This window comes from Streptomyces sp. NPDC032091 (genome assembly GCF_055580265.1).
Map to the genome: position 1 here is coordinate 174,370 of NZ_JBVILR010000004.1, position 225,119 is coordinate 399,488.

Below are 225,119 nucleotides of genomic sequence, written 5' to 3' on the forward strand. Positions count from 1 at the left end.
CTCCTCCAGGGGCTCGCTCGGTCCAGCCGTCCGGGGCGTGGCTCCCGTGCCGCCGGGAGACCGCGCCGCTGGTCACATCCTGTCCCGCGCCCGCGCGCCGGGGCCAGCGTTGCGGGCTGCGTGAACACGCGATGGCGTGGATCTGCCACGGTCCCGGGGAGGAGGGGGGACCGGGGTGGCCTCAGAGGGCGCGGCCGAGCCGGCGCGGGGTGAGGGCGGTGAACCCGTGGCGGGTGAAGAACGGCAGGGCCGGGGCCCCTTCGGCCGGCAGCGTGACCCGCTGGGACGCCGCCCCGTGCGCCCGCATCCGCTCGCCGGCGGCCGTCAGGAGGGCCGTCCCGACGCCCTGGCGGCGGCGGTCCGTGGCGGTGCACAGGGCGTAGACCTCGCCCTCCGCGGGGTAGGGGACCCCGCCCGAGACGGCTCCGACGACGGTCCCGTCCACGTCGGCGGCGACCAGCCAGCCGAGCCAGGCGGGCGCCCCGCCGGGAATTCCAATTTCCGCTCGAATGCGGGTGAGTGAGCAATGGCCCGACACCAGCCGGCCGACGCGCATTTCACCGAGGAGGCTGCCGTAGTCCTCGCGTATGGCCTCGGCGAGGAGCCGGGAAATCGCCGCAGCGTCACGCGGAGCCGCATCCCGCACGTCAGCCAGCAGCATCTATCCCCCACCTCTCGCCGTAGCGGTCCTGAGCCCGCACGCGCCCACAATAGCGGCCAATTCGAGTGTCCGGGGTCGGCGGTAAATCTACGAATTGGCTTAGTAATTAGCGAGGTTGGCCGGCCGTGCTTTCAACGGGTCCAGCAGCACAGCGCGACCAGGGGGAGGATGGCGGACGCCGAGGCCGCGACCGCGAACAGCCCGCGCAGCACCGGACGCCCCGTCCCGCGCGGCCCCAGGATGCGGCGCATCCGCACCGCCGCCGACGGGCCGCCCGCCGCGAACGCCTTGTGCGGCGCGTGACCGGTGGCCAGGGCGTACAGCGCCGTGGCCAGCGCATCGCTCGAACAGCGGCGCAGCGCCCGGTCGTCGGCGGCCATCTCCAGCAGCAGCGGCACCGTCCGCCCGCCGATCCGGGCCAGCGGAAGCCGGCGGAACACCGACGCGTACGCCCCTGCCGCCGCCACCAGCAGATGGTGGCGTCCGCCGATGTGGGCCCGCTCGTGCGCGAGGGCGGCGGCCAGCTCCGGCTCCGTCAGCACCTCCAGGGCGCCGGTCGAGACCACCACGCGGCGCGAGCGCCCCGGCAGGCAGTACACCGCCGGACGCGGGTCCTCCAGCACCGTCACCCTCAGCCGCCGGTCGTACCGGCCCACCAGCCGCAGCAGTTCCGCGTGGCGCGTGCGGGCCCGGCGCGCCCGCACCAGCTCCCGTACGAACCCGGTCCCGGGCACCGCCAGGACCGCGAGGGCCGCGAGCGCCGCGAGGGCCTCGCGGGGCGTCGCGTCGACCAGCCGGTGCGGGGAGGGCGCGTCCAGGGTCAGGGCCATGTCGACCAGCCGGTGACTGGTGTGCGCGGGCAGGAGCAGCTGCGCCGGCAGCATCGCCGTCGACGCCGCGAAGAGGGCGCCGCACAGGATCCACACGGCCAGCCCCAGCCGGGGCGCCTGCTGCGCCCATACGGCGCGGACCAGCATCCACGGCAGCATCAGCCCGGTGACCAGGGCGAGTCCCAGCGGCGGCAGCACGTGGTGGTTCACAGCGCCCCACCCGCCGCACCGGACGGCCGCTCCGAACGGGTGGCGCGCAAGGCCTCGTCCAGCGCTTCCACGTCCTCGTGGGACATCCGCTCCACGAACCGCAGCAGCGTGGCCCGGCGGTCCTGGCTGTCGCCGAGGGCGTCCTGCATGAGCGCCGCGGTGTACTCCTCACGGCTGCGCACCGCCTGGTACATCCAGGCCCGGCCGGACTTCTCCCGGCTCAGCCAGCCCTTGCGGTGCAGGATGTCGGCGACGGTCATGACGGTGGTGTAGGCGACCGTGCGGCGCCGGTTGATGTCGTCGACGATCTCGCGGACGGAGACGGGCCGTTCCCACTGCCACACCCGGTCCATGATCTCGGCTTCCAGCTCTCCCAGCCGGCGTACGCGCATGCTCGTCGCCCTCCCCTCGGCAGCGGCTCATCGTACGGCGCGCCCTCCGGGCGGGGGCATACCCCGGCCCCGTACCGAAGGGCCGGTCGCAGAACGCCGGAGCCCCTCCGCACGGTTCTCGTGCGCAGGGGCTCGCGGCAAGGCCGGGCTCAGTCGGATGCGGCCCGGAAGCCGCGCAGACGGAGGCTGTTGCCGACGACGAAGACCGACGAGAAGGCCATGGCCGCTCCGGCGATCATCGGGTTGAGCAGTCCGGCCGCGGCGAGCGGCAGGGCGGCCACGTTGTAGGCGAAGGCCCAGAACAGGTTCGAGCGGATCGTGCCGAGCGTCCTGCGGGCCAGCCGGATGGCGTCGGCCGCCGATCGCAGGTCGCCCCGTACGAGGGTCAGGTCGCCGGCCTCGATGGCGGCGTCGGTGCCGGTGCCCATGGCCAGGCCCAGGTCGGCCTGGGCGAGCGCGGCCGCGTCGTTGACGCCGTCGCCGACCATCGCGACGCTGCGGCCCTCGGCCTGCAGCCGCTTGACCACGTCCACCTTGTCCTGCGGCATGACCTCGGCGATGACCTCGTCGATGCCCACCTCGCGGGCCACCGACTCGGCCACGGCCTTGTTGTCGCCGGTCAGCAGGATCGGGGTCAGGCCCAGGGCGCGCAGCCGGCGGATCGCCTCGGCACTGGTGTCCTTGACGGCGTCCGCGACCTCCAGCACCGCGCGGGCCTCGCCGTCCCAGGCCACCGCGATCGCGGTGCGGCCGGCCGACTCGGCGTCGGACTTGGCCCGCTCCAGGTGCGGGGGCAGCTCCATCGCCCACTCGGCGAGCAGCCTGCCGCGGCCGACGAGGACGGCGTGGCCCTCGACGACGCCCTGGACGCCGAGGCCCGGGATGTTGGCGAAGTCCTCGGGGACGGGCAGGGTCCCCACCCGGGCGGCGGCGCCGGCGGCGACGGCCTGGGCGATGGGGTGCTCGGAGGCGTGCTCCAGGGCTCCGGCCAGGCGCAGGACCTCGGTCTCGTCGGTGCCCTCGGCGGTGTGCACGTGCAGCAGGGTCATCCGGCCGGTGGTGACGGTGCCGGTCTTGTCGAGGACGATGGTGTCGACCTTGCGGGTGGACTCCAGCACCTCGGGGCCCTTGATCAGGATGCCGAGCTGGGCGCCGCGGCCGGTGCCGACCAGCAGGGCGGTCGGGGTGGCCAGGCCCAGGGCGCAGGGGCAGGCGATGATCAGGACGGCGACGGCGGCGGTGAAGGCGGCCGAGAGGCCGGAGCCGGTGCCGAGCCAGAAGCCGAGGGTGGCCAGCGCGATGGCCATGACGACCGGGACGAACACGGCGGAGATCCGGTCGGCGAGCCGCTGGGCGGCGGCCTTGCCGTTCTGCGCGTCCTCGACCAGCCGGGCCATGCGGGAGAGCTGGGTGTCGGAGCCGACCCGGGTGGCCTCGACGACGAGGCGGCCGCCGGCGTTCAGGGTGGCGCCGGTGACGGAGTCGCCGACGGAGACCTCGACCGGGACGGACTCGCCGGTGAGCATGGAGGCGTCCACGGCGGAGGAGCCCTCGACGACCGTGCCGTCGGTGGCGATCTTCTCGCCCGGGCGGACCAGGAAGCGGTCGCCGACCTGGAGGTCGGCCGTGGGCACGGTCACCTCCTGGCCGCCGCGCAGCACGGTCACCTCCTTGGCGCCCAGTTCCAGCAGCGCCTTGAGGGCGGCGCCGGCCTTGCGCTTGGACTTCGCCTCGAAGTAGCGGCCGGCCAGGATGAAGGTGGTGACGCCGGCCGCCGCCTCCAGGTAGATGTTCCCGGCGCCGTCGGTGCGGGCGATGGTGAACTCGAAGGCGTGCCGCATGCCGGGGGTGCCGGCGGTACCGAAGAACAGGGCCCACAGCGACCACAGGAACGCGGCGATCGTGCCGACCGAGATCAGGGTGTCCATGGTGGCCGCGCCGTGCTTGGCGTTGGTCCAGGCCGCGCGGTGGAAGGGCCAGGCCGCGTACGTGACCACGGGCGCGGCGAGGGTCAGCGAGAGCCACTGCCAGAAGTCGATCTGGAGCGCCGGGACCATCGCCATCGCGATGACGGGCACCGACAGCACGACGGCGGTGGTGAGGCGCTGGCGCAGCGGGGCCAGTTCGTCGGCCTCGGCCGGCGGCTCCTCCCCGGCGCCGGACGGGGTGGAGGAGCGGGGCGGCGCGGGCTCGTGCGCGGTGTAACCGGTGGCCTCGACGGTGGCGATCAGGTCGGCGACGGAGATGTCGGCGGCGGCGTCGAAGGTGACCTTGGCCTTCTCGGTGGCGTAGTTGACGGTCGCCTCGACGCCGTCCATGCGGTTGAGCTTCTTCTCGATGCGTGCCGCGCACGAGGCGCAGGTCATGCCGCCGATGGCGAGCTCGACCTGGGCGGCGCCGGGGGTGATGGTGGTCATGAGTGCTGCTCCTCGTTCGAGCGCGGGGCCGGTGCCGGGGCCCCCGGGGGAAGGAAGGGCCCCGGCGTCCGGGTGGGTCGGGGTCGGGCGGGTGTCAGGCCCGGCCGGTGAGCTCGTAGCCGGCGTCGTCCACGGCCGCGGCGACGGCGGCGTCGTCCGGCTCGCCGGCCGTGGTGACGGTGACCGTGCCGCCGTCCACGTCCACGTCCACCGAGAGGACCCCGGCGAGCGCGCCGACGGACGCGGTGATGGCGGTCCGGCAGTGTCCGCAGCTCATGCCGGACACGCGGTAGACGGTGGCGGTGCTGTCGACGACGGCGACGGTGGTCGTGGCCGCACCGTTGGAGGCGCAGGCGCCGTCGGGGGAACAGCAGGAAGACATGGGCTTCTCCTTGGGCTACTGATCGTACGGGATACCCTCTGGGGGTATCCGTTTGCTGAGTCCAGATATACCCCCCCGAGGTATCCGTTCGCAAGAGCATCCCGCGCTTGACTTGATACCCCCTGGGGGTATGGTGGAGATCCATTGAACCGCTGTACGCGGCACCTACGTCGTACGGGAGACAGGCATGAACACCGGAGTGAAGATCACCGCCTTCGCCGCCGCACTCGCGGCGGCCTTCGGCGCCGCCTACGGGGTCGGGGCGGGAGTCGGCCCCGTGGGCGCGCCGGCGAAGACGGAGCACGCGGGCCACGCGACCCAGGCGAAGGCCCCGGGCGCGGAGGGCGGGCACGGCGGTCACGGCCAGGCCGCGGCCCAGGGCCCGGCGGCCGGCGGCCTCCAGGTCTCCGACGCCGGCTACACGCTCAGCCTGGACACCCCGCAACTGGCCCCCGGCCAGGGCGAGCTCCGGTTCTCGGTGAAGGACGCGGCCGGGCGCAAGGTCGCCGGGTACAAGACCGAGCACGGCAAGGAACTGCACTTCATCGTCGCCTCACGCGACCTGACGGTCTACCGCCACCTCCACCCGGTGCGCGCGCAGGACGGGACCTGGTCGACACCGGTGGACCTGCCCGCCGCGGGCGCCTACAAGGCCTTCGCCGACTTCGCCCCGTCGGCCGGGGACGCGGGGAACGTCACCCTGGGAGCCGACCTCACCGTCCCGGGCGCGTACGCCCCGAACCCGATGCCCCCGGTCGCGCCCACCGCGGACGTGGACGGCTACCAGGTCGCCCTCGGCGGGACCCTGGACCCCGGCAGGCCCGGCGAGCTCAAGCTCACCGTCAGCAAGGACGGCCGGCCCGTCACCGACCTGGAGCCCTACCTCGGGGCGTACGGACACCTCGTCGCCCTGCGCGACGGAGACCTCGCCTACCTGCACGTCCACCCCAACGAGGGCGGCCCCGGCCCGGACGTCTCCTTTACGGCCACCGCGCCCAGCGCCGGCACCTACCGGCTCTTCCTCGACTTCCAGCACCAGGGCAAGGTCCGCACCGCGGCCTTCACCGTCCGCGCCGCCGGCGACGGGGCGGCCGCCGCCCCCGCCGCGCAGCCGGCGCAGCCCGCGCAGCCGGCCGGGGAGGAGCCGGGCGGTCACTCCCACTGACCGCCCGGCGGAACATCCCGCGGCCCGTCCTCGTTGTCGACATACCCCCCAGGGGTAAAGAAGGCCCCGATGAAGGGAAGCGATCGCCGTGCCCGGTTACACCTCCCACAAGGACGACGTCCTCAAGCGGCTGCGCCGCATCGAAGGCCAGGTGCGCGGCCTCCAGCGCATGGTCGAGGAGGGGACGTACTGCATCGACGTGCTCACCCAGGTCAGCGCCGCCACCAAGGCGCTGCAGTCCTTCGGGCTGACCATGATGGAGGACCATCTGCACTCCTGCGTCGCCGACGCCATCGCCGAGGGCGGGGACCAGGCCCGCGACAAGGTCGAGGAGGCCTCGCGCGCCATCGCCCGCCTGGTCCGCTCCTGAGCCGTGCGAACGGGTCCGGGCCGGCCCCCGGTGGGGGGCCGGCCCGGACACGCCGCGCCGCGGGAGCGCGGGACGGATCAGACGAGGTCGAAGCGGTCCAGGTCCATCACCTTGGCCCACGCCGCGACGAAGTCCTTCACGAACTTCTCCTTCGCGTCGTCGCTCGCGTACACCTCGGCCAGCGCGCGCAGCTCGGAGTGGGAGCCGAAGACCAGGTCGGCCCGGCTGCCGGTCCACTTGACCGCGCCGGTCGCGGCGTCGCGGCCCTCGAAGGAGGTCTCGTCCTCGGACACCGCCGACCACGTCGTCCCCAGGTCGAGCAGGTTGACGAAGAAGTCGTTGGTCAGGATCCCGGGGGTGTTCGTGAGGACGCCCAGCGAGGACCGCCCGTGGTTGGCGCCCAGCACGCGCAGGCCGCCGACGAGGACCGTCATCTCGGGCGCGCTCAGGGTCAGCAGGTTCGCCCGGTCGAGCAGCAGGTACTCGGCCGGCAGCCGGTCGCCCTTGCCGAGGTGGTTGCGGAAGCCGTCGGCCGTCGGCTCCAGCGCGGCGAAGGACTCCACGTCCGTCTGCTCCTGCGAGGCGTCCACCCGGCCGGGGCTGAAGGGCACCTCGACGTCGAAGCCCGCGTCCTTCGCGGCCTTCTCGACGGCCGCGCCGCCCGCGAGGACCACCAGGTCGGCGACCGAGACCTGCTTGCCGTCCGTGCGGCCCTCGTTGAAGGACCGCCGGATCCCCTCCAGGGTGCGCAGCACGCCCGCCAGCCGGTCGGGCTCGTTGACCTCCCAGCCGCTCTGCGGCTGGAGGCGGATGCGCCCGCCGTTGGCGCCGCCGCGCTTGTCGCTGCCGCGGAAGGAGGACGCGGCCGCCCACGCGGTGAACACCAGGTCGGAGACCGGCAGGTCCGAGGCGAGCACCCGGGCCTTGAGATCGGCGACCTCGGCGGGCCCGACGGGCTCGTGCGTCCGGGCGGGCAGCGGGTCCTGCCACAGCAGCTGCTCGGCCGGCACCTCCGGGCCCAGGTAGCGGACGACGGGGCCCATGTCGCGGTGGGTCAGCTTGTACCAGGCGCGGGCGAACGCGTCCGCGAAGGCGGCCGGGTCGGCCTGGAAGCGCCGCGAGATCGGCTCGTAGACCGGGTCGAAGCGCAGCGAGAGGTCGGTCGTCAGCATCGTCGGGGCGTGGGTCTTCGACGGGTCGTGCGCGTCGGGCACGGTGCCCGCGCCGGCGCCGTCCTTAGGCCGCCACTGGTGCGCCCCGGCGGGGCTCTCGAACAGTTCCCACTCGTAGCCGAAGAGTATGTCGAAGAAGCTGTTGTCCCAGGTGGTCGGGGTGTCGGTCCAGATGCCCTCCAGACCGCTGGTGATCGTGTCCCCGCCCTTGCCGGTGCCGTACGCGTTCGCCCAGCCCAGGCCCTGCGCCGACATCGGGGCGCCCTCCGGGGCCTCGCCGACGTTCTCGGCCGGGCCCGCGCCGTGGGTCTTGCCGAAGGTGTGGCCGCCCGCGATCAGGGCGACCGTCTCCTCGTCGTTCATCGCCATCCGGTGAAACGTTTCGCGGATGTCGCGGGCGGCGGCGACCGGGTCCGGAGTGCCGTTCGGGCCCTCCGGGTTCACGTAGATCAGGCCCATCTGGACCGCGCCGAGCGGGCTCTCCAGCTCACGGTCCCCGGTGTAGCGCTGATCGCCGAGCCAGGTGGTCTCCGGGCCCCAGTACACGTCCTCGTCGGGCTCCCAGACGTCCTCGCGGCCGCCGCCGAAGCCGAAGGTCTCGAAACCCATCGTCTCCAGGGCGACGTTTCCGGCCAGGACCATCAGGTCGGCCCAGGAGAGGCTGCGGCCGTACTTCTTCTTCACCGGCCACAGCAGGCGGCGGGCCTTGTCGAGGTTGCCGTTGTCCGGCCAGCTGTTGAGCGGCGCGAAGCGCTGCTGCCCGGCCCCGGCGCCGCCGCGGCCGTCGCTGATCCGGTAGGTGCCCGCGCTGTGCCAGGCCATGCGGACCATGAAGGGGCCGTAGTGGCCGAAGTCGGCCGGCCACCAGTCCTGCGAGGTCGTCAGGACCTCCGCGATGTCCCGCTTGACCGCGGGGAGGTCGAGGGTCTTGAACGCCTCGGCGTAGTCGAACCCCTCGCCCAGTGGGTTCGCCACGGCGGGGTTCTTCGCGAGGATCCTCAGGTTGAGCGCATCCGGCCACCACTGGCGGTTCCCGCCGCCCTGGGTCGGGTGCGGGGCGCGACCGTGGGCGACGGGGCAGCCTTCGGTTTGCTTTTCAGACATGGGAATCCTTCCGCACCGGGGGTGACGCGGTGCTCGGAAATCGCTGGAGTGTTTTCCTGTCCCTTGGCTATTGGCAGATCAGATCCTACGATGGACGGATTCCAAGTCAAGAAGCATGCCGGACAACGCTTACCGGGAATGGGTGCCCCCATGAGCGACCTGCTGGAACGACTTCGAAGCCGCGGCTGGCGGATGACGGCGCAGCGCCGCGTGGTCGCGGAGGTCCTGGACGGGGACCACGTGCACCTGACGGCGGACGAGGTGCACGCCCGCGCCGCCCGGCGGCTGCCGGAGATCTCGCGGGCGACGGTCTACAACGCCCTGGGGGAGCTGGTCGCCCTCGGCGAGGTCGCGGAGGTGACCACGGACGGCCGGGCCAAGCGCTACGACCCCAACGCGCGCCGGCCGCACCAGCACCTGGTCTGCTCCCGCTGCGGCACCGTCCGCGACGTCCACCCGGACGGCGATCCGCTGGCCGGACTTCCGGAATCGGAACGCATGGGATTCACCGTTTCGAAGGTCGAGATCACCTATCGGGGCCTGTGCCCGTCCTGCTCCTGAAAAAGCGGTATTCCGCCGGGGTGAATTCACCGGGGCCCCCGGGTGAAGTCCGGGGGCCCGCGCCGGTGGGGGACCGCCCGTCCACTGGTGACGGTGAGTAGTCGTACCGGTTGTCCACAGCCTCCGGCGGACGGGACGGGAGTGTCCCAGGGTGCCGTTAGGCTTCTCGAATGGCCCTTTCGGACGCTTCCCCCGAGATCTCAAGCGAGGTCTCCGACGCTTTGCGGGTGCTCCACCGCGTCTTCGGTTACAGCTCCTTCCGCGGTGACCAGCAGGAGATCATCGAGCAGCTCGTCGGCGGCGGCGACGCCCTCGTCCTGATGCCCACCGGCGGCGGCAAATCGCTCTGCTACCAGATCCCGGCGCTCGTCAGAGAGGGCACGGGCATCGTCATCTCCCCGCTGATCGCGCTGATGCAGGACCAGGTGGACGCGCTCACCGCCCTCGGGGTCCGGGCCGGGTTCCTCAACTCCACCCAGGACCCCTACGAGCGGCAGGCCGTCGAACAGGCCTTCCTCGCCGACGAGCTGGACCTCCTCTACCTGGCCCCCGAGCGGCTGCGCACCGAGGGGACCCAGCGGCTGCTCGACCGGGGCAAGGTGTCGCTCTTCGCCATCGACGAGGCGCACTGCGTCGCCCAGTGGGGCCACGACTTCCGGCCCGACTACCTCGCCCTCTCGATGCTGCACGAGCGCTGGCCCAAGGTCCCGCGGATCGCCCTCACCGCGACGGCCACCGAGGCCACGCACGCCGAGATCGCGTCCCGGCTGGGCCTGGAGGACGCCAGGCACTTCGTCGCCAGCTTCGACCGGCCGAACATCCAGTACCGCATCGTCCCCAAGGACAACCCGACCCGCCAGCTGCTGGAGCTGATCCGCGCCGAGCACGACGGGGACGCCGGCGTCGTCTACTGCCTCTCCCGCTCCTCGGTGGAGAAGACCGCCGCCTTCCTGGTCGAACAGGGCATCGACGCGGTCCCGTACCACGCGGGCATGGACGCCCGGGCGCGCGCCGCGAACCAGGCCCGCTTCCTGCGCGAGGACGGGGTCGTGGTGGTCGCCACGATCGCCTTCGGCATGGGCATCGACAAGCCCGACGTCCGGTTCGTCGCCCACCTGGACCTGCCCAAGTCCGTCGAGGGCTACTACCAGGAGACCGGCCGCGCCGGCCGCGACGGCGAGCCCGCCACGGCCTGGCTCGCGTACGGCCTCCAGGACGTGGTGCAGCAGCGCAAGCTCATCGACGGCTCCGAGGGCGACGACGCCCGCCGCCGCTCCCTGGGCATGCACCTCGACGCCATGCTCGCGCTCTGCGAGACGGTCGACTGCCGACGGTCCCGGCTGCTGGAGTACTTCGGCCAGCACGGCGCCCCCTGCGGCAACTGCGACACCTGCCTGACGCCCGCCGAGTCCTGGGACGGCACGGTCGCGGCCCAGAAGCTGCTGTCCACCGTGTGGCGGCTGGCGAAGGAACGGCGCCAGAAGTTCGGCGCCGGCCAGATCATCGACATCCTCCAGGGCAAGAAGACCGCCAAGGTCATCCAGTTCGACCACGACGCGCTCTCGGTGTTCGGCGTCGGCGCGGACCTCGGCACCGCCGAGTGGCGCGGGGTCGTACGGCAGCTGCTGGCGCAGCGGCTGCTGGCCGTCGAGGGCGACTACGGCACCCTCGTCCTGACCGACAGCAGCGGCGACGTGCTCGGCGGGCGGCGCACGGTGCAGATGCGCAAGGAGCAGAAGGCACCGGCCGCCTCCCGCCGCAAGGAGGGCGGCTCCCGTTCCGGGAAGGCCGCCCGCGTCCCCGTCGACCTGCCGGCGGCCGCCGTGCCGGTCTTCGAGGCCCTGCGCGCCTGGCGCGCCGCGACGGCCCGCGAGCAGGGCGTACCGGCGTACGTCGTGTTCCACGACGCCACGCTGAGGGAGATCGCCACCCGGCTGCCCGGCACCGTCGAGGAACTGGGCGGGATCGGCGGGGTCGGCGAGGCCAAGCTCGCCAAGTACGCCGAGGGCCTCCTGGACGCCCTGGCCGAACACCGGGCCGACGGAGCCGCCGCCACCGCGACCGCCCCCGCTCCCGAGCCGGCCTCGGCTCCCGCGGCCGCCACCGCCCCGGCCGCCCCCCAGGCGGCCGCGGACGAGCCGCCGTTCGAGGACGAACCGCCCTTCGACCTCGACGAGATGGACCCCCCGTGGGACGACTGGCGCTAGCCCGCCGGCCGGCCCGGTCGGCAGGCCGGCTGGCGGGGCGGTCCCTGCCGGGACGTCCCGCCGGCCTCGCCGGTCAGGCGCCGACGTACGCCGCCAGGTGTTCGCCGGTGAGCGTGGACCGGGCGGCCACCAGCTCCGCCGGGGTGCCCTCGAAGACGATCCGGCCGCCGTCGTGGCCGGCGCCCGGACCGAGGTCGATGATCCAGTCGGCGTGCGCCATGACCGCCTGGTGGTGCTCGATCACGATCACCGACTTGCCGGAGTCCACCAGCCGGTCCAGCAGCCCCAGCAGGTGCTCCACGTCCGCCAGGTGGAGGCCGGCGGTCGGCTCGTCCAGGACGTAGATCCCGCCCTTCTCACCCATGTGCGTGGCCAGCTTCAGCCGCTGCCGCTCACCGCCCGACAGCGTCGTCAGCGGCTGGCCGAGGGTCAGGTAGCCGAGCCCCACGTCCACCAGCCGCTCCAGGATCCGGTGCGCGGCCGGCGTGCGCGCCTCGCCCGAGCCGAAGAACTCCTCCGCCTCGGCCACCGGCATCTCCAGCACCTCGCTGATGTCCCGGCCGCCGAGCCGGTACTCCAGCACCGACGCGTCGAACCGCTTCCCCTCGCAGTCCTCGCAGGTGGTGGCCACCCCGGCCATCATCGCCAGGTCCGTGTAGACGACCCCGGCACCGTTGCAGGTCGGGCAGGCGCCCTCCGAATTGGCACTGAACAGCGCCGGCTTGACCCCGTTGGCCTTGGCGAAGGCCTTGCGGATCGGCTCCAGCAGCCCCGTGTACGTCGCCGGGTTGCTCCGCCGCGAACCGCGGATCGGCGTCTGGTCAACCGACACCACCCCCGCCGAGGCCGGCACGGAGCCGTGGATGAGCGAGCTCTTGCCCGAGCCGGCCACACCCGTGACCACGGTGAGCACCCCCAGCGGCACGTCCACGTCGACCCCGCGCAGGTTGTGCGCCGACGCCCCGCGGATCTCCAGCGCTCCGGACGGCACCCGGACCGACCCCTTCAGCGCGGCCCGGTCGTCGAAGTGCCGCCCGGTGACGGTGCCGCTGGCACGCAGCCCCTCCACCCCGCCCTCGAAGCACACCGTCCCGCCCGCCGCACCGGCACCGGGCCCGAGGTCGACGATGTGGTCGGCGATCGCGATCACCTCCGGCTTGTGCTCCACCACCAGCACCGTGTTGCCCTTGTCGCGCAGCCGCAGCAGCAGGCCGTTCATCCGCTCGATGTCGTGCGGGTGCAGGCCGGTGGTGGGCTCGTCGAACACGTACGTGACGTCGGTGAGCGCGGACCCGAGGTGGCGGATCATCTTGACGCGCTGCGCCTCGCCGCCCGACAGCGTCCCCGCCGCCCGGTCCAGCGACAGGTAGCCCAGCCCGATCTCCACGAAGGAGTCGAGGGTGTGCCGGAGCGTCGCCAGCAGCGGGGCCACCGAGGGCTCGTCGAGTCCGCTCACCCACTTGGCCAGGTCGCTGATCTGCATCGCGCAGGCGTCGGCGATGCTGATCCCCTTGATCTTCGAGGACCGCGCGCCCGCGCTGAGCCGGGTCCCCTCGCAGTCGGGACAGGTGGTGAAGGTGACCGCCCGCTCGACGAACTCGCGGATGTGCGGCTGCATCGCCTCCTTGTCCTTGGCCAGCATCGACTTGCGGATCCGCGGGATCAGCCCCTCGTACGTCATGTTGATCCCGGCGATCTTCATCCGGACCGGCTCGCGGTGGAGGAAGTCGGCGAGCTGCTTCTTCGTGAACGAGCGGATCGGCTTGTCCGGGTCGAAGAGGCCCGACTCGCTGTAGAGCCGGTGGTTCCAGCCGCCGGGCTTGTAGCCGGGGACGGTGAGCGCCCCCTCGTTCAGGGACTTGGACTCGTCGAACAGCTCGGCGAGGTCGAGGTCGTTGACCGTGCCCCGGCCCTCGCAGCGCGGGCACATGCCGCCGGTCACGCTGAACTCGCGCCGCTCCTTGACGGTCTGCCCGCCGCGCTCCAGGGTGACCGCGCCCGCCCCGCTGATCGAGGCCACGTTGAAGGAGTACGCCTTGGGGGAGCCGATGTGCGGGTCTCCGAGCCGGCTGAAGAGGATGCGCAGCATCGCGTTCGCGTCGGTGGCGGTGCCGACGGTGGAGCGGGGGTCGCCGCCCATCCGCTGCTGGTCGACGGCGATCACCGTGGTCAGCCCGTCCAGCACGTCCACGTCGGGCCGGGCCGCGGCGGGCATGAAGCCCTGGACGAACGCGCTGTACGTCTCGTTGATCAGCCGCTGCGACTCCGCGGCGACCGTGTCGAACACGAGCGAGCTCTTGCCCGAACCGGAGACCCCGGTGAACACCGTCAGCCGGCGCTTGGGGATCTCGACGCTGACGTCCTTGAGGTTGTTCTCGCGCGCGCCGTGCACGCGGATCATGTCGTGGCTGTCGGCGGCGTGCGGTGCGGGCGGCCGCTGGTTCGTCGTGGCCCTGCTCATCGTCTCTCCCTCGTCGGCGCGGCCGCGGCGTACCTCGGCGCCGCGGCCCGATCCACGCTACGCGAGGGCTCAGGGCTGCCGCTTCTCCGATCGTGACCGGTCCGGGCCCGGGGACGGGCAGGGCGCGGCGCAGCACGGCGGTCGCAGGGTTCCGGCCAATCGCGCCGCTCCTGCGGACGGGACGGTGCGCGGTCGACGGGGCCTCCTGGTCGCGAGGGCGGGCGGCCGGCGCGACGTGCGGCCCGGCGGTGCGTGCGGACTGGCGATCGGGAAGCCGGCAACGGCCCGGGACCGGGGGATCCGGAACACCGCGGGATGACCGCCGCGCGTACTTCCGGTAAGGGTGGGGGTTTCGGCCGCGGTGCCGGGGGGCGCCGGCCCCGCCGGGCCGGGGGCCCGCGCTAGTGTGCGTACGTGAACACTCATGTCGTCATAGGTTTCGGACCCGCCGGTGCCGCCACCGCCCGGCTCCTCGCCGAACAGGGCCACACGGTGAAGGTCGTCACCACCTCGGGCCGCCCCCCGGAGCCCGGGATCGAGCACCTCGCGCTCGACGCGAAGGACAGCGGACGGCTGACCGAGGCGGTACGCGGCGCGTCCGCGCTCTACGGCTGCGGCGGACCGCCCTACCCCCGCTGGGCGGCGGAGTGGCCGGCGCTGGCGTCCTCCCTCTGTACGGCGGCCGAGGCGACCGGGGCCGTCCTGGTGCTGCTCGGCAACCTCTACGGGTACGGGCCCGTGGACGGCCCCCTGACCGAGGACCTGCCCCTCGCGGCGACCGGCCCCAAGGGAAGGGTGCGCGCCGCCGTCTGGGAGCAGGCGCGCGACCTCCACCAGCAGGGCCGGATCAGGGCCGTCGAGGTGCGCGCCTCCGACTTCTTCGGGCCCGGCGTCACCGACGGCGGGCACCTGGCGGCCCGCGTCGTGCCGCCGCTGCTGCGCGGCAAGCCGGTCTCCACGCTCGGCGACCCCGACGCCCCCCACAGCTGGACCTACCTCCCCGACGTGGCCCGGGCCCTGGCGGAGGTCGCGGGCGACGAGCGGGCCTGGGGCCGGGCCTGGCACGTCCCCACCGAACCCGCCCGGTCCGTACGGGAGATGACCGGCCTGCTGGCCGCCGAGGCGGGCACCGCACCGGTCGCCGTACGCGGTGTCCCGCCCCTGATCCTGGGCCTGGGCGGGCTGTTCTCCCCGCTGCTGCGCGAACTGAAGGAGATCCGCTACCAGTTCGACCGTCCGTTCACGGTCGACTCCACCGCCTACGAGACCGCGTTCGCGACCCGGGCCACCCCCCTGGACCAGCAGGTCAAGGCGACGGTGGACTGGTGGCGCGAACGCCTGGCCACCACCGGGTGACGGTTCCAGGGAGAGGGATGCATTCCACAGTGGACCCCAGGGGAGCGGGGCAGGGACAGGGCCAGGGACAGGCACGGGAACCCGGCGGGCACCGCGACGACATAGCCGTCGTCGGCATGGCCTGCCGCTTCCCGGGGGCGCGGAACCTGAACGAGTACTGGCGGCTCCTGACCGACCCGCGGGCCCAGTTCGGCCGCGTCCCCGACACGCGCTGGCGCGCCGACGCCTTCCTCAGCGCCGATTTCCGCGACACCTCCGCCGCCTACACCGACACCATGGCGCTCCTGCCCGACGTGGACCGCTTCGACGCGGCCCACTACGGCATCCCGCCGCGGCGCGCCAAGGCCATGGACCCCCAGCACCGGCTGCTGATCGACCTCGCCCGCGAGGCCGTCCAGGACGCCGGATGGGAGGCCGACGGCTTCGACCGCGAGGAGACCTCGGTGATCACGGCCCTCACCGACAGCGGCTACCGGGGCCTGACCACCCTCCAGATCCGCATGCGCCAGCTGGCCGGAGGCGAATTCGGGGCGCGCCCCGGCGACGCGCACTGGCGCGAGACGGCCCGAGCCGTCGACGGGATGCAGGGCACCTCCGTGGCCGGGATCCTGCTCAACATGGGCCCGAACACGATCAGTTCGGTCTTCGACCTGCACGGCGAGAGCTACGCCCTGGACTCCGCCTGCTCCGGCGGCCTGCTGGCCGTGGCCAACGCCGTCCACGCGCTGCGCTCCGGCCGCACCCGCATCGCCCTCGCGGGCGGCGCCCAGCTGGTCGTCACCCCCGACCTGCTCGTCGGGCTCTGCCGGATCGGCGCCATCTCCCGCAGCGGCCGCTGCCTGCCGTTCGGCGCCGACGCCGACGGCTTCGTCCTCGGCGAGGGCGCCGGGGTGCTGGTCCTGCGGCCCCTGGCCGACGCACGGGCGGCCGGCGACCGGGTGTACGCGGTGATCCGCGGTGTCGGCACCGCCAACGACGGCACCGTGCAGGGCGGCATGCACCCCCAGGCCGCCGGACAGCTGCGCGCCCTGCGCCGCGCCTACCGCGACGCCGGCCTGGCCCCCGGAGAGGTCGGCTACCTGGAGGCGCACGGCACCGGCACCACCGTCGGCGACCCCGTCGAACTCGCCGTCCTGCGCGACCTGCGCGGGCCGGACGCGGTCCCCGCCCACCTGGGCGCGGTCAAGGCGGTGGTCGGGCACTCCCTGAACTCCGCCGGGCTGGCCGGGCTCATCAAGTCGGTCCTGGCCGTCCGGCACGGGGTGATCCCCCCGCAACCGGAGTTCGGGCTCGCCGACCCCTCCCTCCTCGACGCCGCCCGGCTGACCGTGGCCACCGCGCCGGTCCTCTGGCCGCCGGACGGCCGGCCGCGCCGGGCGGGCGTCAGCGCGTTCGGCTTCGGCGGTACCGGTGTGCACCTGGTCGTCGAGGAGGACACCGCGCCGCAGCCCCTCCCGCCGCCGTCCGAGGGGCCGTACGTCCTGGCCCTGAGCGCCCGCGACCGGGCCGGGCTGGCCGGGTACGCCCGGGACCTGGCCCGTACCCTCGACGGGGAACGGCCGCCGCTGGCCGCCGTGGCCGACACCCTGGCCCGCCGCGCCGCGCTGCCCGAACGCCTCACCGTGGAGGTCCGGGACACCGCCGACGCGGTCGCCCGGCTGACCGGCGCGGCCGAGGACGTGGAGGCGGGCCGGGCCCCCGGCCCGTCCGCCGGGACGCCCGCACCCGCGCCGGCGGGGGAGCGCATCCCCCCGTGCACCCTGCCGCCGACGCCCCTCGCCCCGCGCCGCCACTGGATCGTGGACGAGTCGGCCCGCGACACCGCCGACCCGGACCCCGCACCCGCGGGGGGCCTGCGCGGGACGGAGCCGGAGGCGACGCGGTCCGGGCCGCGGTCCGGTGGGGCGGCCGCCGCGGCCCTCGTCCTCGAAGAGGTGTCGCGGACCGGCGTCTACCCCCTGTCCGACCTGCACGAGGACCAGACGCTGGTCGCCGACCTCGGTTTCGACTCCCTGATGCTGCACGAGCTGGACACGCGGATCGCGAACCGGGTGCCGGGGTTCAGGACCGAGGAGATGTTCTCCCCGGACCTCACCGTCGGCCACCTGATCGACCTCGTCGACCCCGACCGCACCGACCGCACCGACCGCACCGACCGCACCGACCGAGCCGACCGCACCGGCCCGCAGGCCCCCGCGCCGCAGCCGGCCCCGCCGGCCGGGCCGGGGTGGAGCGCCGACACGGCGAACGTCGACGAGTTCCCGGAGGTGGGCAAGCTCGAACAGCTCCTGGGCTCCCTCGCCGACACCGGGGCGGCCTTCCCGTACTTCCGCGTCCACGAGGGCACCCTCCGCGACACCACCGTCATCGGCGGCCGCCCGTACCTCTCCTTCGGCAGCTACAACTACCTCGGCCTCTCCGGGCACCCCGCGGTCAACGAGGCCGTGCACCGGGCCGTGGAACGCTACGGCACGTCCGTCTCCGCGAGCCGGGTCCTGTCCGGCGAACGCGACCTCACCGTCCGCCTCGAACGGGCCCTGACCGAGTTCCTCGGCGTCGGGGACTGCCTGACGCTGGTCAGCGGCCACGCCACCAACGTCACCGCGATCGGACACCTCGTCGGCCCCGGGGACCTCGTCCTCCACGACGCCCTCGCCCACGACAGCATCCTCCAGGGCTGCGCCCTGTCCGGCGCGGCCCGGCGCCCCTTCGCGCACAACGACACGGAGCGGCTGGAGCACCTGCTGCGGCTCAACCGGTCCCGGTTCCGCCGGGTGCTGATCGCCGTCGAGGGCGCGTACAGCATGGACGGCGACCTCGTCGACCTGCCCGCCGTGATCGAACTGAAGAAACGTTACGGCGCCCTGCTGATGGTGGACGAGGCGCACAGCATCGGCACCGTCGGCGAACGGGGCCGGGGCGTCGGCGAGTTCTTCGGCGTCGACCGCTCCGACGTGGACGTGTGGATGGGCACCCTCTCCAAGGCCTTCGCCAGCTGCGGCGGCTATCTCGCGGGCTCCGCCCGGATGGTGCGGTGGCTGCGCCACACCCTCCCCGGCTTCGTCTACAGCGTCGGCCTGACCCCGCCCAACGCGGCGGCGGCCCTGGCCGCCACCGAGCTGATGGTGGCGGAGCCGCAGCGGGTGGGGGCGCTGCGGCGCAACTCCGAGCTCTTCCTGGGCCTGGCCCGGGCCGCCGGCCTGGCGACCGGCTCCAGCGCCCACACGCCCATCGTGCCGTGCATCCTCGGGGACTCGGCGCGCACCCTGCGCGTCGCGGACGGGCTCTACGCCCGGGGCGTCATCGCCGACCCGATCTTCCACCCCGCCGTGGAGGAGGGGCTGTCGCGGCTGCGGTTCTTCGTCACCGGCGAGCACCGCGAGGACGACATCCGCCGCGCCGTGGCGGTCCTGGCCGAGGAGGTGGCGTCCGCCGCCGCGCGGTAAGCGGTCCACGTCAGAAGAGGGTGCGTTCGATCCGGCTGAGCATGGCGGTGGTCCCCGGGTCGCCGTCCTCGCCCGCTTCCGCGCCGTGCGGCGGGGAGGGCTGTTCGGCGCCCTCCATCCGCTGGGCGAGCAGATAGGCGATGATCTCCGCCTCCTGCTCCTGGACGTCGTCGTAGGTCGCGCGCAGGAGCATGTCGCGCACGAGGTCGGGGTCGAGGTCGGGGAAGAGGAGGCGGGCGGCCGCCTCGTCCAGTCCGCCGGCCCCGCGATGGCAGCAGATGATGTGGCCCAGCTCATGCAAGATGATGTGCTCCTGATGCGCGCTGGTGGTGTTGGCGTCGTAGAAGATCAGGTCCTCGTCGCGGGCGGCCACCCACATGCCGCACGGGTGCGACGAGGGCATCTGCATCGGGACCAGGATGATCGGCCGCTCGCGCGCCTCGCCGAGGTGGCGGCAGAGTTCGGCGACGTCGGTCACCTCGGGGAGGTCGAGTTCGGCGAGCCGCCGGGCGCCGGCCTTCCGGAGCTTCTTGAGCCGGCTGCGGCGGTCGTGGTCGGCGGCCCGCTCCTTCCAGGCGCCCCTCATACGGGCTCGGAGGGGCCGGGACCGTCGGCCGCGGGGGAGTCGGCGACGGGGGCGTCGGTGACCGGCGGGAGGCCCTGCATCTGCCGGTACTGGTCCATGATGGCCGTGATGGCCTGGAGGTTCTCCTTCTTCATCCCGGCCGCGCGCATCGCCACGGCGCGGACCCCGGACTGCCGCAGCGCCTCGATGGCGGCGACCTGGCTGAGGACGGACTCGGCGACCTTGTCGTCGAAGAAGTAGGCGACCGAGACGCCGAAGAACCTGGCCAGGGCCGCGAGGAGGTCGGGTGAGGGGTTGGAGCGCTTCCCCGTCCGCAGTTGCGACAGATAGACACCCCCGGCCTTGAGCTCGGGGTTGGCCCGCTTCAGTTCCTCCGCCACCTCGGCGTTGGTCCAGTGCCTGCCCTTGGGACGGACCGTCTTGAACAGGTCGTCGAGGCGCCTGGCGAGCAGGGGCCGGTCGTCGCACTCGGTCATGGTGAATCTTCCTCCCGTCACCTCCTCGGTATAGCCCTTGGCTATACGCCAGTTTCACAGAATAGCGGTCAGTTGACAATTGGCCTGGACTCCGCCAACGTTGGGTCTCGCCGATAGCTGCCAGCTAACTCGTCACGGGGGAAGTGCGACGAGTTGGCGGGCGGTGACATCGGACTGGCCCGGCCCTCGGGGGATGGGCCGGGCCAGTCCGGGCGGGAGCCACCCGTCCGGCCCGACGTGAAAAAAGCGGGGGGAACGGGGGAGACCCGCCCGGTTCGACGGGGGATACGAACCGGGCGGGAGCTTCAACTCGCGGTGCCGAGTTTACTGTAGGCGGCCGCGACTTTGGTGAGCCAGGCCACCTCCGCCGTGAAGTTGTCCGTGTCGCGGTCGTCGAAGTCGCCCGCGTCCTTGTTGTCGTGCGGCATGGTCCCGGCCTGCTTGGCCAGCAGGGCCCGCTTGATCCGCGCCGCCTCCGTGAAGGCCTGCCGCGACTCCTCGCTCTCCTCCCGGGCCGACCCGCCGTCCGAACCGCCCACGGTCGTACGGTCGATGTACGGGCGCAGGTCCCGCCACCCGTCGCGGATCTCGACGACCCGGCGGTGCAGCCGGTAGTCCAGGTCCGAGACCGAGGCGCCCGGCGGCTCCAGGGCGATGTCCGGCGAGGACTCGTACAGGTCCCGCCAGAGCGGGTACAGCGCCCGGTACGAGCGGTAGCTGCGGCCCCACGCCAGCAGCCTCGACGCCGCCGGACCCCACGAGGAGTTGGTCAGGCCGAGCGACAGGATGACGATGCCCGCCGCGCTGAAGAGGTTCGAGGCCAGCTTCCAGACGCCGATGTCGACCCCGGCCGCGGCCGTCAGGATGTTGACCGTCCGGCACGAGCAGTACAGGAACAGCACCACGGCGGCCACCCGCAGCACCCGCAGCGCCTGCCGCAGCGACTCGTTGTCCGTCATGCGCGCGTACTCGCCGCACTGGCGGAAGATGGTCACGCACGGCAGCGCCTGGGAGGCCATGAAGGCCAGGAGATAGACGAGGACCAGCGGCTGCCCGCTGCCCGTGTCGAAGTCCGTGGACGGCCGGGAGGTTCCGTCGGCGAGGAGGAAGAGCGCCACCAGGGCCACGTTCAGCGCGCTCCCGGTGATCACCCACCACCGCGTCCTGCGCCGCGCCTCCTCCTCGGGGGCCGCCCACCGCAGCAGGATGATCTCCGCGGCGACGCAGTAGGCCACCGCCGACAGGTGCATGAGGAGGATGGCGAGGTTGCCGACGCCCAGGAGGTGCGGGCCGCCCATGGCGATGGCACCGAAGGTGAAGGTGAGGCACTGGAGGACCAGAGTGGCGATCAGCGTCCAGTAGGCGCTGTCGTGCCGGCTGCGCCGCGCCTGGCACAGCCGGTAGATGAGCGCGGCGTACGAGGAGAGCGCCGCGATGACGAAGCAGAGGGTTCTGATGGTGTTCAAGGCCTGGTTTCCTGCAGGGTGCCGCGGGGGCGGCAGAGGGGGTCAGTCGGTGGGTTCGCCCAGCGGGACGTCGAGCCCGATGGCCTCGGCCGCCACGGCGATGGCGTAGTCGAAGTACGCGGCCTCGTCCTTGACGCTGTCGTGGGTGCGGCTGAAGACCTGGAACACCAAGAGCCCGATGAGGTTGCTCCACAGCACGATGCCGCGCTCGATGATGTCCGAGAACGGTGCCTCGGGCACCCCGCCGAAGGCCTCCACGGCGGCCGGCAGCAGCAGCGGGGGACCGGGCAGCGCGCGCCGCGGCGGGGTCAGTTCACCGCCCTCCAGCGCCGCCCGGACGATCCCGGCGAGCACGGCGGGGGTCCGCGCGGCGGCCCGGACGGTGTCCTGCGGGGCGTGGTAGCCCGGCACCGGCGAACCGTAGATCAGCGTGAACTCGCCGGGGTTCGCGAAGGACCACCGGCGCAGCGCGCGCGTGACGGCCAGCAGCCGGGCCCCCGCCGGAGCGCCGGCCGTGTCGGCCCGCTCCATCGCGGCGCCCGAGGCGTCGTAGGCGTCGACGACCAGCGCGGTCAGCAGGTCGTCCCGGTGCGGGAAGACGGCCTCGACCTCGGAACGGCCGAGCCCGGCAGCCCGCGCGACGCCCTCCAGGGACAGCCCCGCGGCCCCGAGCTCCACCAGCTGCCGGCGGGCGGTCTCCTTGATCGCCCCTGCCCGCACCGGGTCGTCGGCGTTCGAACTGATTGCTGAAACGTCCATGCCGGAACCGTACCCGCCGCCCCGAACGGCCGTGATCCCCGCACCGGGAGCGACCGCGGCCGACCAGCGGGATCCGGCCACGACGGTATGGCGCGTTCTGCCCCGGCGTGGCCCCTGACGGCTTTCGGCGGCGGACCGGCGCAGGGTCAGGACGCGGGTGGTGCCGCCGTCGTCCTCGGTGACGTCCCGGACGTGCTCGAAGCCGATCCGCTCCAGCAGGACCAGCGAGGCGGCGTTCTCCGCGGCCACGGTCGCGTGCACCTCGGCCAGTCCCAGGGTCTCGAAGCCGTAGGCCGTGAGGGCGCCCGCCAGTTCGGTCCCCAGTCCCGCACCCCAGGCCGAGGGGGCCAGCGCGTAGATGATCTCGTACCCGTCGACCTCGTCGGTCCGCTTGATCTCGGCGTGCCCGATCAGCTCGCCGGCGCGGCGGACGGCCCACACGTCGAACAGGTTCCCGGCGTAGACCTTGGTGAAGATCCGGCCGAACAGCGCCCGGTCCTCCTCCTCGGAGACGGGGCCGTCACCCATCCACCGCGACACCCGCACGTCCTGGAAGAGGGTGACGAAGTCCTCCTCGTCGCCGGGGACATAGGGGGTCAGCAGCAGGCGCTCGGTGCGCAGGGGGGAGGTCACGATCGGGAACGCTAGCCACCGGGTACCGGGGCGGCAAACGCATATCCGACCGGGCGGGCGGCCGGGCGCGCCACCGGGTGAGCGGCGTCTCACCGGCCCGGGCTTGTCTATGCAACGAGTTGCATAGAAAGATCGGGGCATGGCGCTCGACCACGCGATCCTCGTCTCGCTCCTGGAGATGCCGGGCTCCGGCTACGAACTGGCCCGGCGGTTCGACCGGTCCATCGGCTACTTCTGGACCGCCACGCACCAGCAGATCTACCGCGTCCTCGCCCGCATGGCGGGCGACGGCCTGCTCACCGTCCGCGAGGTGCCCCAGCAGGGCCGGCCGGACAAGAAGGAGTACGCCGTCGCGGCCCCCGGCCGCGCCGCCCTCTCCCGCTGGCTGCACGAGCCGATCGAGCCCGAGAGCATGCGCCACGAACTCGCGGTGAAGATCCGCGGCGCGGCCTTCGACGACCCGGCCGCCCTGGTCCGCGAGGTCGAACGCCACCACCGCGCCCACACCGACCGCCTCGCGCACTACCTCGCGGGCGAGCGGCGCGACTTCACCGGACCCGGCGCCCCCGGCCCGCTCGACGCGGGGCAGGAGCTCCAGCACGTCGTGCTGCGCGGCGGCATCGCGTACGAGCGGATGACCATCGCCTGGCTGGACGACGTCCTCGCCACCCTGCACCGCCTCGGCGCGACGCCGCCGCCGTCCGCCTGACCGCACCCCACCCACCACCTCCCGGAAGGCGACCCCTCATGGCCGACCCCCTCCTCTTCAACCCGCGCACCTACGACCCGGCGCACTTCGACCCCGAGACCCGCCGCCTGCTGCGCGCCACGGTCGACTGGTTCGAGGAGCGCGGCAAGCGCCGGCTGCTGGAGGACTACCGCACCCGCGCCTGGCTCGCGGACTTCCTCGCCTTCGCCGCCAAGGAAGGCCTGTTCTCCACCTTCCTCACCCCGGCCTCCGCCGCCGGCCGGGAGGACCAGCGCTGGGACACCGCCCGGATCGCGGCCCTCAACGAGATCCTCGGCTTCTACGGCCTCGACTACTGGTACGCCTGGCAGGTGACCATCCTCGGCCTCGGCCCGGTCTGGCAGAGCGGGAACGCCGCCGCCCGCGCCCGCGCCGCCGAACTCCTCTCCCAGGGCGAGGTGTTCGCCTTCGGCCTGTCGGAGCGGACCCACGGCGCCGACATCTACTCCACCGACATGCTCCTGGAGCCCGACGGCGACGGAGGCTTCCTGGCCACCGGCTCCAAGTACTACATCGGCAACGGCAACGCCGCCGGCCTCGTCTCCGTCTTCGGCCGCCGCACCGACGTCGAGGGCCCGGACGGCTACGTGTTCTTCGCCGCCGACAGCCGCCACCCGGCGTACGGGCTCGTCCAGAACGTGGTGCACTCCTCCAAGTACGTCAGCGAGTTCCGGCTGGAGCGCTACCCCGTCGCCGCCGAGGACGTCCTGCACACCGGGCGCGCCGCCTTCGACGCCGCCCTCAACACCGTCAACGTCGGCAAGTTCAATCTCTGCACCGCCTCCATCGGCATCTGCGAGCACGCGATGTACGAGGCCGTCACCCACGCGCAGAACCGAGTGCTCTACGGGCGTCCCGTCACCGCCTTCCCGCACGTGCGCCGCGAGCTGGCCGACGCCTACGTCCGCCTCGTCGGCATGAAGCTGTTCAGCGACCGCGCCGTGGACTACTTCCGCTCCGCCGGTCCCGAGGACCGCCGCTACCTCCTCTTCAACCCGATGACGAAGATGAAGGTGACCACCGAGGGCGAGAAGGTCATCGACCTGATGTGGGACGTCATCGCGGCCAAGGGCTTCGAGAAGGACACCTACTTCGCCAACGCCGCCGTCGAGATCCGGGGCCTGCCCAAGCTGGAGGGCACCGTCCACGTCAACCTCGCGCTGATCCTCAAGTTCCTGCGCAACCACCTGCTGGAGCCGGTGGACTACCCGGCCGTGCCGACCCGCCTCGACGCGGCCGACGACGAGTTCCTCTTCCGGCAGGGCCCGGCCCGCGGCCTGGGCTCCGTACGCTTCCACGACTGGCGGCCCGCCTTCGACGCGTACGCCGAGGTGCCGAACGTCGCCCGCTTCCGCGAGCAGGCCGACGCCCTCTGCGCGTTCGTCGCCACCCTCGCCCCCGACGAGGCGCAGAGCCGCGACCTGGACTTCCTGCTCTCCGTGGGTCAGCTGTTCGCCCTGGTGGTGCACGGCCAGCTGATCCTGGAGCAGGCCCGCCTGACGGACCTGGACCGGGACGTCCTCGACGAGCTGTTCTCCGTCCTCGTCCGCGACTTCTCCGGCCACGCCGTCGAACTGCACGGCAAGGACTCCGCCACGCCGGCGCAGCAGGACTGGGCGCTCGGCGCGGTGCGCCGCCCGGTCGTCGACGAGGCCCGCGCGGCCCGGGTCTGGGAGCGCGTCGAAGCCCTCTCGGGGGCGTACGAGATGGCGCCGTAACGGCGGTCCGCCCGGCCGGGGCCGGGGGAATCCCCGGGCCGGGGGAATCCCCGGGCCCGGCCCCGCGTGCGTGCGGGCGCCTGGTCAGGCGGCGGGTTTGCCGGGCTGGTCGTGGGTGGAGCAGTGGATGCCGCCGCCGCCCGAGGCGATCGTGTCGATCTGGACCTGGACCACGTCACGCTTCGGGAAGTGCTCCCGGAGGATGCCGAGGGCGCGGTCGTCGGCCTGCCGGTCGCCGAACCGGGGCAGGAACACCGCGCCGTTGGCCACGTAGAAGTTGGCGTAGGTGGAGACGAAGTCGTCGCCCCGGCCCGTGATCCGGTCCAGGTCCGGCTGCGGCAGGTCGATGATCTGGAAGCGCCGGCCGCGGGCGTCCGTGGCCTTGGACAGGACGGACTTCGCCTGGTCGGCGGAGCGGGACCAGGAGTCCGGCGGGGTGGTCGGGTGCGCGCGGTCCAGCAGCACCACGCCGGGCGCGGCGAAGCGGACGAGGCTGTCGACGTGGGCGTCGGTGATGTCCTGGCCGCGCACGCCGGCCAGCCAGACCACCTTCTCGACGCCCAGGGTCTGCTTGAGCTCGGCCTCGATGGTGTCCCGGGACTTCCCCTTGTTGCGGTTGTCGTTGACGATCGAGCTCTCGGTGACGAGGAGGGTGCCCTCGCCGTCGGTCTCGAACGAGCCGCCCTCGGCGACGAGGGGGGCCTGGACCCGGGGGATCCCGTACTTCTGTAGCAGGGCCCGGCCGACCTTGGCGTCGTTGCCGTGCTGCTGCTTGTTGCCCCAGCCGTTGAAGTTGAAGTCGACGCCGACGACCTTCCCGGCCTCCTCGACGAACACGGGGACGGTGTCGCGGGCCCACAGGTCGTCGACGGCCAGCGGGATGACCTCGACCTGCTCCCCGCACGCCCGCTGGGCCGCGTCCGCCTGGTCGGGCCGGGCCATCATGACCACCGCCTCGTACTTCCCGACGGCCCGGGCGATCCGCGCGATGTCCTCGCGGACGGAGGGCAGGTCCTTGTCCCACACCCCGGCGGCGATGGCCGGCCAGGCCATGAACGTACGGGTGTGGCTCTCCCATTCGGCGCCGAGCCTGCGCTTCGCGCCGTTCCCGGCGGTCTGGCCGGGGGTGCCGGCCGGGGTGCCGGGGCGCTCGGCGGCACTGTCCGCGGGGCCGCAGGCGGCGGCGCCGAGCGCGAGGGCGCCGAAGCCGGCGAGGGTGCGCAGGACGGTCCGGCGGGTGGGGGGAGGGTTCGTCACGGGGGAACTCCGATCGTGGACTCGTCCCGTCACTGTGGCACTGACTGAAAATTCAGTCAAACCGCCACGCAGGACGAGAACCCGATCGGCCCATGGATCCCCCGGGGCGGTCAGCCCAGCCGGTCGACCTCCACCCGGACCGCCTCGCGCATCAGGTGCCGGGCGTGCTCCAGGGGGAGGAGGCCGCTGAGCCGGCGCACGCTCAGCCCCTCCAGCAGGGCGGTCAGCCGCTCCGCGGCGCCCCTCGCCCCGGCCGGGGCGGCGGCCGGGCGCGCGGCGGCGACCAGCTCGGCGACCTCGGCCACCCAGGCGGCGCCGGCCGCCGCGAGCTCCTCGCGGAGCTCCGGGTCGAAGACGGTGTGGGCCCGCAGCTCCCCCCAGGCCGTGCTGTTCTCGCGGACCTCGGGCAGGTCCTGGAACTCCAGGAGCAGGGTCCGTTCCAGCAGCTCACGGGGGTCGGCCGGACTCCGGGCGGCCGGATCGTCCGAGGGCTCGGTGTACCGGTCGGCCCGGTCCCCGATGAAGGCGAGGGCCTGCCGCAGGATGCCGGGCCGGTCCTTGAAGTGGTAGTAGACCAGGGCGGTGGACACCCCGGCCTCGGCCGCCAGTTCCGTCACCCGCAGCCCGCGGACGCCCCGGCGTGCGATGACGCGGGCGGCGCCCTCGAGGATGGCCCGTCTGCGGTCCGTCACGGTGTGGTCCTTCCTGGGCGAGCCCTCCGGCGGTGTGCGGCACGTATTGTCACACGTTGACTGAAACTTTAGTTAAGGAGACGATGCGAACCGGCCACCTGATCTGCCGCATCGTGGAAAGAGCACCGCATGTCCGACCAGCTTCCCGGCGCAGCGCCCGCCCCCGCGGGCCTGTCCGCCGACGACCCCCGCGAGATCGGCGGCTACCGCCTCCACGCCCGGCTCGGCGCCGGCGGAATGGGGGTGGTCTACCTCGCGTACACGCCCGGCGGCCGCCCCATCGCGCTGAAGGCCGTGCGCGCCGAGTTCGCGGCGGACCCCGAGTTCCGGGAGCGGTTCGCCCGCGAGGTGGCCAGCGCCCGCCGGATCCACGGCCTGTTCACGGCCCAGGTGGTCGACTTCGGGGTGGACGAGCGCACGCCCTGGCTGGCCACCGCGTACGTGCCGGGCCCCTCCCTGCACGAGGTGGTGCGCCGGCACGGCCCGCTGCCGGTACGGACGGTGCTGCTGCTGGTGGCGGGGGTGGCGGAGGCCCTCCAGGCCATCCACGGGGCCGGGGTCGTCCACCGTGACCTCAAGCCCGCCAACGTGCTGATCGCCGGGGACGGCCCCCGCGTGATCGACTTCGGCATCGCCCGGGCGGCCGACTCCTCCGCGCTGACCGGGACCGGCCTGCGGATCGGCACCGCCGCGTTCATGGCGCCCGAGCAGGCGCTCGGCCACCGGGTCACCCCCGCCACCGACGTCTTCGCCCTGGGCGCGCTCGTCGCGTTCGTGGCCGGCGGCGCGCCGCCCTTCGGGGCCGGGCCGGAGTCCAGCGCCCTGTACCGCGTGGTCCACGAGCACCCCGACCTGGCGAGGGTCCCCGCCGAACTGCACGACCTGGTGGCGTGGTGCCTGGCCAAGCAGCCCGGGGACCGCCCGTCCACCGCCGAGCTGATCGCGTACGTCCACGCCCACCCCGCCGTCGGCCGCCGGCCGGAGTTCACCGACGGCTGGCTGCCCCGGCCGGTCCGGGCGGAGGTAGGCGGGGACCCGCACGCCCCGGCCCCCGTCGGGCCCGGGCCCGTCACCCACGCCCCGACGGCCATGGCGGCCACCGCCACCGCCACCGCCGCCGCCTCCGCCGTGCCCCGGTCCGGCGCCCCGGCGCCGGCGTCCGCCGCCCCGGCCCCCGTCGGCCCGGCGCCGCTCCCGCTGCCGGCGCCGGCGTCCGAGGCCGGCCCCGCGCCGTCCCCCGGCCGCCGGGCGGCGCGCCGCGGGCGGCGGCTGCCCGCCGTCGCCGGGGCGGTGGCCGCGACCCTGCTGGCCTGCGGCGGAGCGGTGTACTACCTGGACGACCCCGGGGAGGGCGCCGCCGCCTCGGCGGAGGACCGGGCCCCGGCGGATGGGGAAGTCGAGCAGCCGTCCCCGTCCTCCACCCCCTATCCGCCCGGTTACACCCGGGTCGAGCTCACCGCGCCGGACGCCGGCTACGAGTTCGACCTGAAGGCCGGGAAGGTGGTGCCCGCCGACACGGCCACCTGGTTCCTCGCCCGGGACGCCCAGTCCCTCGTGCCCTCGGAGGAGTCCGACTCCTTCGTGTCCGACGGCGGGCCGCTCACGGTCCCCGGCTGCCTCCACGGCATCGAGACCAAGCCCGTCACCGCCCTGCCCTTCACCGCCCTGGCGGGGGAGCGGCCGTTCTGCGTCCGCAGCCCCGACCGGCACGAGCTGGCCGTCGTCCGGCTCAGGAAGGCGGCCGCCGCGGGGCCCGTCACGATCGTCGTGGACCAGTACCACCTCGGCTGATCCGTGGGCTCCGGCGCGGAACGAGTTCCTCCCCATCTCTTGACTGAAATTTCAGTTAGCGCAAGGATGCCGGTCATCCCCGCCCCTTCCTCATCAGGGAGCCCCCCATGGAATCGCCCACCACCTCCCGCCGCCGTCTGCTCCGGCTCGGCGCGGCGGCCCTGCCGCTGGCGGCCCTCGGTACGGTCCTGCCCGCCTCCGTCGCCCGCGCCGAGGCCGCCCCGGCCGGGCTGACGATGCCCGCCGAGACCGACGCGCACGTCCGTACGTACATGGCCTGGCCCGCCCTCTCCCGCGTCTGGGGCACCGCGCTGGAGGACGTGCGCGCGGACGTCGCGGGCGTCGCGTACGCGATCTCCCGCTTCGAGCCGGTCGTCGTCCTGGCCAGGCCCGGCCAGGCCGCCGACGCCCGCTACCGGTGCGGCCGCGGCGCGCGGTACGCCATCGACGTGATCGAGATACCGGTCGACGACCTGTGGATCCGCGACTTCGGACCCACCTTCCTGGCCGGCCCGGGAGCCGTCGCCGGCGTGGACACCAACTTCAACGGCTGGGGCAAGACGGGCACCCGGTACGCCCAGCCCTACGCCAACGACGCCGCGGCCGCCGGCATCCTGCTGAACGAGTACGCCGTGAACCGCGTCCAGGCGGGCTTCACCGGCGAGGGCGGCTCGCTGGAGACCGACGGCGAGGGCACCCTGCTCGCCACCGTCAGCTCGCTGGTGAACCCCAACCGCAACCCGGGCATGACGCGGCAGCAGGTGGAACAGGAGCTGAAGACGGCGCTCGGCATCGAGAAGGTCATCTGGGCGCCGGGCCTGGCGGGCGCGGACATCACCGACTGCCACATCGACTGCCTGGCCCGCTTCACGGCCCCGGGCAAGGTCATCCTCGACCGGCCCGGACCGGGAGCGGACGCCAAGTGGATCGCGGTCTACGAGGAGACCAGGCGGGTCCTCCAGGGCGCCACCGACGCCCGGGGCCGCCGCCTGGCCGTCACCGAGCTGCCCGGCCCGGACCGCGCCAGGATCACCGGCAAGGGGGACGAGTTCCTCTCCAGCTACACCAACTACTACACCCCGAACGGCGCGGTGATCGCCCCCCGGTTCGGCGACGCCTACGCGGACGGCGTGGCCTACTCCATCCTGCAGGCCGCCTACCCCGCCCGGGAGGTGGTGCAGATCGCCATCAACGGCATCGCGAGCGGGGGCGGCGGCATCCACTGCGCCACCCAGTCGCACCCGGCTGTTCCGCCGGCGGTCTGATGGCCGCGGTGCCCCGGCAGGTCCGCCGCTCCGGGGGCGGGCCGGGTGCGTCCGCACCCGAACGCCCCGGTAAGGTGCGGGTCATGGCGTCTCGCAGCACTCAGATCCTCGAAGCGGCCGCCCGGGTGATCGCCCGGCGCGGGGTCCGCGGGCTGCGCGTGGAGGAACTCGCGGCCGAGGCCGGAGTGTCCACGGCGCTGATCTACTACCACTTCAAGGACCGTACCGGGGTCCTGCGCCAGACCCTCGAATTCATCAACGACCGCGCCGAGCGCTACACCACCGACCGCGACCCCGACGCGCCTCCCCTCACCCCCCGGGAGGAGCTGGACGAGACCCTCCTGCTGGAGCTCCAGGACACCGTGGAGGTCCGGGAGAACAGCTCGGCCTGGGGTGAGCTGCGGGCCAGCGCCGTCTTCGACGAGGTGTTGCGCGAGGACCTCGCCCGGGCCACCCTGGTGTGGGTCCAGGAGGTCGCCGCGCTGCTCGGCCAGGTCCAGCCGATGGCGACCGCCTCCTCGCTCGCCGAGGCCGCCGAACGCCTCACCGCCCTCCTGGAGGGGCTCAGCATGCGCTGGCTCAGCGGCGGCATCCGGATCGACCACGCGCGCGAGCTGATGCTCGGAGCCATCGACGCCGAGCTGGCCGGACTCCGCCAGTACTGAGGCGCCCGCCTCCGCCCGCCCCCGGTGGGCCGCCCCGGCCTGTCCGGGGGCGCCCTCGTCCTGTCCTTCCGCAGGCCGGGGCCTTCCCTTGTCGTAGCTCTTGACTGAATTTTCAGTCAGTGTCACAGTTCCTCGCGTCGCCCGGTCTCGTCCCGAGGCGGCGCCACCCCAAAGGATGATCATGAACGTTTCCCGTACCCGGTGGGCGCCATGCCCCTGACCCCCACCGAACGTGACCGGCTCCTGCTGTTCACCGCCGCCGAGCTGGCCCGGTCCCGGCGTGCGCGGGGCCTGCGGCTCAACGTCCCGGAGGCCACCGCGCTGATCGCGGACACGGTGTGCGAGGCCGCCCGCGACGGCGTCCGCCTTGCTGAGGCCCTCGCCCGCGGCCGCTCCGTCCTCGGCCCCGGCGACGTACTGCCGGGCGTCGTGGACATCGTGACCGAGGTGATGGTGGAAGCCGTCTTCGAGGACGGCACCCGTCTCGCCGCCGTCGGCGACCCCTTCGGCGCGCAGCCCCGGGACGACGGGGCCCCCGGCGCCGTCCTGCCGGGTGCGGACATGGTCGACGGGCCCGAGCCCGCGCTCACCCTGACCGTCCGCAACACGGCGTCCGTGCCGGTGAGCGTCACCTCGCACTTCCACTTCTTCGAGGCCAACCCCCGCCTGGACTTCGACCGCGCCGCCGCCTACGGCATGCGGCTGGCGGTCGCGGCCGGCTCCTCCACCCGTTTCGACTCCGGCGCCGTCGTCGAGGTGGGCCTGATCCCCATCGGCGGCGCCCGGATCGCCATCGGCTTCGCGGGCCTGGTCGACGGTCCGCTCGACGCCCCCGGCGCCAAGGCCGAGGCGCTGCGCCGCGCCGCCGCCTGCGGCTACCTCGGCGCGGCGGCCCCCGAAGGGGGCGCGGTATGAGCAGGCCCTCCCGCCACAGCGACCACTGCGCCCCCGGCAGCCGGCACATCGACCCGTACGAGTACGCCACCGTGCACGGCCCCCGGGCGGGGGACCGGGTCCGGCTCGGCGACTCGGGGCTGGTCGTCCGGGTGGAGTCCGACGCGCAGCAGCCCGGTGACGAGTTCCTGGCCGGCTTCGGCAAGACCGCCCGCGACGGCCTCCACCTGAAGGCCGCCGCCGTCCGCGAGACCTGCGACGCGGTGATCACGAACGTCCTGGTCATCGATGCCGTCCTGGGCATCCGGAAGGTGTCCGTCGGCATCCGCGAGGGCCGGATCCACGCGATCGGCCGGGCCGGCAACCCGGACACCCTCGACGGGGTCGACGTCGTCGTCGGCACCGGTACGACGATGATCTCGGGCGAGGGCCTGATCGCCACGGCGGGCGCGGTCGACACCCACGTCCACCTGCTCTCCCCGCGGATCATGGAGGCCTCCCTCGCCAGCGGCGTCACCACGGTCATCGGCCAGGAGATCGGACCGACCTGGGGCGTCGGGGTGAACTCGCCCTGGGCCCTGAGGCACGGGTTCAACGCCTTCGACGCCTGGCCCGTGAACGTCGGCTTCCTCGCCCGCGGCTCCTCCTCGGACGCCGCGCCCCTGGTGGAGGCCCTGGCGGAGGGCGGCGCCTCCGGCTTCAAGGTGCACGAGGACATGGGCGCCCACACCCGGGCCCTGGACACCGCCCTGCGGGTGGCCGAGGAGCACGACGTGCAGGTGGCCCTGCACAGCGACGGCCTCAATGAATGCCTCTCCGTCGAGGACACCCTGCGCGTCCTCGAAGGCCGCACCATCCACGCCTTCCACATCGAGGGCTGCGGCGGCGGGCACGTCCCCAACGTCCTGAAGATGGCGGGCGTGCCGAACGTCATCGGCTCCTCCACCAACCCCACCCTGCCCTTCGGCCGAGACGCCGTCGCCGAGCACTACGGCATGATCGTCTCCGTCCACGCGCTGAAGACCGACCTCCCCGGCGACGCCGCCCTGGCCCGCGACCGGATCCGCGCCGGGACGATGGGGGCGGAGGACGTCCTGCACGACCTGGGCGCCATCGCGATCACCTCCTCCGACGCCCAGGGCATGGGGCGGGCCGGCGAGACCGTCCGCCGCACCTTCGCCATGGCGGGCAAGATGAAGGCCGAACTCGGCCCGATGGACGGGGACGGCGAGGGCGACGACAACGCCCGCGTCCTGCGCTACATCGCCAAGCTGACCATCAACCCGGCCATCGCCCACGGCCTGGCCCACGAGATCGGCTCCATCGAGGTCGGCAAGCTCGCCGACATCGTGCTCTGGCGCCCGGCGTTCTTCGGCGCCAAGCCGCAGATGGTGCTCAAGTCCGGCTTCCCGGCGTACGGGGTCACCGGCGACCCCAACGCCGCCACGGACTGCTGCGAACCGCTGGTCCTCGGCCCGCTCTTCGGCGCCCACGGCGCCGCCCCCGCCGACCTCTCCGTCGCGTTCGTCAGCCGTGCCGCCGCCGAATCCGGCTCCTTCGGCGCCCCGTACGACGCCCTCGGCACCCGGCGCCGCCGGGTCGCCGTCCGCGGCACCCGGGGGATCGGCCCGGGAAGCATGATCGGCAACGCCCGCCTCGGCGCGGTCGACGTGGACCCCCGCAGCGGCCTCGTGACCCTCCAGGGGGAGCCCCTGCGCTCCGAACCCGCGGAGCGGGTCTCCCTCAACCGCCTCTACTTCCTCTGACCTCGCTCTTGACTGAATTTTCAGTTCGGTGGAAGACTCCGCCGACACAAGAAATGAGACACCTGATGGCTGAATACCGTATGCCCGCCGAGTGGTCCGCGCACGAGGGCTGTCTGATGGCCTGGCCCACCCGCGAGGACCTGTGGGGCAGCGTGCTGGCCGACGTCAAGGAGGAGTACGCGGGAGTCGCCCGCGCCATCTCCGCCTTCGAGCCCGTCACCATGGTCGCCCCGCCCGGATTCGGCCAGGACGCCCGCAGCCACTGCGGGGACGGCGTCACCGTCATCGAGCTGCCGCTCGACGACTCCTGGTTCCGCGACTCCGCCCCGCTGTTCGTCCTCGACGCGGACGGCCGGCGCGCCGGCGTGGACTTCCGCTTCAACGCCTGGGGCGGCAAGCACCACCCCTTCGACGCCGACGACCGGATCAGCGCCCTCCTGCTGGAGCACCTCGGGGTCGAGCGCATCGCCTCCCGCATGATCCTGGAGGGCGGGGCCGTCACCGTCGACGGCGAGGGCACGCTCATCACCACCGAGCAGTGCCTCCTGCACCCCAACCGCAACCCCGGCATGACCCGCGAGGAGATCGAGGACGAGCTCAAGGCCCGCCTCGGCATCACCAAGGTCATCTGGCTGCCCTACGGAGGCCTGCGCGACACCGAGACCGACGGCCACGTGGACGGCGTCTGCGCCTTCGCCGCGCCCGGCACGGTCGTCGTCTCCCTGCCCTCCGACCCCGCCCACCCCGACTACGCCCGGATGCGCGCCAACCGCGCCGTCCTGGAAGCCGTCACCGACGCCCGGGGCCGACGCCTGGAGGTCATCGAGCTCCCGCAGACGGCCTTCACCGACCTCGCCGACGGCGAGGTCGAGGTGTCGTACATGAACTACTACATCGCCAACGGCGGTGTCGTCGTCCCCGTCGCCGGGGTGCCCCAGGACGAGGACGCCCTCGCCGTCATCGCCGCCGCCCACCCCGGCCGCAAGGTCGTCGGCGTACGGGCGCTCGCCATCGCCTTCGGCGGCGGCGGCGTCCACTGCATCACCCAGCAGATCCCCGCCCCGCCGGCCGCCGGCTGAACCGTACCGCCCTGCCGCTCCAGGCGGACCGCCCGTCCCCGGCGGTCCGCCCGCTCCTCCCCCCCCCGACCCTCACGGAACGAAAGAGCGCGACGATGACCCTCTCCCCACCCCGCACCGGCAGACGCCCGCGCCCGCGCGCGGCGGCCGCCGTCACCGCCGCCCTGACGGCCTGCGCCCTCCTCGCCGGCTGCTCCGGCCCGCCGAAGGACGAGGCCGGCGGCGTCACCGACGTCAAACTGTCGCCCTCCACCCCCGAGGCCCGCGGCGAGATCGACTCCTTCACCTGGGCCGTCTACGCCGAACCGCCCACCCTCGACTACACCGCCGCCTTCGACTACCCGCAGAACACCGTGCTCTCCAACGTGTGCGAGAGCCTCATGCGGTGGACCCCGTCCCTCACCACCGAGCCCGGACTGGCCCGGCAGGCGACCAACCCCGACCCCACCACCTGGGTCTACGACCTGCGCCCCGGCGTCCGCTTCCACGACGGCCGCGAGATGACCGCCGACGACGCCGTCTTCAGCCTCGCCCGGCAGATGGACCCCCAGAACGCCGCCGCCTGGGCCCAGGTCTTCCAGAACGTCGCCTCGGTCACCAAGACCGGCCCGCTCCAGGTCACCGTCACGCTCAAGAAGCCCGACTCCCAGTTCCCCCAGTACATGGCCACCGCCGCCGGGGTCGTGGCCTCCAAGGCCACCGTCGAGGCCGCCGGCAAGGACTACGGCACCACCGGCGGCCTCGGCTGCACCGGCCCGTTCACGCTCGGCACGTGGAACAAGGGCCAGTCCATCGAACTGGACCGCTTCGACGGCTACCGCGGTACGAAGGCCAAGTCGAAGAAGGCCGTCTTCCGCATCCTCACCGACCCCTCCGCCCGCACCAACGCCCTCCTCGGCGGAGAGGCCGACGGCGGCTATCTGATCCCGACCGAGAGCTACGCCCGGCTGCGCGACAGCGGGACCGGAAAGCTCTGGTTCGGCGAGGGCCTCAGCACGGTCAACGTCAACGTCACCAACCTGAAGGGCCCGCTCGGCGACCTCCGCGTCCGCCAGGCCCTGTCCCTGGCCCTGGACCGCACCGGCTTCGTCAAGGCCGGACTCGGCGGCGCGGGCACCGTCACCAACTCGCTCACCACGCACGCCGCCTGGGCCGCCGCCCCCGAGCGCACCCTGAAGACCGCCTTCGACGGCCTGCCGCCCACCGGCCAGGACATCGAGAAGGCCACCGCCCTGATCAAGGAGGCCGGGGCCACCGGCAAGACCCTGACCGTCGCCACCAGCTCCATCGGCCAGGACGTCTCCCTCCTCGCCACCGCCGTCCAGGCGGCCGGCACCCGCATCGGCCTGGACATCCGGCTGAAGACGATCGCCCCGAACGCCTTCACCGCCCTGTTCACCGACCCCCAGGCGCGCGAGGGCATCGACATGTTCCCGCTCACCTACTACGACTCGATCACCGACCCGCTCGACCTGCTGGTCAACTTCAAGACCGGCGCCTACCTCAACTTCGGCGGCTACAGCGACCCCGAGTACGACCGCCTCGTCGACCAGGCCACCGCCGTCTACCCGACGGAGGAGCGCATGGACATCGCCGCCAGGCTCCAGCACCAGGCGTCCGAACGGCTGCTGTGGATCCCCGTCGCCGAATGGCCCACCGCCCTGTTCATGAACAAGCGGATCACCGGCGCCCCCACCACCATCTCGTACATGTACTACCCGTGGGCCGCGGACGTGGGGGCCGCGCAGTGAGTTTCCTCAGGTTCGCCGTACGACGGGTGGCGGAGATGGCCGCCACCCTGCTCGTCGCCTCGTTCGTCGTCTTCGGGGCCCTGTATCTGGCGCCGGGCAACCCGGCGAGCTTCCTGCTCGCCGGCCGCTCCGCCTCACCGGAGGCACTGGCCGCGATCAACGCCCAGTACCACCTGGACGACCCCTTCCTCGTCCGCTGGCTGCGCTGGCTGGGCGACGTCCTCCACGGGGACTTCGGCCGGTCCATCACCTACCGGACCGACGTCTCCCGCCTGCTCGCCGACCGGCTGCCCACCACCCTGCTCCTGATCGCGATGTCGCTCGCCGTGGTCGTCGCCGTCGGCCTGCTGCTCGGCCGGATCGCCGCCGTGCGCGGCGGGGCCACCGACTCGGCCATCCTCGTCACCACCACCTTCGCCGTCGGCACCCCGTCCTTCGTCGCGGCGGTCCTCCTCCAGGGCCTGTTCGCCGTCGACCTCGGCTGGTTCCCCAGCAGCGGTACGGGCGAAGGCGGCTTCGGGGACCTGCTGTGGCACCTCGTCCTGCCCTCGGTCGCCCTCGCGCTGTACCTGATCGGCATGCTCGCCCGGGTCACCCGTTCCGCCATGCTCGAAGCCCTCGACAGCGAGCACGTCACCGTCGCCCGCAGCCGCGGGGTCCCCGAGCGCCAGGTCATCCGGCGCCATGTCTTCCGCAACTCGCTGGGCACCGTCCTGACCACCGGCGGGCTGATCGTCTCCACCCTGCTGGTGTGCACCATCCTCGTGGAGACCGCCTTCAGCGTCGGCGGCATCGGACAGCTCCTCGAACTGTCCACCACCACCAAGGACTTCCCGACCGTCCAGGCCATCTCGCTGATCATCGTCGCCCTCTTCATGACCGTGAACCTGCTCGTGGACCTGGCCCTGCCCCTCGTCGACCCCCGGGTCACCCTCGGTTCCAGGAGGGCCTCCACGTGACCGCCGTACTGACCCGCAGACCCGGCCTCGCCCGGATCCGCGCGGCAGGCTCCCCGCTCCACCTGGCCTGCCTGGCGTTCGTCGCCCTCGTCGTCCTCGCCGCCGTGCTCGCGCCGTGGCTCGCCCCGCACGACCCCAACACGGTCGATCTCGGCGACGCCCTCGCCGCGCCCTCCGCCGCCCACCCCTTCGGCGTGGACGCCGCCGGCCGTGACACCCTCTCCCGACTGCTGCTCGGCGCCCGGACCTCACTGCTCGGACCGCTCGGCGTTGTCGTCTTCTCCACCGTCGCCGGCATCGCCATCGGCACGGCCGCGGCCTGGCGCGGCGGCTGGCTCGACTCCGTCCTCTCCCGCAGCACCGAGCTGGTCTTCGCCTTCCCCGGCATGCTGCTCGCCATCCTGATCATCTCCGTCCACGGCGAGGGGCTGCTCGCCCCCGTGCTCGCCCTCGCCGTGGCCTACACCCCCTACGTCAGCCGCCTCACCCGCTCCCTGGTCCTGGCCGAACGGGCCCGGCCGTACGTCAGCGCCCACCGGGTCCAGGGCCACTCCGCCCTCCAGATCTGCCTGCGCCACGTCCTGCCCAACATCGCCCCCGTCGTCCTCGCCCAGTCCGCCGTCAACTTCGGCTACGCCCTCATGGACCTCGCCGGCCTGTCCTTCCTCGGACTCGGCGTCCCCGCCCTCACCCCCGACTGGGGCCGCATGGTCTTCGACGGACAGACCGCCATCCAGCACGGCTACCCGCTGTCCGCGATCCTGCCGTGCGCCGTCATCGTGCTGAGCGTGGTCGCCTTCAACGTGGTGGGCGAGCGCTGGGCGGACCGCGTCGCCAGGAGAGACCGATGACCACGACACCGCACACGCCCGGCCCCGCCCTGGACATCCGGGGGCTGAGGATCACCCTGCCCGGCACCGCCCGGCCCGTCCTCGACGGGGTCGACCTCACCGTCGCCGCCGGCGAGACCATCGCCCTCGTCGGCGAGTCCGGCTCCGGCAAGTCCCTCACCTCCCGCAGCGCCCTGCGGCTGCTGCCGGCCGGCGCCGTCGTCGAGGGCGAGGTCCGGGTCGGCGGCCGGGACGTCCTCACCCTGGGCGCCGCCGCCCTGCGCGCCGTACGGGCCGGTACGGCGGCCATGGTCTTCCAGGACCCGCGCGCCGCCGTCAACCCGCTGCGCCGCATCGGCGACTTCCTCACCGAGAGCGTCACCCTCACCGGCGCCATGGGCCGGGACGAGGCCACCGCCCGGGCCTCCGAGCTTCTGGGAGCCGTCGGCCTGGACGCGTCCCTCCTGCGCACGTACCCCGGCCAGGTCTCCGGCGGCATGCTCCAGCGGGTGGTCATCGCGGCCGCCCTCATGGGAGACCCCGCGCTGCTGCTGGCCGACGAGCCCACCACGGCCCTCGACGTCACCAGCCAGGCGGAGGTCATCGCCCTGCTGGCCGCCCTGCGGGCACGCTTCGGCACCGGCCTGCTGTTCGTCACCCACGACCTCGACCTCGCCGCCGCCATCAGCGACCGGGTCTACGTCATGTACGCCGGCCGGATCGCCGAGACCGGCCCCGCCGAGGAGCTCTTCGCGCGCCCCCGCCACCCCTACACGGCCGCCCTCCTCGCCTCCACCCCGCGCATGGACGGCCCCCGCGGCCGGCTCGCCGCCATCGCCGGCCAGCCGCCGGACCTGCGCCAGGCACTGAGCGGCTGTGCCTTCGCCGCCCGCTGCCCCCTCGCCACGGAGGTCTGTGATCAGCGGGTCCCGGAGCCGGCCGCCGCCCCGGGCCGGCCGGAGCACCTGGCCGCCTGCCACCACAGCGACCGGCTCGAAGGGAGCGCCGTCGATGCGCGATGACATGGATGCCGTGCCGGACACGGTGAACGTACTGGAGGTCAGGGGGCTGAGCCGCTCCTACGGGCCCGTGCGCGCCGTGGACGACGTGTCCTTCGCCCTCCCGGCCGGCGGATCGCTGGGCATCGTGGGGGAGTCCGGCTCGGGGAAGACCACCACGGCCCGGATCATCGTCGGCCTGGAGCGGGCCGACGCCGGCGAGGTCCTGGTCGGCGGCCGGTCCCGTACCGCGCCCGGGGGAGGACGCGGGCGGGCCCGCCGGCTGGCCCGCGCCCGGGAGGTCCAGATGGTCTTCCAGGATCCTTACCTCTCCCTGGATCCCCGCACGAGCGTCGAGGCGGCCCTGCGCGAACCGCTGGGCCTGCACTTCCCCGGCCGCGACCACACCCGGCGGGTCCGCGAGCTGCTCGACCAGGTTGGCCTGGGCACCCGGGCCGCCGACGCGCTGCCCCGGCAGCTGTCCGGCGGCCAGCGCCAGCGCGTGGCCATCGCCCGGGCCCTGGCCGTCGAACCGGCCGTCCTCGTCCTGGACGAGGCCGTGGCGGCGCTCGACGTCTCGGTGCAGGCGCAGATCCTCAACCTGCTCGCCGACATCAGGGAGCAGACCCGGATCGGGTACCTCTTCATCACCCACGACCTCGGCGTCGTGCGGTGCGTCACGGACGAGATCGTCGTGATGCGCCACGGCCGCGTCGTCGAGGCGGGGGCCACGGCCGAGGTGCTCGCCGCCCCCCGGCACGCCTACACCCGCCTCCTCCTGGAGTCGGTGCCGCGCCCGGGATGGGACCCGGAGGCGATCGCCGCCGCCCGCAGGGCGCTCTGAGACGGGGGAGCGGGGGGGGGGGGGGGGGGGGGGGGGGGGGGGGGGGGGGGGGGGGGTGGGGGGGGTGGTGGGGGGGGGGGGGGGGGGGGGGGGGGGGGGGGGGGCTCAGGCGCCGGCGGCGAGCGTGCGGATCAGCGTCCGCAGGACCGGCTCGCCGCCGTCGCCGGGGACGGATCCGGTGTCGGCGCCCATGGACTCCATGGCCGCCAGGCCGTCCACGGCGGCGGCCACCGCCAGGCCCAGCGGGCGGGGGTCCAGGCCCCCGCCGCGTTCGTCGGCCAGTACCTGGAACAGCGCGACGAAACAGGCGCGCCAACGGCGGTACTCGGCCTCCAGCCCCTCCCGCACCCGGTCGTCGTTCAGGGCGTGCCAGTGCAGCGCCGAGTGGAGGTGGGAGAGCTCCGCTCCCTCGGGCCGGCCCAGCAGCCCCACCACGCGCTCGGCGCGCTCCGCGAAGGTGCCGGGGGCGGACACCGCCTCCTCCAGCGGGGTGATCCACTCGGGGTGGATGTCCGTGATGACGGCCAGGATCAGGTCGGTCCGGTCCTGGAAGTGGTAGTGGCACATCCCGTGCGACACCCCGCTCAGCGCGGCCACGTTGCGGGTGGTGAACCGTTCGCTCAGCTCACCCGCGAGCAGGGTCCGCGCGGCGGCGATCAGCCGTGCCCGGGTCTGCTCGCCCTTCGCCGACGGCCGCGGGCGGGCGGCGCGTCCGGGAAGGGCGGACGGGACCTCGGAACGCTGCGCGGAAGCTGCCATGGGCGTCACTCTAACCAGCCTCCACCACGCCACCTGGGGCTTTTCCCGATCCGCCGGAAGAACCCTGCCGCAACTATTGACCGAGCGCTTGGCCAGTTCTAGCTTTCCGGCCAACCCCACTGCCCGTGGGGGGAGTTGGGACATCGGAGGAACCGTCATGAACGCACACAAGGGGAACCCGCCCGGGAGCGGCGGCATGGGAAGACGCAGGTTCCTGACGTCGGCCGCCGCGACGGGCATCGCCGCCGCGGCCGGCCTCGCGGCGTCCGGGGGGCCCGCCCGGGCCGCCTCCGCGCCGCGCCCGGCCGCCCCGGGCACGTTCCGGGTGCCGGCCGAGGACGTCCGCCACGCCCGCACCTGGATGGCCTTTCCGGACAGCGGCTCGATCTGGGGCAACGCGCTCTCCGGGGTCCAGTCGGACATCGCCCTGATCGCCCGGACCATCGCCAAGTACGAACCCGTCCACCTCTGCGCCAACCCCGCGAGCGCGGCCAGGGCCCGCTCCCTGGCCGGTCCGACCGTCACCGTCCTCACCTCGATCCCGGTCGACGACTGCTGGATGCGCGACAGCGGCCCGGTCTTCCGCACCGACGGAGCCGGCGGCCTCGACGCCATCGGCCTGAACTTCAACGGCTGGGGCAACAAGCAGACCCACGCCCGCGACGCCCTGGTCGCCGGCCGGATCGCCGCCTACGCCGGGGTCCCCTTCACCGCGGCCGGGCTGGTGGGCGAGGGCGGCGCGGTCGAACAGGACGGCGCCGGCACCCTGATGGCCACCCGCAGCAGCCTCATCAACAGGAACCGCAACCCGGGCCTCTCCCAGGCACAGATCGAGGCCGCCCTGTACAGCGCCTACGGGGCCTCCAAGGTCATCTGGTTCGACGGCGTGGTCGGCCAGGACATCACCGACGACCACGTGGACGCGACCTCCCGCTTCCTCGCCCCCGGCCGCGCCCTCGTCCAGATGCCCCTGGCCACGGACACCGACGTCTACGCCAAGGACGCCCGCCGGCAGTACCAGGTCCTCTCCGCCGCCACGACCGCCGACGGCACGCGCATGGCCGTCGAGAAGCTCCAGGGCCCCGACTACAACAAGATCCGCTCGACGAACCGGGACTTCCTCGCCTCGTACGCCAACTACTACCTCTGCAACGGCGCCGTGATCGCCGGCCAATTCGGCGACGCCGGCGCCGACACGGCGGCCCGGGCCACCCTGGCCCGTCTCCACCCGGGCCGGGCGATCGAACTGCTCGACATCGACCGCCTCGGCACGGGTGGCGGTGGCATCCACTGCGTCACCCAGCAGCAGCCGGTCCCGTAAGGGCCCCGGCGTCCGGTGGCCGGCCGCCACCGGACGCCCGGCGCCGGCCGGCATGCGGCCGTCCGGGGGAGCCGCTAGCGTCGAATACGTACGTTCCGCCCAGAGCGCCGCGGCGCCGCCCGGCACGGGCAGCCGCACGAGTCGGCAGAGGAACGGGATCCCATGGCGCACCACACCCGGAACACGGCGGCCGCCGCGGCCGCCCTGCTCTTCCTCACGGCGCTCGGTACGGCACCGGCCACCGCCGCACCCAGCCCCTCGGCCCCCGCCCGCTTCGTACCCGGCCCCTGCCCGAAGACGGCCGAGCCGGTGCCGGAGCTGGCCAAGGCGCGCTGCGGCTTCCTGGAGGTCCCCGAGAACCGCGCCCGCCCCGGCGGGCGGACCATCAGGCTGGCCGCGGCGGTCATCCCGGCCGTCGCGGCGAAACCCGCCGCGGAGCCGGTGGTGTTCATGGCGGGCGGCCCCGGCGGCGAGACCTTCGACGACATCCCCTTCCTGGTCTCCTCCGGGGTGAACGCCGACCACGACCTGGTCATCATGGCGCAGCGCGGCAACCGCTACGACCAGCCGAACCTGGCCTGCCCGGAGGTGGACCGCTTCAACGCCCGCTACGTGGGCCTCGGTTACGACTCGGCGCAGGCGAAGTCGCAGATGCTGGACGCCTTCAAGCAGTGCCGTGACCGCCTCACCGCCGACGGGACCGACCTCGGCGCCTACAACACCGGGGAGAACGCGGCCGACTTCGCCGACCTGCGCACGGCCCTCGGCATCGCCGAGTGGAACGTCTACGGGTACTCCTACGGCACCAACCTCGCCCTCACCCTCCTGCGCACCCGTCCCGAGGGGATCCGCGCGGTGGCGATCGACTCGGTCACGCCCCCGCAGACCGTGATGCTGCCCTGGGGCTGGCCCAGCGCACAGGAGGGCATAGGCGCCATCCTCGACGCGTGCGCGGCCCAGCCGGCCTGCAAGAGCCGCTACCCGGACCTCCGCAAGACCCTGGACGAGCAGGTGCGCAGGCTGGAGGCGAAGCCGCTGACGCTGACCGCCCCGCCCCCGAAGGGCGGGGACCCGGTGAAGGTGGTCCTCGACGGGGGAGCGGTTCTCAACGTGCTGGTCGCCAACACCATCAAGCCCGTCGACGTCCCGGCGGCGATCGACGAGCTGGCCCACGGAAACCCGGAGCGCTTCGCCCGGGCCCGGGCGGTCGACGCGGTCCCGGCGGTCGGCATGACCGCGCACGGGCTGACGGAGTCCGTGGCCTGCGCCGAATGGACGCCGGGGGTCTCGGAATCCGGCGTGCTGGACGCGGGCCGCAAGGCCTTCCCCGGCTGGCCGGACACCGTCCTGGCCCAGACGCCGCAGCTGCCCTTCCAGTTCGACGTGTGCCGGACCTGGAACGTTCCCGACCGGGCCGCCCAGCAGCGGGTGGCCGCCGTCAGCTCCGTACCGGTGCTCCTCCTCTCGGGGACCTTCGACCAGAAGACCGGTTCGGAGTTCGCGAAGGACGCGGCCCGTACGCTGTCCCGCTCGACCTCTGTGAAGATCCCCGGGATCACGCACTGGGTGGTCCCCCAGTCGCCCTGCGCGGCGAAGGTGCTCGCCTCCTTCCTCGCCCGTCCGACCGCCCCCGACACCGGCTGCGTGGCCGGCCTCACGCCGGCACCGTTCACCATCACCCCGAAGTGACCGGGAGGACCGATGGCCCGCACTCACGCGTCCCGCCCCCGCCGCACCGTGCGACGGCTGCACGCCTCCTCCGCCGGCCTGGCGGCCGGAGTGCTCCTCACCGGCCTGTTCGGCGCGCCCGCCCCCGCGTACGCCGAGGTCACCCCGAGCCCGGCACCGCCGGTCGGCAGCGTCGCCGGGAACGCCCGCGACGCCCGCTACACACCGGGCCCGTGCCCCCGGACACCGGAGCCGATCGCGGAGCTCGCCGGGGCCCGCTGCGGAACGCTCACCGTGCCCGAGAACCGGACCAAGCCGGCCACCCGGTGGATCAAGCTCGGTGTGGCGATCATGCCGGCGCTCGCCGCGAAGCCCCAGCCCGACCCGATCGTCTGGCTCGCCGGAGGCCCGGGGGATGACGCCGTCGGCGAGGCCAAGATGGCCGTCGACGGCGGCCTGAACCGCGACCGCGACGTCATCCTCATGTCCCAGCGCGGCACGTACTCGGCCAACCCGGCGCTCACCTGCCCGAACATCGACGAGTTCAACGCGCGGGCGACCGGGCTCGCCTCCGACTCGCCCGAGACCCAGCGCCTGCACCTCCAGGCCACGAAGGCCTGCCGCGACCGGCTGACCGGCCTCGGGGCCGACCTCGGCGCCTACAACGACACCGAGAGCGCCGCCGACCTCGCGGACCTGCGCACCGCGCTCGGCGTCCCGCAGTGGAACCTGTACGGCATCTCCTACGGCACCCAGCTGGCCCTCGTCACCATGCGCCTGCACCCCGAGGGGATCCGGTCGGTCGGCATCGACGGCATCCTGCCGCCCTCCACCGCCGGCGAGGCCCTCACCTGGAGCGCCGCCAAGCAGGGCTTCGACGGCCTGTTCAAGGCCTGCGCCGAGCAGGCCGCCTGCAACGACCGCTACCCGAACCTCCCGGCCACCTTCGAACGCCTCGTGCGCGAACTCCAGGCCAAGCCCGTCACCACCACCGTCACCCTGCCCGACACCCACAAGCCGGTGAAGGTGGTCCTGGACGGCTCGGCCCTGGTGAACTGGATGACCTCGGCCACCCATGTGGCGCCCCAGGTGCCCCGCGCCCTCGACGAGCTGGCCCACGGCAAGCCCCAGCGGATCGCCGAGCAGTGGTCGACCGCCAAGTACAGCCCCCAGGCCCTCGGCCGGACCTCCCACGGGCTGGTCTACGGCGTCTTCTGCAGCGAGTGGACCCCGTACGAGGCCCGGGACGCGGCCCTGCGCGGCGGCGAGGAGGCCTTCCCGGCCTTCCCGCGCGCGGTCCAGTCCCAGTCGCCGCAGCTGGCCTACCTCCGCCAGGACTGCGACGCCTGGAACGTCCCGGCCGCGCCCCGCTCCATCAGGGACGTCACGAAGAGCGACATCCCCACCCTGGCCATCTCGGGCGGCTTCGACTCCCAGACCGGAGCGGCCAACGGCCCGTACGTCGCCCGCACGCTGAGCCGCGCCACCGTCGTCACCGTCCCGTACGAACCGCACGTGGTCTTCGCGACGTCGAAGTGCGCCCAGACCATCGCGGTCTCCTTCTTCGCCAGCCCGACGGCCCCGGACACCGCCTGCCTCAAGGGCCTCAAGCCCCCGGCGTTCGAGACGGGCCCCTGACGGGCCGGCTCTCCGGAACCATCCGGAGTGACGACGGGCCGTGTTCCGCGGCAGGTGCTTGACCGATCAACCTGCGGCAACGTAGCTTCGGGCCGACCGACTCGTGAGCTCAGGGAAGGAGGCGACGTCGGATGTCGACCGTCTCCGCGCCGCTGCGCCCCGCCCACGAGGTCGCCTGGGCCCCCGGCCGTGTGGCCCACGGCTGCTGAACAGCCCCCTCCCGGTGTGCCCGATCACGGCCCCGGTACCGCTCGTCCTCCCACACCGCCTGCTCCTCCGCACCCACACCGCCCGTGGCGCGCCGTCCCGCGCCCAGGTGCGTCCTGCGGGGCGTCGAGCTGCGCCACCGAAAGAGAAAGCTCCTGACATATGGCGACCAGGACACTTGTCTGCTCCATCTCGGCTTCCCCCCTCATGTCCCGGAACGGGGACGCGCGATGGTAGGCCCGCGGATCACCGTCAACGGGAAGGAAACCCCGCTCGCGCCGGCCGCGCCCCACACCACGGCCTTGGACTTCCTGCGCGAGCGCGGCCTCACCGGAACCAAGGAGGGCTGCGCCGAAGGGGAATGCGGCGCCTGTTCGGTCCTCGTGGCCCGTCCCGGCGTGGACAAGCCCACCGACTGGGTGGCCGTCAACGCCTGCCTGGTCCCGGCCGCGGCGCTCGACGGCCAGGAGGTGATCACCTCCGAGGGCCTCGCCACCCCCGGCGAACCCGGCACACCGCCCGCCCTGCACCCCGTACAGGAGGAGATGGCCGTCCGCGGCGGCTCCCAGTGCGGCTACTGCACCCCGGGGTTCGTGTGCAGCATGGCCGCCGAGTACTACCGCCCCGGCCGCTGCGCCCACGGCGACACGGCCGGCGCCGCCGGCGACGCCGAGCACGGCCCGAACGGCTTCGACCTGCACGCGCTGAGCGGCAACCTCTGCCGCTGCACCGGCTACCGCCCGATCCGCGACGCCGCGTTCGCCGTCGGCGACCCCGCCGGGGACGACCCGCTGGCGCAGCGCCGCGAACAGGCGCCGCCCGAGCCGGCCGCCACCGCCTACACCCGCGACGACCGCACCTTCCTGCGCCCGGCGACCCTGCCCGAGGCACTGCGCCTGCTGCGCGAGCGGCCCGACGCGGTCGTCGTCGCCGGCAGCACCGACTGGGGCGTGGAGGTCAACATCCGCTCCCGGCGCGCCGATTGCGTGATCGCCGTGGACCGGCTGCCCGAACTGCGGGCCCTGCGCACGGCGTCCGACCACATCGAGATCGGCGCCGCGCTGACCCTCAGCGAGATCGAGACCCGCCTCGGCGGCAGCGTGCCCCTCCTCGCCGGGCTGTTCCCGCAGTTCGCCTCCCGGCTCATCCGCAACAGCGCCACCCTCGGCGGCAACCTGGGAACCGGCTCGCCCATCGGCGACAGCCCGCCGGCCCTGCTCGCGCTGGAGGCGTCGGTGGTGCTCGCCGGCGCCGACGGCGAACGCGAGGTACCCCTCGGCGCGTACTTCACCGGCTACCGGCAGAGTGTGCGCCGCCCCGGCGAACTGATCCGCGCCGTCCGCGTCCCGCTGCCGCTGTCGCCGGTCACGGCCTTCCACAAGATCGCCAAGCGGCGGTTCGACGACATCTCCAGCGTCGCCGTCGCCTTCGCCCTCGACATCGAGGACGGCATCGTCCGCAAGGCCCGCATCGGCCTGGGCGGCGTCGCCGCCACCCCGATCCGCGCCCTCGCCACCGAGGCCGCCCTGGAGGGCGGCGCCTGGACGGCGGAGACCGCCGAGGCCGCGGCCCGGGTGCTGAGGTCCGAGGGCACCCCCGTGGACGACCACCGCGCCAGCGCCGGCTACCGCTCCGCGATGCTCGGCCAGAGCCTGCTCAAGCTGTACGCACAGACCACCGAGGCGGTGTCTTCATGAGCCAGTTGTCCCAGCGCCCCGAAAAGCCCGCGGTCGGGCTCCCCCTGCCGCACGAGAGCGCCGGCCTGCACGTCACCGGCGCCGCGCTCTACACCGACGACCTGATCCACCGCACCAAGGACGTCCTGCATGCCCACCCGGTGCAGGTCATGAAGGCCCATGGCAGGATCACCGCCCTGCGCACCGCCCCGGCGCTCGCCGTGCCCGGCGTGGTCCGCGTGCTGACCGGCGCCGACGTGCCCGGCGTCAACGACGCCGGAATGAAGCACGACGAACCCCTCTTCCCCGACACGGTCATGTTCCACGGCCACGCCGTCGCCTGGGTGCTCGGCGAGACCCTGGAGGCGGCCCGGCTCGGCGCGGCGGCCGTCGAGGTGGAACTCGACGAACTGCCCTCGCTGGTCGGCCTGGAGGAGGCCATCGCGGCCGAGAGCTTCCACGGCGCCCGCCCCGTGATGCTGGCCGGCGACGTCGACGCCGGATTCGCCGACGCCGCCCACGTGTTCACCGGCGAGTTCCGGTTCTCCGATCAGGAGCACTTCTACCTCGAAACCCACGCGGCGCTCGCCCACATCGACGAGGCCGGACAGGTCTTCGTCCAGAGCAGCACCCAGCACCCCTCGGAGACCCAGGAGATCGTCGCCCACGTCCTCGGCCTGCACAGCCACGAGGTGACGGTGCAGTGCCTGCGCATGGGCGGCGGCTTCGGCGGCAAGGAGATGCAGCCCCACGGGTTCGCGGCGGTCGCCGCCCTCGGGGCCACGCTCACCGGCCGGCCCGTCAGGGTCCGGCTCAACCGGACCCAGGACCTGACCATGTCGGGCAAGCGCCACGGATTCCACGCCGCCTGGCGGATCGGCTTCGACGCCGAGGGCCGCATCCTGGCCCTGGACGCCACCCTGACCGCCGACGGCGGCTGGAGCCTGGACCTGTCCGAGCCGGTCGTGGCCCGCGCCCTGTGCCACATCGACAACACGTACTGGATCCCCAACGCGCGCATCGCCGGACGCATCGCCCGGACCAACAAGGTCTCCAACACCGCCTTCCGCGGCTTCGGCGGACCCCAGGGCATGCTGGTGATCGAGGACATCATGGGCCGCTGCGCGCCCCTGCTCGGCATCGACCCGACGGAGCTGCGGGAGCGCAACTTCTACCGCGAGGGCCAGCACACCCCCTACGGGCAGCCGGTCACCCACCCCGGACGGATCTCCGCCGTCTGGGAGCAGGTCAAGGAGAACGGCGGCCTCGCCGACCGCCGGCGCGAGATCGCCGCCTTCAACGCCGCGCACCCGCACACCAAGCGGGCCCTGGCGCTCACCGGCATCAAGTTCGGCATCTCGTTCAACCTCACCGCCTTCAACCAGGGCGGCGCGCTGGTGCTGATCTACAAGGACGGCTCCGTCCTGATCAACCACGGCGGCACCGAAATGGGCCAGGGCCTGCACACCAAGATGATCCAGATCGCGGCCACCGCCCTGGGCATCCCCCTGCACAAGGTCCGGCTGGCCCCGACCCGCACCGACAAGGTGCCCAACACCTCCGCCACCGCCGCCAGCGCGGGGGCGGACCTCAACGGCGCGGCCGTGAAGAACGCCTGCGAGCAGCTGCGCGGACGGCTGCTGGAGGTGGCCGGGACCCAGCTGGGCGCCAACGCCTCGGACGTGCGCATCGTCGAGGGCGTCGCCCGCGCCCTGGGCGGCGACCGGGAACTGGCCTGGGACGACCTCGTGCGCACCGCCTACCTCCAGCGGGTCCAGCTGTCGGCCGCCGGCTTCTACCGCACCGAGGGCCTGCACTGGGACGCGAAGGCCTTCCGGGGCTCGCCGTTCAAGTACTTCGCCCACGGCGCCGCCGCCGCCGAGGTGGAGGTGGACGGGTTCACCGGCGCGTACCGCATCCGCCGGGTGGACATCGTCCACGACGTCGGGGACAGCCTCTCCCCGATGATCGACATCGGCCAGGTCGAGGGCGGCTTCGTCCAGGGCGCGGGCTGGCTGACCCTGGAGGACATGCGCTGGGACACCGGCGACGGCCCGAACCGGGGCCGGCTCCTCACCCAGGCCGCCAGCACCTACAAGCTGCCCAGCTTCTCGGAGATGCCCGAGGAGTTCCACGTCACGCTGCTGCGGAACGCCACCGAGGAGGGGGCGGTCTACGGCTCCAAGGCCGTCGGCGAGCCCCCGCTGATGCTGGCGTTCTCGGTACGGGAGGCGCTGCGGCAGGCCGCCGCGGCCTTCGGGCCGGCCGGGACCAGCGTGGAACTCGCCTCGCCCGCCACTCCGGAAGCGGTGTACTGGGCGATCGAGGCGGCCCGCGCCGCCGCCGGGCCGCGCACCGGCACGACCGCCCTGAGCCATGCCTGACATGACCTGGGTGGCCGCGGTCGCGCGGTTGCGGGCCCGCCGGGAACCCGGCGCGCTCGTGACCGTCGCGACCGTGCGCGGCCACGCACCCCGCAAGGCCGGCGCCAAACTCGTCGTGGGACGGGCCGAGACCTGGGGCTCCATCGGCGGCGGCAACATCGAGGCCGTCGCCGTCGACCGGGCCCGCGAGGTGATCGACACCCCCGACGCGGAGCCGGAGCTGATGGAGTTCGCCCTCAACGACAAGGTCACCGGCCGGCACGGCGTCCAGTGCTGCGGCGGAGCCGTCAGCGTCCTGCTCGAACCCCTGCCGGTGGTCCCGGCGGTGGCGGTCTTCGGCGTCGGGCACGTCGGACTGGAACTGGCCCGCGTCCTGGCCCGCTTCGACCTGGACCTGCACCTCGTCGACACCCGTCCCGGGCAGCTGACCGACGAACGGCTCGCCGTGCTCGGCGACGCGGTGGCGCAGGTCCACGTCCACCACACACCGCTCCTGCCGGAGGAGGTGCTCGCCGAACTCGCGCCCGGCACCCACGTGCTGATCATGACCCATGACCACGCCGAGGACGCCGCCCTGTGCGACGCCGCGCTGCGCACGCCCGGGCTGGGCACGATCGGCCTGATCGGCTCGGCCGCCAAATGGAGCCGATTCCGCCATCGCCTCTCCACCGAGGGCGGCCACGACGACGCCGCCATCGACCGCATCAAGACCCCGATCGGCCTGACGGAGCTCACGGGCAAGGAGCCCGCAGTGATCGCGGTGGGTGTCGCGGCCGACCTGCTGCGCACCTTCGAGCGCGAACGGGGCCGACCGTCTCCCGGGGCGGCGGGTCCCCAGCGCGTCAGCTGCCCGTGAGCGCCCTGAGGGCGGTGTTGAGTTCGAGGACGTTGACGTGGGGCTCCCCCATGAAGCCGAGGGTGCGGCCGCTGGTGCTGTCCTCGACGAGCTTCTCGACCCGCTCCACGGGCAGGCCGTTCCGCTGGGCCACCCGGTGGACCTGGAGGGCGGCGTAGGCGGGGGAGATGTGCGGGTCGAGTCCGGAGCCGGAGGAGGTGACGGCGTCGGCCGGCACGTCCTGCGGCTCGACCCGGTGGCCGGGGGTGGAGTTGTCGGCGACGACCGCGGCCTTGGCGTCGTCGACGGCCTTGACGAGGCCGGGGTTGTCGGCGGCCTTGTTGGTGGCGCCGGAGAGGAGGAGGGAGTACCGGGTGTTGATGCCGTTGGTGCCCAGCCCGCCGGAGGGGCGGGGCTGGAACCACCTCAGGTCCGGCTTCGCGGTCTCCTCGGGGTCGTCCGGGTCCTTCTTCGGCAGGTCGTAGGTCTGCCCGATGAGGGAGGAGCCGACGACGCGGCCGCTCCCGTCCTTGATCTCGGAGCCGTTGGCCCGGCCGCCGAAGAAGGCCTGGGCGATGCCGGTGACGGCGAGCGGGTAGATGACCCCGCAGATCACGGTCAGGACGAGCAGGGCCCGCAGGCCGGCCCCGATCAACCGTGTGGTGTTGCCTACAGAGTGGTTCATGGTCGGTCAGCCGATTCCGGGGATGAGGGAGATGAGCAGGTCGATGAGCTTGATGCCGAGGAACGGGGCGATCAGGCCGCCGAGTCCGTAGACGCCGAGGTTGCGGCGCAGCATCCTGTCGGCGCCGGCCGGCCGGTACCGCACGCCCTTGAGGGCGAGCGGGACGAGGGCGATGATGATCAGCGCGTTGAAGACGACGGCGGAGAGGATCGCCGACTCGGGGGACGCGAGCCCCATGACGTTGAGCTTGTCCAGGCCCGGGTAGGCCACCGCGAACATGGCCGGGATGATCGCGAAGTACTTCGCGACGTCGTTGGCGATGGAGAACGTGGTCAGGGCGCCCCGGGTGATCAGAAGCTGCTTGCCGATCTCGACGATCTCGATGAGTTTCGTCGGGTCGGAGTCCAGGTCCACCATGTTCCCGGCCTCCTTGGCGGCCGAGGTACCGGTGTTCATGGCCACGCCGACGTCGGCCTGGGCCAGCGCCGGGGCGTCGTTCGTCCCGTCGCCGGTCATCGCGACGAGCTTGCCGCCGGCCTGCTCCCGCTTGATGAGTGCCATCTTGTCCTCGGGGGTGGCCTCGGCGAGGAAGTCGTCCACCCCGGCCTCCTCGGCGATGGCCTTGGCCGTCAGCGGGTTGTCACCGGTGATCATGACGGTCCTGATGCCCATGCGGCGCAGTTCGTCGAACCGTTCGCGCATGCCCTCCTTGACCACGTCCTTGAGGTGGATGACCCCCAGGACGCGGGCACCGTCGGCGTCCTCGACGGCGACGAGCAGCGGGGTGCCGCCGGCCTGGGCGATCGTGTCGGCCAGCGCGCCGGCCTCGTCGGTGACCCGCCCGCCCCGCCCGGTGACCCAGGCGATGACCGAACCGGCCGCGCCCTTGCGGACCTTCCTGCCGTCGACGTCCACGCCCGACATCCGGGTCTGGGCGGTGAACTCGATCCACGTGGCGTGGGCGAGCTCGCCCTGGTGGCGTTCGCGCAGTCCGTACCTCTCCTTGGCCAGGACCACGATCGAGCGTCCCTCGGGCGTCTCGTCGGCAAGGGAGGACACCTGTGCGGCATCGGCGAGTGCCGCCTGCGTGGTGCCCTCGACGGCCACGAACTCGGCGGCCTGGCGGTTGCCGAGGGTGATCGTGCCCGTCTTGTCGAGCAGCAGTGTCGAGACGTCTCCGGCGGCCTCGACGGCCCGGCCGGACATGGCCAGGACGTTGCGCTGCACCAGGCGGTCCATGCCGGCGATGCCGATGGCCGAGAGCAGCGCGCCGATGGTGGTCGGGATCAGGCAGACCAGCAGCGCGGTCAGCACGATCATCGACTGCTTCGCCCCGGCGTGGACCGCGAAGGGCTGGAGCGTGACGACGGCCAGCAGGAAGACGATGGTGAGGGACGCCAGCAGGATGTTCAGCGCGATCTCGTTCGGCGTCTTCTGCCGGGCGGCGCCCTCGACCAGGGCGATCATCCGGTCGATGAAGGTCTCACCGGGCTTGGTGGTGATCTTGACGACGATCCGGTCGGAGAGGACCTTCGTTCCGCCGGTCACCGCGCTGCGGTCGCCGCCGGACTCCCGGATGACGGGGGCGGATTCGCCGGTGATGGCGGACTCGTCCACGGAGGCGACGCCCTCGACGACGTCCCCGTCGCCGGGGATGACGTCCCCGGCCTCGCACACCACCAGGTCGCCGACGCGCAGCCGCGCACCCGGTACGGACTCCTCGGTGCCGTCCCCGGCCAGGCGGCGGGCGACGGTGTCGGTCTTGGCCCGGCGCAGGGTGTCGGCCTGCGCCTTGCCCCGGCCCTCGGCGACGGCCTCGGCGAGGTTGGCGAAGAGGGTGGTCAGCCACAGCCAGGCGGTGATGGCCCAGCCGAACCAGTCCGTGGGGTCCATGACCGCGAGCGCGGTGGTGACGACCGAGCCGACCAGGACGACGAACATGACCGGGGACTTGACCATCACCCGGGGGTCGAGCTTGCGCACGGCGTCCGGGAAGGACTTCAGCAGTGCCTTGGGGTCGAAGAGGCCGCCGCCGGCGCGTCCGGTGCCGGGCTCGTGGCCGGTGGGCGGGTCGTCGTGCGGAGCACGGGTCTCAGTGGCGGTGCTCATGAGGCGAGCCCTTCGGCGAGCGGTCCGAGCGCGAGCGCGGGGAAGTAGGTCAGACCGGTGACGATGATGATCGTGCCGACGAGGAGGCCGGCGTAGAGGGGTCGGTCGGTGCGCAGGGTGCCCGTCGTGTGCGGCACGGGCTGCTGCCCGGCGAGCGAGCCGGCCAGGGCGAGGACGAACACCATCGGCAGGAACCGGCCGAGGAGCATGGCCAGGCCGATCGTGGTGTTGTACCACTGGGTGTCGGCGTTCAGGCCGCCGAAGGCGGAGCCGTTGTTGTTGGCGCCGGAGGTGTAGGCGTAGAGGACCTCGGTGAAGCCGTGCGCGCCCGGGTTCAGCATCGAGTGCGGCGGGGTGGGCAAGGCCATCGCGGCGGCGGTGAAGCACAGGACCAGGGCCGGGGTGACCAGGATGTAGCAGGCCGCGAACTTGATCTCGCGGGTGCCGATCTTCTTGCCCAGGTACTCGGGGGTCCGGCCCACCATCAGACCGGCGATGAAGACCGCGATGACCGCCATCACCAGCATGCCGTAGAGGCCGGAGCCCACGCCGCCGGGCGCGATCTCGCCGAGCTGCATGCCCAGCAGCTGGATCCCGCCGCCGAGCCCCGTGAAGGAGGAGTGGAAGGAGTCGACCGCGCCGGTCGAGGTGAGCGTGGTGGCGACCGAGAAGATCGCGGAGGCGCCGACGCCGAAGCGGGTCTCCTTGCCCTCCATCGCCCCGCCGGCCGCCTGGAGCGCCGGGCCGTGGTGGGCGAACTCGGTCCACATCATCAGCGCCGTGAACCCGAGCCAGATGACCGTCATGGTCGCGAGGATCGCGTAGCCCTGGCGCAGGTTGCCGACCATCCTGCCGAACGTGCGGGTCAGCGCGAACGGGATGACGAGGATCAGGAAGATCTCGAACAGGTTGGAGAAGGGGGTCGGGTTCTCGAAGGGGTGGGCGGAGTTGGCGTTGAAGTAGCCGCCGCCGTTCGTACCGAGTTCCTTGATGACCTCCTGGGACGCGACCGCGCCCCCGTTCCACTGCTGCGTTCCGCCCGCGAATTGGCCGACCTCGTGGATGCCGGAGAAGTTCTGGATCACGCCGCAGGCGACCAGGACCACGGCCCCGAGCACGGAGAGCGGCAGCAGGACGCGGACGGTGCCGCGCACCAGGTCCGCCCAGAAGTTGCCCAGTTCACCGGTGCGGGAGCGCGCGAAGCCCCGGACGAGGGCGACCGCGACGGCCATGCCGACGGCGGCGGAGACGAAGTTCTGCACCGCCAGGCCGCCCGTCTGCACGAGGTGGCCCATGGCCTGTTCGCCGGCGTACGACTGCCAGTTGGTGTTCGCCACGAAGGACGCGGCGGTGTTGAAGGCCTGGTCCGGGTCGATCGGGGCGAAGCCGAGCGAGCCCGGCAGGGCCCCTTGCAGGCGCTGCAGGGCGTAGAGGAACAGGACGCCCACGACGGAGAAGGCCAGGACCGCGCGCAGGTAGGCGGGCCAGCGCATCTCGGCGTCCGGGTCGGCTCCGATGGCCTTGTAGATCCACTTCTCCGGCCTGTGGTGCCGGCCCGAGGAGTAGACCGCGGCCATGTGGTCGCCGAGCGGACGGTAGGCCAGCGCGAGCGCGGCGACCAGCGCGAGCAGCTGGAGCACGCCGGCGGTTATGGGGCTCATATCGGTGCTCAGAACCTCTCCGGGTACACGAGGGCGAGGGCGAGGACGAGGTATCCGAGCAGGGAGACGGCCACGAGCAGGCCGACGATGCTTTCGGCGCTCACAGCTTGGTCACCCCCTTGGCGACGAGGGCCACCAGCGCGAAGACCGCGAGCGTGGTGACGACGAAGGCCAGATCGGCCATCGTGGGCTCCTGATGAAGTGACGAGACGGAATCGGCCGGAGTGGATCGAGCAAAGCGTGCGCATCGCCCCTTGCGAGCGGCCTTGACGGGCTCCCTACGGGTGCGGCGGCGCCTTTGACGCGTCCCATACGCATCCCGTCGCACCGCCGGGCCCGCCGACGCCGGAAAGCACGGAGGGCCGGGACCGGTGGCATGACCACCGGTCCCGGCCCTTCCGGGGAGCCGCTCGTTACATCGGCTCGGGGAAGATGTCGCTGATGCTCCAGGAGACGCTGAAGCAGGGGAAGGAAATGGACTCCGGCTCGGTGTCCAGGGCCTGGAGCGCGAGGATCTGGCTCATGGGTGGTCTCCGTCTTCTTCTCGGGAGGGTGTCGGTCGGTCACTGCGAACCTCGGCACGGGGGCTGTCCGCCGCCGTGCCCAGGCGTTCTCGGGGCGTCCGCCCGGCGGCCGTCAGCAGGCCGCCGGGACGCTCGGACGCGCGGGGTGGGGCTCCGCCAGGAGCGGGCCGGCCAGCAGGCGGTGCAGGGCCAGCAGGACACCGGCCCCGCCACTGGACAGGTCGGCGGTGAACCGGTGCGAACCCGCTCCGAGGAAGCGGACCCCGCGCCGGTGCGGGACGGCGTACTTCAGCAGGCCGGTCGCGGCGCGCACGGCGTCCGCGCGGGCGGCGTCCGTGCCGGTGAGCTCGGCGTGCCCGGTCAGGAACCAGGACAGGCCGGCCAGGCCCCGGTACAGGCCCGGCTCCTTCGTGGCGCAGGAGACCCGGATGCCGGCGACCAGCCGGGGCAGCGCCGCGGCGCAGCGCTCGTCCGGCGCGGTGGCCGCGTAGCGGGTGAGCACCGCGGCGACCCCGGCCGCGCCCGTGGCCAGGTACGGCATGGCGCGGGTGAGCCGCGCGTCGTCGGAGACCGACAGGGCGCCGTCGTCCAGCGCGAAGGTGCGGTCCAGCTCCTGGTGGAGCAGCAGGCGGCCCGCCTCCAGCCAGCGGGCCTCGCCCGTGTCGCGGGCCAGGCGGTGGAGGAAGAGGGCGAGCCCCGAGCGGCCGTGGAGCAGGCCGCGGGCGTCGTGCTCGCCCAGGGCCGCCCGCAGGTCGGGGGTGCGGAGCAGGCCGCTGCCCGCCGCGGCGGCCCGCTCCAGGTGGCCGCTCTCCCCGGTCAGCCGGTACAGGTCGAGCCAGCCCAGGCCCACCCCGGCCCGCCCGCCCGCCAGCGTGGCGCAGGAGGCGGTGAGCGGGTGGCGGTCGGCGTCCCGGAGCAGGTCCGCGGCCTCCTCCGGCAGGCCCAGGCGGGCCAGCACCCCGGCGACGCCGGCGGAGCCGACGAGCAGGCCGGGCGGCAGGGCCTCGCGCAGCGCCAGCGTGTCGCGGCGCAGCCGTTCGCGGATCTCCCGCGGCACCGCCACCCCGGCGCGGTGCAGGGCGAGCACCACCCCGGCCGTGCCGTAGGCCAGGCACACGGTGTTGGTCCGGAACGCCTCGGGGGAGGGCGGGAAGGCCCACTCCGGCCGGTCCGGGTCGGCCGTCTCCAGCAGCCCCGCGGCCACCTCCCCGGCCAGCCGGGTCAGGCAGCCGCGCGGATCGGCCTCCAGCTCGGCGGGGGAGGGCGGGCGGCCGGGACCGTCCTGGTCCCGCGCGCGGTCCCGCGCCGGGTGGAAGGCGGTCGCCCGCTGCCACAGGTCCCGCGGCGGGGCCACGTCGGACGCCGCCAGGTCGCGGCGCAGCAGCCCGAGGTTGCCGGGGGCGTGCTCGGCGGTCTCGTTGAACGGAGCCAGGAAGGAGAGCGCGAGCGCCGACATGCCGTAGCGGTCCCGCAGCAGCGGGTCGGTGTCGGCCCGCAGCAGGCCGGGCGGCGGCGTGAACCCCGGGGTGCCGATCCCGGAGGGGGCGTCCGACAGGTGCGAGGCCGCCTCGAAGTCCACCAGCCGGACCCCGCCCGACGGGGTGACCAGGACGTTGCCCAGGCTGAGGTCGCCGAAGCGGTAGCCGGCGGCGTGCAGCCGTCCGAGCGAGGCGTCCAGCGCGTCCAGCAGGTGCCGGCACGCCGCGTGGTAGGCGTCGACCGACTCCCGCGTACGGTCGGCGCGGGCCAGCGGCGAGGACCGGCTCAGCCAGCCCACCAGCGGCTGTCCCTCGACGTACTCGGTGACGAGGAAGTCGTGCTCCCACTCCGTGAAGTGCTCCAGCGGTTCCGGCGCCACGCCGGGGGCGGCCGCGTGCAGTGCGCGCAGCACGCGGTACTCGTGCCGCAGCCGTTGCTGCGCGTCGGTCCCGTCGAAGACCAGGCCGTTGTGGGCGCGGGCCTCCTTGAGGAAGACGGTGCGGCCGGTCCGCCGGTCCTGTGCCCGGTAGGTGCCGCCGGAGTTGCTCAGGCGGACCGCGCGGGTCACCTCGTAGTCGCGGATCAGGATCGGGCCCGCGTGCGGCTGCTCCTCCTGCTCGACGAAGGGGTCCGTGATGCCCGCGGGCAGCTGGAAGGCGGGCAGGCGCAGGTCGACGACTTCGCGCCCGGAGCCGTCGCGGACCAGTCCCTCACGGGTGCCGTCGGCGCGCAGCCGGCTGCGGGAACCGAAGGAGCCGTAGCGGTAGTGCACCGTCCGCGAGTCGCGGAAGCGCCGGTCGGTGAGGACGTACGGCCCCTCCTCCCCGTCGAGTGCGTCGCGCAGGCGTTCCAACAGCCGGCGGGCGGTCTCCGTGTCCGGCGGGTAGACGGCGCAGAACTTGCCCGACTGGGCCCGCCCGGCGTGCTTGTGGTGGAGGTACAGGAAGAACAGCCGGGCGCTCAGGTGCTTGAACGGCACGCCCTCCGCGAAGCAGATGCCGGCGACCGTGTCGAGCACGTGCTGCGCCCGGTCCAGCCGTGCCGAGACGTGGATCTTCCAGCCCTCGTCGGCGAACCCGGTCCGCGGGCCGCCCCAGACCGTCCAGATGCCCTGGTCGGTGCCGCGCAGGCCGGGCGGCACCTCGCCGGGGGCGAAGCGCGGTCCGGGGTCGGCCACGCTGGTCAGCGGCAGGTAGTACTCCCGGTCCGCGAGCGCTTCGGCGAAGCCTTCGAGCACGGGATCTCCTCAGGGGTGGTGAACGGGACGGTGGAACGGGCGGTGAACGGGGCGGTGGTGGGCGGCCACGGCGGCTCCGGCGGTCGTTGCGGACGCTAGGACCGGCGGGTATGGAAACGGTTCGGCGCCGCCATGCGACCGGTATCGACGCGGCCGCACACCCCGCTCGAGGCCCGGTGGAGAGCGGGTGGAAAACATGGGGGACTCTTCCCCATGTGGCGGGGGCGCCCCGCGTACCAGGATCGGGCGTGGCCCGGAGCGGTGGGCCGGGGCCGAGGAGGGGCGATGGTGGCTGGGCAGGCGCTGACAGGGGTTCCCCTGTCGGCGGTCGGACGGTGGTGGGAGGCCGGGCTCGTCGGCGACGGCGGTGAAGGACGGCCGGACTGGGCCGCGTTCGCCGAGGAGGCGTCGGCCCTCGCCCCCGAGGAGGCCGTGGCGCCCGAGGGGGACCATCCGGGGCTGAGCGGCTTCGAGTGGGTCCTGCGGCCCTTCACCGTCCGCGCGGGGGACCGGCTGGAGCGGGGCCTGTCCGGGCGGGCGCGCGGGCTCGTGGACCTGGCCGCCGTACGGGACGACCTGGAGCGGCACCTCGGCGCCCGGCTGGCCCGGACGGCGGCGCGGACCCTGGTGCTGGAGCTGTACGAGGCGCGGAGCGCCGGGCGCCTCGACGGGGACGACACGCGGGCCCGCTTCCGGGACTTCCTGGGGCGTACCGCGTCCCGGCGCGGTCTGACGGACCTGCTGGCCGGCCGGCCGGTGCTGGCGCGCATCCTGGGGCGGGCGGCGCTCGACGCGGCGGACGCCGTCGCGGAGGCCCTGGAGCGGCTGGCGGACGACCACGCCCGGCTGACCGCCGGCCTCCTGGCGGGCTCCGGCGGGGACCCGGGGCTGCTCGTCGGCCTCGAACCGGGCGCCGGCGACGGCCACCGGGGCGGGCGGAGCGTGATGCTGCTGCGCTTCGCCGACGGCACCCGGCTGGTGTACAAGCCGCGGCCGCTCTCCGCGCACCGCCACTTCAACGCCCTCGTCACCTGGTTCAACGGGCTGCCCCACTCCGTGGACCTGCGTACCCTGCGGCTGCTCGACCGCGGCGACTACGGGTGGGTGGAGTTCGTCGTCGCGGGCCCCTGCGCCCGTGCCGCGGACGTCGAGGCGTTCTACCGCCGCCAGGGCGCGCTGCTGGCCCTGCTGCACCTGATCGACGGGACCGACCTGCACCACGAGAACCTGATCGCCGCCGGCGCGCACCCCGTGCTGGTCGACGTCGAGACCCTGTTCCACCCGCCGCTCGCGGGCACCGCCACGGAGGACCCCGCCGCCCGCGCACTCCACGACTCGGTGTACCGCGTCGGGCTGCTGCCCCAGCTGCTGGTGGGCGACGACAGCGCCCTGGACGTGTCCGCGGTCGGCGGCGGCCGCGCAGCGGTGTCGCCCGTCCCCCGGGCGGACTGGGCCGACGCCGGCACCGACCGGATGCGCCTGGTGCGCCGGGCGGGCAGGTTCCGCGAGTCCGCCAACCGGCCGCGTCTCGCGGGGGGCGAACCCGTCGAGCCGGCGGCCCACATCGAGGCCCTGTGCGCCGGATTCCGCGCCGGGTACACGGCGATCGGCGCGGCCAGGGACGAACTGCTGCACGGCTCGGACCTGTTGGAGGCGTTCGCCGAGGACGAGGTGCGGGTGCTGATCCGCCCCACCTGGGTGTACAGCACGCTGCTCGACGAGTCGACGCACCCCGATCTGCTCAAGGACGCGGGCGAGCGGCAGCGGGTCCTGGAGACCCTGCGCACCGACGTGCTCGGGCAGGTCCTCGCACCCGACCTGGTGGACGAGGAGATCGCCCAGCTCTGGGCGGGGGACGTACCCCTGTTCACCGCCCGTCCGGGCCGGGACCGCCTCTGGGGCGTGGCGGAGCGGCCCCTGGCCGGCCGTGCGGACCTCTCCGGGACCGCCCGGGTCGCCGCGCGGCTCGCCGCCCTGGACACGGTCGACCGCCAGGACCAGGAGTGGATCGTGCGGGCCGCCATGGCGACGGCCTCCCGCGCTCCGGCCCACCGGCCCGTCGAGGACCGGCGCACCCCCACGGCGGAGCGCGCCCCGGAGCCGGACCGGCTCCTGTCGGCGGCCCGGTCCGTCGGGGACCGGCTGGTCTCCCTCGCGTACCGCGAAGGACCGCGCAGCAACTGGATCGGCCTGGAACTGCTGGACGACCGCTACTGGCGGATCGGCCCCATGCCGGCCGACCTGGCCGGCGGGTACACCGGATCGGCCCTGTTCCTGGCCCAGTTGGCGGCGCTCACCGGGGCCGGGCACTACGCGGAGGTGGCCCGTACGGCCCTCGCGCCGGTGCCCGGGCTGCTCGACGCGCTGCGCGCCCGGCCCGAGGACGTCCGCGCGGTGGGCTCGGGGGCCTTCTCCGGACTCGGCGGCATCGCGTACGCGCTCGCCGAGACGGCACGGCTGCTGGACGATCCGGAGATCGGCTCCTGGGCGTCTGCCACGCTGCGGCTGGCGGGCACGGCGGCCGCCTCCGAGGGGGAGTACGGGGTGGGCGCGGGTGTGGCGGGCGGGCTCGTCGCCCTGTTGGCCGCCCACCGCGCCGGCGCCGGCGACGGGGCCCGGGAGGCCTGGCGGGACGCCCGGGCCTGCGCGGACCGGCTGACCGCGGCGGACCCCACGGCCGGCGGCCGGGGCTTCACCACGGGGGCCGCCGGGCTCGGCTGGGCCCTCCTGCGGTTCGCCGAGGCCGCCTCGGCGGGCGCCGGCGGGGCGCCCGAGGACGGTGAGCCGTACCGGCTGGCGGGCCTGTCCGCGCTGCGGGCGGCCGTGGGCGCGGAGCCGGCCGACGGGCCGGCCGACGGGGCCCGGGCCTCGGCCTGGTGCCGGGGGCGCGCCGGCATCGCCCTCGCGGTGCTGGACGCGCCGGGCGCCCTGGACGATCCATGGCTCGCGGCCTGGTCCCGCAAGGCCGTCGAAGGGCTGGGCCGGGACCGGCCGGCGGCCGACGACAGCCTCTGCCACGGCGAGGCCGGCCTGTGCGAACTCCTGGGCCACGCCGCGGTCCCCGAGGCGCGCCCGTACTGGATCCGGCGGGCCGGCGCGCTCCTCGCGTCGGTCGAGGAGACAGGTGCCCGCAGCGGCGCCCCGGACGGGGTCCCGCATCCCGGGCTGCTGACCGGCCTGGCGGGCATCGGGCACGGGCTCCTGAGGGCGGGGTTCCCGGAACACGTGCCGTCCCTGCTCCTCCTGCGGCCGGCCTGACGGCCGGACACACCGCACCGCCCGCACCGACCTCAACACCCGCACAAACCGCAACACCCACACCGACCACAACACCCGCATCACCTGCAACACCCGCACCGCCCAGCACGACCACCACTCCTGCGGATATCAAGGACGGACGATGACCAAGCACATCAACGACTCGGTGAGGTACCTCGACGGCGGCGCCGGCGCCGAGACCCGGGCCCACGAGCACCCGGTCGGCGAGGTGGTGTTCGGAGCGGGCGGGACGCTGGGGCTGCGCAGCCGGCTGCTCAGGTCGGCGGACTCCGACGCCGCCGCCACCATGGACACCCCCTGGACCACCGGCTCCCACCACTGGTTCTGAGCCGAGGACGGGCGCGAGGCGCCCACGGAGCGCGCAACGGCCGGGGTTTCCCCGGCCTTTGCCGTGCCCGAACATGATCAAGTAGCCTTCGCCCATGCGTGCGACGTCGTCGGTCACCGTGGGGCGGGACTCCGAGATCCGGCTGCTGGACGAGGCCCTGGAGAGCGCCGGGACGGGTGCCGGACGGGCGGTGTTCCTCCTCGGCGAGGCGGGGATCGGCAAGTCCCGGCTGGCCGGCGAGTCCGCCCTCCGCGCGTACGGCCGGGGCATGCCGGTGCTGCGCGGCCGCGCCACGTCCACCGGGCTCGTCGTGCCCTTCCGGCCCCTGGTCGAGGCGCTGTCCTCGCGGTTCCGCGCGGCGGGCGCCCCCGACGACCCCGAACTCCAGCCCTACCGTCCCGCGTTGGCCGGACTCGTGCCGGAATGGCGGACCGACGCCGTGGCGCCCGGGTACGTCATCTCCCTGGTCGAGCTCGCCGAAGCGCTGCTCCGGCTGCTGGCGGTGCTCGGCCGTGAACACGGCTGCGTCATCCTGCTGGAGGACCTGCACGACTCCGACACCGAGACGATCGCCGTCGTCGAGTACATCGTGGACAACGTCGCGCAGCTCCCGGTCCTCCTGGTCGGCACCCTCCGGCCCGACCCCGGCCCGGCGCTGGACCTCGCGCTCGCCGCCGAACTGCGCAACACCGCCGCGCTGCGGGAGCTGGGGCCGCTGGGCGAGGCCGCCGTCCAGGACATGGCGGCGGCGTGCCTGGACGTCGGACCGGGTGAGGTGCCCCCGGCCGCGCACCGGCACCTCGCGCAGTGGGCCGGCGGGAACCCGTACCTCGTGGAGGTGCTCCTGGCCGACCTGCTGGACACCGGACGGCTGAGCAGGGCCGGAGACGGGTGGCGGCTCGCGGAGCAGGACGGGGCGCCTGTACCGGCGGGCGCGGTCCGCAGCTGGGCGCGCCGGCTGGACCGGCTCGACGAACCGGTGCGCGAACTGCTGCTCGTCGCGGCGACGCTCGGCGGCCGGTTCTCCGTCGGGGCGCTCAGGGCGGTGACCGGACTCGACGACCGGGCGCTGTTCGCCCACCTGCGGTCGGCCTCCGAGGTGGGGATCATCGCCCCGGACGGGGCGGCCCACGACCACTACACCTTCCGTCACGCCCTGACGGCCGACGCCCTCAGGGCCTCGCTGCCGCCCGCCGAACAGGCCGCGCTGGCTCTGCGCGCCGCCTCGGCCATCGAGCAGTCCGCCTGCGAACTCACCAGCGAAAAGCGCCAGTTGCTGGCCACCCTGCGGCTGGCGGCAGGCGACAAGGTGGCCGCGTCCCGGCAGTTCGCCCAGGTCGGGCGGCAGATGCTGGACGCCGGCGCGTCGGGTTCGGCCGCGGTGCTGCTGGAGCGCGCCCGGGGGCTCGCGGCCGACGAGGAACGGGACGAGGTCACGGTCCAGCTGGCGATCGCCCAGGCCGAGTCCGGGCGGCTCGACGAGGCATCCGCGCTGCTAGACGACCTCCCGCCGACCCCCGCCGGATCGCGTGCCGCGGAGGAACGGGCCCAGGCGCACACACAGGTCGCGTGGGTCGCGACCATGGCGGAGCAGCAGGAGGAGGCGCGCCGCCGGATCCGGGCGGCCCGCGCCCTGCTCGGGGCCGCGCCGCGCCCGGAGCAGGAGGCGGCGCTCGCGGTGGTCGAGGGCCATCTCGCGCTGCTGCCGGAGCGGGACGGCCGGGGCGGCGGGCAGGGCCCGTCGGGCCGGGGCGGCGAGGACGGCCCCGGGCTGCTGGAGGAGGCGGAACGTTCCGCCCGCTCCGCCGCGCTCACCGCCGAGCAGCGCGGCCGGCCCGTGGTGGCCTGCCAGGCCTGGCAGCTGCTGGCCATGCTGTCGCGGGAGCGCGGGTTCGACGAGGCCGACGCCTGCCTGGAACGGATGCTGGCGGTCGCCGAACAGCACCGGCTCGCGGTGTACCGGGCCGAGGCCCTGGTGCGCCTCGGCACCAACGCGTTCATGCGGACCGGTGAGGCGACCGGTCTGGAGACCGCCCGCACGGCGGCCCACGAACTCGGCTCGCTGGCCCTGCTCCAGGCCGTCGACGGTTTCCTCGCCATGCAGAGCGTGCTGGGCGGACGGTGGGACCGGGCCCGGGGGATCGTCGAGCGGTCGGTGGAGGCCAGCGCCCGCCTGCAGAACCTGTCGACGCACCGCTACCTGCTCCTCGTCGACGCCACGCTCGCCGCCCACCAGGGGCGGGCCCGCGAACAGGAACGGGCCCTGCTCCGGTTCCGCCGTGCGGGCGGCGAGGAGTCCATGCTCGTGCCCCTCCAGCGCGGACTGTGCCAGGCCGTGGGCGCGCTGATGGGGGAGGACCGCCACCGGGCGAAGGCCGAGCTCGACGCGGCACTGGCCTGGGAGCGGGAGCACCCGAGCTTCTTCTACCTCAGCGGCCGGTACGGGCTCGGCCCCCTGCTGCGGATCCTCGACGGCGAGGACGGCGGCCCGGAGGCGTACCGGGAGGCACTGGCCTCGCCCGGCGGTCAGCTGGCCTGGAACCGGATGTTCCTCGGCATGGCGGAGGCGGTGCTGCGCGGCCGGGACGGCGACCCGCAGGGCGCGGAGCGCGCCGTGGAGCGGGCCGGCCGGGCGGCGGCGGTGTTCCCGCAGGGCTGGCACCTCGCCCTGCGGCTGACCGCCGAGGCGGCCCTCGCCGATGCCTGGGGTGAGCCGGTCGCCTGGCTGCGGACCGCCGAGGAGTACTTCCACGAGGCGGGCGTACCGGCGGTGGCCGGGGCCTGCCGGGCCGTCCTGCGGCAGGCCGGAGCCAGCGTCCGCCAGCGCCGCGGCGGCCGGGAGCGGATCCCCGCGGCCCTGCGCGCCGCGGGCGTCACACCGCGCGAGTACGAGGTGTTCGTGCTGCTCGCGGAGCGGCCGGGCAACCAGCAGATCGCCCAGCGCCTGTCCATCTCGCCCCGCACGGTGGAGAAGCACATGGCGAGCCTCATGGTCAAGACGGGCGCCGCGGACCGCGCGGCCCTGTGCGCCCTGTCGACGGAGTGCGCGGACACCCCCTAGCCGGGGGCCGCACACGCACCGGTCATGGGGGGCGCCCCCCGCCAATGTGGGGGTCCCGGCCCCCATGTGGGGGCCCGTTCCCCCATGACGCGCTCAGCGGCGGGGCGACTGTGCGGGTCCGGCACCGATGTGGGAGGGGCACGGGGGCGCGGATCATCGAGGGGACCGACCCACACCCGCCCCACCCCGGAGGTCCGCCCGATGCCGCGTCCGTCCGCGCAGCCCGCAGCGTCATCCGCCGCGCTCAGGTTCTCCGTCCTCGGCCCGCTCACCGTCCACCGGGACGGCCGGGCGCTGCCCCTCGGCCCACTGAAGCAGCGGGTCGTGCTGGCGGCCCTGCTGGGCTCCGCCAACAGTCCGGTGTCCGTCGACGCGCTGACCGACGCGGTCTGGCAGGAGGACCCGCCGCGCACCGCCCGCAAGAACCTCCAGGTGTACGTGAGCGCCCTGCGCACGCTGCTCGGCGACGACGACCCGGACCGGCCGCGGCTCACCCACACGTGCGGCGGATACGTGCTGCGCGTGGCGGAGGACGAACTCGACCTCCTGCGGTTCCGCTCCCTGGTGCGGGACGCCGAGGCGCAGGCGCCCCGCCAGGCCGCGCGGTTGCTGCGCCAGGCCCTCGACCTGTGGCAGGGGCCGCCGCTGGGCGACGACCTGCGGCAGTCGCCCCGGCTGGCCGAGGAGGCGGAGCGGCTGGAGCTGCGCCGGCTGACCGCCTGTGAGAGCTGGGCGGAGGCGGAGCTGGAGCTCGGCGGCGCGCCGGCGGTGGCCGAGGGGCTGCGCGACCTGGTGGAGCTCCACCCGCTGCGGGAGCGGCTCCGGTCCGCCTGGATGTGCGCGCTGAGCCGGGCCGGCCGGCGGGCCGAGGCGCTCGCGGCGTACGACGACTACCGCCAGCTCCTCGCCCGGGAACTGGGTCTGGAGCCGGGCGGCGCCATGGCGGCCCGCTACCGCGCGATCCTCGCGGGCGACGGCCGGCCCGGGGCGGGCGCCGCCGCCTCCCGGCCCGCTGCCCGGCCGCCGGCCGTGCTGCCGCCCGACCTCGTCGACTTCACCGGACACGGCGAGGAGCTGCGCCACCTCGTCGACCTCCTGGAGGACGACGGCGCCGGCCGCGTCGTCCTGCTGTCGGGCCCCGCCGGGTCGGGGAAGACCACCCTCGCCGTACGGGCCGCCCACCTGCTCGGCGACCGGTTCCCCGACGGGCGGGTCTGCGTCTCGCTGCGCGACGCGGACGGCCTGCCCCGCCCGCTGCCGGCGGTGCTCGCGGAGCTCGGCGAACGGACCGGCCGCCGAGGGCCGTCCGGGCCCGAGGCGTGGCGGGAGTGGCTGGCGGAGCACCGCGTGCTGGTGGTCCTGGACGACGTCCCCGACGAGAGCGCGGTCCGGCCGCTGCTCCCGTACGGCGGGCGCGGCAGGGTGCTGCTGACCGCCCGCGGCCAGCTGGGCGGCCTGGCCCCCGTGCACCGGCTCTCCGTCCCGCCGCTCGGCACCGCCGAGTCGCTCCAGCTGCTCGCGGGGCTCGTCGGCCAGGGGCGGGTGCGGGCCGACCGGGAATCCGCCCTGCGCATCGTGCGCGCCTGCGGCGGTTCGCCGCTGGCGGTCCGGGTGAGCGGGATGCGGCTCGCGGTCCTGCGCCACCTGCCGCTGCGGGAGTTCGCCGACCGGCTGACCGACCCCGCGGGGGCGCTGGACGAACTGACCTCGGGGGACGTGTCCGTCCGGCGGTGGCTGGCGAACGGCTGGGACGCGCTGCCCCAGGAGTGGGGCCGGGACGCGGGACGACTGGCCGCGGGCACCGGGGAGGGCCCCTTCGGCCTGACCGAGGCGGCCGAGGCCCTCGGCTGCGACGAACGGCACGCCGTACGGGTGGTGGAGGCGCTCATCGACGCCGGAGTGGTGACCTCGCCCTGCGGCGAGGTCACCGCGCACGCGGCGCAGTACGAACTGCCGCACCTGATACGGCTGTACGCGCGCGGCTCCGGGCTCGGCGCGCCCGTCCTGACCCCGGGCTGACCGGTGCGCCCGACCGGCCTCGGGCGCCCCCCCCACGCGGGCGGCCGAGGCCGGTCCGGCGGCTCAGGCGGGGGGCTCCCCGTCGTCGTGGTGCGCGACGACCTCGGCGGCCGCCCTTCGCTTCGGTGCCGGCTCCGTCCGTCCGGCGGCCTTCGCGGCGCCTTCCGTGCCGGGCAGGGCGGCCCACGCGAAGACGCCCGCGAGGAGGATGACCAGCCCCGCCGAGGCGATGACCGTGTCGACGGGACCGAACCGCAGCCCGCCGAGCGACCCCTCGGCGCCCCGCAGCGCGGATCCGGCGAGCCAGCCGGCCAGGGCGGCGGAGAGGATCGACGCCAGCCGCGTCACCGGGTAGAACACGGCCACCACCCGGCCCCGGTACTCCGGGGGCGCCGCCGCGAGCAGCAGCGGTGCCATCGCGGTGTTCAGCAGGGTGAGGGGGACGGTGAACACGAAGAGCAGGGCGACCCCGCCCGGGAAGCCGGTCTGCCGGGAGTAGGCGATCAGCAGCACACCGCTCACCAGCAGGCTGATCCAGGTGGTCCTGCGCGCCCCGAGCCACTGCACCACCCGGCCCCCGCTCAGCGCCCCCGTGATGCCGCCCGCGCCCATCGCCATGCCGAGGTAGCCGTAGAGGTGGGCGTCCGCGTGGAGGTTGTCGGTGGCGAAGAAGACGTTGAGGGTGCCCAGCGCCCCCATCCCGAACTGCCCGATGACGGTGAGCAGGAGCAGCGCCACCAGGAACCTGCTGCCCGCGAAGAACCGCAGCCCATCGCCGAACTCACGGCGCCACCCGCCCCGTTGACGGGCGGCGGGCTTGCGCGCACCGCCCGCACCGCCCGTACCGCCCGCACCGGCGGAGACCGGTCCGGGCCGGGGTACGCGCACGGAGCGGATCGCGGCGTAGGACACCGCGTAGGACAGGCCGTTGAGGAGCAGGGCCCACTGGAGTCCGGCGGTGAACAACAGCGGCGCGGCGAGGGGCGGGCCGATGATCCAGGCCGTCTCACCGGTCGCCTGCCCGATGCCGGCCGCCCGGGCCCGGTCGGCGTCCCCGGTCACCAGGTCCGCGAGGACCGCGAAGCGCGCCGGGGAGAAGAACTGGCCGGCCGCGTTGAGCACGAGCACGGTCGCGTAGATCAGGGCGAGCCAGACACCGGTCGGGAGGGTGCCGGCCGGCAACAGGGTGAGGGCCGTCAGCACGGCCACCAGGGCGCCGCGCAGCACCTCGGAGCGCAGCATCGTCGCCCGTTTGTCCCAGCGGTCGACGAACACGCCCGCGAGCGGGCCGATGGCCAGCACGGAGACGCCCGAGGCCATCACGATGCCGCTGACCGCCAACGGCGCCCACGACTCGTCCTTCGCCAGCACCGTGGCCACCCACAGCACGAGCGTCGTATTGAAGACGGCGTCCCCGACGGACGAGACGGCCTGCCCGAACCAGAGCCGGGTGTAGTCGCGGTTGATCAGCGTCAGCCGCGGCCTCATGACGGCCTCGGCGCGGAGACGACCAGGGCCATGAGGGCGGTGACCAGGGTCGTGTGGTACGCCTTCGCGAAGGACTCCGCGGCCGGGGCCGACGGGTGCGCCGCGAGCGCCGCCGACCGCCCCGGGACCGCCCCGTCGGGCCGCTGGGCCCGTATCAGGCATTCCACGGCCGCGGCTCCCGTGGGCGTGTCCAGCGGATCGCTCCCCAGGATGTACTGCGTGAGGACCAGCTCCGCCGCCAGGTCCCACCGGTCGTGCCCGACGCAGTGGACCAGCAGCCGGTCGACGAGGTCGCGGGCGTGCGCCAGGGCGTCCCCGTCCAGCCCGGGGGCGGTGCGGCCGAAGTCGCCGAGGTAGAAGGCGGTGTGCGTCAGGGCGTACGCCTGCGGCTCGGTGAGCGGCGCCCCGTCCGGTGACGCCGCGTCCCCCGGCCCGGCCGCGCGGTACGCCACGAGCGGGCTGAGCGGGAGGAGTTCGGCGTACGGCTCGACGGAGTGCCGGACACCGGCCTTGTCGGCGTAGTGCCGGATCTCGATGCGCTGGTAGGCGGACTTCCCCCGCGGTGAGAGGAACCCGGGGTCGAGTTCCGCGAGCGTCGCCCGGACCGGGCCGGTGTCGATCGCGTCGGGGGCCAGCGCGGCGTAGATCAGCCCGTAGGTGGACGCGTACGTCGGGACCTCGGCGAACAGCCCCGGGAGGTCCGGGTCCTGCCAGAGCTTGCGGACCAGGGCCCCCGCCCCGTCCAGTGCCTCCGGCGGGTCGGGCAGGCGGGACGCGCAGTGGCAGAGCAGCGCCAGTTCCAGCGCCGCCTTCGCCTTGGCGAGGGCCGTCGGCGGGGCGCTCGCGGAGAAGGGGTCGAAGTGGTCCAGGTTCCCGCCCAGCCAGCCGAGCGCGCCGGCGGCGAGCCGCTCCAGGGGTGCGGACATGACTACAGGCGCCCCGTCTCTTGCAGGTAGTCGAGCAGGGCCGTGTCGACGGAGTCGCGGAACCGCGCGAGCGTCCGCGCGTCCTCGTCGTAGCGGTACAGGTCCTGGCAGGCGATCCACCGGTCGCGGGTCTCCTCGCCCGGCCGGTAGCCGTCGGTGACCGTGCCGACCTCCCAGTCGGGCTTGCCCGCCGTCTCCCAGCAGCTGGCCAGGGTGCCGTCCGCGCTGACCACCGCACCGTAGCGGCCGTCGGTGTGACCGCAGGTGACGCACGTCTGGCGGGCGCCGGGGCGGCCCACGACGAAGCCGAGGTCGAGCGCCCGGCGCTGCCACCGGGTGAAGGCGGCCGGGAGTTCCCCGGTGTGCAGCAGGCTGTTGCTGTAGCCGACGCCCACGTCGCCGATCCGGGCGAAGTACAGCGTGCACCGGGCGGGGTCGAGCGCGGCGGCGAGCCGGTCGATCAGGGCGTCCACGCCGTGGAAGGTCTCCTGGGAGACGTTCACCCGCAGCATCCACTGGAGCGGCGTGGCCTCGGAGGCCCTGGCGATATTGCCGACGATCTTGTCGAAGGTGGCGCCGCCGTCCGCCCGCCCGACCCGGATCCGGTCGTGGTCGTCGCGGTCGCCGTCGAAGGTGACCTGGACGGAGGTCAGTCCGCGGTCGGTGAGCTTGCGGGCGAGGGACGGCGTGAGCAGCGTGGCGTTGGAGATCATCCAGGCCGAGGTCGGCGCGATCTCCGCGGCCCGCTCCAGCAGTTCCAGGCAGCCGCGGGGGTTGAGCAGGGGCTCGCCGCCGAAGAGCAGGATCTTCAGCTTCTCCAGGCCGACGGCGGCCATCTGCCGCTCGGTGAAGCCGAGGATGTCGGTGATGGTCTCCGAGGTGAGGCGGCTGCGGCCGATGCGGGGCGGCCGGCTGCCGCCCCCTTCGTCCTGGGCGGTGTTCTGGAAGCAGTACCCGCAGCCCAGGTTGCAGTGGGTGCTGGTCAGGACGGTCAGCGCGTACGCGTTGACCCGGCCGGCGGTCAGCATGCCGGTCTCGTGCAGCCGCCGCTGCGCCTCGGGGCGCAGGCCCCCGTCGGCGGTGACGTGCCGGTCGCGGAGGCGGGCGACCCCGCCGGGGCCCAGGAACCACCAGTTCCGTTCGCCCTTCAGGAGGCGGGCGCCGTCGGGGAGGGGCGCGGGGTTCCGGGCGGCCGTGTCCGCCGCTGCCGGGTCCGCGGCCGCTCCGAGCCTCACGGGGAGGCCGATGCTCACTGCCTGGTCGATGCTCACAGGGCCTCCCTGAGGGCCGTTGCCGCCGTCAGGGCGGGTTCTTTGGTCCGGCCGCCGGTGACGACCAGCGTCATCAGCGCCACGACCAGGGTCACTTTGTAGGACTTGCGGAAGTATTCGACGGGCGTGGCGTCCGCCGGGACCCGCTCGCCGGCGGAGCGTCCGGGGATCGCACCGTCGGGGGCCTGGGCCGCGGCGAGCATCCGCAGGCCGGCCGCCCCGGAGGGGGTGCGCAGCGGATCCGCGCCCAGGCAGTACTGGGCGAGCATCAGCTTGGGCACGACGTCCCAGTCGCCGAGCCCCACGCAGTGGTCCGTCAGACGTTCCACCACGCGCAGCGCCCGCTCCCGCTCCTGTACGGGGAGCGGGAGTTCGCGCAGGCCGAAGTCGCTCAGGTAGAAGAGGGTGTGCGCGACCTTGCAGGCGTCCAGGTCGGCGACGGGCAGCGGGCCGGCGAGGGGGAGCGGACTCGCCTCGTACAGCTCCTCGTACGGGGCGAACTCGTGCTCGGCGGCCGCGAGATCGGAGTAGTACCGGGCTTCCAGGTGGACGAACGGCGGTTTCCGGCCCGGCTCCAGGTAGCGGTCGGCCGCCAGCCGGTCCAGCAGGGCACGGGGCGCACCGGTGGCCGGCCCGCCCGGCGCCAGCGCCGCGTACATGAGCGCGAACTGGCCCGCGCGCCCTCCGTCGAGGGCGAGGAGCCGGGTGAAGTCGGGGCGCTGCCAGGTCACTTCGACCACCCGGCTCACTTCGGCCAGGGCGGGGTCCGCGGGGGCGCACTTCTCCCAGTACCGGCGCAACAGCGCGAGCTGTAGGAGGGCCTTCGCGCGGGGGACCTCCGGTATCTCGGCGTGTGCGGCGGGGGAGTCGAGGTAGGCCGCGTGGAGCCGGACCCACTGCCGCGAGTTCGCCGCCAGGCTGGTCACGGCCTCGTCCAGGCTTGTTGATCGGGTACTCATGGTTCTCCTTTGACGAAGCGGAGGCCTCGGCGGCGGGCCGGAGCGCACCCGGCCGGGACGGCCTAGGCGGCGGAGGCGACGGAGGCGGCGGTGACGCGGGCCGGGGGAGCGGTGGTCGCCCCGGCCACCCGCTCGACGGCGTCGGCCGCGCGGGCCGCGCCGTCCATCGCGGCCAGCCTGCCGCCGAGGACGTGGGCGCGGGCCCGCAGGCCGTCGTCCCGCCACGCGGACTCCAGCAGCGCCGAAGCCTGTCCGGCGGGGCTCTTCGGGAAGTGCACGGCCACGCCGGCCCGCAGGCAGGCGGCGGTGAGCAGGGGCTGCTCCGAGCCGTTGGGCGACAGCGCGAGGGGCCGCCCGCGCAGCAGCGCGGCCAGCACGGGAGCGGAGGTGCCGCTGCTCAGCACGAGGCCGGCGCGGTCCACGAGCGGTCCCATCCAGCGCTTGCGGACCAGCAGGACGTCGGCACCCGGGGCGGGCTGCGGGTCGGTGGACCGGCCCTGCTCGACCACGGCCTGGAAGGGGCCGCCGGTGAAGGCCTCGTTCAGCCGCGGCCACAGGGTCTTGCCCTCGAAGAAGCGGCCGAGATGGACGTAGACGACGGGTTTGCCGTTCCGCGACAGGTGGTCCTCGATCGCCCCGACCTCCGCGGGGTCGGGCGTCGGCTCCCAGGACAGCGGCCCCACGTGCTGGATTCGCTCCGGCAGCCGCGCGCCCGGATACTCCAGTTCCGGGTCCCCGCGCAGCAGCAGCGCGTCGCCCAGCAGGGGTTCGTCCCCCCAGCGGGGGGCGCGCCCGGCCAGACCGGCCTGCTCCCGGAGCTCGGTGTAGATTCCCAGGCAGCCCTCGGTCCGGCTCCGCCGGGTCCGGCCCAGGTGCGGCTCGTCGTCGCCGCCCGACCGGTAGTCCCACAGGTGTGCCGCGAGCCCGACCACCACGACCGGGATGTCCAGCGTCTCGGCGGCGAGCAGGGCGCCGTTGCAGAGGACGGAGGTGACCAGCAGGTCGGCCCCCGTGTCCCGGGCCGCGCGGACGATCGCCTGGTGCTGCGCCGCGCCGTTCGGTCCCCACCACGTGGCGGAGAACGCCCGGTGGCCGCCGAAGTCCTCGGCCGCCGCGAACGGCAGTCCGGCATCGGCGGCGACGGGCGCTGCGGTGGACCGGCCCAGCACACTGACGTGATGGCCCCGGCGCCGTAGTTCACGGCCGGCCGCGATCGCCGGGTAGAGGTAGCCGCCGTCACTGAGCGGGCAGAGAAGGATGTTCATGGTGTGCCGCTCCTCGGGGTGGCGGTTTCCGGGGACCGAGCCGGCCGCGGGCCCCCGGCCCCGGGCAGGATCTGCCGAGAGCCGGGGGCCCGCGCGGTGCTCAGCCTCGATGAAGCGATGTCACATCTCGTGCGAGTTGTTGATGACGCAGCCGCCGCCGTCGGAGATGCCGTCCTCGCTGTGGGCGACGACCTCGATGTCCTCGTTCTCGGTCTCGGCCTCGGGGTTGATGTTCTCGCTCATGTTCTTCTCCTTCGTTTCGCCGGCGTCGTTTCCGCCGTCTGAGAAGAAAGTTACGGACCCCGGGTACGGGAACGCCTGGCCACCGGTTCGGCGCCGGTATACGCCCAGCTCAATGACGCGGAACGCCCCGAAATCCCCGCCGCACACCCCTCCTTGGCCCGCCGCCCGACCGCGCTGACCTGCGGATGAACCGATCCCCAGGCGTTGGTGAACCGGAAGCCTGCCGCACCCGGGCACGATCCGGGCCATGCCCGCGCGCGACCCGCGTGCGCGGTACGAGCTATGGAGGATCAGACGTGGAGCTCGCGGAGCTCATCGGCCTGCGGCCGGTGCCCTGTGGCGGCCTGCTGGTGGCACTCACCCGCCGCTGCCCCATGAGCTGTGCACACTGCTCCACCGGCTCCTCCATGGCGGCCACCGAGCAGCCCGACCCGCGGCACCTGCTGCGCTTCATCGGCTCGTTCGGCGCCGAGGACCGCCCCGACGTGGTCATGCTCACCGGCGGCGAACCGCTGCTGCTGCCGGAACTGGCCGCCCGCCTGGCCGGTCTCGCCCGCGCCGCGGGCTCCCGCGTGGCGCTCCTGAGCGGCATGTTCTTCGCCCGCGAGGGACGCGTCCCGGACCGGATCATGCGGGCCATCACGGCCCTCGACCACTTCTCGGCCAGCATGGACGTCCACCACGAGCGCGAAGTCCCCCGCGCGCAGGTGCTGCGCGCCCTGCGGGCCGTCCTCGACGCCGGGATCCCGGCCAGCGTCCACCTCACCGGCACCGGCCCGGACGACCCGTACCTGGCGGACGCCGTCGCCGACGTCCGCCGCGCCTTCGCCGGCCGGGTGCCCCTGCTCGTCAACGAGGTCCGGCCGCTCGGCCGCGCCACGGGCCTCGTCCCGGCGACCCCGCCCGGACCGGACGGCTCCCGGGCGACCCCGTGCACCCTCGCGGCCTGGCCGGTCGTCGCCTTCGACGGGACCGTGGCCGCCTGCTGCAACCAGTGGACGGTCGACCGCCGCCCCGTCCCCGAGCACCTGCGGCTCGGACACATCGCCGACGACGACTGGCCGGCCGTCCGCGCCCGCTCCCTCGGCTCCCCGGTGCTGCGGATGCTGCGTTCCGTCGGCCCCCTGCGGCTGCACGACCGCTACGGCACCGCGCCCGCCCCGGCCGGCTACTGCCGCGGCTGCCACGCGCTCGCCGACCGCCCCGACGTCCTCGCGGGCGCCGCCCGCGACGGCGGCGGCCGGGTCGGCGAGCTCCTCGACCGGCTCAGCGCCCAGCAGCAGCTCGCCGCCGGACCCGCCGCCCTGGTCGCCCGCATGGGCTGCGCCCGCTACGCGCACCTGGTCGAGTCGCTTCCCGCGGCAGGGGAGAGCAGCCCATGACCGCCACCGCGTCCCTCGCGCTCAGGACCAAGCTCGCGCCCACCACCGCCGTCCTGAGGGCGGCGACCGCGGTCCTCTGGAGACCGGAGGGACTACGCGAGCGGTACCCGCGCTACCTGGCGGCCATGTACCCGCTCGTACGGGCGTCGGTGCCCCTGCTGGAGCGGGCCGCCGCGCGGTGCGCCGAACTGGACGACCCGGCCGCGCGGCCCCTCGCGGCGTACTACGCCCGCCACGCCGAGGAGGAGCGCGACCACGACACCTGGCTGCTGGAGGACCTCGCCGCCGTCGGCGCCGGGCCCGCCGCCGTACCGCACCCCGTCGTCGTCGAACTCGCCGGAGCGCAGTACTACCGGATCGAGCACGAACACCCCGTCGCGCTGCTCGGGTACATCGCGGTCCTGGAGGGCAACGCCCCCGGGCCCCGGCTCGCCGCCCGCCTCGCCGAGGTCACGGGGTTCCCCGAGGCCGCGTTCCGCACCCTCAGGGAACACGCCGCGCTCGACGGCGGCCACCTCGACGACCTCCACCGGGTGCTCGACGCGCTCGCGCCGCCCCCGGACCGGCAGACCGCCGTCTCGGTCAGCGCGCTGCACACGGCGAGCCTGCTCACCCGGCTCTTCCTCTCCCTCGCCACCGACCCCGGAGGACACCCGTGACCGACGACCCCGCCCCGCACGACGGCACCCCGTCCGAACCCACCCTGGAGGCGCTGGCCGCCGCGGGCTTCGACCTCGACGCCCTCAGCGAGGAACAGCACGCCGTCCTGCGCGCCCTGGCCCCGGAGGAACTGGCCCTGCTCGTCGACATCAGGGGACGGCTCGACGCGGCCGCCCCCGAGGTGCAGGCCCACGCCGACGTCGCGGGCGGCGCCCTCTTCTGACCCCGGCCGCCCGCCGCCCCGTCCACCGGAGGAACCCATGCCCTGCACCTCGTGCCGGAGCGCACTGCCGCCCGGCGCCCGGTTCTGCCCTTTCTGCGGCAGCCCGTGCGCCCCCGGGCCGGTCACGGCCAAGCCGACCGGCCGCAAGGTGGTGACCGTCCTCTTCTGCGACCTGGTGGGCTCCACGGCGCTCTCCGGAGCGCTCGACGCGGAGACCCTGCGCTCGGTGACGCTCCGCTGGTTCGACCTGATGCGGCTGCGGATCGAGGAACAGGGCGGCACCGTCGAGAAGTTCATCGGGGACGCCGTGATGGCCGTCTTCGGCGTGCCGACCGTGCGGGAGGACGACGCCCGCCGGGCGGTCGCCGCCGCCCTGGCCATGCGCGAGGCCCTCGACGGGCTCAACGACCGGCTGGAGCAGGGCGTCGGCGTACGGCTGGACATGCGCATCGGCCTCAACACCGGCCAGGCCGTCACCGGTTCGGCGACCCTGCGGCAGGCGATGGTCTCCGGCGAGGTCGTCAACGTCGCCGCACGCCTGGAACAGAACGCCGCCGCCGGGGAGATCCTCATCGGACCGGACACCCTCGCCGCCGCCGGACCGGGCCTGCGGACGACGCAGACCGGCCCGCTCCTGCTCAAGGGCAAGAGCGACCGGGTCGCCGCCCACCGCCTGCTCGGCCTCGACGAGGAGGAGGGCCCGGAGGCGCTGCGCCGCTTCGACCTCGCCTTCATCGGCCGCGGCCGCGAACTCGGCCTCCTCGACCGGGCGTGGGACCGCGTGCTGCTGACCCGCCGGGCCGACCGCGTGGTCGTCGGCGGGGAGGCGGGCCAGGGCAAGACCCGGCTCGTGCGCGAGTGGCTCCACCGGGCCGCGGCCACCCCCCGCGGCCCGCGGCACGGCGTCGGGCGCTGCCGGGACCGCGGCGAACAGCCCAGCCTCGGACCGCTCGCCGACGCCGTCGCCGACCTGCTGAGGACCGGCGCACCGGCCGCGCCGTCGCCCGAACTGGACCTGCTCCACCAGGGCCTGCTCCTCAACGGGACGCCCCACCCGTCGCCGGCCGACACCAGCGCCGCGCTCGCCAAGGTCCTGGCGCGGCTCGCCGCGGCGCACCCCGTGGTCCTGGTGATCGACGACTGCCACTGGGCCGCGCAGCCCCTCTTCGACGCCCTCGACCGGCTGCTGAAGGCCCTCACCGACGCGCCCGTCCTCATCGTCCTGCTCACCCGCCCCCAGCTGTTCGACGCACGACCCGAACTGGCCCTGGACGCCGTGCCGCTCGGCGGACTCTCCGACACCGAGGCCCAGCTCCTCGCGGCCGAGCTGACCGGCGGCACGGCCCACGGCGAGCCGCTCGGCCCCCTCGTCCTGGCCCGCGTCGGCGGAAACCCGCTGCACCTGGAGCAACTGCTGGTCGCCGGCGACCCCGTCGACGCGGACACCGTCCCGCTCCCGCTCCAGGCCCTGATCGGCGCCCGGATCGACGCCCTCGACCCGCCCGAGCACCAGGCCCTGGGCCTGGCGTCCGTCCTGGGCGGCGACTTCACCCCCGGCGAACTGACCGAGCTCGCCGCGGATCCCGCACCGGCCTGGACCGGGCCCGAGCTGCGGACCCTGCTGCACCGGCTGGTCCGACACCGCCTGATCAGGCCGGACGGCGGGGCGTTCCGCTTCGCCGGAGGGCTGGTCCAGGAGGTCGTCTACGCCAGCCAGTCCAAGCAGGACCGGGCCGACCGGCACGAACGGGCCTCCCGGCTGGACTCGGTGCGCGGACGGGGCGCCGCGGCGATCGGGGGCCATCTGGAGCAGGCCTACCGGTACCGGATCGAGCTGGGCGCCCAGGACGCGCACACCGACGGGCTGCGCCGCGACGCCGCCGACGCGCTCGCCGAGGCCGGGCGGCTGGCGCTGGCCCACGCCGACCCGGTGTGGGCGGCCGACGTACTGTCCCGGGCCGCGGCCCGCTACGCGCCGGGCGAGCCGGGCAGCACCGCGGCCCGCCGGCGGCTCGGCCAGACGCTGCTGGACCTGGGGCGCGGCACCGAGGGCAGGGCACTGCTCGAAGGGGTACTGGCCGAGGCCCCGGCCGGCGGCGGGGACGCGGTGGAGACCGCGCACGCCCGCCTCGCCCTCGCCTCGGCCGGCCGGTCCGCACGCGCGGACGGTTCACCGGACGAGTCACCGGCGGAGGCCGCCGGCGCCACCCTGCCGGTCTTCGCGGCGGCCGGCGACGACCTCGGCCAGGCCAGGGCCTGCCTGCGCCTCGCCCAGCGGGCGCAGGAACAGGGCCTGCACGGGGAGGCGGAGCACCTGCTCGCCGGCGCGCTGGACCACGCGGTACGCGCCGACGCCGAGCCGGAGCGGGCCGCGGCCCTCGGCGCGCTGGGGGTCTCGCTCTGGCGCGGCCCCCAGCCGGTCGTGGACGCGGTGGCCCGCTGCCGCGCGCTCCTCGCCGACCAGGGGGCCGGCCGCCGGGCCGTCCGGCTGACGCTCAACTGCCCCCTGGCCGTGCTGTTGGCCCTCCACGACGACCGCGACGGGGCCCTGGCCTGCCTCGCGGAGGCCGAACACCTCGCGCAACGGCTCGGCTACGCCGAGGCCGGCGCCTTCCTGCCGATCTTCACCGCGACCGTGGCCGATCTGACGGGCCGGCACGAGGAAGCACTCCTGAGCCTGGAGCGGGCCGCCGCCGCCGCGCGGGACCTGGGCGCCACCGCGCTGCTGCGCGGCGCCCGGCTGGACGCCGCCCGCATCCGACTGGACCTCGGCGACTGGCGCACCGCCCACGACGCCCTCTCCGAACTGGACGGGGAGCGGGCCCAGCCGGCCCGGCCGCGCGCCGAATCCGCGGACCTCGACGGACTGCGCGCCCGGATCGCCGCCGAACGGGGACAGGCCGCGGCCGCGACCCGGCTGGCCGCCCGGGCGCTGGCCACCGCCGCCCGCACCGACTCACCCGTCGTCCAGGGCACCGCCGCCCTCGACCTCGCCCGTACCGACCTCGCGCTGGGCCGCCCGGCCGACGCGGCAGCGGCGGCGACGCGCGCCCGCCGGCGCTTCGCGGCGAAGGGCCACCTGCCCGCCGTACGCCAGGCCGACGCCGTGCTCTCCCGCTGCCCCACCCGCTCGCCCTGGCACGGGCCCGCCGTCGCACGGGACACCGGAGCCGGAAAGGAAACACCACGATGACCACCGCGCAGCAGCCGGCGCCCGCACTCACCTGGGGCCTGCGGGGGCGGGGCCCCTCGGACGTCCCCGTGGAGGCCGACGGCCCACCGGACCTGCCCGAGGAGGGCCTCCCCGGCGGCACCGGACGCGGCGTTCGCGTCTGCGTCGTCGATTCGGGCGTCGAACGGGACCACCCCATGGTCGGCCCCGTCGACGGCTCGTGGCGGGTCTTCAAGGACGAGGACGGGATCCACGTCGAGGAGACGGACGAAGGCGACCTCTGCGGTCACGGCACCGCCTGCGCCGGGATCATCCGCCGCACCGCACCGGACTGCGAGCTGTCCAGCGTCCGGGTGCTCGGCGACCGGTTCTCCGGCAGCGGGGACGTCCTCCTCGAAGGGATCCGGTGGGCCGTGCGCCGCCGGTTCGACGTGATCAACCTCAGCCTGTCCACCACCCACGAGCGCTTCGTGGACGAACTGCGCCGACTGGCCGACGAGGCGTACTTCCAGCAGACCGTGATCGTCGCCTCCGCGCACAACACGAGGGTGGAGAGCTTCCCCTGGCGGTTCTCCTCGGTGATCTCGGTCGGCAGCCACCAGGAGGACGACCCCGACCTCCACCTCTACAACCCCGAGCCCCCGGTGGAGTTCTTCGCCCCGGGCCAGAAGGTCCAGGTGGCGTGGCTCGGTGGCACCTCGATCCGCAGCTCCGGCAACAGCTACGCCACCCCGTTCATCGCCGGGCTGTGCGCGCGGATCCTGTCGAGCAGCCCCCGGCTGACGCCGTTCCAGCTGAAGAACGCCCTGTACCTGTCCGCAGCCAACGTCCGTGTCCACGGAAGGGAAGCCCCATGACCCAGACGATCGCCCCCGCCGTGCCCGCAGCACCCCGGCCGGATCCGGCCGTGGCGGAGCTGCTGCGCTCGGTGGTGGACACCGCACGCGCCATCTTCGGCGCGCAGGCGAGCTCCATCCTGCTCCTGGACGCCGCGGCGGACGAGCTCGTCTTCGAGGCCGTCTCCGGACAGGGACAGGACTTCCTGGTGGGCCGCCGGTTCCCGGCGGGCCGGGGGATCGCCGGCTGGGTCGCCGCCTCGGGGGAGCCGATGGTGGTCGACGACCTGCACGAGAGCACGTCCTTCGACCGGGACATCGCGAAGTCCACCGGCTACGTCCCGAACGCGCTGATGGCCGCCCCCCTCGTCCGCGGGGAGCGGGTCCTCGGCGTCCTGGAGGTGCTCGACCCGTCCCCGCAGTCCCGCTCCGGCCTGCCGGAACTGGACCTGCTGGGCCTCTTCGCCCGCCAGGCCGCCGTGGCCCTGCACGTCCTGACCGCCCGCGCACCCGTGCCGACCCCGGAATCCCCCTCGCGCACCGAGCTCCTGAACCTGCTCTCCCAGGCCCGCACCCTCCTCGGAGAGTGACCGGCACCGCGCGCGGGTGAGGGCGCCCGGCCGGGGCGCTCCGCCGTCAGGCGCCGCTCGCGGCCGGCCGCCGGGCCGGTGTCACCGGCCCCTGCTCCACCCGGACGTGGCGGAGTACGCGTCGACGAGGTCCACGACGAACACCAGGGTCGACCCCGCCGGGATCAAGGGCGACGGCGACTGCTTCCCGTAGCCGAGACGCGGGGGAACGACGAGCTCGCGCCGGCCGCCGACCCTCATCCCCCGCACCCCCCGGTCCCAGCCCTTGATGACCTTGCCGCCGCCCAGGGCGAACTTGTACGGCTCGCCCCGGTCCCAGGAGGAGTCGAACTCCTTGCCGGTCTCGAAGGTCACCCCCACGTAGTGGACCTTGACCACCATGCCCGCCTTCACCTCGGGCCCGTCCCCGACGACGAGGTCCCGAACGGTCAGCTCGACAGGAGCGTCCCCCCGGGGCACCTCCACCCCGGGCTTGGCCGACTCACCCACCACAACCTCCTCCATCCACGGACCCCCCCACGCTACCGGCGATCCACCACGCCACCGCGCTCCGGATCAAGCGGGCCGTGAAACGCCGGCTCGTGCAGTCCGAAAACCCCTTGCTCCCCGGTCCGCCTGCTTGGTGGGATGCAGGGGCTTCGACGGCGGGAGGGGACGGTTTGGCGGTGTTCGGGTGTGCGGGCTGCGGTGCGATCCTGACGGCGGCGGTGTCGGAGGTGGCGTTGCCGGTCCACCTGGCGGACACCCACTGGGAGACGCTGCACCCGCCACTGCTGGAGGCCGGTTCCTACGCCATCGACCCCGAGCCGTACGGACCGCCATGGCGGCAGTGGGACGAGGTCGGGGCCCACGAGGCGGCGGAGCGGGGTCACTTCGCGCCGTTCGGCGCGTTGTCCGACGGTCCGTCGGACACCGTCCTCCTCGCGCCCGGCGACATGCGCGGCACCAGGCTGATCCTGGAGCGGGCCGGGGGCTCCTGCAGGGGGATCGACGGGAGGGACGGGCCGAACCTTGCCTGTCCGGACTGCGATCTGCCGGTCGGAACGAGGATGGACGACTGCGGGTGCTGGCAGGTCGTCCGGCTCGTCCCGCAGGCGGTGGTGCGGCTGCCCGGTCCGCCTGAGCGGCCGATCATGGACTGGGCGGAGCTGCTGGCCACCGGCGCGCTGGGGCACCGGCTGAGCGAGTACGGGGACATCCCGGCAGGTGTGGCTCTCGCTCAGGTGGTGGTGGCCGCCGGGGGCGCACCGGTCGATGTGGCGCCCGGGCCGGTCGCTGAGCTCCTCGGCCGGGCACTCGGCGTGCTGCTGCCCGCCGGGGAAGGCGCGAAGCGGCTGGACCTGGCGGGGCCGGGGTTCGGCGAGCCGGCCGCCGACCTGGTGCTGGTGCCGGTCCATCCGCAGACCGGAGAGATGTGGCAGCCGTGTGCCGGGGCGGTGCCGGTACCCATGGATGCCGCGCTCTGGGCGGAGCTCGCCTTCCCGCCCCACCGGACCCGGCTGCCGGTGGTCGGCGGGCTGCCGGCAGGCGTGGAACGGGACGACCCGCTCCCCCCGCACCCGTTGTACCCGTTGCATCCGTCCAGAGCCGCGTTCCGCTCCACGCTCGCTCGGATGCCCGCCGTCAGGGAGCCCTGGTTGCGGGCGATCTACGACCGGGGATGCCGGCCCTGACCGCCACTACGGTCCGTCGCGTGGTCGGCGGACACTCCGCCCGCCGTTCCGAGAGGGCCCGGCTCGCCGCCGAGACCGGCGGGGTCCCGGACCGGCCGCCTTTTGCCGCCGGGCGGCCGGGACACCCGGAGGCGTGCCCCGGCCCGTCGGGTCAGACGGCGGCCGGCTGCTTCCCGGCGAGGGAGGAGGCGAAGGGCGCCGGGGCGTCGGCGGACTTCCGCATGCCCTTGAGCAGCACCACCACTGCCGTGGTGACCACCGTGCCCGCCGCGACCGCGACCAGGTACAGGAACGGGCTGCCGATCAGGGGGAGCACCCAGATCCCGCCGTGCGGGGCACGCAGGGTGGAGCCGAAGGCCATCACCAGGCCACCGGCGGTCATGCTGCCGGCGATGCCCGCCGGGATGACCCGCAGCGGGTCGGCCGCCGCGAACGGGATCGCGCCCTCGGTGATGAACGAGGCGCCGAGCACCCAGGCGGCCTTCCCGTTCTCCCGCTCCTCGGGGGTGAACAGCCTGCGCCGGACCACGGTCGCCAGGGCCATGCCCAGCGGCGGGGTCATGCCGGCGGCCATCACGGCAGCCATCACCTTGAGGCTGCCGGCGTCCGGGGTGGTGCCCGCCGTGGTGAGCACACCGGCCGCGAACGTGTAGGCGACCTTGTTGAGCGGGCCTCCCATGTCGAAGGCCATCATCGCGCCGAGCAGCACGCCGAGCAGGATCGCGTTGGAGCCGGAGAGGCCGTTCAGCCAGTCGGTCAGGCCGTTCATCGCCGAGGCGATCGGCGAGCCGACCACCACGAACATCAGGAAGCCGACCGCCGCCACCGACAGCAGCGGGATCACCACGACCGGCATGATGCCCTTGATCGCCCGGGGCACGTTCCAGCGGACCATCCACAGCACCAGGAAGCCCGCGGCCAGGCCTGACACGATGCCGCCGAGGAAGCCCGCGCCGACCGCCACCGAGACGGCACCGCCGGCGATGCCGGCGGCCAGCGCCGCCCGGTCCGCGACCGCCCAGGCGATGTACCCGGAGAGGACGGGGACCAGGAAGCCGAAGGAGGTCTTGCCAGTCTGGAACAGCATCGCCGCCCAGCTGTGCGAGGAGGTCCAGTCGAAGTGGCCCAGCACGGACGGCGCGGAGGCGATCTGGTAGCCGCCTATCGCGAAGGCGAGCGCGATCAGCAGGCCGCCGGCCGCGACGAACGGGATCATGTAGCTGACGCCCGTCATCAGGTACGTGCGCAGCCGCTGCGCCCAGTGCTCGCCCGCAGGTGCGCTCGGCGCGGCGACCGGGGTGGTGGCCGTACGCGCGCCGCCACCGGCTGCCGTGACCAGTCCGGCGGCCTGCGCGATCAGGTCGTCGGCACGGTTGACCCCGGCCTTGACGCCCACGTCCACGGTCGGCTTGCCGGCGAAGCGGGCCCGGTCCCGTATCTCCACGTCATGAGCGAAGATCACCGCGTCGGCTGCCGCGATGACCTCGGGGTCGAGCGGCGTCGTCCCGGCCGACCCCTGGGTCTCGACCCGGATCCGAGCCCCCGCCCGGGCGGCGGCCAGTTCCAGGGCCTTGGCGGCCATGTACGTGTGGGCGATGCCGGTCGGGCAGGAGGTCACCGCGACGAGCCGCAGCCCGCCGTCGGAGGCGGACGGCTCCGGAGCGGCGGTCGCCGGGGCGGCGGTCGTCCTCGGGGCCGCGACCGTCTCCGAGGCCTGGGCCGTCTCGGGAGCGGCAGCCGGCGCCTCCTCGCCGTTGATCCGCGCCGCGACCGCGCCGGGGCTCTCGGCGTCGCGCAGGGCGCCGGTGAAAGCGGGGTCCATGAGGCGGCGGGCCAGCGCGGCGAGGATCTGCAGATGAGTGTCGTCCGCACCGGCCGGAGCCGCGATCATGAAGATCAGGTCGGCGGGCCGTCCGTCCGGGGCGTCGAAGTCCACGCCCCGGGCACTGCGGCCGAAGGCCAGGCTCGGCCGCGTGACGTGGGGCGATCGGCAGTGCGGAATGCCGATCCCCTCGCCCATTCCGGTCGGGGCCTGGGCCTCCCGGGCGGCGATGTCGGCGAGGAAGCCGTCGAGGTCGGTGACCCGGCCCTCGGCGACCAGCCGCTGGGCGAGGACGCGGAGGGCTTCGTTCTTGTCCTCGGGGGCGAGGTGGAGATCGACGAGTGCGGGAGTGATCAGCCCGCTGGTCTCGCTCATCGTGTCGGTCATCGTGTCGATCCTTCGACTGGTTCCTGACAGTGTCCCTTGCCCCCGGAAAGCGGTGCCCTTCCGTCCCACACGGTCGGGCGTGCTGCCCCCTGGGGACGACGCCGTCCCCAGGAGGTCGTTCTCAGCCGCGGAGCGGCCGGTCGAGCGGGAGGTCCGCCGTCACGACCACCGCGGCCGGGTCCAGATGGGCCGGGGTCGGCATGACGCTCCCCGGCAGTTGTACGGCGGCGGCGCCGTGCGCCAGGGCCGCCACGAGGGCCTCGGGGCCGGTGCCGCCCGCGCCGAGGAAACCCGCGAGCGAGGCGTCGCCCGCTCCCACGTCGCTGCGGACGGCGGAGACCGGTGCGCTGCCGTACCAGCTCTCCTCGGCGACGAGCAGCATCCCGTCCGCACCGAGGCTGGCGAGGACCTGCCGGGCTCCGCGCTCGCGCAGCTCCCGGGCCGCGTCCACGGCGTCGCCGACGGTGCGGACCGGGCGGCCCACCGCCTCCGCGAGTTCCTCCCGGTTGGGCTTGACCACGTCGGGGCGGGCCGAGAGCGCGGCCAGCAGCGCGGGACCGGAGGTGTCGAGGGCGATCCGGGCGCCGCCCGAGTGCGCCTGGGCGACCACGTCCGCGTACCACTCGGGTGGGAGGCCGCGCGGCAGGCTGCCGCAGCAGGCGAGCCACCGCACGTCGCTCCCGGCGCCCTGCCCGGTCTTCTGGGCATCACGGACGAGCGCGAGCAGTGCGGCCGACTCGGCGGCGCTGAGTTCGGGGCCCACGGCGTTGATCTTCGTGAGGCTGCCGCCGTCCTCGGCGATCGAGACGTTGATCCGCGTGTCGCCCGAGATGGCGACCGCCGCGACGTCGATGCCCTGGCGGCGCAACAGGTCGGCGAGGAGTTGCCCGGAGGGGCCGCCCAGGGGAAGGACCGCGCTGGTGCGGTGGCCGGCGGCCGTGAGCGCGCGGGAGACGTTGACTCCCTTGCCGCCCGGATCGAGCCGGTCGCGCGAGGCCCGGTTGACCTCGCCCGGGACGAGGGTTCCCAGTTCGTAGGTGCGATCGAGGCTGGGGTTCGGGGTGATGGTGACGATCATGCGCGGATGACTTCCGGTCCGTGGTTCTCGATCCCGGCGGCCTGCTCGTCCGTCAGCCCGGTGTCCGTGACCAGCACGTCCACCTGGTCCAGCGAGCCGAAGTGGGCGAAGTGGCGGGCGCCGTACTTGGAGGAGTCCGCCACCAGGACGACCCGCCGGGCACTGGTGAGCATGGCTCGTTTCACGGCTGCCTCGGCGAGGTCCGGCGTCGAGAGGCCGCCCTCCGGGGAAAAGCCGTTGGTGGCGATCACCGCGACGTCCGCGTGGACGTCCGCCAGGTCGCGCAGCGCCCACGCGTCGACGGCGGCCTGGGTGCGGTGGCGCAGTCGGCCGCCCACCAGGTGGAGGGTGAGCCCGGGGTGGTCGGCCAGCCGGGCGGCGACCGGGAGCGCGTTGGTGACGACGGTGAGCCCGCAGTCTGCGGGCAGCAGTCCGGCCAGCCGGGAGACGGTCGTCCCGGCGTCAAGGATCACGCTGCCCTCTGCGGGCAGCAGGCCGAGGGCTGCCCTGGCGATGCGTTCCTTCTCGGTCGCGGCCGTGGAATCCCGTTCGGCCAGACCGGGCTCCAGGTGCAGTGCGCCGGCGGGCAGCGCGCCGCCGTGCACCCGGTGCAGCAGACCCGCCCGGTCGAGGGCGCTCAGGTCACGCCGGATGGTCTCCTGCGTGACGCCGAAGTCCTCGGCGAGTGTCGGCACGTCCACCCTGCCCTGCTTCTGCGCGAGGCGGAGGATCTCTTGCTGCCGCTCGGGTGCGTACATGTGGGATTGAGTCCGTTTCATGTCTGTTCGCGCTTGCTTCAGGCCGACCATACGCGCTCCGACCGAAAAAGCAAGAGGTCGTACGGGCTCTGCGCTCATCTTTGAGTTTGCCCGAATCTGTTGACATCGGCCGACGATCGGACGTAGAACCAACCGGAACAACACGTTGACGGGCTTGAAACCACGGCCCGCCGCCCGGCGCTCCGCCACCGCCCCCGTACCGCGGAGACCGGGCCCCGAACACCGTGGCCCCCTCCCCGGCCGACCCGGATCCCACCCGGGCCGGCGCCCGTCGTCCGCTCATCCCCTCCGCTCATCTCCTCCGCCCCTCTCCTCCAAGGACCTCCCATGCACTCGATCCAGGTCACCGTCGGCTCCCGCAGCGGCCTGCACGCCCGCCCGGCTTCCCTGTTCGTCCAGGCCGCGGCCCGCCAGCCGGTCAAGGTCACCGTCGGCCGCCCGGGGCAGGCCCCGGTCGACGCCCGCAGCCTGCTCTCCGTCCTCGCCCTCGCCGCCGGCTGCGGCGAGGCCCTGGAGCTCACCGCGACCGGCGACCGGGCACAGGACTCGCTGAAGGCGCTCGCCGACCTGCTCGCCTCCGACCTCGACGCAGCGGCATGAGCGATCCGATCCGCGGGATCGGCGTCGGCATGGGCAGCGCCGCGGGCCCGGTCGCCCGGATGGCGCCCGTACCCGCGCTGCCCGCACCGAGGCCCGTCGCCGACCCGGCCGCCGAGGCGGCGGCGGTCCGCGCCGCCCTCGGTGCGGTCGTCGCCGATCTGGACGAGCGAGCCGCCCGCGTGCGCGGCCCCGCTCGCGACGTGCTCGCCGCGCAGGCCCTGATGGCCGCCGATCCGGTCCTCGCCGACGCGGCGGCCGCCCTGGCCGAACGGGGTACCGACGGGGCCCACGCGCTCGCCACCGCCTTCGACGGGTTCCGCACCGCGCTGGTCGCCGCCGGCGGTCATTTCGCGGAACGCGTCGCCGACCTGGACGACCTGCGCGACCGCGCGGTGGCGCACCTGCTGGGCCTGCCCGTGCCCGGTCTGCCCGACCCGGGACACCCGTACGTCCTGGTCGCCGAGGACCTGGCGCCCGCCGACACGGCGCTGCTCGACCCCGCCCGGGTGCTGGCCCTGGTCACCGTCCGCGGCGGGCCGACCAGTCACACGGCCATCCTCGCCAAGGCACTCGGCGTCCCCGCCGTGGTCGGCTGCGCCGGCGCCATGGAGCTCCAGGACGGCCGGCAGGTCCTGGTGCACGGCGCGGACGGCGTGGTCGAGCCCGACCCGAGCCCGGAGTCGCTCGGGCGGGCCGCCGAACGGGAGCACCGCCGCCGCGAGCTGACGGCCCGGGTCCAGGGGCCGGGCCGCACGGCGGACGGCCATCCGGTCGCACTCCTCGTCAACCTCGGAGCGCCGCACGAGCTGCCCGGCGCGGCCGCGGCCGACGCCGAGGGCGTGGGCCTCTTCCGCACCGAGTTCCTCTTCCTGGACCGCGCCGAGGCACCGGGCCTCGCCGAACAGGCCGCCGCCTACCGGCGGGTCTTCGCGGCCTTCGCCGGCCGCCGGGTCGTCGTCCGCACGCTCGACGCGGGGGCGGACAAGCCGCTGCCCTTCGCCACGGCCGCCGATGAGGAGAACCCGGCCCTCGGCGTCCGCGGCCTGCGCACGGCCGCCCGCGACCCCCAACTGCTGGAGACCCAGCTCGCCGCGATCGCCGAGGCCGCCGAGGGCGGCGCCGCGCAGGTGTGGGTGATGGCCCCGATGGTGTCGGTGCCGTCCGAGGCCGCCGAGTTCGCCGCCCGGGTCCGCGCGCACGGCCTGCCGCTGGCCGGCGCCATGATCGAGGTCCCGGCGGCCGCCCTGCGGACCGACCGGCTGGCGGAGGTCTGCGACTTCTTCAGCATCGGTACCAACGACCTGGCCCAGTACACCTTCGCGGCCGACCGCACGCTCGGCTCCCTCGCCGAGCTCCTCGACCCGTGGCAGCCGGCCCTGCTCACGCTGGTCGCCTCCGCCGCCCGGTCCGCGGCCGCACACGGCCGTCCGATCGGCGTGTGCGGTGAGGCGGCCGCCGACCCGACGCTCGCCCTGGTACTGGTCGGCCTGGGCATCACCAGCCTGTCGGCCGCGCCTGCCTCGCTCCCCGAGGTACGGGCGGCACTGGCCGCCCACACCCTCGCGGAGTGCCGCGAACTCGCCGAGCTGGCCCTGCACGCCGACGACGCCGCCGATGCCCGCGGCAAGGTCCGGTCGAGGGTCACGGGAGGCGGATGACCTTCCGGGTCATTCGAAGGCGGCGGCCGCCTCCTCCAGCGCGCGGGCCACGACCGCCGGGTCGTAGGGCGCGTGCGCGCCCGGGTCGTAGGTCACCGACCGCAGGCGGCCGGTGTAGCGGAAGCTGCGGTGGCGTTCGTAGACCGGCCAGGAGACCGGGGACTTGCGGTCCACGCCCACGCTGATGCCTTGCAGCGGCGCCATCCCGATGAGCTGGTGGACGCGGGCCGACCGGCCGGTCTCCACCCCGTCGATCAGGATGCGGAACTCCCAGCGCAGGCCCTCCACCGCGGTGGCCGAGAGCGTGACCCGCCGCCGGCCCGCCGGCAGCGGGCCGCCATCGGTCTCGTGCAGGTCGCCGTACTCGTTGTAGGCGAACCGCAGCCGCCCGTCCTCCACGTACAGGCTGTAGCCGCCGCCCTGGTCGCCGTGCGAGACCAGCACGCCCTGGTCCGAGGCGGCGTGCTCGTCGAGCTCGACGGTGACGTCGAAGGAACGGAAGGAGATGAGCCGCGAGGAGCGGTAGCGCTCCAGCTCGGGTGTGCCCGCCAGCAGGGTGAGGGGGCGGTGCAGCCGCTCCTCGGCGGGGTTGCGGCGGGCCAGCGCGCCGCTGCCGTCGGCGAGGGGGAAGACGCCGTTGCGCCAGGCCGCCGCCTCCCAGGCCGCGGCCAGTTCCTTCACCACCTCCGGGTGGTCCCGGGCGATGTCGGTGGTTTCGGTCGGGTCGGTGCGCAGGTCGTACAGGGCCCACTCACCGTCGTCGTACGGTGTGCCGGGACGGTGCAGCGTGACCAGTTTCCAGCCGTCGCGGTAGTAGCTGCGGTTGCCCGACATCTCGCAGTACTGCTCGGTGTGGGCGCCGGGGGCGCGCCCGTCGTGGAGGACGGGGGCGAAGCTGACGCCGTCGAGTTCCTGGGCGGGCCGCGAGCGCCACCGCTGCGGGCGCCGTACGCCCGCGAGTTCCAGGAGGGTGGGGGTGATGTCGGTGACGTACTGGTACTGCTGCCGGATCCCGGAGTCGTCCGCGGCCCGCCGCAGTCCCTCGGGCCAGGAGATGACGAACGGTACGCGCACGCCGCCGGCGTAGGTCTGGCCCTTGTAGAGCCGGAACGGGGTGTTGGAGGCCATGCCCCAGCCGCGCGGGTAGTGCACCAGGCTCTGCGGACCGCCGATGAGGTCGGTGTCCCGGTCCACGTCCTCGTTCCAGTCGTCCGGGACGGGCTGGTGGACGAAGCGGCTGAAGTAGCTGCGCGTGCCCTCGGCGCCGCCTTCGCCGGTGCCGCCGTTGTCGGAGGTGAAGACGACGATGGTGTTGTCGAGTTCGCCGAGCGCGCGCAGGGTGTCGGTGAGCCGCCCGAGGTTCTGGTCGATGTTGTCGACCATCGCCGCGTAGACCTCCATGTAGCGGGCGTAGCGGCGCTGTTGGTCGGGGGTCAGCTCGTCCCAGGGGCCTACGTCGTGGCCCGCCTCGGAGTTGCGTGCGGGCAGGGCGGTCCCCTCGGGGAAGAGACCGTCGGCGATCTGGCGGGCGAAGCGGGTGGTGCGCAGGGCGTCCCACCCGCCGTCGTAGCGCCCGCGCTGGCGTGCGATGTCGGCGGGCTTGGCCTGGAGGGGGCCGTGGACGGCATTGTGGGCGACGTACAGGAAGAACGGCTTGTCGGGGTCGTGCGCGCGCAGCGACTTCACCATGGCGATGGCCTCGTCGGTGATGTCGTCCGTGTAGTAGTAGCCGTCGGGCAGTTCGTCCACGTCCAGCGGGCTGTTGTCGCGGACCAGCTGGTGCGGGTGGAACAGGCTGGTCAGCCCCTCCAGGACGCCGTAGTAGCGGTCGAAGCCCTTCTGCAGCGGCCAGTTGCGCCGGTCGTCGGCGGCGTTGGACGCCGAGTCGCGGGTCAGGTGCCACTTGCCGACGGCGTACGTGGCGTAGCCCGCGTCGTGCAGGACCTCGGCCAGGGTGGGGACGTCCTCGCCGACCTCCATGCCGTAGCCGGGGAAACCCGGGTCGAAGTTGGCGACGGTCGAGTACCCGACCCGGTGCGGGTTGAGACCCGTGAGCAGGGCGGCGCGGGCGGGGGAGCACAGGGGCATGGTGTGGTAGTTGGCCAGCCGCAGACCGCCCTCGGCCAGGCCGTCGAGTACGGGGGTGGGGACCTCGGAGCCGAACGGGCCGATGTCGCTGTAGCCCATGTCGTCCACGAGGACCACGACGATGTTCGGGGCGCGCTCTCCGGGCCGGCGCGGCGGCTGCCAGGAGGGCTCGGACTCGGCGAAGGTACGGCCGACCCTTCCGGCGAAACCGGCGTAGGGATCGCGGCGGTTCGGGGTGCCGGGGGTATGCGGGCTGGTCATGGGTGGAGCTCCTTGGCAGAGGGCGGGGCGGTCCGGGGAACGGCACCTTGCCGCCGGCAGGCGCCCGCGCTGACCGGAAGCGCGGCGGGCGTCCGCTCCGCGTCGGCGGGTGCGGTTCATCGCAGGGGTCAGGAGCGCGTGGCGCGGTGCGCGAGGTGTGGCCGGCCGCGTCGCGCCGGGGTCCCGTCGGGCGGGAAGGGACACGGAGGCGGCTGGGGTCAGGCTGGAACCCCGGGAATCAGCGAGGACAGCCCGGCGACGGCACGGCACAGATCGCGCCGGCGTGCCGACAGAGGTCGACGTGCCTGCGGGAGATGAGCCGCACGGTCGGGGTCATGCGCGGCAGGTTGTCAGACCCCCGATGATTGGTCAAACGTCACCGTTCGTGCTCGTTCCCCCGCTCCCGGAGCCACGATCCGCTCCGGGCCGTCGCCCAGGTGCGAGCGCTGGAGCGGGTCGCCTTCGGGTGCGGGGCCGGCCGGCCGTGGCACCTGCCATACGGCCGCCACGCTGCGGCAACAACGGGCGGCGAGAATCGGCCCCGGGGCAGGGGCCGCACCCTCGTACCCCACTCATTCCACCCTGGAGCATTCCGTGACGCTGCTGACGACCTGGCCGGAGAGCGGCCCCGAGACCGTCGTACGCCGTACCTCAGAGCCCGCCGAGATCGCCGCGGCGCTGGCGCCGCTCGGGGTTCGCTACGAACGCCGGCCGGTGCGCGAGGACGTCCCGGTGGACGCCGACGGCGATGCCGTCCTCACCGCCTACCGGGCGGAGATCGACCGGCTGACCGCCGCGGAGGACTTCGCCACCGTCGACGTGGTCGCCCTGCACCCTGGCGAGGACCCCGGCTTCGCCGAGAGGGCGAAGGCCGCGCGGGAGAAGTTCCTGGAGGAACACACGCACGAGGACGACGACGAGGTGCGCTTCTTCGTCGCGGGCTCCGGCATTTTCTACCTTCACGTGGGCGGCGAGGTCCACGCGGTGCTGTGCGAGCGGGGCGACCTCCTCGGCGTGCCGAAGGGCACCACGCACTGGTTCGACATGGGCACCCGTCCGGCCTTCACCGCGATCCGCTTCTTCCACGAGGAGGACGGCTGGATCGGCACCTTCACGGGCAGCGGCATCTCCCGCCGGTTCCCCGACTTCGACACGATCACGGCGGAGCACGCGGCGTGAGTACGCAGGTGGACGCCGTCGTCCTGGACATCGAGGGCACCACGAGCGCCACCGGCTTCGTCACCGACGTGCTTCATCCGTACGCGCGCGAGCGGTTCGCCGCCCTGCTCGCCGAGCGGTCCGGGGAACCGGAGGTGGCTCGCGCCCTCGCCGGGGTACGGACCGAGCTGGGGGAGCCGGACGCGGGCCCGGCGCGGATCGAGCAGGCACTGAACGCCTGGCTGGACGAGGATCGCAAGGCGACGCCGCTGAAGACGCTCCAGGGCGTGCTGTGGGCGGAGGGCTTCGCGCGCGGTGAGCTCGTCTCGCACTTCTACGGGGACGTGGTGCCGGCGCTGCGGCGCTGGCACGCGGCGGGCGTGCGGCTGTACGTCTACTCGTCCGGGTCGGTCGCCGCACAGCGGGCGTGGTTCGGGCACACCCCCGAGGGGGATCTGCGCGGCCTTGTCACCGGCTGGTACGACACGGAGAACGCGGGACCGAAGCAGGAGACCGGATCCTTCCGGGCGATCGCCGCGGACACCGGGATCCTCCCGGACCGGCTGCTGTTCCTGTCCGACCGCCCGGGCGAACTGGACGCGGCCCGGGCAGCGGGCTGGCGGACGGTGGGCGTGCGCCGGCCGGGGGAGCCGTACTCCGAGCAGGGGCCGGGCGGCCACGCGCAGGCCCGTACCTTCGAGGACATCGACGTGGCGGGGAGCGGAACGTGACGAAGACGACCGGTCTGGAAGAGGCGGGTGCGGTACTGGCGGCCGAGGCGGCACGTTTCGCCTCCTTCGGCTGGATGCGCGGCACCTCGGGCAACCTCTCGGTACTCCTCTCCCGCGAGCCCTTCCGCCTGGCCGTCACCGCGAGCGGCCACGACAAGGGCGAACTCACCGCCGAGGACGTGGTGGTGGTCGACGAGCAGGGCGCCCCGGTGAGCGGCGGCAGACCGTCCGCCGAAGCCGAGCTGCACGCCCGTGTGGTCCGCCTCACGGGCGCGAACGCGGTGGTGCACGTACACACGGTCGCCTCCGTGCTCATGGGGCGCAGGCGGCCGGGCGGCATCGTCCTGAAGGACCTGGAGATGCTCAAGGGCGTCGGGCACGCGGCGGAGGGGGAGGAGATCGTGCTGCCCGTGATAGGCAACAGCCAGGACATGCGGGTGCTCGGAGACCGCCTGGAAGCCGCCCGGGACCCGCGGATGCCGGCGGTGGTCGTGGCGGGGCACGGGCTGTACGTGTGGGGCGACTCACCGCGCCGGGCGCGCCACCACACCGAGGTCGTGGAGTGGCTCCTGGAACTGGAGCTGGCGGCCGGCTGACGAGAGCCCCTCTCCGCCGAGGGCGCCCCCGGTGCGGGGGCGCCCCTTCGGCGTGGAAGGATCCGCCCACGCCGGGCTCAGGCCAGGTGCAGGCCGGGCAGTTCGCCCGCCGAGACCTCCAGGACACCCCTTTCGGTGACCAGGGCGGTCACCAGAGCACCCGGGGTCACGTCGAAGGCGGGGTTGTGGCCGCGGGAGCCGGCCGGAGCGGTCCGGACGCCCGCCCACTCCAACACCTCCTTCTCGTCCCGCAGTTCGATGGTGATGTCGTCTCCGCGCGCGGTGGCCAGGTCCACCGTCGTGGTGGGAGCGGCCACGACGAAGGGGATGCCCGCGTGGGCGCAGGCCAGTGCGATGCCGACCGTGCCGACCTTGTTCGCGGTGTCGCCGTTCGCCGCGATCCGGTCGGCGCCCACCACCGCGGCGTCGACCTCCCCGCGCAGAATGGTTCCGGCTGCCGCTCCGTCGGCCTGGACGTGGTGCGCGATGCCCTCCTCGGCCAGCTCCCAGGCGGTCAGCCGAGCGCCCTGCAGGAGCGGCCGCGTCTCGTCGGCGTACACCGTCTCCAGCCGCCCCCGGGCGTGCAGTTCACGGATCACGCCGAGTGCCGTCCCCCAGCCGGCTGTGGCGAGCGCCCCGGTGTTGCAGTGCGTCAGGATGCGCAGCGGGCGGTCCTCGCCCTGCCGCTTCAGCAGCCAGTCCGCGCCGTGCGCGCCCAGCGCGTGGTTGGCCTCCACGTCCTCGCGCTGTACGGCGGCAGCCTCGGCCAGCACCGCCGCCACGCCCTCGTCCAGCCGCGCCAGCACCCGGTCCACGGAGACGGCCAGGTTGACCGCGGTCGGCCGGGCCGCCCGGATCCGGGCCACCTCCCCCCGTATCCGGATGCCGTCCCACCCCTCGCGCTCCGCTTGCAGCAGGGCGAGGGCCACCCCGTACGCCCCCGCCGCCCCGATCGCCGGGGCCCCGCGCACCACGAGCCGCCGGATCGCGTCCACCAGGCCGTCCACGTCCGTGACGCGCAGCACCTCCTTGCGCTGCGGCAGCGCGGTCTGGTCGATCAGTGCGAGACCGTCGGCGGTCCACTCGACGGCGCGCAGTTCCCTGGTCATGGCAGTGCACTCCAAAGCTCGGAAGAAGGGCGGGGAGGGAGGGGTGCGCGTCACCGTACAGCAGTCGGGGGAACCACAGTTCGAGACGGAGGACGGGCCGGCCGCACCCGGTGTTACTCTCCTGGCCTCAACGATCTGTTGCACCTGGCCGGGGGGAGAGCGCACATGCTGCTGACGCTGCGCCGCTACCTCGACTACGGCCGGTGCGCCAGCGACGCCTGTCGCGGCTGACCGCCCCTTCGCCGGACCACTGACGAGCCGTTCCACCCCTCGTCCGATTTCACGTCGAGTTCATCGACGTACCACGCCGTTCACATCCGAGCGGCCGCCCACCCCCGCGCACCTCCGAGCCGCCGTATTCCCGTACGCCGTACTCCCGTGCCGTCCCGGAAGGTCACCTCCATGTCCCGGAGACCCCGTACCCGCGCCCTTCGACTCGCCGCGACCCTGGCGGGAGGCGCCCTGCTCGCCACCGGCTGCAACGCCGCAGCGGCGAAGAAGGAGGACGACGGCAAGGGCGCCGGCCCCGCGTTCACGCTCGTCACCCCCGACGCGGTGGGGCAGAACGAGTTCCTCAAGCTCTCCGTGGACGGCGTGAAGGCCGCGGCCAAGGCCCGCTCCGGCAGCTCCAAGGCGTACGAGTCCACCGATGTGGCCTCCCGGCAGCAGAACGTCCAGGCCGCCGTCGACGCCAAGCCCGCGGTCATCGTCCTCGTCGGCTTCGAATTCGCCGACCTGGTCGCCCTGCAGGCCGAGGCCCACCCGGACCAGAAGTTCCTCGTGGTCGACGCCTGCACTGCAAAGACGTACGCCAACGTGAGCTGCGCCGTCTTCCGGGAGCACGAAGCCGTCTTCCTGGCCGGAGCCGAAGCCGGACTGCTCACCAGGAGCGGCAAGGTCGGGGCGGTCGACGTCCTCGACACACCGCAATTCCGGCGCTACAGCGATCCGTTCGCGGCCGGCGCGAAGGCGACCGCGCCTTCGAGCGAGGCGTCCACCCGCTTCGTCGGCGGCCAGTCCCCCTTCAACGACTCGGCCCGTGCCAAGGAGCAGGCGAACGCGCTGGTCTCCGGCGGCACCGACCAGGTGATGGCGGCCGCGGCCGCCGGCAACCACGGCGTCTTCGAGGCGGCGAAGGCCAAGGGCGCCTTCGCGTACGGCGTGGACGTCAACCAGTGCGTCTCCGCGCCCGGCACCGTCGTCGACAACGTCATCAAGAAGACCGACGTGGCGGTGCGCAAGGGCATCGAGCAGGTGCTCGGCGGCCAGGCCGGCGGGATCCTCTCCTACGGGCTCAAGGAGGGCGGCATCAGCCTGACCGGCCTGGAGGAGGACGTCGCAGGATCCCAGTGCCTCATCGCACAGCACCCCCAGGTCCTCGACCGGGTGAAGCAGCTGCGCGACCAGATCGTCTCCGGGGAGCTGAAGGTCGATGACCCGGCTGCCAAGTAGCCCCGACGAGACGGCCGTCGAGCTCACCGGCATCACCAAGCGCTACGCCGGCACCCTCGCGAACGACGCCGTCGACCTCAGCGTGCGGAGCGGCGAGATCCACGCCCTGATGGGGGAGAACGGCGCGGGGAAGTCCACCCTCATGTCCGTCCTGTACGGGGAGGTGCGGCCCGACGCGGGCACGATCCGCATCGACGGGCGCACAGTCCGCTTCTCCGGCCCGTCGGACGCGATCGACGCCGGACTCGGCATGGTCCACCAGAGCTTCCGCCTCTTCGACTCGCTGACGGTCGCCGAGAACGTCGTCTTCCGCGCCGAACCCCGCCGCCGCGGACTCCTCGACCGGGCGGCCGCGCGCCGCCGGGTCGCCGAACTCGCCGAGGAACACGGGCTTCCCGTCGACCCCGACGCCCTCGTCGGCGCCCTGCCCGTCGGAGTGCGGCAGCGGGTGGAGATCCTCAGGCTGCTGCACCGCGGCGCCCGCGTCCTGATCCTCGACGAGCCGACGGCCGTCCTCACCCCCGACGAGGCGGGCCGGCTGTTCACCGTCCTCAAGGCACTCGCCGCGCGAGGCCGTTCCGTCATCCTCGTCACCCACAAACTGCACGAGGTGCTGGAGGGCACCGACCGCGTCACCGTGCTGCGCGACGGGCGGGTCACCGCCCGGCTGCGGACCCGCGACACCACCGCGGTCGAACTCGCCGAGGCCATGACCGGCCGCCGCCTGGACCTCGACCGCGTGCACCCACCCGGCACACCCGGCCCGGAGGTGTTGACCGTGACCGGCGTTCGCGGGGTGGACCTGACCGTGCGAGCCGGTGAGATCGTGGGCATCGCCGGCGTCGCAGGCAACGGCCAGAGCGAACTCGTCGAGGCACTCGCCGGCCTGCGCCCCGTCGACACGGGCCGCATCGAACTCGCCGGACACGACATCACCCACGCCTCACCCGCCCGGCGCCGCGCGGCGGGCCTCTCCTACATACCCGAGGACCGCACGGCCGTGGGCACCGCGCCCACCGCCTCCGTCGCGGACAACCTGGCGATGGGCCACCACCGGCGGCTCGCCACCCGCCGCGGACTGCTGCGTCCCGCGGTCCTGCGCGCGCACGCCCGCACCCTGATCGACCGCTTCGGCATCAAAACCCCGTCCACCACCACGCCGGCCGGCGCACTGTCCGGCGGCAACCTCCAGAAACTCCTCGTCGGACGTGAACTCGCCCACGAGACCCCCCTGCTCCTCGTGGAGCAGCCCACGCGCGGCGTGGACATCGGCGCGGTCCGCCACATCCACGACCAGCTGGTCGCCCACCGCGACGCGGGCCACGCGGTGCTCCTCGTCTCGGCGGAACTCAGCGAGATCCGCGCCCTGTCCGACCGGGTCCTCGTCATGTACGAGGGCCGGATCTCGGCCTCCTACACTCGCGACGAGGCCGACGAACGCAGCCTGGGCCTCGCCCTCGCCGGAGCGGAGGCCCGACCGGCATGACCGCGACCACCACCCCCTCCCCGCGCACGGAGCTCCTGCGCTCTCCCGTCCTGTTCTCCGTCGCCGCCGCCCTCGTCATCGGGGCGCTCCTGCTCGTCGGCGCCGGGGCCGACCCGCTCGCCGGGTACGCCGCGCTGTTCAGCGGTTCCCTCGGCCCCGACGGGATCGCCGCCACCCTGACCACCGGCACCAGCGTCCTCGGCATGGCCCTCGCCCTGGCCGTACCGCTGCGCGGTGGACTCGTCAACCTCGGCGGCGACGGCCAACTGGTGCTCGGCGGCCTCGCCGCCACGGTCACCGGCCTCTACGCCCCCCTGCCCGCCCCCCTCGCCGTCGCCGCGGCCCTCCTCGCCGGCATGGCCGCCGGCGCCGCGTACGCCCTCCTCGCCGCGGTCTGCGAAACCCGGCTCGGGGTCCCGCTGCTGGTCAGCAGCCTGCTCCTGTCCTACCCGGCCGTCTCCTTCGCCTCGTACCTGGCGCGCTACCCGCTCAAGGAGCCCGGCTCCAGCCTCCCGCAGACCCGGCGGCTGCCCGACGGCGTCGCCCTGCCCGCCCTCGGATCGACCACGATCACCGCCGGCCTGCTCCTCGTCGCCGCCGCGGCCGCCGTCCACGCCTTCGTCGACGCGCGCACCAGCTCCGGGTACGAGGTCCGCATGACCGGCCTGAGCCCCCGGTTCGCCGCCTACGCCGGAGTGGACCGGCCCCGGCTGACGCTGCGCCTGATGGCGGCTTCCGGCGCCCTCGCCGGCCTGGTCGGGGCGATCGGGGTACTGAGCTTCCCATACCGCTTCCTCGACGGGGCGCTGACGGCACCCGGCTCCACCTGGACCGGGCTGACGGCGGCGCTGCTCGCCGCCGCCGCACCGCTCGGCACCGTCCTCGCCGCGTTCTTCTTCACCGCCCTGCAGGTCGGCGGCCTGAGCATGGAGCGCGCCACCGAGGTGCCGCGGGAGCTGACCCAGGTGCTGCAGGCCCTGGTCATCGTCTTCCTCGCCGCCCGGCTGCGCATGCCCCGGCGGCGCCCGGCCGGCCGGCGTACGCGGGGCGACGAGAGGGAGGCCGCCGGATGAGCCTCGACCTCGACCTCTTCCTCTCGGTGCTGCGCGCGCTGACCCCGATCCTGCTCGCCGCCCTCGGCGGGGCGATCTGCGAGCGGGCCGGCGTCTTCAACATCGGCCTCGAAGGCATGATGCTGATCGGCTGCTTCGGCGCCGTAGCCACGAGCTGGTTCACCGGCAGCCCGTGGCTCGGCGTGGTCGCGGCGGCGCTCGCCGCCGCGGCGTACTCCCTGATCCTGGCCGTGGGCGCGGTCACCCTGCGCGGCGACGCCGTCGTGCTGGGCGTGGCCATGAACCTTCTCGCCCTCGGACTCACCGGATTCCTGCTGCGTACGGTCTTCGGAGTACGCGGCACCTTCGACGACCCCGGCCTCACCGGGCTCCCGCTGATCGGCGGACAGTCTCCGCTCGCCTACCTCTCCTGGGCCGCCGTCGCCCTCAGCGCCTTCATCCTCGCCCGGCACGTGTGGGGACTGCGGCTGCGCGGGGCCGGCGAAGCGCCCGACGCCGCGGCGGCCCTGGGGGTCAGCCCCGTCGCGTACCGCTACGCCGCGGTCCTCGTGTCCGGGGTCCTGTGCGGCCTCGGCGGAGCCCAACTGGCCCTCGGCAACGTCACCCTCTTCTCCGAGAACATGACCGCGGGGCGCGGCTGGATCGCCGTCGTCGCGGTCATGCTCGGGCGCGCCGCACCCGTGGGAGTCCTGCTCTCGGCCCTGCTCTTCGCCCTCGCCGAAGCGGTCGGCTTCCGCCTGCAGGGCCTCGGCCTGCCGCAGCAGGCCACGGACGCCGCCCCGTACGCCGTCACCCTCGCGGCCCTCTTCCTGACCACGGCGCGACGCCGCCGCGGCGCCCGTACGACAACCGGAGCCGTCCTATGACGCTGGACCTGCTGCCCCTCACCCGCATCCCGAGCACCGGCCTGCCCCCTTCCGCGCTGGTGGTGGGCGACCCGGCGCGGGCCGCGGCCGTCGCGGAACTCCTGGACGGTGCCGAGGAGGTGTCCCACCACCGTGAGTACCGCCTCTTCACGGGGAGCCGGGCGGGGCTGCCGGTGGCGGTCGCCTCGCACGGGGTCGGCGGCCCCGGAGCGATCCTGCTCTTCCGGGAGCTGGCCGACGCGGGCGTGCGCACCCTCATCCGACTGGGCACGGCGGGGGCGATCCGCTCCGGCATCGCCGACGGCGACCTGGTGATCGCGGAGGGGGCGGTCCGCGACGACGGCGTGACCGGCCAGCTGCTGCCGCCGGAGTACCCCGCAGTGGCCGCGCCCGAGGCGGTCCTCGCCCTCGTGAGGGCGGCCCGCGAGGCCTCCGCCCCCCACCACCGGGGCATCGTCTGGACCCGCGCCGCGTTCCAGCCCGGCCTGCTCCCCGTCCCGGACTACGGGGCGGCCGGCGTCGCCGCGATCGAGATGGAACTCTCCGCGCTGCTGGTGACCGCCTCCCTGCGCGGACTGACCGCGGGCGGCGTGCTGGTGGTGGACGGGACGAACGCCGACGACCTCGTGGACGTGGAAGCCACCGGCGGCTACGCCCCGCACCGCCAAGTGGTCGCGGACGGCGTCACGCGCGCCGCCACCGTGGCCCTGGAAGCCCTCCGCCTCCTGGCCGAGAACCCGAACTAGCACGCCCTCCCGGGCTTCACTCCTCTAGAAGAACCCGAGCTTCTTGGGGGAGTAGCTGACCAGCATGTTCTTCGTCTGCTGGTGGTGCTCCAGCATCATCTTGTGGGTTTCGCGGCCGATGCCCGACTGCTTGTAGCCGCCGAACGCCGCGTGGGCCGGGTACGCGTGGTAGCAGTTCGTCCAGACGCGGCCCGCCTGGATCGCGCGGCCCGCGCGGTAGGCCGTGTTGACGTCTCGGGTCCAGACGCCCGCGCCCAGGCCGTACGCCGTGTCGTTGGCGATGCGGACCGCGTCGTCGAAGTCCTCGAACGAGGTCACCGACACCACCGGGCCGAAGATCTCCTCCTGGAAGATCCGCATCCGGTTGTCCCCCTCGAAGATGGTCGGCTGGACGTAGAAGCCGCCCGACAGGTCGCCGCCGTGGTCGATGCGGCCGCCGCCCGTGAGGATCTTCGCGCCCTCCCGCTGGCCGATCTCCACGTACGACAGGACCTTCTTCAGCTGCTCCTCCGAGGCCTGCGCGCCGATCATCGTGTCCGTGTCCAGCGGGTGGCCCGGCACGATCAGTTCGGTGCGGGCGACCGCCGCGTCCAGGAAGTCGCCGTAGCGGCCGCGCTCGACCAGGGCGCGCGAGGGGCTCGTGCACACCTCGCCCTGGTTCAGCGCGAACATCGTGAAGCCCTCCAGGGCCTTGTCGCGCAGGTCGTCGTCCTTCGCCCAGATGTCGTCGAAGAAGAGGTTCGGGCTCTTGCCGCCCAGTTCCAGCGTGACCGGCTTCAGGTGCTCCGCCGCGTACTGCAGGATCAGCCGGCCCGTCGCCGTCTCCCCGGTGAAGGCCACCTTCGCCACGCGCGGGCTCGACGCCAGCGGCTTGCCCGCCTCCTCGCCGAAGCCGTTGACGATGTTCACCACCCCGGGGGGAAGGAGGTCCGCCACCAGGCTCAGCCAGTAGTGGACCGAGACCGGGGTCTGTTCGGCCGGCTTGAGGACCACCGTGTTGCCGGCGGCCAGCGCCGGAGCGAGCTTCCACACCGCCATCAGGATCGGGAAGTTCCACGGGATGATCTGCCCGACCACGCCCAGCGGCTCGTGGAAGTGGTAGGCGACCGTGTCCTCGTCCAGCTGGCTGAGCGAGCCCTCCTGCGCGCGCAGCGCCCCCGCGAAGTAGCGGAACTGGTCGACGGCCAGCGGCATGTCGGCGGCGAGGGTCTCGCGGACCGGCTTGCCGTTCTCCCAGGTCTCCGCGACCGCCAGGGCCTCCAGGTGCTGCTCCATGCGGTCCGCGACGCGCAGCAGGATGCCCGCCCGCTCCGTGGCCGACGTACGGCCCCAGGCCGGGGCCGCCGCGTGCGCCGCGTCCAGGGCCCGCTCCACGTCCTCCGCGGTGCCCCGGGCGACCTCCGTGAACGGCTGCCCGGTGATCGGGGACGGGTTCTCGAAGTACCGGCCGCGCGCGGGCGGCACGTACTCCCCGCCGATGTGGTGGTCGTAGCGGGACGCGTACGCCATCAGGGCGCCCTCGGTGCCGGGTGCGGCGTAACGGGCCATGGTGGTCCTCCCCTTGCCGGGCGCCGGCCGCCGTCGGACAGCGCTCGGGAGGGAGGCTAGGAGCGGGCGGGTTGCGGGAACGTTGCACGCCCCGCGACCGGCTCCGCGACCGGCCCCGCGCCCAGTTCCTCGTCGAGGGAGCGTACGCGGGCCAGCGCGGCCGGCCGGTCCCGCGGCGGCAGCGCCGCGGCCAGGGCCCGCCACACCGCGGGGTCCTCCGCGCCCCACGGGCTGCACACCCAGTCCGACAGCAGCCCCACGTCCGCCCGGGCGATCACCGCCGCCCGCGCCTGGTCCTCGATCCGCCGCCGCAGCCGGACGATCCCCGGGGCCGAGGAGGCCGGCAGCAGCGGGCCCGGGTACCGGGTGAGGGCGGCCGAGACGGCACCCGTGGCCAAGTGCCGGGTGACGGCCGCGAAGTCGGCCTCCAGGGGCACCGCGGTGCGGTACGGGCGGGAGAGCAGGTTCCCGGCGCCCAGCAGGGTCCGTAGCCGGGACATCTCCGCCCGCAGGGTCACCGCCGCCACCGACTCGTCCTCGTAGAGGGAGTAGGCCAGCTCCTCCCCGGTCAGACCTTCCGGGTGCTGCGCGAGCAGGGCCAGGATCTCGCTGTGCCGCCGCCCCGGTGTGATCCGCCGCCCGCCGAGGACCAGCAGCGCCTCGTCGCGGCCCAGCGCGGTCAGGGTGTCGGCGGCGCCCGCGTCCGGCTCCGGCGGCAGCAGTGCCAGCTGGGCCTCGGCCGCCCGGGCCGCCGCCTGGACGAAGGCCAGCGAGTGGGGGTGGGCCAGCCCGTCCCCGCCGGTGATGTCCACCGCCCCCAGCACCCGTCCGGTGCGCGGGTCCCGGACCGGGGCCGCCGCGCAGGTCCAGGGGTGCACGCGGCGGCTGAAGTGCTCGGCCCCGAAGACCTGTACGGGCTCTCCCAGCGCGACCGCCGTACCGGGGGCGTTGGTTCCCATCGCGGTCTCCGCCCAGCGCGAACCCGGGACGAAGCCCAGCCCCTCGGCCCGGCGCAGGGTGGCGGGTTCGCCCTCCACCCACAGCAGCCCGCCCCGCGCGTCGCACACCGCCAGCAGGTGGGCCCCGTGCGCCGCGAACGTCCCCACCAGCTCCCGGAACAGCGGCATCACCCGGGCCAGCGGATGCCGCTCCCGGTACGCCAGCAGCTCCGGCTCCGGCCGGTCCAGCCGCGGCGCGCACTCGGGGCTGACCCGGGCCCGGGCGCAGCGCCGCCAGGACTTCGCGATCACCGCCCGCACCGGCGGCTCGACCCGCCCGTCCCGGGTGAAGGCCTCGTGGGCCCGCCGCAGGACGCGCGTGCGCTCGACGGGGTCGGCCCCGCCCGGCAGCGCCGTCGACGGATCGCCCATGTCACCCTCCCGAGGGACCGTGGAGCCGTGGTGTGCGGAGCGCCCCCATCGTGGTGCGGCCCGGGGACCCCGGCAAGCGTCACGTCGGCCACTCCGCGCCGAAACCCGCCCAGTCCGCACGGTCCCGTCCGCCCGGCCGCCGCGTCCGTACGGCCCCGCTCGGCCGGGACATCCGTGGCCGGGAACGCACCATCGCCGCGGCGCGTTGTCGTGGAGGCGTCGGGTGCGCGGGATGTCGAGGAAACAGCTCGGCCGCTGAGAGCGGCAAGGGGGACCGGTCACATGAACACCACCACTACCACCACCACGGCACAGGTCGCGGCGGTCAGCAGCAACGGCGTGTACTCGTTCACGAAGCCGAACCGCAAGAGCATCACCCTGCTCGCCGGTCTCGGCGTCGAGGGCGACGTGCACGCGGGGGTCACGGTCAAGCACCGCTCGCGCGTGGCGCAGGACCCGACCCGGCCGAACCTCCGGCAGGTGCACCTGATCCACCGGGAACTCTTCGAGGAGGTCGCCGGCGCCGGTTACGAGGTCGGGCCCGGCCAGCTCGGGGAGAACGTCACCACCGAGGGCATAGACCTCCTGGCCCTGCCGACGGGCACCCTGCTGGGCATGGGCGCGGAGGCGGTCGTGGAGGTGACCGGGCTGCGCAACCCGTGCCCGCAGATCAACGCCTTCCAGGACGGACTGCTCAAGCAGGTCGTCGGCCGGGACGAGAAGGGCAGGCTGGTCCGCAAGGCCGGGATCATGGGCGTGGTCCGCCGAGGCGGCACGGTCCGCCCCGGCGACCCCATCACGGTCACCCTCCCGCCGCTGCCCCACATACCGCTGGAACGGGTCTGAGCGGCCGCGCCGCTCCTCCCCGCCGGCCGGGTGCGGGCGCCTCAGTAGTAGTCGCGCATCAGGGCGGTCGCCCACTCCGGCTGGTGGACCCCGCCCCGCGGGCCGAACTCCTCCATGTACGGCTTGAGGTCGAGCACCGGAGTGCCGTCCACCGCGTCCAGGCCCTCCACGTGCACGTCCAGCCCGTCCACCCGCACCACCCGGCACCGCGAGACCCCCAGCCGGTTGGGCCGGTTCTTCCCGCGCTGGGCGAAGATCCCGACCAGCGGCCAGTCCCGGTTCCCCCGGGGGTGCCGGGCGCCCGTCTCGATCTTCTCCACCGGTACCCGGTCGAAGTGGTAGACGACCTCCACGTGCGAGAAGTCCTCCAGCCCGTAGAGGGCCTCCGGTCCGAAGAGCCCGGCGTCCAGCCGGATCACGGCCCGTTCGCGCCCCCAGTCGTCGTCCACCACGTCCGCCCGGCCGCCCACGACCACGCCCACCGGCATCGACTCGACCATCACCGTTCCCCGTTCTCCGTCCGTCCTCAGGCCGGCCGTACGGCGACGCGGTCCAGCGCCGCCAGCACGCCGGACAGTTCGGGCAGTCCGCCCGCCCCCTGGCGGGGCACCGCCAGCACCTCGCCCGGCTCCTCGTCCAGCAGGACGAACGCCGCCTCGCCGGTGCGGGCCACCAGCGACCAGCCGGGCCCGTCCGCCCGCAGGGTCCGTACGCCCTCGCCCGCGAAGGCCGACCGCACCCGCCCGGGCGGAGGGGCCTGCCGGGCGTAGTCCACGGCCTCCCGCAGCGCCCGCGCCAGCCCGGGGTGCGCGGCGGCCGCGGCCCCGCCGTCCTGCGCCACGCGCTCGCGCCAGTCCGCCCACTCCCGGGCGATCTGGTCCGCGCCCAGCCTCCGCTGCACCGGCCCCCAGACGTCCGCCGACGGCGGGGCCAGCGGCACCCGCCCGGTCCCGTCCGCGCCCTGCTCGGGGTCGTGCGGCGCCGGGATGCCGGGCGCGGACACGGTCAGCTCCAGCGGCCAGCCCGCCAGCGAGAGCACGACCGTCCGCTCGTCGGGCGACAGGTCGTACTCCATGCCGCAGTCCCAGGAGGCGATGGCGGCGGCCACGAGCGAGACGTCGTCCACGACGACCGTCCAGCGGGCGCCCTCCTCGTCCTGGCCGAGCACCAGCCCGTACCCCTCGGCGGTGGGCGGCACGCCCAGCAGCGCGCACGCCTCCGGGAAGTCGTCGCCGAACAGCGCCGGGAACCGCGTGGGGGTCAGCAGCACGGCACTCAGCACGTACAGCGAACCCCCGCCCTCCTCGTCCGACACGTGTCCTCCCGATCGCAGTCTCGTCGGCGCACCCTAACCAGCCGGTAACTCGCCCGTCGAGACCCGGCGGCCGGCGATTTTCAAGCCCGCCACCTGCACGTAGAGTTGGGGACCCGCCACAGAAAGGGAGACCGGTGCAGCGTTACGACCGGCTGAAGGAGATCCTCCGGCTCGACCCCGAGAAGGACTTCCTCGCCATCTACCGGCTCACCGCCACCTACGAGTTCCCCTGGGACTTCACCCGCGCCCTGGAACTCGCGCTCTTCCGCACCTACGCCGTCCCGAGCATCGGCAGCCTGCTCGCCGAGACGGCCGAGTTCACCGAGCGTCCCCAGAAGCGCTACGACGACACCGCGCTGCTCCTCGACGCGGTCGTGGAACACGGCTTCGACCACGACACGGCGCGCACCGCCATCCGCCGCGTCAACCAGATGCACCGCAGCTACGACATCTCCGACGGCGACATGCGCTACGTCCTGTGCACCTTCGTGGTGATTCCGGCGCGCTGGATCGACGCCTACGGCTGGCGCCCGCTGACCCATCACGAGCGCCGCGCCTGCGCCCACTACTACGCCGAGCTCGGCAGGCACCTGGGCATCAAGGACGTCCCGGGCTCCTACGAGGAGTTCGAGACCACCCTCGACGCCTACGAGGAGGCCCACTTCGGCTGGGACGAGGGCGGCCGCGCGGTGGCCGACTCCACCCTCGGCCTGATGGCCTCCTGGTACCCGGCGCCCCTCGCCCCCGCCGTGCGCGGCGCGAGCCTGGCCCTGCTCGACGAACCGCTGCTGAAGGCCTTCCGCTACGAGCGCCCGCACCCCGCGGTCAGCCGCCTGGTCCACGGCGCCCTGCGGCTGCGCGGCCGGGCGGTGCGGCTGCTGCCGCCGCGGACGGCTCCGCACTACGCGCGCCAGAACCCGGAGATCAAGGGCTATCCCCGCGGCTACGACGTGGGCGAGCTCGGCACCTTCCCGGTGCCCGGGGCGAGCGGCTGCCCCGTGCCGCACCCGCGCCGCCCGGCCGGAGCGGAAGCCCAGCCTCCGGCGTAGCCACCGGGTCCGGCGGGACCCCGGCGCGCGTGCCGACGTACAGCCGGTGTCTCTCAGGGGCGGCGCACGGACAGGACGAGGAAACGGGCGTCCTCGTCGGCGTACGAGGTCATCTCCCAGCCGGAACCGGACAGCAGCGGGCCGAGATTGTGCTCGGCCCGCAGGTCGTCCGGGGTCAGCTCGCGGCCGTGGCGCGCGGCGAGGGCGGCTCGCCCGATCGGGTGGAACAGGGCGAGCCGGCCTCCGGGGCGGACCACGCGGGCGAGCTCGCGCAGGTTCGCCGCCGGTTCGGGCAGGTGCGCGATCAGCCCGGCCGCGAACACCACGTCCAGCACCCCGTCGCGCAGCGGCAGGCGGGCCACGTCCGCGCGCAGCAGCGTCCCGTCCGCCCCGCGCCCCGCCCGCCGGGCGGCGGCGAGCATGGGCTCGGTGAGGTCGACGCCCAGCACGGTGCCGGAAGGGCCGACGGCCGTGCGCAGCGCGGTCAGCGCCCGCCCGGTCCCGCAGCCCGCGTCGAGCACCCGGTCGCCGGGCTCGATCCCGCATGCGGAGACGGCCGTCGCGAAGGCGGGCCCGTCCTGCGGGAACTTCTCGTCCCAGGCGTCCGCGCGCGCCCCGAAGAACTCCTGCACACGCGTGTGGTCCTCGTTCATACGGTTCCCAGTGCTCATGCGCCCATGATTCCGCACCCGGGCCGGACGGTGTGCAAGCTGCCTCCAGCCGTGATCGCAGATGAACGTATCTCTGTCATATTCCAGCAGTTCCAGCGGCTTTCGAAATGCGCCCCGTGTTCGTCCCCTCACCCGGACTAGCGTCCCGTGGCCATGGGACACCTGGACCACGCCGCCTATGGCTGGCTGACACCCGCGCTGTCGTACGTGATGGCATCGATCGGCGCCGCCCTGGGGCTGCGCTGCACCGTCCGCGCGCTCGCCGCGACGGGCGCCTCCCGCCGCAACTGGCTGCTCACCGCCGCCTCCTCCTTCGCCACCTGCATCTGGACGATGCACTTCATCGCCATGCTGGGCTTCCACATCACCGGTACCGAGATCCACTACAACGTGCCGCTGACCCTGCTGAGCCTCCTCGTCGCCCTGCTCGTCGTCGGCGCCGGCCTCTTCGCCGTCGGCTACGGCAGGGACCGCGGCCGCTCCCTGGTCCTCGGCGGGCTCACCACCGGCCTCGGCGTCGCGAGCATGCACTACCTGGGCATGGCGGCCCTGCGCCTGCACGGCCGGATCGCCTACGACCCGCTCGTCGTCGGGATCTCCGTCGCCATCGCCGTCGTCGCCGCGACCGCCGCGCTCTGGGCCGCCCTCAACATCAGGTCACCGCTGGCCGTGGCCGGCGCCTCCCTCGTCATGGGCGCGGCCGTCAGCAGCATGCACTACACCGGGATGATGGCTGTCTCCGTCCGGGTGGCCCCTTCGGACCGGGCACTGCCGGGGGCCACGGCGCTGCAGTTCATCTTCCCCCTGGCGGTCGGGCTCGGCTCGTTCCTCTTCATCACCGCGGCCTTCGTCGCCCTGTCCCCGACGGCCGACGAGCGTGCGGCGTCGGCGTCCGCGTCCGCCTTCGTGCCCGCCTCCGCCCCGCCGGCCGGCTCCTCCGCTGCTTCGGCCCCTGCTTCGGCCCTGGCCTCGGCCCCGGCCTCCGCTCCGGCTTCCGCCTCCGCGTACCCGCCGGGCGCCGGGCGACCGCCGGCGGAGCGTCCCGCGGCCTCCCGCTGACGCCGACCCCCGCGCCGTCCAGACGTACCGCCCCGGAACGAGGAGCCCATGCGCACACCCCGCAGAAGACCGGAACCAGCGGCCCCGCGGCCGCCCGCGGCCCCCTCGCGCGGCCGCCGAGCCCACGCCGCCGGTGCCCCCGCCGAGGAGGCGGCCGGGCCGGGGCGCCCCGGCGGCGGGGCGGGCCTCCCCGGCGGCGGGACGGGCGCGGGCGACGGCGGACCGGCGCGGCCGGGGCTCCGGCTGCGGCCCGCCACCGTCCGCGCCAAGATCGTCTCGCTGCTGATGGTCCCCGTGGTCTCCCTGCTCGCCCTCTGGGGCTTCGCCACCGTCGGCGCCGCCCAGGACATCGCCCGCGGCAGCCGCGTCCGGCAGGCCGACGCCGAGATCCGCACGCCCGTCGCCGCCGCCCTCACCGAGATCCAGGCCGAACGCCGGGCCGCCGTCCGCTTCCTGGCCGACCCCGCCTCCGATCAGGCCTCCGCCCTCGAACAGCAGGCCCGGCGCACCGACGGGGCTGTGCGGCGGCTGCGGCTGGGCGAGCGCCACACCGTGGCCGACTCCGGCGGCTACCGCACCAACGTGGCCGTCCGGCTCGGTGCCTTCGTCGCCGACGCGGAGGCGCTCGGGTCCGCCCGCAAGGACATCGCCGACCGCCGCGCCACCCCGGACGGCGCCTACGAGACGTACACCCGCGTGGCCGACTCCGCCCTCGCCGTCGAGGGCGCCCTGGCCGACGGCCGGGACACCGGCTCCGGGCCGGGCACCCGGGTCCTGCTGGAGTTCGCCCGGGCCGCCGAGACGCTCTCCCGGGAGGACGCGCTGCTCGCCCTGCCCGGCCCGCGCACCGCCGACGCGCAGCGCCGGCTGACCGGCATGGTGGAATCCCGCCGCGTCCTGACCGCGGCCAGCGCGGCGGACCTGCCCCCGGACCAGCGGACGGTCTGGGAGTCCGTGGCGAAGAGCGCCGCCTACGCCGAGCTCACCGGCGCCGAGGACAAGGCCCTGACGCCCGCGGCCGCGGGGACCGGTGCCGCCGCGGCCAAGGAGCCGCGCGGCACGCCCCCGGGCTGGGACGGCGCCTACACGAGCGTCGGCAGCTCGATGCGCGAGATCGGCCAGGCCGCGCACGCCGAGACCGCCGCACGGGCCGACCCGCTCGCCGAGGCCGCCCTCAGCCCCGCCGGGGCCGCCGTGCTGCTGGGCCTGGCAGCCGTCGGCGTCTCGCTCGTCATCTCCGTCCGCATCGGCCGCTTCCTGGTCGTGGAGCTGGTCTCGCTGCGCAACACCGCCCTGGAGATCGCCCACCGCAAGCTGCCGCAGGCCATGGACCGGATCCGGGCGGGCCGGGCCGACGAGATCGACATCGACGCCGAGGCCCCGCCGGGGCCGCCCGCCGCGGACGAGATCACCCAGGTCGGCGAGGCCCTGTCCACCGTGCACCGGGCCGCCCTCGGCGCCGCCGTCGAGCGGGCGGAACTCGCCAGCGGGGTCAGCGGCGTCTTCGTCAACCTCGCCCGCCGCAGCCAGGTCCTGGTCCACAAGCAGCTCAGCCTGCTCGACTCGATGGAGCGCCGCGCCGACGACCCGGGCGAGCTCGGCGACCTCTTCCGCCTCGACCACCTCACGACCCGGATGCGCCGCCACGCGGAGAGCCTCATCATCCTGTCGGGCGCCGCCCCCGGCCGAGCCTGGCGGACACCGGTGCCGCTGACCAACGTCGTGCGCGCGGCCGTCTCCGAGATCGAGGACTACCCGCGCGTCGAGGTGCAGGGGCTCACGGAGGCCTCCGTGGCCGGGGGGTCGGTCGCCGACCTGACCCACCTCCTCGCCGAACTGATCGAGAACGCCGCCCAGTTCTCCCCTCCGCACACCCGGGTCCGGGTCGGCGGCGAGCCCGTCGGCGCCGGCTACGTGCTGGAGGTCGAGGACCGCGGGCTCGGCATGGGCCGCGAGGCCCTGGCCGCGGCGAACCGCCGCATCGAGCAGTCCGAGGACCTCGACCTCTTCGACAGCGACCGCCTCGGGCTCTTCGTGGTCAGCCGGCTCTCCGGCCGCCATGGCATCCGGGTGCACCTGCGACCCTCCCCGTACGGGGGCACCACCGCCGTGGTGCTGCTGCCGCTCTCCCTCCTCCAGGGCGCCCTCGGGGCCCCGCCGGCCGTCGTCGCGGAGCCGGCGCAGGCGTACGGCCCGGCCGGCGCGGAGCCGCCGGCGCCACGGCGCGCGGAGGCCGTACGGGGGCCCGCGCGCGGCCTCCCGGACCCCGGCCCGGGCCGCCCGCGGCCCGCCGGGCCCGCCGGCCCCGGGACGCGGGAGCCCCTTCCCGCCCCGGTGGCGGCCCTCCGGCCGCGCGGCCCCGGCGGCGGGGGGACCCGTACCGCCCGGCCCTCCGCGCCGGTCCCCTCCGCGCCGGTCCCCTCCGCGCCTGTCCCCTCCGCGCCGGTGACCGAACTGCCGCGCCGGGTGCGCCAGGCCAGCCTGGTCCCGCAACTGCGCGAGGCCCCCGCCGCGCAGGACCCGGCCGGACAGCGGCCCCCCGAGGAGCTCCCGGGCCGCAGCCCGGAGCAGGCGCGGGACCGGATGGCGGCCTACCGGGCCGGCTGGGCGCGCGGCTCCCAGGACGAATCCGCCCACGCGGGCAGCGAAGGAGAAGCATGATGATCGAACACCACAGACCCGGCCCCGAGGGAGTCCGCCGGACCGGCGAACTGGACTGGCTCCTCGACGAACTGGTGGTACGGGTCCGCGAGGTCCGGCACACGGTGGTCCTGTCCAACGACGGGCTGCCGGTCGGCTCCTCCACGGCGTTGAGCAGGGAGGACGCCGAGCACCTGGCCGCCGTGGCCTCCGGTTTCCACAGCCTCGCCAAAGGCGCGGGCCGGCATTTCCACGCCGGGGGCGTGCGCCAGACGATGGTGGAGATGGACGACGGGTTCCTCTTCGTGGCGGCCGCCGGCGAGGGCTCCTGTCTGGCCGTCCTCAGCACGGCCGGAGCGGACATCGGGCTGATCGCGTACGAGATGGCCCGGCTCGTCAAACGGGTCGGCGAACACCTGTACACCCCGCCGCGGTTCGCGGCCCACCACCCGCCGGCCGCCGGGTGAGGACGGCGGCCCGGCAGGCGGAGGGCCGGCCCGACGGGCCGGTGGGCGGGCGGTGGTACGACGCCGACGCGGGCCCGCTCGTCCGCCCGTACGCCCTGACCGGAGGGCGTACGGAACCGCGGGCCCACGGGGTCCGCTTCGACCTGATCGCCCTGGTCGTGACCGACGACGCCGGCGGCGGCGCGGCGGCCGAGGCTCTGCTGGGGCCCGAACACCGGACCCTGCTGGGGCTCTGCCGCTCCGAGACCCGGTCGGTCGCGGAGCTCGCCGCCGGAGCGGACCTCCCGGTGGGGGTGGTGCGGGTGCTGCTGGGGGACCTGCTGGAGGCGGGGCACGTGCGGGTCACCCGTCCGGTACCGCCCGCCCGGCTGCCGGAGCTGCGGATTCTGCGGGAAGTCATCGAGGGATTGCGAGCGCTGTGATGGGACTGTACGACGACGGCCCGGCGGAGACGGGGGGCCCGGGGGGAGACGGGGAACCGACCGCGCTCGCGCTGAAGATCCTGGTGGCGGGCGGGTTCGGCGTGGGCAAGACCACGCTGGTCGGCGCGGTCAGCGAGATCCGTCCGCTGCGGACGGAGGAGGTGCTGAGCGAGGCGGGCGAGCTGGTCGACGACACCGAGGGGGTCGACCGGAAGACCACGACCACCGTGGCCATGGACTTCGGGCGGATCACCATCCGCTCCGGGCTCTCCCTGTACCTGTTCGGGACGCCGGGCCAGGACCGCTTCTGGTTCCTGTGGGACGAGCTCGCGCAGGGCGCGCTGGGGGCGGTGGTGCTCGCCGACACCCGGCGGCTGGAGGACTGCTTCCCGGCGGTGGACTACTTCGAGCACCGGCGGATCCCCTTCCTGGTCGCGGTCAACTGCTTCGCGGAGGCCGGGCGTTACGGGGCGAACGAGGTGGCGCGGGCGCTGGACCTGGAGCAGGGGACGCCGGTGGTGCTGTGCGACGCGCGGGACAGGGATTCCGGGAAGGAAGTGCTGATCCGGCTGGTCGAGTACGCGGGGCGGGTGCACACCGCGCGGCTGCTGGAATCGGTGAGCCCGTAGGCCGGTCCGGTGCGAGGGGCCGGATTGGGCCCCTTGACGATGTCGTCGCCGGGCGTGGACGCGCGACGGGCGCCGCCGGGAACGGACCGGATGGGAGCGATGTGCGCGGTTCCGTCCTTTTGGGCGCGGACGGCCGTCCGGCGGGGACGGAGCGCCGGAGTGGCGCGGGAGGGCCGCCGCCATTCCTCTTGAGTCATCTTGTGTGCCATGCGTCCCTCCTCCTTGCCGGAAAGCCCCTGGTGGGGAAGGCTTGCGGCACGACCACGCGGGGAGGGCGCGGCCACGTCGGCCGGGTCAACGGGGAGGGGCTGGAAATGGCACTGGACAAGCAGCTCGACTGGTTGCTGGACGACCTGACGCGCAGGGTCCCGCAGGTCCGCCATGCGGTGGTGCTGTCGAACGACGGGTTGGTGACGGCGGCCAGTGCGGGCCTGGCGAGGGAGGACTCCGAGCACCTCGCCGCCGTCGCGGCGGGGCTCCAGAGCCTGGCGAAGGGCTCCGGGCGGCACTTCAGGGCCGGGGAGGTGCGCCAGACGATGGTCGAGTACGACGAGGGCTTCCTGTTCGTGGTCGCGGCCGGCTCGGGCAGCAGCCTGTGCGCGCTGAGCGCCGCCGAGGCGGACATCGTGCAGGTCGCGTACGAGATGACGCTGCTGGTCAACCGGGTGGGGGAACACCTGGGCGTCGCCGAGCGGCGGATCACCGGGGGCTGAGCGGAGCCGGGGGAGAGTTATCCACAGGCCGGGCGCGATGTCGTGGCGCTCGGTTACGGTCTTCACACAGAGTGATCGCCAGGGGCGATCGCCGGATGTGGGGGAGGACCGTGATGAAGGTGGAACAGGGCGCGTGCGTGTCCGTCGGAACGGCTCTACGGGCGGACGTGCGGCCGCCGTTGCTGCTCGGCGGCGTCCGGGCGGCGGCGGAACTGGGGCTGCGGCGAGGTGAGTTCGCCCGGGCCGTCCAGCTGGGCCTGGTGCGCCGGGGCCCCCGGGCGCCGGGCGGCGCCGCCCGCTTCACCCGGGCCGAGCTGGAACGGGTCAAGGCGGAGCGGGGCTTCCCGGAGGCGCTGCGCGCGCGGGTCGAGACCGTGGCCGGCGCGGACCACGGGGCGCGGGTGCTGGGCACCGGCCCGACCCGGTTCACCCGGCTCGCCCGCTGCGGGCGTCTGACCCCCGTCGGCTACCGGGTCAACCGCTACCGGGCCCTCGTCTGGCTCTACCTGGCGGCGGAGCTGCGGGAGTTCGCCGCCCGGGAGCCGGGGCTGCTGAGCGGGGCCGCACCTGACGAGGACCGGGAGCTGATGGCGGCCGGGGCGGACCTGCGGCCGAGCAGGTGGCGGGAGCGGCATGTGGGACTGCTGCTGAGACGGGCCGCGGATCCCTGGGAGCGGGCGGCCGTGCTGGCCTCCGTCCTCCCGGAAGAGGAGCTGCTGGCAGCCGTCCCCGACCCGGCGGAGCGGATCGTGCTCGCCGCGCTCGCCCCGCCCCCGCCGTTCGGCCACCCGCAGGTACCGGCGGCCGCGGCGGTGGCCCGCCCGCTGCTGGTCGCCCGGCCGCCGGAGGAGGTCGGCCGCTACCGCGCCAGTCTGGAGTTCGCCCTGGCCGGGGCGCGGGATCAGTCGAACTCGACGGGGGAGAGGGGGCCGACGTAGACCCAGGCGCCGCCCTCGCGGGAGAAGGCGCTGTGCTCGTGCAGCGATCCGGTGTGCCCGCCCTCGCGGTAGTGGGCGCGGAACTCCACCGACCCCTCGGTCTCGAACATCCCGCCGCGCTCGGTGGCGAGGATCTCCAGCCGCTCCCAGCGCTGGTCCGGGTCGAGGTCGAGCCGGCCCGGGCGGGTCGAGGGGTGCCAGGACCGCAGCAGGTAGGCGGTGTCGCCGACCGCGAAGGCGCTGAAGCGCGAGCGCATCAGCAGCTCGGCGGTGGGCGCCTGCCGGGCGCCGGAGTGGAAGCGGCCGCAGCAGTCCGGGTAGGCGGCGGGCAGCCCGCAGGGGCAGGGGAGGACCGGGGTGGTCATGGGAGCGCTCGGTTCTTCGGGACGGACGGGAGGGGACTGGACCGTACTGGACGGGACGGGACGGAGGGGATGCGGTCGAGGCGGGGCCCGTCGGCCGGGGCCGCCGGGCCCGCCGGGAGGGCCGGGTGACGGCAGGGCCTACTGCGGGGACACGGCCGGGCGTGCCTTCTGGGCCGGGTACGGGCGGAAGAGGCCCTCCTGGACCACGGAGACCAGCAGCCTGCCCTCCAGGTCGTAGATGCGGCCGCGGGCCAGGCCCCGGCCGCCGTGGGCGATGGGGGACTCCTGGTCGTACAGGAACCACTCGTCCGCCCGGAACGGCCGGTGGAACCACATGGCGTGGTCCAGGGAGGCCATGTCGAAACCGCGCATGCCCCACAGCGGCTCCACGGGGATGCGCACGGCGTCGAGGAGGGTCATGTCGCTGGCGTAGGTGAGGGCGCAGGTGTGCACGAGCGGGTCGTCGCCCAGGGGGCCGACCGCCCGCATCCACACCGCGCTGCGCGGATCGGCGTCCTTGAGCTCCTCGGGGGTCCAGCGGAGCCGGTCCACGTACCGGATGTCGAAGGGCTGGCGGCGGGCCATCCGCTCCAGGGCCTCGGGCAGCGCGCCCAGGTGCTCGCGGATCTCGTCGACGACCTTCGGGAGCTCGTCCGGGTGGGGGAAGTCGAGGCGGGGAGGCAGCTGGTGCTCGATGCTGCCCTCCTCCGGGTGATGGAAGGAGGCGGTCAGGTTGAAGATGGTCTTGCCCTGCTGGACGGCGGTGACCCGGCGCGTGGTGAAGGAGCGCCCGTCACGTAGCCGTTCCACCTGGTACACGATGGGCACGCCGGGGATCCCCGGGCGCAGGAAGTACGCGTGGAGGGAGTGCACCGGGCGGTCGCTCTCGGTGGTCCGGCCGGCCGCCACCAGTGCCTGGCCGGCGACCTGCCCGCCGAACACACGCTGGAGGGACTCCTGGGGGCTGGCGCCCCGGAAGATGTTGACCTCGATCTGCTCCAGGTCGAGCAGGTCGACCAGTCTCTCGGCGGGGTTCGTCATCACGGGCTCTCCACGGTCGGGTCCGGCGGGTCCAACGGGTCCAATGGGCCCGGCGGGCCGGGCGGGTCCGCCCGGCCGGGCGGCTTGCGGGTCGGGGCCTCCCCCGGACGGGGTCCGGGGAAGCTCAGAGCTCGCCGAGCTCGCCGACCGAGGTGACCCGGATGACGGCCCGGCCCTCCTCGTCGGACGCGGCGAGGTCCACCTCGGCGCTGATGCCCCAGCCATGGTCGCCGTTCGGGTCGGCGAAGGTCTGGCGGACGCGCCACAGTCCGTGCGCCGGGTCCTCCTCGATCTGCAGCAGCTTGGGGCCGCGCGCGTCGGGGCCGGTGCCCAGGTCGTCGTACTCGTCCCAGTAGGCGTCCATGGCCTCGCCCCAGGCGTCGGCGTCCCAGCCGGAGCCGGCGTCCAGCTCGCCCAGCTGGTCGACGTGGTCCAGGGCCGCCAGCTCGACCCGGCGGAACATCGCGTTGCGGACCAGGACGCGGAAGGCGCGGGCGTTGGCCGTGACCGGCTTGACCTGGTCGGCCTTCTCCTGGGCCTGCTCCGCCGTCTCCACCTCCGGGTTCGCCAGCTGCTCCCACTCGTCGAGCAGGCTGGAGTCCACCTGGCGCACCAGCTCGCCCAGCCAGGCGATCAGGTCCTCCAGGTCCTCGGACTTGAGGTCGTCGGGGATGGTGTGGTCGAGGGCCTTGTACGCGCTCGCCAGGTAGCGCAGCACGATGCCCTCGGTCCGGGCGAGCTCGTAGAAGGAGGTGAACTCCGTGAAGGTCATCGCCCGCTCGTACATGTCGCGGATGATCGACTTCGGGGAGACGGGGTGGTCGCGGACCCACGGGTGGCTCTTGCTGTACACGTCGTAGGCGTGGACCAGCAGCTCTTCCAGGGGCTTGGGATAGGTGACCTCCTGGAGCCGCTCCATGCGCTCCTCGTACTCGATCCCGTCCGCCTTCATCGCGCCGACCGCGATGCCGCGCTCCTTGTTCTGCTGGGCCGCCAGGATCTGGCGCGGGTCGTCCAGGGTGGACTCCACGACCGAGACCATGTCGAGCGCGTAGGACGGGGACTCGGGGTCCAGCAGCTCGAAGGAGGCCAGCGCGAAGGTGGACAGCGGCTGGTTCAGCGCGAAGTCCTGCTGGAGGTCGACCGTGAGCCGGATGGTGCGGCCCTCGGCGTCCGGGGTGTCGAGCTTCTCCACGACGCCGCCGTCCAGCAGCGACCGGTAGATCGCGATGGCACGGCGAATGTGGCGCAGCTGGGCCTTGCGCGGCTCGTGGTTGTCCTCCAGGAGGCTGCGCATCGCCTTGAAGGCGTCGCCCGGGCGGGCGATCACCGACAGCAGCATGATGTTGGTGACCTTGAAGCGCGAGGTCAGCGGTTCCGGGTCGGCGGCGATCAGCTTCTCGAACGTGGTGTCCGACCAGGCGACGAAGCCCTCGGGGGCCTTCTTGCGCACCACCTTGCGGCGCTTCTTCGGGTCGTCGCCGGCCTTGGCGAGGGCCTTCTCGTTCTCGATGACGTGCTCGGGGGCCTGCGCCACCACGAACCCGGCCGTGTCGAAGCCCGCGCGGCCCGCGCGGCCGGCGATCTGGTGGAACTCGCGGGCGCGCAGCGTGCGGACGCGGTTGCCGTCGTACTTGGTCAGCGCGGTGAACAGCACCGTGCGGATCGGGACGTTCACGCCGACGCCGAGGGTGTCCGTACCGCAGATCACCTTCAGCAGGCCGGCCTGGGCCAGCTTCTCGACCAGCCGCCGGTACTTGGGCAGCATGCCCGCGTGGTGCACGCCGATGCCGTGGCGGACGTAGCGGGAGAGGTTCTGGCCGAACTTCGTGGTGAAGCGGAAGTTGCCGATCAGCTCCGCGATCTTGTCCTTCTCCTCGCGGGTGCACATGTTGATGCTCATCAGCGACTGCGCCCGCTCGACCGCCTGGGCCTGCGTGAAGTGCACGATGTAGACGGGCGACTGCCGGGTCTCCAGCAGCTCGGTGATGGTGTCGGTGATCGGCGTGGTCACGTACTCGTAGGAGAGCGGGACGGGCCGGGACGCCGAGCGGACCACGGAGGTCGGGCGGCCGGTGCGCCGGGTGAGGTCCTCCTCGAACCGCTTCACGTCGCCGAGGGTGGCCGACATCAGGACGAACTGTGCCTGCGGCAGCTCCAGCAGCGGGATCTGCCAGGCCCAGCCGCGGTCGGCCTCCGCGTAGAAGTGGAACTCGTCCATCACGACCTGGCCGATGTCGGCGTACTTGCCGTCGCGCAGGGCGATGGAGGCCAGCACCTCGGCGGTACAGCAGATCACCGGGGCGTCCGCGTTCACGGAGGCGTCGCCGGTCAGCATGCCGACGTTCTCGGTGCCGAAGATCTTGCAGAGGTCGAAGAACTTCTCCGACACCAGCGCCTTGATCGGGGCGGTGTAGAAGGTGACCTTGTCCTGGGCCAGGGCGGTGAAGTGCGCGCCCGCCGCGACGAGGCTCTTGCCGGAGCCGGTCGGGGTCGACAGGATCACGTTCGCACCGGAGACGACCTCGATCAGCGCCTCCTCCTGCGCCGGGTACAGGGTGATGCCCCGCTCCTCCGCCCACGAGGAGAAAGCCTCGAAGAGGGCGTCGGGGTCGGCGGTCGGCGGGAGCTGATCAATGAGGGTCACGCCCCCATCTTGCCTGGCTTCCCGCCGGAAGAGGGAACCGGCGGACGCGAGGAAGATCATCGCGGGTACCCTGGGCCGCTGAAGCGGCCCGACCGAAGACGTCGACGGGGCCGCACCACAACAAAACCGGGGCGGGAAACGAGCATGATGGGTCCGGCGCACTCACTGTCCGGGGCGGCGGCCTGGCTGGGGGTGGGCGCCGCGACCGCGGCCGCCGGGCACCCGATGCCCTGGCCCGTACTGGTCGTCGGCGCGCTGATCTGCGCCGGCGCGGCCCTCGCCCCCGACCTCGACCACAAGTCGGCGACGATCTCCCGCGCCTTCGGTCCGCTGTCCCGGGGCCTGTGCGAGGTGGTCGACAAGATCTCGTACGCCGTCTACAAGGCGACCCGCTCGCCGCGTGACGCCCGCCGCAGCGGCGGCCACCGCACCCTGACCCACACCTGGCTGTGGGCGGTCCTCATAGGCGCCGGCTCCTCCGCGGTCGCGGTGAGCTTCGACCGCTGGGGCGTCCTGGTGCTCCTCTTCGTCCACCTGGTGCTGGCCGTCGAGGGCCTGCTGTGGCGGGCGGCGCGGATGTCCAGCGACGTCCTGGTCTGGCTGCTCGGCGCGACCAGCGCCTGGATCCTGGCCGGCGTCCTCGACGAGCCGGGCAACGGCGCCGGCTGGCTGTTCACCGGCCCCGGGCAGGAGTACCTCTGGCTCGGCCTGCCGATCGTGCTCGGCGCCCTCGTCCACGACATCGGCGACGCGCTGACCGTCTCCGGCTGCCCGGTCCTGTGGCCCCTCCCGGTCAAGGGGAAGCGCTGGTACCCGGTCGGCCCGCCGAAGGCGATGCGCTTCCGTGCCGGCAGCTGGGTGGAGCTGAAGGTCCTCATGCCGGTGTTCATGCTCCTCGGCGGCATGGGCGGAGCCTCGGCCCTGGGCTTCATCTAGCCTCCGGGCCGAGGCGCCGCCGTCAGCCGTCAGCCGTGCCAGGAGCGCCACAGGGCCGCGTACGCCCCGTCGGCGGCCACCAGCTCGTCGTGCGAGCCCAGTTCGCTGATCCGGCCGCCCTCGACCACGGCGATCACGTCCGCGTCGTGGGCCGTGTGCAGCCGGTGGGCGATCGCGATCACCGTCCGGCCGTCCAGCACCCGCGCCAGCGACCGCTCCAGGTGCCGGGCCGCCCGCGGATCCAGCAGCGAGGTCGCCTCGTCCAGGACCAGCGTGTGCGGGTCCGCCAGCACCAGCCGGGCCAGCGCGATCTGCTGCGCCTGCGCCGGGGTCAGCGCACTGCCGCCGGAACCCACCTCCGTGTCCAGCCCCGACTCCAGGGCGCGCGCCCAGCCGTCGGCGTCCACCGCCCCCAGCGCCGCCCACAGCTCGGCGTCCTCCGCACCCGTGCGGGCCAGCCGCAGGTTGTCCCGCAGGGAGCCCGTGAACACGTGGTGCTCCTGGTTCACCAGGGCCACGTGCTCGCGCACCCGTTCCGCCGGCATCCGCGACAGCCGCGCCCCGCCGAGCGTGACCTCCCCGCTCCGCGGCGCGTAGATCCCCGCCAGCAGCCGGCCCAGCGTCGACTTGCCCGCCCCCGAGGGGCCGACCAGCGCCATCCGCGTGCCCGGCGGCACGGACATCGAGACCCGGTGCAGGACGTCCACGCCCTCCCGGTAGCCGAACCGGACCTCGTCCGCCCGGACGTCCCGGCCCTCCGGGGCCACCGCACGGTCACCCGCGGCCGGCTCGATCTCGCGCACCCCCACCAGCCGTGCCAGGGACACCTGGGCGACCTGGAGCTCGTCGTACCAGCGCAGGATCAGCCCGATCGGGTCGACCATCATCTGCGCCAGCAGTGCGCCCGTGGTCAGCTGCCCGACCGACATCCACCCGCGCAGCACGCAGTACCCGCCGATCAGCAGCACCGCGCCGAGGATCGTCACGTAGGTGGCGTTGACCACGGGGAAGAGCACCGTCCGCAGGAACAGGGTGTACCGCTCCCAGGCCGTCCACTCCCTGATCCGCCGCTCCGACAGCGCGATCCGCCGACCGCCCAGGCGGTGCGCCTCGACCGTCCGCCCGGCGTCCACCGTCTCCGTCAGCACCGCCGCGACCGCCGCGTACCCGGCCGCCTCCGAGCGGTACGCCGACGGCGCCCGCCGGAAGTACCAGCGGCAGCCGGCGACCAGCAGCGGCAGGGCCACCAGCGCCGCCAGGGCCAGCTGCGGCGCGGTCACCGCGAGCGCGCCGTACAGCAGCCCCGCCCAGACCACGCCGATGGCCAGCTGCGGAACCGCCTCGCGCATCGCGTTCGCCAGCCGGTCGACGTCGGTGGTGATCCGCGACAGCAGGTCGCCGGTACCGGCCCGCTCCAGGACGCCCGGCGGCAGGCCCACCGACCGCACCAGGAAGTCCTCCCGCAGGTCGGCCAGCATCTCCTCGCCGAGCATCGCCCCGCGCAGCCGGACCAGTCGCACGAAGCAGGTCTGGACGGCCAGGGCCACCGCGAACAGCAGGGCGACGCGCCCGAGATGCGGATCGCGCGTCCCCGCCGACAGCTCGTCCACCACGCGCCCCAGCAGGTACGGGCCGGCCATGGAGGCGGTCACCGCGACCGCGTTGACGACGACCAGCGCCGTGAAGGCCCGCCGGTGCCGCCGCAGCAGGCCGCGCACATAGCCCCGGACGGTCGCCGACGTGCCCACGGGCAGGGTCGCGGCCGTCTCGGGGGCCGCCGGATCGTAGTCGGGCGGCGCCACGCCGATCATGCGGATTCCTCGATCTCCGTGAGTTCCCCGGCGGGTCCGACGACCCGCCCCTGTTCCCCGTCCGTCTCCCGGGTGACGACCGCCCGGTAGCGGGGTTCCGCGCGCAGCAGTTCGCGGTGGGTGCCCGCCGCCACGGCCCGGCCCCCGTGCACCAGAACCACCCGGTCGGCGCGGTCCAGCAGCAGCGGCGAGGACGCCAGGACCACCGTGGTGCGCCCGGCACGCAGGGCGGCCACCCCGTCGGCGATCCGCGCCTCGGTGTGCGCGTCCACCGCGGAGGTCGGCTCGTCCAGCACCAGCACCTCCGGGTCGGTGGCCAGCGACCGGGCCAGTGCGAGCCGCTGGCGCTGTCCGCCGGACAGGGACCGGCCGCGCTCGGTGATCCGGGCGTCCATCGCGTCGTCCACCCCGTCGGGGGCCGCCTGGAGCAGCGCGTCCAGGACGTCCCCGCACTGCGCCGCCGCCAGCGCGGCCGGGGCGGCGACGGAGCCGGACGCCGGTACGTCGAACAGCTCGCGCAGGGTGCCGGACAGCAGCACCGGGTCCTTGTCCTGGACGAGGACCAGGGTGCGCGCCGCCTCCAGCGCGAGGCCGTCCAGCGCGACCCCGCCGAGCAGCACCGACGGCGGTGCGGCGCCCGGGTCGTCCCCGGGGTGCACGGCATGCCCGCCCAGCCGCTCCGCCAGCCGGCCCGCGAGGTCCGGGTCCCCGCACACGACCGCCGTGAACCGCCCGGCCGGGGCCAGCAGCCCCGTCGCGGGGTCGTACAGGTCCCCGCCCGGAGCCGGAGCCTCCAGCGGCTCGGCGGCGACGCCGTCCGCCCCGTCGTCCGTGCGCGTGAGCGACAGCACCCGGGCCGCCCGCTGCGCCGAGGGCCGGGAGAAGGAGTAGGCCATGGCGATCTCCTCCACGTGCCGCAACGGGTACAGCATCGTGGCCACCGCGCTGAAGGCGGCGACGAGTTCGCCGACCGACAGCCGCCCGTCCAGGACGAGCACGGAGCCGTACCAGACCACCGTGACCATCAGCGCCCCCGGCAGCAGTACCTGCACCGCGGCGATCAGCGCCCACAGCCGGGCGCTGTGGACCGCGGCCTTGCGCACCTCCTGCGAGGCCGCGCGGTAGCGGTCGAGGAAGAGCTCCTCGCCGCCGATGCCGCGCAGCACCCGCAGGCCCGCCACCGTGTCGGAGGCCAGCTCGGTGGCCTTGCCCGCCTTCTCGCGCTGGACGTCGGCGCGCCGGGTGGCCCGCGGCAGCAGCGGCAGTACCGACAGCGCGAGCACCGGTACGCCCGCCGCGACGACCACACCGATCGAGGGTGCGTAGAACAGCAGCCCGACGCAGATGGCGACGACGGAGAAGGCGGCGGCGAGGAAGCGGGAGACCGCCTCGACGAACCAGCCGATCTTCTCCACGTCCCCCGTGGACACCGCCACGACTTCCCCCGCCGCCACCCGCCGGGTCAGGGCGGAGCCCAGCTCGGCGGTCTTGCGGGCGAGCAGCTGCTGCACCCGCGCGGCGGCGGTGATCCAGTTGGTGACGGCCGTGCGGTGGAGCATGGCGTCACCAGTTGCGATGGCGACGCCGGTCAGCAGCAGGAGCCCGCCGACCAGCAGCAGCCGCCCGCCGTCGCGGCCGACGGCGGCCTCGACGCCCAGCCCCACCGCGTACGGCAGCCCGGCGATCCCGCAGAAGTGCACCAGCCCCCACGCCAGGCTCCGGGCCTGGCCGCCGATTTGGCCCCGCCCCAGCCACCACAGGAAACGCGGGCCGGAGCGGGCGTCGGGTACTCCGGGATCCGGATACGGAAGGTCGCTGATCTGCATGACGCCCCATCACGGCTCGGTGAGTGCAAACCACGCAAGGTTCGCCTTCCGGTCGCGGCCCCGGCAATCGATTTTCCGGTTCAGGGCCGGGTGGCGCGCTCCAGTTCGAGCAGGACGGAGGCGTACGGGCGCCCGGTGGCCCGCTCCATGCCGACCTCGCACATCCGGTTCGCCGACAGGTACGCGTCGAACGGCCGCGCCGCCACCTCCGCCGCCTCCCGCCGCGTCGCCGAGGCCGTCAGCTCGGGGTGCAGCATCCCCCGGTCGCCGGCGAAGGCGCAGCAGCCCGCGTCGTCCGGGACGACCACCTCGTCCGCGCAGGCCCCGGCCACCGCACGCAGCTTCTCCACGTTCCCCAGGTGCCGCATCGAGCACGTCGGGTGGAGGACCGCCGACGCGGCCGTGCGCCTGACCTCCAGGTGCGGCAGCAGCTCCTGCGCCGCCCAGACGACGGAGTCCACGATCCTCAGCTCCCCGTGCAGGGCCCGGTTGTCCTCGCTGAGGTAAGGGACCACCTCGCGGGCCAGGCCCAGGGTGCAGGAGGACGCGTCCACCACCAGCGGCAGCCGGCCCCCGGCGGTCCAGCCCCAGGCGGCCTCCGTGATCCGGTTCGCCATCAGCCGGTTGCCGGCCGCGTACCCCTTGGAGTGCCAGATCGTCGCGCAGCACGTGCCGCGCACGTCGCCGGGGATCCACACGGGCCTGCCGGCCCGCTCGGCCAGGGCCACCACCGCCTCCGGCAGCGAGGGCCCGGGCCGGTCGGCGGGACCGGCGAAGATCCGGTTGACGCAGGCCGGGTAGTACACGGCGACCGCGCCCACCCGCCGGGTCGGGGGCAGTCGGCGCGCGGCGGCCCCGGGGAGCCGCGGCAGCCACTGCGGCACCAGGTCGGGGCGTACGGCCTTGCGGGCGGCCCGCGTCACGGCGGCCGGCAGCCGGTCCCCGGCCCGTCCGGCGGCGGCCACGGCCAGCCGGGCGACGGCCTCCACGACGGCGAACCGCTCGGCGGCCAGGGCGGCCGCGCGCTCCTCGCCCGGACCGTGCCGCCGGTGGCGGAAGTCGCGCATCAGGCCGCCGGTGTCGATGCCGACGGGGCAGGCGAGCTTGCAGGCCGAGTCGCCCGCGCAGGTGTCGACGGCGTCGTGGCCGTAGGCGTCGAGCAGCCCTCCGAGGACCGGGGAGCCGGCCGGCTGGCGCACCATCTCCCGGCGGAGCGCGATCCGCTGGCGCGGGGTGGTCGTCAGGTCCCCGCTGGGGCAGGCCGGTTCGCAGAACCCGCACTCGATGCACGGGTCGGCCTCCGCCTCCACCCGGGGGATGGTCTTCAGGCCGCGCAGGTGCCCCCGCGGATCACGGTCGAGGAGGATCCGCGGGGCGAGGATGCCCTCCGGGTCGATCAGCCGCTTGGTGCGCCACATCAGGTCGGTGGCCCGCGGCCCCCACTCCAGTTCCAGGAAGGGGGCCATGTTGCGGCCGGTGGAGTGCTCGGCCTTCAGCGAGCCGTCGAACCGCTCGACCGTGAGCCGGCAGAAGGCGTCCATGAAGGCCGCGTAACGGTCGACCTCCTCGGGGCGGGCGGCGTCGAAGGCGAGCAGGAAGTGCAGGTTGCCGTGGGCGGCGTGCCCGGCGACGGCCGCGTCGAACCCGTGCTCCGCCTGGAGGGCGAGGAGCGCCTCGCAGGCCTCGGCCAGCCGGGACGGCGGCACCGCGAAGTCCTCGGTGATCAGGGTGGTTCCGGGCGGCCGGGCCCCGCCGACGGCGGTGACGAAGGCCTTGCGGGCCGCCCAGTGGCCGGCGATGACGGCCGGGTCGGAGGTGAAGGCGTTGGTGACGGAGGCGACCGGCGCGACCAGGTCCAGCGACGGCAGGACGGCGGCGGCCGCGTCCTCGTACCGGGCGCGCCCGGCGGCGTCCGGGGCGCGGAACTCCACCAGCAGCGCGGCCGTGTCCTTGGGCAGCCCGGCCCAGTCGGCGGGCACCCCCTCCACGCTGACCGAGGCGCGCAGGGTGTTGCCGTCCATCAGCTCCACGGCGAGGGCCCCGGCCTCGTTGAAGAGCGGGACCGCGGCGGCCGCCGCCGGGAGGGAGGGGAAGAACAGCAGGGCGCCGGTGACCTCGCGGTCCAGGGGCAGGGTGTCGAAGACGACCTCGGCGATGAAGCAGAGGGTGCCCTCGGAGCCGACGGTCAAGCCGCGCAGGATTTCGACGGGAGTGGCGCCGTCGAGGTAGGCGTCGAGCCGGTAGCCGGTGGTGTTCTTGATCTCGTACTTGGCCCGGATCCGCGCGACGAGGGCGGGGTCGGCCTCGATCTCCCGCTTGAGCTCCATCAGCCCCCGGCACAGGGCCGGCTCGGCGCGGGCCAGCTCCTCGTCGGCGAGGGGGTCGGCGGTGTCGACGACGGTGCCGGTCGGCAGGACGAGGGTGAGGGAGGACAGGGTGCGGTACGCGTTCCGTGTGGTGCCGGCCGTCATGCCCGAGGAGTTGTTGGCGACCACCCCGCCCAGGGTGCAGGCGATGGCGCTGGCCGGGTCGGGGCCCAGGACCCGGCCGTGGCGGGCGAGGGCGGCGTTGGCCCGGAAGACGGTGGTGCCGGGCCGGATCCGGGCGCGGCGGCCCCCGTCGAGGACCTCGACGCCCCGCCAGTGGCGGCGTACGTCGACCAGGATGTCCTCGCCCTGGGCCTGGCCGTTGAGCGAGGTCCCGGCGGCGCGGAAGACCACCTCGCGCTGCCTGCCGTGGGCGTAGGAGAGGACCGCCGAGATGTCGTCGACGTCCTCGGCGACCACCACGACCTGAGGGACGAACCGGTACGGGGAGGCGTCGGCGGCGTAGCGGACCAGGTCGGAGACCTTCGACAGCACCTTCTCGGGGCCGAGGAGCCCGGTGAGTTCCTCGCGCAGGGTCCGCGGGGTGCCGGACGCCGTCCGGTCGGGGACCCGGTCGGGGGCGGGTGCGCCGTGGCGGCGAGGGCGCAGGGCGCCCGGATCCGGTTCGAACAGCGGCATGCGTGCGACCCCTCGTCCGTGCGGGCGCCCCGGTCCGCCGCCGCACCCGGCGCCCGTCAGGGGGACCGTTTCAGCAGCGGCGCTCCGCCGGGACGTCCGCGAGCGCGTTGAGCAGACCGCCGAGCACCTCGCGCTGTTCGGCGGTCAACGGAGCCAGGATCTCCTCTGCCGCGTCGGTTCGCGCGTTGCGCAGACGGCGCAGCGTGGCGCGACCGGTTTCGGTGAGCTCGATGCGGATCACGCGCCGGTTCGCGGGGTCGGGTGCGCGGCGCACGCAGTCGGCCGCCTCCAGAGCGTCCACCAGGGTCGTCACGGCACGCGGCACCACCTCAAGGCGCGTGGCCAGGTCGGCCATCCGGGGCGGCGGGCCGTCCGCGTAGTGCGCGACGATCCGCAGCAGCCGGCCCTGGGCCGGGGTGATCCCGAGCGGCTCCATGTGCCGTTTCTGGATCCGGTGGAGCCGGCGCGTGAGGCGCAGCAGCTGCTCGGCGAGGACGCCGTCGGTCGAATCACGGGTGTCGGTCTCGGAACCGGTGCTCATACTGGGAACAGTAGCAGGACCGGATTCATTGTGAGTATAGGTAACAATGAGCTAGGCTCATCGGAGTCCCCGGCGGAAGGAGGCCCATGCACAGCGACGAGCCGAAGTGGACCCCATCGAACGAAGCCCTCGACCCCGGCAGCCCGGCCCCCGCCGACCGGCCGCGCGAGCTGCGCCGCATCCTCGGCCTGTTCCGGCCCTACCGCGGCCGCCTCGCCGTCGTCGGCGCCCTCGTCGGCGCCTCCTCGCTGGTCGGCGTCGCCTCGCCGTTCCTGCTCAAGGAGATCCTGGACGTCGCCATCCCCCAGGGCCGGACCGGGCTGCTCAGCCTGCTGGCCCTCGGCATGATCCTCACCGCGGTCGTGACCAGTGTGTTCGGCGTGCTCCAGACGCTCATCTCCACCACGGTCGGCCAGCGCGTCATGCACGACCTGCGCACCGCCGTCTACGCCCAGCTCCAGCGGATGCCGCTGGCCTTCTTCACCCGCACCCGCACCGGCGAGGTGCAGTCCCGCATAGCCAACGACATCGGCGGCATGCAGGCCACCGTCACCTCGACGGCCACCTCGCTCGTGTCGAACCTGACCGCCGTCGTCGCCTCCGTCGTCGCGATGCTCGCGCTCGACTGGCGGCTCACCCTCGTCTCCCTGCTCCTGCTGCCCCTCTTCGTGTGGATCAGCCGCCGCGTCGGCCGCGAGCGCAAGAAGATCACCACGAAGCGGCAGAAGCAGATGGCCGCCATGGCCGCCACCGTCACCGAGTCCCTGTCGGTAAGCGGCATCCTGCTCGGCCGCACCATGGGCCGTTCCGAGTCCCTCACCGCCGCCTTCGCGGAGGAGTCGGAGAAGCTCGTCGGCCTCGAAGTGCGCTCCAGCATGGCCGGCCGCTGGCGGATGTCCACCATCGGCATCGTGATGGCGGCCATGCCCGCGCTGATCTACTGGGCCGCCGGCATCGCCCTCCAGACCGGTGCCCCCGCGCTCTCGGTCGGCACCCTCGTCGCCTTCGTCACCCTCCAGCAGGGCCTGTTCCGGCCCGCCGTCAGCCTGCTGTCGACCGGCGTGCAGATCCAGACCTCGCTCGCCCTCTTCGCCCGGATCTTCGAGTACCTCGACCTGCCGGTGGACATCACCGAGCGCGAGGACCCCGTCCGGCTGGGGCGCGCGAAGGGCGAGATCCGCCTGGAGGACGTGCACTTCGCGTACGAGGCCAAGACCGGTCCCACCCTCGCCGGCATCGACATCACCGTCCCGGCGGGCGGCTCCCTGGCCGTGGTCGGCCCGACCGGATCCGGCAAGAGCACCCTCAGCTACCTGGTGCCCCGCCTCTACGACGTGACGGGCGGCCGGGTCGCCCTCGACGGGGTGGACGTACGCGACCTGGACTTCGACTCGCTGGCCCGCTCCATAGGCGTCGTCTCCCAGGAGACGTACCTCTTCCACGCCTCGGTCGCGGACAACCTGCGCTTCGCCAAGCCGGACGCCACCGACGAGGAGATCGCCGACGCGGCCCGCGCGGCGCAGATCCACGACCACATCGAGTCCCTGCCGGACGGGTACGACACCCTGGTCGGCGAGCGCGGCTACCGCTTCTCCGGGGGCGAGAAACAGCGCCTGGCCATCGCGCGCACGATCCTGCGCGACCCCCCGGTCCTCATCCTGGACGAGGCCACCAGCGCCCTCGACACCCGCACCGAGCACGCCGTGCAGCGGGCCATCGACAACCTCTCCCGGGGCCGCACCACCATCACCATCGCGCACCGCCTCTCCACCATCCGGGACGCCGACCAGATCGTGGTCCTGGACGCCGGCCGCATAGCCGAGCGCGGCACGCACGAGGAACTGCTGGGGGCGGGCGGCCGCTACGCCGCGCTGGTCCGCCGTGACCGGGACGCCGCGCACGCGCCCGCTCCGGTGAACGTGTGATCATGTGACCGGTCGGGGGTGTGCTGCCTGGAACCGGACGCCATGACCGTTAGCGTTCCGACATGCCTCCTGCGTACCAGCCGCCGCAGCGCCGCTCCCGGCTCACCCGCCGAGGCCGCCTGGTGCTCCTGTTCACCGCACTGCTCGGCATCGGGCTGGGGGCGACGGTCCTCGTCCCCCTGCTGTCCCGGACGGAAACGCCCGAGAAGCCGCGCCCGCTGCTGATCCCCGAAGGATGGCGCGCCGCGCAGGTCTACGCGGCCATCGACAAGGAGCTCCGGCTCCCGGCCGGCAGCACCTCCTCGGCCGTCGCCACGGCCGGCCTGCCCCTGCCCGCCGAGGCGAAGGGCAACCCGGAGGGCTACCTGTTCCCGGCGACGTACCCGGTCACCTCGAAGTCCACCCCGGCCACCCTGCTCGCGACGATGGTGCGGACGGCGAACCAGAAGCTCGCGACCAAGGCGGTCGCCGACGGCGGCCGCGCCCACGGCATGACCCCGTACCAGACGGCCACCCTCGCCAGCATCATCGAGGCGGAGGCCGACAACCCGGCGGACATGGGCAGGGTCGCCCGGGTGGTCCACAACCGGCTCGCGCGGTCGATGCCGCTCCAGATGGACTCCACCCTCAACTACGCCCTGAACCGCACCACCGTGGACACCAGGCTCCGCGACACACGCATCGACCACCCCTTCAACACCTACGAGCGGCAGGGTCTGCCGCCCGCCCCCATCGACAGCCCCGGGCTCCGGGCGATGGCGGCGGCCGTCGCGCCGACCCCCGGCGACTGGCTCTTCTTCGTCACCGTGAAGCCCGGCGACACCCGGTTCTCGGCCACCTACGAGGAACACCGCAAGCACGTGGCGGAGTTCAACCGGATCCGCGCGGCCGCGTCCGCCGTCCCCGGGAAATGAGGGGCGGCCCCCTGCGCGCCCGCCCTGGTCACACCAGGGCGGGGACCGCCGGCCCCCGGGCCAGCAGCCGGCGGATCTCGCGGACGGCGGCCCCGCCGGCCCGGTTGGCGCCGACGGTCGACGCCGAAGGCCCGTATCCGACCAGGTGGACACGCTCGTCCCGCACCGCCCTCGTCCCCACCAGCCGGATCCCGCCGCCCGGCTCGCGCAGCCGCAGCGGTGCCAGGTGGTCGACGGCGGGCCGGAAGCCGGTGGCCCACAGGATCACGTCCGCCTCCACCCGCCGCCCGTCCGCCCAGACGGCCCCGGACGGGGTGATCCGCTCGAACACCGGCAGCCGGTCCAGCACCCCGGACTCCAGTCCGGCCCGTACCGCCTCGTTCAGCGGCAGCCCCGTCACGCTGACCACGCTCCGCGGCGGCAGCCCCCGGCGTACCCGCTCCTCCACCAGCGCCACCGCCGCCCGGCCCTCGGCCTCGCCGAAGCCCCCCTCGCGGAACACGGGGGGCCTGCGGGTGACCCAGGTGGTCCGCGCCGCCACCTCGGAGACCTCCAGCAGGTGCTGTACCGCCGAGGTGCCCCCGCCCACCACGATGACCCGGGCCCCGGCGAACGCCTCGGGACCGGGGTAGTCCGCGGTGTGCAGCTGCCGCCCCCGGAACAGCTCCTGGCCCGGATAGCGCGGCCAGAACGGCCGGTCCCACGTCCCGGTGGCGTTGACCAGCGCCCGCGCCGACCAGCTCCCCGAAGTGGACTCGACCAGCAGCCGCCCGCCCTTGCCCTCGCGCACGGCCGTCACGTCCACCGGCCGCCGCACGCGCAGCCCGAACCGCTCCTCGTACGCCGCGAAGTACTCCCCGATCACCTCGGACGAGGGCCGCAGCGGATCGGCGCCGGACAGCTCCATCCCGGGCAGCGCGTGCATCCCGTGCACCTTGCCGTAGGTGAGCGAGGGCCAGCGCAACTGCCAGGCCCCGCCGGGGCGCGGCGCGTGGTCGAGCACCACGTGGCCGATGCCGGCCCTGGCCAGGTGGTAGGCACTGGACAGCCCGGCCTGCCCGGCCCCCACGACCACCACGTCCACGTCCGCCGCGCCCCGCACCATTTCGTTCACGGTTCTACCAACTCGCGGACCGTGCGGGATCTTCCCCTCCCGGCGAGGCCTCAGGCCGCGACCGGCGACAGGGTGCGGAGTTCCTCCAGGCGCAGGCGGGTCTCCTCGTCCAGGGGGACGAACGTCGTCAGGCGGGGGCCCGCCGCCGGGCCCAGCCACAGGCTGGTGTGTTCCAGGCGGAGGAGGCCCACATGGGCGTTGCGGACGTACTTGCGGTTGCTGCCCAGCCCCACCACCTCGTGCCGGGCCCAGATCTCCCGGAACTCCGGCGAGGCCGCCTCCAGGCGGGCCAGCAGGGCCTTCCAGGCCGGTTCGGCCAGGTGGCCGGCCATCGAGGCGCGGAACTTGGCCGCCAGCAGCCGGTTCACCTCCGGCATGTCGGCCAGCGACGCCCGCCACTGGGGGTTGGTGAAGGCCAGCCACAGGCAGTTGCGGTCCTCGCGGGGCAGCCGGTCCAGGTCGCACAGGAGGCGCCCGTAGGTGGTGTTGTAGGCGAGGATGTCGTAGCGGCTGTTCTGCACGCAGGCCGGGATCGGGTCCAGTTGGTCGAGCATGGCCCGCAGCGCCGGCGTCACGCTGGCGCACCGGGTGTTCGGTGCCGGGTCGGTGCTGCCGGCCAGGGCGAACAGGTGCGCGCGCTCGGTGGAGTCCAGCAGCAGGGCGCGCGCCAGCGCGTCCAGCACCTGCGGGGACACCTGGATCTCGCGGGCCTGCTCCAGCCAGGTGTACCAGGTCACGCCGACGGCGGAGAGCTGGGCGACCTCCTCGCGGCGCAGCCCGGGGGTGCGCCTGCGGCTGCCGCGGGCCAGGCCCACCTGCTCGGGGGTGATCCGCTCGCGGCGGCTGCGCAGGAAGTCGGCCAGCTCGTGCCGGCGCAGGTCGCTCTGGGGGGCCACAGTGGTCATGGGTCCAGCGTGCCCCATCGCGCAGCCGGTTGCCAGGTACTCCTGGTACCAGGATAAAGAGACTCTGGTACCAGGCTGAGGGGTGGAGGATCGTCTCTTCCGTGACCGAAACGACCGTACGAACGCCGCACCGTCCGTCCCCCGTCAGCACCACCGGCACCACCGGCACCGCCGGCACCACCGGCACCGCCGGCACCACTGGTACCACGAGTTCCACCGCTCCCGCCGCGATCTCTCCGCTCGGGCTGTTCACCGTGCTGCTGGGCGCGGCCCTCCCGCTCATCGACTTCTTCATCGTCAACGTGGCGCTGCCCGCCATCGACACCGACCTCGCCGCCGGCCCCGCCATGCTGGAGCTGGTCGTCGGCGGTTACGGCGTCGCGTACTCGGTGCTGCTGGTCCTGGGCGGCCGCCTCGGCGACACGGCCGGCCGGCGCCGGCTCTTCCTGATCGGCATGGCCGCCTTCGGCGTCACCTCCCTCGCCTGCGGCCTGGCCCCCACCGCCTGGACCCTGGTCGGCGCCCGGGTGGCCCAGGGGGCCGCGGCGGCGCTGATGCTGCCGCAGGTGCTCGCCACCATCCAGGCCACCACCCAGGGCCCGCGCCGGGCCCGCGCGATGAGCCTGTACGGGGCCACCGCCGGGCTGTCGATGGTCGCCGGCCAGATCCTCGGCGGGGTCCTGGTCGCCGCCGACGTGGCCGGCTCCGGCTGGCGCTCGGTGTTCCTGGTCAACGTGCCCGTGGTGATCGTCGGGCTGGTGCTCGCCGTCCGGGCCGTGCCCGAGACCCGTTCCGACCGCCCCGCCTCGGTGGACGTGCCCGGAACCCTGCTGCTGGCCCTGACGCTCGTGTCCCTGCTGCTGCCGCTGACGGAGGGCCGCGCGGCCGGCTGGCCGCTGTGGACGTGGCTCTCGCTGGCCGTCTCCCCGCTCGCCGCCGTCGCCTTCTCCCTGGTGGAGCGCCGCGCCGACCGGCTCGGGCGGACCCCGCTCGTGCCGCCGAGCCTGCTGCGCCTGGAGTCGCTGCGCCGCGGGCTGGTGATGCTGCTGCCGTTCTCGATCGGCTTCAGCGGCTTCATGTTCGCGTTCGCCGTCGCGCTCCAGCAGGGCCTGCGCATGGGTCCGGTGTCGGCGGGGCTCGCCCTGGTGCCGCTGGCCCTCGCCTTCTTCGCCGCCTCGCTCGCCGGACCCCGGCTGGTCGGGCGCTTCGGCAGCCGGGTCGTCACCGCCGGCGGGATCATCCAGGCCGCCGGCATCGGCCTGCTCGCCCTGACCGTATGGCGGGGCTGGCCGGGCCTGGGCCTCGCGGACCTCGCCCCCGGGGTGGCCCTCGCGGGGCTGGGGCAGGGCCTCCAGCTCCCCGTGCTGATGCGGCTGATGCTCTCGGACGTGCCGGCGGACCGGGCCGGGGTGGGCAGCGGAGTCATGGTCACCACGCAGCAGTCCTCCCTCGCCCTGGGCGTGGCGACCGTCGGCAGCCTCTTCCTCGCGCTGGCCGCCTCCCTGGGCATGCGGGACGCCCTCACGGTGACCCTGCTGGGACAGCTCGGCCTGATCGCGCTGACGGTCCTGCTCAGCCTCCGCCTGCCGCGCACGATGCGCTGACCCCTGACCCCCGGCCGCCCGGAAGCCCGGAAGCCCGGCGGTCCGGCCGGCCCCGGTACGGAGCCGGCCGTCCCGGATCACCCGCCCCCGGCGTCCAGCGACTCCAGCCAGGCCTCGGCCGCCGACGCGGTGAACTCCGCCTGGCCGCCCGCGAAGAGCAGGTCCGCCCCGGCGAAGGCGGGGTCGGCGGCGCTCCCGGCCAGGTACGGGACCGCCAGGCACCGCATCCCGGCCGCGCGGGCGGCGAGCGCCCCCGGCGCCGCGTCCTCGACCACCACACAGGCGGCGGGGGCGGCGCCCAGCCGGCGGGCGGCCTCCAGGAACACGTCGGGCGCGGGCTTGCCCCGTTCGACCTCCTCGGCGGAGACCGCCGTGGTCAGCAGGGCGGCCAGCCCGGTGCCCTCCAGGACGGCGTCGATCGCCGCCCGCGAGGACCCGGAGGCCACCGCCATCCGGACGCCCCGCCCGTGCAGACGCTCCACCAGCCGCCGCATCTGCGGGAAGGCCTCCGTCCGGGTGCGGGCCAGCTCCAGGTAGGCGGCGTTCTGCTCCGCCAGCAGCTGCTCCACCGGCGCCCGGAGCCCGTGGCGCTCCTTGAGGACCTCCAGCGTCTCCAGGGTCCCGATGCCGATGAACCGGGAGTGCTCCTCCCAGGTGAAGCCGGGGACGCCGTGGCGTTCCAGGGTCCGGCGCCCGGACTCGTAGTAGTGGGGCTCGCTGTCCACGAGGGTGCCGTCGAGATCGAAGATGACGGAGATCATCGGTTGCGCCCGTCCTGCCGGTCGTATGGCCTTCCCGGCCCATGCTGTCAGGCTTTGCGCGCCGCCCGTCCCACGGATTCGACCAGCGGCAGCAGCCGGTGCGCGACCCGCTCCCGCAGGGCAACCTCGGTCCGCGTGCGGACCACCCCCGGAAGCCGGATCAGCCGCTGGATCACGTCCTCCAGGTGGGCGTTGTCCCGGGCGGCCACCCGGGTCAGCAGGTCGCCGCCGCCGGTGATCGAGAAGGCCTCGATGATCTCCGGAACGGCCGCCAGGGCGTCGCCCACGTCGTCCAGGTGCCCCTGGGTGACCTCGATGTGCACGAAGGCGAGCACCGGGTGCCCGAGCGCGGCGGGGGAGAGCACGGGACCGCTGCCGGTGATCACCCCGGTGCGCTCCAGCCGGTCCAGCCGGGCCTGGAGCGTCCCGCGCGCCACGCCGAGGATCCGGGCGTACTCGCGGACGCTGGTGCGCGGCTGCTCGATCAGCAGGCGCAGGATCCGGGTGTCGAGCTCGTCCACCGCCATGACAGGAATGTACCAATGGTCCGTTCTATTCGGATCTGGTCCGGCCGCGCCCCACCTCAGGCCCGGCGCAGGGCCGGCTGCCTCACGTACGCCACGGCCACCACCGCCACCACCCCGGCCGCCGGCAGCAGCAGCCAGTTCACCGGCCAGCCCGCCCGCACCAGCAGCCCCCCGGTCAGCCCGCCCGTGAACATCGCCGCCACCGCCCGCGCCCTGCGCCCCCACGCCCCGGTGCCGTACCCGAAGGCGCTGTCGTGTCCCAGCGCCGAACCGCCGAGCAGGGCCGTCATGGACCGGGTGACCAGGGTGGTCGGTACCCCGGGCAGGTTGACCCGCATGCTCGTGACGTTGCGGAAGCCCATCGCCACCGCGAGGGCGGAGGCGGTCAGCAGGTGCCGGGCGGCCGGGGACCCGTAACGCGGCGCCAGGTCCCAGCCGATGCCCGCGGCCACCGTGATCAGGGCCGCCTCGACGGACAGCCCGAGCACGAACCAGTGCCGGCCCCGCGACTCCGCCCTCCCCTCCAGCCGTGCCGCGCACACCGCGCCGACGGCGAAGGACATCAGGGAGACCCCGGCCGCCAGGGCCGGCAGGTGCCCCTGGTGGGCCGGCGCGAAGGACAGGAACAGCACGTTGCCGGTCTGCACGGCGGTGAACACCGGCCCCAGCGCCAGCAGGCTGACCGCCTCGATCAGTCCGGTCACCCAGGTCAGCACCAGCAGCAGGAGGGTGAGCCGCCCGCACGCACGTACGTCCATGACGCCCGACAGTGACACGCCCGCCCCGCTCCGCCGCCCCGACATGCCGGGCGCGAGCGCCTCCCCATAGGGTCCGGGACATGAGTGATCTTCTGCTGGTGAGGCACGGCGAGACGGCGTGGAGCGCCAACGGGCGGCACACGGGGCTCACCGACGTCCCGCTGACCGCGCGCGGGGCCGACGAGGCCCTCTCGCTGGCCCCCTACTTCCGCGACCGGCACCCCGCCCTCGTGCTGACCAGCCCCCTGAGCCGGGCCGTCGCCACGGCCGAGCTGGCCGGGCTGACCGGCGGGGTCCCCGACCCCGACCTCCACGAGTGGGACTACGGCGGCTACGAGGGCGTCACCACCGCCGAGATCCAGCGGACCCGCCCCGGCTGGTCGCTGTGGACCGACGGCGTCCCGCCCGGCGACGCGCGGCACCCGGGCGAGGACGCCGCCCGGGTCGGCGCCCGCGCGGACCGGGTGCTGGCCCGGGCGGCGGAGGTGCTGCGCGCCGGCGAGGGGGACGTCGTCCTCGTCGCCCACGGGCACTTCCTGCGCGTCCTGACCGCCCGCTACCTCGGCCTGCCCCCCGAGCAGGGCCGGCTCTTCCTGCTGCGCACCGGCACCGTCAGCGAACTCTCCACCGAACACGGCCTCCCGGTGATCGCGGGCTGGAACACCCGCCCCTGAGCCCAGGACCCCGGAGCCCAGGGCCCCGACCCCGCCCCGGTCCGCGGCGCGGGCCGCCGCCACCCGGACGACCCGCGCCGCCTCGCGCGCCACCGCCCCGCGCGTGACCATGCGTACATGGACCAGGGCGACCGCGGCCGACCGGAGGGCACCCTCCCCGACGCCGACCCCGGCGAGGACACCCTCCAGGCCGGCGCGATCGGCTTCCTCGACGCGCTCGTCATCGGCCTGAACTCGACCTCGCCCGCCTACTCCCTGGCCGCCGTCATCGGCCCGATCGTCGCCATCGCCGGGATCTACGCCCCGGGCGTGATGCTGGCCTCGTTCGTCCCCATGCTGCTCATCGCCGCCGCCTTCTACTACCTCAACAAGGTCGACCAGGACTGCGGCACCACCTTCTCCTGGGTGACCCGCGCCATGGGCCCCTGGGCGGGCTGGCTCGGCGGCTGGGCCATCACCATGACCGGAGTCCTCGTCATCGGCTCCCTCGCCGACGTCGCCGTCCACTTCGGGCTGCTGGCCTTCGGCCTGGACGACCTGGCCGCCAACACCGTGGTCCGCCAGACGCTCACCGTCGTGCTGATCCTCGCCATGACGGCGATCTGCGTCATCGGCACCGAGCTGTCGGCCCACTTCCAGGACGTCCTCATCCTCGCCCAGGTGTTCTTCCTGCTGGTCTTCGCCGTCGTCGCCATCTACCGGGTCTACGCCGGCACCAGCACCCTCGACGCCATCCACCCCTCCGTCAGCTGGCTCAACCCCTTCGGCGCCGGCGGCGGCGCGCTCACCGGCGGCCTGCTGCTCGGCGTGTTCATCTACTGGGGATGGGAGTCCGCCGTGAACCTCACCGAGGAGGTCGAGGACTCCGCCACCGCGCCCGGCAAGGCCGGCATCTGGTCCACCCTGGTGCTGCTCGTCACCTATCTGTCCGTCGGCTTCGCCATCGTCTCCTACGCCGGGACCAGGTTCCTCGCCGAGAACGCGGGCGAGGAGGAGGCGATCTTCGCCGTCCTCGCGCACGAGGTGATGGGCGGCTGGGACTGGATGGTCCTCCTCGCCGTCTGCACCTCCGCCCTCGCCTCCACCCAGACGACGATCATCCCGGCCTCCCGCACCGCCCTGTCCATGGCCCGCCGCCACGCCCTGCCCCCGCACCTCGCCCACATCCACCACCGCTTCCACACCCCGGACGTCAGCACCTGGTGGGTGGCCGCCATCGCCATCGTCTGGTACCTCGCCGTCAACCAGATCAGCGAGAACGCCCTGCTCGACTCCCTCACCGCCCTCTCGCTGCTCATCGCCTTCTACTACGCGCTCACCGGCCTGGCCTGCGCCGTCTACTACCGGCGCCACCTGCTGGAGAACGCCCACAACCTCCTCCTCATCGGCGTCGGCCCGCTCGTCGGCGCCGGACTGCTGGCCTGGCTGCTCGTGGAGTCCATCGGGGACATGTCCAACCCGCGCAACTCCGCCAGCGGCGTCTCCTGGTTCGGCCTCGGCCCGCCCCTGGTCATCGGGATCGGCATCGCGGTCGCCGGCGTCCTGCTCATGTGCTTCTGGCGGATCCGCGACGGCAGGTTCTGGCAGGAGCGCCGGGGCGTGGTCGACCCGGCCCTCGTCCGCGGCGGGAAGAAGTGAGGAGGCCCGGATGTCCGTAGTCCTCGGGTACGACGAGTCCCCCGGCGCCGAGCGCGCCCTGCGCGTCGCGCTGGAGGTGGCCACCGCCTTCGGCGAACCGCTGGTCCTCGTCTACGGGGCGGCCGCCCCCGGCGCCGCGGGGGAGGAGTACCGCGCCCACCGCGAAGCCGTCCTCCAGGCGGGCCGCAGCGCGCTCGCCCGGGCCGTCGAGGCCGCCGACGAGGCCGGGGTCCCCTCGACCGTCGAGGTCATGGACGACAGGCCGGCCCAGGCGCTGCTCGCCGCCGCCGAACACCACGCCGCCCGCGTCATCATCGTCGGCACCTGGGGCGACAGCCCGATCCGCGGCGCCCTCCTCGGCTCGACCCCGCACAAGCTCCTGCACCTCTCCCCGGTCCCGGTGCTGTGCGTCCCGACCGAGGAAACGGCGTAGGAACCGCTACGAGAACACCCCCGCGAGGTACGTGGCCAGCCCCTCGGCGGTCGGCGGGCACAGCCGCGCCCCCAGGTGGCCGTCCGGCCGCACCACGAAGGCCGTCGGCCCCCGCACCCCGTAGCGCAGGGCGAACTCACCGCGCGCGTCGCGGTACACCGGCATCGGCGTGGCCCCGGCGGGCGCGGTCCCGCCCTCGGTGAGGACCGCGTACGCCGTGAGCCGCCCCGCCGGCAACCCGCCCGTCAGTGCGGCGAGTCCGGGAACGTACGAGTCCCACGCGCCGTCGGTGTACACCAGCAGCACGTGTTCGCGTTCCCTCAGCAGGTCATGGAGCCGCAGCGGATAGGCGGGGATCTCCCCGGCCAGCCCGCCGCAGTCGGGGGCCCGTTCGCCGGGCCCCGGCCCGGAGCCGTCGGCCTCCCCGGCGGCCGCCCGTACGACGACCGGGCTGTCGGGGTAGGCCACCAGCAGCTGGGCCTCGCGCAGCACCGCCTCGGTTTCCCGGCCGCCCGCCCCGGCGGTCCGGCGCGCGTGCCGCACGGTCCGGCCGACGACCTCCTCGCCGACCGGCCGGCGCTCCGCGCCGTAGCTGTCCAGCAGCCGCGGGTGCGCGCTGCCGCCGACGGCCAGGGCGAGCTTCCAGGCCAGGTTCCAGGCGTCCTGGATACCGGTGTTCATCCCCTGCGCCCCGGTCGGTGGGTGGATGTGCGCGGCGTCCCCGGCGACGAAGACCCGGCCGTCGGAATACCGGTCCACGAGCCGGTGGCTGATCCGGAACACCGAGGACCAGCGCATCGCGGAAGCGGTCACCGGCCGCGGCGACATCCGGTCCAGCACCGCCTGGACGTCGCCGAGCGCGGGGGCCCGCGAGCCCTCCAGCCCGTGCGCCACCCCGTCGCCGGCCGCGGGCGCGGCGGAGACGGACAGCTCCGGCGGCACGAGCATGGACATCCGGTACCGGCCCGGGCCGGGCAGCGGGATGCAGACCAGCAGGTCGTCGACCTTCCCGTCGGCGTCGTGGTGCACCGCCCGGACCGTGTACCCGTACGGGAGGTCCCAGCCGACCTCCACGTCGGCCAGCATGTACTCCTCGGGGAAGGCCCCGCCCTCGAAGGCCAGCCCCAGCCCCTTGCGGACGGTGCTGTGCGCCCCGTCACAGCCCACCAGGTACCGGGTCCGCAGCTCCTCCTCGCCGTCCGGTCCCGTCAACAGGACGCTCACCCCGGAGTCGTCCTGCGCGAACGACACCAGCGCGGTGCTCCGCTCGATCCGGGTGCCGAATCGGGCCAGGAACGCCTCCAGGATCCGCTCCGTCTCGTACTGCGGCAGCGCAGCGAACCCGTACGGCACCTCGGGCGGCAGCTCCATCCGCAGCGGCTCCCGCGCCTCGCCGTCGACGTAGACCAGCTGCCCGCGCAGCGGGACGGCCGTCTCCAGGACGTCCGCCACCAGTCCCATCCGGTCCCACAGCTCCAGTGTGCGCGGCTGGATCCCGACGGCCTTCGCGTACGGCAGCCGCCCCGGCAGCCGGTCCACCAGCCGGCAGGACACCCCGCGCCTGCGCAGCTCCACCGCCGCCGTCAGTCCCACCGGGCCCGCGCCCACCACCAGCACGTCCACCGCTGCGCCGTTCATGCGTCCATCGTGTCCACCGGCCCCGCCGCCCCGCCACCGGGTCGTTCCCGACATGGGCGCGCACCGCCGATCCGTTGGCCCGCCCATGGCCGGAAACATGCGCACGAAGCGGTGCCAATGGCCCAGCCGGGCGAGCCCGCCTTGAGCCAATGCCCCTGCGGATGCTTATCTGTGTCGTATCCATGTACTTTCGGCGCCGCGCAGCGCCGGCCGGCAACGACGCCGGACCGGAGCGCGGCGCCTTCGCCGTGCCCGTACGCCGCCCACCACCCCCGGGCGGACACCGGCCCGGCGCGCACCACTCCGAGGGGGGCGGCACACCGCCATGAAGAGGATGTTCACGGCTCCGGATCCGGGGCGCACCAGACTCAGGAACTCGACGCGCGCGGTCATCGGCACCGGGCTCGCCGTCGCCGTGGCCGAACTGGCGGGGCTCTCGCTCACCGCCTCCATCACCGGCGGGCTCGCGGCCCTGCTCGCGCTGTTCACCGTCCTCGACGCGGACGTCCGCGCGCAGCGGGTCACCACCGCCCTGCTGCCCGTCGCCGGCTTCCCCGTCCTGGTCCTGGCCACCTCCCTGCACGGCATGCCGCCCGTGCGCGACGCGGCCTGGCTCGCCGTCGTCTTCGCCGGGGTCTACGCCCGCCGCTGGGGGCCGCGCGGGCACGCCCTGGGCATCTTCGCCTTCATGATGTTCTTCGTCACCCAGTTCCTGCACGCCCGGCCCGCGCAGCTGCCCGAGCTGTTCGCCGCCGTCGCCCTGGCCCTCCTGTCCGCGGGGACCGTGCGGTTCGTGCTGTGGCCCATCGAGCGCCGCACGCCCCCGGCCGCCGCCCCGCCGCCGCTGCCGGGCACCGGCCTCGCCCGGCCGACCACCCGCCAGGCCTTCCAGGCCACCGCCGCCTGTGCCTTCGCCCTGGCCGCCGGGCAGGTCCTGTCCGAGGACCGCTGGTACTGGGCGGTCGGCACCGCCTGGTGGATCTTCGTCAACACCGCCTCGCGCGGCGAGACCCTGGTCCGCGGCTTCCGCCGGGTCCTGGGCACCGTCACCGGCATCGCCGCCGGCCTGCTGATCGCCGTACCGCTGCACGGCGCCCCCGCGCCCACCGCCGCCCTCGTCGCCGTCTGCGTCTTCGGCATCTTCTACACGGCCGCCCCCTCGTACTCCTGGATGATGTTCTTCGTCACCGTCATGGCCGGGCTGCTCTACGGGCTCCTCGGCGTGCTCCACCCCGGGCTGCTGCTCCTGCGCTTCGAGGAGACCGCCGCCGGCGCGCTGGGCGCGGCCCTCGGCGTCACCCTGATCCTGCCGGTCACCACGCACGCCGCCAACGACGCCTGGATCCAGCGCGCCCTGCACTGCGTACGGGCCTCCACCGCGGCCTCCCTGGAGCGCCTCGCCGGCGACCCCGACGCCGACCCCGCCCCGCACGCCGCCGAGCTGGAACTGCTCCTGGCCCGGGTGCGGATGGCGCTCGCGCCCCTGGTCCACCCGCTGAGCCCGCTGCGCGCCCGCAAGGCCCGCGCCCGCCAGGTCCTGGGCCTGCTCGACGACTGCGCCCGCGAGGTCCGCGGGCTCGTGTCCGTCGCCGCCGACCCGCAGGCCTCCCACGACGCCCGCCTCGCCGCCGCCTGCTGGCGGGTCGAGGCCGCGGTGGAGGCGCTGACCGCCCCGCGGGGCGCGGGCGGGACCGGCGCCACCGCCACCCCGGCCGGCCCCGCCGGAGCCGAACCGGCCCTGGCGCACCTGCACGGCCTCGAAACGGCCCTGGTCGCCCTCGCCACCCCGCTGCACACCGACCCGCGCGCCCCCCTGGCCGTCACGGCCTGACCCGGACCGCCCCCGCGCGCGGGCGGCTCGGAGTACGGTCGGGGCCATGACCAACCCAGGCGCCCCGCCCGTCGAGTACCGCACCGCCCGCCCCGGGGACCGCTCCGCCATCGAGGGCCTCGACGGCTCCTTCCACACCCGGACGGTCTTCGAGGTGGAATCCTCCGCGGACGGGTTCGCCCTCCGGGAGGTGCCGGTGGAGCCGCCGCTCCACAAGGTCTTCCCGCCGGAGGAGCCCGACGGAGCCGGGGACGCCGGGGAGCCGCAGGGGGACGGCGCCGGGCACGCCCGGACCTTCGTCGCCCTCGACGGCGGCGCCCTCTGCGGGTTCGCCGCCGTCCGCTACGCCCCCTGGAACCGGCGCCTGACCATCGAGGACATCGAGGTCGCCCCCGCCCACCGCGGCCGCGGCATCGGCCGGGCGCTGATGGACCTCGCGGCCGGCTTCGCCCGCGAACGGGGCGCCGCCCACCTGTGGCTGGAGGTCAGCTCGGTCAACGCCCCCGCCGTGCACGCCTACCGGCGGATGGGCTTCTCCCTCTGCGGCCTGGACACCGCGCTCTACGACGGCACCCCGGCGGCGGGGGAGCGGGCGCTGTACATGAGCCGGCCCTGCGGCTGACGCCCCAACTCCCTGAATGCCGGGGATTGTACGCCTCCCGGCACCCCAACCGCAGGCCAATGCCTGAAGATCACTCGGAGGAGTGTTCCGTCGGCTCCAGGCACCCGGCGCTGACCTGCGGCATGTACAACGGGTGATTGTTCACTGCACATTCATCCGGCACGTACAGGGTGGATCTGTCCGGACAGGGGGTAACGGCCCGGAATGGAAATTCTGCAGAAGCACGCGAGCGAGGCCCGGGTGTGGGAGGAAGCCGAGGAGTTCGTCCGGCTCTTCCACCGGGAGAATCCGCACGCGGGTGATCCGCGGGCCCGGCTCGCCGCCGTGCGGGCCGAGCTCGCGGAGACCGGCACCTACCGCCACACACCCGAGGAGCTGGTCCACGGAGCCCGCGTGGCCTGGCGCAACAGCAACCGCTGCATAGGCAGGCTCTACTGGAACTCGCTGCGGGTGCGCGACCGGCGCGGGCTGACCGCCGCCGAGGACATCGCCGCCGAGTGCTTCGAGCACCTGAGGGAGGCCACCAACGGAGGCCGGATCCGGCCGACCATCACGGTCTTCGCCCCGGACGCGCCGGGCCGCCCCGGCCCGCTGATCTGGAGCGAGCAGCTGGTGCGCTACGCCGGCTACGGCGACCACCCGTCGATCACCGTGGGCGACGCCCGCAACAGACCGCTGACCGAAGCCCTGCTGGGGCTCGGCTGGCCCGGCGGCCCGGGCACCCCGTTCGACCTCCTCCCGCTGGTGGTGCAGGGCGTCGACGACAAGCCCCGCTGGTTCGAGACCCCGGCCGACGCCGTGCTGGAGGTCCCGATCCGCCACCCCGACGGACGGGACGACTGGGCGGACTGGGGGCTGCGCTGGCACGCGGTGCCCGCGATCTCCAACATGTGCCTGGAGATCGGCGGCATCCACTACACGGCCGCCCCGTTCAACGGCTGGTACATGGGCACCGAGATCGGGGCCCGCAACCTGGCCGACACCGACCGCTACAACCTCCTGCCGGCCGTCGCCCGCAGGCTCGGACTGGACGTCTCCAGCGACCGCTCGCTCTGGAAGGACCGGGCCCTGGTCGAGCTCAACCGGGCCGTGCTGGACTCCTTCGACCGGGCCGGCGTCACCATCGCCGACCACCACACCGAGTCGCGGCGGTTCCTCTCGCACCTGGAGCGCGAGGAGAGCAAGGGCCGCGAGGTGGGCGCGGACTGGTCCTGGATCGTGCCGCCGATCTCCGGCGCCGCCACCCCCGTCTTCCACCGGACCTACGAGGACCGGCCGAGCGCGACCGCGTACGTCCACCACGACGGTGCGCAGGAACGGGCCTGGGGACGGGACTTGGTCTAGACCTTCTGTTACGGTCGGCTCGGAACGGATCCGGGACGGCGGAGAGGGGCACCGGTGGACGGCGCGCACAGCACGGACCACGGCGGCGGACACCGGGCCTACATCGGCTCGTTCACCTCGGGGGGCGGCCGCGGTGTCCTCACCGCGGCCGTGGATCCGGCCACCGGAGCGCTGACCCCGCTCTCGGCGGAGGGCTCCCTGCCGGACCCCTCGTACCTCGCGCTCGACCCGGCCACCGGCGTGCTCTACGCGGTGAGCGAGACCGAGCAGGGTGCGGCGGGGGCCTTCCGTCCCACCGCCGAGGGGCTCACCCCCCTCGGCCCGCCCGTTCCGGTCGCCGGCTCCGGCCCCACCCACCTCGCGGTGGCCGGGCGCCGGCTGCTGACCGCCAACTACACCTCCGGCAGCGTCAGCAGCCTGCCGCTCACCGCCGGCGGCGCCCTCTCGGGACCCGCCTCGGTCCTCGCGTACGAGGGCTCCGGCCCCGACCCGGACCGCCAGGCGGGCCCGCACGCCCACCAGGTGCTGCCCGACCCCACCGGCCGCTGGGTGCTCGGCGTGGACCTCGGCACCGACGCGGTGCGCGTCTGCGCGCTCGACCCGGCCACCGGGGAGCTCCGGGTCCGCGACCGGGTCGCGCTGCGCGCCGGCAGCGGGCCGCGCCACCTCGCCTTCCATCCGGCGGGCGACGTGGTCTACGTCCTGCACGAGCTGGAGCCGCTGCTGACCGTCTGCCGCTGGAACGCGGACCCGGGGCGGCTCGACCCGGTCGCGGAGGTCCCCGTCGCCCCGGCGGGCGCCCCGGGGGCCGTACGGGCCCACCCCTCGGCGATCACCGTCTCGCCCGACGGCCGTTTCCTCTGGGCGGCCGTGCGCGGGACCGACACCCTGGTCACGTTCTCGCTCGCCGGCGGCCCGCGGGAGCCGCGCCCCACGGGCACGGTCGGCTGCGGCGGCCACTGGCCGCGCGACCTCGCCGCGGACCCGGCGGGCCGGCGCCTCTACGCGGCCAACGAGCGCTCGGGGGACGTCACCTGGTTCGACGTCGACCCCGGCACCGGCAGGCCGGTCCGGGCCGGCTCGATGCCCGCCCCGGCCGCCTCCTGCGTGGTCTTCGGCTGACTCGTGGCGTTCGGCCGACTCCGCGGCCGAGGACGCGGAAGGGCCCGCCCGGGATCGTCCCGGGCGGGCCCTCCTCGTCGCGTGGGCCCTACTGGGCGGGCGCGCCCAGCTGGAGGCCCAGGGCCGCGCTGTACTGGGCGACGGCCAGCTTGCCGAGCGCCGGGTAGGCCCCGAGCACCTCGGCGGTGGCGCAGTCGGCCTCCTTGCAGGCGGTGTCCAGCAGCCCCTCGGCCGCCTCCGGGCCGATCAGGTAGGGCGCCAGCGCCAGCTGGACCGCACCCGCACCGCGCAGCTCGGCGGCGACCGCGGCCACCGAGCCCTCCTGGTCCAGGGCGGCGGCCATCACCGGCACGGCGAGCCGGGCGGCCAGCAGCATGCCCGTGATCCCCGCGGCCTGGACGGCCTCCTCGCCACCGGTGGTGGCCAGGATGATGCCGTCGGCGGCGGTGGCCACGGTGAACAGCCGGGCCCGGTCGGCGCGGGCCAGACCGGCCTCCGAGAGGCGCACGTGCAGGCCCTCGGCCAGCAGCGGGTGCGGACCGAGGACGTCGGCCAGCTCGGCGGCGGCCGAGGAGTCCATCAGCGCCTGGCGCACCCGGCGCAGCAGGTCGGCGTCCGGACCGGCCAGCAGGGGCACGACCACGGCGTCCGGCCCGGTCGGGGCGGGCACCTCGTGGCCGGCGGCGCGGGCGAACTCCGCGCGCACGGTCCGCTCCTCGGCGACGGCGCTCAGCACACCGGACAGCGAGGGGAACTCCCCGCCTTCGGTGTCCTCGCCCTCCAGGTAGCCGATCCGGGCCTCCAGGCCCGGCAGCTCGGAACGGCCGATGCTGATGATCTCCTCGGCGAGCCCCCGGGAGGCGGCCGAAGGGGCACCGGGCACGGCGAGCACCAGCGCGGGCGCGCCCTCGGGCGCCACCGCGGGCTCGGGCCGGCGGTGCCGTCCGGTCTGGCGGGGTCGCGGCATTCGTACGGGCAGGCCGTTTGCGGGCCCAGTGGGGGAGCTCATGGCGCCGCATGCTACTGGCTTATCGGAACCCGGTGTTCGGGCAGGGCCCGTGCAGGTGGCATCTGTCCCCATTTATCCGTTGAATGTCATACACCCTTCAACCGGATCAACTGACGGACGGCGAGCACCAGTCGACGGAACGTGCTGGTAACGCCCTGTCAGTGTGACCCAGTAGAGTGACGCAGCGTGGCACCACGACCCTTGAACGAAATTGTCGAAGCGGGCTGGGCTGAGGCTCTGGAACCCGCCGCGGACCGCATCGCCGCCATGGGGGACTTCCTCCGCGGCGAGATAGCGGCCGGCCGGACCTACCTCCCGTCCGGCGCCAACGTCCTGCGCGCGTTCCAGCAGCCCTTCGACGACGTCCGCGTGCTGATCGTCGGGCAGGACCCCTACCCGACGCCCGGCCACGCCATCGGGCTGAGCTTCGCGGTCGCCCCCGAGGTGCACCCGGTGCCGGGCAGCCTGGAGAACATCTTCCGCGAGATGCACACCGACCTGGGACTGCCCAGGCCCTCCAACGGGGACCTCACCCCCTGGACGAGGCAGGGCGTGCTGCTGCTCAACAGGGCGCTGACCACCGCGCCGCGCAAGACGGGCGGCCACCGGGGCAAGGGCTGGGAAGCGGTCACCGAGCAGGCGATCCGGGCCCTCGCCGCCCGCGGCAAGCCCCTGGTGTCGATCCTGTGGGGCCGTGACGCCCGCAACCTGCGGCCGCTGCTCGGCAGCCTCCCGGCCATCGAGTCGGCGCACCCCTCACCCATGTCGGCGGACCGCGGCTTCTTCGGCTCCCGGCCCTTCAGCCGGGCCAACGACCTGCTCGTCCGCGGCGGCGCGGAGCCCGTCGACTGGCGCCTTCCGTAGGAGCGGTCAGGAGCCGGCGGACGGCGGCCGGGGGAAGACGGTCAGCGGACGGCGGCCAGGACGTGGCTCGGGCCGACCTGCCAGACGACCCCCACGTCCGCGAACCCCGCGTCGCGCAGCAGCGCGACATGGCCGGACACGGTGAGGTCGTTGCCCTCGCAGGGAGCCCGCCCGCCCTCGCCGTCGCGCGAGAGCAACGGGGCCAGTTCCGGGTCGCCGGCCGCGCCCGACCACCAGGACTCCCAGTCCTCCTCGTGGCCGCACACCGCGTGGCGTTCGGCGTGCCGGCGCCCCACGTCCCGCGCGAGCTCGGACATCGCGGCCGAGTCCGGGCTGATGTGGTCCCCGTTGACCAGGATCCCGCCGGGCCGCAGTACCCCGGCGAGCTCCCCGTAGACCTGCCGCAGGGTCCCCTCTCCGAGGTAGTGCAGGGCGGTCGCCGAGACCACCGCGTCCACCGGGCGGTCCAGCCCCAGCCGGCCGAGCCAGCCGGGCTCCCCGATCAGCGCGTTGACGTAGCGCAGGGCCCGCCCGTAGTGGGCGCTGCCCAGCTCCAGCAGCAGCGGGTCCGCGTCCACCGCCAGCACCTCCGCGCCCGGCAGCCGGGCGGCGAGCCGGGCGGCCAGGCACCCGGGACCGCTGCCCAGGTCGAGCACCAGCGGCGCCGGCCGGCCGCCCGCCACGTACTCGACGAGGTCGGCGATGACCGCGAACCTCTCCTCCCGGTCCACCGCGTACAGCCGCTGCTGGCGCTCCCAGCGCTCCACCCAGCGCGCCGCCGTCCCCGTACTCACGCCGCCCGTGCCCGTACCCATGCCGCTCGCACTGCCTCCGCCGCCGAAGCCACATCCCGCTCATGGAAATCATTGCAGACTGGCGAGGACGGCGACGAGCCCTTCCACCTCCTCGGGGGTGTTGTGCACGTGCAGGCTGACGCGCACGGAGCCCTCCTGCGCCGCCCGTCCGGCCTGGCAGTGGCCGTCCGTCCGCACCATGAACCCATGGCTGAAAAGGATGAACCCGAGGTCCCGGGAGTCGACGCCCCGGTGGCGGAAGGTGACCAGGCTGCGGCGCCGCTGGACCCGCGACCCCGCCGCCAGGCTCGTCCGGCAGCCCAGCACCTCGTAGGCGTCCATCCGGTCCAGCCCGTCGGTCAGCAGCGCGGTCAGCGCCACCGTCCAGCGTTCGATCCGGCCGGGACCGGCGGCGTCAAGCCAGTCCAGGGCCGCCGTCAGGCTCGCGATCCCGGCCGTGTTCGGGGTCCCGCTCCAGCCGCCCGGCCGCAGCCGCGGGCCGCGCAGCCCACGGGCCCACACCGCGCCCGTCCCGGGCAGGGCCAGAACCTTGTGCCCGGAGAACACCACGAAGTCGACGTCGAGGCCCGCCACCGACACCGGCAGGTGGCCGATGCTCTGCGCCGCGTCCAGACAGATCGGCACCTGCGGCCCCACCACCTGCCGGATCCGGTGCACGTTCATGTCCACGCCGTAGACGTGGTGGACGTGGGTGGCGGCCACGAAACGGGTCCGCGGTCCGGTGACCGCCGCGAGGGCCCGCGGATCGTAGTCCCCGGAGCTCTCCTGGTACGGCAGCTCCCGGACGCGTATGCGCACCCCGCGGCGGGCCAGCAGGTCCCGGGCCTCCAGCCAGGGCGACAGGTTCGCCTGGTGGTCGGCGAACGGGACGACGATCTCGTCGCCGTCGACGAGCAGGGACGGCAGCCAGTCCCGCGCGACGGTCCGCAGCCCCTCCGTCGTCCCGCTGGTGAAGTGGACCGAGGAGCGCTCCGGATCCGGATCGCCCAGGAACCGCTTGATCCGCTCCCGGGCGCCCTCCACCAGCGCCGTCGTGGTGTTGGCCCAGGGGTAGGAACCGCGGGCCGCGTTGGCGTTGGAGGTGGTCAGGTACGTCTGCACCGCGTCCAGGACCGGCTGCGGCTTCTGGGAGGTCGCGGCGCTGTCCAGGTAGACCAGGCCCGGGTGGCCCTCGATGATGGGGAACTGGGCGCGCAGCGGCCGCTGCCAGTCGGCGAGGGCCGCCAGCTCGGTGGCGGGGGCGGCCATGTCAGTCACGCACCAGGGGAGCGCCGGCGTCGCGCCAGGCGATGACCCCGCCGGCCAGGCTCCGTACGTCGGGGTGGCCCATGCGGGTCAGCAGGGCCGCGTACCGGGCCGACTTCTCGCCCACCGGGCAGGCCAGCAGCACCGGCCGGCTCCGGCCGAACGGCAGCCCGCCGCGGACCAGTTCGTCGAAGAGCTCGTCCACGATGTTCACCGACCCCTCGATGTGCAGCGCCGCGTACGCGAAGGGGCCGCGCAGGTCCACCACCAGCGGGTGTCGCTCGGCGATCCACTTGCGGGCCTCGTCGACCCCGATGACGGCGGCCGCGGCCACCTCGGCCTCCGTCAGCGTGGCCACCGAGTTCCGCACCGGCGGCAGGCCCAGGAGGTCCGGGCGGCGCCGCCGGATGTATCCGACGTAGCTCTCCACCCGGTCGCAGACGATGAACACCGCCGTCCTGCGCTCCGTCAGCCCCTCGTCGAGCTCCCGCAGGTGGCGGACCGCGCCGAAGTACGCGGCCCCGCCGGTGGGCCCGGCGAGCAGGCCGCAGCGGCGCAGCAGCGTCAGCATCCCCTCGATGGCCTGGTCGGAGGTCACCGGCTCCAGGGTGTCGTACGTCGCCGGGTCGAAGATGCCGACCTCCTGCACCTCGTCGATGGTGCGGATGCCCGGGATGAAGTCCGACTTCTCGCCGACCAGGCCGACGACGCGCACCGCCGGGTCGTGCGCGCGCAGCGCCCGCGCCACCCCGGTGGACGATCCGGCCGTGCCCACGCAGGCCACGAACCAGTCGGGCGCCCGGCCGTCCAGGTCGGCGATGATCTCCGGACCGGTCCCGGTGGCGTGCGCCTCGGTGTTGCGGGCGTTGAAGTACTGGTCGGTGTGGAGGTGGGCGCCGCCGGGCAGGTTCAGCTGCCGGTGGAAGAGGGTCAGCGGATCGTCCTCGTCGGTGGGGTCGAGGCATTCGCTGCGTCCGGGCAGCTCCTCGATCTGGGCGCCGAGCAGCAGGAGCAGGTCCTTGACCTCCGGGATCCGCATCCGGTTGGTGACGCTCTTGAAGGGCAGCCCGTGCAGCCCGGCGATCAGGGCCAGGGCCTTGGCGGTGTTCCCGCTGGACAGTTCCACGACCGTCTCGCCGCGCTCGGCGGCGCCGGCCAGTTCGTCGCGGGTCATGTTCCAGGCGGCCCGGTCCTTGAGCGAGCCGAAGGGGTTGAGCATCTCCAGCTTGGCGTAGAGGTCGATGTGGCGCAGGCCGTGCACGGCCGGGTCGATGCGGACCAGCGGTGTCCCGCCGATGGCTTCGGTGATGCTGTCGTACCTCATCCCTGCGCTTCCCCCGTAGGTGTGAGCGGCCAGTACTGCTCGTCCAGGCACCACTGCCAGTCGCCGTCCTCTCCCTCCCGGTGGACGGCGACCTTGCGCGCGAGGGCCTGCCCCTGGGCGCGGGTCGCGCCGAAGTCCATGCAGTACCCGGCGGTGTTGGCGAAGGCGAGGAGGTCCCCGGGGCGCGGCAGCCGGGGCAGGAACACGGTCCGGCGGGTGATCAGGTCGGCTTCCAGGCAGAGGTTGCCCATGAGGTGCACCGCCACCGGACCGCCCCCGCCGGGCGGGTCCGCGGCGCGCGGCAGCACCACCGGGTCCACGAGCACGCCGTGGTCCTCCAGGCTGACGTCGCCGGCGTTCAACGCGAGGCGTACGAGCGGCTCCCCGGTGTCGGAGGGCCGTACCTCCAGGACCCTGCCGAGGGTCAGCCCGCACTGGTCGGCGAGGGCGCGGCCGGGCTCCGCGTACAGGTCGTGGAGGCCCTCCAGGAGGAGGGTGCCGAGGGGGCGGCCCAGCCGGGGTGCCGGATGCGAGAGGAGCTCGTCGAGGTACCCGGGGCCCGCGGTGGCCCGGTGGGCCGGGTAGACGCCGAGCGCGCCGCGCAGGGTGCCGTTCTCGGCGCGCAGCCCGTAGCCGTGGCCGCGCCAGGTCAGCGGCGGGCGGGCGCCCATGACGGCGCGGGTGAGCTCGGTGGTGTAGCGCTCCCACTGGGCGGCGTGGGCCAGGTAGCCGACGCCGAAGCCGCCGCCGACGTCGACCGCGCGCGGCCGGTGGCCGTGGACCTGTAACTCCTCCATGGCGTGCAGGCAGCCCTCCAGTGCCGTCGCCTTCTCCTCCACGCTGGTGGTGTCGAGGTGGTAGCCCACGCCGACGGGCTCCAGCCGGGCGCGGTGGCGGTCGAGGACGCCGAGCAGCTCGTGCAGGGACTTCACGGGGGTGCCGAAGCGGCTGCGGCGCGAGAGCCGCCGGGCCCCGGGCGCCTCGAACCCGGACAGCCGCAGCAGCACGCGCAGGCGCGGCAGCCCGTGCGCCCGTACGAGGGCCGCCGCCCGCTCCAGCTCGTCCGGGCCGTCGGCGTTGACCAGGGCCCCGCTGCGCGCGGCGAGCCAGAGGAACTCCGGGTCCTTGGGGCCGGTCGCCATGACCTCGGCTCCGGTGAACCCCGATCCCAGGGCGTGCCGCAACTCCCCGAGGGAGGCGGCGTCGAGGGAGGCGCCGGTGGTGGTGAGCCGGCGGACGAGGGCGCTGGAGCGGTTCGCCTTGTGCGCGAAGAAGACCCGTCCGGCGAGCCGGTGGCGGGCGAACACCGCGCGGAAGCCGCGGACGTTGTCGGCGATCTGGTCGGGCAGGATCACGTTGAGGGGGGATCCGAGGGCGTCGACGAGGGTGTGCAGGAACGCCGGCGCGTCCAGCAGGGCCGCCGCGCGCGGTGCGAGCCTCGGTTCCAGGTACAGGGGAGGGGACGGAGTGCCGCTGTGCGAAAGGTCGCCGTGCAAGGGGTCGTTGCTCATCCCAGCTGTTCCTCTCCGCCGAGGAATGCGTACCGGTGTCGGCAAACGGTCATAAGACCGTAACCCCCGCGGGGCATTTTTGTCAGAGGACGAGGGTCATCAGGATCTCGTCCCGGTCGTCGCCGGGCGCGACCCGCAGCGCGCCCGGCCACCGGCCGACTTCCGTCCAGCCGAGCCCGCCGTAGAACTCCTCCAGCCCGAGGCCGCCGCGGACGGCGATCTCCAGCCGCTCCAGGCCCATGCCGTCACGGGCGACCTCCGTGACCCGCCGCATCAGGGCCGTGGCGATCCCGCGGCCGCGCAGCGCGGGCAGGGTCTGGACGTGGTTGACCACGCCCCGGTGCGCGACGAGCGGGTGGCGCTCGCGGCGCACGACCAGCCAGCCGGCGAGCGCGCCGCCGGCGGTGGCGACGAGCATCCGGGCGAGGTCGGGGTCGAGGGCGCGGACCAGCCCGTCGAGCACGGGGGCGACGTCGGTCCGGCCGACGGGGGGCAGCGGGAACCCGGCGGCCACGACCGCGCCGCCGGAGTTGACCACCGCCTCCCAGCAGTCGATCAGCTCCTCCCGGAGCCGGGGGCCGACGTCCTGGGCCCGGGTCAACTGCCGCAGCTCCGGGGGCTCGTGCGCGCTCATGCCCTCAGCCTCCCAGACGGGCGGGCTCCCCGGCGGGAGGTCAGCGCAGGACGGCGGCCCGTACGCAGAGCACGTCGGGGAGGTGGTCGGCCAGCAGCCGCCAGCTGTCGCCGTCGTCGTCACTGGCGTACAGCTCGCCGTTGCGGTTGCCGAAGTAGACGCCCGCCGGGTCGGCGTCGTCCGTGCACAGGGCGTCCCGCAGCACCGTGCCGTAGTGGTCCCCGTCCGGCAGTCCCTTCGTCAGCGGCTCCCAGGTGGCTCCGGCGTCGCGGGTGCGGAAGACGCGGCAGCGGCGTCCGGCCGGGACCCGGTCGGAGTCGGCGTTGAGCGGGAAGACGTACGCGGTGCCCGGGCGGTGCGGGTGGGCGGCGACGGCGAAGCCGAAGTCCGAGGGCAGGCCGGAGCCGATGTCGGTCCACTCGGCGCCCGCGTCGTCGCTGCGGTAGACCCCCCAGTGGTTCTGGAGGTAGAGCCGGTCCGGGTCCCCGGCGTCCTGGGCGATCTTGTGGACGCACTGCCCGAACTCGGGGTGCGGATCGGGCAGGAACACCGCCGAGACCCCGTGGTTGGACGGGGCCCAGCTCGCGCCGCCGTCCCGGGTGCGGAACACCCCGGCGGTGGAGACCGCGACCGTCACCGCGGCCGGGTCCGCCGGGTCGGTGATCACCGTGTGCAGGCCCTCCCCGCCGCCGCCGGGCACCCAGGCGGAGCGGGTCGGGTGCTCCCACAGCGGCCGGACCAGCTCGAAGGAGCCGCCCCGGTCGGTGGAGCGGAACAGGGCGGCCGGCTCCGTCCCCGCGTAGACCACGCCGGGGGCCTCCGGGCCGGCCGGGTGCAGCTGCCAGACCCGTTCCAGCGAGGCGCCGGTGTCCTTCGGGAACCTCACCGCGGGCGCGGCGGGCTCCTGCCAGCTCGCCCCCAGGTCGTCGGAGGTGAAGACGGACGGCCCCCAGTGCGCGCTGTCCCCGCCGACCAGCAGCCGGGGGACCGGGCCCCGCGCGTCGACGGCGACCGCGGAGACGGCCTGGGCGTTGAAATGCGGGCCGTCGAGCTCCCACGGGCCGGCGCCCCGGCGCCGGCCGATGAACAGCCCCTTGCGGGTCCCCACGAGCAGCAGCACGTCGGTCATGGCCGACACCTCCGGACGTCGTTGTCCTGATACGGCAGGTTTCCCGCCAGTCTGCACCCGGCCACTGACAACGCCCGCCGAGGCGGGGCCGGGAGGCGTCGCCCGGCTCGCCCGGAGCGGTTGTACGGGATCTCTCGTACTACGAGAAATTTCGTAGTACGGTAATTCTCGTACTTAGCGCGCACCGATCCCCGGTGCGCGTCCGGTGACATCTGGAGAGCCCCATGAGTGCCGCACCCGCTGCCTTCGCCGCCCTTTTCCAGCCCTACACCCTCCGCTCGGTGACCATCCCGAACCGGATCTGGATGGCGCCGATGTGCCAGTACAGCGCCGAGGCCTTCGGCCCGAACGCCGGCGTGGCGCACGAGTGGCACTTCGCCCACTACGCGGCCCGCGCCACCGGCGGCGCCGGCCTGGTCATCCAGGAGGCCACCGCCGTCTCCCCGGAGGGCCGGATCAGCCCCTACGACCTCGGCATCTGGAACGACACCCAGGTCGAGGCCCTCCGCCGGATCACCGCCTTCGTCAAGTCCCAGGGCGCCGTCCCGGGCATCCAGATCGGCCACGCCGGCCGGAAGGCCTCGACCGACCAGCCCTGGAAGGGCGGCGCGCCGGTCGGCCCGGAGGCGCACGGCTGGCGGCCCAGCGCCCCCAGCTCCGTGGCGTTCGACGAGGGCCACCCGGTCCCGCACGCGCTCACCACCGACGAGATCCGCGAGATCACGGACCAGTTCGCGGCCGCCGCCGGCCGCGCCCTCGCCGCGGGCTACGAGGTCATCGAGATCCACGGCGCCCACGGCTACCTCATCGGGGAGTTCCTCTCCCCGCACAGCAACCGGCGCACCGACTCCTACGGCGGCTCCTTCGAGAACCGCACCCGCTTCGCCCTGGAAGTCGTGGACGCCGTGCGGGCGGTGTGGCCCGAGGAGCTCCCGCTGTTCTTCCGGATCTCCGCCACCGACTGGCTGGAGGAGGACGGCTGGACCGCCGACGAGACGGTCCGCCTGGCCGCCCTGCTGAAGGAGCACGGCGTGGACCTCCTCGACGTCTCCACCGGCGGGCTCGCCCCGGGCGTGCGGATCCCGACGGGCCCCGGCTACCAGGTGCCCTTCGCCGCCCGCGTCAAGGCCGAGACTTCCCTCCCGGTCGCCGCGGTCGGTCTGATCACCGAGCCGGGGCAGGCCGAGAAGATCCTGGCCAACGGCGAGGCCGACGCGGTCCTGCTCGGCCGGGAACTGCTGCGCGACCCGTACTGGGCCCGCCGCGCGGCCGCCGAACTGGGCGCCCGGATCCCGGTGCCCGGCCAGTACCAGCGCTCCTGGTGACCGCCGTGCGGCGCGGGCGACACCGGCTCCCGCGCCGCACCCCGCCCGGTCGTACGAAGGTTCTCGTACCATGGGAACCACCGGCCGACCCCCCCCGGCCGGAACCCGAAGGAGCGGAGCAGGACATGACGGAACGTGACGCGCCCCGTGTCCTCGCCCACCCGGACCCGGACGGGATCCGCCTGGAGGGCGTCCTGCACGCCCTCTCCGACCCGCTGCGGCTCTCCATCGTCCGCGAGCTGGCCGAGCGGGAGGTCGAGCTGGCCTGTTCGGACTTCGTCCTGCCGGTCACCAAGTCCACGACCACCCACCACTTCCGCGTCCTGCGCGAGAGCGGTGTCGTCCGCCAGACCTACCGCGGCACGGCCAAGATGAACGGCCTCCGCCGCGAGGACCTCCAGTCCCTCTTCCCCGGCCTCCTCGACACCCTCCTGACGGCCGCGGCCGCCCAGGAAGCGCGGCTGGGGGAGCCGCGGGCGCGGGCCGTCGAAGCGGCTCCCGCACGGGTCGAAGGCCGCGCGTGACCCCGTACTCCCTGGCGTTCCACGTGGACGCCGTCACCACCGGCACCGTGCTCGGCCTGGGCCCCGCCGACTCCCCCGAGCGCGTCGCCGAGGTGTTCGGAGCGGACTGCGCGGAGAACGGCGGCCGCGGCGTCCTGTGGCGCGACTACGGGCTCGTGGAGTTCCACTGGCAGCGCTCCCGCGGCGGCGACCCGTGGCAGGGCCACCACATCAGCGTCCAGGTGCACCGGCTCGCCCAGCGGAACCGCGCCGTCGTGGACGGTGTCCTGCGCACCCGCTACGGCCGGTTCGCGCCCCGGCTCCGGTTCGACAAGCTGCGGCGCCTGCTGGAACGGCGGGGGGTCCCCCTGGTGGAGATCCCGGAGTACGCGGCGAACGGGCCGTACTTCCGCACGTACTGGCAGCCCGCGTCCCGGGCGGCCGTTTCGGTCGTCGGCACCTACGGCGAGTACAGCACCCCGGACAAGCTGCGGGTCGGCGACGTGTACGGCATCCAAGTCCCCGTGACGGCGCAGGAGGTGGCCGCGCGCCGGGCGCGCGCCGCCCTGACGGCCTAAGCGAGGCCGGCCGCCGCGTGGAGGCCCGGCCAGTCGGGGATCTTCACCGAGCGGCGGCCCAGGGAGCGGCCCAGTTCCGCCTCGGCCGCCTCGATCGACAGCCACCCCGCCCACTCCACCGGGCGCAGGCCCGCCGCCCGGAGGGCGTCCAGGGGGTCGCCCGGCAGGTCCCGGCGGGCCAGGGCGGCCGCGTCCTGGAGGAGGGAGGAGACCGTCTCCTTGGCGCAGGGGCGGTTGGTGCCGATCACCCCGGTCGGACCGCGCTTGATCCAGCCCGCCACGTACTCGCCCACCGAGGCCCGCCCCGCGCGGACCACCCGGCCCGCCGCGTGCGGCACGGTGCCCGTCGCCGGGTCGAAGGGCAGCCCGGGCAGGGGCACGCCCAGGTAGCCCACCGAGCGCAGCACCAGTTCGGCCTCCAGGTCCTCGTACGCGCCCGTCCCGGTCACCCCGCCCCGGCCGTCCGGCGCGGTCCGCTCGAAGCGCATCCCGCGGACCCGGCCGTCGGGGCCGCCCAGCACCTCCACCGGGCGCAGGTAGAAGCGCAGGGAGACCTCCCGGCCGCCGTCCGCGCCCGGCTCCGGGGTCTCGGCCCAGCCGCGCAGCACCTCCAGGTTGCGCCGGGCCACCGCGGCCAGGGCCTCCGCGGCGGCCGGGTCGGCGTACGCCGGGTCGAGGGCCAGCTCGGCCGGGTCCGCGCGGGTGGCCACCCCCGGCAGGGTGCCCAGCTCGCGGAGCTCCTTGGTGGTGAACTTGGCCTGCGAGGGGCCGCGCCGGGCCACCATCGCCACCCTCCGCAGTCCGCTGCGCGCCAGCGCCCCCAGCGCCGGCTGCGGCATGTCGGTGGGCTCCAGCTCCGGGACGCCCCGGGCCAGGATCCGGGTCACGTCCACCGCCACGTTGCCCGCCCCGACGACCACCGCGGAGCGGACCCCGCCCAGGTCAAAGGAGCCCGCGTCGGGGTGCCCGCTGTACCAGGACACGAAGGCCGTCGCGGAGTGCACCCCGGCCAGCTCCTCGCCGGGGATCCCCAGCGGCCGGTCCCGCGCGGCGCCCACGCAGTAGACCACCGCGTGGTACAGCTCCAGCATCCGGGCGGTGGTCAGCGGCGCGTCGCCGACCTCCACGTTGCCGAGGAAGCGGATCCGCTCGTCCTCCAGCACCGAACGCAGGTTTCCGGTCAGCGACTTGATCTTCTCGTGGTCGGGGGCCACCCCGTACCGGACGAGGCCGTACGGGGCCGGCAGCCGGTCCAGCACGTCGACCCGTACGCCCGGGACCTCACGTTGCCCGACCAGTGTCTGAGCGGCGTAGACCCCACTGGGGCCCGAGCCGACGACGGCGACACGAAGCACGGCGGAACTCCCTCCCGCGGATGCTCCCCAGCATGCCACCGGCCCCCGGACCCGTCAGCCCATGGCGCGCATCCGGTGGATCTCGGCGCTCTGGACGGCCACGACCTCGTTCGCCATCTCCTCGACGGCGCCGTTGTTGCCCTGGGCCAGCGCCTCGCCCGCCATCGTCAGCGCCCCCTCGTGGTGGGCGGTCATCAGGGCGAGGAAGAGCCGGTCGAAGTCCGGGCCGCGGGCGTCCGTCAGCTCCCGCAGCTGCTGTTCGGTGGCCATGCCGGGCATCGCGGCGTGGTCGTGCCCGCCGGCCCCGCCGGCCGACGGGGCCGGGTAGCGGGCCTGCCACTTCTCCATGGCCCCGATCTCGGGCCCCTGCGCGGCCGCGATCCGCTCGGCGAGCCGTCTGACCCCGTCCGCCGAGGCCCGGTCGGGGGCCAGGGCGGTCATGGTCAGGGCCTGGCGGTGGTGTTCGATCATGCGCCGTACGTAGGCCCGGTCGGCGGCGTTCGGACTGTCGTCGGGCCGCTGCCGGGCGGCCTGCCCGGGGGAGAGGGTGCGGGACTGCTCGCCCGGCCTGCCCGGGGCGACCACCACCGGCGAGCCGTCCGCGGCCGCCCGCGGGCCGTCGTCACCGCTCGTGCAGCCGGCGAGGGAGAGGAGGAGTGAGGCGGCCGCGGCCGCCCCCAGGAATCGGCCGAGTAATGCGTTTGCCATGTCCATGGAAAGGAAGATACTGCCGGGGTCCAGGTTCCGCTTCCCCACCCGGGAACGGAGCGCAGGGCCCCCACGGGAGGCACAGTGACCTTGCTGCACACCGTCCGAGTGCGCCACCGGAGTCTGGGGGCGGCCCTGGCGGCCGCCGGACTCCTCACTACGCTCCTCGCCGCCGCCGGACCGGCGGCCGCCAGCCCCGACCCCGGCGACGCGTCCCCGGGCGCCGGCTCCCGGCGGAGCGCGGACCTCGCGCCGGGCCGCGAACTCGCCCCCGGGGAGATCCCCGGCCAGGACGAGGTGGTGCACAGCGCCAACGTCAAACCCCTGGCCAACATCCCCGACGCCGGCCTCAAGGGCATCAACTCCGACCTGGCGTTCCAGGGCGACTACGCCTACGCCGGGAACTACGACGGCTTCACGATCTACGACATCGCCGATCCCCAGAGCCCGAAGATCGTCACGCAGGTGCTCTGCCCCGGCGGCCAGAACGACGTCTCCGTCTCCGGCGACCTGCTCTTCCTCTCCACCGACTCCTCCCGCAACGACGACTCCTGCAACAGCGTCTCGCAGCCCGCCACGGAGAAGTCCTCCTGGGAGGGCATCAAGATCTTCGACATCAAGGACAAGAAGAACCCCAAGTACATCAAGTCCGTCGAGACGGCCTGCGGATCCCACACCCACACCCTGGTGCCGGGCGGCCGCGACATCTACCTCTACGTCTCCTCGTACTCGCCCAGCGAGGCCTTCCCCGACTGCCAGCCCCCGCACGACGGCATCTCCGTGGTCAAGGTCCCGAAGAAGGACCCGACCAAGGCGGCCGTCGTCGGCTTCCCGGTGCTCTTCCCGGATGGGGGCAACCCCGGCGCGCCCACCAACCCCGGGGTCTCCAAGACCACCGGCTGCCACGACATCACCGTCCTGCCGTCCGAGGACCTGGCCGCCGGCGCCTGCATGGGCGACGGCATCCTCTTCGACATCAGCGAGCCCGAGCACCCGCGGGTCATCGACCGGGTCCAGGACAACGTGAACTTCGCGTTCTGGCACTCGGCCACCTTCAACGAGCGCGCGGACAAGGTGGTGTTCACCGACGAGCTGGGCGGCGGCGGGGCCGCCACCTGCAACGAGGCCACCGGACCCAACCGGGGCGCCGACGGCATCTACGACATCACCGGCAGCGGCGACCAGCGCAAACTGGTCTTCCGGGGCTACTTCAAGATCCCGCGCCACCAGGCCGACACCGAGAACTGCGTGGCCCACAACGGCTCGCTGGTCCCGGTCGGCAACGGCCGCGACATCATGGTCCAGGCCTGGTACCAGGGCGGGGTCTCGGTCTGGGACTTCACCGACTCCGCGCGGCCCAAGGAGATCGGCTACTTCGAGCGCGGCCCGCTGACCACCGACCGGCTGGGCCTGGGCGGCTCCTGGTCGGCGTACTACTACAACGGTCACATCTACTCGAACGACATCGTCAAGGGCCTCGACGTGCTCCGGCTCGACGACCGGCGCACCGACAGCGCCAAGCGGGTCCGGATGGACCGGCTCAACGTCCAGAGCCAGCCCGAGTACCACTGACCCCGACCGGGGCCTCAGGGGGGAAACGTTCCGCCGGGCGGTCCGCCGTCCGGCGGGAACCCCCGCTCCCACTCCAGCCCGTACCGCTGGAACAGCTCGGCCCGCAGCCGGGACGCCGGCATCGGCGCCCCCGGCAGCAGGACCGCGACCACCGCCCCCATCAGCAGCGCGCGCAGCATCGGGTAGTCGGTGTCCACGTCCGCCGAGCCGTACCGGACGACGGTGTCCCGGAGCAGGTGCGCCAGCCGCTGCTGCTCCGGACACCGGATGAACCCCTCCGCCTGGAGGATCCCGGCCATGTGCGTGCGCATCAGCCGGGGCTGGTCGCGGGCCAGCCCCAGGATCGCGTCGACCGCGCGGGCCAGCCGCTCCCGGCCGTCGTCCGTACGGGGTTCGCGCTCCAGGGCCTCCTCGAGGGTCAGGTGCATCAGCCGGTGCACCGCCGACTGGAGCAGCTGCCGCTTGCCGGGGAAGTAGTACGACACAAGGCCGCGGGCCGCCCCGGCCCGGTCCGCGATGTCGCCGAGCTTGGTCGCCTCGTAGCCCCGCTCGGCAACCAGTTCGACGGTGGCCTGCAGCAGCCGCTCCCGGGAACGTCTGCGCAATTCTTCATTGACCGATGCGCTGCGCGGGGACATGCTTACTCCTGCGTTGACTGGCTTCGAGCCAATATACTCAGCGCGAAGCCGTCGGCCCGAGGCGACGCGGGGGATCGCCTCGGGCAGGCGCGTCCGGGAGGCCGGATCAGGCCAGCGCGCTGAGCCCCGGTACGAAAGCCACCACCAGCGGGACCGCCGGCAGCAGGGTGGCCAGCGCCGTCAACCGCAGCCTGCGCCCCGCCGACAGCCGGGGCGTGGCCGACAGCAGACGCCGTACGCGCTCCGGCACGTGCGCCTGCGCGGAGGCCGGACCGAAGACCCCGCGGTCCTCGTTCAGCCCGACCAGAGCGAGGGCGACCGTCAGCCGCCCGTAGCGGCGGGAGGCCACGTCGTCGGCGGCCAGCTCCACCAGCCGGTCCATCTCCGCTTCGAACGCCGCGAACACCGGTACCTGGGGGAAGGCCCGCGCCAGCGCCCGCGAGCAGTGCAGCAGCCAGTCGTGCCGGGCCGCCACGTGCCCCTGCTCGTGCGCCAGCACCGCGTCCAGCTGGCTTCCCTTGAGCCGGCCCAGCGCAGCCGTCGTCACCACCAGCCGCGGCGCCGGCCCCGGCTGCCACCAGGCCTCCGGGCGCGGCCCCTCCAGCACCACCAGCCGCGCCGCCGCCGGGTCCTCGCCGGGCAGCAGCGGGGCGCGCAGCCGCAGTTCGGCCCCCCGGACGCGCCGCCCGGCCCGCGCCCGCAGCACCTCCCGCGTCAGCATCGCCCCGGTCCACAGCCCCCCGCAGGCCAGCGCGAGCGCCGTGCCGGCCGCCCACGGGCCGCCCTCGGGGCCCAGCCCGTACGCGTCCACCACCCCGTGCGGGGCCACGGCGAACAGCCGCCCGCGCACCGCCTGCCAGGCGGCGGCCGCGCTCAGCAGCATCGACAGCGCCAGGCACAGCAGGGTCGCCCCCACCACGCACTGCCACACCCACAGGGCGACCACGGGTTCCCGTTCGGGCCAATGGGCGCGGGCCAGCAGCCGGGGCGCGAGGAACGCGGTCAGTGCGCCGAGCAGCAGAAGGGCGGCGGGGACCATCATGTCCGCCAGCCTATGAGCGCCGGACTACCTACGGGTAGGGCCGGGGGCATTGGTGACGCAGGACACGTTCCCGTGCGCGCGGGGCCCCCGCCACCGCCCTCCCGCGGCCCGTCACATGCTCAGCAGCATCGCCAACATCCCCGTCCCCATGGCCAGTCGGCAGGCCCGCGTGAGCTCCCCGGCCCCTCCGGCACCAGCCCCTTCCGCGCCGGCGCCGCCCCCGCCCGCCGGGACGGACGCCGCTCCGCCGGCCGTCACCAGCCGGGCCCCGCCGAGGAGCACGTACCCGGCGTAGTAGAGGAGCAGCGCCCCGGTCACCGCCGGCGGCCCCGCCCGGCCGTGTCCGTGCCCGGCGGCCGCCGACAGCGCCATGTACGCCATCGCCAGCGTGCCCACCAGGTGGTGCGCGTGGTGCATCCCGCCGCGCAGCAGCCACAGCGCGTGCACCGAGGCCCCGCAGCAGACGGCGAGCAGGACCTGCGGCCCCCACGGTCCGGTCCCCGAGGGCACGGCCATCGCCGCCATCCCGAAGCCCATCACCGCCTCGCCGGCGGCCATGCCGCGCGTCCCGCCGTCCGCTCTGCGCGCCCGCAGCAGGCAGTACGCGCCGCTGACGGCGCAGACCAGGACCAGCAGCCAGGCGGAGGCGGCGGAGGCGGAGAGGGGCGTCGCGGATCCGTGCACGGCGGAACCTCCCGGTTCGTCGGCGTCACGGGAAGGGATGCCCTGCTCACACCCCCTTCACGCGGCTCCGGGTTAGGCTCTCTGCGAGTCCTGCGGTATGTCATATGCCGTTGATCTGCCGCCGCACCGAACGGAGCGCCCGATGTCCACCGCCCAGCCCGCCGCCCTGAGCTTCCGCAGCGCCGTGGAGGAGGACGTGCCGGCCCTGGTGGCCCTCGTCGAGTCCGCCTACCGCGGCGACGCCAGCCGGGCCGGCTGGACCACGGAGGCCGACTTCCTGGACGGCCGGCGCACCGACGCGGACGGGGTCGGCGCGATCGTCGCGGATCCGGACAGCACGCTGCTCGTCGTCGAGCGCGGCGGCGAGCTGGTCGCCTGCTGCCAGCTCGAACACCGCGGGGACCACGCCTACTTCGGCATGTTCGCCGTCCGGCCGGGCCTCCAGGGCGCCGGCCTCGGCAAGGAGGTCATGGCCGAGGCCGAGCGCCGCGTCCGCGCGGACTGGAAGGTCACGGAGATGCGGATGACGGTGGTGAACGTACGGGAGGAGCTCATCGCCTACTACGAGCGCCGCGGCTACCGGCGCACCGGCGAACTGAGCCCCTTCCCCTACGGTGACGAGCGCTTCGGCATCCCGCTCCGCGACGACCTGGCCTTCGAGCTGCTGGTCAAGGCGCTCTGACCGCCCGCGCGGAGGCCGTCGCGGCGCGCCGGGAGGCGCTCAGGCCGTGAACCGGCCGGTGCTGCGGACCTCCGGGAAGTCGGTGGCCGCGCCGTCCAGTTGGAGGGCGCGGGCCAGCCGCAGCCGGTCCAGGTTGTTGACGGTCCAGCCCGTCACCCGCAGTCCGGCCGCGTGGGCCGCCTCCACCGCCTCCAGGCTGAGCCGGCGGACGTCGACCGCGACGGTGGCGGCCCCCGCGGCCCGGGCGAGCGCCACCAGTTCCCCGGGCTCCGCCCCGGGCCGCTCCACGCGCAGCGCCGTCCGGACGCCCGGGACCCGCCGGGCGACCCCGGCCAGCAGCTGCGGGTCCCCCGAGGCCACTTCCACCCGGGCCGTCAGGTCCTCGCGCACGAGCAGCTCCGCGAGGGCCCCGGCGGCGGCCGGATCCTGGACCGACACCTGGAGCGGGACCCGGACGGCGTCCAGGACCTCCTCCAGGAGCGGCACCCGTTCACCCTGGCCGGCGTCCAGTTCGCGCAGCTCGGCGAGGGTCAGGTCGGCGACGGAGCCCGCGCCGTCCGTGGTGCGGTCCACCTCGGCGTCGTGCAGGACGACGAGGACGCCGTCCTTGCTGAGGCGTACGTCCAGCGCGATGACGTCCATCCCGCAGCGTTCCGCCCGGATGAACGACCGAAGGGTGTTCTCCGGTTCCACACCCATGACCCCGCGGTGACCGATGGTGAGGAAAGTCAAGGTTCTCTCGCTTCCGTCGACGGCGGCTCCCGGCGCGGTCGCGGTGTCCCGACCGGCCGCGCCCGGTGAGGACGCATGCTAGTGCGGACCGCGCGCGTTGGGACCGGGCGTGCAGGGGGCTTGCGGAAGCCTTCCGCCCGCTTCCCGCCCGGGCCGTGGGCCCCGCGGCGGGCCCGGGCCGCCCCGCCGCGTCACCCGGGGGTGGGCGCGTCCCCGCCGGCTTGACGGCCCGCCTTCGCGGAGTGGTCCTCCGCCCGCCGCCCCGCTTCCGCGACGTCCGCCAGCAGGGCTTCGCCGAGCTCCAGTTCGGCCAGGTGCTGGCGTTCGCTCCAGCGCAGCGCGAGGGCGGGGAAGGCCCACTCCGGCACGTCCGAGGCGTGCGCCATGGCCTCGCGTACGGCGGCCAGTTCGCCCCGGGTGCGCTCCAGGTGGTCCGCCACCATCGCGCGCAGCCGCTCCGGTTCGGACAGGTGCCCGAGCCAGATGCGCAGCAGCAGCCCGTGCTTGAGCACCGGCGGCCCCGCCTCCGCGGTGTCCGCCGCCCAGCCCGTGAGGGCGGCGCGGCCCGCCTCCGTGATGGCGTAGCGGCGCTTGGCGCGGAGCTCCTCCGGGCCCGAGCGCGCGGAGGAGGCGTACCCGAGTTCCTCCAGTCGCCGCAGTTCCGCGTAGATCTGGCTGATGGCGGGCGACCAGTAGAAGAAGCGGAGGGAGGAGTCCGCCCACTTCTTCAGTTCGTACCCGGTGCGCTCGCCGGGGAACGACAGCAGGCCGAGGACGGCCCACGCGGTCGGCGGAAGCTCTTGCTTCTTTGCGATATGACTACTAGTCATATTTCGAATCGAAGCATGACCGGGCACGGAACGCATCTCTGGAGGCATCGTGAAATTCTCCGTGATCTTCGAGGCTCAGCTGGCCGACCCCACCGTGGAGCGGGAGCACCAGGTCATCCGCGACTGCGTCGAGCAGGCGGTGTTCGCCGAACGCATGGGATTCGACCGGATCTGGGCCGTCGAGCACCACTCGCTGAAGTGGTTCGCCCACATGAGCGCGCCGGAGATCTTCCTGAGCTGGATCGCGGCCAGGACGGACACGATACGCATCGGGCACGGCGTCGTGTGCATGCCCTTCGGCTTCAACCACCCGGTGCGGGTGGCCGAACGCGCCGCGATGCTCGACCTGCTCTCCGGCGGGCGCCTGGACCTGGGCGCCGGACGCGGCGGAACGCTCCAGGAGACCTCCCTGTGCGGGGTCGACCGCGACCGGACCGAGGCCGAGGTGGAGGAGGGGCTGCGGATCATCGGCCGGGCCTGGCGGGAGGAGGAGCTGGAGTACCACGGCGAACTGATCGACATCGACCCCCACCCGATCCTGCCCCGCCCCGCCCAGACCCCGCACCCGCCGCTGTTCCTCGCGTGCAGCCGGGCCGAGACCCTGGTGAAGGCCGCCGAGCTTGGCATCGGGGCCCTGGTCATGGGTTTCGCCGGCCCGGAGTCCATCGCGGGGATGCGGGCCGTCTACGACGCGGCGCGCGCGGAGCGCGACGGCAGCCGGTTCGTCTCCACGGTGGTCAACGACCACTTCTCCGTGCTCTGCCCGACCATCGTGCTCGACGACCCCGAGGAGGCCCGCCGGATCGGCATCCGGGGGCAGCGGTTCTTCGCCCAGTCCATCGGGCACTGGTACGGCGGGGCGGGGGTGCCGGACGAGGCGGTGGTGGCGGGCGCCGACGAGGCGGCGGAGCTGCGCCGTGCCGCCGAGCAGGTGGTGGCCCGGCTGCACGAGCAGGACATCCCCGTCCGGCCGACCTCGACGGCCACCTTCGACGCCGACCACGCCTACGGCGGCGCGGACGAGGCCATCGCCTACGTGGAGCGGCTGCGGGAGGCCGGCGCGGACGAGGTGATGTGCCTGGTGCAGATGGGCACCGTCCCGCAGGAGGCCTGCATGGAGACCCTGCGCCAGTGGGGTGAGAAGGTCATCCCGCATTTCCGGGGAAGGGTGAACGCCGGCTCCGGCGACTAGGCCGAACGCCCGCCGGTTACTAGGCGGAGTGGTGGATTCCACCGTGAGTAACGGGAAGACTTCCGGTGGAGTGGGGGGTATTACAGAAAAATTTCCCGAGTTTCCTCTTGAGCGGGAGAGCCTCGCATGCATACGCTGTCTTAACGCGAGGTTCTCCTGTGGAGGAAGTGACATGACGGAAACTCTTGTGCCGGGCATCGGCGGGGCCGTGATAACCGCCGGGGCGCGGGTGGTCGACCACCCGGCGTGGCCCGGGCTCAAGGCCGCCGTGGAGGAGATCCGCCCCTGGCAGGCCAAGGACGGTTCGATCGACTTCGAGGCCGAGGGCGCCCCCGCCCCCGTCGAGGTCGAGGCCGTGGTCGAGCGTGTCATCGCGGGGGTCGAGGCCCTCTCCCCGCTGCTGCCGCACGCCGCCGCCTACCACCAGGCGCTCGTCGCCGACCTGCGCAAGTGGGTCGCGCAGGACTTCGGGGTGCCGGACTTCCTCGACTCCCTGCTGGCCTTCCACCCCGCCGCGCAGCGCGAGGACGGCCTCCAGCACCTCGTCGTCTTCCCGATGTACACCCAGAACGGCAACCTCGACCGCAACTTCGAGGCCGTCGTCCTGCGGATGGTGTGGCCCGAGTGGCTCGCCGAGCTGGAGCGCACCCGGTACGACAACCCGCTCTTCCTCGGCATCACCTTCGAGGACTTCACCCCGGGCTACGACACCAACTCCGCCGTGCTCTTCCCGGAGACCATCGCCGTCCGCGAGGCCCCCGAGCGCTTCACCTGGGGCGGCATCTTCTGCGACCGCGAGGCCGCCCGCTACCGCAAGGTCACCGAGGCCGCCGTCGACATCCTGGGCATCGAGCTGCCCGAGGACATCGCCCGCATGGTCGAGGACCAGGAGCGCTGCGAGAAGGCCTTCGTCCTGTGGGACATGGTGCACGACCGCACCCACAGCCACGGCGACCTGCCGTTCGACCCCTTCATGATCAAGCAGCGCCAGCCGTTCTGGATGTACGGCCTGGAGGAGCTGCGCTGCGACCTCACCGCCTTCAAGGAGGCCGTGAAGCTGGAGTCCGAGGGCAACGAGCACGGCCGTGACGTGCAGTACGCCGTCCTCTTCGACCGGATGTTCCGCTTCCCGGTCTCCGGCGACCGCACCCGCAACTACGACGGGCTCGGCGGCCAGCTGCTCTTCGCCTACCTCCACAAGCACGACGTCGTGCGCTGGACGGACAACAAGCTGAAGATCGACTGGATGCGCGCCCCGCAGGTCACCAACCAGCTGTGCGCCGAGATCGAGGACCTGTACCGCGCGGGCATCGACCGCCCGAAGCTGGTCCACTGGTTCAAGGCCTACGAGCTGGTCTCCACCTACCTCGCCCCGCACCCGGGTTCGAAGTGGGCCAAGGGCCCCGACGCCCTCGACCTGACGCAGCCTCCGCGCAAGCTCGTCGACGACGTGCTTCCGGACGAGTTTCCGCTCAGCATGTTCTACGAGGCCCTCGCCAAGAAGCTCAAGGGCGTGATCGCCTCGACCAAGGGCATCACGCCCCAGAACGCCGACGACGCCTCGCGGGTCGCCGCGTGAGCACTCGCCCTCAGGAGGCTGCACAGATGAACGGCTCCGGGAACGGCCCGCTCCACGGAGCGGTGGTCGCGGTGGCCGGGGCCGGTGGCCCCGCCGGCCGCGCCGCCCTGCTCCGCCTGGCCGAGGCGGGCGCCACCGTGGTGGCGTCCGACGCCGACGCGGCCCGCCTCGCGGAGTCCGTGGACGCCGCCCGCTACGCCCACGGCGGCGCCACCGTCACCGGGGACACCGTCGACCTGCTCGACCTGGAGGCCACGAAGGCCTGGGCCGAGCGCACCGAGAAGGAGTTCGGCCGGGTCGACGGCCTGGTCCACCTCGTCGGCGGCTGGCGCGGCAGCAAGACGTTCACCGATGTGGACCTCGCGGACTGGGACCTCCTGGAGAAGCTCCTGATCCGCACCGTCCAGCACACTTCGCTCGCCTTCCACGACGCCCTGGTGCGCAGCGGCCGCGGCCGCTACGTGCTGATCAGCCAGTCCGGCGCGCACAAGCCGGTCGCCAACAACGCCGCGTACAACGCGGGCAAGGCGGCCGCCGAGGCCTGGACCCTGGCCATGGCGGACTCCTTCCGCAAGGCCGGGGGCGAGGACGGCCCCGCCGCCGCGGCTGCGATCCTGGTGATCAAGGCACTGGTGCACGACGCGATGCGCGCCGAGCGCCCCAATGCGAAGTTCGCGGGCTTCACCGACGTCAAGGAGCTGGCCGAGGCCATCACCGGCGTGTGGGAGCGGCCCGCCTCCGATGTGAACGGACAGCGTCTGTGGCTCACTCCGCAACCGTGAGAACCGACAACGGCAAGACCGACGCCCGCCGCCACCACGACCCGGCGGTGCGCGGTTTCGCCAGCGACAACTACGCCGGGGTCCACCCGGAGGTGCTCGCGGCCATCGCCGTCGCCAACGAAGGCCACCAGGTCTCCTATGGCGAGGACGACTACACCGAGCACCTCCAGAAGGTCTTCCGCAGCCACTTCGGTCCGTACGCCGAAGCCTTCCCGGTCTTCAACGGCACGGGCGCCAACGTCGTCGCCCTCCAGGCCATGACCGACCGGTGGGGCGCGGTGATCTGCGCCAAGAGCGCCCACATCAACGTGGACGAAGGCGGTGCGCCCGAGCGGATGGCCGGCATCAAGCTGCTGGCCGTGCCCACCCCGGACGGAAAGCTCACCCCCGAGCTGATCGACCAGGAGGCATGGGGCTTCGAGGACGAGCACCGGGCGATGCCCCAGGTGGTCTCGATCACGCAGAACACCGAGCTCGGCACGGTCTACACCCCGGACGAGATCAGGGCGATCTGCGAGCACGCCCACTCCCTGGGCATGAAGGTGCACCTCGACGGCGCCCGGATAGCCAACGCCGCGGCCTCGCTCGACGTGCCGATGCGCACCTTCACCAACACGGTCGGGGTGGACGTGCTGTCGTACGGCGGCACCAAGAACGGCATGATGTTCGGCGAAGCCGTGGTGGTGCTCAACCCGGACGCGGTCCGGCAGATGAAGCACGTCCGCAAGATGTCGATGCAGCTCGCCTCCAAGATGCGCTTCGTCTCGGTGCAGCTCGAAGCGCTGCTGGCAAAGGACCTGTGGCTGCGCAACGCCCGCCACGGCAACGCGATGGCGCAGCGGCTCGCCGCGGGCGTGCGCGAGACCGACGGCGTGGAGATCCTCTACCCGGTCCAGGCCAACGCGGTGTTCGCGCGGCTGCCGCACGACGTGACGCGCAGGCTCCAGGAGCGGTACCGCTTCTACTTCTGGGACGAGGCCGCCGGCGACGTCCGCTGGATGTGCAGCTTCGACACTCGCGAGGAGGACGTCGACGGCTTCCTCCAGGCGCTCAAGGAGGAGCTGGCCCGTTAGGCGCCCTCCACGCCCTCCCGCCGAGAAGTGAATAGTTATGCCTCCGACCGCAAATCCATTGATCTGCGGTCGGAGGCATGCCTATGCTGCGGATCATGCAACTGATCCAACAGAACCCGGATATTCACGCCTATCTGGCCTCCAGTGAGGCCATCGACCACTGGCACGCCCTGGTCCAGGAGACCGCCGACACCCTCTGGGCCGCCACCGGCGATGCATATTCATACGCCGAAGCCGCCTTCGAGTTCGTCCGCGACACCATCCCGCACTCCGCGGACTCGGGCGACATGCGGGTCTCCTGGCGCGCCTCCGACGTGCTGGGCACCCGCAACGGCATCTGCTACGCCAAGTCCCACGCCCTCGTCGCCCTGCTGCGCGCCCAGGGCATCCCCGCCGGCCTGTGCTACCAGCTGCTCGGCGACGACGACGGCTCCGGGCTCGCCGTCCACGGCCTCGTCGCCCTGCGGCTGCCCGGCCGGGAGGAGTGGTCCCGGGTCGACCCGCGCGGCAACAAGCCCGGCGTCGACGCCCGGTTCAGCCTCGACGTGGAGCGGCTCGCCTTCCCCGTACGCCCGGAGCTCGGCGAGATCGACCACCCCGGCCTGTACGACGCCCCGCACCCCGCGACCCTCAAGGCCCTCCAGGAGTCCGCCGACCGGCCGGAGCTGTGGCGGAACCTGCCGGCCTCCCTGTAACCGGCGCCCCCGCGCCCCGCCCGCGCGCCACCACCAGCAGGTGCAGCGCGGCGGCCGCGAGCTGCAGCGCGGCGATCCCGAGCAGCAGCGTCCACGGCGGCGCGGCGGCCGCCAGCCCCACCAGGGCGGCCCCCGTCGAAGCGGCCGTCACCTTCAGCCCGGCCCCGAGGGTGAACACCTGGGCCCGTACCGACGCCGGGGCGTGCTCCGAGCGGATCCGCAGCGTGGCCGTCAGCAGCGGCCCGTCGGCCACCCCCGCCGCGGCGAACGCGGCCGCCGCCCAGGCGACCGACGGCGCGAACGCCGCCACCGCGAGCGCCGCGCCCGTCCCCGCCATGCCCCAGCGGGCCAGCCGTCCCGGCGCCACCGAGGTCATCCGGCCCAGCGTCAGGGAGCCCGTCAGCGCGCCGAGCGCGAAGGCCGTCATCAGCACCCCGCCCGCGCCGGGACTCCCGAGCCCCCGGGCCAGCAGCACGGAGGTGGTCGTGAGAGCGCCGACGCCGACGAAGGCCAGGGTCGTCGCCGAGGTGATCGCCCGCAGGTCCGGCACCTGCCACAGCGCGGCCAGTCCCGCGCCCGGCCCGGGCCGGGGCGCCCGTGGCGGGGAGTCAGCGCTCGGGCGTGCGTCCGCGTACGGCAGCGAAGCCGCCAGGACCGCCGCCAGGGCCGCCGACAGCGCCAGCACCCCCATCGCGGGTCCCGCCGAGACCGCCGCCCCCGCCAGGCTGACCACCGCGGGGGCCGTCACCGCGGCCGCGTTGTACGTCGAGGCGTCCCAGCCGTACGCCCGGTCCCGCCGCGGCCCCTCCGGCACCAGCCCCGCGACCAGGCTCGACAGCCCGCCCGTCACCACGGGCCCGCAGGAGCCGCCCAGCACCGCCACCCCCAGCACCACCGGCACCGGGGCCCGGCCCAGCAGCGCCGCCAGCCCCGCCACCGCGGCCGTGAACCCGGCCAGCGCGCCCGCGTAGAACAGCCGGGGCCGGCGCGCCCGCCCCGCGACGGCGCCCGCCACCGGCGCGGCCAGCACGTGCGGGGCCATCCAGGCCGTCAGCACGAACGCCCCGTGCGCGGCGCTGCCCGTCCGCTCCAGGGCCAGCAGCACCACCGCCATGCCCATGCCCTCGGACGCGAAACGCGCCGCCAGGGCCGCCGCCAGATACCGCCCGAACCCGCCCACCGGCGAACCCCCTCCGCGTTCGGTAACGTGATGTGCGACCAAGACGTTACGCCGGAAGGGTGTACGGCGAAAGGACATGTCATGGGGGACGGGAGCGGGACCGGTGCACCGGCGGGGGCGGGAGCCGCGGGGTTCTCGGCGGCCGGGCGCCTGATCGAGCTGGCCGAGGCGGTCCGCGCGGAGCCCGCCCTGCCGCGCGACGCGCTCGCCGCGCTGCTCGTCCGGCACGGGGAACACCCCGCCGACCTGGCCCCGGAGGCCTTCGGGGAGCCGGAGGCGGCCGGCCTGCGCGCGGCGGCCCGCCGGATGGCGCTCGTCCTCGCCGAGGCCGACGCGGACCGCGCGGCCGAGGCCCTCAACGTGCTGCTGGAGGAGTGCGGCACCCGACCCCGGCTGACCCGGCACGACGGCCACCCCTGGCACCTGCACGTGGACCGGGAGGGGGCGGACTGGGGCGAGTGGTTCCTCGCCTCCGGCGCCCTCGAACTGGCCCGGCTGCTCACGGAGTACGGGCGCGTCGCCTGGGGTGCCTGTGCCGCCCCCGGCTGCGGCCGGCTCTTCCTCGGCACGGGCCCGGGCAGCGCCCGCCGCTACTGCACCCCCACCTGCGCCACGCGCGCCCGGGTCGCCGCCCACCGGCGGCGCCGACGCGAGGCGGCCGGGCGGGGGGACGGGCCGGGCGGCGGGGTCAGCCCGCTTCCTTGACCTGCGCCGCCGTCGGCGCGGTCCCGCCGAGGTGCGCCGGCAGCCACCAGGAGTCCTCGGTGCCCTGGGGCTTGGCCGGGTAGGCGGCCTGTGCCGCCTCCAGCAGCTCCTGCACCCGCTCGCGCAGCCGGCGGGTGATGGCCCCCGCGTACTGGTCCTTCGGCGCCTCGATCGGCTCGCCGACCCGCATGGTCACCGGGATGTGGCTGCGCTTGAGGTTCTTGGGCCGCCCCTTGGTCCACAGTCGCTGGGTGCCCCACAGCGCCACCGGGATCAGCGGCACCCCGGCCTCCTGGGCCATGCGCGCGGCACCCGACTTGAAGCTCTTGAGGGTGAAGGACTGCGAGATCGTCGCCTCCGGGAACACCCCGATGATCTCACCCGACCGCAGCGACTCCAGGGCGTGCTGGTAGGCGGACTCGCCCTGCTGCCGGTCCACCGGGATGTGCTTCATCGCGCGCATCAGCGGACCGGAGACCTTGTGCCGGAACACCGACTCCTTGGCCATGAAACGCACCAGCCGCTTCTGCGGCCGCGCCGTCAGACCGGCGAAGATGAAGTCGAGGTAGCCGATGTGGTTCGACACCAGGACCGCCCCGCCCTTGCGCGGGATGTTCTCGGTGCCCTTCATGTCGATGCGGATGTCCAGCGCGCGGAACAGCGTGTGCGCGGCGCCGATCACCGGGGGGTAGACGAACTCAGCCATGGGGAGACCCCGCTTTCTGCCTGGGGAGGTGCTCCCGGCCCGAAGTTACGGAAGCGTAGGTACGCGACCATGGGGATCGTGCCCGAAACGCGGCGCGCTGGCCAGCCCAGACGCCGCCGGGCGAGGAGATCCTCGTCACGCGGGGAATGCGGGGCGTGACATGGGCGCTCGCAGGGGGAGGGCCGCCCCGCCACGGCAGGGGTGGTGCGTACATGGGGACAGGGTAGACAGGAGCGGGCGTGCCCGAGCACGAGGAGTCCGTCGCGGCGACGGCGGTACGAGGGCGCCTCGGCGCGGCCGAACTGGGGCGGGAGCCGGGGGAGCGGGCCAGCCTGGTGCAGTTCTCCAGCGCCTTCTGCCAGCCCTGCCGGGCCACCCGCAGGATCCTCGCGGAGGTCGCCGAAATGGTGGACGGGGTCGCGCACATCGAGATCGACGCCGAGCGCAACCTCCCGCTCGTCCGCGCCCTGGGCGTGGAGAAGACCCCGACCGTCCTCGTCCTGGACGGCGAGGGGCGGATCGTGCGGCGGGCCGCGGGGATGCCGCGCAAGGCCGATGTGATCGCCGCCCTGGGCGCCGCGGTGTGACCGGTGCGCCGGTGCGCGCACCCGCACACAGCGTGACGCGCCTGACATCTGCCCGCTGCGGCTTGACTGTGTACACGAGAGATCGCCAGGCTGGCGGCATGCGGTATGAACTCCTTCTTCACCGGCGGGTCCACGTGGACCTCGTCCGGTGCGCGAGTGCGCGCTGTTGGGATCGCTGAACGCCCCCGACCCCCGATCCCCGACCGCCCCTCCCGCGACCACCGCGGCTGAAGGAAGGCCCCCGATGACGGCCCCGACCGCCCCGCCCGCACCCGCTTCCCCCGCCTCCGCCCCCGCCTCCGATCCCCTCGGCCGCCCCTCGCTGCCGGGCTCGCCCGAGCTGCTCCGCGCGGTCTTCCGCCGGCACGCCGCCGGGGTCGCGGTGATCACGGCGGAGAGCGCCGGCCGGCCGGCGGGCTTCACCGCGACCTCGCTCAACTCGGTCTCCGCCGAGCCGCCGATGCTCTCGTTCACCATCGGCACCGGGGCCTCCAGCTGGCCGGCGGTCCGCGACAGCGAGTACCTCGGCGTCCACATACTCGGGGAGCACCAGCGGGACCTGGCCGGGCTCTTCGCGCGCAGCGGGGCCGACCGCTTCGGGCCGGACACCGACTGGGCGCCGGGCCCGCACGGGGTGCCGCTGCTCGGCGGGGTGCAGGCGTGGCTGGTGTGCCGCGTCGTGGCGAGGGTGCCCGCGGGGGCGCACCGTGTGATCATCGCGGAGGCCGTGGCGGGGGACCCCGCCGGGGAGGGCCGCCCCCTGCTGTACCACCAGGGTCGCTTCAACGCGTTGCGCGACTGAATCGTCCCTGCTGGGACGGGTTCGGGCGGCGTTGGCCAGATCACAGTTAAGTGGCCTTGCAACCGGGGAAGACCCACTGTGTACTGACGAGTAACATTCCCTTCGGAGCGGGGCCCGCCCCGACCGGGATCCGCGCCGGAAGGCGCCTATGCTGCCTCCACAAGGCGGTATCAGTAGCGGTATCAGTAAAAGACGATGCGGTAGGAGAGCCGGCGTGAGCCTGAGGATCGTTGTCTGTGTGAAGTACGTGCCCGACGCCACCGGCGACCGGCACTTCGCCGATGACCTGACGGTCGACCGCGACGACGTCGACGGTCTGCTGTCGGAGCTCGACGAGTACGCCGTCGAGCAGGCGCTCCAGATCGCCGACGAGGCCGACGACGCCGAGATCACCGTCCTGACGGTGGGCCCCGAGGACGCCAAGGACGCGCTGCGCAAGGCGCTGTCGATGGGCGCCGACAAGGCCATCCACGTCGAGGACGACGACCTGCACGGTACCGACGTCATCGGCACCTCGCTGGTGCTGGCGAAGGCCGTCGAGAAGGCCGGCTACGACCTGGTCATCACGGGTATGGCCTCGACCGACGGCACCATGGGCGTCCTCCCGGCGATCCTGGCCGAGCGCCTGGGCGTCCCGCAGGTCACCCTGCTCTCCGAGGTCAAGGTCGAGGACGGCACCGTCACCGGCCGCCGCGACGGCGACTCCGCGAGCGAGCAGCTGGAGGCCTCCCTCCCGGCGCTCGTCTCGGTGACGGACCAGTCGGGCGAGGCCCGCTACCCGTCCTTCAAGGGCATCATGGCGGCCAAGAAGAAGCCGGTGGAGTCCTGGGACCTGTCCGACCTGGACCTGGACGCCGAAGAGGTGGGCCTCGAAGGTGCCTACACCGTGGTCGAGTCCGCGGCGCAGCGCCCGGCCCGCACCGCCGGCACCGTCGTCAAGGACGAGGGCGAGGGCGGCAAGCAGCTGGCCGAGTTCCTGGCCGGCCAGAAGTTCATCTAGGGGCTCCGGCCTCCCCAGTAGCCCCCAGACACCTCGTAAAGCAGGAGAGCAGTCCCATGGCTGAAGTTCTCGTCTACGTCGACCACGTGGACGGTGCCGTCCGCAAGCCCACCCTCGAGCTGCTGACGCTGGCCCGCCGCGTCGGCGAGCCCGTCGCCGTCGCCCTGGGCGCCGGCGCCGAGGCCACCGCCGCCGTCCTCGCCGAGCACGGTGCCGTCAAGGTCCTCACCGCCGACGCCCCCGAGTTCGCCGAGTACCTCGTCGTCCCGAAGGTCGACGCCCTCCAGGCCGCGTACGAAGCCGTCTCCCCGGCCGCCGTGCTCGTCCCGTCCTCCGCCGAGGGCAAGGAGATCGCCGCGCGCCTCGCCGTGCGCATCGGCTCCGGCATCATCACCGACGCCATCGACCTGGAGGCCGGTGACGAGGGTCCGGTCGCGACGCAGGCCGCCTTCGCCGCGTCGTTCACCACCAAGTCCCGCGTGTCCAAGGGCACCCCGGTCATCACCGTGAAGCCGAACTCGGCCCCGGTCGAGGCCGCCCCGGCCGCCGGTGCCGTCGAGGCGCTCGCCGTCACCTTCGGCGCCCTGGCCACCGGCACCAAGGTCGTCTCCCGCACCCCGCGCGAGTCCACGGGCCGCCCCGAGCTGACCGAGGCCGCGATCGTCGTCTCCGGCGGCCGCGGCGTCAACGGCGCGGAGAACTTCCACCTCATCGAGGACCTCGCGGACTCCCTCGGTGCGGCGGTCGGCGCCTCCCGCGCCGCGGTCGACGCCGGCTGGTACCCGCACACCAACCAGGTCGGCCAGACCGGCAAGTCGGTCTCCCCGCAGCTGTACATCGCCACCGGCATCTCCGGCGCGATCCAGCACCGGGCCGGCATGCAGACGTCGAAGACCATCGTGGCCATCAACAAGGACGCCGAGGCCCCGATCTTCGACCTCGTCGACTACGGCGTGGTCGGCGACCTCTTCGAGGTCGTCCCGCAGCTGACGGGCGAGATCAAGGCGCGCAAGGGCTGAAACCCGCCCTCCGGTCTCTGACCTGGGCATCTCTTGGCCTCCGGGGCCGTGTGGTGATTCTCACCGCACGGCCCCGAGTCGTTTGTCCCACCCGGTGGAGGGACCATTGACGGAGCGGAAGCCCCATGACTAAATTCTGCTATGCGGATCTAGGCTTCCGTGAAGTGGAAAAGAGGAGAGTGCAGGATGGGTCAGCAGGAGAAGGTGGCAACGAGCCTCGCAGGCGCGGTCAGCGAGGGCATCAGCGCCTCCCTGGCGCCGGTGGACGCGGAACTCGCGCGCCACTACCCGGGCGACCCCGGCACCCGTCAGCCCATCCACACCGTCTACGTACCCGGTGACGTCTTCGACGCCGGCACCATCCGCTCCTGGGGCGACCAGGCCCTCGCGGCCCTGGACGAGCACGCCCCCGACGCGGCCACCTTCGCGAAGGTGCTCGGCATCTCCGACGAACTCGCCGTCCCGGTCTACGACCGCGTCCGCGCCAAGCTCGCCTCCGAGCCCGTCGAGGACCTCCGTGTGGACTTCGAGGACGGCTTCGGCGTCCGCTCCGACGAGGAGGAGGACCAGGCCGCGGCCCGCGCCGCCCGCCTCGTCTCGGAGGCCTTCTCCAACGGCACGAACGCCCCGTACATGGGCATCCGCATGAAGTGCATGGAGTCCAACGTCCGCGACCGCGGCATCCGCACCACGGACATCTTCCTCTCGGGCCTCCTGGAGCACGGCGGCCTGCCCGAGGGCCTCGTCCTGACCCTGCCCAAGGTCACCTACGCCGAGCAGGTCAGCGCCTTCGTCAAGCTGCTGGAGGCCTTCGAGACCACCCGCGGCCTGCGCCCGGGCCGGATCGGCTTCGAGATCCAGATCGAGACCAGCCAGTCCATCCTGGCCTCCGACGGCACCGCCACCGTCGCCCGGATGATCGAGGCCGCCAAGGGCCGCGCCACCGGCCTGCACTACGGCACCTTCGACTACAGCGCCTGCGTCGGCGTCTCCGCCGCCTACCAGGCCAGCGACCACCCGGCCGCCGACCACGCGAAGGCGATCATGCAGGTGGCGGCCGCCGGCACCGGCGTACGCGTCTCGGACGGCTCGACCAACGTCAAGCCCGTCGGCACCACCGGGCAGGTCCACGAGGCCTGGCGGCTCCACTACGGCCTGACCCGCCGCGCCCTGGCCCGCGCCTACTACCAGGGCTGGGACATGCACCCGGCGCACCTGCCGACCCGGTACGCGGCCGTGTTCACCTTCTACCGCGAGGGCCTGGAGGCCGCCGCCGCGCGCCTGAAGGCGTACGTGGCGAAGATCGAGGGCGACGTGATGGACGAGCCCGCCACCGCCAAGGCCCTGGCCGGCTACCTGGTCCGCGGCCTGGACTGCGGCGCCGTCGGCGCCGACGAGGTCACCGCCCTCACCGGCCTGACCCGCGCCGAACTGGACGCCTTCGCCATCCCCCGCCGCTCGGCCACCCTCACGGCCACCTCCTGACACACGCCCGACGCCGCCGACCCGGCCCCGGTGATCCGAGGCCGGGCCGACGGCGCGCGGGGGGTCGTGGGCACCGTCAGGCGAGGCGTTCCCGCATGCGGCGCCCGTAGGCCCGGCTGACCTGGACGACGGCCATCAGCATGCCCACCAGCATGGCCGCGGAGAGCACGGGCACGAGGTCGACCGGCAGCGTGTACGCCATGACCACGCGCGCGGCGGCGTCGATCAGGAAGGACGCCCCCCAGGCCACCGACATCCAGCGCATCACGGCGCGGAAGCGCGGGTGCCGCTCCCAGTCGGCGTGCCAGCCTCGGGCGGTCTCCTCCGGCAGCATCCCGACCATGGTGGTGAACATGAAGGGCCGCTCGGCGAACAGGGTGCCGATCATCCACAGGCCGAGCAGGCCCGTCAGGTAGCTCTCGCGGGCCAGCAGCAGGCGGGCGTCGCCGGTGACCAGCGTGATGGCCGTGCCGCAGACCATGATGCTCAGCGTGAAGAGGGTGACGGTCGCGACCCGGCGCTCCGTGGCCATCCTGTGGACCAGCAGGGCCAGCGGCACGACCGCGCTGACGAGCAGGCAGAGCCACTGGCCGAGGCCGGCGGCGCGCAGCCCGTAGTAGAGGCCGAGCGGCACGCCGACCTCCGTGAACGCGGTGCGGACGAGGGCGGCCTTCGGGTCCTTCGGTGCGGCGGCGGCCTCGGCCGGCGGCCTCGACCCGTCGCCCCGTCGTGCGTCCGCCCGCTCCCGTTCCGCCGTCATCACCGTGTGCTCCCCCGCCCGTTCCCTCGTCCGGGCCGCCTGTGCGGCCCGCCGTCGGGCACGACGTTACGGGGCCCGCGGTGGCGCCGGAATGGAGCTGCGAGCACACCCGGGGTGCAGAAAACTCCACCCCCTCAGGGACGGAGGGCGTTCAGGTAGGTCAGCACCGCCAGCACCCGCCGGTTGTCGCTGTCGTCCTGCGTCAGCCCCAGCTTGGTGAAGACGCCCGCCGAGTGCTTGCTGACGGCGCTGTCGCTCAGGTGCAGTTCCCGCGCGATGCCGGCGTTGGACCGGCCCTGCGCCATCAGCTCCAGCACCTGGAGCTCGCGTCCCGTCAAGGAGGCCAGCGGGCCGCCCCGTTCACCCCGCGCCACCAGCTTGGAGATCACCTCGGGATCCATCGCGGTTCCGCCGGCCGCCACCCGGCGCAGTGCGTCGACGAACTCCTCGTCGCTGAAGACCCGGTCCTTGAGCAGGTATCCGATGCCGCCCCGCCCGTCGGCCAGCAACTCGCGTGCGTACAACTGCTCCACGTGCTGCGACAGCACCAGCACGGGCAGCCCCGGAATCTCGCGGCGGGCCTCCAGCGCCGCCTGCAGCCCCTCGTCCGTGAACGTCGGCGGCAGCCGCACGTCGACGACCGCGAGGTCCGGCCGGTGCCGCGTCAACGCCCGTGCCAACTCCGGTCCGTTGTCGACGGCGGCCACGACCTCGAACGCGTACGACTCCAGCAGCCGGACCATCCCCTCCCTCAGCAGGAACTGGTCTTCGGCGAGGACAATGCGCACGGCAACTCCATGGTCACGAGGGTCGGGCCGCCCACCGGGCTGCTCACGAAAAGATCACCGTCGAATGTACCCAGCCGGCGGCGCACGCCCGAAAGCCCCGTCCCCCGGGCCGGATCGGCCCCGCCGCGGCCGTCGTCGGACACCGTCATCCGCAGGATCCCGCCGGAATGCCTGAGGTCGACGCCCACCCGGGTGGCGCCCGCGTGCTTGGCGGCGTTCGCGAGGACCTCGCACACCGCGAAGTACGCGCACGCCTCCACCGGAGCCTCAAGCCGCCCCGGGAGGTCCACCGTCACCTCCACCTCCAGCGGGTGGTCCAGCGCCACCGCGCGGACCGCGTCACCGACCCCCCGCTCCGCGAGGACCGGCGGATGGATGCCCCGCACCAGGTCCCTCAGCTGGGACAGGGCCGTCGCCGACTGCCGGCGGGCCCCGGCCACCAGCTCGCGCAGCTCCGGGTACTCCTCGCCCAGCCGCCGTTCGACCACGCGCAGCGTCATCCCGATGGCGACCAGCGTCACCTGGGCCCCGTCGTGCAGGTCCCGTTCGATGCGCCGCAGTTCGGCGGCTTGCACCCCGGCGGCGTCCGCACGGGTCTCCGCCAGCCGTTCCACCCGGCGGGCGAGCTGCGTCTGCCGGGTCGGCCGCAGCAGCCACACCGCGAAACGGGCGTGCGCCCGCAGCGCGTACGGTGCCACCCACGCCACCGCCGCCGCCAGCGCCGCGCCCACCGCGACCGCCGCCCACGGGCGCCCCAGGAGGGCCGCTCCCGCCGGCAGCCGGTGCAGCACCTCGTCCCAGAAGCCGTACGGGCCCTTCCCGCCGGTCACCAGGTCCAGCACCCCGGCCGCCACCAGCCCGAACAGCGAGAAGCCGGCGACGGCCAGGGGCACCGCCAGGGTCACGGCGGCCACCACCGGATTCGCCGCCGCCCACAGCAGGTCCCGCCACACCGCCGGGTCGTGCACGGTGTGGCGCATCAGCTGCAACTGCCGCACCAGGTGCGGGGTCCGGTACAGCCGCCGCCCGTACTGGTAGTGGCCGTCGGGCCCGCGCCGCACCGGCTCAGGCGCGGGCTGGTAGGGAGCCGGGACCTCCACCCCGGCCACGTCCCCCGCCAGCCGCCGGCCCAGCGCCGCGAAGGGGCGGCAGGCCCCCACCGCCTTGGGGAAGAGCGCCACGAGCCCGGTGCACAACCCGGCCACCAGCGCCGCCACTTGTACGGCGGCCAGCACCGCGCCCAGCACCGACAGCAGCGACAGCAGGACCGCGCCGCCCAGCAGCCGCAGGCGCCGTACCGGCCCGCGCGCGCCGGACCCCGTCGGCGGAGCGACCCGGCGGCCCAGCAGCGACCGTGTCCACCAGCCGTGCACCCACAGGGCGGCCGGCCCGACCGTCAGCCCCGCCGCGAGCAGCACCAGCCCGGCAGCGGCCACCACCGCCGGACCGGCCCAGGCCGTCCCCGGCGGGCCGGAGCCGCCTCCCGCCCGGCACAGGGCCCCGGCCACCCCGAGGAGACCGGCGGCCGCCAGCGCCGGGGGCAACGCGGCCACAGGGACCCCGACGAACGGGTCGAACAGCAGGAAGGCCAGGTCGCGCAGGGTCGCCGGATCCCGCCGCACCTGCCGCACCCGCCTCCGGTGCAACGCCGCACCATACGAGGTGTACAGCCGCCTCCCGTCGCGGAACAGCCCGCCGTCACGCGGGCGGGGCTCCGGGGGCTCGGGCAGGTAGGGATCGCCGACCGGTGTGTCCGACCAGCGGCCGGCCAGGTCGCGCCGCAATCGCGGCAGCCGCCGGAACAGGTCCAGGATGCCCGGAGCGCCCACGGCCACCGCGACCGCGGCCGGCAGCAGGGCCGTCAGCCCCAGCAGACCCAGGAGCGCGAGCGCCGCGCCCCGCAGCGGCGCCACCGCGCAGGTCCGCAACGCGGCCGGGGCGCCGACCGCCCCGGCCGGCGCCGCATGTCGTTCGTCGCGGGCGATCGGAGCGGGCATCCGCCCAGTTTCGCACGGCCGCTCACCCGGCGGCCGGCGGGAGTTCGCCCGAGCCGCGGGGGATCAGGCGGGTCGGGAGGACGATGCGGGTCGGGGGGAGGGCGGTGCCCGAGAGGCGTTGGAAGAGGCGGTCCGTGGCCACCCGGCCCAGTGCCGCCGGGTCCTGGGCGACGACCGTGACACCGGGGCGCAGCAGGTCGGCCAGCTCGAAGTCGTCGAAGCCGACCAGCGCCACGGGCCGGGACAGCCCCGCGAGGACCCGTACGACGGTGACCGTCACCCGGTTGTTGCCGGCGAAGACGGCGGTGACCGGATCGGGGCCCGCCAGCATCGCCCCGGCCGCCGACGCCACCCGCTCCGGGGCCGTCGAGCCGAGGGAGACCCAGGCCTCGGCCACCGGCAGGCCCGCGCCCGCCATCGCCTCCCGGTAGCCGCGCAGGCGTTCCGTGGCGGTGTGGATGCGGGGGTGGTCGCCGATGAAGCCGATCCGCCGGTGACCGGCGGCGATCAGGTGGGCCACCCCGTCGCGGGCGCCGCCGAAGCTGTCCGACATCACCACGTCCGCCTCGATCCCGCCCGCCGGGCGGTCCACGAACACCGTCGCCACCCCGGCCCGGACCTCCGGCTCCAGGTAGCGGTGGTCGTCGCCGGCCGGGATCACGATCAGCCCGTCCACCCGGCGGGCGCACAGCGCGAGCGCCAACTCCCGCTCCCGGTCCGGGTCCTCGGCGCTGGAGCCGTTGATCAGCAGGGCGCCGTGGGTGCGCGCGACCTCCTCGACGGCCCGGTTCAGGGGGCCGTAGAAGGGGTCGGCGAGGTCCTCCAGGATCAGGCCGACGGTGGCGGTGCGGCCCTTGCGCAGGACGCGGGCGCTGTCGTTGCGCCGGAAGCCGAGCGCCTCGATGGCGTCCTGCACCCGCCGCTCGGTGTCCGGGGTCACCCCCGGCTCGCCGTTGACGACCCGGGAGACCGTCTTCAGGCCGACGCCCGCCCGGGCCGCCACGTCCTTCATGGTCGGCCGGTTGCCGTAACGGGGCTCGGACGGACGGCGGTTCTGCGGCACGGCGGGGAAACCTCCGGGGACGGCGGGTGGCGGGGCGCTCCGACCTCGAGGATATGCACTCGGCCGGAGAGCGGGTTTCCGGGGCGGGGTGGGGCGGGCAAGCCACTGGGGGCTTCGGAGGCGAGCCCATGGGAGAGGGGTAGACGTGATCGTCTGGATCAACGGCGCTTGCGGTGCCGGGAAGACCGGTACGGCCCGCGAACTGGCCGCACTGCTGCCGGACAGCACCCTGTACGACCCGGAGCTCATAGGGGACGCGCTGCGCCGCCTCCTGCCGGGCAAACGCCTCGCGGAGGTCGACGACCAGCAGGACCTGCCGAGCTGGCGGCGGCTCGTCGTCGACGCGGCGGCGGCCGTGCTGGCGGAGGTGGGCGGGGTGCTGGTCGTCCCGATGACGCTGCTGCGGCAGGAGTACCGGGACGAGATCTTCGGCGCGCTGGCGGCCCGCCGGATTCCCGTGCGGCACGTGCTGCTGGCCCCTGCGGAAACGATCCTGCGCGAGCGGGTCGCCGACCGCCGGGACCTCCCCGCCTACCGGCAGGCGCTGGGCTGGCTGACCGCCGACGCGCACGTCATCGACAACGGCCGGCTGACCGCACGCGAGACGGCGCAGCGGATCGCCGACGCCGTGCGGACGGACACGGCGACGGTCTGCGACATCGTGCAGACCCCGGAGCCGACGCGGGAGACGGTGGCGGCGGGGGTGCTGCTCTTCGACGACCTGGACCGGGTGCTCCTGGTGGATCCGACGTACAAGCCGGGCTGGGAGTTCCCGGGCGGGGTCGTCGAGCCGGGCGAGGCCCCCGCGCGGGCCGGCGTACGGGAGGTCGCGGAGGAACTGGACCTGACCCTGGACCGGGTGCCCGAGTTGCTGGTGGTCGACTGGGAGGCGCCCCGGTCCCCGGCCTACGGGGGGCTGCGGCTGCTGTTCGACGGCGGCCGGCTGTCGCAGGCGCGGGCCGCGCGGCTGCGGCTGCCGGGGCCGGAGCTGCGCGCCTGGCGGTTCGTCACGGAGCAGGAGGCCGCGGGGATGCTGCCGCCGCAGCGGTACGAGCGGCTGCGGTGGGCGCTGCGGGCGCGGGAGCGGGGGCGGCCGCTGTACCTGGAGGCGGGCTGCCCGACGCCGTAGCCCTGCGGGGCGGGCCGCGAGCGGCGCGGCGGGCGGCCCGGCGCCGCCCCGTCGGTCAGACCGTGGCCGCCGCGGCGGCCGCCGCTTCGCGCAGGGCCCGCGCGGTGTGTTCCGTCCGCGGGTCGCCGTGGCCGAAGCAGGCCACCGTCGGGGACAGCTCGGCCAGGCGGCGGAAGGAGGCGACGGCCAGGGCGCGGTCGGTGTTGAAGACGCCCAGCATCACCTCGCCCACCCCCGCCACGCAGTCCCCGGTGAACAGCACGCCGTGCTCGGGGAGGTGGACGCCGATGCTGCCCGGGGTGTGCCCGGGGGAGTGGACCACCACCGCCCCGCCGCCGAAGGGCAGCACCTCGCCGCCCTCCAGCTCCCGGTCGACCGGCGTCGGCGGGGCCTGCGGCACCGTCAGGCCGTGCGCGTAGAGCGGGAGCTCCCAGTCCAGCAGCACCGGCTCGGGCACCGGCTGCTCGCCCCGCACCACCGGGGCGTCCAGCCGGTGCGCCAGCACCTCCGCCCCCAGCCGGGCGGCGAGTTCACCGGCCGAGCCGACGTGGTCGCGGTGGCAGTGGGTCAGGACGATCCGCTCCAGCCGCTCCGGCGCGAGCCCGAGGGACCGTATCGCCCCCTCGATCGCGCCGGCGGCCCCGGCCGGTCCCGAGTCGATCAGGGTCAGGGCCTCCCCGGAGCGGTCCTGCCAGAGATAGGCCTGACCGATGGGGAAGCGCAGCATGTGCAGCCGGTGCGGGAGTACTTCCACAAGATCCATACGACGAACGTAGGCGGACGGCCCCGGCCCGCGCACGCGCGTTCACCGGGAGCGCAGTACGCCCAGGGCGCACTGCGCCCTGGGCGTACACCGACGTGACGCGGAAGGCGTCAGCCGCGCTTGGACTCCGCGTAGTTCACCAGGAACAGGGCCTCGGCCACCGAGAGCCGCTCCAGCTCCTCCGGGGAGACGCTCTCGTTCACCGCGTGGATCTGCGCCTCGGGCTCGCTCAGGCCGATCAGCAGCATCTCGGCCGCCGGGTACAGCGAGGTCAGCGTGTTGCACAGCGGGATCGAGCCGCCCATGCCGCTGATCTGCATCTCCTGGCCGTCGTACGCCTCGCGCAGGGCGGCGGCCATCGACGCGTACGCGGGGCTGGTGGTGTCGGCCTGGAACGGCTGGCCCTGGCCCACGACCTCCAGCTCCAGCTTCGCCTTCCACGGGGTGTGCGCGATCAGGTGCGCCTCCAGCAGCTTGATGGCCTCGGCGGTGTCCACGCCCGGCGGCACGCGCAGGCTGATCAGCGCGCCGGCGCTCGCGTGGACCGAGGGGGTCGCGCCGACGACGGGCGGGCAGTCGATGCCCAGCACGGTGACGGCCGGACGGGCCCACAGCCGGTCGGCGATGGTGCCCTCACCGATCAGCTCGACCCCCTCCAGGACCTTCGCGTCGGCGCGGAAGTCCGCCTCGGGGTACTGCAGGCCCTCCCACACCGCGTCGGAGGCCAGACCGTCGACCGTCGTCGAACCGTCCTCGGAGCGCAGCGAGTCCAGCAGGCGGATCAGCGCGGCCAGGGCGTCGGGGGCGACACCGCCGAACATGCCGGAGTGCAGGTTCCCGCCCAGCGTGTCGAGCTTGACCTTGATCAGGGTCATGCCGCGCAGGGTCGCCGTCACCGTCGGCAGGCCCAGGCGGAAGTTGCCCGCGTCACCGATCACGATGGTGTCGGCGGTCAGCAGCTCGGGGTGGGCCTCGGCGTACTGCTGGAGCCCGCCGGTGCCCTGCTCCTCCGAGCCCTCCACGATCACCTTCACGGAGACCGGCACGCCGCCGTTCGCCTTCAGGGCGCGCAGCGCCAGCAGGTGCATGATGAACCCGCCCTTGCAGTCCGCCGCGCCGCGCCCGTACCAGCGGCCGTCGCGCTCGGTCAGCTCGAAGGCGGGGGAGATCCAGGCGGCGTCGTCCAGCGGCGGCTGCACGTCGTAGTGCGCGTACAGCAGGACCGTCGGGGCGCCCTCGGGGCCGGGCAGGAAGCCGTACACCGACTGGGTGCCGTCGGGGGTGTCGAGCAGGGCCACGTCCTGGAAGCCCTCGGCGCGCAGGGCGTCGGCCACCCAGTTCGCGGCGCCTTCGCTCTCGCTCTTCGGGAACTGTGCCCAGTCCGCGACCGACTGGAACGCCACCAGCTCGGTCAGCTCCGCCTTCGCGCGGGGCATCAGCGAGGCGACGGTCTCGGCGATCGGATTCTGCGACATGGGCACGCTCCTCTTGGGTGCGACGTTGTACGTGGTGTACGCCGGGGTACGGCGGGGTCCGCTCGATCCTCGCACAGCGGAGCGAGCCGGCAGCGCGCCGTAGGATCTTCCCGGCATCGGAGCAACGTGTGATCAGGAGCAGCAGCCCATCGTGACCAGCGACGACAGCATTGACGGCGGATCCGGCACGGAAGCGGAGCGGGCGGCCGGGGCAGGTTCCCGGGCCGGAGCGGAGACCGGTCCCGGAGCGGAGAGCGGCCCCGGGGCACGGACCGGGCCCGGAGCGCCGGACCGGGCCGAGGCCGCGGAAGCGGGCGGCGGGGCGGCCGAGGGTGTCGGCGAGACGTGGGACGTCGTCGTGGTCGGCGCCGGACCGGCCGGGGCGATGGCCGCGTACGCGGCGGCCGGCGCGGGGCGGCGCGTCCTGCTGCTGGAGAAGGCCGAACTGCCCCGGTACAAGACCTGCGGCGGCGGCATCATCGGCCCCTCGCGCGACGCCCTCCCGCCGGGCTTCGTGCTGCCGTTCAAGGACCGGATCCATGCGGTCACCTTCTCCCTGGACGGGAAGCTGACCCGCACCCGGCGTGCGAAGCGGATGCTCTTCGGGCTGATCAACCGGCCCGAGTTCGACGCGGCGCTGGTCGCGGAGGCCGAGAAGGCCGGTGCGACGCTGCGTACGGGCACGGCCGTGAGCCGGGTCGAGCAGCACGGCGCGTCCGTGCCCGACCGGCGCACGGTCGCCGTGGTGCTGGCGGACGGGGAGACGGTGCTGGCCCGCGCCGTGGTCGGCGCGGACGGCAGCGCGAGCCGTATCGGCGCCCACGTCGGGGTGGAGATGGACCAGGTCGACCTCGGGCTGGAGGCGGAGATCCCGGTGCCGGCGACGGTCGCCGAGGACTGGAAGGGCCGGATCCTCATCGACTGGGGTCCGCTGCCGGGCAGTTACGGCTGGGTCTTCCCCAAGGGGGACACCCTCACCGTCGGGGTCATCTCGGCCAAGGGCGAGGGCGCCGCGACCAAGCGGTACCTGGACGACTTCATCGCGCGGCTGGGCCTGGCCGGCTTCGAACCGGCCGTCTCCTCGGGGCACCTGACGCGCTGCCGCAAGCCGGGGTCGCCGCTGTCGCGCGGCCGGGTCCTGGTGGCGGGTGACGCGGCCGGGCTCCTGGAGCCGTGGACCCGTGAGGGCATCTCCTTCGCGCTGCGTTCGGGACGGCTCGCGGGGGAGTGGGCCGCGAAGATCGCCGAGGCGCAGGACGCGGTGGACGCGCGGCGCCAGGCGCTGAACTACGCCTTCGCGGTCAAGGCCGGGCTGGGCGTGGAGATGAGCGTCGGCAAGCGGATGCTGACCGTGTTCGAGTCCCGTCCGGGGCTGGTGCACGCGGCGCTGACGGGGCTGCGGCCCGCCTGGAACGCCTTCGCGGGAATCACGCGCGGGTCGACGGACCTGGCCGGCCTGGTCCGTACGCATCCCCTGGCGCGCAAGGCGCTGCACCTGCTGGACGCCCGTCTGGCCCGGAGCGGCCGGAGCTGACGGAGCGGCCGGAGCGGCCGGAGCTGACGGCGCCGGGCCGCGGCGGGGCTCAGCCGGTCACCGCGATGCGGAAGACCGGGTGGTCCCCGGCGGCGGCCCGGAGCTCGGCGTCGGTGGACTTCGCCGTGACGCCGTTGAAGAACCGGTTGACCTCCCAGCCCCACTTCTCCAGGTAGGCGCGCAGCACGGCCGCCTTCTCCGCCGGGTCGGTGAGCTCCGTGGCGGTGAAGGGGCGGACCTTGCGGCCCACGCGCAGCTCGCCGCCGCCCGCCACGCGCATGTTGCGGACCCACTGGGAGTGGCCGCGCGCCGAGACCAGGTACTGGGCGCCCTCGAAGGTGTGCGGGTTGACCGGGATCCGCTGCATCGTGCCGGAGGTGCGGCCGCGCACCGACAGTTCCGCCGTGCCGGCCAGGCTGATACCGAGGCGGGCGAGCTTGCCGAAGAGCGCGTTGAAACGGGTTTCGAGCGGGCCGGCCTGGATGTAGTGCGGGGTGGACGCGTTCACGGTGGCCTCCGGGGCGATGACGGGCTGCGTTTCCGAGAGCACTGCTCTCGCTTGAGACCAGTGTGCACGGAGCGGTGCACCAAAGCAAGAGCAGTGCTCTCGTTAATGAGCGCCGCTCCCGTTTTTGTGCACTGCTCCGCTTGTATGCCACACTGATCCACATGAGCACCGTGCGTGGAGCCAGGGAACGTGCCCGTATCGAGGTCACCGCCGCCATCAAGGACGAGGCGCGCCGTCGTCTCGCCGACGAAGGCGCCGCCAAGCTGTCGCTGCGCGCCGTCGCCCGCGAGCTCGGCATGGTCTCCTCCGCCCTCTACCGCTACTTCCCGAGCCGTGACGAGCTCCTCACCGCGCTGATCATCGACGCGTACGACAGCGTGGGCGCGGCGGCCGAGGCGGCCGGCGCGGCCGCCCTCGCCGCCGGAGTCCCGCCGCGCGCCCGCTGGACCGCCGTCTGCGAGGCGTTCCGCGCCTGGGCGCTGGCGCACCCGCACGAGTACGCCCTCATCTACGGCTCCCCCGTCCCCGGCTACAGCGCGCCCCAGGAGACCATCGTCCCGGCCTCCCGCGTCGCCAATGTCCTCATCGGCATCGTCCGCTCCGCCCACGCGGGCCGCGGCCTCGCCCTGCCGCCGCTGCCCGCGACGCTGCGCGCCGAGGCCGACCGGATGACGGCCGACTTCGGCCTGGACCTGCCCCCGGAGGTGACCGCCGCCCTCGTCGCCGCCTGGGCGCAGCTCGCCGGTCTCGTCTCCTTCGAACTGTTCGGGCAGTTCGAGAACGTCGTCGAGGAGCGTGACGCCTTCTTCGCGCACGCCGCCGGTCAACTGGCGCACGCGGTGGGCCTTCCGGCGCTCTGACGCGGGGTCCACGAGCGACCCCGCGGGGATTCACGCGATGAGGTGACGAATCGTTTCTCTGTTCCTCCTGGCGATGTCAGCGGTTCCGGCCCGGCCGGCAGGGGGCGCACCTACTGTTCCTCGGGTCGTCCCCGCCGCCGCCGGAGGAACAGCCATGGCCCTGGCCCCCGCCCGCGCTCTGAAGGCCTTCTCCGCCGTCCTGGTGACCGCGGCGCTCGCCGCGCCCGCGCCGGCGGTGACCTCGCCGGCGGAGCCCCCGCCCTCCGCACCGTCCGCCGGGCGGTCCGCCGGATCCGGGCCGGCCGAGCCCGCCGCGGCCCGCACGCCCCGCGCGCCGGGGGTGCGCGGCCTGGAGATCGCCGTCCCCGCCTACGTCCGGGCCGACGACCCCGTGCTGGCCGAGCTCACCGCCACCGGCCCGGCCGCCTCCGTCGTCGTCCTCAACCCGGGCAACGGCGACGCCCCGTTCGACTCCTCCTGGCGCGCCCGCGCGGACGCCCTGCGCGCCGGCACCACCGCCACGGGCGAGCGGACGAAGGTCATCGGCTACGTCCACACCGACCACGGCGACCGCGACCCCGCCGCCGTCCGGGCCTCCGTGGACAACTACCTCAAGGCCCCCGACGGCCGGCTCCACGTCGACGGCATCTTCTTCGACGTCGTCAGCCGCGACTGCGGCCCCGCGAACGCCACCCGCGACCACTACGCCGCCCTGCGCCGCTACGTCCAGGACACGATGCACGCCGTGGACCCCGACGCCGCCGACCTCGTCGTCGACAACCCCGGTACCGCGACCGCCGACTGCTACCTCGAACCCGGCCACCGCACCGCCGACGTCTTCGTCACCTACGAGGGCACCTACGCGGCCTACACGGGCGGCGGCTGGCCCGGCGGCAACGTCTTCGACGCCACGGGCGGCTACCGCCCGGGCGCCGAACTCGACCCGAGCGGCACGGCCTTCTGGCACCTCGTCCACGACGTCCCCGACGCCACCGCCATGCGCGCCACCCTCGCCGCCGCCTTCGCGCGCGGCGCCGGCTACGCCTACGCGACCAGCGCGGCGATGCCCAACCCGTGGGACACGGCCCCCACTTGGCGCTTCGGCCCCGAGACCGGCCACGCGGCCACCCTCGGGTGACCCCGCAGGCCGGCCCGGCCACCGCCGGCCCGGCGGCCGGGCGGGCGGGCGGCGCAGCGTACGATCAGGTCCTCTCGGCGGGAGGGCGCGGACATGCCAGACGTATCCGTCCCCCGGCGGCCGGCCGGACCCGGCCGCGGCCGCCACCCCGGCACGGCGGCGGAGGCGTAGCGGTGGGCAGGATCAGGGACAGGCTGACCGGGACCGCCCACCCGCGCCCCGGTGTCGTACCGCGGCCGGCCGGGGAGGTACGCGCGGCGCTGCTCGCCGCCGGCGCCGACGGGCCCTTCACCGTGCGCGCGGCCACCCCGGAGGAGGGCGCCGACCTGGTCGCGGAGTGCACCGTCGCGGCCCTGGACCTTACCCTCAGGACCAGGATGCGGCTGGACGCCGGCGTGCACGCGGTCCGGGTCCTCGAAGAGCGGTGGGGGCCGGCGGCCGACGGCTCCGGCCGGGAGTACGGGCGCGGGCCGTCGGACATGGTGTACCGGCAGTGGGGGTTCGCCGAGGGGACGGACGGCGCCCGGCGGAAGGTGGAGACCTTCCGGTTCGGCACGCGCGACATGAGGGATCCCCTGCGGCGGGCCGTCCTCGGCGCCGGATGGACCTGGCGGGGCGTGCTGTTCCGCCTGTGACCGGCGCCGCGCGCGCCGCGTCGGACGCGCGGACGCGCGCGTCAGACGCGCGCCGTGTCCTGCCACAGGCGGGCCAGTGCCCCGTCGCCGGTGACGGCCGGGCCGGCCAGCGGGAGCCGGTTCCACAGGGCCGCGTACAGCCAGGAGGCCTCGCCGGTCAGCTCGCAGTCCACCGGGTCGCCCGTGTCGCCCCGCACCGTCCGCGCCGGCTCCTTCGACAGGTGCACCGTCCACACCGCACCCGTGTCCGCCGCCCGCACCCGCACCACCTTCGGCTCCTCGGTGCGCACCCGGCTGCGCGGCCGGGCGTGGAAGCCGGTCAGGAGCTCGTCCACCCCGTCCTCCGCGAACTCCGGGGTCACCTCGGAGAAGGCCGCGCCCCGCGCGGACTGCGCGTCGAAACGGTGCACGGTCGTCTCGTGCGCCTGGCGCCGCGCCCAGAACGCCAGCGGCGACGGCGCCGCCGTCGGCAGGAACGTCCAGCAGACGAGCTCCTCCGGGGCCTCCGTCAGGGCCCGTACCAGCTCCGCGTGCCCCTCCCGGAACCAGGCCAGCAGCTCGCCCCCCGCCAGCTCGGGCGCTTCGGGGAACGGCACCGGATCCACCAGGCCGCCCGTCACGAACCCCGCCGCCCAGCGGTGCACCGCCCCCGTGTGCCGCAGCAGACCGGTCACCCGCCACTCGGGACAGGTGGGCACCGGCGCGTCGGTGCCCGCCCGTTCGGCCTCGACGGCCAGCAGCTCGCCTTCCCGCGCGAGCGTCTCCACGTACTCGGTGATCTTCATGCCCCGAGTCTGCCAGCAGCCCCTGACAATGGAAGGGTGGACGGTGAACTCTTCCCGCGCGGGCGGACCGAGATCGCACCCGGCGCCGTGCACCTGCCCGACTGGCTCGGGCCCCGGCGCCAGCGCGAGCTCCTCGACGCCTGCCGCGCCTGGGCCCGCCCGCCCGCCGGACTGCGCACCGTCCGCACGCCCGGCGGCGGGACGATGTCCGCCCGGCAGGTGTGCCTCGGGCTGCACTGGTACCCGTACGGGTACGCGCCCACCGCCGTCGACGGAGACGGAGCCCCCGTCAAGCCGATGCCCGCCTGGCTCGCCGACCTGGGACGGCGGGCCGTCACCGACGCCTACGGGACACCCCCGCCGGCCGCCGAGGCGTACGACATCGCCCTGGTCAACTTCTACGCCGGCGACTCCCGCATGGGCATGCACCGGGACGCGGAGGAGCGCTCGCCCGCCCCGGTCGTCTCGCTCAGCCTGGGCGACGCCTGCGTCTTCCGCTTCGGCAACACCGCCTCGCGCGGACGCCCCTACCGGGACGTCGAGCTGCGCAGCGGGGACCTCTTCGTCTTCGGCGGCCCCAGCCGCCTCGCCTACCACGGCGTGCCCAAGGTCCTGCCCGGTACGGCCCCGCCCGGGCTGGGGCTGACCGGCCGCCTGAACATCACCCTGCGGGTCGGCGGTCTCGGTCCCGTGTAGCCGCTGCGCTCCCGGCCTCCCGATCATGCGAGGATCCATGCATGAACGGCAACGGCGCCCCGCCGGGGGTGGGGGACGAGAACACGGCGTCGACGGCCCGCACGGCTTCAGCGGCCCCCGCGGCTTCCCCGGCCTCCGCAGCCCCCGCGGCTTCCACGAAGAACAAGCTGGAGCGGGGCCGCAGCGCCCTGGGCCCCGCGCTGGAGCTCGTCCACACCGGCCGGGCCCCGACGCGCGCGGTCCTGACGGCCGAGCTGGGCGTCACCCGGGCCACCGCCGGAGCCGTCGCCGCCGAGCTGGAGGCCCTCGGCCTGATCCGCGTCGACTCCCGCCCGGGCGGCGCGGGCGGCGCCCAGGGCCGCCCCTCGCACCGCCTCGCCGTCGACGAGAACGGCCCCGTGGCGCTGGCCGCGCAGGTGCACTCGGACGGGTTCCGGGCCGCGCTCGTCGGCCTCGGCGGGCGGATCGTGGCCACCGCCCCCGGCAAGGTCACCGTCTCCGCCGACCCGGCCCAGGTGCTCGGCGCGGTCGTCGGCGCGGGCGCGGAGCTGCTCGAAGCGTCGGGCCGGCGCTGCATCGGCGCCGGCCTCGCGGTGCCCTCGGCGGTCGCCGAGCCCGACGGCACGGCCCTGAACCCGCTGCACCTGGCCTGGCCGGCCGGGTCTCCCGTCCGGGCCATCTTCGCGGAGTGCGTGAAGGCCGCCGGGATCGACGGACCGGCCCTGACCGGCAACGACGTCAACCTCGCCGCGCTCGCCGAGCACCGCCACGGCGCGGGCCGCAGCGCCCAGCACCTGCTCTGCGTGGCCACCGGCCACCGCGGAGTCGGCGGCGCGCTGGTCCTGGACGGCCGGCTGCACAGCGGCAGCTCCGGCCTGGCCCTGGAGGTCGGCCACCTCACCGTCAACCCCGAGGGACGCCCCTGTTACTGCGGCAGCCGGGGCTGCCTGGACGTGGAAGCCGACCCGCTGGCCTTCCTCACCGCGGCGGGCCGCACGCCCGGCCCCGAGGTGTCGCTGCTCCAGCAGGCCCGCGACCTGCTGCGCGCCGAGTACGCGCAGCCTTCGGTACGGGCGGCCGCCGAGGAACTCATCGACCGGCTCGGGCTGGGCCTGGCGGGCCTGGTCAACATCCTCAACCCGGACCGGATCATCCTCGGCGGACTCCACCGCGAGCTGCTGTACGCGGACCCGGAGCGGCTGCGCGCCGTGGTCGCGGACCGCAGCCTGTGGGGGCGCAGCGGGGGCGTGCCGATCCTGCCGTGCACCCTCGACCACAACAGCCTCGTCGGGGCGGCCGAGCTGGCCTGGCAGCCGGTGCTGGACGATCCGCTGGGGACGCTGGGCGCGGCGGCCTGAGCCGTACCGGCCCCGGGGCGGCGGGACGGTCCCGGGTGCGTCACCCGGGCCCGGTACCGGCCGGCACCGGCGCCGGCACGCCCGTCACGACGGGCTGTGCGTCCACGGCGCCGATCACCGCCCGGGCGGGCTCCCGTACGGGCGTCTTCACGCCGATACGGACCGTGTGCGGCGGCGCCGCCGGCGCGGGCGCGGCCCGCAGGGAGAACCAGACCACCTTGCCGGGTCCGTCCGGCCGGTGGCGGGCACCCCACGCCTCGCTCACGGCCTCCACGAGCGCCAGCCCGCGACCGCATGTCTCCAGGCCATCGGCCTCGCGCCGGACGGGCAGCCGCGGATCGCTGTCGTGGACGGAGACGGTGAGCAGCCCGAAGCGGAGTTCGATCTCGACCGTACAGACCTTGTCGGGCTGCGCGTGGCGGTGGACGTTGCTCAGCAGCTCCGTCACGCCGAGCGCAGCCCGGTCTATGAGCGGGTCGAGCCGCCAGTGGCGCAATTGGGCGGAGACGATCCTGCGGACCTGGCCGATCCGCGCGGGCTGGGCCTGCAGTTCCACGACGCAGTGCCTGCGGGAATGTGTGATCACGGCTGCGACTCCCCGACATCAGTGTTACGGGTGCTGCACCCTCGGTGACGCACTCTCCAGGGTCACCCACGGTCGCGCCGTCTGCAACCGAACGCGACCGAAAGCGATCCGCATAGAAACCCAAAGTGACTGTTTGCGCAGGTGAGGGGGGTACATTTCGAAAGGAGGGGGCCATGGAACGGACAAAGGAGCAAGGCGCATGAGCACCACCGGCACCACCGGTACGACGGCCTCGAACACGGCCGCGGTGACGACCACCGTCGACGTCGACCGCAGCGACGCCGCCTACCGCGCCTGGCTCAAAGAAGCCGTGCGCAAGGTCCAGGCGGACGCCAACCGCAGCGCCGACACCCACCTGCTGCGCTTCCCGCTGCCCGAGGCCTGGGGCATCGACCTCTACCTCAAGGACGAGTCCACGCACCCGACGGGCTCCCTGAAGCACCGCCTCGCGCGCTCGCTGTTCCTGTACGCGCTGTGCAACGGCTGGATCCGCCCCGGACGCCCCGTCATCGAGGCCTCCAGCGGCTCGACCGCCGTCTCCGAGGCCTACTTCGCCAAGCTCATCGGCGTGCCCTTCATCGCCGTCATGCCGCGCACCACCAGCCCGGAGAAGTGCCGGCTCATCGAATTCCACGGCGGCGCATGCCACTTCGTCGACGACTCCATGAAGATGTACGAGGAGTCCGCCGACCTCGCCGCCCGCACCGGCGGCCACTACATGGACCAGTTCACGTACGCGGAGCGGGCCACCGACTGGCGCGGCAACAACAACATCGCCGAGTCGATGTACCAGCAGCTGCGCCTGGAGCGCTATCCCGAGCCCGCCTGGATCGTGGCCACCGCCGGCACCGGCGGCACCTCCGCGACGATCGCGCGCTACGTCCACTACATGCAGCACGACACCCGCATCTGCGTCCCGGACCCGGAGAACTCCTGTTTCTTCGACGGCTGGACGCGCCACGACCCGCACGCGAGCAGCGACTGCGGCTCCCGCATCGAGGGCATCGGGCGGCCGCGGATGGAGCCGAGCTTCGTGCCGGGCGCCATCGACCGCATGATGAAGGTCCCGGACGCGGCGAGCGTCGCCGCCTGCCGCGCCCTCGAACAGGCCATAGGACGCAAGGCCGGCGGCTCCACGGGCACCGGTCTGTGGAGCGCCCTGAAGATCGTCTCCGAGATGGTGGCGGAGGGCCGCACGGGCAGCGTCGTCACCCTGCTCTGCGACCCGGGTGACCGCTACCTCGACAAGTACTACTCGGACGAGTGGCTGGCGGCCCAGGGCCTGGACATCGCCCCGTACGCGAAGACGATCGAGACGCTGCTGGACACCGGAGCCTGGCGCGAGCCCCAGTCCTGACCGAGGAACCTGACCGAGGAACCTGACCGGCGGCCCGGGGGTCAGCCGCGGGCCGGGGCCGCCGACAGCCGTGCGTCGAGGGTGCGCACCGCCGTACGGAAGGAGTGGCCGAGCCCCGGTCGGGCGGCGGCCAGCGCCAGGCGCAGGGGGGCCGGGCCGTCGGCGGCGAAGGTCCAGCGGACGAGGGTGCCGGGGGAGCGTTCGCCGGGGGAGTGCGGCCCGGCGGCCGGGGCCAGCAGCCACTCCTCCAACAGGGCGTGCAGCCCGGGTGCGTTGGTCCGGTCGACCCGGTAGGCGTAGCGCCGCGAGGCCTCCGCGGCCACGACCGTCTCCTGGAACCTGACCCCGCCCCGCAGCCTGACCTCCCGGCCCGCGCCGCCCCCGGTGGGCCGGGCCAGCGTCACCGCCCCGAACCAGGCCGGCCAGCCGGTCACCTCCTCCGCGAGCGCCCGGTACAGCGCCTCGGGCGCCGCCGCCGCCCGGGCCGTGAACACCAGCCGCGTCGGAGCCTGTTCGAGGAAGTCCAGCCCCACGGGGCGGAGTCGGCGGACCATGGCGTTACCCCCTGTGGGCGGTTCGGTGACGGCGGCGTTGCGTCCGACACCCTATCTGTCACGCCATCAGATGTCCTCGCCGTAAAGGTGGTTGTGCGGTACGCGACGTCCTCGCGGGTGCGGCACCGCCACAGGAGGCGGTCGCTCCGTCCCCGGTGAGGCCGCGTTCACGCGAACGGGGCCTGGGCAGGGCCGTCGTGGCGCGGGATGCTGGAAGCGGCCCTGCACCGCCGCGCGCGGGCCCGACGCACCGCCCTCCCCGGGGAGGCCCCATGCCGCAGCCCGCCGCACCCGACGCGGTCCCGCCGCCCGGGGTGCAGCACGCCGCCCCGCCGCTGTCGGCGGCGCCGCGGTCCGCACCGCCGCTCGCACCGCCGCAGGCGGCACCGCTCGCGCTCGAACTGTTCGTGCACGGGGTCGCCGGAGCCGCCCCCGGTGAGCTGCTCCGCGATCCGCATCCCGTCCGGGTGACGGGTGACTCCACGGCCGCCGTCTTCCGCCGGGCCGAGGACGCCGACGCCGAGGCCCACCCCGAGCGCTACGCCGGTCGGCCCGTCCCCGAGGCCTACTGCTGGTCCCGGCTCACCTCCGGCAACGGCACCCGTGCGCTGTGGCTGCTGCTCCTGCCGTTCATGGTGGCCAACCTCGCCCACTGGGCGCGGCCCGCCACCGCCCCCGCCCCCGCCGGGCGACCGCAGCGGGCGGTGCGCGGGTACGGGCTCCTCGTGCGGCTCCTCGCCCTCAGCCTCACCGTGCTGCTCGTGGCGGCCGCCTGCGAGGTGGCGCTCGACCTCCTCGCGTGGCAGTGCGCGGGCGCCCGCGTCTGCACGGGGTCCCGGCCCTGGCTCGCCTTCCTGCGGCCCGGCGGCTGGTGGGCCCAGCCGGGCCGGCGGCTCGCGCTCGGCGCCCTCGTCCCGGCCGCGCTCACCGGACTCCTCTGGTTCCTGTCGGCCCGTACCTGGAGCGCGTACGAATCCCAGCCCCCGCCCTCCGCAGCCCCGCCCTCCGCAGCCCCGCCCTCCGCAGCCGCGCCCGACCCGGCCGGATCGTCCGCCCCGCCCAGCGCTGACCCGCACCGCGGTGACCCGCAGGGCGGCGGGCACGCGGACGCTCCGCTCGGGCGGGACGGGTTCTGGTACGGGCGGCGGATCGTGGCCCGGCTGCGGGCCGCGCACACCGCCGCCGGGCTGCTGACCGTGGCCCTCGCCGTCGCCGCCCCCGCCGCCCGCGAGGACCGCGGTTCCCCCGCCGCCCCCGCCGCCCTGATCGCCGCCGGCTGGGCGGTGCAGGGGCTGCTCGCCGCCGGGGCGGTGGCCGTCCTGTGGGTCGTGTGCCGGCGCGGCCGTACCGAGGACCGGCCCGACCACCGGCTCGACCGGGCCGCCGTCACCCTGCTGCCCGCCGCCGCCCTCGCGCTGCTCGCCGCCGCCCTCCTCTACGCCGGCTGGTCCCGTCCCGGCTGGACCTCGCGGGGCAGGCTCCCCGGCGACTTCGCCTTCGGGACGCTGATGCTCGCCCAGGGCGGCTGCGTCCTCGCCCTCGCCCTTTTCGCCCGCCGGCTCCACCGCCGGACGCCGACCCCGGGCGCCGTCCTCGGCGGGCTGGGCGGGCCGGCCGTCGCCCTGCTCGGCTGCGCGCTCGGCGGGGTGATGTCCGGCGGCGTCGCCCAGCGCGTCGCCGACTGGCTCGACGGCGCGGCCACCCCCGGCGCGCCCGGAGCCCCGCTGCCCGGGCCGCCCGTCCTGCTGTCCTGGCAGGCCGCCGTCCTCCCACCCCTGCTGCTCGCACTGGCGCTGGTCGCCGCCACCGCCGGGATCCGGGCCGCCGCGACACGCCGCACGGCCGCCGCCACCGTCGCCGCCGAATACCCCGGGGCGGTCCCCGACCCCGACCGCAGCCGGCGCATCGCCGGGGCGCGGGCCGCCGCCGCCCTGACCGACACCGCCCCCTGGTTCGTCGGCGCCGTCTGCGCGGTCACCCTGCTCCTCGGCGCCGGAGCCCTCGCCGGGGCCTGGGGGAGCGGGCAGGTCCCGGCCGAGGCGGCCCCGCACGCCCACCCGCTCCTCGCCGCCGCCGCCCGGGCCGCCCAGGACAGCGGATCCTGGCTCATCGGCCTCGGTATGGCCGCCTTCGTCGCCCTGGGCCGCCGCGCCTACCGCGACCCCGCCTCCCGCCGCACCATCGGCATCCTCTGGGACGTCGGCACCTTCTGGCCGCGCGCCGCCCACCCCTTCGCCCCGCCCTGCTACGCCGAGCGGGCCGTGCCCGACCTGACCTGGCGGATGACCGGCTGGACCGCCCGCACCGGCGGCCGACTCGTCATCTCCGGCCACTCCCAGGGCAGCGTGCTCGCGGCGGCCGCCGTCTGGCAGCTGCCGCCCGCGACCCGCCGCCGCGTCGCCCTCCTCACGTACGGGTCACCGCTGGCCCGGCTCTACGGCCGCTGGTTCCCCGCCTACTTCGGCCCCGGCCCGCTCGCCGCCCTGCACCGCGACCTCGACTGCTGGCGCAACCTGTGGCGGGCCACCGACCCCATCGGCGGGCCCGTCGGGGCCGGCGCCGACGCGGACGGTGCCGTCGACCGGGGACCCCTCGCCGACCCGGTCGCCTACGGGCGCGACCCCCTGCACCCGCTGCCCGCGCCGATCCTGCGCCACGGCGATTACCAGGCCGACCCGGCCTTCAGCGCCGAACGCGACGCGCTCCTGGCCCGCCTGGCCGCCGCCGGCACCGCCACCGCCGCCCGGACCGGCCCACGGCAGGACGCGGAGCTGCCCGTCCAGCGGATCAGCAAGGAGCCGGCAGCGCCGGCAGATCCTCGGGGAACAGCAGGGTGAGCTCGTCCGTGCCCGCCTCCGCCAGCTGCGCCACCCGGCTCGCGTGCCGCTCCACCATCGACTCGAAGGTCTGCCGGGCGGTCCGGCCGTTGCCGAACGCCGGGCCTTTGGGCAGCTCCGTGAAGTACTCCAGCAACGCCTTGCCGGTCCCCTCGCCCAGCCGGTACTCGTGCTCCTCCGCCTGCTGCTCCACGATCCGCAGCAGCTCCTGCGGCCCGTAGTCGCCGAAGGTGATGGTCCGTGAGAACCGCGACGCCACCCCCGGGTTGACGGTCAGGAACCGCTCCATCTCCGCCGTGTACCCGGCGACGATCACCACCACCGCGTCCCGGTGGTCCTCCATCAGCTTCACCAGCGTGTCGATCGCCTCGCGCCCGAAGTCCCGGCCCGAGTCCTCCGGCGCCAGCGCGTACGCCTCGTCGATGAACAGCACCCCGCCGCGCGCCCGCTCGAAGGCCTCCTGCGTACGGATGGCCGTGGACCCGATGTGCTCGCCGACCAGGTCCACCCGGGACACCTCCACCAGGTGGCCGCGCTCCAGCACCCCCAGCGAGGCGAGGATCTCCCCGTACAGCCGGGCGACCGTGGTCTTGCCGGTACCCGGGGAGCCCGTGAACACCAGGTGCCGGCGCACCGAGGCCGCCTTGAGGCCCGCCCGCCGCCGCCTGCGCCCCACCTCGATCATGTCCGTGAGCGCCCGCACCTCGCGCTTGACGCTGTCCAGCCCCACCAGGGCGTCCAGCTGCCCGAGCACCTCGTCCGCGGCCCGGCCGGCCCCGGCCGAGGTCTCGGGGCCACGGGCCTGCGGCATCGGAGCGGACGCCGGTGCGGGCGCCGCGGCCGGCTGCCCCACGACGGTCTGCGCGGCCGCCACCGTACGGATTCCGGGCCGCGCCCCGGCCGGTGCGGTGCCCGCCCCCGCCTCGGCGGTGAGGCGGGTCCCCGGCCCGTCGCCCGTACACCCCTCGACCAGCGGGCCGTCCTCCGCGAACTCGTAGCCCCCGCGCGCACAGCGCTCGGTGTGACAGCCGACGAGCGTGCTGCGGCAGCCGTCGAGGACGTGGAAGCCGAAGCCGGAACCGCCCGACACCCGGCAGTCCGTGAAGGTGCCCCGCCCGCCCGCCGACACGTAGAACCCGGCCTCGGCGGACGCGGTGACCGTGACCCGCTCCACGGCCGGGTCGGCGCCCTTGGTGACGATCACCCCGGTCTGCACCCCGTCGACGGTGCAGTCGCTCACGGTGCCGCCGCTGCCGTGGTCGCGGAACCACGCCCCGGTGCCCGCCTCCCGGATCCGGCAGTCCGCCAGCCGGGCGGTGGCGCCGTCGCTGACGGACACGGCGGTGTTGCGCACCTGGGCCAGATCGCTGTCGACCACGTCGGCGCGCGAACCCCGGTCCAGGACGAACACCGCGTCCGGCACGTCGTGCAGCCGGCAGGACTCCAGGGAGGCGGTGGCGCCGTCGCTGATCCACACCGCCGGGTAGTCGCCCGTGCTGTCGTGGATCTCGCAGGACTCGGCCTCGACGCGGGTCCCCGGGTCCCACACCGACAGGCCGTTGCGCCCGAACCGGCGGACCGTGGTGCGGCTGAGGGTCAGCACGGAGCGGGAGCGCAGGTCGACGGCGTTCTCCGGGATGTCGTGGATGTCGCAGCCGGCGAGCGAGAGCACGGCGTCGGTGTCGAGGGTGACCCCGTCGCCCGACGTGCGGTGCACCGAGCAGTCGGTGAGGCGGGCGGCGGCCCGCGCCGCGACCTGCACCCCGCTGCCCTTGATCTCGTACACCTCGCAGCCCAGCGCCTCCAGGCCCGAGCCCTCGCCGGTGACGGCGATGCCCGCGCCGACGGCGTGGTGGATCCGGCAGCGCTCCAGCCGGGGGTGCCCGCCGCGCACCGAGAACCCGGCCTGGCCGGCGGCGACGACCTCGCACTCCTCGAACACCCCGCCGCCGCCGTCCAGGACGGCGATGCCCACCCCGGCCGGGTTCTCCACCGTGCAGCGGCGCACCAGGGGACGGGCCCCGCCGCGCACCTCGATGCCGGACGCCGACCGGGTGTGCACGCGCAGGTCGCTGAACTCGGGGGAGCCTTCCTCGACGAGCAGCGCGGGCGCCGCCCGGTCCGCCCCCTCCAGATGGAGGTCCTGGACCACCGCCGAGGCGCGCACCGTGAGCGCGACCCCGTCCAGCGGGGCGATGCGCACCGAGCCGGCCGCCGCCCCCTCGGGCCCGCGCAGGGTCACGGCATGGCACAGCACCAGGTTCTCCCGGTAGGTGCCGGGGGCGACGGACAGCACGTCGCCGTCGCCCGCCACCGCGAGCGCCGCGCTCAGCGTCGGATACTCACCTGAACGCCGCCGCCACCGCGAGGCCCCGCCGTGCGTCACCTGGACCGTGCCCTGAGCCATCGTGCTGCCGTGCCCCCACCCTCGTACTCGCGCCGCCGGACGGGCCGGAGCGGCTGAAGCGGCCGCGGCCCCGCCCGGGCGCCGAAGCGGCCGGACGGGCCTGCTGCCCCACCGTAGCGCGCGCGGGGCCCGGGAGTTGCCAGGTCAGCTGCCCGCACCCGCCCGGCCCCAGTCGGGCCCGGCCGCCGCCCACGCCCGGTCCAGACGCGTGTACCGCCGATGCATGAGCCGGCGTACGACGAGCCGGCGGAGCGTCTCGGCGAGCGCGGCCGCCGTGAGCGCGGCGGCCAGCCCGGCCATGGCGGCGTGGAAGGACGCGGCCCCGGGATCGAGCGGCTGCCCCACGAGGCGGCCCCGGATGTCGGTCCATATCCGGAACCGGTCGCCCGGACGGGGCGGTTCCTCCGCCGCCGGGACCGCGCCCTCGTGCCGGGTGCCGTCGGGCGCGGTCCACGAGGCCACGATCGCGGTCCGCGCCGGTGCCGGCGCCGTCCGCTGTGCCGAGGGATCGGCGGCCGCGCCGGCCCGCGCTCCCGCCGCGGCCGCGGGCCGCACCACCACGGCCGGGACCAGGTACCTCTCCTGCCGCTGCTCGTGCGCGGCGCGCTGCAGGATCCCGTCCACCCGGAGGCCGGCGGCCCAGCCGACGGCCGGGGCCACCAGCAGCACGCACACCAGCGCGACCAGGGCCACCCACGCCTCGACGAGGTCGGTCGGCCTGCGCAGCGGATTGCGCCGCCAGCGCCACACACCCATTGCTGTCCGCACGGTCCGGCTCCCCCTGCCCATGCCAGTCTGCGTCTGTCCGCGCGCCCCAGCCTTCCGCATACCCGGAGGACGCGCATTCCGGGACGCGCGGGACGTCCGTCACCCGATCCGGTGCTCCTGCTCCGGCGGGGTGCCCGTTCGTCCCGCATGCTCCAACGGCCCCGCGCCGCCGGTTGGTTCCGGCGGACCCCGCGAGCCCCTCGAAGGTGTCAATCCGCCGCCTGCCCGTTCCGGCGGCCCCCATGCCCGTCGCGGTGGCCGCCGTGGTCAGCGGCGGGCCGGGTCGCGGCGCGAGGGGGCGGTGTCCCGGGCGGGCCGGGGGCGGGCTCACTCCAGGACGCGTACCTCGTCGCCCACGCGCACCGTGCCCGGGACGACCGGAACCAGCTGGCGCCCGAAGGCCAGCGACTTGCCGACGCGCCGGTGGCGGGCCAGGGTCTTGAGGGGTTCCCGGCCGCGTTCGGCCGTGGCCTGGTCCGTGGTGGTGACGATGCACCGCCCGCACTCGCGCACGCCCCGGAAGACGGCGTTGCCGATCGCGATGCGCCGCCAGCCGTCCTCGGCCCAGGCGTCCGTGCCCCCGCCGACCACCAGGTTGGGGCGGAATCGGTTCATCGGGAGCGGGCCCTCTTCGGGATGGTCGCCCTCGGCGATCAGGGCGTTGAGGGCGTCCAGCGAGGCGGTGGTGGCCAGCAGCACCGGATAGGCGTCGGCGAGGCTGACCGTCTCCCCGGGCAGGGCGTAGTCGGGGTCCACGGGCCGGCGCACGGCCGGGTCGTCGAGGTGGACCAGCCGCGCGGGCTGCCCCAGGAAGGCGCCGAGCCACTCGGCGGCGGCCGTCGAGGCGACCACCGTGTCGACCTTCTTGCCGAACAGCACGACCGGCTCCAGCGGGCCCGGCTCCGGCACCTCCACCACCAGCTCCGGCATGCCGGGTGCCGACAGCGCGATCCGGCCGCCGGCCAGCGGGCGCGCCGAGGCCAACGCCAGCCGCGCCTGCTGGCGTTGGGTGATGACGGCGCCCGCCGGATCGACCACGGCCCAGCGGCGGTCACCGGCCGGGCCCCAGGGCTCCACGACCATCTCGTCGGGAGCGGTCCCCGCCACCGATTTGACGGGATGGACGTGGAGGGACCGGACGTACAAGTTCGACATGGGGGCATCTTGCCAGCCGCCCGCGCCGGCGCCCCAGCCCGTTTCGCGCAGGGCGCAGTGTCCCGGCCGCCCGGTTCGGGCCACCGCTGCCGGGCACCGCCCTCAGGCTCCGGCCGCCGCCCCCCGGCCCCGCCGCCGGAGCGGCCGGGGGGCGGGGGGCGGTCGGTCAGTAGCCGCGGCCCTGGTACTGGCCCCCGTACGGGTCCTGGTACGAGGGGACCGACGCGGCGGTCGGGACGGCCGCCGGCATCGGCGCCGCCATCTGCAGGGGGGCCGCCACCGGCACGGAAGCCGCCATGGGCATGGCGGCGGCCATCGGCATGGGCGCCGTCATCGGGCGCGGGGCGGCCGGCCGCATGGCCTCGTACCCCATGCCCGCGGCGAGCGGACGCGGCTGCTGCGGCTGGGGCTGCGGCTGCGGGACGAACCCGGCGCGCGGCGCGACCTGCTGCTGTGGGACGTACGGGGCCGGCGCGTGCTGAAGCGGAACCGGCATCGGGGCCGGCGCGGCCGGCTGCTGCTGGTACCCGTAGCCGTACGCGGGGGTCGGCATCGGCTGGGGCGAGGCGGGCGGGAGGGCGGGCATGGAGGAGGCGAGGGCCGGGAGGTATCCACCGCTCGGGTAACCGGCACTGGGGGACTCGTAGGCGGCCGGAACGCGGATCGGGGCGATCTGCGGAGTCCCGCGTTCTGCGACGAGGGAGTCGTAGATGGGGGTGTCCGGGAAAGAGGGCGCGGAGTAGTAACCGCCGCCATAAGTGGAGCGGGGGGAGGTCATGGGAGACAAGTTAAGCCCACGACTTCACGGGGTCCATAGCCAGGTGCCGTCAACACCGCTCTGACCTGCATATTCCCAGGTCAGAGCCCCAGCTTTCACTTGGCGTTCACCTGCACGGTTCGCCACATGCACCCCATCTTGTTCCCACTCGTACTCGTCGGATGGCCCGTGCACCGATCCGGAACTGAGGGGCTGTCACAACGCGGTGACCTCGGACGACTCCATGGTGACGCGCCGTCAGGCCGGATTCCGGCCGGCGGATGGTTTCAGGCGTCGCTCGGGCGGGCATAGGTTCGGCCCTTCCAGGCGGCCCCGCGCCCCCGGTAGTGCTGCACGGCCGAGTCGACGGTCATGAGCAGGTACAGCAGGGCGGTGAAGGGCAGCAGCGGCGCGAGCACCGCCGGCTGGCGGTAGTAGCGCAGCATCGGCAGGTACGTGCCGGCCATCAGCAGCCACGCCAGTGCGCCGGCCGCGGCGACGGCGGTGCGGCCGGTCGCGAGCCCGGCGCACAGGGCCGCCGGGGGCACCAGGTACACCAGGGCCAGCCCGGCCACCGTTCCGGCCAGCAGGGCGGGCCGGTGGCGCAGTTGGGCGTACGCGCTGCGCGAGACCATCCGCCACAGGTCGGCCAGGGCCGGGTACGGGCGGACGCTGTCCACCCGCTCCGCCAGCCCCAGCCAGATCCGGCCGCCGGAGCGCTGGACCGCCCGGGCGAGGGCGACGTCGTCGATGACGGCCTGGCGGATGGAGTCCGGGATCCCGGCGCGGACGGCCGCCTCCGTGCGCAGCAGGACGCAGCCCCCGGCAGCCGCGGCGGTGCGCGCGGTGGGGCGGTTGATCCGGCGGAACGGGTACAGCTGCGCGAAGAAGTACACGAAGGCGGGCACGACGAGCCGCTCCCACGCGCCGGCCACGCGCAGCCGGGCCATCTGGGAGACGAGGTCGAGCCGGGCGCTGGTCGCGGCGGAGACCAGCTCGCGGAGGCTGTCGGGCTCGTGCGCGATGTCGGCGTCGGTGAGCAGCAGGTACTCGGGTGCGTCCGGCGCGTCGCGGGTCGTGTGGGCGATGCCGTGGCGCAGGGCCCACAGCTTGCCGGTCCAGCCGGGCGGCGGGTCGGCGGGGGAGAGCACGGTGAGGGGCAGGCCGGGCTGCTCGGCGGCCAGGCGGCGGGCGAGCGCGGCGGTGCCGTCGGTGCTCCCGTCGTCGACCAGGACGATGCCGGCGGGGCCGGGATAGTCCTGGGCCAGGAGGGACGGCAGGCTGCGGGGCAGCACCCCGGCCTCGTCCCGGGCCGGGACGACGACGGCGACGGAGGGCCAGCGGGCGGGTGCGGTGCGCGGGGGGAGCCGGATGTCGGTGCGCCAGAACATGCCCTGGGCGAGCGTGAGCCAGAGCCAGGCGGCGAGGGAGGCGTACGCGGCGATGAGGAGGCCCATGCCGGCAGTCTGGCCGACCAGCCCCCGACGTGTCCCGCACCGGGAGCCGCGCGGCGCGGTGAGGGGTCCGGTGCGGGACGCGTCGGCGCCGGATCCGGCGCGATGGTCGGGGCCGGATCTGGCGCGATGTAGGACAAGTTTGTCAGCTTTTGATCCTATTCGTCAGGGCGGAGTTCAGGTGGCGGGCAGGGGCGTCGACTAAGGTGACCCGGTGAAGATCGCGCTCATGGACTCGGGAATCGGCCTCCTCGCTGCGGCCGCCGCGACGCGTCGGCTGCGGCCCGACGCCGACCTGCTGCTGTCCTCCGACCCGGACGGGATGCCCTGGGGCCCCCGTACCCCCGCCGACCTCACCGAGCGGGCCCGCGCCGTCGCCCGGGCCGCCGCCGCGCTGCGGCCCGACGCACTGATCGTCGCCTGCAACACCGCCTCCGTGCATTCCCTGGCCATGCTGCGGGCCGACCTGGAGCCCGGGATCCCGGTGATCGGCACCGTCCCGGCGATCAAGCCCGCCGCGGCGGCCGGCCGGCGGGTGGCCATCTGGGCCACCCCGGCCACCACCGGCAGCCCGTACCAGCGCGGGCTGATCCGCGACTTCGCCGCCGGCGTCGCCGTCACCGAGGTGCCGTGCCCGGGCCTCGCCGACGCCGTCGAGTACGCCGACGAGGAGGCCGTCGCGCGCACGGTCGCCGCCGCGGCCGAGCTGACACCGGCCGACGTGACGGACGTCGTCCTCGGCTGCACGCATTACGAGCTCGTCGAGGAGTCCATCCGGGCCGCCCTCGCCGTGCGCACGGGCGGGGCCGAGCTGCGGTTCCACGGCTCCGCCGTGGCGGTCGCCGTGCAGGCCCTGCGCCGCATCGGCGCCGAGCCCGCGCCGGAACTCCCCGGCACCGGCACCCTGACGGTCCTCCACAGCGGCCGCCCGTCCACCCTCCCCCCGGCCGCCCTCGGCTACGCGGAGGGCCGCCTGCTGGCCGGCTCCGGCCAGGGCGCCGCGGTGGGGCGGTAGGCGCCGGCCCCGCGCGACGCCCCGGCCGGGCTCCTGCCCGGCGGGATGCGCCGAGTGGCGCAGGGGCGGTGGCGGACAGGCGGAACGTGGGTACGCTGCTGGTCATGACGGGTCATCCCCCGGGGCCCCTCTGGACGGGCCGGGCCTCCAACCGTGCGCAGTGGCTGCTCGCCGCCGCCGGTGCGGCCTGCCTCGCGCTGGGCGTCGAGCTGGCCGTCGACAACTCCTGGGCCTCCGGATACGTTCCCCTGCTGATGTCCGTGATCGGCTGCCTCGCCGCCGGGCTGCTGATCCTCTACGGCACCCTCGCCTTCGTGTACGTGGCCGTCACCGTCGACGCCGAGGCCATGGAGGTGCGCTGCGGCCATATCGGGCTGCCGCGCCGCAAGATCCGTCTCGCGGAGGTCACCGCCGCCGAGTTCCTGCCCCGGGTCACCCCGCAGCAGTGGGGCGGCTGGGGCTACCGCTGGCGGCCCGAAAAGGGCACCGCGGTGATCGTCCGGCGCGGTGAGGGCGTGGAGCTGCGGCTCGGCGACGGGAAGCTGTTCACGGTCACCGTCGACGACGCCGAGAACGCGGTCCGCGTCATCCGCACCCACCTGCGCGCCCTCGCCCGCTGAAACCCGCCCGCGCGCCCCCTCGCCCGCCGAGCCGGGGGACCTGGCCCGGCCTTACCCGTCCTTGGGGCACGGCCACGTACACTCCGCCAAATGAGCAGCAGTGTCACCCGGGCCGCCGAGAGCGAGCCCTCGCAGCCCGCCGCACCAGCCGCGTCGGACTCCCCGCGCGCGGCCGCCGGGGCCGCCGCCGAGAGCTCCCCGGGCGCGGGGAAGCGCCGGGCCGCCCGGCTGGCCCGCCCCGCCCTGGCCGCGCTCGCCGGAGTGCTGCTCTACCTCGGCTTCCCGCCCCGCCCCCTGTGGTGGCTGGCGCCCCTCGCCCTGGCCCTCCTCGCCGGCTGCCTGCGCGGCCGCCGCGCCCGGGCCGGGTTCGGGCTCGGCTTCCTCTTCGGGCTCGGCTACCTGCTGCCGCTGCTCGTCTGGACCAGTGAGGGCGTCGGCCCCGTGCCGTGGCTGGCCCTCGTCACCCTGGAGTCCCTCCTGATCGGCCTGGCCGGCCTGGGCATCGCCCTCGTCAGCCGGCTGCCCGCCGCCCCGGTGTGGTCGGCCGCCGTGTGGGTCGCCGTCGAAGCCCTGCGCGCCCGGGCCCCGTTCGGCGGCTTCTCCTGGGGCCGCCTCGCCTACGGGCAGGCCGACGGGGTCTTCGTCCCGCTCGCGGCCGTCGGCGGCACCCCGCTGCTCTCCTTCGCCGTTGCCCTCTGCGGCTTCGGCCTGTACGGGGCCGCCCGCATCGCCCGCCGGCAGCCCACCCGCACCGCCGCGGCCCTCGCCGCCCTCACCGTCGCCGCCCCCGTCGGCGCGGCCCTCGCGGCCCGTACGCTGGTCTCCGACGCCGCCGAGGACGGCACCGCCGTCGCCGCCGTCATCCAGGGCAACGTGCCCCGCGCGGGCTTCGACTTCAACGCCCAGCGCCGTCAGGTCCTCGACAACCACGCCAACCGCACCATCCAGCTCGCCGACGACGTCAGGGCCGGGCGCGTCCCCAAGCCCGACTTCGTGCTGTGGCCGGAGAACTCCTCCGACATCGACCCCTTCACCCAGCCCGACGCCCACGCCGTCATCGACAACGCGGTCCGGGCCGTCGGCGTGCCCACCGCCATCGGCTCGGTCCTCGCCCCCGAGACCGGCCCGCTGCGCAACACGATGATCCTGTGGGACCCCGCCAAGGGCCCCGTGGCCACCTACGACAAGCGCAAGATCCAGCCGTTCGGCGAGCGCATCCCGATGCGGTCCTTCGTCCGGCTCTTCAGCTCCGACGTGGACCGCGTCCGCCGCGACTTCGGCCCCGGCAAGGAGCCCGGCGTCTTCGACATGGCGGGCACCGGCGTCGGCATGGTCACCTGCTACGAGGCCGCCTTCGACGACGCCGTGCGCTCCACCGTCCAGGCCGGGGCCCAGGTCATCGCCGTGCCCAGCAACAACGCCACCTTCGGCCGGACCGAGATGACCTACCAGCAGCTGGCCATGGACCGCATCCGCGCGGTCGAGCACAGCCGCAGCGTCCTCGTCCCCGTCACCAGCGGGGTCAGCGCGGTCATCCGGCCCGACGGCACGGTCGTCAAGCAGACGAAGATGTTCACCGCCGACGCGCTCGTCGACGAGATCCCGCTGCGCTCCACCCGGACCCCGGCCACCCGGCTGGGCCCGCTGCCCGAATACGTCCTGGTCCTGCTCGCCGCCGGCGGCCTGGGCGCGACCCTGGCCCGCCGGCTCCGTGCCCGGCGCGCGGACCGGTAGGGCCGGCGCGTGAGCACACCCGAGTTCATCCGCGAGGTCCGGGCGGCCGGAGCCGGCCACCTGCTGCTCCTGCTGCCGGGGGTCACCGCCGTCGTCTTCGACGACGAGGGGCGGGTACTGCTCGGGCGGCGGGCCGACACCGGCCGGTGGTCGGTCGTCGGGGGGATCGCCGAGCCCGGCGAGCAGCCCGCCGCGACGGCCGTGCGCGAGGTGTACGAGGAGACGGCCGTGCGGTGCGTCCCCGAGCGGGTCGTCCTGGTGCAGATGCTCCAGCCGGTCACGTACGCGAACGGTGACGTCTGCCAGTACCAGGACATCACCTTCCGCTGCCGGGCCACCGGCGGCGAGGCCCGCCCGGCGGACGGGGAGCTGCTGGAGGTGGCCTGGTTCGCCCCGGACGCCCTGCCGCCGCTGGAGCCGTTCGCCCTGCACCGGATCCGGCGCTCCCTCGACGAGGCCCCGACCTGGTTCGAGGCCCCGGAACCCGATCTTCCGCAGCCCGAGGCCCCGGCGGACCGCCGCTAGGGGGCGACCCCCGCCGCGTCGCAGTACAGGGCCATCGCCGTGTCGGCCATCACCGCGCTGTACGACACCTCCGGGACCGTGCCGCCGTCCTCGTGGCCGCCGAGGACCCCGGCCAGCGCGCCGCCCGCCAGCCACGGGCTGCCGCTGGTGCCCCCGCTCAGGTCGGGGCAGTCGATGCGGCGCTGCGTCGGCGAGAACAGGCTCGTCGCGTTGGAGCAGCGCAACGGGGCGTCCTCCACGCTCGGGTAGCCGAGGACCGTCACCGTCACGTCGCCGGGCTGCGCGGCGGCCACCGGGAAGGCCCCGACCACGTCCTCCACGGCCCGGGTCTCCCCGCCGCCGGCCGGCGCCACCGTCGCGAAGGCGATGTCGGCGTCCGGGTCCCGGCCGTCCTTCCAGCCCGGGGCCACGTACACCCGGGTCAGCCGCCACACCCCGTACGGGGCTTCGCCGTCCCGGTAGCCGGGGGCGAAGACGGTGGTGTCCGGGTGGTCCAGGCAGTGCGCGGCGGTGGCGATCAGGTCGTGGCCCAGGCTGCGCACCACGGACGCGGTGCAGAAGTGCCCCCCGTCGATCCCGCCCGCGAACAGGGCCCCGACCCGCCCGGCCACCGCGTCGGCGGGGGCCCCGTCGGTCACCCCGAGCGGGGACGCGGCCCCGGCCTGGGGCAGGGTCAGGCCGAGCAGGGCGCCCATCGCGGTCACCGCGAGCAGGATCCGTGACGCCCGCCGGGCGCGGGGACGGCCGGCTGCCTTGCGGGGGAGGATGCGTTGGATCATGCATCCGAGCCTGCCCGGAAAAACTGTGGCCCCGACACGGGATTCCGTATGAATCCGCTGTGAATGCCGGGCCCGGAGGGGAACGGTCGGAAGCCATGAACCGGCCGGGGCCCCCGGGCCGGGGCTTCGGCGGAAGCCACCGGTCTATGGACGCCGCGGACGGTTTCCCGCCCCGATGTTGTGCACGGCGGTACGTGAGCGTCGGGCCCGCCCGCCCCTAGCCTCGCCGCAAGAGCACGAACGAGGGGCGGTACCCGGTGAACTGGCTCATCCACGACTACCGCGAGGGCGATCTCGCGGCGGTGGTCCATCTGATCGACACGACGGCCGAGCTCGGCCAGGAGTCGGTCTTCTCGCTCGCCGAGTGCATCAGCGCGCTGACCGACCGGCAGCCGTGCGTGGTCGCCGTCCACCAGGGCGTCCCCATCGGCGCGGCCCTCGCCTGCGTGACCGGTGAGCGGGCCTGGGTGATGCGCATCGCCATCGCCGCCGGCTGGCGCGGACGCGGCCTCGCCAGCGCCCTCCTCGTCGAGCTGGAGCGGCGCCTGATCGCCGCCCGCGTGGGGCGGATCGCGTACGTGCTGCCGGAGGAGGACCTGCTGGGCGAGGGCCTCCTCAACGCCGGGTACACCCGCCAGCCCGCCGTCGCCTACTTCGAGAAGACCGAGCCGCTGCACGGACCGGCGGCCGGCCTCCTCGACGACGTCGGCGGCCGGTTCCTGCCGAACGACCTGTGGGCCAAGGTCGCCGGCATGGAGAAGGAGAAGGAGCTCATCGAGCGCCGCGTGGTGCTGCCGCTGGCCGAGCCCGAGCGGGCCGCCGCCCACGGGGTGCGTCCGCCGCGGGCGATCACCCTCTTCGGGCCGCCAGGCACCGGCAAGACCACCTTCGCCCGGGCCATCGCCTCCCGGCTGGGCTGGCCCTTCGTGGAACTGCTGCCCTCCCGCCTCGCCGACGGCGGGAACCTGGCCGCCGCCCTGCGCCACGCCTTCGCCCGGATCGCCGAGCTGGAACGGGTGCTGGTCTTCATCGACGAGGTCGAGGAGATCGCCCCCGTGCGCACCGAGCCCGCGCAGCCGGGCGGCGCCCACGGCGTGACCAACGAGCTCCTCAAGCTGATACCCGGCTTCCGGGAGGGCGACGAGCGGCTGCTGGTCTGCGCCACCAACTCCGTCCGCTCCCTCGATCCGGCCTTCCTGCGGCCCGGCCGCTTCGACTACCTGATCCCGATCGGCACCCCCGACGCCGGGGCCCGCGCCGCGATCTGGTCGCGCTACACCGCCGGGCGCGCCGACGTGGACGTGGCCGCCCTGGTGGCGGCGACGGAGCTGTTCACCCCGGCCGACATCGAGCACGCCGCGCGGACCGCGGCGCAGGTGTCCTTCGAACGGGACCTGGAGGCGGTCGGCGCGCGCGGCGCGGCGGCCCAGCCCGGTGCGACCACGGCCGACTACCTGGCGGCGGTCGCCCAGTGCCGGCCCACGGTGACCCCGGCGATGACCGGGGAGTTCCAGGCCGACATCACCGCCCACGCGCGGTTCTGAGACCCCGTCCCCCGGTTGCGGCGGGGGGCGGTACGCGAAACGGCCCGCGGCCGCTCCCCGAAGCGGCCGCGGGCCTTCCGCGCGGACCCGGCATCCGAGTGGCAACGGCCGTGCTCCCCGGGGGTGCCCCGGGCCGGCCTCACCGCCGGCCGCGCCGGGATCCGCCTCCCGCGCTAGCGCGGGCAGCTGTAGGTGAACTCCGTCGCCGCCGTCAGCCGGGTGGGGGACAGGAGCTGGAGTTCCGCCCGCGCCGGATAGGTGCCCGTGCCCTTGAAGGTCCACACGAGGTGGAGGGTGGCCTCCCGGCGGCCGCCGGGGACGCGTTCCGTGAGGTCCTCCGAGCGGGTGCCGTCGCTGCGGACCCAGCGGTACGTCAGGGTTCCCGGCCGGCCGTCGGTCCGTACGACGGCCACCACGTCGGCCGCCGCGTCGCACTCCGGGCCCCGCCGGTCGGTGCTCACCGCCACTTCCCGTACCTCGACGGCCGGCCCGAACCGCTGCCAGCCGAGGTACGCGAGCACCCCGGCCAGCACCAGGGCGGCGAGGGTGTAGCGGCGCCAGCCCCGCCGCCGGGGCGGTGCGGGGGCGGGCGCGGTGGCCAGGGGGAAGGGTGCGGGCAGGGCCGCCGTCACCCCCGGCCCGAAGCGCAGCACGGCGCCCTCGACCCGGTCGGGGGCCGCGTCGGCCGGGGGCGGCGGACCGCTGAACCAGTGGCTCCCGAGGACGGTGGCGCTGTAGTCCTCGTCCTGCGGGGCGTGCGGATCGCTCATCGCGGGGGCTCCAGGTCCGTGCAGCGCAGCAGGCGCCGGGAGTCGGACGCCGCCCCGTCGGCGGCGGCGGGCTTCGTGGTGACCCGGACGCCGCCGTAGCACCCGCGGCCGCGGGTGAAGGTGTGGGACTGGACCACCGTGGCCGGTGCGCCGCCCTGGACCACGAGCGTGTCGGTGCCGTCCGGCACCGAGTAGGCGCCCTGGGAGCCGCCGAGGTACCACTCGACGACGACGGTGACCGGACCGCTGCCCTGGGACGTCAGCGAGATGGAGGCGCTGCCCCGGTAGGCGCCCGGGGTCAGGGCGACGCCCAGCTTGGTCACCCGCAGGGTGGGCGAGGGCGTCGGCGTGGGCGACGGGCTGACCGTCGGCGTCGGGCTCCAGGACGGCGTGGTGGCGGTGGTGGGCCAGGACGTCGGGGTCGGCGTCGGGGACGGGGCGGACGCCGAGGCCGTCGGTGTCGGGCTGCCCGTGGGCGAAGGCGACGGGGAGGGGGAGGGCCCCGCTGTCGGCGGGCCGGCCGTCGGCGTGGGTCCGGGGGCGGAGGGGCTGGTGGTGGCGAAGTCGCTGAGCGCCGAGGGCGGCGGCGGGGTGCCGGCCGCGTCCGTCGTGAACACCAGGACCGCCCCGAGCACCAGCGCCAGACCGGTCGCCAGCCAGCCGCCGCGCCCCGGGGCCCAGCCGGAGCCGATCGAGGTGGTGGCCACCGCCGTGGTGCCGGCGGCCGCCCCGCCCGCGGACGGGAACAGCAGGGGCAGCAGGGCCGCCAGCGCGGCCAGCTTGCGCTGTCCGCGCTCCTCCCACTGCGGGCCGTAGGCGGCCACCGCCACGGCCTCCAGCTCGGCGACGAAGGCCTCGGCGTTCTCCGGCCGCTGCTCCGGCCGCTTGGCCAGCCCCCGGCGGATCAGCGGCCGTACGGGCTCGGGCGCCTCGGTCTCCGGTACGGGCGCCTCGATGTGCTGGACGGCGAGCTCGGCGAAGTTGCCGCCGTCGTAGGGCTTGCGGCCGGTCAGGCACTCGAAGAAGGTCGCGGTGGCCGCGTACACGTCGGCCGTCGGCGAGGCCGGCCGGCCCTGCCACTGCTCGGGCGCCATGTAGGCGGGCGTGCCCGCGACGCCGGGGGTGGTGCCGCGGCCCGCGGCGATGCCGAAGTCCACCAGCTTGGAGGAGCCGTCGGCCGCGACCAGGACGTTCTCCGGCTTGTAGTCGCGGTGCACGACACCGGCCCGGTGGGCGGCGGCCAGCCCGAGCAGGGAGCCCTTGAGGACCACCAGGGCCGCCTCGGGCTCCGTCCGCCCGGACTCGCGCAGCACGGCCCGCAGGGAGACCCCGTCGATGAGCTCCATGACGATCGCGGCCCCGTCCGGCGCCTCGACGTACTCGTAGAAGCCCGTCACGTACGGGGAGACCAGGCCGCCGAGCAGCCGGGCCTCGGCCCGGAACTCCCGGACGAAGGCCGGGTCCTCCCGCATCCGGTCGCTGAGGTACTTCACCGCGACCGCCGTGCCGGTGCCGTCGTGGACCGCGAGCACGACCCGGCCGCTGCCGCCCGAGCCGAGCTCCCGCACCTCGGTGTACCCGGGTACCGTCCAGCCGTCGTTCATTCCCGCCATCCCCGCCCCCCTTCGTGGCGCCGCCGTCTCCCAGAGCCGGACCGGTCGGTTCCGACCGGCCACACCCAGGGACACCATTGAGCCACGGCCGGTTCCCGACCCACCGGGCCGTCCGGTCCTCGGACGGGCGGGCGGGTCGAAAGCGGTCGGGAGCGGGCGGAAAGCGGCTGGAAACGGACGCGAGCGGCCCGGAGATGGTCAGCGCGGGGTCACGCCGCGGCCGACACCGCGCCGATCATGGCGTGCAGCCGGTCCGCGGCCGCCCGCCCGAACGCCGGGTCGTTGATGTGCGTGTCGTAGTCGTAGAGCCGCGCGGAGCTGCCGCGCAGGCCCTCGCGCAGCGCCGAGAACAGGGCCCCGTCCGCCTCCGGGTCGTGGTACGGCCCTCCCGGCGCGCCCAGGGTGGACAGCCCGCGCAGCGGCACGCAGACCGCCGTGGGACCGGTCGCCGAACGCAGTTTGGCGGCCACCCGGCGCCCGAGCTCCGCGCACTCGGACTCCGTCGTGCGGATCACCGTGATCGACGGGTTGTGCACCCGCACCCGCCGGTAGCGGGCCCGCTCCGGGAGGGTCTCCAGCGGTCCGAACTTCACCATGTCCAGCGCCCCCAGGCTCACCACCTGCGGGATCCCGGCCCGCCCGGCCGCGCTGAGGCGGTCGGGGCCGGCCGTGAGGATGCCCCCGCACAGGTCGTCGGCGAGTTCGCTCAGGGTCAGGTCGAGCACCCCCGCGAAGACCCCCTGGCCGGCCAGCTTCTCCAGGGTGCGCCCGCCGGTGCCGCTGACGTGGAAGACCAGCACCTCGTAGCCGAGCTCGGTCAGCCGCTCGCGGGCGGCGTCCACGCCGGCCGTGGTCACCCCCGCCATGCTCGCGGCCACCAGCGGACGCGTGCCCGAGCCGAGCCGGGCCGGGCGGCTGCGGTCCAGCGCGGAGCGGGCGAAGCCCTTGGCCATCCCGGCGATCGCCTCCGCCGCGTTGGCCAGGACCGGCGCCGAGATGCTGTTGATCCCGGCGATGTCCACCACGCTGTACATCAGGGTGATGTCCGAGGAGCCGACGTACGGGGAGACGTCCCCCGAGGCCATCGACGAGACCATCACCTTCGGCACCCCGAGCGGCAGGGCCCGCATCGCCCGGGTGGCGATGGAGGTGCCCCCGCTGCCGCCGATCGCGAGCACCCCGTGCAGCAGGCCCTCGGCGTGCAGCCGTAAGAGGGTCGCCTCCGCGCCCCGGGCCATCGTCGTCACGGCCGCGCCCCGGTCGGCGGCCGTGCGCAGCCGTGAGAGTTCGGTCCCCGCGGCCCGCGCCACCTCTTCGCGCGGCACGTCCGCGGGAACCCGGGGTTCTCCCATGATCCCCGTGTCGACCAGTACCACCTCGACGCCGGCGCGCAGCAGCCTCTCGCGCAGCCAGCCGTACTCGACACCCTTGGTGTCCAGGGTTCCCACCAGCACGACGTTCGTCATATGTGCAATGTCCATGCAGGTGAGGTTTATTGGCAAGTAAAGGTCAGGTCAATCCGACAGGAGGGTCAACAGCCGCTCCAGGAAAGGGATCTGACCGGCGATCAGTTTGTTTCGCGCCATCGGGACGCCGAACCAGGCCACTCGGTCCAGCTCGGGGAACTCCTGCTCGGTCCCGGAATGCGGCGGCCACTCCATGGTGAAGGTCCCGGGCACCATGAGCGCGGGGTCGAGGTCGCCCTCCACCGCCCAGACGGTCACCCGCTTCCCGCTGCTCAGCCGGACCTCGCCCAGCGGCAGGTACTCGCCCTCCGGCGGGGGCACCCCCAACTCCTCGGTGAACTCCCGGCGGGCCGCGTCGCGCGGGGTCTCGTCCGGCCCGTACTCGCCCTTGGGGATGGCCCACCCGCCGGCGTCCCGGCTCGCCCACAGGGGCCCGCCCATGTGGCCGAGCAGGACCTCGACCCCGCCGTCACCGCCGGCCCCCTCGGTCCCGCCCCGGTTCCGGCGGAACAGCAGCAGGCCCGCGCTCTGCTTGTACCTCTTCGGCTGCGTCACGGTCCCATACATGCCCCGCCGGAGGGCGATCAGTGCTCGTGCGGTCCCTGGCGGTGCACCGGGCCGTGCGCGTCCGCGCAGTGCGGGTCGGCGGCCTCCGGGCCCTCGCCCGCCCGGCCGACCGAGAGCAGCTCGTCCTGGACGTGGTCCACCTGGAGGGTGGTGTGGGTGATCCCGTACTCCTTCGCCAGCAGCGCCTCCAGATCGCGCCGCACGGCGTGGCAGTCGCCCGCCGGCTCGACCAGCACGTGCGCCGACAGGGCCGCCTGACCCGAGGTGATCGTCCAGATGTGCAGGTCGTGGACCTCCGTCACCGGCGGGTGCCCCACGAGCCGGTCGCCGACCGCGTCCGGGTCCAGGTGCGCCGGAGCGGCCTCCAGGAAGATCCGGCCCGACTCGTGCACCAGCCCGTACCCGGCCTTGACCATGAGCACCACGACCACCAGCGAGGCGATCGCGTCGGCCTGCACGAAACCGGTGGTGAGCACGATCAGACCGGCGACGGCCGTCCCGATGAAGGCGAACAGGTCGTTCAGGATGTGCTGGTAGGCGCCCTCCACCGCGAGCGAGGTCCGGTTCGCGCGGGAGATGCACCAGGCCGCGGCCACGTTCACCACGATCCCGGCCAGCGCCGTCACCAGGACCAGTCCGCCCTCCACCGGCGGCGGATCGATCAGCCGGCGCACCGCCTCGTACGCCAGCCAGACGGCCAGCAGCAGCAGGGTCAGGCCGTTGGCCTGGGCGGAGAGTATCTCCGCGCGCTTGAGTCCGAACGTGAACCCGCCGCGTGCCGGCCGGGCCGCCAGCCGCATCGCCACCAGCGCGAGGACGATCGACACGGCGTCCGTCAGCATGTGCGCGGCATCGGAGATCAGGGCCAGCGAGTGGGCCAGCACGCCGATGACCACCTCGACGGCCATGAAGCCGCAGATCAGGGCGAGCGCGATCGCCAGCCAGCGGCGGTCGGCGTCGGGGTCCACCCCGTGGCTGTGCCCGCCGGGCCCGTGCGCGTGGCCGTGCCCGCCGTGGCCGTGGTTGTGGCCGTGGTCGTGGTCCGGCCCGGGACCGTGCCCGTGCTCCTGCCCGGCCCCGTTCCCGGTCCCGGGCCCGTGGTCGACATCGTGGCTGTCGCGGCCGGTCATCGCGTCCCCCGTCTGTTCGGCTGTTCGGTTCCGACGCGTGAAGTGAAGCGCACCCCGGCGCAGAGGGCAAAGGCTGCAACGGGGACCGTTGTCATTACCCATAAGACCCGCTTGACCTGCGCTTATGCCGAGCTCGGCAGATCGTGCGAAAATCTGGTCATGGTCCAGCGCCCCGGTGTGCCGACCGCGCCCGAACTCCTCCTGGAAACCGCCCGAGGCTCCACGGAAATGAGCCCCGGCAGGACCTACCACGTCGGACGCGACCCCCTCTGCGAGATCTGCTTCGAGGACGCCCGTGTCTCCTGGCACCACGCCGTCCTGCGCCCCGACGGAGACCACTGGACCGTCGAGGACGAGAACAGCACCAACGGAACCTGGGCCGCCGACGGCCACCGCGTCCGCGCCGAGAGCGTCGGCCCCGGCAGCGAACTGCGCTTCGGCAACGCCGTCGACGGCCCCCGTGCCGTCCTCGTCGGCCGTACGCCGCCCCCCGCACCGCCCGGGCCCGCCCCCCGCGGCCGCCCCTCCTCGGTCACCAACCCGGCCATGACCAGCACGTTCCGGCAGCCCACCAGCGTCCGGGCGGTACCCGCGCGGACCGCCCTGCGCATCGGCCGGGACCCCGCCAACGACCTCGTCATCGACAACCTCGTCGTCTCCCGCCGCCACGCCGAGCTGCGCGCCCTGGCCGATGGCACCTTCGAGATCGTCGACCTCGGCAGCCACAACGGCACCTACCTCAACGGTGCCCCCGTCACCCGGGCCCGGATCACCGACGGCGACATCGTCGGCATCGGCCACTCGGCCTTCTGCCTGGTCGGCGACCGGCTCCTGGAGTACACCGACACCGGCGAGGTCTCCCTCGACGTCCAGGGCCTCGGCGTCACCGTCGACCGCGGCCGCAAGACCCTGATGGACGGGGTCACCTTCCCCGTCGGCGCCAAATGCCTGCTCGCCGTCGTGGGCCCCAGCGGCGCCGGCAAATCCACCCTCCTGGGCGCCCTCACGGGCCTGCGCCCCGCCGACACCGGATCCGTCCTCTACGACGGCCGCGACCTGTACCACGACTACGCCGAACTGCGCAGCCGCATCGGCCTCGTCCCCCAGGACGACATCCTGCACGCCCAGCTGACCGTCCGCCGGGCCCTCGTCTACGCCGCCGAACTGCGCTTCCCGCAGGACACCAGCCGGGCCGAACGCGAGGCCCGCGTCGACGAGGTGATCCGCGAGCTCGGCCTCGTCCAGCGGGCCGACCAGCCCATCCACAGCCTCTCCGGCGGCCAGCGCAAGCGGGTCTCCGTCGCCCTGGAACTGCTCACCAAGCCCTCGCTGCTCTTCCTCGACGAGCCCACCTCCGGGCTCGACCCCGGCATGGACCGCTCGGTCATGCACATGCTGCGCGGCCTCGCCGACGACGGCCGCACCGTCATCGTCGTCACCCACAGCGTGCTCAGCCTCGACGTCTGCGACCGGCTGCTGTTCCTCGCCCCCGGAGGGCGCGTCGCCTACTTCGGCCCGCCCCAGGAGGCCCTCGGCTTTTTCGGCTTCGCCGAGTGGCCCGAGGCCTTCGAGGTCTTCGAGAACGACCGCGACCGCGACTGGGCCGGAGCCTTCCGCGGCTCCCCGGCCCACCGGCGCTACGTCGACCTCACCGCCCGCGGGGCCGTGCCCGTACCCGTGCCGGCCCCGGCCGCCGCGGCGGCGGTGCCGCCCGCACCGCCCCCCAAGGCGCAGAGCTGGGGCTCCCAGCTGTCCACCCTGGTCCGCCGGTACGCCGCCGTGCTCGGCGCCGACCGCACCTTCCTCGTCATCATGGTCGCGCTGCCCTTCATGATGGGCGCCATGGCCCGCGCCCTCGCCGGGAACACCCTGACCGTCGAGACGGCGCTCAACGCCCTCCTCATCCTCACCATCGGCGGCGTGCTCACCGGCGCCGCCAACGCCGTCCGCGAACTGGTCAAGGAACGGGTGATCTACCAGCGCGAACGCGCCGTCGGGCTGTCCCGCTCCGCCTACCTGATGTCGAAGGTGGTGGTGCTCGGGACGATCACCGTCGCCCAGGCGGTGGTGCTGACCCTCATCGCGCTCGCCGGAGTGGACCTGAACGCCCCGGGCGGCAAGGGCGTCCTGATGCCCCCGCTGATCGAGATCACCCTCGCCGTCGCCCTGCTGTCCTTCACGGCGATGATGCTCGGCCTGATGATCTCCGCGCTGGTGCGCAAGGAGGAGGTCACCATGCCGCTGCTGGTCCTCCTCGCCATCGTCCAGGTCGTCTTCTGCGGCACCCTGCTGAAGCTCTACGACGTCCCCGTCCTCGAACAGGTGGCCTGGCTGTCGCCCTCCCGGTGGGCGATGGGCGCGATGGGCGCCACCATCGAGCTCGGCCGGATCGTCCCCGGCAAACTCACCCAGGACCCGCTCTACCGCCACGAGTCCGGCGGCTGGCTGCTGTGCATCGGAGCGCTGCTCGTCCTGTCCCTGGTCTTCGGCCTCGTGGTGGCCCGGCTGCTGCGCCGGCAGGAGCCGGCCGTCATGCGGAAGCAGCCGCGGCGATGACCTTCCCCGACCCGATCCCGGAGTTCCACCCCACCCACGTCGTGCCGCAGGAGGGGCTCCCCGCCTGGGAGGCCCCCGACGTGGCCCGGCCGACGGCGCCCCTGGACCCCTTCCTGCCCGTGCAGCTGCTCTCCCGGCGGGGTGAGTGGACGGAGATCCTCTGCGCGAACGGCTGGTCCGCCTGGGTGGACGGACGGCTGCTCGTGGCGGTCCCGCAGCCCCCGCCCACGTCCGGCCGGCCCCTCGCCCGGACCGAGGATCCCGGACCGCTGCTGGGCCGCGCCGCCGAGGCGCTGGAGCGCTACCGGCGCGCCGTACGGGAGCACGCCGACGGCGCCGCGGGCGGTGAGGACTTCGGACGGGCCGTGCGCGGGCTGCGCGTCGGGATCGTCATCGACGGGGAGTCCGCGTGGCTCTACGACGAGACCTCGCGGCGGTGGATGTACGCCGACGGGAACCGGCTGGCCACCTACGCGGTGGTCTCCGGACCCGGCGCCGCGTCCGCCCTCCCGCCCGAGCCGCAGACACCGCCGGCCGCGGCCCCGGCGGCCGGGGCCGGCGCGGGTGCCGAGACCGCGGCGGGCGCCCCCGTGCCGCCGGAGACGGGGCACGAGCCGACCCGCATCGTGGACGTTCCCGGGGCCGGAGAGCGCTGATGGGGGCCGCCGACTCGCTGGGCGGCCGGCCCTCCGGACTGCTGGGCAAGCAGATCGCCGGGTACCTGGTGGAGAGCGAGATCGGGCGCGGCGGGATGGCGGTCGTCTACCGGGCGCGCGACCTGCGGCTGGACCGGACGGTGGCCCTGAAGCTGCTGGCCCCCGAACTCGCCCGCAACGACACCTTCCGCAAGCGCTTCGCCCACGAGTCGAAGGTGGCGGCGGCCATCGACCACCCGCACATCGTCCCCGTCTTCGAGGCGGGGGAGACGGACGGGCTCCTCTACATCGCCATGCGGTTCGTGGCCGGGCAGGACCTGCGGGCCCTGCTGGACCGCACCGGTCCGCTGCCCGTGGAGACGGCCGCCCGGATCGCCGGCCAGGTCGCCTCCGCGCTCGACGCGGCCCACGACCACGACCTCGTCCACCGGGACGTCAAACCCGGCAACATCCTCGTCGCGGACGGCACGGACAGCGAACACCCCGAGCACGTCTACCTGACGGACTTCGGACTCACCAAGAAGTCCCTGTCGCTGACCGGGTTCACCAGCGTCGGGCAGTTCGTCGGCACCCTGGACTATGTGGCGCCCGAGCAGATCGCCGGGAAGCCGGTGGACGGCCGGTGCGACGTGTACAGCCTGGGGTGCGTGGTCCACGAGATGCTCACCGGCGGGCCGCCCTTCCAGCGGGACGACGACATGGCCCTGCTCTGGGCCCACCAGTTCGATCCGCCGCCCACCCCGTCCTCGCGGCGGCCGCAGCTGACGGCGGCGGTGGACGAGGTGCTGGCCAAGGCACTGGCGAAGACCCCGGAGGACCGCTGGGGGAGCTGCCTGGAGTTCACGGGCGCCCTGCGCCGGGCGGGTACGGCGGCGGCCGCAGCCCCCGTGGCGGGCGCCGTCGCCGGGGCCGCCGCCGACGCCGGAGCCCTCGCCCAGGCCGCCGGCCCCCCGCCGCCGCCCCCGCCGCCCCGGTGGGCGCTGCCGGTGTTCCGCGGCCGGGCCTGAATTCCGCGGCCGGGCCCGAGGAGGATGCGAAGGCAACGGGGGAGCGGGGCGGTTCCTACCGGTGCCGGCGACGGGCGGTTACGGGCCCGTCCACCCGGCCGGGGTGGTGCAGCGGGCGGGCCAGGAGGGCGCCGAGGAACCCGGCCACCGCGCCCCAGAGCAGTCCGAGGCCGGTCGTACGCCACAGGGCGGCGGTGAGCTCGATCCGGCCGCCGAGCCCCGATTCGTCCCCGATGCCCAGCAGCGAGAGCCCGAACCGGGCCTCGATCCGGCCCAGCAGACAGACCGTCAGGGTGGCCAGGGCCAGCGCCACCCCCAGGTGCAGGGCGTGCTGCCAGGGCCGGACCCCCGCCGGGGAGCGTACGGCGGCCAGCACCCCCGCGCCGAGCAGTGCGACGGCGGCCACCGCGACCAGCCACCAGGCCCGGCCGTCCTGCCGGGCGAGGGAGGACACGTCGAGGGTGGACAGGTCGGGCCCGCGCAGCACCCGGTCCAGCAGCTGGGGCATCGGCAGCCCGAACGGACCCTCCGCCCGGCCCTGCCAGGCGCCGCCGAAGCCCAGGGTCAGGCCGAGCCAGGCCAGGTTGGGCAGGCCGAGCAGGAGCACGGCCAGCGTCCGGGTGGCATGCCCCTGCGTGGCGGCCACCACCAGACCGATCGCCAGCCCGAGGACCACGTACCCGACGAGGAGGACGGCGGTGGCGAACGCCGCCGGGCGCACCGCCGTGTGGAAGCGCAGCAGACCGGCCGGCAGCGGCGCGCGGCGGGAGACGAGCAGGGCGATCAGCAACAGGCCCACGATCCACGCCAGTCCATAGCCCAGGGTGGCGGGCAGGTCCGCCCGGAAGCCCGCCGTCGGGGTGGAGTCGAGGAGTTCGCCGAGGTCAGCCAGCGGCGAGTCCCCGTTGAGCAGGCGGAAGCTGTGGTCGGCGAAGAGCGCGAAGAGGGTGAGCAGGGCCAGCCACAGCACGGTCGGCAGGGCGGCCCGGACGAGCAGTTCGCGGGGCCGGGCCACCGCGCGGTGCCGCAGCGGGCGCAGGAACAGGTACCCGGTGGTCAGCGCGCCGGCGAGGCTCACCGACAGCGGGAGCACCGACAGGCTCGCGTCGGCACCGCCCAGCAGGCCGGCGCCGCCCGTGATGCGGACCTCGCCGCCGGCCGCCATCACGACGACGGCGGCGACCACATGGCCGAACGCCCCGCCCGGCAGGTCGGCCGCGCCGGCGCAGGCCAGCCCGGCGGCGGCCACCGCGGTCATCACCGCGAAGCCTGCGAGGACGGCGGCGAGGGCGTCACGCCACGCCTTCGCGGAGGTGCTGCTCACCCTGCAACCGTGGCATCCCCGGCTTGCGGCCACCACTCGGACCCCGCACACAATGGGCGGCAAGAGTGCCTGAAATCCGGCAGATGTCCGGAATCAACCTCGTTCGGTGCTCGGGAAGAAGGGCCCGTGACCACTCAGCCGTCCGGTGGGCAGCCGCCCCCGTTCTCCTCGCAGCCGCCGGCCTCGGAGCGTCCCACCGGTCCCCCTTCCGGCCCCCTCTCGGGTGGGGACCGGGGGTCCACGCCTCCGCCGCCCGCGCCCCCCGGAGGATCCTCCGGCGGTTCCTCGGGCGGCGGCGAGCCACCCGGACGGCCCTGGTGGCGGTCCGTGCCCCGGCTGGTGACCGCGGCCGTGGCGGTGGTGGCCGTGGCCACCCTGGCCGTGGTGCTGACCCGGCAGCCCGGCGGCTCCTCGGGGCAGGCCGGGAGCGAGGTGTTCCTCCAGCCGGCCGCCGCCTCGGGACCGGACCCCTTCACCGACTCCACGGCCGCCCGGCAGGCGACCCCGCCGCCGCAGAGCACGGCGCCGCAGAGCACGGCGCCCGTCCCGGCGACGAGCACGGCCACCGCCACGACGGGCACCCGCAGCGTCAGCGGTTCCGCCCCCGGCCTCTACGGCGGCACGCGGGACGTCGCCAGCTGCGACGTGGAGAAGCAGATCGCGGCCCTGTCCGGACAGCCCGCCAAGAACGGCGCCTTCGCCTCCGCCCTCGGCCTCGAACCGGGCGCGGTGCCCGGCTATCTGCGCGGGCTCACCCCCCTCCAGCTGCGCCTGGACACCCGGGTCACCAACCACGGCTTCCGCGACGGCGCCCCCACCGCCTACCAGGCCGTGCTCCAGGCCGGGACGGCCGTGCTGGTGGACGACCGGGGCGTGCCCCGGGTGCGCTGCGCCTGCGGGAACCCGCTGGGCCCGCCGGTGGCGCTGAAGGCCAACCCCAAGCGGAACGGGGAGCCGTGGGGCGCGTACGAGCCGGCGAAGGTGGTGGTCGTCGCACCGTCGGAGACCACCGTGAACGCCTTCGTCATCTACGACCACCAGGACCGCCGCTGGCTCGAACGCGGGCGCGGCGCGGCCCCGAAGCCGGACAAGCCGGTCCCGCCCCCGTCCGCTCCGACGCCGGTGCCCACCACCGTCCCGCCCACGGCGTCGGCGAGCCCGACCCCGCCGGCCGCCTCCTCGGCCCCGCCCACCGCGAAGCCCACCGGCCCCGCGTCGGGGACCGCCCCCGCATCCCCGACCGGCACCCCCCGGGAGCCGTCCTCCGAGCCGCCGTCCGAGCCGTCCTCGGAGACCGCCACGGAGCCGTATCCGCCGGCCACGACCCCGGCCCCGGCCACACCCCCGCCGCCCCCCGCCACCACACCGCCCGCACCTCCGGCCAACCCCTACTAGGAGGTAGCCCCCGGCCCCCCGGCCCTCCCCGCACGGCGGGGGCCGGGGGACGCGTGGACGGCGGATCAGGCGGGCGGGCCGGCGCACACCGAGCCCGTCTCGTAGATCGTGCCGACGTCGTCGGGTTCGGGCGGCGCCGTCGGGAGCTCCGACGGCAGCGCGGTCGGTTCCTCCGCGGCCAGGACGGCCACCTCGACCGCCCCGCAGTAGCGGGTGCCCGGGCGGATCCCGGCGTCCAGCCGCTTGACGACGGTCCTGCCCACCCCCGGGACCTCGTCGGACAGGATCACCCGCAGCGTCTCCCCGCCGCCCTCGGGCCGCAGGACGAGCACGTTGCTCTTGTCATGGGCCTCGGTGTCGAGGAACGAGACCGTCACGTACGGGGCGTCCAGCTTCAGGCTCAGCAGGCGCGACGCCGCCGAGGCGGGCGTCGCGAGCCCCACCGCCAGCCCGCACGCCAGAACCGCCCCGACCGGGGCCCGCAGCCTCCGGGTCAGCCGCCTCATGGGGGATTCCCTTCGCAGACACAGGGGACGATCCGATCGTCTGCCCGGGCGCCGGCCCCGGCAAGGTGAGACCCTGGCTGCATGGACCAGCGGGGACGGACCCCGGCGGTCGACTGGCCCGCGCGGCCCGACCTGAGCCTGGCGCTAAACCGCATGGGCACCTTCGACTGGGACCTCGACAGCGGCCGCATGCACCTGGACGCCACCGCCATCGAGGTCCTCGACCTGCGCCCGGACCAGTTCGACGGCACCCCCGACGGGCTGCGCGCCCGGGTCGTCCCCGAGGACCGGGCCCGCCTGGATCACCGCGTCCGGCAGGCGCTGCACGACGGCCGCAGCCACTACGGGGCCTACTTCCGCACCCTCCGCCAGGACGGCGGCACCGCCTGGACCCACCTCCAGGGCCACGTCCTGCGCGACCCGGACGGCCGGCCGAACAGGATCATCGGGATCCTCCGCGACGCCGCCCAGGACCCCGGCGAGCCCGGCGCGGCGGGGGAGCGCGACGAGGGCCGGCGCCGGATGACCGGGGTCGTCGAGCGGACCGCCGCCATCCTCGCGCACGCCCGCACCGTCAACGACGTGACCGACATCCTCAAGGACCCCGAGGGCCTCGGCCACCTCGGCGCGGTCAGCGTCATGCTCGGCGTCGTCGACGGCGGCCGGATCCACCTGGTCGCGGAGGGGCAGCTCGGCGCGTACGTGCCCGAGATCGAGTACACCCGCATCGACGCCCGGCTGCCGATGAGCGAGGCCGTGCGTACCCTCCAGGCCGTCTACCTCTCCTCGCGGGAGGAGTTCCGCCGCCGCTACCCCGAGCTGTGGCCGTACATCGAGCCGCTGTCCGTCCGCAGCGGCGTCTACCTCCCGCTCATCGCCCAGGGCCGCCCCATCGGCGCGCTCGGCCTGCTCTACACCCGCGACGGCGACTTCACCGCCGAGGAGCGCAACCTGCTGGTGGCGCTCGGCAGCGGCATCGCGCAGAGCCTCCAGCGGGCGATCCTCTTCGAGCAGGAGCACGACCTCGCCGAGGGCCTCCAGCGGGCCATGCTGCCCCGCAGCATCCCCGAGATCGCGGGCGCGCGGATCGCCGTACGGTACCGGGCGGCCCGGATCGGACGGGACATCGGCGGCGACTGGTACGACGTCATCCCGCTCGGCGAGGGCCGCGTCGGGGTGATGATCGGGGACGTCGAGGGCCACGACACGGACGCGGCGGCCGTCATGGGCCAGCTGCGCATCGTGCTCCGCGCCTACGTCCTGGAGGGCCACACCCCCGGCACGGCCATGGCCCGCGCCTCCGCCTTCCTGCGCGACCTCGCCACCGAGCGCTTCGCCACCTGCACCTACGCCGAGGTGGACCTCAACACCGGGATGCTGCGCCTGGTCCGGGCCGGCCACCTCGACCCGGTGGTCCGGCGCGGGGACGGCAGCTGCCACCGCGTGCAGGTGGCGGGCGGGCTACCGCTCGGACTGCCCCCGGGCGAGCACCCGGAGGCCGGCTGCGGCTACCCCGTCACCAGCCTGGAGCTCCACCCCGGTGACACCCTGCTGCTCTGCACGGACGGCCTGATCGAACGGCCCGGCGGCGACGCCGAGACCGGGATGCGGGAGTTCATGGACGCGGCCTGCGAGGGCCCGGCGGACGTCGAGGAACTCGCCGACGTGCTGTGCGACCTCGTCGGCGACGTGGGCGGCGGGGACGACATGGCCCTGCTCGTGCTGCGCCGCCGCGGCACCCCCGCCCCGCGCGGCGGCGGCCCGCTGAGCCGGCACCTGGCCCCGGGCGACCCGGACGGCCCGGCCGTGGCCCGGCACCTGATCCGGGCGGCGGCCGCCGCCTGGGGCGCCCGGGAGCGGGCCGACGAGATCGAGCTGGCCGCCGATGAACTGATGACCAACGCCCTGGTGCACACCGAAGGCGGCGGACAGGTCGGCATGCGGCTGACCGCGGACGGCCGGATCCGCATCGAGGTCGAGGACTCCAGCAGCGCCCTGCCGCGCCGCCGCGAGGCGGACGACTGGGCGGTGTCGGGCCGGGGCCTGCTGCTGGTCGACCGGCTCGCGGACGGCTGGGGCGTGGAGCCGCGCGGGAACGGCAAGTGCGTGTGGTGCGAGTTCGCCGTCCCCGGGCCGGAGCGCTAGAGGTTCCAGGCCCTGGCGTGCTGCAAGGCCGTCAGCTTCTGGACGAAGACGATCGCCAGCACGGCGGCGGCGAGCGTGCACAGGTCGGCGAAGGCGCCGGAGGCGGCGGCGATCCCCAGTCCCTCGGGGGTTTCCGTGCGCTTGTAGAGCTGCTCCACGACGGCGTCGCAGACCGTGGAGGCGGTCCACACCAGCCACCAGGCCGTCACGGGCGCGGTGGAGACGCGCTGGTACGAGCCGTCGGCCGCCCGCCGCTGGCTGGCCCGCCAGGTCTGCTTCGCGATCCGGTAGGGCAGGTAGACGTTGCCGATCGGAACGAACCACGAGCCGATGGCCCAGCCGCGCGACTGGCTGAAGCCGTCGGGCCGGAAGACCTGGCCGTTCGTGCGCACCCGGTGGAACCAGACGATGAAGACCACCCCCGTCGCGAGCAGCGACAGCGTCTGGAAGGAGGCCACGATGCCGGTGAGGACGTCCGACTGCCGCAGGGCCTCGTCCCCGGCCGGGGCGGGGCCGTCGATCAGGTCCTGCGCCAGCGACCACCGGTGCAGGCCCACTCCGGCCGAGAGGAGGTTCACCAGGCCCGCCACGGACAGCAGCACGGTCAGCGCCCGCGCCAGACCCTGCGCGGCGCGCAGCACCGGGAGGTTGGGCAGGTACGGCGGTTGGCCGAGGGCCGGGGACGGCGGTGATCCGGGCGTGCCGAAGGACATGACGTGGTACCCCCCACGGGAACATCTGTACAAGGGAACATCTGCACAAGAGACGGACGCACAACGGGCCGGCAGAGCGCCGGCCCGGGCAATGGGGGAGAACATATGCCAGCCCCGGCTCCGCCGTCCACACGGCGGTACGAGGGGTACGAACGGCTGAACCCGCTGGTCCACGCGGTGCGCCCCGGTTCCGATGGTCGTACAGTATGGCGATCCTGCCGGGGTGATGAGCCTCCGCCCGCTGCTGCCCGTCCTGTTGAGCGCCCTCCTGCTGGGCCCCGCGCCCGCGTACGCCGCCGCGGGAGGCCCCGGCGACGGCATCGAGACCGCCCGGACCACCCGGCAACTCGCCCCCGGAATCCGCCTGGAGTCCTTCGACCGGCTGGAGGCCGACCGCTGGCTGCGGATCGACGAGCTGGTCGCCGACCTCGACCCGCGCGGCGGCGTACGGGCCGAGTACCTCGGGACCGGCGGCGGCACCGGCCCGGTCACCCTCGCCGAAGCCGCCGCCCGGTACCGGCCCGGCCCCGGGCGGCGCGTGGTCGCCGCCGTCAACGGCGACTTCTTCGACATCCGGAACACCGGAGCCCCCCTCGGCCCCGGCGTCGGTTCCGGCCGGCTCCTGCACTCCGCCTCGCCCGGGCCCGGCGGCGGCGCGGCCGTCGGCTTCGGCCCGGACGGCGCAGGCCGCCTCCTG

At 74.5% G+C, this 225,119-nt stretch carries 193 protein-coding genes and 1 pseudogene (1 of these 194 running past the window's edge); 103 read left to right on the forward strand and 91 right to left on the reverse strand.

The features are described from left to right. Positions 1-181: 181 nt before the first annotated feature. From ACZ5NJ_RS09000 to ACZ5NJ_RS09020, 5 genes are all read right to left on the reverse strand, one after another. Positions 182-661, reverse strand: a complete 480-nt coding sequence (locus ACZ5NJ_RS09000; protein WP_468764028.1) for a GNAT family N-acetyltransferase — start codon at positions 659-661, stop codon at positions 182-184. Positions 662-792: 131 nt separating this feature from the next. Further along, entirely contained in the window at positions 793-1,701 is a 909-nt protein-coding gene (locus ACZ5NJ_RS09005) for a M56 family metallopeptidase (protein WP_468764029.1), read from the reverse strand. Beyond that, positions 1,698-2,093 (reverse strand): BlaI/MecI/CopY family transcriptional regulator, encoded by a 396-nt coding sequence (locus ACZ5NJ_RS09010; RefSeq protein ID WP_468764030.1) that lies wholly within the window; start codon positions 2,091-2,093, stop codon positions 1,698-1,700. The genes ACZ5NJ_RS09005 and ACZ5NJ_RS09010 overlap by 4 nt, the downstream gene beginning before the upstream one ends. A 149-nt stretch (positions 2,094-2,242) precedes the next feature. Further along, positions 2,243-4,510, reverse strand: coding sequence for a heavy metal translocating P-type ATPase (locus ACZ5NJ_RS09015; RefSeq protein ID WP_468764031.1), 2,268 nt, complete (start codon positions 4,508-4,510; stop codon positions 2,243-2,245). A 94-nt stretch (positions 4,511-4,604) separates the two neighbouring features. Beyond that, on the reverse strand, positions 4,605-4,892 hold the full coding sequence (locus ACZ5NJ_RS09020; protein ID WP_468764032.1) for a cation transporter: 288 nt from the start codon (positions 4,890-4,892) through the stop codon (positions 4,605-4,607). A gap of 187 nt (positions 4,893-5,079) precedes the next feature. Between ACZ5NJ_RS09020 and ACZ5NJ_RS09025 the strand changes: the two genes are divergently transcribed. Both ACZ5NJ_RS09025 and ACZ5NJ_RS09030 read left to right on the forward strand, forming a co-directional pair. Continuing rightward, positions 5,080-6,057: a hypothetical protein gene (locus ACZ5NJ_RS09025; RefSeq protein WP_468764033.1), complete on the forward strand. Its 978-nt coding sequence runs from the start codon at positions 5,080-5,082 to the stop codon at positions 6,055-6,057. Positions 6,058-6,145: 88 nt separating this feature from the next. Beyond that, on the forward strand, positions 6,146-6,427 hold the full coding sequence (locus tag ACZ5NJ_RS09030; protein WP_468764034.1) for a metal-sensitive transcriptional regulator: 282 nt from the start codon (positions 6,146-6,148) through the stop codon (positions 6,425-6,427). A gap of 77 nt (positions 6,428-6,504) precedes the next feature. Here ACZ5NJ_RS09030 and katG read toward each other — a convergent pair whose 3' ends face one another. After that, the gene (gene katG, locus ACZ5NJ_RS09035) at positions 6,505-8,703 is read right to left on the reverse strand and encodes a catalase/peroxidase HPI (protein ID WP_468764035.1); all 2,199 of its coding nucleotides are present in this window, start codon (positions 8,701-8,703) and stop codon (positions 6,505-6,507) included. Positions 8,704-8,853: 150 nt separating this feature from the next. On the opposite strand from katG, the gene ACZ5NJ_RS09040 reads away from it, so the two are divergent. Both ACZ5NJ_RS09040 and recQ read left to right on the forward strand, forming a co-directional pair. Then, the gene (locus ACZ5NJ_RS09040; protein WP_468764036.1) at positions 8,854-9,264 is read left to right on the forward strand and encodes a Fur family transcriptional regulator; all 411 of its coding nucleotides are present in this window, start codon (positions 8,854-8,856) and stop codon (positions 9,262-9,264) included. Positions 9,265-9,434: 170 nt separating this feature from the next. Next, positions 9,435-11,471: a DNA helicase RecQ gene (gene recQ / locus ACZ5NJ_RS09045; protein WP_468764037.1), complete on the forward strand. Its 2,037-nt coding sequence runs from the start codon at positions 9,435-9,437 to the stop codon at positions 11,469-11,471. Positions 11,472-11,544: 73 nt separating this feature from the next. Here recQ and ACZ5NJ_RS09050 read toward each other — a convergent pair whose 3' ends face one another. Further along, positions 11,545-13,932: an ATP-binding cassette domain-containing protein gene (locus ACZ5NJ_RS09050; RefSeq protein ID WP_468764038.1), complete on the reverse strand. Its 2,388-nt coding sequence runs from the start codon at positions 13,930-13,932 to the stop codon at positions 11,545-11,547. A gap of 414 nt (positions 13,933-14,346) precedes the next feature. Here ACZ5NJ_RS09050 and ACZ5NJ_RS09055 point away from each other — a divergent pair, with 414 nt between their 5' ends. After that, complete coding sequence (locus ACZ5NJ_RS09055) at positions 14,347-15,288, forward strand: NAD-dependent epimerase/dehydratase family protein (RefSeq protein ID WP_468764039.1); 942 nt, start codon at positions 14,347-14,349, stop codon at positions 15,286-15,288. A gap of 17 nt (positions 15,289-15,305) precedes the next feature. Beyond that, positions 15,306-18,734: an aminotransferase class I/II-fold pyridoxal phosphate-dependent enzyme gene (locus ACZ5NJ_RS09060; RefSeq protein ID WP_468764040.1), complete on the forward strand. Its 3,429-nt coding sequence runs from the start codon at positions 15,306-15,308 to the stop codon at positions 18,732-18,734. 10 nt (positions 18,735-18,744) lie between these two features. On the opposite strand, the gene ACZ5NJ_RS09065 is transcribed toward ACZ5NJ_RS09060, so the two are convergent. From ACZ5NJ_RS09065 to ACZ5NJ_RS09085, 5 genes and pseudogenes are all read right to left on the reverse strand, one after another. Beyond that, positions 18,745-19,320 carry a toxin gene (locus tag ACZ5NJ_RS09065; RefSeq protein WP_468764041.1) on the reverse strand — a complete coding sequence of 192 codons (576 nt, stop codon included), beginning with the start codon at positions 19,318-19,320 and terminating at the stop codon, positions 18,745-18,747. Next, positions 19,317-19,796 carry a helix-turn-helix domain-containing protein gene (locus ACZ5NJ_RS09070; protein WP_468764042.1) on the reverse strand — a complete coding sequence of 160 codons (480 nt, stop codon included), beginning with the start codon at positions 19,794-19,796 and terminating at the stop codon, positions 19,317-19,319. The genes ACZ5NJ_RS09065 and ACZ5NJ_RS09070 overlap by 4 nt, the downstream gene beginning before the upstream one ends. Positions 19,797-20,101: 305 nt before the next feature. Then, the gene (locus tag ACZ5NJ_RS09075; protein WP_468764043.1) at positions 20,102-21,262 is read right to left on the reverse strand and encodes an MAB_1171c family putative transporter; all 1,161 of its coding nucleotides are present in this window, start codon (positions 21,260-21,262) and stop codon (positions 20,102-20,104) included. 42 nt (positions 21,263-21,304) lie between these two features. Continuing rightward, on the reverse strand, positions 21,305-22,021 hold the full coding sequence (locus tag ACZ5NJ_RS09080) for a TetR/AcrR family transcriptional regulator (protein WP_468764312.1): 717 nt from the start codon (positions 22,019-22,021) through the stop codon (positions 21,305-21,307). A 135-nt stretch (positions 22,022-22,156) separates the two neighbouring features. After that, positions 22,157-22,654, reverse strand: a pseudogene (locus ACZ5NJ_RS09085) (GNAT family N-acetyltransferase); the annotation flags it as partial. Positions 22,655-22,793: 139 nt separating this feature from the next. Here ACZ5NJ_RS09085 and ACZ5NJ_RS09090 point away from each other — a divergent pair. Then, the gene (locus ACZ5NJ_RS09090) at positions 22,794-23,363 is read left to right on the forward strand and encodes a PadR family transcriptional regulator (RefSeq protein ID WP_468764044.1); all 570 of its coding nucleotides are present in this window, start codon (positions 22,794-22,796) and stop codon (positions 23,361-23,363) included. A gap of 38 nt (positions 23,364-23,401) precedes the next feature. Further along, positions 23,402-25,120, forward strand: a complete 1,719-nt coding sequence (locus ACZ5NJ_RS09095; protein ID WP_468764045.1) for an acyl-CoA dehydrogenase family protein — start codon at positions 23,402-23,404, stop codon at positions 25,118-25,120. A gap of 84 nt (positions 25,121-25,204) precedes the next feature. Here ACZ5NJ_RS09095 and ACZ5NJ_RS09100 read toward each other — a convergent pair whose 3' ends face one another. Both ACZ5NJ_RS09100 and ACZ5NJ_RS09105 read right to left on the reverse strand, forming a co-directional pair. After that, positions 25,205-26,377, reverse strand: a complete 1,173-nt coding sequence (locus ACZ5NJ_RS09100) for an agmatine deiminase family protein (protein WP_468764046.1) — start codon at positions 26,375-26,377, stop codon at positions 25,205-25,207. A 110-nt stretch (positions 26,378-26,487) separates the two neighbouring features. Next, positions 26,488-27,069, reverse strand: a complete 582-nt coding sequence (locus ACZ5NJ_RS09105; RefSeq protein ID WP_468764047.1) for a TetR/AcrR family transcriptional regulator — start codon at positions 27,067-27,069, stop codon at positions 26,488-26,490. A gap of 129 nt (positions 27,070-27,198) precedes the next feature. On the opposite strand from ACZ5NJ_RS09105, the gene ACZ5NJ_RS09110 reads away from it, so the two are divergent. The 11 genes from ACZ5NJ_RS09110 to ACZ5NJ_RS09160 all read left to right on the forward strand — a co-directional run bounded on the left by ACZ5NJ_RS09110 (position 27,199) and on the right by ACZ5NJ_RS09160 (position 39,911). Continuing rightward, positions 27,199-28,860, forward strand: a complete 1,662-nt coding sequence (locus ACZ5NJ_RS09110) for a serine/threonine-protein kinase (protein ID WP_468764048.1) — start codon at positions 27,199-27,201, stop codon at positions 28,858-28,860. Positions 28,861-28,967: 107 nt separating this feature from the next. After that, the gene (locus ACZ5NJ_RS09115; protein ID WP_468764049.1) at positions 28,968-30,125 is read left to right on the forward strand and encodes an agmatine deiminase family protein; all 1,158 of its coding nucleotides are present in this window, start codon (positions 28,968-28,970) and stop codon (positions 30,123-30,125) included. A gap of 83 nt (positions 30,126-30,208) precedes the next feature. Beyond that, positions 30,209-30,790, forward strand: coding sequence for a TetR/AcrR family transcriptional regulator (locus tag ACZ5NJ_RS09120; protein ID WP_468764050.1), 582 nt, complete (start codon positions 30,209-30,211; stop codon positions 30,788-30,790). 210 nt (positions 30,791-31,000) lie between these two features. After that, entirely contained in the window at positions 31,001-31,705 is a 705-nt protein-coding gene (gene ureA, locus ACZ5NJ_RS09125; protein ID WP_468764051.1) for an urease subunit gamma, read from the forward strand. After that, the gene (locus ACZ5NJ_RS09130) at positions 31,702-33,450 is read left to right on the forward strand and encodes an urease subunit alpha (RefSeq protein ID WP_468764052.1); all 1,749 of its coding nucleotides are present in this window, start codon (positions 31,702-31,704) and stop codon (positions 33,448-33,450) included. Before ureA ends, ACZ5NJ_RS09130 begins: the two co-directional genes overlap by 4 nt. Before the next feature lie 65 nt (positions 33,451-33,515). Then, complete coding sequence (locus ACZ5NJ_RS09135) at positions 33,516-34,529, forward strand: agmatine deiminase family protein (protein WP_468764053.1); 1,014 nt, start codon at positions 33,516-33,518, stop codon at positions 34,527-34,529. 95 nt (positions 34,530-34,624) lie between these two features. After that, a complete protein-coding gene (locus tag ACZ5NJ_RS09140; protein ID WP_468764054.1) occupies positions 34,625-36,280 on the forward strand; it encodes an ABC transporter substrate-binding protein in 1,656 nt (551 codons plus the stop codon). After that, complete coding sequence (locus ACZ5NJ_RS09145) at positions 36,277-37,239, forward strand: ABC transporter permease (RefSeq protein ID WP_468764055.1); 963 nt, start codon at positions 36,277-36,279, stop codon at positions 37,237-37,239. The genes ACZ5NJ_RS09140 and ACZ5NJ_RS09145 overlap by 4 nt, the downstream gene beginning before the upstream one ends. Then, positions 37,236-38,090, forward strand: coding sequence for an ABC transporter permease (locus ACZ5NJ_RS09150; protein ID WP_468764056.1), 855 nt, complete (start codon positions 37,236-37,238; stop codon positions 38,088-38,090). Before ACZ5NJ_RS09145 ends, ACZ5NJ_RS09150 begins: the two co-directional genes overlap by 4 nt. After that, the gene (locus ACZ5NJ_RS09155; RefSeq protein WP_468764057.1) at positions 38,087-39,091 is read left to right on the forward strand and encodes an ABC transporter ATP-binding protein; all 1,005 of its coding nucleotides are present in this window, start codon (positions 38,087-38,089) and stop codon (positions 39,089-39,091) included. Before ACZ5NJ_RS09150 ends, ACZ5NJ_RS09155 begins: the two co-directional genes overlap by 4 nt. Next, positions 39,081-39,911, forward strand: coding sequence for an ABC transporter ATP-binding protein (locus ACZ5NJ_RS09160; protein ID WP_468764058.1), 831 nt, complete (start codon positions 39,081-39,083; stop codon positions 39,909-39,911). The genes ACZ5NJ_RS09155 and ACZ5NJ_RS09160 overlap by 11 nt, the downstream gene beginning before the upstream one ends. Before the next feature lie 105 nt (positions 39,912-40,016). On the opposite strand, the gene ACZ5NJ_RS09165 is transcribed toward ACZ5NJ_RS09160, so the two are convergent. Then, positions 40,017-40,670, reverse strand: a complete 654-nt coding sequence (locus ACZ5NJ_RS09165; RefSeq protein ID WP_468764059.1) for a TetR/AcrR family transcriptional regulator — start codon at positions 40,668-40,670, stop codon at positions 40,017-40,019. 196 nt (positions 40,671-40,866) lie between these two features. On the opposite strand from ACZ5NJ_RS09165, the gene ACZ5NJ_RS09170 reads away from it, so the two are divergent. The 6 genes from ACZ5NJ_RS09170 (at position 40,867) to xdhC (ending at position 50,420) form a co-directional block, all read left to right on the forward strand. Continuing rightward, positions 40,867-41,991 (forward strand): agmatine deiminase family protein, encoded by a 1,125-nt coding sequence (locus tag ACZ5NJ_RS09170; RefSeq protein WP_468764060.1) that lies wholly within the window; start codon positions 40,867-40,869, stop codon positions 41,989-41,991. 162 nt (positions 41,992-42,153) lie between these two features. Then, the gene (locus ACZ5NJ_RS09175) at positions 42,154-43,680 is read left to right on the forward strand and encodes an alpha/beta fold hydrolase (RefSeq protein WP_468764061.1); all 1,527 of its coding nucleotides are present in this window, start codon (positions 42,154-42,156) and stop codon (positions 43,678-43,680) included. A gap of 12 nt (positions 43,681-43,692) precedes the next feature. After that, a complete protein-coding gene (locus ACZ5NJ_RS09180) occupies positions 43,693-45,297 on the forward strand; it encodes an alpha/beta fold hydrolase (protein ID WP_468764062.1) in 1,605 nt (534 codons plus the stop codon). Positions 45,298-45,734: 437 nt separating this feature from the next. Next, positions 45,735-47,201 (forward strand): xanthine dehydrogenase small subunit, encoded by a 1,467-nt coding sequence (locus tag ACZ5NJ_RS09185; RefSeq protein WP_468764063.1) that lies wholly within the window; start codon positions 45,735-45,737, stop codon positions 47,199-47,201. After that, positions 47,198-49,564: a xanthine dehydrogenase molybdopterin binding subunit gene (xdhB, locus tag ACZ5NJ_RS09190; RefSeq protein ID WP_468764064.1), complete on the forward strand. Its 2,367-nt coding sequence runs from the start codon at positions 47,198-47,200 to the stop codon at positions 49,562-49,564. Before ACZ5NJ_RS09185 ends, xdhB begins: the two co-directional genes overlap by 4 nt. Before the next feature lies 1 nt (position 49,565). After that, the gene (xdhC, locus tag ACZ5NJ_RS09195) at positions 49,566-50,420 is read left to right on the forward strand and encodes a xanthine dehydrogenase accessory protein XdhC (RefSeq protein ID WP_468764313.1); all 855 of its coding nucleotides are present in this window, start codon (positions 49,566-49,568) and stop codon (positions 50,418-50,420) included. On the opposite strand, the gene ACZ5NJ_RS09200 is transcribed toward xdhC, so the two are convergent. From ACZ5NJ_RS09200 to lanKC, 5 genes are all read right to left on the reverse strand, one after another. After that, the gene (locus ACZ5NJ_RS09200) at positions 50,407-51,084 is read right to left on the reverse strand and encodes a potassium-transporting ATPase subunit C (protein ID WP_468764065.1); all 678 of its coding nucleotides are present in this window, start codon (positions 51,082-51,084) and stop codon (positions 50,407-50,409) included. The genes xdhC and ACZ5NJ_RS09200 overlap by 14 nt on opposite strands. A 6-nt stretch (positions 51,085-51,090) precedes the next feature. Beyond that, positions 51,091-53,193: a potassium-transporting ATPase subunit KdpB gene (gene kdpB, locus ACZ5NJ_RS09205; protein WP_468764066.1), complete on the reverse strand. Its 2,103-nt coding sequence runs from the start codon at positions 53,191-53,193 to the stop codon at positions 51,091-51,093. Further along, positions 53,190-54,854, reverse strand: a complete 1,665-nt coding sequence (kdpA, locus tag ACZ5NJ_RS09210) for a potassium-transporting ATPase subunit KdpA (RefSeq protein WP_468764067.1) — start codon at positions 54,852-54,854, stop codon at positions 53,190-53,192. The genes kdpB and kdpA overlap by 4 nt, the downstream gene beginning before the upstream one ends. An 8-nt stretch (positions 54,855-54,862) precedes the next feature. Continuing rightward, positions 54,863-54,958: a K(+)-transporting ATPase subunit F gene (locus ACZ5NJ_RS09215; protein ID WP_468764068.1), complete on the reverse strand. Its 96-nt coding sequence runs from the start codon at positions 54,956-54,958 to the stop codon at positions 54,863-54,865. 532 nt (positions 54,959-55,490) lie between these two features. Next, positions 55,491-58,094 (reverse strand): class III lanthionine synthetase LanKC, encoded by a 2,604-nt coding sequence (gene lanKC, locus ACZ5NJ_RS09220; protein ID WP_468764069.1) that lies wholly within the window; start codon positions 58,092-58,094, stop codon positions 55,491-55,493. A gap of 285 nt (positions 58,095-58,379) precedes the next feature. On the opposite strand from lanKC, the gene ACZ5NJ_RS09225 reads away from it, so the two are divergent. The 4 genes from ACZ5NJ_RS09225 (at position 58,380) to ACZ5NJ_RS09240 (ending at position 66,781) form a co-directional block, all read left to right on the forward strand. Beyond that, positions 58,380-61,352, forward strand: coding sequence for a type 2 lanthipeptide synthetase LanM family protein (locus tag ACZ5NJ_RS09225; RefSeq protein WP_468764070.1), 2,973 nt, complete (start codon positions 58,380-58,382; stop codon positions 61,350-61,352). A gap of 142 nt (positions 61,353-61,494) precedes the next feature. After that, complete coding sequence (locus ACZ5NJ_RS09230) at positions 61,495-61,701, forward strand: hypothetical protein (RefSeq protein ID WP_468764071.1); 207 nt, start codon at positions 61,495-61,497, stop codon at positions 61,699-61,701. Positions 61,702-61,795: 94 nt separating this feature from the next. Beyond that, positions 61,796-64,762 carry a helix-turn-helix transcriptional regulator gene (locus ACZ5NJ_RS09235; protein ID WP_468764072.1) on the forward strand — a complete coding sequence of 989 codons (2,967 nt, stop codon included), beginning with the start codon at positions 61,796-61,798 and terminating at the stop codon, positions 64,760-64,762. Between the two features lie 201 nt (positions 64,763-64,963). Further along, complete coding sequence (locus ACZ5NJ_RS09240) at positions 64,964-66,781, forward strand: AfsR/SARP family transcriptional regulator (RefSeq protein ID WP_468764074.1); 1,818 nt, start codon at positions 64,964-64,966, stop codon at positions 66,779-66,781. Between the two features lie 63 nt (positions 66,782-66,844). Here ACZ5NJ_RS09240 and ACZ5NJ_RS09245 read toward each other — a convergent pair whose 3' ends face one another. The 6 genes from ACZ5NJ_RS09245 to ACZ5NJ_RS09270 form a co-directional block, all read right to left on the reverse strand. Beyond that, positions 66,845-68,269, reverse strand: a complete 1,425-nt coding sequence (locus tag ACZ5NJ_RS09245; RefSeq protein WP_468764075.1) for an MFS transporter — start codon at positions 68,267-68,269, stop codon at positions 66,845-66,847. Continuing rightward, entirely contained in the window at positions 68,266-69,195 is a 930-nt protein-coding gene (locus tag ACZ5NJ_RS09250) for a DUF6895 family protein (RefSeq protein ID WP_468764076.1), read from the reverse strand. Before ACZ5NJ_RS09250 ends, ACZ5NJ_RS09245 begins: the two co-directional genes overlap by 4 nt. A 2-nt stretch (positions 69,196-69,197) precedes the next feature. Further along, a complete protein-coding gene (locus tag ACZ5NJ_RS09255) occupies positions 69,198-70,466 on the reverse strand; it encodes a radical SAM protein (RefSeq protein WP_468764077.1) in 1,269 nt (422 codons plus the stop codon). Then, positions 70,463-71,425: a DUF6895 family protein gene (locus tag ACZ5NJ_RS09260; protein ID WP_468764078.1), complete on the reverse strand. Its 963-nt coding sequence runs from the start codon at positions 71,423-71,425 to the stop codon at positions 70,463-70,465. Before ACZ5NJ_RS09260 ends, ACZ5NJ_RS09255 begins: the two co-directional genes overlap by 4 nt. 62 nt (positions 71,426-71,487) lie before the next feature. Continuing rightward, positions 71,488-72,690, reverse strand: coding sequence for a glycosyltransferase (locus ACZ5NJ_RS09265; RefSeq protein ID WP_468764079.1), 1,203 nt, complete (start codon positions 72,688-72,690; stop codon positions 71,488-71,490). 120 nt (positions 72,691-72,810) lie between these two features. After that, positions 72,811-72,933, reverse strand: coding sequence for a hypothetical protein (locus ACZ5NJ_RS09270; protein ID WP_344158603.1), 123 nt, complete (start codon positions 72,931-72,933; stop codon positions 72,811-72,813). Positions 72,934-73,229: 296 nt separating this feature from the next. Here ACZ5NJ_RS09270 and ACZ5NJ_RS09275 point away from each other — a divergent pair, with 296 nt between their 5' ends. Genes ACZ5NJ_RS09275 through ACZ5NJ_RS09300 form a run of 6 tightly spaced genes read left to right on the forward strand, consistent with a single transcriptional unit; the run spans position 73,230 to position 79,796 of the window. Beyond that, entirely contained in the window at positions 73,230-74,315 is a 1,086-nt protein-coding gene (locus ACZ5NJ_RS09275; RefSeq protein WP_468764081.1) for a radical SAM protein, read from the forward strand. Next, complete coding sequence (locus tag ACZ5NJ_RS09280; RefSeq protein WP_468764082.1) at positions 74,312-74,974, forward strand: iron-containing redox enzyme family protein; 663 nt, start codon at positions 74,312-74,314, stop codon at positions 74,972-74,974. The genes ACZ5NJ_RS09275 and ACZ5NJ_RS09280 overlap by 4 nt, the downstream gene beginning before the upstream one ends. Then, a complete protein-coding gene (locus tag ACZ5NJ_RS09285; protein ID WP_468764083.1) occupies positions 74,971-75,198 on the forward strand; it encodes an aroma-sacti cluster domain-containing protein in 228 nt (75 codons plus the stop codon). Before ACZ5NJ_RS09280 ends, ACZ5NJ_RS09285 begins: the two co-directional genes overlap by 4 nt. Positions 75,199-75,235: 37 nt before the next feature. Then, positions 75,236-78,391, forward strand: a complete 3,156-nt coding sequence (locus ACZ5NJ_RS09290; protein WP_468764084.1) for an adenylate/guanylate cyclase domain-containing protein — start codon at positions 75,236-75,238, stop codon at positions 78,389-78,391. Then, a complete protein-coding gene (locus ACZ5NJ_RS09295; RefSeq protein ID WP_468764085.1) occupies positions 78,388-79,227 on the forward strand; it encodes a S8 family peptidase in 840 nt (279 codons plus the stop codon). The genes ACZ5NJ_RS09290 and ACZ5NJ_RS09295 overlap by 4 nt, the downstream gene beginning before the upstream one ends. Next, a complete protein-coding gene (locus tag ACZ5NJ_RS09300) occupies positions 79,224-79,796 on the forward strand; it encodes a GAF domain-containing protein (protein ID WP_468764086.1) in 573 nt (190 codons plus the stop codon). The genes ACZ5NJ_RS09295 and ACZ5NJ_RS09300 overlap by 4 nt, the downstream gene beginning before the upstream one ends. An 81-nt stretch (positions 79,797-79,877) precedes the next feature. Here ACZ5NJ_RS09300 and ACZ5NJ_RS09305 read toward each other — a convergent pair whose 3' ends face one another. After that, entirely contained in the window at positions 79,878-80,300 is a 423-nt protein-coding gene (locus ACZ5NJ_RS09305) for an FKBP-type peptidyl-prolyl cis-trans isomerase (protein ID WP_468764087.1), read from the reverse strand. 155 nt (positions 80,301-80,455) lie between these two features. Between ACZ5NJ_RS09305 and ACZ5NJ_RS09310 the strand changes: the two genes are divergently transcribed. Next, positions 80,456-81,469, forward strand: a complete 1,014-nt coding sequence (locus tag ACZ5NJ_RS09310) for a hypothetical protein (RefSeq protein ID WP_468764088.1) — start codon at positions 80,456-80,458, stop codon at positions 81,467-81,469. A 151-nt stretch (positions 81,470-81,620) separates the two neighbouring features. On the opposite strand, the gene ACZ5NJ_RS09315 is transcribed toward ACZ5NJ_RS09310, so the two are convergent. From ACZ5NJ_RS09315 to ACZ5NJ_RS09325, 3 genes are all read right to left on the reverse strand, one after another. Then, a complete protein-coding gene (locus tag ACZ5NJ_RS09315) occupies positions 81,621-83,678 on the reverse strand; it encodes a PTS fructose transporter subunit IIABC (RefSeq protein ID WP_468764089.1) in 2,058 nt (685 codons plus the stop codon). Between the two features lie 121 nt (positions 83,679-83,799). Beyond that, positions 83,800-84,756, reverse strand: coding sequence for a 1-phosphofructokinase (gene pfkB / locus ACZ5NJ_RS09320; RefSeq protein ID WP_468764090.1), 957 nt, complete (start codon positions 84,754-84,756; stop codon positions 83,800-83,802). Further along, positions 84,753-85,514: a DeoR/GlpR family DNA-binding transcription regulator gene (locus tag ACZ5NJ_RS09325; RefSeq protein ID WP_468764091.1), complete on the reverse strand. Its 762-nt coding sequence runs from the start codon at positions 85,512-85,514 to the stop codon at positions 84,753-84,755. Before ACZ5NJ_RS09325 ends, pfkB begins: the two co-directional genes overlap by 4 nt. 348 nt (positions 85,515-85,862) lie before the next feature. Here ACZ5NJ_RS09325 and ACZ5NJ_RS09330 point away from each other — a divergent pair, with 348 nt between their 5' ends. Together ACZ5NJ_RS09330 and ptsP are read left to right on the forward strand one after the other, a co-directional pair. Further along, complete coding sequence (locus tag ACZ5NJ_RS09330) at positions 85,863-86,135, forward strand: HPr family phosphocarrier protein (RefSeq protein WP_468764092.1); 273 nt, start codon at positions 85,863-85,865, stop codon at positions 86,133-86,135. After that, positions 86,132-87,793: a phosphoenolpyruvate--protein phosphotransferase gene (gene ptsP, locus ACZ5NJ_RS09335; RefSeq protein ID WP_468764093.1), complete on the forward strand. Its 1,662-nt coding sequence runs from the start codon at positions 86,132-86,134 to the stop codon at positions 87,791-87,793. Before ACZ5NJ_RS09330 ends, ptsP begins: the two co-directional genes overlap by 4 nt. A 9-nt stretch (positions 87,794-87,802) precedes the next feature. Here the strand turns inward: ptsP and ACZ5NJ_RS09340 are convergent, their stop codons facing one another. Continuing rightward, entirely contained in the window at positions 87,803-90,142 is a 2,340-nt protein-coding gene (locus ACZ5NJ_RS09340) for an arylsulfatase (protein ID WP_468764094.1), read from the reverse strand. Positions 90,143-90,380: 238 nt separating this feature from the next. Beyond that, complete coding sequence (locus tag ACZ5NJ_RS09345) at positions 90,381-90,479, reverse strand: putative leader peptide (protein ID WP_468764095.1); 99 nt, start codon at positions 90,477-90,479, stop codon at positions 90,381-90,383. Between the two features lie 257 nt (positions 90,480-90,736). Here ACZ5NJ_RS09345 and ACZ5NJ_RS09350 point away from each other — a divergent pair, with 257 nt between their 5' ends. From ACZ5NJ_RS09350 to mtnB, 3 genes are read left to right on the forward strand one after another with little or no spacing between them, the layout of a single operon-like run. Then, positions 90,737-91,321, forward strand: a complete 585-nt coding sequence (locus ACZ5NJ_RS09350) for a 1,2-dihydroxy-3-keto-5-methylthiopentene dioxygenase (RefSeq protein WP_468764096.1) — start codon at positions 90,737-90,739, stop codon at positions 91,319-91,321. After that, positions 91,318-92,031 (forward strand): acireductone synthase, encoded by a 714-nt coding sequence (gene mtnC / locus ACZ5NJ_RS09355; RefSeq protein WP_468764097.1) that lies wholly within the window; start codon positions 91,318-91,320, stop codon positions 92,029-92,031. Before ACZ5NJ_RS09350 ends, mtnC begins: the two co-directional genes overlap by 4 nt. Next, on the forward strand, positions 92,028-92,627 hold the full coding sequence (mtnB, locus tag ACZ5NJ_RS09360; protein ID WP_468764098.1) for a methylthioribulose 1-phosphate dehydratase: 600 nt from the start codon (positions 92,028-92,030) through the stop codon (positions 92,625-92,627). Before mtnC ends, mtnB begins: the two co-directional genes overlap by 4 nt. 77 nt (positions 92,628-92,704) lie before the next feature. Here the strand turns inward: mtnB and mtnA are convergent, their stop codons facing one another. Continuing rightward, complete coding sequence (mtnA, locus tag ACZ5NJ_RS09365; protein ID WP_468764099.1) at positions 92,705-93,736, reverse strand: S-methyl-5-thioribose-1-phosphate isomerase; 1,032 nt, start codon at positions 93,734-93,736, stop codon at positions 92,705-92,707. 402 nt (positions 93,737-94,138) lie between these two features. Between mtnA and ACZ5NJ_RS09370 the strand changes: the two genes are divergently transcribed. Genes ACZ5NJ_RS09370 through ACZ5NJ_RS09390 form a run of 5 tightly spaced genes read left to right on the forward strand, consistent with a single transcriptional unit; the run spans position 94,139 to position 99,359 of the window. Next, positions 94,139-95,188, forward strand: a complete 1,050-nt coding sequence (locus tag ACZ5NJ_RS09370) for a BMP family ABC transporter substrate-binding protein (RefSeq protein ID WP_468764100.1) — start codon at positions 94,139-94,141, stop codon at positions 95,186-95,188. Further along, a complete protein-coding gene (locus ACZ5NJ_RS09375; RefSeq protein WP_468764101.1) occupies positions 95,169-96,674 on the forward strand; it encodes an ABC transporter ATP-binding protein in 1,506 nt (501 codons plus the stop codon). Before ACZ5NJ_RS09370 ends, ACZ5NJ_RS09375 begins: the two co-directional genes overlap by 20 nt. Continuing rightward, on the forward strand, positions 96,671-97,747 hold the full coding sequence (locus ACZ5NJ_RS09380) for an ABC transporter permease (protein ID WP_468764102.1): 1,077 nt from the start codon (positions 96,671-96,673) through the stop codon (positions 97,745-97,747). The genes ACZ5NJ_RS09375 and ACZ5NJ_RS09380 overlap by 4 nt, the downstream gene beginning before the upstream one ends. After that, on the forward strand, positions 97,744-98,613 hold the full coding sequence (locus tag ACZ5NJ_RS09385) for an ABC transporter permease (RefSeq protein ID WP_468764103.1): 870 nt from the start codon (positions 97,744-97,746) through the stop codon (positions 98,611-98,613). Before ACZ5NJ_RS09380 ends, ACZ5NJ_RS09385 begins: the two co-directional genes overlap by 4 nt. Beyond that, positions 98,610-99,359, forward strand: a complete 750-nt coding sequence (locus ACZ5NJ_RS09390; protein WP_468764104.1) for a nucleoside phosphorylase — start codon at positions 98,610-98,612, stop codon at positions 99,357-99,359. The genes ACZ5NJ_RS09385 and ACZ5NJ_RS09390 overlap by 4 nt, the downstream gene beginning before the upstream one ends. A 24-nt stretch (positions 99,360-99,383) precedes the next feature. Here ACZ5NJ_RS09390 and exaC read toward each other — a convergent pair whose 3' ends face one another. Together exaC and ACZ5NJ_RS09400 are read right to left on the reverse strand one after the other, a co-directional pair. Continuing rightward, the gene (exaC, locus tag ACZ5NJ_RS09395) at positions 99,384-100,907 is read right to left on the reverse strand and encodes an acetaldehyde dehydrogenase ExaC (RefSeq protein WP_468764105.1); all 1,524 of its coding nucleotides are present in this window, start codon (positions 100,905-100,907) and stop codon (positions 99,384-99,386) included. Between the two features lie 56 nt (positions 100,908-100,963). Continuing rightward, complete coding sequence (locus ACZ5NJ_RS09400; RefSeq protein ID WP_468764106.1) at positions 100,964-102,277, reverse strand: helix-turn-helix domain-containing protein; 1,314 nt, start codon at positions 102,275-102,277, stop codon at positions 100,964-100,966. Positions 102,278-102,559: 282 nt separating this feature from the next. On the opposite strand from ACZ5NJ_RS09400, the gene ACZ5NJ_RS09405 reads away from it, so the two are divergent. Next, the gene (locus ACZ5NJ_RS09405; RefSeq protein ID WP_468764107.1) at positions 102,560-103,123 is read left to right on the forward strand and encodes an MOSC domain-containing protein; all 564 of its coding nucleotides are present in this window, start codon (positions 102,560-102,562) and stop codon (positions 103,121-103,123) included. Between the two features lie 41 nt (positions 103,124-103,164). Here the strand turns inward: ACZ5NJ_RS09405 and ACZ5NJ_RS09410 are convergent, their stop codons facing one another. Both ACZ5NJ_RS09410 and ACZ5NJ_RS09415 read right to left on the reverse strand, forming a co-directional pair. After that, positions 103,165-103,623, reverse strand: a complete 459-nt coding sequence (locus tag ACZ5NJ_RS09410) for an SAM-dependent methyltransferase (protein ID WP_468764108.1) — start codon at positions 103,621-103,623, stop codon at positions 103,165-103,167. 26 nt (positions 103,624-103,649) lie between these two features. After that, positions 103,650-104,438, reverse strand: coding sequence for a hypothetical protein (locus tag ACZ5NJ_RS09415; protein ID WP_468764109.1), 789 nt, complete (start codon positions 104,436-104,438; stop codon positions 103,650-103,652). A gap of 134 nt (positions 104,439-104,572) precedes the next feature. Between ACZ5NJ_RS09415 and ACZ5NJ_RS09420 the strand changes: the two genes are divergently transcribed. Further along, a complete protein-coding gene (locus tag ACZ5NJ_RS09420) occupies positions 104,573-105,487 on the forward strand; it encodes an oxygenase MpaB family protein (protein WP_468764110.1) in 915 nt (304 codons plus the stop codon). Positions 105,488-105,540: 53 nt separating this feature from the next. Here the strand turns inward: ACZ5NJ_RS09420 and ACZ5NJ_RS09425 are convergent, their stop codons facing one another. Then, positions 105,541-106,158, reverse strand: coding sequence for a class I SAM-dependent methyltransferase (locus tag ACZ5NJ_RS09425; RefSeq protein ID WP_468764111.1), 618 nt, complete (start codon positions 106,156-106,158; stop codon positions 105,541-105,543). A 153-nt stretch (positions 106,159-106,311) separates the two neighbouring features. On the opposite strand from ACZ5NJ_RS09425, the gene ACZ5NJ_RS09430 reads away from it, so the two are divergent. From ACZ5NJ_RS09430 to ACZ5NJ_RS09460, 7 genes are all read left to right on the forward strand, one after another. Further along, a complete protein-coding gene (locus tag ACZ5NJ_RS09430; RefSeq protein WP_468764112.1) occupies positions 106,312-107,217 on the forward strand; it encodes an MHYT domain-containing protein in 906 nt (301 codons plus the stop codon). 48 nt (positions 107,218-107,265) lie between these two features. Next, on the forward strand, positions 107,266-109,878 hold the full coding sequence (locus ACZ5NJ_RS09435; protein ID WP_468764113.1) for a sensor histidine kinase: 2,613 nt from the start codon (positions 107,266-107,268) through the stop codon (positions 109,876-109,878). After that, positions 109,878-110,324, forward strand: a complete 447-nt coding sequence (locus ACZ5NJ_RS09440) for a roadblock/LC7 domain-containing protein (RefSeq protein WP_468764314.1) — start codon at positions 109,878-109,880, stop codon at positions 110,322-110,324. The genes ACZ5NJ_RS09435 and ACZ5NJ_RS09440 overlap by 1 nt, the downstream gene beginning before the upstream one ends. Then, positions 110,321-110,746, forward strand: coding sequence for a DUF742 domain-containing protein (locus ACZ5NJ_RS09445; protein WP_468764115.1), 426 nt, complete (start codon positions 110,321-110,323; stop codon positions 110,744-110,746). Before ACZ5NJ_RS09440 ends, ACZ5NJ_RS09445 begins: the two co-directional genes overlap by 4 nt. Beyond that, positions 110,746-111,375: a GTP-binding protein gene (locus ACZ5NJ_RS09450; protein WP_468764117.1), complete on the forward strand. Its 630-nt coding sequence runs from the start codon at positions 110,746-110,748 to the stop codon at positions 111,373-111,375. Before ACZ5NJ_RS09445 ends, ACZ5NJ_RS09450 begins: the two co-directional genes overlap by 1 nt. Before the next feature lie 314 nt (positions 111,376-111,689). After that, complete coding sequence (locus tag ACZ5NJ_RS09455; RefSeq protein ID WP_045950089.1) at positions 111,690-112,088, forward strand: roadblock/LC7 domain-containing protein; 399 nt, start codon at positions 111,690-111,692, stop codon at positions 112,086-112,088. Between the two features lie 113 nt (positions 112,089-112,201). After that, on the forward strand, positions 112,202-113,026 hold the full coding sequence (locus tag ACZ5NJ_RS09460) for a DUF6397 family protein (RefSeq protein ID WP_468764118.1): 825 nt from the start codon (positions 112,202-112,204) through the stop codon (positions 113,024-113,026). Here ACZ5NJ_RS09460 and ACZ5NJ_RS09465 read toward each other — a convergent pair. From ACZ5NJ_RS09465 to ACZ5NJ_RS09475, 3 genes are all read right to left on the reverse strand, one after another. Further along, positions 112,990-113,391, reverse strand: a complete 402-nt coding sequence (locus ACZ5NJ_RS09465; RefSeq protein ID WP_468764120.1) for a YchJ family protein — start codon at positions 113,389-113,391, stop codon at positions 112,990-112,992. The genes ACZ5NJ_RS09460 and ACZ5NJ_RS09465 overlap by 37 nt on opposite strands. Positions 113,392-113,529: 138 nt before the next feature. Further along, positions 113,530-114,432, reverse strand: a complete 903-nt coding sequence (locus ACZ5NJ_RS09470; protein WP_468764121.1) for an acyl-CoA thioesterase — start codon at positions 114,430-114,432, stop codon at positions 113,530-113,532. A 124-nt stretch (positions 114,433-114,556) separates the two neighbouring features. Continuing rightward, complete coding sequence (locus ACZ5NJ_RS09475) at positions 114,557-117,139, reverse strand: DEAD/DEAH box helicase (RefSeq protein ID WP_468764122.1); 2,583 nt, start codon at positions 117,137-117,139, stop codon at positions 114,557-114,559. An 84-nt stretch (positions 117,140-117,223) separates the two neighbouring features. Here ACZ5NJ_RS09475 and ACZ5NJ_RS09480 point away from each other — a divergent pair, with 84 nt between their 5' ends. Continuing rightward, positions 117,224-118,015 carry a metal-dependent hydrolase gene (locus ACZ5NJ_RS09480; RefSeq protein WP_468764123.1) on the forward strand — a complete coding sequence of 264 codons (792 nt, stop codon included), beginning with the start codon at positions 117,224-117,226 and terminating at the stop codon, positions 118,013-118,015. A gap of 29 nt (positions 118,016-118,044) precedes the next feature. Here ACZ5NJ_RS09480 and ACZ5NJ_RS09485 read toward each other — a convergent pair whose 3' ends face one another. The 4 genes from ACZ5NJ_RS09485 to ACZ5NJ_RS09500 all read right to left on the reverse strand — a co-directional run bounded on the left by ACZ5NJ_RS09485 (position 118,045) and on the right by ACZ5NJ_RS09500 (position 125,198). Then, complete coding sequence (locus ACZ5NJ_RS09485; protein ID WP_468764124.1) at positions 118,045-119,826, reverse strand: ABC transporter ATP-binding protein; 1,782 nt, start codon at positions 119,824-119,826, stop codon at positions 118,045-118,047. After that, the gene (locus tag ACZ5NJ_RS09490) at positions 119,823-121,652 is read right to left on the reverse strand and encodes an ABC transporter transmembrane domain-containing protein (RefSeq protein WP_468764125.1); all 1,830 of its coding nucleotides are present in this window, start codon (positions 121,650-121,652) and stop codon (positions 119,823-119,825) included. Before ACZ5NJ_RS09490 ends, ACZ5NJ_RS09485 begins: the two co-directional genes overlap by 4 nt. A gap of 80 nt (positions 121,653-121,732) precedes the next feature. Further along, complete coding sequence (locus ACZ5NJ_RS09495) at positions 121,733-124,657, reverse strand: FAD-binding and (Fe-S)-binding domain-containing protein (protein ID WP_468764126.1); 2,925 nt, start codon at positions 124,655-124,657, stop codon at positions 121,733-121,735. A 70-nt stretch (positions 124,658-124,727) separates the two neighbouring features. Further along, entirely contained in the window at positions 124,728-125,198 is a 471-nt protein-coding gene (locus ACZ5NJ_RS09500) for a MarR family winged helix-turn-helix transcriptional regulator (RefSeq protein WP_468764127.1), read from the reverse strand. Between the two features lie 86 nt (positions 125,199-125,284). Between ACZ5NJ_RS09500 and ACZ5NJ_RS09505 the strand changes: the two genes are divergently transcribed. Both ACZ5NJ_RS09505 and mltG read left to right on the forward strand, forming a co-directional pair. After that, positions 125,285-127,123 carry an ABC transporter ATP-binding protein gene (locus tag ACZ5NJ_RS09505; RefSeq protein WP_468764128.1) on the forward strand — a complete coding sequence of 613 codons (1,839 nt, stop codon included), beginning with the start codon at positions 125,285-125,287 and terminating at the stop codon, positions 127,121-127,123. A 62-nt stretch (positions 127,124-127,185) separates the two neighbouring features. After that, positions 127,186-128,037: an endolytic transglycosylase MltG gene (gene mltG / locus ACZ5NJ_RS09510; protein ID WP_468764129.1), complete on the forward strand. Its 852-nt coding sequence runs from the start codon at positions 127,186-127,188 to the stop codon at positions 128,035-128,037. A gap of 28 nt (positions 128,038-128,065) precedes the next feature. Here mltG and ACZ5NJ_RS09515 read toward each other — a convergent pair whose 3' ends face one another. Together ACZ5NJ_RS09515 and ACZ5NJ_RS09520 are read right to left on the reverse strand one after the other, a co-directional pair. Next, positions 128,066-129,142, reverse strand: a complete 1,077-nt coding sequence (locus ACZ5NJ_RS09515) for an FAD-dependent oxidoreductase (RefSeq protein WP_468764315.1) — start codon at positions 129,140-129,142, stop codon at positions 128,066-128,068. 59 nt (positions 129,143-129,201) lie between these two features. Then, positions 129,202-130,056, reverse strand: a complete 855-nt coding sequence (locus ACZ5NJ_RS09520) for a helix-turn-helix transcriptional regulator (protein ID WP_468764130.1) — start codon at positions 130,054-130,056, stop codon at positions 129,202-129,204. Positions 130,057-130,157: 101 nt separating this feature from the next. On the opposite strand from ACZ5NJ_RS09520, the gene ACZ5NJ_RS09525 reads away from it, so the two are divergent. Next, positions 130,158-131,660, forward strand: coding sequence for an MFS transporter (locus tag ACZ5NJ_RS09525; RefSeq protein WP_468764131.1), 1,503 nt, complete (start codon positions 130,158-130,160; stop codon positions 131,658-131,660). Positions 131,661-131,737: 77 nt separating this feature from the next. On the opposite strand, the gene ACZ5NJ_RS09530 is transcribed toward ACZ5NJ_RS09525, so the two are convergent. The 3 genes from ACZ5NJ_RS09530 to ACZ5NJ_RS09540 are packed head-to-tail and all read right to left on the reverse strand — an operon-like array spanning position 131,738 to position 133,706. Continuing rightward, on the reverse strand, positions 131,738-132,421 hold the full coding sequence (locus ACZ5NJ_RS09530; RefSeq protein ID WP_468764133.1) for an HAD family hydrolase: 684 nt from the start codon (positions 132,419-132,421) through the stop codon (positions 131,738-131,740). A gap of 47 nt (positions 132,422-132,468) precedes the next feature. Further along, on the reverse strand, positions 132,469-132,948 hold the full coding sequence (locus tag ACZ5NJ_RS09535) for an Lrp/AsnC family transcriptional regulator (protein ID WP_468764135.1): 480 nt from the start codon (positions 132,946-132,948) through the stop codon (positions 132,469-132,471). A gap of 56 nt (positions 132,949-133,004) precedes the next feature. After that, the gene (locus ACZ5NJ_RS09540; RefSeq protein ID WP_468764136.1) at positions 133,005-133,706 is read right to left on the reverse strand and encodes a YoaK family protein; all 702 of its coding nucleotides are present in this window, start codon (positions 133,704-133,706) and stop codon (positions 133,005-133,007) included. An 80-nt stretch (positions 133,707-133,786) separates the two neighbouring features. Between ACZ5NJ_RS09540 and ACZ5NJ_RS09545 the strand changes: the two genes are divergently transcribed. The 3 genes from ACZ5NJ_RS09545 to ACZ5NJ_RS09555 all read left to right on the forward strand — a co-directional run bounded on the left by ACZ5NJ_RS09545 (position 133,787) and on the right by ACZ5NJ_RS09555 (position 136,451). Beyond that, positions 133,787-134,380, forward strand: coding sequence for a histidine phosphatase family protein (locus ACZ5NJ_RS09545; RefSeq protein WP_468764138.1), 594 nt, complete (start codon positions 133,787-133,789; stop codon positions 134,378-134,380). A gap of 117 nt (positions 134,381-134,497) precedes the next feature. Further along, positions 134,498-136,018 (forward strand): APC family permease, encoded by a 1,521-nt coding sequence (locus ACZ5NJ_RS09550; protein WP_468764139.1) that lies wholly within the window; start codon positions 134,498-134,500, stop codon positions 136,016-136,018. Positions 136,019-136,028: 10 nt separating this feature from the next. Further along, positions 136,029-136,451, forward strand: a complete 423-nt coding sequence (locus tag ACZ5NJ_RS09555; protein WP_468764140.1) for a universal stress protein — start codon at positions 136,029-136,031, stop codon at positions 136,449-136,451. Positions 136,452-136,457: 6 nt separating this feature from the next. Here ACZ5NJ_RS09555 and ACZ5NJ_RS09560 read toward each other — a convergent pair whose 3' ends face one another. Beyond that, complete coding sequence (locus ACZ5NJ_RS09560; protein WP_468764141.1) at positions 136,458-138,089, reverse strand: FAD-dependent monooxygenase; 1,632 nt, start codon at positions 138,087-138,089, stop codon at positions 136,458-136,460. 325 nt (positions 138,090-138,414) lie between these two features. On the opposite strand from ACZ5NJ_RS09560, the gene ACZ5NJ_RS09565 reads away from it, so the two are divergent. From ACZ5NJ_RS09565 to ACZ5NJ_RS09580, 4 genes are all read left to right on the forward strand, one after another. Next, positions 138,415-139,920, forward strand: a complete 1,506-nt coding sequence (locus ACZ5NJ_RS09565; RefSeq protein ID WP_468764142.1) for an FUSC family protein — start codon at positions 138,415-138,417, stop codon at positions 139,918-139,920. A 46-nt stretch (positions 139,921-139,966) separates the two neighbouring features. Further along, positions 139,967-140,542, forward strand: coding sequence for a GNAT family N-acetyltransferase (locus tag ACZ5NJ_RS09570; protein WP_468764143.1), 576 nt, complete (start codon positions 139,967-139,969; stop codon positions 140,540-140,542). A 204-nt stretch (positions 140,543-140,746) separates the two neighbouring features. Then, the gene (locus ACZ5NJ_RS09575; RefSeq protein WP_468764144.1) at positions 140,747-141,886 is read left to right on the forward strand and encodes a nitric oxide synthase oxygenase; all 1,140 of its coding nucleotides are present in this window, start codon (positions 140,747-140,749) and stop codon (positions 141,884-141,886) included. 54 nt (positions 141,887-141,940) lie between these two features. Next, positions 141,941-143,008, forward strand: coding sequence for a lactonase family protein (locus ACZ5NJ_RS09580; protein ID WP_468764145.1), 1,068 nt, complete (start codon positions 141,941-141,943; stop codon positions 143,006-143,008). An 88-nt stretch (positions 143,009-143,096) separates the two neighbouring features. On the opposite strand, the gene ACZ5NJ_RS09585 is transcribed toward ACZ5NJ_RS09580, so the two are convergent. Continuing rightward, a complete protein-coding gene (locus ACZ5NJ_RS09585) occupies positions 143,097-144,017 on the reverse strand; it encodes a sirohydrochlorin chelatase (protein ID WP_468764146.1) in 921 nt (306 codons plus the stop codon). 186 nt (positions 144,018-144,203) lie between these two features. Between ACZ5NJ_RS09585 and ACZ5NJ_RS09590 the strand changes: the two genes are divergently transcribed. After that, entirely contained in the window at positions 144,204-144,881 is a 678-nt protein-coding gene (locus ACZ5NJ_RS09590) for a uracil-DNA glycosylase (RefSeq protein ID WP_468764147.1), read from the forward strand. A gap of 41 nt (positions 144,882-144,922) precedes the next feature. On the opposite strand, the gene ACZ5NJ_RS09595 is transcribed toward ACZ5NJ_RS09590, so the two are convergent. From ACZ5NJ_RS09595 to ACZ5NJ_RS09620, 6 genes are all read right to left on the reverse strand, one after another. Further along, on the reverse strand, positions 144,923-145,696 hold the full coding sequence (locus ACZ5NJ_RS09595) for a class I SAM-dependent methyltransferase (RefSeq protein ID WP_468764148.1): 774 nt from the start codon (positions 145,694-145,696) through the stop codon (positions 144,923-144,925). A 48-nt stretch (positions 145,697-145,744) separates the two neighbouring features. Further along, positions 145,745-146,944, reverse strand: a complete 1,200-nt coding sequence (locus ACZ5NJ_RS09600) for an aminotransferase class V-fold PLP-dependent enzyme (RefSeq protein ID WP_468764316.1) — start codon at positions 146,942-146,944, stop codon at positions 145,745-145,747. 1 nt (position 146,945) lies between these two features. Continuing rightward, complete coding sequence (locus ACZ5NJ_RS09605) at positions 146,946-148,265, reverse strand: pyridoxal-phosphate dependent enzyme (protein ID WP_468764149.1); 1,320 nt, start codon at positions 148,263-148,265, stop codon at positions 146,946-146,948. Then, positions 148,262-149,776: a type III PLP-dependent enzyme domain-containing protein gene (locus tag ACZ5NJ_RS09610; RefSeq protein ID WP_468764150.1), complete on the reverse strand. Its 1,515-nt coding sequence runs from the start codon at positions 149,774-149,776 to the stop codon at positions 148,262-148,264. The genes ACZ5NJ_RS09605 and ACZ5NJ_RS09610 overlap by 4 nt, the downstream gene beginning before the upstream one ends. A gap of 82 nt (positions 149,777-149,858) precedes the next feature. Next, entirely contained in the window at positions 149,859-150,410 is a 552-nt protein-coding gene (locus ACZ5NJ_RS09615; protein WP_468764151.1) for a GNAT family N-acetyltransferase, read from the reverse strand. Positions 150,411-150,450: 40 nt separating this feature from the next. After that, a complete protein-coding gene (locus ACZ5NJ_RS09620) occupies positions 150,451-151,539 on the reverse strand; it encodes a WD40/YVTN/BNR-like repeat-containing protein (RefSeq protein WP_468764152.1) in 1,089 nt (362 codons plus the stop codon). Positions 151,540-151,763: 224 nt separating this feature from the next. On the opposite strand from ACZ5NJ_RS09620, the gene ACZ5NJ_RS09625 reads away from it, so the two are divergent. From ACZ5NJ_RS09625 to ACZ5NJ_RS09635, 3 genes are all read left to right on the forward strand, one after another. Next, positions 151,764-152,864, forward strand: coding sequence for an NADH:flavin oxidoreductase/NADH oxidase (locus ACZ5NJ_RS09625; protein WP_468764153.1), 1,101 nt, complete (start codon positions 151,764-151,766; stop codon positions 152,862-152,864). Positions 152,865-152,989: 125 nt separating this feature from the next. Next, positions 152,990-153,388: an ArsR/SmtB family transcription factor gene (locus tag ACZ5NJ_RS09630; protein WP_468764154.1), complete on the forward strand. Its 399-nt coding sequence runs from the start codon at positions 152,990-152,992 to the stop codon at positions 153,386-153,388. Continuing rightward, a complete protein-coding gene (locus ACZ5NJ_RS09635) occupies positions 153,385-153,945 on the forward strand; it encodes a hypothetical protein (protein ID WP_468764155.1) in 561 nt (186 codons plus the stop codon). Before ACZ5NJ_RS09630 ends, ACZ5NJ_RS09635 begins: the two co-directional genes overlap by 4 nt. On the opposite strand, the gene ACZ5NJ_RS09640 is transcribed toward ACZ5NJ_RS09635, so the two are convergent. Continuing rightward, the gene (locus tag ACZ5NJ_RS09640; protein ID WP_468764156.1) at positions 153,942-155,300 is read right to left on the reverse strand and encodes an FAD-dependent oxidoreductase; all 1,359 of its coding nucleotides are present in this window, start codon (positions 155,298-155,300) and stop codon (positions 153,942-153,944) included. The two genes, ACZ5NJ_RS09635 and ACZ5NJ_RS09640, sit on opposite strands and share 4 nt — an antisense overlap. 54 nt (positions 155,301-155,354) lie before the next feature. Next, entirely contained in the window at positions 155,355-156,014 is a 660-nt protein-coding gene (locus ACZ5NJ_RS09645) for a DUF305 domain-containing protein (RefSeq protein WP_468764157.1), read from the reverse strand. Between the two features lie 78 nt (positions 156,015-156,092). Between ACZ5NJ_RS09645 and ACZ5NJ_RS09650 the strand changes: the two genes are divergently transcribed. Beyond that, positions 156,093-157,580, forward strand: coding sequence for an LVIVD repeat-containing protein (locus ACZ5NJ_RS09650; RefSeq protein ID WP_468764158.1), 1,488 nt, complete (start codon positions 156,093-156,095; stop codon positions 157,578-157,580). A gap of 14 nt (positions 157,581-157,594) precedes the next feature. Here ACZ5NJ_RS09650 and ACZ5NJ_RS09655 read toward each other — a convergent pair whose 3' ends face one another. From ACZ5NJ_RS09655 to ACZ5NJ_RS09665, 3 genes are all read right to left on the reverse strand, one after another. Then, positions 157,595-158,218: a TetR/AcrR family transcriptional regulator gene (locus tag ACZ5NJ_RS09655; protein ID WP_468764159.1), complete on the reverse strand. Its 624-nt coding sequence runs from the start codon at positions 158,216-158,218 to the stop codon at positions 157,595-157,597. A 106-nt stretch (positions 158,219-158,324) separates the two neighbouring features. Continuing rightward, positions 158,325-159,260 carry a M56 family metallopeptidase gene (locus ACZ5NJ_RS09660; RefSeq protein WP_468764160.1) on the reverse strand — a complete coding sequence of 312 codons (936 nt, stop codon included), beginning with the start codon at positions 159,258-159,260 and terminating at the stop codon, positions 158,325-158,327. A gap of 111 nt (positions 159,261-159,371) precedes the next feature. Then, positions 159,372-159,944 (reverse strand): DUF5134 domain-containing protein, encoded by a 573-nt coding sequence (locus ACZ5NJ_RS09665; RefSeq protein ID WP_468764161.1) that lies wholly within the window; start codon positions 159,942-159,944, stop codon positions 159,372-159,374. A 142-nt stretch (positions 159,945-160,086) separates the two neighbouring features. On the opposite strand from ACZ5NJ_RS09665, the gene ACZ5NJ_RS09670 reads away from it, so the two are divergent. Next, on the forward strand, positions 160,087-160,626 hold the full coding sequence (locus ACZ5NJ_RS09670) for a GNAT family N-acetyltransferase (RefSeq protein ID WP_468764162.1): 540 nt from the start codon (positions 160,087-160,089) through the stop codon (positions 160,624-160,626). 39 nt (positions 160,627-160,665) lie between these two features. On the opposite strand, the gene ACZ5NJ_RS09675 is transcribed toward ACZ5NJ_RS09670, so the two are convergent. Together ACZ5NJ_RS09675 and ACZ5NJ_RS09680 are read right to left on the reverse strand one after the other, a co-directional pair. Then, a complete protein-coding gene (locus ACZ5NJ_RS09675; protein ID WP_468764163.1) occupies positions 160,666-161,358 on the reverse strand; it encodes a glycerophosphodiester phosphodiesterase in 693 nt (230 codons plus the stop codon). Between the two features lie 191 nt (positions 161,359-161,549). Continuing rightward, entirely contained in the window at positions 161,550-162,188 is a 639-nt protein-coding gene (locus ACZ5NJ_RS09680) for a PadR family transcriptional regulator (protein WP_468764164.1), read from the reverse strand. A 49-nt stretch (positions 162,189-162,237) separates the two neighbouring features. Here ACZ5NJ_RS09680 and ACZ5NJ_RS09685 point away from each other — a divergent pair, with 49 nt between their 5' ends. The 5 genes from ACZ5NJ_RS09685 to ACZ5NJ_RS09705 all read left to right on the forward strand — a co-directional run bounded on the left by ACZ5NJ_RS09685 (position 162,238) and on the right by ACZ5NJ_RS09705 (position 167,509). Continuing rightward, on the forward strand, positions 162,238-163,380 hold the full coding sequence (locus ACZ5NJ_RS09685) for an LLM class flavin-dependent oxidoreductase (RefSeq protein ID WP_468764165.1): 1,143 nt from the start codon (positions 162,238-162,240) through the stop codon (positions 163,378-163,380). A 172-nt stretch (positions 163,381-163,552) separates the two neighbouring features. Beyond that, entirely contained in the window at positions 163,553-164,959 is a 1,407-nt protein-coding gene (locus tag ACZ5NJ_RS09690) for a DUF6421 family protein (RefSeq protein WP_468764166.1), read from the forward strand. A gap of 26 nt (positions 164,960-164,985) precedes the next feature. Beyond that, positions 164,986-165,741, forward strand: a complete 756-nt coding sequence (locus tag ACZ5NJ_RS09695) for an SDR family NAD(P)-dependent oxidoreductase (RefSeq protein WP_468764167.1) — start codon at positions 164,986-164,988, stop codon at positions 165,739-165,741. Then, entirely contained in the window at positions 165,720-166,814 is a 1,095-nt protein-coding gene (locus ACZ5NJ_RS09700; protein WP_468764168.1) for a threonine aldolase family protein, read from the forward strand. The genes ACZ5NJ_RS09695 and ACZ5NJ_RS09700 overlap by 22 nt, the downstream gene beginning before the upstream one ends. 95 nt (positions 166,815-166,909) lie before the next feature. After that, entirely contained in the window at positions 166,910-167,509 is a 600-nt protein-coding gene (locus ACZ5NJ_RS09705) for a transglutaminase-like domain-containing protein (RefSeq protein ID WP_468764169.1), read from the forward strand. On the opposite strand, the gene ACZ5NJ_RS09710 is transcribed toward ACZ5NJ_RS09705, so the two are convergent. Continuing rightward, complete coding sequence (locus tag ACZ5NJ_RS09710; protein ID WP_468764170.1) at positions 167,445-168,689, reverse strand: MFS transporter; 1,245 nt, start codon at positions 168,687-168,689, stop codon at positions 167,445-167,447. The two genes, ACZ5NJ_RS09705 and ACZ5NJ_RS09710, sit on opposite strands and share 65 nt — an antisense overlap. 81 nt (positions 168,690-168,770) lie before the next feature. Here ACZ5NJ_RS09710 and ACZ5NJ_RS09715 point away from each other — a divergent pair, with 81 nt between their 5' ends. Beyond that, positions 168,771-169,394 (forward strand): CGNR zinc finger domain-containing protein, encoded by a 624-nt coding sequence (locus tag ACZ5NJ_RS09715; protein ID WP_468764171.1) that lies wholly within the window; start codon positions 168,771-168,773, stop codon positions 169,392-169,394. On the opposite strand, the gene ACZ5NJ_RS09720 is transcribed toward ACZ5NJ_RS09715, so the two are convergent. Beyond that, positions 169,378-170,100 (reverse strand): lysophospholipid acyltransferase family protein, encoded by a 723-nt coding sequence (locus ACZ5NJ_RS09720; protein ID WP_468764172.1) that lies wholly within the window; start codon positions 170,098-170,100, stop codon positions 169,378-169,380. The two genes, ACZ5NJ_RS09715 and ACZ5NJ_RS09720, sit on opposite strands and share 17 nt — an antisense overlap. 239 nt (positions 170,101-170,339) lie before the next feature. On the opposite strand from ACZ5NJ_RS09720, the gene ACZ5NJ_RS09725 reads away from it, so the two are divergent. The 5 genes from ACZ5NJ_RS09725 to ACZ5NJ_RS09745 all read left to right on the forward strand — a co-directional run bounded on the left by ACZ5NJ_RS09725 (position 170,340) and on the right by ACZ5NJ_RS09745 (position 174,993). Continuing rightward, positions 170,340-170,687, forward strand: coding sequence for a TlpA family protein disulfide reductase (locus ACZ5NJ_RS09725; RefSeq protein ID WP_468764173.1), 348 nt, complete (start codon positions 170,340-170,342; stop codon positions 170,685-170,687). Between the two features lie 244 nt (positions 170,688-170,931). Next, positions 170,932-171,489 carry a flavin reductase family protein gene (locus tag ACZ5NJ_RS09730; RefSeq protein ID WP_468764174.1) on the forward strand — a complete coding sequence of 186 codons (558 nt, stop codon included), beginning with the start codon at positions 170,932-170,934 and terminating at the stop codon, positions 171,487-171,489. 214 nt (positions 171,490-171,703) lie between these two features. After that, complete coding sequence (locus ACZ5NJ_RS09735; RefSeq protein WP_042809767.1) at positions 171,704-172,489, forward strand: electron transfer flavoprotein subunit beta/FixA family protein; 786 nt, start codon at positions 171,704-171,706, stop codon at positions 172,487-172,489. Positions 172,490-172,545: 56 nt separating this feature from the next. Then, positions 172,546-173,508 carry an electron transfer flavoprotein subunit alpha/FixB family protein gene (locus ACZ5NJ_RS09740; protein ID WP_468764175.1) on the forward strand — a complete coding sequence of 321 codons (963 nt, stop codon included), beginning with the start codon at positions 172,546-172,548 and terminating at the stop codon, positions 173,506-173,508. A 186-nt stretch (positions 173,509-173,694) separates the two neighbouring features. Further along, entirely contained in the window at positions 173,695-174,993 is a 1,299-nt protein-coding gene (locus tag ACZ5NJ_RS09745; RefSeq protein WP_468764176.1) for a DUF6986 family protein, read from the forward strand. Positions 174,994-175,069: 76 nt separating this feature from the next. Here ACZ5NJ_RS09745 and ACZ5NJ_RS09750 read toward each other — a convergent pair whose 3' ends face one another. From ACZ5NJ_RS09750 to ACZ5NJ_RS09765, 4 genes are all read right to left on the reverse strand, one after another. Continuing rightward, complete coding sequence (locus ACZ5NJ_RS09750; protein ID WP_468764177.1) at positions 175,070-175,753, reverse strand: VC0807 family protein; 684 nt, start codon at positions 175,751-175,753, stop codon at positions 175,070-175,072. 134 nt (positions 175,754-175,887) lie between these two features. Continuing rightward, the gene (locus ACZ5NJ_RS09755) at positions 175,888-176,541 is read right to left on the reverse strand and encodes a response regulator transcription factor (protein WP_468764178.1); all 654 of its coding nucleotides are present in this window, start codon (positions 176,539-176,541) and stop codon (positions 175,888-175,890) included. Further along, positions 176,505-178,538, reverse strand: a complete 2,034-nt coding sequence (locus tag ACZ5NJ_RS09760) for a sensor histidine kinase (RefSeq protein WP_468764179.1) — start codon at positions 178,536-178,538, stop codon at positions 176,505-176,507. The genes ACZ5NJ_RS09755 and ACZ5NJ_RS09760 overlap by 37 nt, the downstream gene beginning before the upstream one ends. Positions 178,539-178,560: 22 nt before the next feature. Continuing rightward, entirely contained in the window at positions 178,561-179,550 is a 990-nt protein-coding gene (locus ACZ5NJ_RS09765) for a LacI family DNA-binding transcriptional regulator (protein ID WP_468764317.1), read from the reverse strand. Positions 179,551-179,746: 196 nt separating this feature from the next. On the opposite strand from ACZ5NJ_RS09765, the gene ACZ5NJ_RS09770 reads away from it, so the two are divergent. Further along, positions 179,747-180,730 (forward strand): NUDIX hydrolase, encoded by a 984-nt coding sequence (locus tag ACZ5NJ_RS09770; protein WP_468764180.1) that lies wholly within the window; start codon positions 179,747-179,749, stop codon positions 180,728-180,730. A 55-nt stretch (positions 180,731-180,785) separates the two neighbouring features. Here ACZ5NJ_RS09770 and ACZ5NJ_RS09775 read toward each other — a convergent pair whose 3' ends face one another. Together ACZ5NJ_RS09775 and ACZ5NJ_RS09780 are read right to left on the reverse strand one after the other, a co-directional pair. Continuing rightward, on the reverse strand, positions 180,786-181,493 hold the full coding sequence (locus ACZ5NJ_RS09775; RefSeq protein ID WP_468764181.1) for an MBL fold metallo-hydrolase: 708 nt from the start codon (positions 181,491-181,493) through the stop codon (positions 180,786-180,788). A gap of 110 nt (positions 181,494-181,603) precedes the next feature. Beyond that, entirely contained in the window at positions 181,604-182,968 is a 1,365-nt protein-coding gene (locus tag ACZ5NJ_RS09780) for a M20/M25/M40 family metallo-hydrolase (RefSeq protein ID WP_468764182.1), read from the reverse strand. A gap of 358 nt (positions 182,969-183,326) precedes the next feature. Between ACZ5NJ_RS09780 and ACZ5NJ_RS09785 the strand changes: the two genes are divergently transcribed. Beyond that, positions 183,327-184,502, forward strand: coding sequence for a geranylgeranyl reductase family protein (locus ACZ5NJ_RS09785; RefSeq protein ID WP_468764318.1), 1,176 nt, complete (start codon positions 183,327-183,329; stop codon positions 184,500-184,502). A gap of 49 nt (positions 184,503-184,551) precedes the next feature. Here the strand turns inward: ACZ5NJ_RS09785 and ACZ5NJ_RS09790 are convergent, their stop codons facing one another. Further along, positions 184,552-185,052 carry a nitroreductase/quinone reductase family protein gene (locus tag ACZ5NJ_RS09790; protein WP_468764183.1) on the reverse strand — a complete coding sequence of 167 codons (501 nt, stop codon included), beginning with the start codon at positions 185,050-185,052 and terminating at the stop codon, positions 184,552-184,554. 119 nt (positions 185,053-185,171) lie between these two features. Between ACZ5NJ_RS09790 and ACZ5NJ_RS09795 the strand changes: the two genes are divergently transcribed. The 3 genes from ACZ5NJ_RS09795 (at position 185,172) to ACZ5NJ_RS09805 (ending at position 187,643) form a co-directional block, all read left to right on the forward strand. Next, positions 185,172-185,870, forward strand: a complete 699-nt coding sequence (locus ACZ5NJ_RS09795) for a TetR/AcrR family transcriptional regulator (RefSeq protein ID WP_468764184.1) — start codon at positions 185,172-185,174, stop codon at positions 185,868-185,870. A gap of 154 nt (positions 185,871-186,024) precedes the next feature. Next, positions 186,025-187,008: a spherulation-specific family 4 protein gene (locus ACZ5NJ_RS09800; protein WP_468764185.1), complete on the forward strand. Its 984-nt coding sequence runs from the start codon at positions 186,025-186,027 to the stop codon at positions 187,006-187,008. Between the two features lie 173 nt (positions 187,009-187,181). Continuing rightward, positions 187,182-187,643, forward strand: a complete 462-nt coding sequence (locus tag ACZ5NJ_RS09805) for a hypothetical protein (protein WP_468764186.1) — start codon at positions 187,182-187,184, stop codon at positions 187,641-187,643. Between the two features lie 41 nt (positions 187,644-187,684). Here the strand turns inward: ACZ5NJ_RS09805 and ACZ5NJ_RS09810 are convergent, their stop codons facing one another. After that, entirely contained in the window at positions 187,685-188,428 is a 744-nt protein-coding gene (locus ACZ5NJ_RS09810) for a maleylpyruvate isomerase family mycothiol-dependent enzyme (RefSeq protein ID WP_468764187.1), read from the reverse strand. Between the two features lie 36 nt (positions 188,429-188,464). Between ACZ5NJ_RS09810 and ACZ5NJ_RS09815 the strand changes: the two genes are divergently transcribed. Both ACZ5NJ_RS09815 and ACZ5NJ_RS09820 read left to right on the forward strand, forming a co-directional pair. Beyond that, a complete protein-coding gene (locus ACZ5NJ_RS09815; protein WP_468764188.1) occupies positions 188,465-189,124 on the forward strand; it encodes an alpha-ketoglutarate-dependent dioxygenase AlkB family protein in 660 nt (219 codons plus the stop codon). Between the two features lie 41 nt (positions 189,125-189,165). Then, positions 189,166-190,482 (forward strand): ROK family transcriptional regulator, encoded by a 1,317-nt coding sequence (locus ACZ5NJ_RS09820; RefSeq protein ID WP_468764189.1) that lies wholly within the window; start codon positions 189,166-189,168, stop codon positions 190,480-190,482. A 40-nt stretch (positions 190,483-190,522) separates the two neighbouring features. Here the strand turns inward: ACZ5NJ_RS09820 and ACZ5NJ_RS09825 are convergent, their stop codons facing one another. After that, positions 190,523-191,068 carry an ATP-binding protein gene (locus ACZ5NJ_RS09825; protein WP_468764190.1) on the reverse strand — a complete coding sequence of 182 codons (546 nt, stop codon included), beginning with the start codon at positions 191,066-191,068 and terminating at the stop codon, positions 190,523-190,525. Between the two features lie 199 nt (positions 191,069-191,267). Between ACZ5NJ_RS09825 and ACZ5NJ_RS09830 the strand changes: the two genes are divergently transcribed. Next, on the forward strand, positions 191,268-192,425 hold the full coding sequence (locus ACZ5NJ_RS09830) for a PLP-dependent cysteine synthase family protein (protein WP_468764191.1): 1,158 nt from the start codon (positions 191,268-191,270) through the stop codon (positions 192,423-192,425). A 41-nt stretch (positions 192,426-192,466) separates the two neighbouring features. On the opposite strand, the gene ACZ5NJ_RS09835 is transcribed toward ACZ5NJ_RS09830, so the two are convergent. Beyond that, positions 192,467-192,979, reverse strand: coding sequence for an SRPBCC family protein (locus tag ACZ5NJ_RS09835; RefSeq protein WP_468764192.1), 513 nt, complete (start codon positions 192,977-192,979; stop codon positions 192,467-192,469). A gap of 272 nt (positions 192,980-193,251) precedes the next feature. Here ACZ5NJ_RS09835 and ACZ5NJ_RS09840 point away from each other — a divergent pair, with 272 nt between their 5' ends. Continuing rightward, positions 193,252-195,816 (forward strand): hypothetical protein, encoded by a 2,565-nt coding sequence (locus ACZ5NJ_RS09840; RefSeq protein WP_468764193.1) that lies wholly within the window; start codon positions 193,252-193,254, stop codon positions 195,814-195,816. Here ACZ5NJ_RS09840 and ACZ5NJ_RS09845 read toward each other — a convergent pair. From ACZ5NJ_RS09845 to ACZ5NJ_RS09865, 5 genes are all read right to left on the reverse strand, one after another. Continuing rightward, positions 195,767-198,223, reverse strand: a complete 2,457-nt coding sequence (locus ACZ5NJ_RS09845) for a right-handed parallel beta-helix repeat-containing protein (protein ID WP_468764194.1) — start codon at positions 198,221-198,223, stop codon at positions 195,767-195,769. The two genes, ACZ5NJ_RS09840 and ACZ5NJ_RS09845, sit on opposite strands and share 50 nt — an antisense overlap. Positions 198,224-198,367: 144 nt before the next feature. Continuing rightward, a complete protein-coding gene (locus ACZ5NJ_RS09850; protein ID WP_468764195.1) occupies positions 198,368-198,991 on the reverse strand; it encodes an Rv1733c family protein in 624 nt (207 codons plus the stop codon). Positions 198,992-199,318: 327 nt separating this feature from the next. Further along, a complete protein-coding gene (locus tag ACZ5NJ_RS09855) occupies positions 199,319-200,146 on the reverse strand; it encodes an MOSC domain-containing protein (protein WP_468764196.1) in 828 nt (275 codons plus the stop codon). A 166-nt stretch (positions 200,147-200,312) separates the two neighbouring features. Continuing rightward, positions 200,313-200,924, reverse strand: coding sequence for a DUF6643 family protein (locus ACZ5NJ_RS09860; protein ID WP_468764197.1), 612 nt, complete (start codon positions 200,922-200,924; stop codon positions 200,313-200,315). Positions 200,925-201,190: 266 nt separating this feature from the next. Further along, on the reverse strand, positions 201,191-202,360 hold the full coding sequence (locus ACZ5NJ_RS09865) for a glycosyltransferase (protein ID WP_468764198.1): 1,170 nt from the start codon (positions 202,358-202,360) through the stop codon (positions 201,191-201,193). Positions 202,361-202,571: 211 nt separating this feature from the next. Here ACZ5NJ_RS09865 and ACZ5NJ_RS09870 point away from each other — a divergent pair, with 211 nt between their 5' ends. The 4 genes from ACZ5NJ_RS09870 to ACZ5NJ_RS09885 all read left to right on the forward strand — a co-directional run bounded on the left by ACZ5NJ_RS09870 (position 202,572) and on the right by ACZ5NJ_RS09885 (position 206,251). Next, complete coding sequence (locus tag ACZ5NJ_RS09870) at positions 202,572-203,372, forward strand: glutamate racemase (protein WP_468764199.1); 801 nt, start codon at positions 202,572-202,574, stop codon at positions 203,370-203,372. A 104-nt stretch (positions 203,373-203,476) separates the two neighbouring features. Next, a complete protein-coding gene (locus tag ACZ5NJ_RS09875) occupies positions 203,477-203,992 on the forward strand; it encodes a hypothetical protein (protein ID WP_237292631.1) in 516 nt (171 codons plus the stop codon). Positions 203,993-204,082: 90 nt separating this feature from the next. Continuing rightward, complete coding sequence (gene lnt / locus ACZ5NJ_RS09880) at positions 204,083-205,726, forward strand: apolipoprotein N-acyltransferase (RefSeq protein WP_468764200.1); 1,644 nt, start codon at positions 204,083-204,085, stop codon at positions 205,724-205,726. Between the two features lie 9 nt (positions 205,727-205,735). Then, complete coding sequence (locus ACZ5NJ_RS09885; RefSeq protein ID WP_468764201.1) at positions 205,736-206,251, forward strand: NUDIX hydrolase; 516 nt, start codon at positions 205,736-205,738, stop codon at positions 206,249-206,251. Here ACZ5NJ_RS09885 and ACZ5NJ_RS09890 read toward each other — a convergent pair. Then, a complete protein-coding gene (locus ACZ5NJ_RS09890) occupies positions 206,248-207,030 on the reverse strand; it encodes a trypsin-like serine peptidase (RefSeq protein ID WP_468764202.1) in 783 nt (260 codons plus the stop codon). The two genes, ACZ5NJ_RS09885 and ACZ5NJ_RS09890, sit on opposite strands and share 4 nt — an antisense overlap. Positions 207,031-207,287: 257 nt before the next feature. On the opposite strand from ACZ5NJ_RS09890, the gene ACZ5NJ_RS09895 reads away from it, so the two are divergent. Beyond that, positions 207,288-208,574, forward strand: coding sequence for an ATP-binding protein (locus tag ACZ5NJ_RS09895; protein WP_468764203.1), 1,287 nt, complete (start codon positions 207,288-207,290; stop codon positions 208,572-208,574). Positions 208,575-208,747: 173 nt separating this feature from the next. Here ACZ5NJ_RS09895 and ACZ5NJ_RS09900 read toward each other — a convergent pair whose 3' ends face one another. The 5 genes from ACZ5NJ_RS09900 to ACZ5NJ_RS09920 form a co-directional block, all read right to left on the reverse strand. Beyond that, positions 208,748-209,344, reverse strand: a complete 597-nt coding sequence (locus ACZ5NJ_RS09900) for a hypothetical protein (RefSeq protein WP_468764204.1) — start codon at positions 209,342-209,344, stop codon at positions 208,748-208,750. Further along, complete coding sequence (locus tag ACZ5NJ_RS09905) at positions 209,341-210,957, reverse strand: serine/threonine-protein kinase (protein ID WP_468764205.1); 1,617 nt, start codon at positions 210,955-210,957, stop codon at positions 209,341-209,343. The genes ACZ5NJ_RS09900 and ACZ5NJ_RS09905 overlap by 4 nt, the downstream gene beginning before the upstream one ends. A 209-nt stretch (positions 210,958-211,166) precedes the next feature. Next, positions 211,167-212,423, reverse strand: coding sequence for a Tm-1-like ATP-binding domain-containing protein (locus ACZ5NJ_RS09910; RefSeq protein WP_468764319.1), 1,257 nt, complete (start codon positions 212,421-212,423; stop codon positions 211,167-211,169). 48 nt (positions 212,424-212,471) lie between these two features. Then, positions 212,472-212,978: an NUDIX hydrolase gene (locus ACZ5NJ_RS09915; RefSeq protein ID WP_468764206.1), complete on the reverse strand. Its 507-nt coding sequence runs from the start codon at positions 212,976-212,978 to the stop codon at positions 212,472-212,474. A gap of 29 nt (positions 212,979-213,007) precedes the next feature. Continuing rightward, positions 213,008-214,120, reverse strand: a complete 1,113-nt coding sequence (locus tag ACZ5NJ_RS09920; RefSeq protein ID WP_468764207.1) for a cation diffusion facilitator family transporter — start codon at positions 214,118-214,120, stop codon at positions 213,008-213,010. Between the two features lie 159 nt (positions 214,121-214,279). Between ACZ5NJ_RS09920 and ACZ5NJ_RS09925 the strand changes: the two genes are divergently transcribed. From ACZ5NJ_RS09925 to ACZ5NJ_RS09935, 3 genes are read left to right on the forward strand one after another with little or no spacing between them, the layout of a single operon-like run. After that, complete coding sequence (locus tag ACZ5NJ_RS09925; protein WP_468764209.1) at positions 214,280-216,676, forward strand: FHA domain-containing protein; 2,397 nt, start codon at positions 214,280-214,282, stop codon at positions 216,674-216,676. Further along, complete coding sequence (locus ACZ5NJ_RS09930) at positions 216,673-217,332, forward strand: SH3 domain-containing protein (protein WP_468764210.1); 660 nt, start codon at positions 216,673-216,675, stop codon at positions 217,330-217,332. The genes ACZ5NJ_RS09925 and ACZ5NJ_RS09930 overlap by 4 nt, the downstream gene beginning before the upstream one ends. Further along, positions 217,332-218,339, forward strand: a complete 1,008-nt coding sequence (locus ACZ5NJ_RS09935; protein ID WP_468764211.1) for a serine/threonine-protein kinase — start codon at positions 217,332-217,334, stop codon at positions 218,337-218,339. Before ACZ5NJ_RS09930 ends, ACZ5NJ_RS09935 begins: the two co-directional genes overlap by 1 nt. A gap of 55 nt (positions 218,340-218,394) precedes the next feature. Here ACZ5NJ_RS09935 and ACZ5NJ_RS09940 read toward each other — a convergent pair whose 3' ends face one another. After that, positions 218,395-219,663 (reverse strand): streptophobe family protein, encoded by a 1,269-nt coding sequence (locus tag ACZ5NJ_RS09940; RefSeq protein WP_468764212.1) that lies wholly within the window; start codon positions 219,661-219,663, stop codon positions 218,395-218,397. Positions 219,664-219,789: 126 nt separating this feature from the next. Between ACZ5NJ_RS09940 and ACZ5NJ_RS09945 the strand changes: the two genes are divergently transcribed. Then, positions 219,790-221,058 (forward strand): DUF6777 domain-containing protein, encoded by a 1,269-nt coding sequence (locus tag ACZ5NJ_RS09945; protein WP_468764213.1) that lies wholly within the window; start codon positions 219,790-219,792, stop codon positions 221,056-221,058. Between the two features lie 65 nt (positions 221,059-221,123). Here the strand turns inward: ACZ5NJ_RS09945 and ACZ5NJ_RS09950 are convergent, their stop codons facing one another. Further along, positions 221,124-221,564, reverse strand: coding sequence for a hypothetical protein (locus ACZ5NJ_RS09950; protein ID WP_468764214.1), 441 nt, complete (start codon positions 221,562-221,564; stop codon positions 221,124-221,126). Between the two features lie 81 nt (positions 221,565-221,645). On the opposite strand from ACZ5NJ_RS09950, the gene ACZ5NJ_RS09955 reads away from it, so the two are divergent. Further along, complete coding sequence (locus tag ACZ5NJ_RS09955; RefSeq protein ID WP_468764215.1) at positions 221,646-223,709, forward strand: SpoIIE family protein phosphatase; 2,064 nt, start codon at positions 221,646-221,648, stop codon at positions 223,707-223,709. On the opposite strand, the gene ACZ5NJ_RS09960 is transcribed toward ACZ5NJ_RS09955, so the two are convergent. Continuing rightward, positions 223,706-224,422 (reverse strand): DUF4328 domain-containing protein, encoded by a 717-nt coding sequence (locus ACZ5NJ_RS09960; RefSeq protein ID WP_468764216.1) that lies wholly within the window; start codon positions 224,420-224,422, stop codon positions 223,706-223,708. The two genes, ACZ5NJ_RS09955 and ACZ5NJ_RS09960, sit on opposite strands and share 4 nt — an antisense overlap. A gap of 226 nt (positions 224,423-224,648) precedes the next feature. On the opposite strand from ACZ5NJ_RS09960, the gene ACZ5NJ_RS09965 reads away from it, so the two are divergent. Beyond that, on the forward strand, positions 224,649-225,119 hold the beginning of the coding sequence (locus ACZ5NJ_RS09965) for a phosphodiester glycosidase family protein (RefSeq protein WP_468764217.1). Its footprint extends 2,208 nt past the window's final position; only the first 471 of its 2,679 coding nucleotides appear in the window; its start codon is at positions 224,649-224,651; its stop codon lies off the right edge, out of view.

Coding starts and splice junctions, on each gene's coding strand:
- ACZ5NJ_RS09245 (WP_468764075.1), bottom strand. CDS start 68,269: ATGAGGCCGCGGCTGACGCTGATCAACCGCGACTACACCCGGCTCTGG.
- ACZ5NJ_RS09070 (WP_468764042.1), bottom strand. CDS start 19,796: ATGACCGAGTGCGACGACCGGCCCCTGCTCGCCAGGCGCCTCGACGAC.
- mltG (WP_468764129.1), top strand. CDS start 127,186: ATGCCTCCTGCGTACCAGCCGCCGCAGCGCCGCTCCCGGCTCACCCGC.
- ACZ5NJ_RS09185 (WP_468764063.1), top strand. CDS start 45,735: ATGGTAGGCCCGCGGATCACCGTCAACGGGAAGGAAACCCCGCTCGCG.
- ACZ5NJ_RS09860 (WP_468764197.1), bottom strand. CDS start 200,924: ATGACCTCCCCCCGCTCCACTTATGGCGGCGGTTACTACTCCGCGCCC.
- ACZ5NJ_RS09225 (WP_468764070.1), top strand. CDS start 58,380: ATGGTGGCTGGGCAGGCGCTGACAGGGGTTCCCCTGTCGGCGGTCGGA.
- ACZ5NJ_RS09730 (WP_468764174.1), top strand. CDS start 170,932: ATGACGGCCCCGACCGCCCCGCCCGCACCCGCTTCCCCCGCCTCCGCC.
- ACZ5NJ_RS09380 (WP_468764102.1), top strand. CDS start 96,671: ATGACCGCGACCACCACCCCCTCCCCGCGCACGGAGCTCCTGCGCTCT.
- ACZ5NJ_RS09260 (WP_468764078.1), bottom strand. CDS start 71,425: ATGAGTACCCGATCAACAAGCCTGGACGAGGCCGTGACCAGCCTGGCG.
- mtnA (WP_468764099.1), bottom strand. CDS start 93,736: ATGACCAGGGAACTGCGCGCCGTCGAGTGGACCGCCGACGGTCTCGCA.
- ACZ5NJ_RS09925 (WP_468764209.1), top strand. CDS start 214,280: ATGGTCCAGCGCCCCGGTGTGCCGACCGCGCCCGAACTCCTCCTGGAA.
- ACZ5NJ_RS09270 (WP_344158603.1), bottom strand. CDS start 72,933: ATGAGCGAGAACATCAACCCCGAGGCCGAGACCGAGAACGAGGACATC.
- ACZ5NJ_RS09550 (WP_468764139.1), top strand. CDS start 134,498: ATGGACCAGGGCGACCGCGGCCGACCGGAGGGCACCCTCCCCGACGCC.
- ACZ5NJ_RS09505 (WP_468764128.1), top strand. CDS start 125,285: ATGCACAGCGACGAGCCGAAGTGGACCCCATCGAACGAAGCCCTCGAC.
- ACZ5NJ_RS09960 (WP_468764216.1), bottom strand. CDS start 224,422: ATGTCCTTCGGCACGCCCGGATCACCGCCGTCCCCGGCCCTCGGCCAA.
- ptsP (WP_468764093.1), top strand. CDS start 86,132: ATGAGCGATCCGATCCGCGGGATCGGCGTCGGCATGGGCAGCGCCGCG.
- ACZ5NJ_RS09750 (WP_468764177.1), bottom strand. CDS start 175,753: ATGACGGCGGAACGGGAGCGGGCGGACGCACGACGGGGCGACGGGTCG.
- pfkB (WP_468764090.1), bottom strand. CDS start 84,756: ATGATCGTCACCATCACCCCGAACCCCAGCCTCGATCGCACCTACGAA.
- ACZ5NJ_RS09060 (WP_468764040.1), top strand. CDS start 15,306: ATGCATTCCACAGTGGACCCCAGGGGAGCGGGGCAGGGACAGGGCCAG.
- ACZ5NJ_RS09050 (WP_468764038.1), bottom strand. CDS start 13,932: ATGAGCAGGGCCACGACGAACCAGCGGCCGCCCGCACCGCACGCCGCC.
- xdhB (WP_468764064.1), top strand. CDS start 47,198: ATGAGCCAGTTGTCCCAGCGCCCCGAAAAGCCCGCGGTCGGGCTCCCC.
- ACZ5NJ_RS09120 (WP_468764050.1), top strand. CDS start 30,209: ATGGCGTCTCGCAGCACTCAGATCCTCGAAGCGGCCGCCCGGGTGATC.
- ACZ5NJ_RS09530 (WP_468764133.1), bottom strand. CDS start 132,421: ATGATCTCCGTCATCTTCGATCTCGACGGCACCCTCGTGGACAGCGAG.
- ACZ5NJ_RS09830 (WP_468764191.1), top strand. CDS start 191,268: ATGAGCACCACCGGCACCACCGGTACGACGGCCTCGAACACGGCCGCG.
- ACZ5NJ_RS09720 (WP_468764172.1), bottom strand. CDS start 170,100: ATGGCTGAGTTCGTCTACCCCCCGGTGATCGGCGCCGCGCACACGCTG.
- ACZ5NJ_RS09795 (WP_468764184.1), top strand. CDS start 185,172: ATGAGCACCGTGCGTGGAGCCAGGGAACGTGCCCGTATCGAGGTCACC.
- ACZ5NJ_RS09160 (WP_468764058.1), top strand. CDS start 39,081: ATGCGCGATGACATGGATGCCGTGCCGGACACGGTGAACGTACTGGAG.
- ACZ5NJ_RS09695 (WP_468764167.1), top strand. CDS start 164,986: ATGAACGGCTCCGGGAACGGCCCGCTCCACGGAGCGGTGGTCGCGGTG.
- ACZ5NJ_RS09010 (WP_468764030.1), bottom strand. CDS start 2,093: ATGCGCGTACGCCGGCTGGGAGAGCTGGAAGCCGAGATCATGGACCGG.
- ACZ5NJ_RS09340 (WP_468764094.1), bottom strand. CDS start 90,142: ATGACCAGCCCGCATACCCCCGGCACCCCGAACCGCCGCGATCCCTAC.
- ACZ5NJ_RS09905 (WP_468764205.1), bottom strand. CDS start 210,957: ATGGCGGGAATGAACGACGGCTGGACGGTACCCGGGTACACCGAGGTG.
- ACZ5NJ_RS09235 (WP_468764072.1), top strand. CDS start 61,796: ATGCGTGCGACGTCGTCGGTCACCGTGGGGCGGGACTCCGAGATCCGG.
- ACZ5NJ_RS09570 (WP_468764143.1), top strand. CDS start 139,967: ATGACCAACCCAGGCGCCCCGCCCGTCGAGTACCGCACCGCCCGCCCC.
- ACZ5NJ_RS09460 (WP_468764118.1), top strand. CDS start 112,202: ATGAAGGTGGAACAGGGCGCGTGCGTGTCCGTCGGAACGGCTCTACGG.
- ACZ5NJ_RS09705 (WP_468764169.1), top strand. CDS start 166,910: ATGCAACTGATCCAACAGAACCCGGATATTCACGCCTATCTGGCCTCC.
- ACZ5NJ_RS09430 (WP_468764112.1), top strand. CDS start 106,312: ATGGGACACCTGGACCACGCCGCCTATGGCTGGCTGACACCCGCGCTG.
- ACZ5NJ_RS09155 (WP_468764057.1), top strand. CDS start 38,087: ATGACCACGACACCGCACACGCCCGGCCCCGCCCTGGACATCCGGGGG.
- ACZ5NJ_RS09280 (WP_468764082.1), top strand. CDS start 74,312: ATGACCGCCACCGCGTCCCTCGCGCTCAGGACCAAGCTCGCGCCCACC.
- recQ (WP_468764037.1), top strand. CDS start 9,435: ATGGCCCTTTCGGACGCTTCCCCCGAGATCTCAAGCGAGGTCTCCGAC.
- ACZ5NJ_RS09390 (WP_468764104.1), top strand. CDS start 98,610: ATGACGCTGGACCTGCTGCCCCTCACCCGCATCCCGAGCACCGGCCTG.
- ACZ5NJ_RS09780 (WP_468764182.1), bottom strand. CDS start 182,968: ATGTCGCAGAATCCGATCGCCGAGACCGTCGCCTCGCTGATGCCCCGC.
- ACZ5NJ_RS09575 (WP_468764144.1), top strand. CDS start 140,747: ATGGAAATTCTGCAGAAGCACGCGAGCGAGGCCCGGGTGTGGGAGGAA.
- ACZ5NJ_RS09715 (WP_468764171.1), top strand. CDS start 168,771: ATGGGGGACGGGAGCGGGACCGGTGCACCGGCGGGGGCGGGAGCCGCG.
- ACZ5NJ_RS09065 (WP_468764041.1), bottom strand. CDS start 19,320: ATGAGGGGCGCCTGGAAGGAGCGGGCCGCCGACCACGACCGCCGCAGC.
- ACZ5NJ_RS09025 (WP_468764033.1), top strand. CDS start 5,080: ATGAACACCGGAGTGAAGATCACCGCCTTCGCCGCCGCACTCGCGGCG.
- ACZ5NJ_RS09485 (WP_468764124.1), bottom strand. CDS start 119,826: ATGATCGGCGTGGCGCCGCCCGACTACGATCCGGCGGCCCCCGAGACG.
- ACZ5NJ_RS09620 (WP_468764152.1), bottom strand. CDS start 151,539: ATGACCGACGTGCTGCTGCTCGTGGGGACCCGCAAGGGGCTGTTCATC.
- ACZ5NJ_RS09200 (WP_468764065.1), bottom strand. CDS start 51,084: ATGAACCACTCTGTAGGCAACACCACACGGTTGATCGGGGCCGGCCTG.
- ACZ5NJ_RS09910 (WP_468764319.1), bottom strand. CDS start 212,423: ATGACGAACGTCGTGCTGGTGGGAACCCTGGACACCAAGGGTGTCGAG.
- ACZ5NJ_RS09465 (WP_468764120.1), bottom strand. CDS start 113,391: ATGACCACCCCGGTCCTCCCCTGCCCCTGCGGGCTGCCCGCCGCCTAC.
- ACZ5NJ_RS09775 (WP_468764181.1), bottom strand. CDS start 181,493: ATGGATCTTGTGGAAGTACTCCCGCACCGGCTGCACATGCTGCGCTTC.
- ACZ5NJ_RS09455 (WP_045950089.1), top strand. CDS start 111,690: ATGGCACTGGACAAGCAGCTCGACTGGTTGCTGGACGACCTGACGCGC.
- ACZ5NJ_RS09300 (WP_468764086.1), top strand. CDS start 79,224: ATGACCCAGACGATCGCCCCCGCCGTGCCCGCAGCACCCCGGCCGGAT.
- ACZ5NJ_RS09170 (WP_468764060.1), top strand. CDS start 40,867: ATGGGAAGACGCAGGTTCCTGACGTCGGCCGCCGCGACGGGCATCGCC.
- ACZ5NJ_RS09610 (WP_468764150.1), bottom strand. CDS start 149,776: ATGAGCAACGACCCCTTGCACGGCGACCTTTCGCACAGCGGCACTCCG.
- ACZ5NJ_RS09810 (WP_468764187.1), bottom strand. CDS start 188,428: ATGAAGATCACCGAGTACGTGGAGACGCTCGCGCGGGAAGGCGAGCTG.
- ACZ5NJ_RS09305 (WP_468764087.1), bottom strand. CDS start 80,300: ATGGAGGAGGTTGTGGTGGGTGAGTCGGCCAAGCCCGGGGTGGAGGTG.
- ACZ5NJ_RS09520 (WP_468764130.1), bottom strand. CDS start 130,056: ATGACCACTGTGGCCCCCCAGAGCGACCTGCGCCGGCACGAGCTGGCC.
- ACZ5NJ_RS09955 (WP_468764215.1), top strand. CDS start 221,646: ATGGACCAGCGGGGACGGACCCCGGCGGTCGACTGGCCCGCGCGGCCC.
- ACZ5NJ_RS09290 (WP_468764084.1), top strand. CDS start 75,236: ATGCCCTGCACCTCGTGCCGGAGCGCACTGCCGCCCGGCGCCCGGTTC.
- ACZ5NJ_RS09765 (WP_468764317.1), bottom strand. CDS start 179,550: ATGAAGGACGTGGCGGCCCGGGCGGGCGTCGGCCTGAAGACGGTCTCC.
- ACZ5NJ_RS09935 (WP_468764211.1), top strand. CDS start 217,332: ATGGGGGCCGCCGACTCGCTGGGCGGCCGGCCCTCCGGACTGCTGGGC.
- ACZ5NJ_RS09865 (WP_468764198.1), bottom strand. CDS start 202,360: ATGGGCCTCCTCATCGCCGCGTACGCCTCCCTCGCCGCCTGGCTCTGG.
- ACZ5NJ_RS09500 (WP_468764127.1), bottom strand. CDS start 125,198: ATGAGCACCGGTTCCGAGACCGACACCCGTGATTCGACCGACGGCGTC.
- ACZ5NJ_RS09545 (WP_468764138.1), top strand. CDS start 133,787: ATGAGTGATCTTCTGCTGGTGAGGCACGGCGAGACGGCGTGGAGCGCC.
- ACZ5NJ_RS09840 (WP_468764193.1), top strand. CDS start 193,252: ATGCCGCAGCCCGCCGCACCCGACGCGGTCCCGCCGCCCGGGGTGCAG.
- lnt (WP_468764200.1), top strand. CDS start 204,083: ATGAGCAGCAGTGTCACCCGGGCCGCCGAGAGCGAGCCCTCGCAGCCC.
- ACZ5NJ_RS09920 (WP_468764207.1), bottom strand. CDS start 214,120: ATGACCGGCCGCGACAGCCACGATGTCGACCACGGGCCCGGGACCGGG.
- ACZ5NJ_RS09660 (WP_468764160.1), bottom strand. CDS start 159,260: ATGATGGTCCCCGCCGCCCTTCTGCTGCTCGGCGCACTGACCGCGTTC.
- ACZ5NJ_RS09135 (WP_468764053.1), top strand. CDS start 33,516: ATGGCTGAATACCGTATGCCCGCCGAGTGGTCCGCGCACGAGGGCTGT.
- ACZ5NJ_RS09625 (WP_468764153.1), top strand. CDS start 151,764: ATGAGTGCCGCACCCGCTGCCTTCGCCGCCCTTTTCCAGCCCTACACC.
- ACZ5NJ_RS09295 (WP_468764085.1), top strand. CDS start 78,388: ATGACCACCGCGCAGCAGCCGGCGCCCGCACTCACCTGGGGCCTGCGG.
- ACZ5NJ_RS09875 (WP_237292631.1), top strand. CDS start 203,477: ATGACGGGTCATCCCCCGGGGCCCCTCTGGACGGGCCGGGCCTCCAAC.
- ACZ5NJ_RS09495 (WP_468764126.1), bottom strand. CDS start 124,657: ATGCCGCTGTTCGAACCGGATCCGGGCGCCCTGCGCCCTCGCCGCCAC.
- ACZ5NJ_RS09130 (WP_468764052.1), top strand. CDS start 31,702: ATGAGCAGGCCCTCCCGCCACAGCGACCACTGCGCCCCCGGCAGCCGG.
- ACZ5NJ_RS09670 (WP_468764162.1), top strand. CDS start 160,087: ATGTCCACCGCCCAGCCCGCCGCCCTGAGCTTCCGCAGCGCCGTGGAG.
- ACZ5NJ_RS09490 (WP_468764125.1), bottom strand. CDS start 121,652: ATGCAGATCAGCGACCTTCCGTATCCGGATCCCGGAGTACCCGACGCC.
- ACZ5NJ_RS09165 (WP_468764059.1), bottom strand. CDS start 40,670: ATGGCAGCTTCCGCGCAGCGTTCCGAGGTCCCGTCCGCCCTTCCCGGA.
- exaC (WP_468764105.1), bottom strand. CDS start 100,907: ATGGCCCGTTACGCCGCACCCGGCACCGAGGGCGCCCTGATGGCGTAC.
- ACZ5NJ_RS09655 (WP_468764159.1), bottom strand. CDS start 158,218: ATGTCCCCGCGCAGCGCATCGGTCAATGAAGAATTGCGCAGACGTTCC.
- ACZ5NJ_RS09630 (WP_468764154.1), top strand. CDS start 152,990: ATGACGGAACGTGACGCGCCCCGTGTCCTCGCCCACCCGGACCCGGAC.
- ACZ5NJ_RS09015 (WP_468764031.1), bottom strand. CDS start 4,510: ATGACCACCATCACCCCCGGCGCCGCCCAGGTCGAGCTCGCCATCGGC.
- ACZ5NJ_RS09140 (WP_468764054.1), top strand. CDS start 34,625: ATGACCCTCTCCCCACCCCGCACCGGCAGACGCCCGCGCCCGCGCGCG.
- ACZ5NJ_RS09115 (WP_468764049.1), top strand. CDS start 28,968: ATGGAATCGCCCACCACCTCCCGCCGCCGTCTGCTCCGGCTCGGCGCG.
- ACZ5NJ_RS09600 (WP_468764316.1), bottom strand. CDS start 146,944: ATGGCCGCCCCCGCCACCGAGCTGGCGGCCCTCGCCGACTGGCAGCGG.
- ACZ5NJ_RS09515 (WP_468764315.1), bottom strand. CDS start 129,142: ATGGTGCGGGGCGCGGCGGACGTGGACGTGGTGGTCGTGGGGGCCGGG.
- ACZ5NJ_RS09605 (WP_468764149.1), bottom strand. CDS start 148,265: ATGAGGTACGACAGCATCACCGAAGCCATCGGCGGGACACCGCTGGTC.
- ACZ5NJ_RS09405 (WP_468764107.1), top strand. CDS start 102,560: ATGAACACCACCACTACCACCACCACGGCACAGGTCGCGGCGGTCAGC.
- ACZ5NJ_RS09040 (WP_468764036.1), top strand. CDS start 8,854: ATGAGCGACCTGCTGGAACGACTTCGAAGCCGCGGCTGGCGGATGACG.
- ACZ5NJ_RS09325 (WP_468764091.1), bottom strand. CDS start 85,514: ATGTACGCACCCGAGCGGCAGCAAGAGATCCTCCGCCTCGCGCAGAAG.
- ACZ5NJ_RS09175 (WP_468764061.1), top strand. CDS start 42,154: ATGGCGCACCACACCCGGAACACGGCGGCCGCCGCGGCCGCCCTGCTC.
- ACZ5NJ_RS09845 (WP_468764194.1), bottom strand. CDS start 198,223: ATGGCTCAGGGCACGGTCCAGGTGACGCACGGCGGGGCCTCGCGGTGG.
- ACZ5NJ_RS09760 (WP_468764179.1), bottom strand. CDS start 178,538: ATGCCCGCTCCGATCGCCCGCGACGAACGACATGCGGCGCCGGCCGGG.
- ACZ5NJ_RS09480 (WP_468764123.1), top strand. CDS start 117,224: ATGATGGGTCCGGCGCACTCACTGTCCGGGGCGGCGGCCTGGCTGGGG.
- ACZ5NJ_RS09615 (WP_468764151.1), bottom strand. CDS start 150,410: ATGAGCGCGCACGAGCCCCCGGAGCTGCGGCAGTTGACCCGGGCCCAG.
- ACZ5NJ_RS09330 (WP_468764092.1), top strand. CDS start 85,863: ATGCACTCGATCCAGGTCACCGTCGGCTCCCGCAGCGGCCTGCACGCC.
- ACZ5NJ_RS09240 (WP_468764074.1), top strand. CDS start 64,964: ATGCCGCGTCCGTCCGCGCAGCCCGCAGCGTCATCCGCCGCGCTCAGG.
- kdpA (WP_468764067.1), bottom strand. CDS start 54,854: ATGAGCCCCATAACCGCCGGCGTGCTCCAGCTGCTCGCGCTGGTCGCC.
- ACZ5NJ_RS09470 (WP_468764121.1), bottom strand. CDS start 114,432: ATGACGAACCCCGCCGAGAGACTGGTCGACCTGCTCGACCTGGAGCAG.
- ureA (WP_468764051.1), top strand. CDS start 31,001: ATGCCCCTGACCCCCACCGAACGTGACCGGCTCCTGCTGTTCACCGCC.
- ACZ5NJ_RS09385 (WP_468764103.1), top strand. CDS start 97,744: ATGAGCCTCGACCTCGACCTCTTCCTCTCGGTGCTGCGCGCGCTGACC.
- ACZ5NJ_RS09585 (WP_468764146.1), bottom strand. CDS start 144,017: ATGAGCTCCCCCACTGGGCCCGCAAACGGCCTGCCCGTACGAATGCCG.
- ACZ5NJ_RS09410 (WP_468764108.1), bottom strand. CDS start 103,623: ATGGTCGAGTCGATGCCGGTGGGCGTGGTCGTGGGCGGCCGGGCGGAC.
- ACZ5NJ_RS09110 (WP_468764048.1), top strand. CDS start 27,199: ATGTCCGACCAGCTTCCCGGCGCAGCGCCCGCCCCCGCGGGCCTGTCC.
- ACZ5NJ_RS09020 (WP_468764032.1), bottom strand. CDS start 4,892: ATGTCTTCCTGCTGTTCCCCCGACGGCGCCTGCGCCTCCAACGGTGCG.
- ACZ5NJ_RS09595 (WP_468764148.1), bottom strand. CDS start 145,696: ATGGGTACGGGCACGGGCGGCGTGAGTACGGGGACGGCGGCGCGCTGG.
- ACZ5NJ_RS09345 (WP_468764095.1), bottom strand. CDS start 90,479: ATGACCCCGACCGTGCGGCTCATCTCCCGCAGGCACGTCGACCTCTGT.
- ACZ5NJ_RS09740 (WP_468764175.1), top strand. CDS start 172,546: ATGGCTGAAGTTCTCGTCTACGTCGACCACGTGGACGGTGCCGTCCGC.
- ACZ5NJ_RS09315 (WP_468764089.1), bottom strand. CDS start 83,678: ATGACCGACACGATGAGCGAGACCAGCGGGCTGATCACTCCCGCACTC.
- ACZ5NJ_RS09000 (WP_468764028.1), bottom strand. CDS start 661: ATGCTGCTGGCTGACGTGCGGGATGCGGCTCCGCGTGACGCTGCGGCG.
- katG (WP_468764035.1), bottom strand. CDS start 8,703: ATGTCTGAAAAGCAAACCGAAGGCTGCCCCGTCGCCCACGGTCGCGCC.
- ACZ5NJ_RS09890 (WP_468764202.1), bottom strand. CDS start 207,030: ATGATCCAACGCATCCTCCCCCGCAAGGCAGCCGGCCGTCCCCGCGCC.
- ACZ5NJ_RS09475 (WP_468764122.1), bottom strand. CDS start 117,139: ATGATCTTCCTCGCGTCCGCCGGTTCCCTCTTCCGGCGGGAAGCCAGG.
- ACZ5NJ_RS09180 (WP_468764062.1), top strand. CDS start 43,693: ATGGCCCGCACTCACGCGTCCCGCCCCCGCCGCACCGTGCGACGGCTG.
- ACZ5NJ_RS09565 (WP_468764142.1), top strand. CDS start 138,415: ATGAAGAGGATGTTCACGGCTCCGGATCCGGGGCGCACCAGACTCAGG.
- xdhC (WP_468764313.1), top strand. CDS start 49,566: ATGACCTGGGTGGCCGCGGTCGCGCGGTTGCGGGCCCGCCGGGAACCC.
- ACZ5NJ_RS09265 (WP_468764079.1), bottom strand. CDS start 72,690: ATGAACATCCTTCTCTGCCCGCTCAGTGACGGCGGCTACCTCTACCCG.
- ACZ5NJ_RS09095 (WP_468764045.1), top strand. CDS start 23,402: ATGGCCGACCCCCTCCTCTTCAACCCGCGCACCTACGACCCGGCGCAC.
- ACZ5NJ_RS09800 (WP_468764185.1), top strand. CDS start 186,025: ATGGCCCTGGCCCCCGCCCGCGCTCTGAAGGCCTTCTCCGCCGTCCTG.
- ACZ5NJ_RS09540 (WP_468764136.1), bottom strand. CDS start 133,706: ATGGACGTACGTGCGTGCGGGCGGCTCACCCTCCTGCTGCTGGTGCTG.
- ACZ5NJ_RS09855 (WP_468764196.1), bottom strand. CDS start 200,146: ATGTCGAACTTGTACGTCCGGTCCCTCCACGTCCATCCCGTCAAATCG.
- ACZ5NJ_RS09820 (WP_468764189.1), top strand. CDS start 189,166: ATGAACGGCAACGGCGCCCCGCCGGGGGTGGGGGACGAGAACACGGCG.
- ACZ5NJ_RS09690 (WP_468764166.1), top strand. CDS start 163,553: ATGACGGAAACTCTTGTGCCGGGCATCGGCGGGGCCGTGATAACCGCC.
- ACZ5NJ_RS09370 (WP_468764100.1), top strand. CDS start 94,139: ATGTCCCGGAGACCCCGTACCCGCGCCCTTCGACTCGCCGCGACCCTG.
- ACZ5NJ_RS09835 (WP_468764192.1), bottom strand. CDS start 192,979: ATGGTCCGCCGACTCCGCCCCGTGGGGCTGGACTTCCTCGAACAGGCT.
- ACZ5NJ_RS09090 (WP_468764044.1), top strand. CDS start 22,794: ATGGCGCTCGACCACGCGATCCTCGTCTCGCTCCTGGAGATGCCGGGC.
- ACZ5NJ_RS09450 (WP_468764117.1), top strand. CDS start 110,746: ATGGGACTGTACGACGACGGCCCGGCGGAGACGGGGGGCCCGGGGGGA.
- ACZ5NJ_RS09440 (WP_468764314.1), top strand. CDS start 109,878: ATGATCGAACACCACAGACCCGGCCCCGAGGGAGTCCGCCGGACCGGC.
- ACZ5NJ_RS09900 (WP_468764204.1), bottom strand. CDS start 209,344: ATGAGCGATCCGCACGCCCCGCAGGACGAGGACTACAGCGCCACCGTC.
- kdpB (WP_468764066.1), bottom strand. CDS start 53,193: ATGAGCACCGCCACTGAGACCCGTGCTCCGCACGACGACCCGCCCACC.
- ACZ5NJ_RS09535 (WP_468764135.1), bottom strand. CDS start 132,948: ATGGCGGTGGACGAGCTCGACACCCGGATCCTGCGCCTGCTGATCGAG.
- ACZ5NJ_RS09230 (WP_468764071.1), top strand. CDS start 61,495: ATGACCAAGCACATCAACGACTCGGTGAGGTACCTCGACGGCGGCGCC.
- ACZ5NJ_RS09400 (WP_468764106.1), bottom strand. CDS start 102,277: ATGGGCGATCCGTCGACGGCGCTGCCGGGCGGGGCCGACCCCGTCGAG.
- ACZ5NJ_RS09560 (WP_468764141.1), bottom strand. CDS start 138,089: ATGAACGGCGCAGCGGTGGACGTGCTGGTGGTGGGCGCGGGCCCGGTG.
- ACZ5NJ_RS09680 (WP_468764164.1), bottom strand. CDS start 162,188: ATGACTAGTAGTCATATCGCAAAGAAGCAAGAGCTTCCGCCGACCGCG.
- ACZ5NJ_RS09250 (WP_468764076.1), bottom strand. CDS start 69,195: ATGTCCGCACCCCTGGAGCGGCTCGCCGCCGGCGCGCTCGGCTGGCTG.
- ACZ5NJ_RS09950 (WP_468764214.1), bottom strand. CDS start 221,564: ATGAGGCGGCTGACCCGGAGGCTGCGGGCCCCGGTCGGGGCGGTTCTG.
- ACZ5NJ_RS09425 (WP_468764111.1), bottom strand. CDS start 106,158: ATGAGCACTGGGAACCGTATGAACGAGGACCACACGCGTGTGCAGGAG.
- ACZ5NJ_RS09080 (WP_468764312.1), bottom strand. CDS start 22,021: ATGGACGTTTCAGCAATCAGTTCGAACGCCGACGACCCGGTGCGGGCA.
- ACZ5NJ_RS09645 (WP_468764157.1), bottom strand. CDS start 156,014: ATGGACATGGCAAACGCATTACTCGGCCGATTCCTGGGGGCGGCCGCG.
- ACZ5NJ_RS09375 (WP_468764101.1), top strand. CDS start 95,169: ATGACCCGGCTGCCAAGTAGCCCCGACGAGACGGCCGTCGAGCTCACC.
- ACZ5NJ_RS09435 (WP_468764113.1), top strand. CDS start 107,266: ATGCGCACACCCCGCAGAAGACCGGAACCAGCGGCCCCGCGGCCGCCC.
- ACZ5NJ_RS09930 (WP_468764210.1), top strand. CDS start 216,673: ATGACCTTCCCCGACCCGATCCCGGAGTTCCACCCCACCCACGTCGTG.
- ACZ5NJ_RS09745 (WP_468764176.1), top strand. CDS start 173,695: ATGGGTCAGCAGGAGAAGGTGGCAACGAGCCTCGCAGGCGCGGTCAGC.
- ACZ5NJ_RS09555 (WP_468764140.1), top strand. CDS start 136,029: ATGTCCGTAGTCCTCGGGTACGACGAGTCCCCCGGCGCCGAGCGCGCC.